This window comes from Vibrio sp. MACH09, from assembly GCF_033238805.1.
Classification (GTDB): domain Bacteria; phylum Pseudomonadota; class Gammaproteobacteria; order Enterobacterales; family Vibrionaceae; genus Vibrio.
On the sequence record NZ_BSFZ01000001.1, the window covers coordinates 288,357 to 519,042 of the forward strand.

Annotated in this window: 191 protein-coding genes, 18 tRNA genes, 5 rRNA genes, 1 other RNA gene, 1 pseudogene and 1 riboswitch (1 of these 217 running past the window's edge); of the genes and pseudogenes, 120 read left to right on the top strand and 96 right to left on the bottom strand. The window is 41.8% G+C overall.

Features of this window, described 5'->3' with window-relative positions; all coding sequences use genetic code 11:
- From CHJ_RS01305 to metA, 8 genes are all read left to right on the top strand, one after another.
- Window positions 1–20, top strand: a tRNA-Glu gene (locus tag CHJ_RS01305); it begins 56 nt to the left of the window's first position.
- A 2-nt stretch (window positions 21–22) separates the two neighbouring features.
- Window positions 23–98, top strand: a tRNA-Lys gene (locus tag CHJ_RS01310).
- Between the two features lie 15 nt (window positions 99–113).
- Window positions 114–189: transfer RNA gene (locus CHJ_RS01315), tRNA-Ala, on the top strand.
- A 35-nt stretch (window positions 190–224) separates the two neighbouring features.
- Window positions 225–300 (top strand) — tRNA-Val (locus tag CHJ_RS01320).
- 411 nt (window positions 301–711) lie between these two features.
- Window positions 712–3,603 (top strand): 23S ribosomal RNA (locus CHJ_RS01325).
- Between the two features lie 242 nt (window positions 3,604–3,845).
- A 5S ribosomal RNA gene (rrf, locus tag CHJ_RS01330) occupies window positions 3,846–3,961 on the top strand.
- Window positions 3,962–4,005: 44 nt separating this feature from the next.
- Window positions 4,006–4,082, top strand: a tRNA-Asp gene (locus tag CHJ_RS01335).
- A gap of 678 nt (window positions 4,083–4,760) precedes the next feature.
- Window positions 4,761–5,702 (top strand): homoserine O-acetyltransferase MetA, encoded by a 942-nt coding sequence (gene metA, locus CHJ_RS01340; RefSeq protein WP_171752453.1) that lies wholly within the window; start codon window positions 4,761–4,763, stop codon window positions 5,700–5,702.
- Window positions 5,703–5,859: 157 nt separating this feature from the next.
- Here metA and CHJ_RS01345 read toward each other — a convergent pair whose 3' ends face one another.
- Complete coding sequence (locus CHJ_RS01345) at window positions 5,860–7,149, bottom strand: cation:proton antiporter (RefSeq protein ID WP_171752452.1); 1,290 nt, start codon at window positions 7,147–7,149, stop codon at window positions 5,860–5,862.
- A gap of 191 nt (window positions 7,150–7,340) precedes the next feature.
- Here CHJ_RS01345 and metH point away from each other — a divergent pair, with 191 nt between their 5' ends.
- Window positions 7,341–11,021: a methionine synthase gene (gene metH, locus CHJ_RS01350; protein WP_171752451.1), complete on the top strand. Its 3,681-nt coding sequence runs from the start codon at window positions 7,341–7,343 to the stop codon at window positions 11,019–11,021.
- A 95-nt stretch (window positions 11,022–11,116) separates the two neighbouring features.
- Here metH and lysC read toward each other — a convergent pair whose 3' ends face one another.
- Complete coding sequence (gene lysC / locus CHJ_RS01355) at window positions 11,117–12,490, bottom strand: lysine-sensitive aspartokinase 3 (protein ID WP_317916678.1); 1,374 nt, start codon at window positions 12,488–12,490, stop codon at window positions 11,117–11,119.
- A 104-nt stretch (window positions 12,491–12,594) separates the two neighbouring features.
- Window positions 12,595–12,772: riboswitch (Lysine riboswitch) on the bottom strand.
- A gap of 344 nt (window positions 12,773–13,116) precedes the next feature.
- Between lysC and CHJ_RS01360 the strand changes: the two genes are divergently transcribed.
- On the top strand, window positions 13,117–14,238 hold the full coding sequence (locus CHJ_RS01360; protein ID WP_171752449.1) for a pyridoxal-phosphate-dependent aminotransferase family protein: 1,122 nt from the start codon (window positions 13,117–13,119) through the stop codon (window positions 14,236–14,238).
- Between the two features lie 91 nt (window positions 14,239–14,329).
- Here CHJ_RS01360 and CHJ_RS01365 read toward each other — a convergent pair whose 3' ends face one another.
- The 4 genes from CHJ_RS01365 to CHJ_RS01380 form a co-directional block, all read right to left on the bottom strand.
- The gene (locus tag CHJ_RS01365) at window positions 14,330–16,117 is read right to left on the bottom strand and encodes a PglL family O-oligosaccharyltransferase (protein ID WP_317916679.1); all 1,788 of its coding nucleotides are present in this window, start codon (window positions 16,115–16,117) and stop codon (window positions 14,330–14,332) included.
- A gap of 109 nt (window positions 16,118–16,226) precedes the next feature.
- Window positions 16,227–19,067, bottom strand: coding sequence for an excinuclease ABC subunit UvrA (uvrA, locus tag CHJ_RS01370; RefSeq protein ID WP_171752447.1), 2,841 nt, complete (start codon window positions 19,065–19,067; stop codon window positions 16,227–16,229).
- A 236-nt stretch (window positions 19,068–19,303) separates the two neighbouring features.
- Window positions 19,304–20,176, bottom strand: a complete 873-nt coding sequence (gene galU / locus CHJ_RS01375) for a UTP--glucose-1-phosphate uridylyltransferase GalU (RefSeq protein WP_171752446.1) — start codon at window positions 20,174–20,176, stop codon at window positions 19,304–19,306.
- 235 nt (window positions 20,177–20,411) lie between these two features.
- A complete protein-coding gene (locus CHJ_RS01380) occupies window positions 20,412–21,059 on the bottom strand; it encodes a LuxR C-terminal-related transcriptional regulator (protein WP_317916680.1) in 648 nt (215 codons plus the stop codon).
- 315 nt (window positions 21,060–21,374) lie between these two features.
- On the opposite strand from CHJ_RS01380, the gene CHJ_RS01385 reads away from it, so the two are divergent.
- From CHJ_RS01385 to tldD, 27 genes and pseudogenes are all read left to right on the top strand, one after another.
- Window positions 21,375–21,959: a single-stranded DNA-binding protein gene (locus tag CHJ_RS01385; protein ID WP_317916681.1), complete on the top strand. Its 585-nt coding sequence runs from the start codon at window positions 21,375–21,377 to the stop codon at window positions 21,957–21,959.
- A 232-nt stretch (window positions 21,960–22,191) separates the two neighbouring features.
- Entirely contained in the window at window positions 22,192–24,183 is a 1,992-nt protein-coding gene (csrD, locus tag CHJ_RS01390) for an RNase E specificity factor CsrD (protein ID WP_317916682.1), read from the top strand.
- A gap of 14 nt (window positions 24,184–24,197) precedes the next feature.
- A complete protein-coding gene (locus tag CHJ_RS01395) occupies window positions 24,198–25,733 on the top strand; it encodes a PilN domain-containing protein (RefSeq protein WP_317916683.1) in 1,536 nt (511 codons plus the stop codon).
- Complete coding sequence (gene pilO, locus CHJ_RS01400) at window positions 25,730–26,371, top strand: type 4a pilus biogenesis protein PilO (RefSeq protein WP_317916684.1); 642 nt, start codon at window positions 25,730–25,732, stop codon at window positions 26,369–26,371. Before CHJ_RS01395 ends, pilO begins: the two co-directional genes overlap by 4 nt.
- Window positions 26,364–26,687, top strand: coding sequence for an MSHA biogenesis protein MshK (locus tag CHJ_RS01405; RefSeq protein ID WP_171752440.1), 324 nt, complete (start codon window positions 26,364–26,366; stop codon window positions 26,685–26,687). Before pilO ends, CHJ_RS01405 begins: the two co-directional genes overlap by 8 nt.
- 15 nt (window positions 26,688–26,702) lie before the next feature.
- Window positions 26,703–28,355: a pilus (MSHA type) biogenesis protein MshL gene (gene mshL / locus CHJ_RS01410; protein ID WP_317916685.1), complete on the top strand. Its 1,653-nt coding sequence runs from the start codon at window positions 26,703–26,705 to the stop codon at window positions 28,353–28,355.
- A gap of 3 nt (window positions 28,356–28,358) precedes the next feature.
- Complete coding sequence (locus CHJ_RS01415; protein WP_171752438.1) at window positions 28,359–29,198, top strand: ExeA family protein; 840 nt, start codon at window positions 28,359–28,361, stop codon at window positions 29,196–29,198.
- Between the two features lie 2 nt (window positions 29,199–29,200).
- Window positions 29,201–30,523, top strand: coding sequence for a tetratricopeptide repeat protein (locus CHJ_RS01420; RefSeq protein WP_317916686.1), 1,323 nt, complete (start codon window positions 29,201–29,203; stop codon window positions 30,521–30,523).
- Between the two features lies 1 nt (window position 30,524).
- A complete protein-coding gene (locus tag CHJ_RS01425) occupies window positions 30,525–32,252 on the top strand; it encodes a GspE/PulE family protein (RefSeq protein ID WP_171752436.1) in 1,728 nt (575 codons plus the stop codon).
- Between the two features lie 9 nt (window positions 32,253–32,261).
- Window positions 32,262–33,488 carry a type II secretion system F family protein gene (locus tag CHJ_RS01430; protein WP_317916687.1) on the top strand — a complete coding sequence of 409 codons (1,227 nt, stop codon included), beginning with the start codon at window positions 32,262–32,264 and terminating at the stop codon, window positions 33,486–33,488.
- On the top strand, window positions 33,469–33,948 hold the full coding sequence (locus CHJ_RS01435; protein ID WP_171752434.1) for a hypothetical protein: 480 nt from the start codon (window positions 33,469–33,471) through the stop codon (window positions 33,946–33,948). The genes CHJ_RS01430 and CHJ_RS01435 overlap by 20 nt, the downstream gene beginning before the upstream one ends.
- A 73-nt stretch (window positions 33,949–34,021) precedes the next feature.
- The gene (locus CHJ_RS01440) at window positions 34,022–34,549 is read left to right on the top strand and encodes a type II secretion system protein (protein WP_171752433.1); all 528 of its coding nucleotides are present in this window, start codon (window positions 34,022–34,024) and stop codon (window positions 34,547–34,549) included.
- A 144-nt stretch (window positions 34,550–34,693) separates the two neighbouring features.
- Window positions 34,694–35,194 carry a type II secretion system protein gene (locus CHJ_RS01445; protein WP_317916688.1) on the top strand — a complete coding sequence of 167 codons (501 nt, stop codon included), beginning with the start codon at window positions 34,694–34,696 and terminating at the stop codon, window positions 35,192–35,194.
- 123 nt (window positions 35,195–35,317) lie between these two features.
- Window positions 35,318–36,648, top strand: a pseudogene (locus tag CHJ_RS01450) (IS4 family transposase).
- A 121-nt stretch (window positions 36,649–36,769) separates the two neighbouring features.
- Window positions 36,770–37,234 (top strand): prepilin-type N-terminal cleavage/methylation domain-containing protein, encoded by a 465-nt coding sequence (locus CHJ_RS01455; protein ID WP_171752431.1) that lies wholly within the window; start codon window positions 36,770–36,772, stop codon window positions 37,232–37,234.
- Complete coding sequence (locus CHJ_RS01460; protein ID WP_171752430.1) at window positions 37,224–37,793, top strand: prepilin-type N-terminal cleavage/methylation domain-containing protein; 570 nt, start codon at window positions 37,224–37,226, stop codon at window positions 37,791–37,793. Before CHJ_RS01455 ends, CHJ_RS01460 begins: the two co-directional genes overlap by 11 nt.
- Window positions 37,793–38,548 carry a PilW family protein gene (locus CHJ_RS01465; protein WP_317916689.1) on the top strand — a complete coding sequence of 252 codons (756 nt, stop codon included), beginning with the start codon at window positions 37,793–37,795 and terminating at the stop codon, window positions 38,546–38,548. Before CHJ_RS01460 ends, CHJ_RS01465 begins: the two co-directional genes overlap by 1 nt.
- Window positions 38,538–39,002, top strand: a complete 465-nt coding sequence (locus CHJ_RS01470; RefSeq protein ID WP_171752428.1) for a hypothetical protein — start codon at window positions 38,538–38,540, stop codon at window positions 39,000–39,002. The genes CHJ_RS01465 and CHJ_RS01470 overlap by 11 nt, the downstream gene beginning before the upstream one ends.
- A gap of 1 nt (window position 39,003) precedes the next feature.
- Entirely contained in the window at window positions 39,004–42,417 is a 3,414-nt protein-coding gene (locus CHJ_RS01475; RefSeq protein ID WP_317916690.1) for a DUF6701 domain-containing protein, read from the top strand.
- A gap of 148 nt (window positions 42,418–42,565) precedes the next feature.
- A complete protein-coding gene (locus CHJ_RS01480) occupies window positions 42,566–43,609 on the top strand; it encodes a rod shape-determining protein (protein WP_171752426.1) in 1,044 nt (347 codons plus the stop codon).
- 33 nt (window positions 43,610–43,642) lie between these two features.
- Window positions 43,643–44,536 (top strand): rod shape-determining protein MreC, encoded by an 894-nt coding sequence (gene mreC, locus CHJ_RS01485; RefSeq protein ID WP_171752425.1) that lies wholly within the window; start codon window positions 43,643–43,645, stop codon window positions 44,534–44,536.
- Window positions 44,526–45,014, top strand: a complete 489-nt coding sequence (mreD, locus tag CHJ_RS01490; RefSeq protein ID WP_171752424.1) for a rod shape-determining protein MreD — start codon at window positions 44,526–44,528, stop codon at window positions 45,012–45,014. The genes mreC and mreD overlap by 11 nt, the downstream gene beginning before the upstream one ends.
- A 49-nt stretch (window positions 45,015–45,063) precedes the next feature.
- Window positions 45,064–45,642 carry a nucleoside triphosphate pyrophosphatase gene (locus CHJ_RS01495; protein WP_317918060.1) on the top strand — a complete coding sequence of 193 codons (579 nt, stop codon included), beginning with the start codon at window positions 45,064–45,066 and terminating at the stop codon, window positions 45,640–45,642.
- An 18-nt stretch (window positions 45,643–45,660) separates the two neighbouring features.
- Window positions 45,661–47,130 carry a ribonuclease G gene (rng, locus tag CHJ_RS01500; RefSeq protein WP_171752423.1) on the top strand — a complete coding sequence of 490 codons (1,470 nt, stop codon included), beginning with the start codon at window positions 45,661–45,663 and terminating at the stop codon, window positions 47,128–47,130.
- 10 nt (window positions 47,131–47,140) lie between these two features.
- Window positions 47,141–50,992, top strand: a complete 3,852-nt coding sequence (locus CHJ_RS01505; protein WP_317916691.1) for a YhdP family protein — start codon at window positions 47,141–47,143, stop codon at window positions 50,990–50,992.
- Window positions 50,993–51,028: 36 nt separating this feature from the next.
- The gene (locus CHJ_RS01510) at window positions 51,029–51,862 is read left to right on the top strand and encodes a carbon-nitrogen hydrolase family protein (RefSeq protein WP_317916692.1); all 834 of its coding nucleotides are present in this window, start codon (window positions 51,029–51,031) and stop codon (window positions 51,860–51,862) included.
- Window positions 51,859–53,304: a metalloprotease TldD gene (gene tldD, locus CHJ_RS01515; RefSeq protein WP_317916693.1), complete on the top strand. Its 1,446-nt coding sequence runs from the start codon at window positions 51,859–51,861 to the stop codon at window positions 53,302–53,304. Before CHJ_RS01510 ends, tldD begins: the two co-directional genes overlap by 4 nt.
- A gap of 74 nt (window positions 53,305–53,378) precedes the next feature.
- On the opposite strand, the gene yjgA is transcribed toward tldD, so the two are convergent.
- Window positions 53,379–53,900 carry a ribosome biogenesis factor YjgA gene (gene yjgA, locus CHJ_RS01520; RefSeq protein WP_171752419.1) on the bottom strand — a complete coding sequence of 174 codons (522 nt, stop codon included), beginning with the start codon at window positions 53,898–53,900 and terminating at the stop codon, window positions 53,379–53,381.
- 117 nt (window positions 53,901–54,017) lie between these two features.
- On the opposite strand from yjgA, the gene pmbA reads away from it, so the two are divergent.
- Window positions 54,018–55,361 (top strand): metalloprotease PmbA, encoded by a 1,344-nt coding sequence (pmbA, locus tag CHJ_RS01525; protein ID WP_317916694.1) that lies wholly within the window; start codon window positions 54,018–54,020, stop codon window positions 55,359–55,361.
- 113 nt (window positions 55,362–55,474) lie between these two features.
- Here the strand turns inward: pmbA and mgtE are convergent, their stop codons facing one another.
- The 12 genes from mgtE to CHJ_RS01585 all read right to left on the bottom strand — a co-directional run bounded on the left by mgtE (window position 55,475) and on the right by CHJ_RS01585 (window position 64,747).
- Window positions 55,475–56,842, bottom strand: coding sequence for a magnesium transporter (mgtE, locus tag CHJ_RS01530; protein ID WP_171752417.1), 1,368 nt, complete (start codon window positions 56,840–56,842; stop codon window positions 55,475–55,477).
- A 141-nt stretch (window positions 56,843–56,983) separates the two neighbouring features.
- Window positions 56,984–57,259 (bottom strand): HPr family phosphocarrier protein, encoded by a 276-nt coding sequence (locus tag CHJ_RS01535; RefSeq protein WP_171752416.1) that lies wholly within the window; start codon window positions 57,257–57,259, stop codon window positions 56,984–56,986.
- Between the two features lie 23 nt (window positions 57,260–57,282).
- The gene (rapZ, locus tag CHJ_RS01540) at window positions 57,283–58,170 is read right to left on the bottom strand and encodes an RNase adapter RapZ (RefSeq protein WP_171752415.1); all 888 of its coding nucleotides are present in this window, start codon (window positions 58,168–58,170) and stop codon (window positions 57,283–57,285) included.
- Window positions 58,170–58,616 (bottom strand): PTS IIA-like nitrogen regulatory protein PtsN, encoded by a 447-nt coding sequence (gene ptsN, locus CHJ_RS01545; RefSeq protein ID WP_171752414.1) that lies wholly within the window; start codon window positions 58,614–58,616, stop codon window positions 58,170–58,172. Before ptsN ends, rapZ begins: the two co-directional genes overlap by 1 nt.
- Window positions 58,617–58,618: 2 nt before the next feature.
- Window positions 58,619–58,906, bottom strand: coding sequence for a ribosome hibernation promoting factor (gene hpf / locus CHJ_RS01550; RefSeq protein WP_171752413.1), 288 nt, complete (start codon window positions 58,904–58,906; stop codon window positions 58,619–58,621).
- 22 nt (window positions 58,907–58,928) lie between these two features.
- Window positions 58,929–60,401, bottom strand: a complete 1,473-nt coding sequence (locus CHJ_RS01555; protein ID WP_317916695.1) for an RNA polymerase factor sigma-54 — start codon at window positions 60,399–60,401, stop codon at window positions 58,929–58,931.
- Between the two features lie 67 nt (window positions 60,402–60,468).
- A complete protein-coding gene (gene lptB / locus CHJ_RS01560; protein ID WP_171752411.1) occupies window positions 60,469–61,194 on the bottom strand; it encodes an LPS export ABC transporter ATP-binding protein in 726 nt (241 codons plus the stop codon).
- A 1-nt stretch (window position 61,195) separates the two neighbouring features.
- Complete coding sequence (lptA, locus tag CHJ_RS01565; protein ID WP_171752410.1) at window positions 61,196–61,696, bottom strand: lipopolysaccharide transport periplasmic protein LptA; 501 nt, start codon at window positions 61,694–61,696, stop codon at window positions 61,196–61,198.
- Complete coding sequence (gene lptC, locus CHJ_RS01570) at window positions 61,677–62,240, bottom strand: LPS export ABC transporter periplasmic protein LptC (RefSeq protein WP_171752409.1); 564 nt, start codon at window positions 62,238–62,240, stop codon at window positions 61,677–61,679. Before lptC ends, lptA begins: the two co-directional genes overlap by 20 nt.
- On the bottom strand, window positions 62,237–62,794 hold the full coding sequence (gene kdsC, locus CHJ_RS01575; RefSeq protein WP_317916696.1) for a 3-deoxy-manno-octulosonate-8-phosphatase KdsC: 558 nt from the start codon (window positions 62,792–62,794) through the stop codon (window positions 62,237–62,239). The genes lptC and kdsC overlap by 4 nt, the downstream gene beginning before the upstream one ends.
- A complete protein-coding gene (gene kdsD / locus CHJ_RS01580) occupies window positions 62,794–63,762 on the bottom strand; it encodes an arabinose-5-phosphate isomerase KdsD (protein WP_171752407.1) in 969 nt (322 codons plus the stop codon). Before kdsD ends, kdsC begins: the two co-directional genes overlap by 1 nt.
- A 19-nt stretch (window positions 63,763–63,781) precedes the next feature.
- A complete protein-coding gene (locus CHJ_RS01585; RefSeq protein ID WP_171752406.1) occupies window positions 63,782–64,747 on the bottom strand; it encodes a calcium/sodium antiporter in 966 nt (321 codons plus the stop codon).
- A 299-nt stretch (window positions 64,748–65,046) separates the two neighbouring features.
- On the opposite strand from CHJ_RS01585, the gene mlaF reads away from it, so the two are divergent.
- Genes mlaF through CHJ_RS01625 form a run of 8 tightly spaced genes read left to right on the top strand, consistent with a single transcriptional unit; the run spans window position 65,047 to window position 70,360 of the window.
- The gene (mlaF, locus tag CHJ_RS01590) at window positions 65,047–65,850 is read left to right on the top strand and encodes a phospholipid ABC transporter ATP-binding protein MlaF (RefSeq protein WP_171752405.1); all 804 of its coding nucleotides are present in this window, start codon (window positions 65,047–65,049) and stop codon (window positions 65,848–65,850) included.
- Entirely contained in the window at window positions 65,843–66,634 is a 792-nt protein-coding gene (gene mlaE, locus CHJ_RS01595) for a lipid asymmetry maintenance ABC transporter permease subunit MlaE (RefSeq protein ID WP_171752404.1), read from the top strand. The genes mlaF and mlaE overlap by 8 nt, the downstream gene beginning before the upstream one ends.
- Before the next feature lie 2 nt (window positions 66,635–66,636).
- Window positions 66,637–67,116 carry an outer membrane lipid asymmetry maintenance protein MlaD gene (gene mlaD / locus CHJ_RS01600; RefSeq protein ID WP_317916697.1) on the top strand — a complete coding sequence of 160 codons (480 nt, stop codon included), beginning with the start codon at window positions 66,637–66,639 and terminating at the stop codon, window positions 67,114–67,116.
- Between the two features lie 4 nt (window positions 67,117–67,120).
- Window positions 67,121–67,777 (top strand): ABC transporter substrate-binding protein, encoded by a 657-nt coding sequence (locus tag CHJ_RS01605; RefSeq protein WP_171752402.1) that lies wholly within the window; start codon window positions 67,121–67,123, stop codon window positions 67,775–67,777.
- Window positions 67,777–68,082: a lipid asymmetry maintenance protein MlaB gene (locus CHJ_RS01610; protein WP_171752401.1), complete on the top strand. Its 306-nt coding sequence runs from the start codon at window positions 67,777–67,779 to the stop codon at window positions 68,080–68,082. Before CHJ_RS01605 ends, CHJ_RS01610 begins: the two co-directional genes overlap by 1 nt.
- Window positions 68,083–68,094: 12 nt before the next feature.
- Window positions 68,095–68,349, top strand: coding sequence for a BolA family iron metabolism protein IbaG (ibaG, locus tag CHJ_RS01615; protein ID WP_171752400.1), 255 nt, complete (start codon window positions 68,095–68,097; stop codon window positions 68,347–68,349).
- Between the two features lie 8 nt (window positions 68,350–68,357).
- Window positions 68,358–69,623, top strand: coding sequence for a UDP-N-acetylglucosamine 1-carboxyvinyltransferase (gene murA / locus CHJ_RS01620; protein ID WP_171752399.1), 1,266 nt, complete (start codon window positions 68,358–68,360; stop codon window positions 69,621–69,623).
- Window positions 69,623–70,360 carry a 1-acylglycerol-3-phosphate O-acyltransferase gene (locus CHJ_RS01625; RefSeq protein ID WP_317916698.1) on the top strand — a complete coding sequence of 246 codons (738 nt, stop codon included), beginning with the start codon at window positions 69,623–69,625 and terminating at the stop codon, window positions 70,358–70,360. The genes murA and CHJ_RS01625 overlap by 1 nt, the downstream gene beginning before the upstream one ends.
- Before the next feature lie 90 nt (window positions 70,361–70,450).
- On the opposite strand, the gene CHJ_RS01630 is transcribed toward CHJ_RS01625, so the two are convergent.
- The 12 genes from CHJ_RS01630 to arcA (CHJ_RS01685) form a co-directional block, all read right to left on the bottom strand.
- A complete protein-coding gene (locus tag CHJ_RS01630) occupies window positions 70,451–70,849 on the bottom strand; it encodes a RidA family protein (RefSeq protein WP_317916699.1) in 399 nt (132 codons plus the stop codon).
- Between the two features lie 139 nt (window positions 70,850–70,988).
- Window positions 70,989–71,480, bottom strand: a complete 492-nt coding sequence (locus CHJ_RS01635) for an arginine repressor (RefSeq protein WP_171752396.1) — start codon at window positions 71,478–71,480, stop codon at window positions 70,989–70,991.
- 581 nt (window positions 71,481–72,061) lie between these two features.
- Window positions 72,062–72,526: an aspartate carbamoyltransferase regulatory subunit gene (gene pyrI / locus CHJ_RS01640; RefSeq protein ID WP_171752395.1), complete on the bottom strand. Its 465-nt coding sequence runs from the start codon at window positions 72,524–72,526 to the stop codon at window positions 72,062–72,064.
- A 15-nt stretch (window positions 72,527–72,541) separates the two neighbouring features.
- Entirely contained in the window at window positions 72,542–73,471 is a 930-nt protein-coding gene (gene pyrB, locus CHJ_RS01645; RefSeq protein WP_171752394.1) for an aspartate carbamoyltransferase, read from the bottom strand.
- A 411-nt stretch (window positions 73,472–73,882) separates the two neighbouring features.
- The gene (locus CHJ_RS01650) at window positions 73,883–74,893 is read right to left on the bottom strand and encodes an ornithine carbamoyltransferase (protein WP_171752393.1); all 1,011 of its coding nucleotides are present in this window, start codon (window positions 74,891–74,893) and stop codon (window positions 73,883–73,885) included.
- A 118-nt stretch (window positions 74,894–75,011) separates the two neighbouring features.
- Complete coding sequence (gene arcC / locus CHJ_RS01655; RefSeq protein WP_317916700.1) at window positions 75,012–75,923, bottom strand: carbamate kinase; 912 nt, start codon at window positions 75,921–75,923, stop codon at window positions 75,012–75,014.
- A gap of 79 nt (window positions 75,924–76,002) precedes the next feature.
- Window positions 76,003–77,223 carry an arginine deiminase gene (arcA, locus tag CHJ_RS01660; RefSeq protein WP_171752391.1) on the bottom strand — a complete coding sequence of 407 codons (1,221 nt, stop codon included), beginning with the start codon at window positions 77,221–77,223 and terminating at the stop codon, window positions 76,003–76,005.
- A 925-nt stretch (window positions 77,224–78,148) separates the two neighbouring features.
- Window positions 78,149–79,594 carry a YfcC family protein gene (locus CHJ_RS01665; protein ID WP_171752390.1) on the bottom strand — a complete coding sequence of 482 codons (1,446 nt, stop codon included), beginning with the start codon at window positions 79,592–79,594 and terminating at the stop codon, window positions 78,149–78,151.
- Between the two features lie 725 nt (window positions 79,595–80,319).
- Window positions 80,320–81,726 (bottom strand): YfcC family protein, encoded by a 1,407-nt coding sequence (locus CHJ_RS01670; protein WP_317916701.1) that lies wholly within the window; start codon window positions 81,724–81,726, stop codon window positions 80,320–80,322.
- Window positions 81,727–81,825: 99 nt separating this feature from the next.
- Window positions 81,826–82,935: an NAD/NADP-dependent octopine/nopaline dehydrogenase family protein gene (locus CHJ_RS01675; RefSeq protein WP_317916702.1), complete on the bottom strand. Its 1,110-nt coding sequence runs from the start codon at window positions 82,933–82,935 to the stop codon at window positions 81,826–81,828.
- 172 nt (window positions 82,936–83,107) lie between these two features.
- Window positions 83,108–84,052: a LysR family transcriptional regulator gene (locus tag CHJ_RS01680; RefSeq protein ID WP_317918061.1), complete on the bottom strand. Its 945-nt coding sequence runs from the start codon at window positions 84,050–84,052 to the stop codon at window positions 83,108–83,110.
- A 119-nt stretch (window positions 84,053–84,171) separates the two neighbouring features.
- On the bottom strand, window positions 84,172–85,392 hold the full coding sequence (gene arcA, locus CHJ_RS01685) for an arginine deiminase (protein ID WP_317916703.1): 1,221 nt from the start codon (window positions 85,390–85,392) through the stop codon (window positions 84,172–84,174).
- Window positions 85,393–86,003: 611 nt separating this feature from the next.
- Here arcA (CHJ_RS01685) and rraB point away from each other — a divergent pair.
- The 3 genes from rraB to CHJ_RS01700 all read left to right on the top strand — a co-directional run bounded on the left by rraB (window position 86,004) and on the right by CHJ_RS01700 (window position 89,623).
- Window positions 86,004–86,417, top strand: coding sequence for a ribonuclease E inhibitor RraB (rraB, locus tag CHJ_RS01690; protein ID WP_171752386.1), 414 nt, complete (start codon window positions 86,004–86,006; stop codon window positions 86,415–86,417).
- 215 nt (window positions 86,418–86,632) lie between these two features.
- Complete coding sequence (locus CHJ_RS01695; protein ID WP_317916704.1) at window positions 86,633–88,639, top strand: methyl-accepting chemotaxis protein; 2,007 nt, start codon at window positions 86,633–86,635, stop codon at window positions 88,637–88,639.
- A gap of 198 nt (window positions 88,640–88,837) precedes the next feature.
- Entirely contained in the window at window positions 88,838–89,623 is a 786-nt protein-coding gene (locus CHJ_RS01700) for a glycosyl hydrolase 2 galactose-binding domain-containing protein (RefSeq protein WP_317916705.1), read from the top strand.
- Here the strand turns inward: CHJ_RS01700 and CHJ_RS01705 are convergent.
- From CHJ_RS01705 to pepA, 4 genes are all read right to left on the bottom strand, one after another.
- Window positions 89,620–90,105 carry a GNAT family N-acetyltransferase gene (locus CHJ_RS01705; RefSeq protein WP_171752383.1) on the bottom strand — a complete coding sequence of 162 codons (486 nt, stop codon included), beginning with the start codon at window positions 90,103–90,105 and terminating at the stop codon, window positions 89,620–89,622. The genes CHJ_RS01700 and CHJ_RS01705 overlap by 4 nt on opposite strands.
- A 144-nt stretch (window positions 90,106–90,249) precedes the next feature.
- Window positions 90,250–93,111, bottom strand: a complete 2,862-nt coding sequence (locus CHJ_RS01710; RefSeq protein ID WP_317916706.1) for a valine--tRNA ligase — start codon at window positions 93,109–93,111, stop codon at window positions 90,250–90,252.
- Window positions 93,112–93,301: 190 nt separating this feature from the next.
- Window positions 93,302–93,754, bottom strand: a complete 453-nt coding sequence (locus CHJ_RS01715; RefSeq protein WP_317916707.1) for a DNA polymerase III subunit chi — start codon at window positions 93,752–93,754, stop codon at window positions 93,302–93,304.
- A 49-nt stretch (window positions 93,755–93,803) separates the two neighbouring features.
- Window positions 93,804–95,312 carry a leucyl aminopeptidase gene (pepA, locus tag CHJ_RS01720; RefSeq protein WP_171752380.1) on the bottom strand — a complete coding sequence of 503 codons (1,509 nt, stop codon included), beginning with the start codon at window positions 95,310–95,312 and terminating at the stop codon, window positions 93,804–93,806.
- 178 nt (window positions 95,313–95,490) lie between these two features.
- Between pepA and lptF the strand changes: the two genes are divergently transcribed.
- Together lptF and lptG are read left to right on the top strand one after the other, a co-directional pair.
- Entirely contained in the window at window positions 95,491–96,600 is a 1,110-nt protein-coding gene (lptF, locus tag CHJ_RS01725) for an LPS export ABC transporter permease LptF (protein ID WP_317916708.1), read from the top strand.
- Window positions 96,593–97,663: an LPS export ABC transporter permease LptG gene (gene lptG / locus CHJ_RS01730; RefSeq protein WP_171752378.1), complete on the top strand. Its 1,071-nt coding sequence runs from the start codon at window positions 96,593–96,595 to the stop codon at window positions 97,661–97,663. Before lptF ends, lptG begins: the two co-directional genes overlap by 8 nt.
- Before the next feature lie 164 nt (window positions 97,664–97,827).
- Here the strand turns inward: lptG and CHJ_RS01735 are convergent, their stop codons facing one another.
- Both CHJ_RS01735 and CHJ_RS01740 read right to left on the bottom strand, forming a co-directional pair.
- Window positions 97,828–98,286 carry an RDD family protein gene (locus CHJ_RS01735; RefSeq protein ID WP_317916709.1) on the bottom strand — a complete coding sequence of 153 codons (459 nt, stop codon included), beginning with the start codon at window positions 98,284–98,286 and terminating at the stop codon, window positions 97,828–97,830.
- Window positions 98,287–98,560: 274 nt separating this feature from the next.
- Window positions 98,561–100,465: a methyl-accepting chemotaxis protein gene (locus CHJ_RS01740; RefSeq protein WP_317916710.1), complete on the bottom strand. Its 1,905-nt coding sequence runs from the start codon at window positions 100,463–100,465 to the stop codon at window positions 98,561–98,563.
- Between the two features lie 586 nt (window positions 100,466–101,051).
- On the opposite strand from CHJ_RS01740, the gene CHJ_RS01745 reads away from it, so the two are divergent.
- The 4 genes from CHJ_RS01745 (at window position 101,052) to CHJ_RS01760 (ending at window position 103,663) form a co-directional block, all read left to right on the top strand.
- Window positions 101,052–102,428 carry a winged helix-turn-helix domain-containing protein gene (locus tag CHJ_RS01745; protein WP_317918062.1) on the top strand — a complete coding sequence of 459 codons (1,377 nt, stop codon included), beginning with the start codon at window positions 101,052–101,054 and terminating at the stop codon, window positions 102,426–102,428.
- A 186-nt stretch (window positions 102,429–102,614) separates the two neighbouring features.
- A complete protein-coding gene (locus tag CHJ_RS01750; RefSeq protein ID WP_171752373.1) occupies window positions 102,615–102,782 on the top strand; it encodes a hypothetical protein in 168 nt (55 codons plus the stop codon).
- A gap of 12 nt (window positions 102,783–102,794) precedes the next feature.
- Complete coding sequence (locus CHJ_RS01755) at window positions 102,795–103,388, top strand: disulfide bond formation protein B (protein WP_171752372.1); 594 nt, start codon at window positions 102,795–102,797, stop codon at window positions 103,386–103,388.
- A gap of 190 nt (window positions 103,389–103,578) precedes the next feature.
- A tRNA-Leu gene (locus CHJ_RS01760) sits at window positions 103,579–103,663 on the top strand.
- Between the two features lie 749 nt (window positions 103,664–104,412).
- Here CHJ_RS01760 and CHJ_RS01765 read toward each other — a convergent pair.
- The 7 genes from CHJ_RS01765 to CHJ_RS24090 all read right to left on the bottom strand — a co-directional run bounded on the left by CHJ_RS01765 (window position 104,413) and on the right by CHJ_RS24090 (window position 109,157).
- On the bottom strand, window positions 104,413–104,583 hold the full coding sequence (locus tag CHJ_RS01765) for a hypothetical protein (RefSeq protein ID WP_317916711.1): 171 nt from the start codon (window positions 104,581–104,583) through the stop codon (window positions 104,413–104,415).
- 146 nt (window positions 104,584–104,729) lie between these two features.
- A complete protein-coding gene (locus tag CHJ_RS01770) occupies window positions 104,730–104,927 on the bottom strand; it encodes a hypothetical protein (protein WP_317916712.1) in 198 nt (65 codons plus the stop codon).
- Window positions 104,928–104,983: 56 nt separating this feature from the next.
- Window positions 104,984–105,163: a hypothetical protein gene (locus CHJ_RS01775; RefSeq protein WP_171752369.1), complete on the bottom strand. Its 180-nt coding sequence runs from the start codon at window positions 105,161–105,163 to the stop codon at window positions 104,984–104,986.
- A gap of 181 nt (window positions 105,164–105,344) precedes the next feature.
- Window positions 105,345–105,500, bottom strand: coding sequence for a hypothetical protein (locus tag CHJ_RS01780; RefSeq protein ID WP_317916713.1), 156 nt, complete (start codon window positions 105,498–105,500; stop codon window positions 105,345–105,347).
- A 125-nt stretch (window positions 105,501–105,625) separates the two neighbouring features.
- Window positions 105,626–107,698 (bottom strand): peptidase domain-containing ABC transporter, encoded by a 2,073-nt coding sequence (locus tag CHJ_RS01785; RefSeq protein WP_317916714.1) that lies wholly within the window; start codon window positions 107,696–107,698, stop codon window positions 105,626–105,628.
- Window positions 107,698–108,951, bottom strand: coding sequence for an HlyD family secretion protein (locus CHJ_RS01790; RefSeq protein WP_317916715.1), 1,254 nt, complete (start codon window positions 108,949–108,951; stop codon window positions 107,698–107,700). The genes CHJ_RS01785 and CHJ_RS01790 overlap by 1 nt, the downstream gene beginning before the upstream one ends.
- Entirely contained in the window at window positions 108,948–109,157 is a 210-nt protein-coding gene (locus CHJ_RS24090; RefSeq protein ID WP_171752365.1) for a LuxR C-terminal-related transcriptional regulator, read from the bottom strand. The genes CHJ_RS01790 and CHJ_RS24090 overlap by 4 nt, the downstream gene beginning before the upstream one ends.
- A 568-nt stretch (window positions 109,158–109,725) precedes the next feature.
- On the opposite strand from CHJ_RS24090, the gene CHJ_RS01795 reads away from it, so the two are divergent.
- The 4 genes from CHJ_RS01795 (at window position 109,726) to CHJ_RS01810 (ending at window position 114,149) form a co-directional block, all read left to right on the top strand.
- On the top strand, window positions 109,726–110,988 hold the full coding sequence (locus CHJ_RS01795) for a RidA family protein (protein ID WP_317916716.1): 1,263 nt from the start codon (window positions 109,726–109,728) through the stop codon (window positions 110,986–110,988).
- A gap of 260 nt (window positions 110,989–111,248) precedes the next feature.
- A complete protein-coding gene (locus tag CHJ_RS01800; protein WP_317916717.1) occupies window positions 111,249–111,944 on the top strand; it encodes a hypothetical protein in 696 nt (231 codons plus the stop codon).
- Window positions 111,945–112,160: 216 nt separating this feature from the next.
- Window positions 112,161–112,634 (top strand): hypothetical protein, encoded by a 474-nt coding sequence (locus CHJ_RS01805; RefSeq protein ID WP_411861554.1) that lies wholly within the window; start codon window positions 112,161–112,163, stop codon window positions 112,632–112,634.
- Window positions 112,635–112,637: 3 nt separating this feature from the next.
- Entirely contained in the window at window positions 112,638–114,149 is a 1,512-nt protein-coding gene (locus tag CHJ_RS01810) for a sensor domain-containing diguanylate cyclase (protein WP_317916719.1), read from the top strand.
- A gap of 74 nt (window positions 114,150–114,223) precedes the next feature.
- Here CHJ_RS01810 and CHJ_RS01815 read toward each other — a convergent pair whose 3' ends face one another.
- From CHJ_RS01815 to CHJ_RS01835, 5 genes are all read right to left on the bottom strand, one after another.
- Complete coding sequence (locus tag CHJ_RS01815) at window positions 114,224–117,271, bottom strand: tetrathionate reductase subunit A (RefSeq protein WP_317916720.1); 3,048 nt, start codon at window positions 117,269–117,271, stop codon at window positions 114,224–114,226.
- Window positions 117,272–117,273: 2 nt separating this feature from the next.
- On the bottom strand, window positions 117,274–117,987 hold the full coding sequence (locus CHJ_RS01820; RefSeq protein WP_317916721.1) for a 4Fe-4S dicluster domain-containing protein: 714 nt from the start codon (window positions 117,985–117,987) through the stop codon (window positions 117,274–117,276).
- Between the two features lie 13 nt (window positions 117,988–118,000).
- A complete protein-coding gene (locus CHJ_RS01825) occupies window positions 118,001–118,771 on the bottom strand; it encodes a formate dehydrogenase subunit gamma (RefSeq protein WP_317916722.1) in 771 nt (256 codons plus the stop codon).
- A gap of 370 nt (window positions 118,772–119,141) precedes the next feature.
- The gene (locus CHJ_RS01830) at window positions 119,142–119,714 is read right to left on the bottom strand and encodes a TetR/AcrR family transcriptional regulator (protein ID WP_317916723.1); all 573 of its coding nucleotides are present in this window, start codon (window positions 119,712–119,714) and stop codon (window positions 119,142–119,144) included.
- Window positions 119,715–119,951: 237 nt separating this feature from the next.
- Window positions 119,952–121,499, bottom strand: a complete 1,548-nt coding sequence (locus CHJ_RS01835) for an alanine/glycine:cation symporter family protein (RefSeq protein ID WP_317916724.1) — start codon at window positions 121,497–121,499, stop codon at window positions 119,952–119,954.
- A 740-nt stretch (window positions 121,500–122,239) separates the two neighbouring features.
- Between CHJ_RS01835 and CHJ_RS01840 the strand changes: the two genes are divergently transcribed.
- The 4 genes from CHJ_RS01840 (at window position 122,240) to CHJ_RS01855 (ending at window position 126,749) form a co-directional block, all read left to right on the top strand.
- Entirely contained in the window at window positions 122,240–123,778 is a 1,539-nt protein-coding gene (locus CHJ_RS01840) for an EAL domain-containing protein (protein ID WP_317916725.1), read from the top strand.
- A 164-nt stretch (window positions 123,779–123,942) separates the two neighbouring features.
- A complete protein-coding gene (locus CHJ_RS01845) occupies window positions 123,943–124,263 on the top strand; it encodes a hypothetical protein (protein ID WP_317916726.1) in 321 nt (106 codons plus the stop codon).
- Between the two features lie 545 nt (window positions 124,264–124,808).
- Window positions 124,809–125,903, top strand: a complete 1,095-nt coding sequence (gene glpQ, locus CHJ_RS01850) for a glycerophosphodiester phosphodiesterase (protein WP_317916727.1) — start codon at window positions 124,809–124,811, stop codon at window positions 125,901–125,903.
- Between the two features lie 195 nt (window positions 125,904–126,098).
- Window positions 126,099–126,749, top strand: a complete 651-nt coding sequence (locus tag CHJ_RS01855; RefSeq protein ID WP_317916728.1) for a transcriptional regulator — start codon at window positions 126,099–126,101, stop codon at window positions 126,747–126,749.
- Window positions 126,750–126,864: 115 nt separating this feature from the next.
- On the opposite strand, the gene CHJ_RS01860 is transcribed toward CHJ_RS01855, so the two are convergent.
- From CHJ_RS01860 to CHJ_RS01870, 3 genes are all read right to left on the bottom strand, one after another.
- The gene (locus CHJ_RS01860; protein WP_171752339.1) at window positions 126,865–127,989 is read right to left on the bottom strand and encodes an aminotransferase; all 1,125 of its coding nucleotides are present in this window, start codon (window positions 127,987–127,989) and stop codon (window positions 126,865–126,867) included.
- 16 nt (window positions 127,990–128,005) lie between these two features.
- Window positions 128,006–128,980 (bottom strand): ornithine cyclodeaminase family protein, encoded by a 975-nt coding sequence (locus CHJ_RS01865; RefSeq protein ID WP_317916729.1) that lies wholly within the window; start codon window positions 128,978–128,980, stop codon window positions 128,006–128,008.
- Between the two features lie 214 nt (window positions 128,981–129,194).
- Window positions 129,195–131,057 (bottom strand): methyl-accepting chemotaxis protein, encoded by a 1,863-nt coding sequence (locus CHJ_RS01870; RefSeq protein WP_317916730.1) that lies wholly within the window; start codon window positions 131,055–131,057, stop codon window positions 129,195–129,197.
- Window positions 131,058–131,571: 514 nt separating this feature from the next.
- On the opposite strand from CHJ_RS01870, the gene CHJ_RS01875 reads away from it, so the two are divergent.
- Window positions 131,572–133,542: a methyl-accepting chemotaxis protein gene (locus tag CHJ_RS01875; RefSeq protein WP_171752336.1), complete on the top strand. Its 1,971-nt coding sequence runs from the start codon at window positions 131,572–131,574 to the stop codon at window positions 133,540–133,542.
- A 72-nt stretch (window positions 133,543–133,614) separates the two neighbouring features.
- On the opposite strand, the gene CHJ_RS01880 is transcribed toward CHJ_RS01875, so the two are convergent.
- Window positions 133,615–134,136 carry a DUF2058 domain-containing protein gene (locus CHJ_RS01880; protein ID WP_171752335.1) on the bottom strand — a complete coding sequence of 174 codons (522 nt, stop codon included), beginning with the start codon at window positions 134,134–134,136 and terminating at the stop codon, window positions 133,615–133,617.
- Window positions 134,137–134,353: 217 nt separating this feature from the next.
- On the opposite strand from CHJ_RS01880, the gene CHJ_RS01885 reads away from it, so the two are divergent.
- From CHJ_RS01885 to CHJ_RS01950, 14 genes are all read left to right on the top strand, one after another.
- On the top strand, window positions 134,354–135,364 hold the full coding sequence (locus CHJ_RS01885) for a porin (protein WP_317916731.1): 1,011 nt from the start codon (window positions 134,354–134,356) through the stop codon (window positions 135,362–135,364).
- A gap of 343 nt (window positions 135,365–135,707) precedes the next feature.
- Window positions 135,708–135,866 (top strand): hypothetical protein, encoded by a 159-nt coding sequence (locus tag CHJ_RS01890; RefSeq protein WP_171752333.1) that lies wholly within the window; start codon window positions 135,708–135,710, stop codon window positions 135,864–135,866.
- A 149-nt stretch (window positions 135,867–136,015) separates the two neighbouring features.
- On the top strand, window positions 136,016–136,945 hold the full coding sequence (locus CHJ_RS01895; RefSeq protein ID WP_317916732.1) for a LysR family transcriptional regulator: 930 nt from the start codon (window positions 136,016–136,018) through the stop codon (window positions 136,943–136,945).
- A 114-nt stretch (window positions 136,946–137,059) separates the two neighbouring features.
- Window positions 137,060–137,674, top strand: a complete 615-nt coding sequence (locus CHJ_RS01900; RefSeq protein WP_171755311.1) for a LysE family translocator — start codon at window positions 137,060–137,062, stop codon at window positions 137,672–137,674.
- 364 nt (window positions 137,675–138,038) lie between these two features.
- Window positions 138,039–139,313: an NRAMP family divalent metal transporter gene (locus CHJ_RS01905; RefSeq protein ID WP_171755312.1), complete on the top strand. Its 1,275-nt coding sequence runs from the start codon at window positions 138,039–138,041 to the stop codon at window positions 139,311–139,313.
- 210 nt (window positions 139,314–139,523) lie between these two features.
- On the top strand, window positions 139,524–140,852 hold the full coding sequence (locus CHJ_RS01910; protein ID WP_317916733.1) for an anaerobic C4-dicarboxylate transporter: 1,329 nt from the start codon (window positions 139,524–139,526) through the stop codon (window positions 140,850–140,852).
- A gap of 193 nt (window positions 140,853–141,045) precedes the next feature.
- Window positions 141,046–142,605 carry a methyl-accepting chemotaxis protein gene (locus tag CHJ_RS01915; RefSeq protein ID WP_317916734.1) on the top strand — a complete coding sequence of 520 codons (1,560 nt, stop codon included), beginning with the start codon at window positions 141,046–141,048 and terminating at the stop codon, window positions 142,603–142,605.
- A 137-nt stretch (window positions 142,606–142,742) separates the two neighbouring features.
- Complete coding sequence (locus tag CHJ_RS01920) at window positions 142,743–143,996, top strand: HD-GYP domain-containing protein (RefSeq protein ID WP_317916735.1); 1,254 nt, start codon at window positions 142,743–142,745, stop codon at window positions 143,994–143,996.
- A gap of 611 nt (window positions 143,997–144,607) precedes the next feature.
- Window positions 144,608–146,158, top strand: a 16S ribosomal RNA gene (locus tag CHJ_RS01925).
- Window positions 146,159–146,371: 213 nt separating this feature from the next.
- Window positions 146,372–146,448: transfer RNA gene (locus CHJ_RS01930), tRNA-Ile, on the top strand.
- Window positions 146,449–146,571: 123 nt separating this feature from the next.
- Window positions 146,572–146,647, top strand: a tRNA-Ala gene (locus tag CHJ_RS01935).
- 463 nt (window positions 146,648–147,110) lie between these two features.
- A 23S ribosomal RNA gene (locus tag CHJ_RS01940) occupies window positions 147,111–150,002 on the top strand.
- 169 nt (window positions 150,003–150,171) lie between these two features.
- A 5S ribosomal RNA gene (rrf, locus tag CHJ_RS01945) occupies window positions 150,172–150,287 on the top strand.
- The 16S, 23S and 5S rRNA genes sit together here with 3 tRNA genes alongside, the layout of an rRNA operon.
- Window positions 150,288–150,381: 94 nt before the next feature.
- A tRNA-Asp gene (locus CHJ_RS01950) sits at window positions 150,382–150,458 on the top strand.
- A 1,283-nt stretch (window positions 150,459–151,741) separates the two neighbouring features.
- Here the strand turns inward: CHJ_RS01950 and CHJ_RS01955 are convergent.
- The 12 genes from CHJ_RS01955 to mutY form a co-directional block, all read right to left on the bottom strand.
- A tRNA-Asn gene (locus tag CHJ_RS01955) sits at window positions 151,742–151,817 on the bottom strand.
- A gap of 24 nt (window positions 151,818–151,841) precedes the next feature.
- A tRNA-Thr gene (locus tag CHJ_RS01960) sits at window positions 151,842–151,917 on the bottom strand.
- Between the two features lie 9 nt (window positions 151,918–151,926).
- Window positions 151,927–152,002 (bottom strand) — tRNA-Asn (locus tag CHJ_RS01965).
- A 24-nt stretch (window positions 152,003–152,026) separates the two neighbouring features.
- Window positions 152,027–152,102: transfer RNA gene (locus CHJ_RS01970), tRNA-Thr, on the bottom strand.
- Between the two features lie 44 nt (window positions 152,103–152,146).
- A tRNA-Phe gene (locus tag CHJ_RS01975) sits at window positions 152,147–152,222 on the bottom strand.
- A 348-nt stretch (window positions 152,223–152,570) separates the two neighbouring features.
- Window positions 152,571–152,646 (bottom strand) — tRNA-Asn (locus CHJ_RS01980).
- A 34-nt stretch (window positions 152,647–152,680) separates the two neighbouring features.
- Window positions 152,681–152,756, bottom strand: a tRNA-Phe gene (locus CHJ_RS01985).
- Between the two features lie 7 nt (window positions 152,757–152,763).
- Window positions 152,764–152,839, bottom strand: a tRNA-Thr gene (locus CHJ_RS01990).
- Window positions 152,840–152,892: 53 nt separating this feature from the next.
- Window positions 152,893–152,968, bottom strand: a tRNA-Phe gene (locus tag CHJ_RS01995).
- Window positions 152,969–153,082: 114 nt separating this feature from the next.
- Window positions 153,083–154,225, bottom strand: coding sequence for a membrane-bound lytic murein transglycosylase MltC (mltC, locus tag CHJ_RS02000; RefSeq protein WP_317918063.1), 1,143 nt, complete (start codon window positions 154,223–154,225; stop codon window positions 153,083–153,085).
- Window positions 154,226–154,274: 49 nt separating this feature from the next.
- Window positions 154,275–154,547 carry an oxidative damage protection protein gene (locus CHJ_RS02005; protein ID WP_171755246.1) on the bottom strand — a complete coding sequence of 91 codons (273 nt, stop codon included), beginning with the start codon at window positions 154,545–154,547 and terminating at the stop codon, window positions 154,275–154,277.
- A 9-nt stretch (window positions 154,548–154,556) separates the two neighbouring features.
- Complete coding sequence (mutY, locus tag CHJ_RS02010; RefSeq protein WP_171755245.1) at window positions 154,557–155,609, bottom strand: A/G-specific adenine glycosylase; 1,053 nt, start codon at window positions 155,607–155,609, stop codon at window positions 154,557–154,559.
- 165 nt (window positions 155,610–155,774) lie between these two features.
- Between mutY and trmB the strand changes: the two genes are divergently transcribed.
- Both trmB and glsB read left to right on the top strand, forming a co-directional pair.
- Window positions 155,775–156,494, top strand: a complete 720-nt coding sequence (gene trmB, locus CHJ_RS02015; RefSeq protein WP_171755244.1) for a tRNA (guanosine(46)-N7)-methyltransferase TrmB — start codon at window positions 155,775–155,777, stop codon at window positions 156,492–156,494.
- A gap of 231 nt (window positions 156,495–156,725) precedes the next feature.
- Window positions 156,726–157,646, top strand: coding sequence for a glutaminase B (glsB, locus tag CHJ_RS02020; protein ID WP_317918064.1), 921 nt, complete (start codon window positions 156,726–156,728; stop codon window positions 157,644–157,646).
- 90 nt (window positions 157,647–157,736) lie between these two features.
- Here the strand turns inward: glsB and hemW are convergent, their stop codons facing one another.
- From hemW to CHJ_RS02050, 6 genes are all read right to left on the bottom strand, one after another.
- Window positions 157,737–158,900, bottom strand: coding sequence for a radical SAM family heme chaperone HemW (hemW, locus tag CHJ_RS02025; protein WP_317916736.1), 1,164 nt, complete (start codon window positions 158,898–158,900; stop codon window positions 157,737–157,739).
- Window positions 158,901–159,497, bottom strand: coding sequence for an XTP/dITP diphosphatase (locus tag CHJ_RS02030; protein WP_171755241.1), 597 nt, complete (start codon window positions 159,495–159,497; stop codon window positions 158,901–158,903).
- Between the two features lie 121 nt (window positions 159,498–159,618).
- Complete coding sequence (yggU, locus tag CHJ_RS02035) at window positions 159,619–159,906, bottom strand: DUF167 family protein YggU (RefSeq protein WP_171755240.1); 288 nt, start codon at window positions 159,904–159,906, stop codon at window positions 159,619–159,621.
- Window positions 159,906–160,463 carry a YggT family protein gene (locus tag CHJ_RS02040; RefSeq protein ID WP_171755239.1) on the bottom strand — a complete coding sequence of 186 codons (558 nt, stop codon included), beginning with the start codon at window positions 160,461–160,463 and terminating at the stop codon, window positions 159,906–159,908. Before CHJ_RS02040 ends, yggU begins: the two co-directional genes overlap by 1 nt.
- Window positions 160,464–160,493: 30 nt before the next feature.
- Complete coding sequence (gene proC / locus CHJ_RS02045; protein WP_317916737.1) at window positions 160,494–161,312, bottom strand: pyrroline-5-carboxylate reductase; 819 nt, start codon at window positions 161,310–161,312, stop codon at window positions 160,494–160,496.
- Window positions 161,313–161,335: 23 nt separating this feature from the next.
- Entirely contained in the window at window positions 161,336–162,046 is a 711-nt protein-coding gene (locus CHJ_RS02050) for a YggS family pyridoxal phosphate-dependent enzyme (RefSeq protein ID WP_171755237.1), read from the bottom strand.
- A 24-nt stretch (window positions 162,047–162,070) separates the two neighbouring features.
- Between CHJ_RS02050 and CHJ_RS02055 the strand changes: the two genes are divergently transcribed.
- Both CHJ_RS02055 and CHJ_RS02060 read left to right on the top strand, forming a co-directional pair.
- On the top strand, window positions 162,071–163,111 hold the full coding sequence (locus tag CHJ_RS02055; protein WP_317916738.1) for a type IV pilus twitching motility protein PilT: 1,041 nt from the start codon (window positions 162,071–162,073) through the stop codon (window positions 163,109–163,111).
- A gap of 14 nt (window positions 163,112–163,125) precedes the next feature.
- On the top strand, window positions 163,126–164,232 hold the full coding sequence (locus CHJ_RS02060; protein WP_317916739.1) for a PilT/PilU family type 4a pilus ATPase: 1,107 nt from the start codon (window positions 163,126–163,128) through the stop codon (window positions 164,230–164,232).
- Here CHJ_RS02060 and ruvX read toward each other — a convergent pair.
- The 6 genes from ruvX to metK all read right to left on the bottom strand — a co-directional run bounded on the left by ruvX (window position 164,229) and on the right by metK (window position 168,895).
- Window positions 164,229–164,657: a Holliday junction resolvase RuvX gene (gene ruvX, locus CHJ_RS02065; RefSeq protein WP_317916740.1), complete on the bottom strand. Its 429-nt coding sequence runs from the start codon at window positions 164,655–164,657 to the stop codon at window positions 164,229–164,231. The genes CHJ_RS02060 and ruvX overlap by 4 nt on opposite strands.
- A 45-nt stretch (window positions 164,658–164,702) precedes the next feature.
- Window positions 164,703–165,266, bottom strand: coding sequence for a YqgE/AlgH family protein (locus tag CHJ_RS02070; RefSeq protein ID WP_317916741.1), 564 nt, complete (start codon window positions 165,264–165,266; stop codon window positions 164,703–164,705).
- Window positions 165,267–165,368: 102 nt separating this feature from the next.
- Window positions 165,369–166,316 (bottom strand): glutathione synthase, encoded by a 948-nt coding sequence (gene gshB, locus CHJ_RS02075; protein ID WP_317916742.1) that lies wholly within the window; start codon window positions 166,314–166,316, stop codon window positions 165,369–165,371.
- A 12-nt stretch (window positions 166,317–166,328) separates the two neighbouring features.
- Window positions 166,329–167,060 (bottom strand): 16S rRNA (uracil(1498)-N(3))-methyltransferase, encoded by a 732-nt coding sequence (gene rsmE / locus CHJ_RS02080; RefSeq protein ID WP_317916743.1) that lies wholly within the window; start codon window positions 167,058–167,060, stop codon window positions 166,329–166,331.
- A gap of 110 nt (window positions 167,061–167,170) precedes the next feature.
- Window positions 167,171–167,671, bottom strand: a complete 501-nt coding sequence (locus CHJ_RS02085; protein WP_317916744.1) for a SprT family zinc-dependent metalloprotease — start codon at window positions 167,669–167,671, stop codon at window positions 167,171–167,173.
- Window positions 167,672–167,743: 72 nt separating this feature from the next.
- Window positions 167,744–168,895 carry a methionine adenosyltransferase gene (gene metK / locus CHJ_RS02090; protein ID WP_317916745.1) on the bottom strand — a complete coding sequence of 384 codons (1,152 nt, stop codon included), beginning with the start codon at window positions 168,893–168,895 and terminating at the stop codon, window positions 167,744–167,746.
- 431 nt (window positions 168,896–169,326) lie between these two features.
- On the opposite strand from metK, the gene tkt reads away from it, so the two are divergent.
- From tkt to mscS, 5 genes are all read left to right on the top strand, one after another.
- A complete protein-coding gene (gene tkt / locus CHJ_RS02095) occupies window positions 169,327–171,324 on the top strand; it encodes a transketolase (protein WP_317916746.1) in 1,998 nt (665 codons plus the stop codon).
- A 179-nt stretch (window positions 171,325–171,503) separates the two neighbouring features.
- The gene (epd, locus tag CHJ_RS02100) at window positions 171,504–172,529 is read left to right on the top strand and encodes an erythrose-4-phosphate dehydrogenase (protein ID WP_171755326.1); all 1,026 of its coding nucleotides are present in this window, start codon (window positions 171,504–171,506) and stop codon (window positions 172,527–172,529) included.
- Between the two features lie 136 nt (window positions 172,530–172,665).
- Entirely contained in the window at window positions 172,666–173,829 is a 1,164-nt protein-coding gene (locus tag CHJ_RS02105; RefSeq protein WP_317916747.1) for a phosphoglycerate kinase, read from the top strand.
- 143 nt (window positions 173,830–173,972) lie between these two features.
- Complete coding sequence (gene fbaA / locus CHJ_RS02110; RefSeq protein WP_171755324.1) at window positions 173,973–175,049, top strand: class II fructose-bisphosphate aldolase; 1,077 nt, start codon at window positions 173,973–173,975, stop codon at window positions 175,047–175,049.
- 186 nt (window positions 175,050–175,235) lie between these two features.
- Window positions 175,236–176,096, top strand: coding sequence for a small-conductance mechanosensitive channel MscS (mscS, locus tag CHJ_RS02115; RefSeq protein WP_171754900.1), 861 nt, complete (start codon window positions 175,236–175,238; stop codon window positions 176,094–176,096).
- Window positions 176,097–176,156: 60 nt separating this feature from the next.
- On the opposite strand, the gene CHJ_RS02120 is transcribed toward mscS, so the two are convergent.
- Together CHJ_RS02120 and CHJ_RS02125 are read right to left on the bottom strand one after the other, a co-directional pair.
- Window positions 176,157–176,639: a YbaK/EbsC family protein gene (locus tag CHJ_RS02120; protein ID WP_171754901.1), complete on the bottom strand. Its 483-nt coding sequence runs from the start codon at window positions 176,637–176,639 to the stop codon at window positions 176,157–176,159.
- Entirely contained in the window at window positions 176,639–177,265 is a 627-nt protein-coding gene (locus tag CHJ_RS02125; protein WP_171754902.1) for a LysE/ArgO family amino acid transporter, read from the bottom strand. Before CHJ_RS02125 ends, CHJ_RS02120 begins: the two co-directional genes overlap by 1 nt.
- Before the next feature lie 150 nt (window positions 177,266–177,415).
- Between CHJ_RS02125 and CHJ_RS02130 the strand changes: the two genes are divergently transcribed.
- From CHJ_RS02130 to CHJ_RS02140, 3 genes are all read left to right on the top strand, one after another.
- The gene (locus tag CHJ_RS02130; protein WP_317916748.1) at window positions 177,416–178,315 is read left to right on the top strand and encodes a LysR family transcriptional regulator ArgP; all 900 of its coding nucleotides are present in this window, start codon (window positions 177,416–177,418) and stop codon (window positions 178,313–178,315) included.
- Between the two features lie 175 nt (window positions 178,316–178,490).
- Window positions 178,491–179,189, top strand: coding sequence for an oxidative stress defense protein (locus CHJ_RS02135; RefSeq protein ID WP_171754904.1), 699 nt, complete (start codon window positions 178,491–178,493; stop codon window positions 179,187–179,189).
- A gap of 260 nt (window positions 179,190–179,449) precedes the next feature.
- The gene (locus tag CHJ_RS02140; RefSeq protein WP_317916749.1) at window positions 179,450–179,821 is read left to right on the top strand and encodes a hypothetical protein; all 372 of its coding nucleotides are present in this window, start codon (window positions 179,450–179,452) and stop codon (window positions 179,819–179,821) included.
- 62 nt (window positions 179,822–179,883) lie between these two features.
- On the opposite strand, the gene serA is transcribed toward CHJ_RS02140, so the two are convergent.
- The 5 genes from serA to zapA all read right to left on the bottom strand — a co-directional run bounded on the left by serA (window position 179,884) and on the right by zapA (window position 183,188).
- On the bottom strand, window positions 179,884–181,113 hold the full coding sequence (gene serA, locus CHJ_RS02145; RefSeq protein ID WP_317916750.1) for a phosphoglycerate dehydrogenase: 1,230 nt from the start codon (window positions 181,111–181,113) through the stop codon (window positions 179,884–179,886).
- Between the two features lie 237 nt (window positions 181,114–181,350).
- A complete protein-coding gene (rpiA, locus tag CHJ_RS02150) occupies window positions 181,351–182,007 on the bottom strand; it encodes a ribose-5-phosphate isomerase RpiA (RefSeq protein ID WP_171754907.1) in 657 nt (218 codons plus the stop codon).
- Window positions 182,008–182,061: 54 nt separating this feature from the next.
- Window positions 182,062–182,658 (bottom strand): 5-formyltetrahydrofolate cyclo-ligase, encoded by a 597-nt coding sequence (locus CHJ_RS02155; RefSeq protein WP_317916751.1) that lies wholly within the window; start codon window positions 182,656–182,658, stop codon window positions 182,062–182,064.
- 2 nt (window positions 182,659–182,660) lie between these two features.
- A non-coding RNA gene (ssrS, locus tag CHJ_RS02160) (6S RNA) lies at window positions 182,661–182,846 on the bottom strand.
- Between the two features lie 36 nt (window positions 182,847–182,882).
- Window positions 182,883–183,188, bottom strand: a complete 306-nt coding sequence (gene zapA, locus CHJ_RS02165) for a cell division protein ZapA (RefSeq protein ID WP_171754909.1) — start codon at window positions 183,186–183,188, stop codon at window positions 182,883–182,885.
- A 240-nt stretch (window positions 183,189–183,428) separates the two neighbouring features.
- Between zapA and CHJ_RS02170 the strand changes: the two genes are divergently transcribed.
- From CHJ_RS02170 to CHJ_RS02180, 3 genes are read left to right on the top strand one after another with little or no spacing between them, the layout of a single operon-like run.
- Window positions 183,429–184,001, top strand: a complete 573-nt coding sequence (locus CHJ_RS02170; RefSeq protein WP_317916752.1) for a YecA family protein — start codon at window positions 183,429–183,431, stop codon at window positions 183,999–184,001.
- 13 nt (window positions 184,002–184,014) lie between these two features.
- Window positions 184,015–185,190: a 2-octaprenyl-6-methoxyphenyl hydroxylase gene (gene ubiH / locus CHJ_RS02175; RefSeq protein WP_317916753.1), complete on the top strand. Its 1,176-nt coding sequence runs from the start codon at window positions 184,015–184,017 to the stop codon at window positions 185,188–185,190.
- A 3-nt stretch (window positions 185,191–185,193) separates the two neighbouring features.
- Complete coding sequence (locus tag CHJ_RS02180) at window positions 185,194–186,423, top strand: FAD-dependent 2-octaprenylphenol hydroxylase (RefSeq protein WP_317916754.1); 1,230 nt, start codon at window positions 185,194–185,196, stop codon at window positions 186,421–186,423.
- Window positions 186,424–186,548: 125 nt separating this feature from the next.
- On the opposite strand, the gene CHJ_RS02185 is transcribed toward CHJ_RS02180, so the two are convergent.
- The 3 genes from CHJ_RS02185 to ygfZ form a co-directional block, all read right to left on the bottom strand.
- Window positions 186,549–186,755, bottom strand: coding sequence for a DUF1107 domain-containing protein (locus tag CHJ_RS02185; RefSeq protein WP_171754913.1), 207 nt, complete (start codon window positions 186,753–186,755; stop codon window positions 186,549–186,551).
- Window positions 186,756–187,367: 612 nt separating this feature from the next.
- Window positions 187,368–187,850, bottom strand: a complete 483-nt coding sequence (locus CHJ_RS02190; RefSeq protein WP_317916755.1) for an aminoacyl-tRNA deacylase — start codon at window positions 187,848–187,850, stop codon at window positions 187,368–187,370.
- Window positions 187,843–188,808, bottom strand: a complete 966-nt coding sequence (gene ygfZ / locus CHJ_RS02195; protein WP_317916756.1) for a tRNA-modifying protein YgfZ — start codon at window positions 188,806–188,808, stop codon at window positions 187,843–187,845. The genes CHJ_RS02190 and ygfZ overlap by 8 nt, the downstream gene beginning before the upstream one ends.
- Window positions 188,809–189,070: 262 nt before the next feature.
- Here ygfZ and CHJ_RS02200 point away from each other — a divergent pair, with 262 nt between their 5' ends.
- Window positions 189,071–189,331 carry a succinate dehydrogenase assembly factor 2 gene (locus tag CHJ_RS02200; RefSeq protein WP_171754916.1) on the top strand — a complete coding sequence of 87 codons (261 nt, stop codon included), beginning with the start codon at window positions 189,071–189,073 and terminating at the stop codon, window positions 189,329–189,331.
- Window positions 189,332–189,353: 22 nt separating this feature from the next.
- On the top strand, window positions 189,354–189,722 hold the full coding sequence (locus CHJ_RS02205; protein WP_171754917.1) for a hypothetical protein: 369 nt from the start codon (window positions 189,354–189,356) through the stop codon (window positions 189,720–189,722).
- A gap of 29 nt (window positions 189,723–189,751) precedes the next feature.
- Here the strand turns inward: CHJ_RS02205 and nadB are convergent, their stop codons facing one another.
- The gene (nadB, locus tag CHJ_RS02210; protein ID WP_171754918.1) at window positions 189,752–191,377 is read right to left on the bottom strand and encodes an L-aspartate oxidase; all 1,626 of its coding nucleotides are present in this window, start codon (window positions 191,375–191,377) and stop codon (window positions 189,752–189,754) included.
- A gap of 363 nt (window positions 191,378–191,740) precedes the next feature.
- On the opposite strand from nadB, the gene rpoE reads away from it, so the two are divergent.
- The 11 genes from rpoE to acpS all read left to right on the top strand — a co-directional run bounded on the left by rpoE (window position 191,741) and on the right by acpS (window position 201,050).
- Window positions 191,741–192,319: an RNA polymerase sigma factor RpoE gene (rpoE, locus tag CHJ_RS02215; protein ID WP_171754919.1), complete on the top strand. Its 579-nt coding sequence runs from the start codon at window positions 191,741–191,743 to the stop codon at window positions 192,317–192,319.
- 16 nt (window positions 192,320–192,335) lie between these two features.
- Complete coding sequence (locus CHJ_RS02220; protein WP_171754920.1) at window positions 192,336–192,953, top strand: sigma-E factor negative regulatory protein; 618 nt, start codon at window positions 192,336–192,338, stop codon at window positions 192,951–192,953.
- Entirely contained in the window at window positions 192,950–193,948 is a 999-nt protein-coding gene (rseB, locus tag CHJ_RS02225; RefSeq protein ID WP_317916757.1) for a sigma-E factor regulatory protein RseB, read from the top strand. Before CHJ_RS02220 ends, rseB begins: the two co-directional genes overlap by 4 nt.
- Window positions 193,945–194,424 (top strand): SoxR reducing system RseC family protein, encoded by a 480-nt coding sequence (locus CHJ_RS02230; RefSeq protein WP_171754922.1) that lies wholly within the window; start codon window positions 193,945–193,947, stop codon window positions 194,422–194,424. The genes rseB and CHJ_RS02230 overlap by 4 nt, the downstream gene beginning before the upstream one ends.
- Window positions 194,425–194,551: 127 nt before the next feature.
- A complete protein-coding gene (lepA, locus tag CHJ_RS02235) occupies window positions 194,552–196,345 on the top strand; it encodes a translation elongation factor 4 (RefSeq protein ID WP_317916758.1) in 1,794 nt (597 codons plus the stop codon).
- Window positions 196,346–196,469: 124 nt separating this feature from the next.
- A complete protein-coding gene (gene lepB, locus CHJ_RS02240) occupies window positions 196,470–197,363 on the top strand; it encodes a signal peptidase I (RefSeq protein ID WP_171754924.1) in 894 nt (297 codons plus the stop codon).
- Between the two features lie 10 nt (window positions 197,364–197,373).
- Window positions 197,374–198,051, top strand: coding sequence for a ribonuclease III (gene rnc, locus CHJ_RS02245; RefSeq protein WP_171754925.1), 678 nt, complete (start codon window positions 197,374–197,376; stop codon window positions 198,049–198,051).
- On the top strand, window positions 198,044–199,015 hold the full coding sequence (era, locus tag CHJ_RS02250) for a GTPase Era (protein WP_171754926.1): 972 nt from the start codon (window positions 198,044–198,046) through the stop codon (window positions 199,013–199,015). The genes rnc and era overlap by 8 nt, the downstream gene beginning before the upstream one ends.
- Window positions 199,016–199,105: 90 nt before the next feature.
- Window positions 199,106–199,837, top strand: coding sequence for a DNA repair protein RecO (gene recO, locus CHJ_RS02255; RefSeq protein WP_171754927.1), 732 nt, complete (start codon window positions 199,106–199,108; stop codon window positions 199,835–199,837).
- Window positions 199,838–199,840: 3 nt separating this feature from the next.
- Entirely contained in the window at window positions 199,841–200,572 is a 732-nt protein-coding gene (gene pdxJ, locus CHJ_RS02260) for a pyridoxine 5'-phosphate synthase (protein WP_317916759.1), read from the top strand.
- 97 nt (window positions 200,573–200,669) lie between these two features.
- Window positions 200,670–201,050 carry a holo-ACP synthase gene (gene acpS, locus CHJ_RS02265; protein WP_171754929.1) on the top strand — a complete coding sequence of 127 codons (381 nt, stop codon included), beginning with the start codon at window positions 200,670–200,672 and terminating at the stop codon, window positions 201,048–201,050.
- A gap of 2 nt (window positions 201,051–201,052) precedes the next feature.
- Here acpS and barA read toward each other — a convergent pair whose 3' ends face one another.
- Window positions 201,053–203,851, bottom strand: a complete 2,799-nt coding sequence (gene barA, locus CHJ_RS02270) for a two-component sensor histidine kinase BarA (protein ID WP_317916760.1) — start codon at window positions 203,849–203,851, stop codon at window positions 201,053–201,055.
- A gap of 122 nt (window positions 203,852–203,973) precedes the next feature.
- On the opposite strand from barA, the gene rlmD reads away from it, so the two are divergent.
- The 13 genes from rlmD (at window position 203,974) to rpoS (ending at window position 217,855) form a co-directional block, all read left to right on the top strand.
- Window positions 203,974–205,290: a 23S rRNA (uracil(1939)-C(5))-methyltransferase RlmD gene (rlmD, locus tag CHJ_RS02275; RefSeq protein ID WP_171754932.1), complete on the top strand. Its 1,317-nt coding sequence runs from the start codon at window positions 203,974–203,976 to the stop codon at window positions 205,288–205,290.
- A gap of 44 nt (window positions 205,291–205,334) precedes the next feature.
- Window positions 205,335–207,548 carry a GTP diphosphokinase gene (gene relA, locus CHJ_RS02280; RefSeq protein WP_317916761.1) on the top strand — a complete coding sequence of 738 codons (2,214 nt, stop codon included), beginning with the start codon at window positions 205,335–205,337 and terminating at the stop codon, window positions 207,546–207,548.
- A gap of 92 nt (window positions 207,549–207,640) precedes the next feature.
- Entirely contained in the window at window positions 207,641–208,441 is an 801-nt protein-coding gene (gene mazG / locus CHJ_RS02285; protein ID WP_317916762.1) for a nucleoside triphosphate pyrophosphohydrolase, read from the top strand.
- A gap of 201 nt (window positions 208,442–208,642) precedes the next feature.
- Window positions 208,643–210,283: a CTP synthase gene (locus CHJ_RS02290; RefSeq protein WP_171753841.1), complete on the top strand. Its 1,641-nt coding sequence runs from the start codon at window positions 208,643–208,645 to the stop codon at window positions 210,281–210,283.
- Between the two features lie 77 nt (window positions 210,284–210,360).
- Window positions 210,361–211,659, top strand: coding sequence for a phosphopyruvate hydratase (gene eno / locus CHJ_RS02295; protein ID WP_171753840.1), 1,299 nt, complete (start codon window positions 210,361–210,363; stop codon window positions 211,657–211,659).
- 153 nt (window positions 211,660–211,812) lie between these two features.
- Window positions 211,813–212,094 carry a cell division protein FtsB gene (gene ftsB / locus CHJ_RS02300; RefSeq protein WP_171753839.1) on the top strand — a complete coding sequence of 94 codons (282 nt, stop codon included), beginning with the start codon at window positions 211,813–211,815 and terminating at the stop codon, window positions 212,092–212,094.
- 96 nt (window positions 212,095–212,190) lie between these two features.
- The gene (gene ispD / locus CHJ_RS02305) at window positions 212,191–212,907 is read left to right on the top strand and encodes a 2-C-methyl-D-erythritol 4-phosphate cytidylyltransferase (RefSeq protein WP_317916763.1); all 717 of its coding nucleotides are present in this window, start codon (window positions 212,191–212,193) and stop codon (window positions 212,905–212,907) included.
- Entirely contained in the window at window positions 212,904–213,380 is a 477-nt protein-coding gene (ispF, locus tag CHJ_RS02310; RefSeq protein WP_171753837.1) for a 2-C-methyl-D-erythritol 2,4-cyclodiphosphate synthase, read from the top strand. Before ispD ends, ispF begins: the two co-directional genes overlap by 4 nt.
- A gap of 3 nt (window positions 213,381–213,383) precedes the next feature.
- On the top strand, window positions 213,384–214,472 hold the full coding sequence (truD, locus tag CHJ_RS02315) for a tRNA pseudouridine(13) synthase TruD (RefSeq protein ID WP_317916764.1): 1,089 nt from the start codon (window positions 213,384–213,386) through the stop codon (window positions 214,470–214,472).
- A 14-nt stretch (window positions 214,473–214,486) separates the two neighbouring features.
- Entirely contained in the window at window positions 214,487–215,233 is a 747-nt protein-coding gene (gene surE / locus CHJ_RS02320) for a 5'/3'-nucleotidase SurE (protein ID WP_317916765.1), read from the top strand.
- Entirely contained in the window at window positions 215,233–215,859 is a 627-nt protein-coding gene (locus CHJ_RS02325; protein ID WP_171753834.1) for a protein-L-isoaspartate(D-aspartate) O-methyltransferase, read from the top strand. The genes surE and CHJ_RS02325 overlap by 1 nt, the downstream gene beginning before the upstream one ends.
- Window positions 215,860–215,866: 7 nt before the next feature.
- Window positions 215,867–216,805: a peptidoglycan DD-metalloendopeptidase family protein gene (locus CHJ_RS02330; protein ID WP_171753833.1), complete on the top strand. Its 939-nt coding sequence runs from the start codon at window positions 215,867–215,869 to the stop codon at window positions 216,803–216,805.
- 39 nt (window positions 216,806–216,844) lie between these two features.
- The gene (gene rpoS / locus CHJ_RS02335; RefSeq protein WP_411861532.1) at window positions 216,845–217,855 is read left to right on the top strand and encodes an RNA polymerase sigma factor RpoS; all 1,011 of its coding nucleotides are present in this window, start codon (window positions 216,845–216,847) and stop codon (window positions 217,853–217,855) included.
- An 86-nt stretch (window positions 217,856–217,941) separates the two neighbouring features.
- Here the strand turns inward: rpoS and mutS are convergent, their stop codons facing one another.
- Entirely contained in the window at window positions 217,942–220,503 is a 2,562-nt protein-coding gene (gene mutS, locus CHJ_RS02340; protein WP_317918065.1) for a DNA mismatch repair protein MutS, read from the bottom strand.
- 94 nt (window positions 220,504–220,597) lie between these two features.
- Between mutS and pncC the strand changes: the two genes are divergently transcribed.
- A complete protein-coding gene (gene pncC / locus CHJ_RS02345; protein ID WP_171753831.1) occupies window positions 220,598–221,095 on the top strand; it encodes a nicotinamide-nucleotide amidase in 498 nt (165 codons plus the stop codon).
- 23 nt (window positions 221,096–221,118) lie between these two features.
- Here pncC and CHJ_RS02350 read toward each other — a convergent pair whose 3' ends face one another.
- The 6 genes from CHJ_RS02350 to gltB form a co-directional block, all read right to left on the bottom strand.
- Complete coding sequence (locus CHJ_RS02350; RefSeq protein ID WP_171753830.1) at window positions 221,119–221,739, bottom strand: TRIC cation channel family protein; 621 nt, start codon at window positions 221,737–221,739, stop codon at window positions 221,119–221,121.
- 81 nt (window positions 221,740–221,820) lie between these two features.
- Entirely contained in the window at window positions 221,821–222,642 is an 822-nt protein-coding gene (gene btuF, locus CHJ_RS02355) for a vitamin B12 ABC transporter substrate-binding protein BtuF (protein ID WP_317916766.1), read from the bottom strand.
- Window positions 222,643–222,644: 2 nt separating this feature from the next.
- Window positions 222,645–223,598: a cobalamin biosynthesis family protein gene (locus tag CHJ_RS02360; protein WP_317916767.1), complete on the bottom strand. Its 954-nt coding sequence runs from the start codon at window positions 223,596–223,598 to the stop codon at window positions 222,645–222,647.
- A gap of 5 nt (window positions 223,599–223,603) precedes the next feature.
- Window positions 223,604–224,299 carry a 5'-methylthioadenosine/S-adenosylhomocysteine nucleosidase gene (mtnN, locus tag CHJ_RS02365; protein ID WP_171753827.1) on the bottom strand — a complete coding sequence of 232 codons (696 nt, stop codon included), beginning with the start codon at window positions 224,297–224,299 and terminating at the stop codon, window positions 223,604–223,606.
- 222 nt (window positions 224,300–224,521) lie between these two features.
- Window positions 224,522–225,994, bottom strand: a complete 1,473-nt coding sequence (locus tag CHJ_RS02370) for a glutamate synthase subunit beta (protein ID WP_171753826.1) — start codon at window positions 225,992–225,994, stop codon at window positions 224,522–224,524.
- Window positions 225,994–230,535, bottom strand: coding sequence for a glutamate synthase large subunit (gene gltB, locus CHJ_RS02375; RefSeq protein WP_171753825.1), 4,542 nt, complete (start codon window positions 230,533–230,535; stop codon window positions 225,994–225,996). The genes CHJ_RS02370 and gltB overlap by 1 nt, the downstream gene beginning before the upstream one ends.
- Between the last annotated feature and the right edge of the window lie 151 nt (window positions 230,536–230,686).

Below are 230,686 nucleotides of genomic sequence, written 5' to 3' on the forward strand. Positions count from 1 at the left end.
GACTCCCCTACGGGATACCATTGGGTCGTTAGCTCAGCTGGTAGAGCAGTTGACTTTTAATCAATTGGTCGCAGGTTCGAATCCTGCACGACCCACCATTTAAAGAATATATTGGGGTTATAGCTCAGCTGGGAGAGCGCCTGCCTTGCACGCAGGAGGTCTGCGGTTCGATCCCGCATAGCTCCACCATTCTTTAACTTCACCATGATGAAGTAAAACATTATGGGCGATTAGCTCAGTTGGGAGAGCACCTCCCTTACAAGGAGGGGGTCACTGGTTCGAGCCCGGTATCGCCCACCATTCTCTAAATATTTTTGGATATTATCCAAACCAAATAAGTTTGTTTATCTTGGTTCGGATTTTTGTCGTCGAAAGTCTTTAGAAAATGTGATTTCTTTAAGTAGAAAAAACATCGCTCTTTAACAATTTGGAAAGCTGACAGATAACAATTTGATTGATTGTTATCTAATTTAAAAGTTCTCAAATCCTAATTTTCTTTGAAATATAAGAAAACTAGGTACCAAAAGTTTGTTTTCATTTTTTAGAAAAATGAAAGTAAACAAACACATTCAAGTGTTCTTGGAAACACCATTACATAGTAATGCTGTTTATATTTGAGTCCGGCAAAATCGAAAGCTGTCTCGCTCATAATAAAGAGACAGCACTAAACCTTGGTTGTTTGCCATACATAAAGACCTCTTGGGGTTGTATGGTTAAGTGACTAAGCGTACACGGTGGATGCCTTGGCAGTCAGAGGCGATGAAGGACGTATTAACTTGCGATAAGCGTAGATTAGGCAGTAAAAGCCACTTGAGTCTACGATTTCCGAATGGGGAAACCCAACTGCATAAGCAGTTACTGTTAACTGAATACATAGGTTAACAGGGCAAACCCGGGGAACTGAAACATCTAAGTACCCGGAGGAGTAGAAATCAACCGAGATTCCGAAAGTAGCGGCGAGCGAAATTGGATTAGCCCTTAAGCTTTTAGTGCGTCAGGTGAAGAGTCTGGAAAGTCTCGCAATAAAGGGTGATAGCCCCGTAACCGACAACGTACAATCAGTGAAATCGAGTAGGGCGGGACACGTGATATCCTGTCTGAATATGGGGGGACCATCCTCCAAGGCTAAATACTACTGACTGACCGATAGTGAACCAGTACCGTGAGGGAAAGGCGAAAAGAACCCCTGTGAGGGGAGTGAAATAGAACCTGAAACCGTGTACGTACAAGCAGTAGGAGCACCTTCGTGGTGTGACTGCGTACCTTTTGTATAATGGGTCAGCGACTTATATTTAGTAGCAAGGTTAACCGATTAGGGGAGCCGTAGGGAAACCGAGTCTTAACTGGGCGTCGAGTTGCTAGGTATAGACCCGAAACCAGGTGATCTAGCCATGGGCAGGTTGAAGGTTGAGTAACATCAACTGGAGGACCGAACCGACTAATGTTGAAAAATTAGCGGATGACTTGTGGCTAGGGGTGAAAGGCCAATCAAACCTGGAGATAGCTGGTTCTCCCCGAAAGCTATTTAGGTAGCGCCTCGGACGAATACTACTGGGGGTAGAGCACTGTTAAGGCTAGGGGGTCATCCCGACTTACCAACCCTTTGCAAACTCCGAATACCAGTAAGTACTATCCGGGAGACACACGGCGGGTGCTAACGTCCGTCGTGGAGAGGGAAACAACCCAGACCGCCAGCTAAGGTCCCAAAGTATAGCTAAGTGGGAAACGATGTGGGAAGGCTCAGACAGCCAGGATGTTGGCTTAGAAGCAGCCATCATTTAAAGAAAGCGTAATAGCTCACTGGTCGAGTCGGCCTGCGCGGAAGATGTAACGGGGCTAAGCTATACACCGAAGCTGCGGCAATACTCTTTTAGAGTATTGGGTAGGGGAGCGTTCTGTAAGCCGTTGAAGGTGAACTGTAAGGTTTGCTGGAGGTATCAGAAGTGCGAATGCTGACATGAGTAACGATAATGGGGGTGAAAAACCCCCACGCCGGAAGACCAAGGGTTCCTGTCCAACGTTAATCGGGGCAGGGTAAGTCGACCCCTAAGGCGAGGCCGAAAGGCGTAGTCGATGGGAAACGGGTTAATATTCCCGTACTTCTTACAATTGCGATGGGGGGACGGAGAAGGCTAGGTGGGCCTGGCGACGGTTGTCCAGGTTCAAGGGTGTAGGCTGATTTCTTAGGTAAATCCGGGAAATCACTAAGGCTGAGACCCGATGTCGAGCGCCCAAGGGCGTGAAGTCATTGATGCCATGCTTCCAGGAAAAGCCTCTAAGCTTCAGATTGTAAGAAATCGTACCCCAAACCGACACAGGTGGTCGGGTAGAGAATACCAAGGCGCTTGAGAGAACTCGGGTGAAGGAACTAGGCAAAATGGTACCGTAACTTCGGGAGAAGGTACGCTTCTGACGGTGAAGTCCCTCGCGGATGGAGCTATCGGAAGTCGCAGATACCAGGTGGCTGCAACTGTTTATTAAAAACACAGCACTGTGCAAAATCGCAAGATGACGTATACGGTGTGACGCCTGCCCGGTGCCGGAAGGTTAATTGATGGGGTTAGACTTAGGTCGAAGCTCTTGATCGAAGCCCCGGTAAACGGCGGCCGTAACTATAACGGTCCTAAGGTAGCGAAATTCCTTGTCGGGTAAGTTCCGACCTGCACGAATGGCGTAATGATGGCCACGCTGTCTCCACCCGAGACTCAGTGAAATTGAAATCGCTGTGAAGATGCAGTGTACCCGCGGCTAGACGGAAAGACCCCGTGAACCTTTACTACAGCTTGGCACTGAACATTGACCCTACATGTGTAGGATAGGTGGGAGACTTTGAAACTTCGTCGCTAGATGGAGTGGAGTCAACCTTGAAATACCACCCTTGTAGTGTTGATGTTCTAACTTAGTCCCCTGATCGGGGATGAGGACAGTGCCTGGTGGGTAGTTTGACTGGGGCGGTCTCCTCCCAAAGAGTAACGGAGGAGCACGAAGGTGGGCTAAACACGGTTGGACATCGTGTGGTTAGTGCAATGGCATAAGCCCGCTTGACTGCGAGAATGACAATTCGAGCAGGTGCGAAAGCAGGTCATAGTGATCCGGTGGTTCTGAATGGAAGGGCCATCGCTCAACGGATAAAAGGTACTCCGGGGATAACAGGCTGATACCGCCCAAGAGTTCATATCGACGGCGGTGTTTGGCACCTCGATGTCGGCTCATCACATCCTGGGGCTGAAGTCGGTCCCAAGGGTATGGCTGTTCGCCATTTAAAGTGGTACGCGAGCTGGGTTTAGAACGTCGTGAGACAGTTCGGTCCCTATCTGCCGTGGGCGTTGGAGAATTGAAAGGGGCTGCTCCTAGTACGAGAGGACCGGAGTGGACGAACCTCTGGTGTTCGGGTTGTCATGCCAATGGCATTGCCCGGTAGCTAAGTTCGGAATCGATAAGCGCTGAAAGCATCTAAGCGCGAAGCGAGCCTTGAGATGAGTTCTCCCTGATACTTTAAGTATCCTAAAGGGTTGTCGTAGACTACGACGTTGATAGGCAGGGTGTGTAAGCGTTGTGAGGCGTTGAGCTAACCTGTACTAATTGCCCGTGAGGCTTAACCATACAACACCCAAGGGGTTTTGAAGGACTCAAATAGAACATTGAATGTGTAAAGAACTTTTAAAGTTAGTTTTCCAAGTTAAAGTGATAAAGCCTTAGCTCGATACGAGCGCAGGTAAAAGGTTTGCTATCAAGGCAGATTGTGAGATGAGAGAAGGAGCTTACATTGGTAAGTGACTGAGCGAATAAGCAATCTAACGTAGAGAGCGAGCGTTTTAGCCAGCGGTTTTATTACACCAATTTTGCTTGGCGACCATAGCATTGTGGACCCACCTGAACCCATGCCGAACTCAGAAGTGAAACGCAATAGCGCCGATGGTAGTGTGGGGTTTCCCCATGTGAGAGTAGGACATCGCCAGGCTTTAATTTAAGTACATTCGTTATTAAAACGAATGATACCACAGCGGAGTGGTAGTTCAGTTGGTTAGAATACCGGCCTGTCACGCCGGGGGTCGCGGGTTCGAGTCCCGTCCACTCCGCCATTTATTCTTAGGAATAAGAAAGTAAGCCTTAGCAGAAATGCTGAGGTTTTTTTCGTTTAAGCGCGGTAGTTCAGTTGGTTCGCCTCTTTGTTAGAGAAAGCGGCCTGTCACGCCGGGGGTCGCGCTTGTTTTCAAGGCGTAGGGAGTCCCGTCCACTCCGCCACTTATTCTCAGGAATAAGAACAGCAAGCCTTAGCAGAGATGTTAAGGCTTTTTTGTGTTTAAGCGGTTATAAAAATACCAATGGTTAGTTCTAGCAAAGTGGGCAGCGGAGCGGTAGTTCAGTTGGTTAGCCTCTTTGTTAGAGAAAGCGGCCTGTCACGCCGGGGGTCGCGCTTGTTTTCAAGGTGTAGGGAGTCCCGTCCACTCCGCCATTTATTCTTAGGAATAAGAAAGTAAGCCTTAGCAGAAATGCTGAGGTTTTTTTCGTTTAAGCGTGGTAGTTCAGTTGGTTAGTTTTTTAATTAGAGAAAGCGGCCTGTCACGCCGGGGGTCGCGCTTGTTTTCAAGGAGTAGGGAGTCCCGTCCACTCCGCCACTTATTCTCAGGAATAAGAACAGTAAGCCTTAGCAGAGATGTTAAGGCTTTTTTGTGTTTAAAATTCACAAAGCCTCGACTTTTAATTTTCTATGGGCTAGTCTGGATATATAGACGTCTAGATAGCTTATGGAGAGAGCAATGCCTATTCGGATACCTGATCGGTTACCCGCTTCTGATGTATTGAAGAACGAAAATATTTTTGTGATGCCAATGTCTCGCGCATCCACTCAAGAAATCCGCCCATTAAAAGTGCTGATTCTCAACTTAATGCCGAAAAAGATTGAGACTGAAACACAGTTCTTGAGATTACTATCGAATAGTCCATTGCAAATAGATGTTGAACTGCTTCGTATCGATAACCGCCCTAGTAAGAATACGCCTACAGAACATTTAGATACCTTTTATCGTCAATTTGAAACCGTGAAAAATCGAAATTTTGATGGGTTAATCATAACGGGTGCTCCGCTAGGGCTGGTTCAGTTCGAAGATGTCATTTATTGGGAACACTTAGAGAGTATTATGACATGGGCAAAAAACCATGTTACCTCTACACTGTTTGTCTGTTGGGCGGCACAGGCAGGATTAAAGCTACTTTATGATTTGCCTAAGAAGACGCGAAAAGAGAAATTGTCTGGTGTATATAACCATCGAATACATGATGAGCATCATCCCATCTTAAGAGGATTTGATGATAACTTTTTGGCGCCTCATTCTAGGTATGCAGACTTTAGCTATGACTACTTGGAACAGCATACTGATCTTGATATCTTGGCGACATCTGATGTTGCAGGGGTTTATTTAGCATCGACCAAAGATAAAAGAAATGTCTTTGTAACTGGGCATCCCGAATATGAATGTTTAACACTGCATTCAGAATATGTCAGGGATCTCGCGGAGGGAATGGACCCAGCGATTCCTGTGAACTATTACCCCAATGACAACACGGATAATACTCCAATTGCCAGTTGGCGAAGTCATGGTCATCTACTGTTTTCGAACTGGTTAAACTATTGTGTATACCAACAAACACCTTATGATCTTGAGCAGTTTTCTGAAGCCAACTTTACCAAGGATGATTAGGGTTAATAAGAATAAATTTCTACACTAAATCATGTTGATTGCAGTGATAGATTGTGACTTTTATCTACCAGACATGGGTATCGTTACCCATGTCTGTCTTACTTAATTGTGTTTGACTGGTTTTAGAGATAACCAGACCACTGTAAGGTTAAATTTGTCACTCTTGCTGAGAATTTATTTGTTCTACTTTCTTTGCTTTATTGATTAAAGGGGTGATGGTTGACCCTTGTATCAGAATAGAAAATATAACAACGGAGTAAGTCATAACCAATAGTATTTCTTTTACATCGATTCCTTTTTCTGGAACCACCATTACTCCTGAAGGGATTGCCAATGCCATCGCTATTGCCAAGCCGCCTCGTAACCCTCCCCAAGTCAGTATTCTTATCGACCACGGGTTATAATGTCTAAATCGATTAAAGCCTTGGTAACAGAGCCAGATACTCAAGAATCGGCTAACAAGTACGAGAGGTATTGCAATTATCATCACAAGCCAGTCTTCCTGATGGAATTTGAACAGCAGCATCGATAATCCGACAAGCAAAAATAGTATCCCATTCAAAAACTCGTCAACAAGTTCCCAAAAATGATCAAGGTGATCGGCGCTCTCTTTAGAGAAGCCGACAAATCGTGTCCAGTTACCAATTAGTATCCCTGATACTACCATTGCTAACGGTCCTGAAACGTGTATAACATCTGCGAAAACGTATCCTGCTGTTGGTATACCAATCGTTAATAGTAGCTCCATCGAATGGTCATTGGTCGCGCTGATTAAGTAGTGAAAAATTAATCCCAGCACAAGACCGTAGACTAGTCCTCCTATAGCCTCATGCACAAACAACATAGTAATTGAGCTTATTGTTGGAGTTTCATTTCCAAATGCGATGGTGAATAGGGTCACGAAAATAACAAGGCCAAATCCATCGTTGAAAAGGGACTCTCCTTCGATTTGCGTGGATATACGTTTAGGAGCATTAAGTTTTTTAACAATGGCTAGAACCGCAATAGGATCTGTTGGTGAAATAAGGGCTCCAAAAAGTAAGCAGTATATGAGATCTAGCGGCATATTGATGATGATAGTGATGCCGTACAGAACAAAGCCAATAAAGAAAGTAGAGAAGAGAGTGGCAAACAACGCCAGCACCGTTATTTCCCACTTCTGGTCCTTAAGATGAGGAAGTTTTATGCCTAATCCTCCGGCAAATAATAAGAAACCTAAAACACCTTTTAGAAGAAAATCTTCGAAATTTATATCACTCATGGTATCACTGGCGATCTCAGTCAAATGAAACCAATGGTTTTGGCCTGCGACGATTATGGTGAGTGAAAGCATTATTGAGCCAGCAGTGATCGCAATGGTTGTTTGCATTTTGCCTATTTTGCTATTCACAAAAGCGATAGCCATGGCTGCAGCCGCGAGAAAACAGAGAGTATTGTAGACAGGCATGATTCATTTTATTGATTGGTAAGTAGTGAACGGATTTTGCGCTTCTGATGCAAATTATTCAAATCTAAATGAAAAATAATTGTTAACACTTGGATTTTCAGTTAACAGGAAATCAATTGGTTTAGACGTCTAGATTTCTATTTAAACTGTGGTAGGATGTATCATAGTAAGTAATGGATTGAGGCTGTACTGTGACTGGAAGCAAGGTAAGAGATCGTATTGAAGCGATATTGAAAGAACGAATTTTATTGATTGATGGTGGTATGGGCACCATGATTCAAAGCTATAAATTAGAAGAGAATGATTATCGTGGTGAACGCTTTTCTGACTGGCCTAGCGATCTTAAAGGAAACAACGACCTCTTAGTATTAACTCAGCCCGAAATTATTAAAACCATCCATTGCGAATATTTGGACGCGGGCGCCGATATTCTAGAAACAAACAGTTTTAACGCTACATCTATCGCCATGGCTGACTATGGTATGGAGAGCTTGAGTGAAGAGATTAATTATCAAGCTGCGCGATTAGCACGAGAAGCGGCTGACGAATGGACATTAAAAACCCCAGATAAACCGCGATTTGTTGCTGGGGTACTTGGACCGACAAACCGTACTTGTTCTATCTCACCTGATGTTAATGATCCCGGCTTTCGAAACGTTAGTTTTGACGAGTTGGTTGAAGCCTATTCTGAATCAACTAAAGCGTTGATCAAAGGTGGATCGGATCTGATCTTGATAGAAACAATCTTCGATACTTTAAATGCTAAAGCGTGTGCATTTGCTGTGGACTCAGTGTTTGAAGAGCTTGCCATCGAATTGCCAGTGATGATTTCAGGTACGATTACTGATGCGTCAGGCCGAACGTTATCTGGCCAGACAACAGAAGCATTTTACAATGCTTTACGACATGTTAACCCTATCTCCTTTGGTTTGAACTGCGCATTGGGCCCAGATGAACTTCGTCAATATGTCGTTGAAATGTCTAGAATTTCAGAAACATTTGTTTCTGTTCACCCAAACGCAGGCTTACCTAATGCATTTGGTGAGTATGATCTTTCTGCCGAAGATATGGCACAGCATGTTGCTGAGTGGGCTGAAAGTGGATATCTAAACTTAATTGGTGGCTGTTGTGGTACGACACCAGAGCATATTCGTCAGATGGCGAACGCGGTTAATAACGTTGCACCTAGAAAGCTTCCTGATATCGCCAAAGCTTGTCGTCTATCTGGGCTAGAGCCTCTTACCATTAAAGAAGATACGTTATTTGTTAATGTGGGTGAGCGAACAAATGTAACGGGCTCTGCACGTTTTAAGCGATTAATTAAAGAAGAGCTGTATGACGAAGCATTAGAGGTGGCTCGTCAGCAGGTGGAAAATGGCGCTCAAATCATCGATATAAATATGGATGAGGGCATGTTAGATGCGCAAGCTTGTATGGTTCGCTTTTTGAATCTATGTGCCTCTGAACCCGAAATTTCTAAAGTTCCCATTATGGTTGATTCATCAAAATGGGAAGTAATCGAAGCCGGTTTAAAATGCATTCAGGGTAAAGGGATAGTGAACTCTATTTCTTTAAAAGAAGGCAAAGAAAAATTTATCGAGCAAGCCAAACTCATTAGGCGTTATGGCGCGGCCGTTATTGTGATGGCGTTTGATGAAGATGGTCAGGCTGACACCAGAGAAAGAAAAATAGAGATCTGTACGAATGCTTATCGAGTTTTAGTGGATGAAGTTGGCTTTCCAGCAGAAGATATCATTTTTGATCCAAATATATTTGCTATTGCGACTGGGATAGATGAGCATAATAACTACGCTGTCGATTTTATCAATGCTGTAGCGGACATTAAGCGGGACTTACCTTATGCAATGATATCGGGTGGGGTGTCGAATGTTTCATTCTCATTCCGAGGTAACAATTATGTTCGCGAAGCCATTCATGCGGTGTTTTTGTATCACTGCTTTAAAAATGGCATGGATATGGGGATCGTTAACGCTGGTCAGTTAGAGATCTACGATAATGTTCCAGATAAGTTGCGCCATGCGGTAGAAGACGTAGTACTTAATCGCAGAGATGACGCCACTGAACGGTTACTCGATATTGCTAATGAGTATCGTGATAATGGCGTTGGTAAAGAAGAAGATTCTTCTGCACAAGAGTGGAGAAGTTGGTCAGTAGAAAAACGCTTGGAGCACGCATTAGTTAAAGGCATTACGGAATTTATAGTTTCGGATACAGAAGAGGCTAGGTTACAGGCAGACAAACCATTAGAGGTTATTGAAGGCCCCTTAATGGAAGGGATGAATGTCGTCGGAGATCTATTCGGTGAAGGAAAAATGTTTCTTCCTCAAGTAGTGAAATCTGCACGAGTGATGAAACAGGCTGTTGCGCATTTAGAACCTTATATTAACGCAGCTAAACAAGCGGGCAGTACAAATGGAAAAATCTTGCTGGCGACCGTTAAAGGTGATGTGCATGATATTGGTAAAAATATCGTAGGAGTGGTTCTTCAATGTAATAATTACGAGATTATTGACCTTGGCGTCATGGTTTCTTGTGAGAAAATTTTAAAAGTTGCCAAAGAAGAGAATGTCGACATTATTGGTTTATCAGGGTTAATCACGCCTTCATTAGATGAGATGGTACACGTCGCTAAAGAGATGGAGCGTCAAGGGTTTGATTTACCATTGATGATCGGTGGGGCGACGACATCAAAAGCTCATACCGCAGTAAAAATAGAACAAAATTATTCTCAGCCTGTTGTTTATGTAAATAATGCATCACGCGCCGTTGGTGTATGTACTTCACTATTATCTGATGAGTTAAAGCCTAGTTTTGTAGAAAAACTGGATAAAGATTATCAACGAGTACGAGAGCAGCACAATCGTAAAACACCAAGAACAAAGCCTATTAGTTTAGAGAAAGCTCGCCTGAATCGAGTGGATATTGATTGGCCATCCTATACGCCTCCAGTGCCTAAAAAAGCCGGTGTGCATGTGTTTGAATCTTGTGACATAAAAACGTTGCGTGGCTATATTGATTGGACACCTTTCTTCATGACTTGGTCACTGATGGGTAAGTACCCAGCAATCTTTGACCATGATGAAGTTGGAGAAGAAGCTAAGCGACTATTTGACGATGCTAACGCTTGGTTAGATAGAGTGGAAACTGAGGGGCTACTTAATGCTAAAGGCATTTGTGGCTTATTTCCTGCGGCGGCAGTAGGAGATGATATTGAAGTGTATACCGATGAAACACGAACTGAGGTGAAAACGAGATTACATCATCTACGACAGCAAACAGAAAAGCCGAAAGGGTTTAATTATTGTTTGTCAGACTATATTGCTCCAAAAGAATCTGAAAAGCTTGATTGGATTGGAACATTTGCCGTGACTGGTGGAATAGGCGAAAGGGAGCTTGCCGACAGCTATAAAGCACAAGGTGATGACTACAATGCCATTATGGTTCAAGCTGTAGCGGATAGACTTGCAGAAGCACTTGCTGAATATCTGCATGAAAAAATACGCAAAGAGATTTGGGGGTACGCCGAGAATGAATCTCTGACGGCCGATGATCTCGTTCGAGAAAAATATCAAGGTATACGCCCAGCGCCAGGGTACCCAGCTTGTCCGGAACATAGTGAAAAGCAACAAATTTGGGACCTAATGGAAGTTGAAGAGAATATTGGTATGGAGCTTACATCCAGCTACGCGATGCTACCGGGAGCGTCAGTTTCTGGTTGGTATTTCTCTCATCCAGAATCTCGATATTTCGCTGTTGCTAAAATTCAGTCAGATCAAGTAGAAGATTATGCGGCAAGAAAAGGTTGGGACTTACAGCAAGCTGAAAGGTGGTTAGCGCCGAACATTAATTGATGTGGTTTCAAACAAAAAAATGGGCATTTTGCCCATTTTTTATTCTTTGAGTTGGGCTGTATGACTGGTCATATAGCCCCAAATTAATACCGTCACTATTCTCTAAGTTCAAATAACTCTTTATGTAATAACTGAATTGAACGTCTTGAATCAGTTGAACGAACTAAGAAGCATAGATTGTGTTGACTCGCACCATAGCAGATCATACGTAAGTTAATATCTTCAAGAGTACCAAATACTTTTTTAGCGTACCCTTTACACTCACTCATATTGTTACCTATCAGAGCAACCAGACAGAGATCCTGTTCTACTTCTACACTGCAAAGCTGTTCTAGCTCCTGTTGCGCTTGATGGGGAAGCTCGGGAGAGCCGCCGGAAGTATTTGTTTGATCTAATGTTAGCGAGACACTCACTTCTGATGTTGTTATCAGGTCAACGGAGATTTTATACTTAGCCAAAATCTTAAATACTTCAGCCAGGAAGCCGTAGGCATGGAACATATTTGGACTATGCAATGTCACCATAGTTTGATTGCAGCGAAGGGCGACAGCTCGAAAGAGTGGAGCGCTGCTGACTTGTTCCTTGATCCATGTGCCTCCTTTTTCTGGAGCTTTAGAAGAGCCGACAAACACTGGAATTTGATGGCGCAAGGCAGGAAGTAACGTAGATGGATGAAGTATTTTAGCTCCGAAATTGGCCATCTCAGACGCTTCACTAAAGCTAATTTCTGCGATAGGAGTGGCTTTTGGGGCGATTCTTGGATCGGTTGTGTATATTCCAGGAACATCCGTCCATATTTCTAATCCTTTGGCTTCAACCGATTCTGCGATTAAAGCCGCACTGTAATCGCTTCCGCCTCTGCCCAATGTTGTGGTATTTCCCGCGTCATCAGAGCCGATAAACCCTTGTGTAATCACAACATGGTCATTGCATAGAGGAACCAGTTTCTGTTTAGCAAGCTTAGATATTTCGATTAAATTGGGTTCTGCTTTACCAAACACGGCAGATGTTTTCATAATATCGCGTATATCAAATCGGACAGCTTCGATACCTCGCTCTCTCATAATCTGAGTTAAGATATGGGTCGACATCAGTTCGCCACTTGCGACCAGATGATCCGTTAATTGATCGCTGGGTTGAATCGCCGCTTGTTCAGCAACCATTGCGACATCTTGCAGTAAAAGGTGCACGTCTCTTTCTGTTTGCAAAGGATCCGCGAGTTCATCAATTATGCTGTCATGAATTTCTGCCAATTGACTCAGCAGCGCTTTTCGTCGTTCTGAACTGGTACCATTTGCAAGCTCAACAAGTAGATTTGTTACTCCTGAGCAGGCACTACTTACCACCAATCTCGTGTTGGGGTTGTTTTCTATAATGGCTGCACAACGGCTCATGGATTCAAAGTTGGCAACACTTGTGCCACCAAACTTCGCTACATTGAATGCGCTCACGGCGTTTCTCCCTATCATTTCATCCATAAAATTGAATATTCAGTAATTATTACTAAGCGATAATTGCGATGTAACCGAGAAGAGAATATAAGAGCAGAGGGGAAAGCGTGATAAAAGCAATATACCTCAGAAGCTCTTCACCAGATACTCTGGCGACAGTTGGCAGGATTCAGCCTACACAACCGACAAATATTTACACTCACTAAATACTCATCTCGGCATTGCTCCCCATAAATGTTATGTATTGGAGTTGAGGCTCCACAATAACACCTGCCTGGGCAATGCTCCTCTTCTGCTATCAAAGCTGACGGAATTAACAACATAGTGTCGGTTAACTCAATCTTCTTCATTGAACGTTTTTGCAGCATAAAAGTCAATGGCTAAATGAATTTTTAGTCAAAGAATATTCACGGATTAAATTTCTGGTTAGACCACTAGACTTGAGTCGCATTGTTGAAAGAGATATTTTCCTTTAGGCTAGTGAACCTATATCTCTCGATAGGCGGTTTAGTTAGTATTGTTGTGAGGTTTACCTATCGTAGTTCCCTATTTATTCGAAATATTTGAGGGGGATATAACGGGTAGTTAATAATTATAAATGACCGCTATTTTTAGAAAGGACTAATTGTTAGAAAGGACTGATTATGACCATACAAAGCTTTATCCCTCCTCAAAGAACATTAATGGGGCCAGGGCCATCAGATATATACCCGCAGGTGTTGCAAGCTCTCAGTCGTCCAACGATTGGGCATCTAGATCCGCTCTTCGTCGCTATGATGGATGAGTTAAAGCAGCTTTTGAAATACGCTTTTCAAACAGAAAATGAGTTCACTATCGCGGTTTCAGCTCCGGGTAGCGCTGGTATGGAAGCGTGTTTTGTTAACCTAGTTGAACCGGGCGATAAGGTCATTGTCTGTCGTAATGGAGTATTTGGCGAACGAATGCGTGAGAATGTCGTTCGTTGCGGCGGGGAAGCGATTGTTGTCGATGATGAGTGGGGCAGCCCTGTCAGTGTTGAAAAAGTAGCTGCTGCGTTGGATGCTAATCCCGATGTTAAGGCTCTAGCATTTGTTCATGCCGAGACGTCGACAGGTGCATTAAGTGATGCACAGTCATTGGCTCGTTTAGCGAAAGAGAGACAAGTACTGACTATTGTCGATGCGGTAACTTCACTTGGGGGTGTTCCTCTGCTGGTGGATGAATGGCAGCTGGATGCCGTTTACTCGGGCAGTCAAAAATGTCTTTCGTGTGTTCCCGGACTTTCGCCACTTACGTTTTCTCAGGCCGCTATCGATAAGATTCAGCAACGAAAAGAACCCATTCAAAGCTGGTTTTTGGATCAAAGCTTGGTGTTAGGATATTGGAGTGGTGATGGAAAACGTAGTTATCATCATACTGCTCCGGTAAATAGCTTATACGCTCTACATGAAGCGTTGTTGCTACTTAAGAATGAAGGGCTCGAGAATGCATGGAATCGCCATAAGACTATGCACAATAAGCTTAAGCATGGCTTAGAAGCGCTCGGTGTTTCATTTGTTGTTGATGAACCTTATCGTTTACCGCAGTTGAATGCTATTTATATCCCTGAAGGTGTCGATGATGCCGCGGTTCGCTCTCATCTTCTTCAGCAATATAATTTAGAAATTGGTGCCGGTTTAGGCGCTTTAGCAGGTAAAGCGTGGCGTATTGGTTTAATGGGATACGCGGCTCGAAGTGAAAATGTTGCACTATGCCTTAAGGCATTAGAAGAGACCCTAAACGAGTAATTCATCGCCCATGATAGGATAATCACCACTAAGATTCTGGTGATTATCCTGTAGATTTATAGTGAGGATAAGTCACAAAGGCAGTGGTATTTTATGCTTTCTTATCTTCGCTGTTATCTTTGTTTTTATCTGCGGGTTGAATATTGAATACGGGATCAATATGGATGACCGAGAAATCTTGCTGAGGGTAAAGGTAGCTCGCTTCGTCCCGAATCTGTTCCGCTTTACTTACTTCTCCTACACCTAGGTACGCCAGAATAAGGCTCTTATAGAGTTTAGAGCTTGGTGTCTGTTGAATACTATCCAGTGACCATTCGATATAGCCAACAACTTTATCGAGCTGTTTATTTACCAAGCCACTTTTTAGCTGGTTGCTGTGTATTTGCCAGTTCACTTCCTGTTTAAATGTTCCTGAATAGATAATGTTATCAAGTAGTTCCATTCTTTTTGGGTAGGACTGAGCAAACTGCTTTAGCTGATAGTTAGTGTGTAAAGATAAAGTCATATAACTGATTAACAAAACAGGTAAAATGACGCTTGTCGCTTTAAAAAAGTGGACGCTGGTGGTTCGAATACCATAGTGCTTATATTTTGCCGTTCTTTGGTCAACCCAAAAAATCAGGACGATGAAGGTAATCCAGTGTATGGATGATTGATAAAAAGGGTTTTCGAGCTGAGCATGCAAAGCGATAGGCATGAGTAGTGATAAAATAGCGAGCCGTGTCCCTTTGCGTGTTGAACTGATTTTAAATAGAACAAAAAGTGCCGCAAGGATAATACCTATGACAGGAATTAATCCTCCTTCAATACCCCAGAAAAGTACCTCATTAAAAGGATGAGTTACATCCTCTATTGCGACTGGATAATTTGAGTTGAGCTGATGTTGCCTCGCGGTATATAAAAGGTATTCAGATTCGAATTGACCTAAACCATAACCAGTAAATGGCTTCTCGATAAACATATCTATCGCTTGAGGCAGTACTGTTAGCCTTGCACTTTCAATCGGTTTTTCACCGCTGAGAGAACTAAGATTGCCCGAAGAAAAGGCCAATATTCCCCCTAAACAGATTCCCGCCAAGAGAGCAAAAGACCAGCCAATAAAGCGTTTTTTAGTTGAAAATCGGTAAAGGTAGGGAACGATAAGCAGTACACTAACCAGTGAGATAATCCAGCCGATACGAGATGCAAGCAGTGTAATTAAAGGGACGGTAATTAACGGCATAATATAAAGAAGCGCTGTTCGTGACAGTTTTTCTCCATATTTTCGTTGTTGTCTGGCGAGCAAGTATCCGGATAAAACTAAGCCAGTGGCCAGAAAGCTACTCATCGCATTGATATTCTGGAAGATACCAAAAGGTTGTTTTAGTGAATCATCAAGGGTGATGATAGCTTGATGATTTAGTACAAAAAACTGCACATAAGCGAGTAAAGCTTCTATACAGACGGCCAAAATAATAAACCACAGCAACCTCTGTTTATGGGCATTACTTAGTGAGAATTGCTGCAAAATAACGAATAACAGCCAGCCCAACCATAGCCCTGCTATTCGTGGTAGAACAGAAGGTAAGTTTGGCGGTGAAGAGAAAAACAGTGGTATTGAAATGATAAGGCAGCTAATGAGTAAGCCAATGGTCAATTTGGAATAGCGAATCTGCTTTGATAGCGCCATTTGGTAGATTCCAATGGCGAACACCCAGCTTAAGCCAAACCATGTGGCATTATTAAAAGGAAGAGCAAGCCCTAAACCGCCGAGATTAGCAATATAAAAATGCGACGCTATAAGGAAGACAAAACCTATAGCGTACATAAATCGACGATTCAATGGTGCCTTAGGTTTTTGAGGCGCTAAGCGCGTTCCGCTAAGGTGAATGATTGCCATTGCTACTTTCCTATTAAAAAGCGAGCTATCGCTCGCTTCTGAAGTTACTGCTTATCTTACCTTTTTTTTTTATTTCATCATACCCAACTGATCTTGAGATACATAACTTCTATGCGCTGTCAGAACCAGTTAACAAAGGAGCTAAGAATCGTGCAGTGTGAGAGCCTTTTACTTTCACTACCTCTTCAGGTACGCCTTCGGCAATGATTTCCCCTCCACCTTGACCACCTTCAGGGCCGAGATCGATGATCCAATCCGCTGTTTTAATTACATCAAGGTTGTGTTCAATCACTACAACAGTATTGCCGTGATCTCGTAATCGATGCAATACATTTAGCAGTTGCTGGATATCATGGAAATGTAACCCAGTGGTCGGTTCATCTAATATATAGAGAGTTTGCCCTGTATCTCGTTTAGAAAGCTCTCTTGCTAATTTGACCCGTTGAGCTTCACCGCCAGATAAAGTGGTGGCAGCTTGGCCTAACCGGATATACGACAAACCAACGTCCATCAATGTCTGAAGTTTTCTCGCTATAACTGGCACAGGATCAAAAAAGGTTCTTGCATCTTCAACGGTTAGTTCTAACACTTCATCAATGCTTTTTCCTTTATAGCGCACTTCCAGTGTTTCTCTATTATAGCGCTTCCCTTTACATACATCACAAGGTACATAAACATCGGGTAAAAAGTGCATTTCAACTTTTATTACACCATCCCCCTGACAAGCTTCGCAACGCCCGCCTCGAACATTAAAGCTGAACCGGCCGGGCTTATAGCCTCTAGAACGAGACTCTTGAGTACCGGAAAACAGTTCTCTAATTGGGGTGAATATACCGGTATAAGTGGCAGGGTTAGATCTTGGTGTTCTACCTATTGGGCTTTGATCAATATCGATAACCTTATCAAAGTGCGCTAAGCCTTCAATTTTCTTATAAGGAGATGCTTCGGCCGTGGTGGCACCATTTAAATGGGTTTGTGCAATTTTGTAAAAAGTATCGTTAATTAGTGTTGATTTTCCTGAGCCTGAAACGCCCGTGATACAACTGAACAAACCGACAGGTAAAGACAAAGTAACATCTTTCAGGTTGTTTCCTGTCGCACCAACAAGTTCGACGGTTTTTTTAGGGTCCCGCGGTGTTCTTTGCTGTGGAATCGCGATAGATTTTTGGCCACTTAAATATTGCCCAGTTAACGAATCCGGAGTATCGATAATATCCTGCATGGTTCCTTCAGCAACCACACTGCCTCCATGAATGCCAGCGCCGGGACCAATATCAATAACATGATCGGCGGATCTGATCGCATCTTCATCATGTTCAACCACCAAAACGGTGTTGCCGAGATCTCGTAAATGAGTAAGTGTTTTAAGTAATCGTTCGTTATCTCGTTGATGTAAACCAATGGAAGGTTCATCTAACACATACATAACGCCCACTAACCCCGCTCCGATTTGGCTCGCAAGTCTTATACGTTGTGCTTCTCCCCCTGACAGGGTTTCGGCACTACGAGATAAATTGAGATAATTGAGGCCAACATTAACCAAAAAGTGTAAGCGATCATTGATCTCTTTCATCACCTTTTCTGCTATCTGTGCTCGCTGGCCTGTTAATTCTAAGGAGTGAAAAAAGTCCAACGCTTCGCTAATGCTCATCTCGACAATAGAGGGGAGTGGCGTATCTGCGACAAAGACGTTTCTCGCTTCAACCCGTAAACGGGTGCCATCACATGTAGCACATGATTTTGTAGAGATGTATTTGGTTAGGTCTTCTCGAACGGCGTTGGATTCAGTATCTCGGTAACGTCTTTCTAGGGTATTGAGAATGCCTTCAAATGGGTGACGTTTTACTCGGATATCACCTCGGTCATTAATGTATTTAAATTCAACTTCTGTTCGACCAGAGCCTTTTAAAACCACCTGTTTAATCTTGCTTGGTAGTGATTTAAAAGGAGCATGAAGATCAAAGCTGTAATGCTCAGCAAGAGAAGAGAGCATTTGAAAATAATAATAATTTTTTTGATCCCAGCCTTTTATTGCCCCTTCTGCAATTGACAGATTTTCGTCATGAATGACTCTGTCAGGATCAAAGTATTGTTGTACACCTAGACCATCGCAGGTAGGGCAAGCACCAGCTGGGTTATTAAATGAAAATAGACGAGGTTCTAACTCTTGCATGCTGTAACCACAATGGGAACAGGCAAAGTTAGCGGAAAAGATAATATCTTCTTTGCTTTTATCATCCATCCAAGTAATTGCTGCAATTCCGCCGGACAGTTCAAGCGTTGTTTCGAATGACTCAGCGAGACGTTGCTGTAAGTCTTTGCGGACTTTAAAACGATCTACGACTACTTCAATGGTGTGTTTTTTATGCAGCTCTAACGTTGGAGGATCGGATAAATCACATGTTTCTCCATCAATTCTAGCTCGAATAAACCCTTGTGCTGAAAGGTTTTCTAGGGTTTTAACATGTTCCCCTTTGCGCTCTTTCACAATAGGGGCCAGTAACATTAATTTAGAACCTTCCGGTAGTTCTAATACCTTATCCACCATTTGACTAATGGTTTGGGCAGCTAATGGCTGTTTATGGTCGGGGCATCTTGGTTCTCCTACTCTGGCGTATAGAAGACGCAGGTAGTCATAAACTTCGGTAATTGTCCCGACGGTTGAACGAGGGTTATGAGATGTTGATTTCTGTTCGATGGATATCGCTGGAGAGAGCCCTTCAATATGATCAACATCGGGTTTCTCCATCAATGATAAAAATTGGCGGGCATAGGCAGACAATGACTCAACGTAGCGTCTCTGTCCTTCTGCATATAAAGTATCAAAGGCTAAAGAGGACTTTCCTGAACCTGATAACCCTGTAATGACAGTGAGTTTATCTCTAGGGATGGTTAAATTAATATTTTTTAAATTATGGGTTCTAGCACCCCGTACTTCTATTTGGTCCATAAACTCAGCTCAATTTTCTTTCAATTTTTCCAGTATCGCACAGAAAAAATATTCCGCAATAAATACTGTATAAAAAAACAGTTATAACAGCAAGGGGGAGTGAAGCAGTTATTAAGCCTGTTTTATACTCAGTATGTAGAAGTTAGCTAAGTCTATAAATAAATTCACCTCACAATGTGTACTTGTGAGGTGAATAATGGAATTGCGTTTATGGTGAAATCAATCCGATAGAGTGGTTATGATTTTTCGGTCGACATCTGGTCAAGCTCTAACTTTTGCTGATCTTTTTTGTATAGGTTTTGGTAACAAAAGTTGGTGGCTTCGATGTAACCATCGACGCTACCACAATCAAAACGTGTCCCTTTAAATTTATACGCCAGTACACAGCCTGATTGAGCTTGTTTTAACAAAGCATCGGTAATCTGAATTTCGCCACCTTTACCTGGTTGCGTATTTTCAATCAGCTCAAAAATATCAGGTGTCAGTATATATCGGCCTATGATGGCTAAGTTGCTTGGTTCAGTTCCTGGCTCTGGTTTTTCGACCATATCGTCAACGCGGAAGATGTCATCTTTAATCATCTCTCCGGCAATAACACCATATTTGTGAATGTCTTCTTTCGGGACTTCTTGTACGGCGACAATAGAGCAGCGGAACTGTTTGTACAGTGCACTCATCTGTGCAAGCACACCTTGGCCTTCTTCATTGACGCAAAGGTCATCTGCTAATACAACAGCGAATGGTTCTTCTCCTACCAACTCTCTGCCAGTTAAGATGGCGTGGCCTAATCCTTTCATCTCTCGTTGTCGTATATAGGTGAAGTTAGCGGCATCCATTATTCGACGTATATCAAAAAGCAATTCTTCTTTATTTGTACCGCTAATTTGATGTTCAAGCTCATAATTCTTATCAAAATGGTCAAAAAGAGCGTTTTTTCCACGTCCAGTGACTATGCATATACCGTTCATCCCTGCTTCAATTGCTTCTTCTACACCGTATTCTATAAGAGGTTTATTCACCACTGGCATCATCTCTTTAGGCATGGATTTAGTCGCGGGTAAAAAACGAGTTCCATAACCTGCCGCGGGGAAAAGACACTTCTTAATCATGGTAAAGCCCTTATTATTAAATAGATATCGAGGAATATGACGGAACAATATCATCATTGATATGGGGGAGTAAATCGACATTGTGCTCTAGTTTGATTAGCAGCAGAAACCGACATTCTCTGGTTAAATAAAGTTATTGCCCCGTTGATGATAATAATTCTGTGAATTATATAGTTTGTTTAATGTTAGATGGTTTGGTTAATTTTTTGCTTAGCTCTCTATTTCAACCTGAAGGTTAAGGTAAATATTTCTGCGCCCAGACAATGGCCTGATAGCGGTTTTTCACTTTTATCTTTTTGAAAATATTATACAGGTGAGATTTAACCGTGTATTCGCTTAAGTTTAACGCGTCAGCTAGTTGAAAATTAGACATCCCCTTTTTAAGTGTGTTCAGTACATTTTTTTCTTTTGGCGTGAGCTTTAAAGCATATGGGTTGCCAAAGTGGACGGTGGTTGATTGATAACACTCAAATAGCGACTCAATAATTTCTTTGGGTAAGGCGTACTTTCCAGCTACAAGCTTTTCAATTCCTTTTGTTATCTGCTTTGGGCTGGTGGTCAGATAGAACAAACCGCGTAAGTTAGCGAGTGGTGCCAGTTCTATGCTGGAGACCTTCAATGGAGAGTTATAAATGACCAGATAACAGTTATGATGAATATATAGCTGCTGGTTTACGTATAATATTGCTTCATCTTTTGCGTGGAAATCCATCAGTAATAAGTAGTTATATTCATGTGTAATATATTCCGTTATTTCTTGCCATGAGACTTCGATGGTCTCTATTTTTTGTCGTGTGGGTGTATTGAGGTTGGCGAGGTTTAAAGGCACTGTCATATGAGTACTTACAGGGCGAATTAGCAGCAAATAGTCGACTTTAATCATTTAAGGGTACTATTTAGTTAATCGTAATGATGGCAAATACGTTACTTCCGTTTTGGTCAATTAGTGATTAATTCTCATACTAAAATGTAAAGAATGCGTTTTATTTCAGCTTGTTGTCGTAGTTGTTCTCTTTTAGTTTCAACAAATTGTGTATTGGCTCGAAAAGTTTAGTGAGAGAAAGAGCGAATATAGAGAGAAGGTTGACGATTTTGTATGCAGTAAGAAGAGAATTGATGTATGGGGTTTGAGGGATGAATAGTAATCATGCTATCCTTGCCTTCCAATTTTTTAGATAGATTTTAGACGGAGCGGATCATGGCAAGCCGTGGAGTGAACAAAGTAATTATAATGGGAAACCTTGGCGCTGATCCTGAGGTTCGTTATGCCGCAAATGGTAATGCAATTGCGAATATAACCATTGCTACATCAGAGTCTTGGCGTGATAAAACCAGTGGTGAGCAACGAGAAAAAACTGAATGGCACCGTGTTGCGCTATTTGGTAAAACTGCAGAAATTGCTGGTGAGTACCTTCGTAAAGGTTCGCAGGTTTATGTTGAAGGCCAACTACAAACTCGCAAATGGCAAGATCAGTCTGGACAAGATCGTTATACAACAGAAGTGGTTGTTCAATGGCCAACAGGTCAAATGCAGCTGTTAGGTAGTCGTGGTCAAAATCAGGGCCAAGGTCAAGGTGCTCCAATGGGAGGCCAACCTCAACAGCAACAGCAGCAAGGAGGTTGGGGCCAACCCCAACAACCGGTTCAGCAACCCGCTCAGCAGCAACCTGTTCAGCAACAGCCAATGCAAAGCCAAGCTGCACCAAAACCAGCGCCACAACAGCAGCCGCAACAGCAATATAATGAACCACCAATGGACTTTGACGACGATATTCCGTTTTAAAATGCCAGAAAAAAGCTACTTTTTAGTAGCTTTTTTCATATTTGGGACTCCGGTTAGTAAATATCTCTATTTCTCCATTCACAAAACCCATCAATCGCATGATACTTATATCAATGTGACCTCAAGAGCTCTGACATTCTCGCTGAACAAATATTTTGACGTTACTTGGGCATAATAGATAATTAATAAAACCAACAATAATCCGCTTGGGTAGAAAAGGACTTTATTATTCATGCGACATACCCCTACATTAAAGTTAAGCACGCGATTAACCGCTTTTGTCACCATTATTGTGGTAAGTGCTATTGGCATACTGTTTATTGGTGGGACGCTGTCATATAGAAGTGTGGGTCATGAATATATGAACCGATACTTGGATGGAATTGTCTCTGTTGTTGATGAAGAGATGATTAGTGGCGACAAAGTGGCAGCGATGCAGAGCTGGTTACCAAAGTTGTTAAAGAACAGTAATATAGTTGAGATGGATATCGCCTCTTCTGCTGGCTCTATTTATCAGTTTATTGATACCTCGACCATTTATGATGAAAGCCGACTGGTGGAAAGGGATTATTCACTAAACATAAATCAAGGCTACACCCTATACCTTAAAGCCTTACCACCCTATTTAGACCAAACTTACTCATTTGGTGCTCTCTCTTCCATCACATTGGCGATCGCTCTGATTGTTTTCTGTTTAATTCAGGGGGTTCGTTGGTTAAAAGTACAGCTGCGTGGTTCTGAGTTGCTAGAAGAGCGAGGCAGGATGATATTGGCAGGTAGGGTTGCTCAGTATGCCAAAGGGGATGAAAAAGAGTGGCCTTATACTGCGAGTCAAGCGTTAGACCAGTTGATTGAAGAGCTTCAGGATGCACGCCAAGAACGTAGTCGATTCGATACCTTTATTCGAACGCATACATTTTTAGATCAGCTCACTGGTGCCGCTAATCGGGTGTTATTTGATAGTAAACTGGAATCCGCACTGCAAGAAAGTGGCTCTTCTGGTGGCGTGTTACTGTTGCGCATTAACGAATGGGACTCGCTAACCGAGACTTATGCAAAAGAAGAGTGTGATGACTTCGTTGTTGAAGTGGGTAGCGTTATATCAAATATAGTGCAACGTTTTCCTGATGTTGTACTGGCTCGATATTACACATCCGATTTTGCCCTCTTGATTCCTCATCAAAATAGTAAAGATATTGCGATTCTTGCGACTCAGTGTATTCGTCAATTGGAAAAACTCACATTACTGGATGATATGCGAGAAGATAACTGGTGCCACATTGGTATAACCATGTACTCAGAAGGTGAGAGACGAGGACACATTTTAAGTGAAGTGGATACCGCGCTAAAAAGTGCACAGTTACAAAACAATAATAATTGGAGTCGATTTCAGAAAAAAGAGCATGCGCATAACTCAAGAGGGAGTGTTAGATGGCGTACGTTGTTTGATAAGTCATTCCAAACCAATAATATATTGATATACGAACAGTCTTGCTATTTATCTGGTCAATCAAATGGCAATACAACATTGATGCACAACGAACTTTTTTCACGAATTAATGATGATGGAGTCGGTGTCCTCAAAGCCTCGCGGTATATGGCAGCAGTAGAGCAAATAGGCTACGAAGCGAAAATGGATAAAGTGGTTTTTTCTACAATTATTGGTTTTCTAAAAGCGTCAAATTTAGCAGCATGCTATTCTATTAATCTGCATGTGCTACCTTTTCAAGAGAGAAGTCACTTTCGTTGGTTAAGGGATGAACTACTACAATTACCGTCGAATACTCGAAATAAATTAAGCTTTGAGTTTGTAGAAGGCGCAATAGTCAAACATTTAGATTTTATGCGACCAGTGATCAGAATGATCTCTGGATTAGGCTGTGATGTGATAGTGGATCAAGCTGGGCGAACCATTACCAGCACCCATTACATTAAAGACCTCGGTATCGACTATCTAAAACTTCACCGAAGCTTGATAAAGAAAATAGAGCAGCGTCAAGAGAACCAACTGTTTATTCGTAGTTTGATCGGGGCTTGTGAAGGGACAGAAACTAAAGTCATCGCCGTTGGTGTCGAAACAGGTAAAGAGTGGCATACACTGATGGAGCTGGGTGTTGATGGTGGGCAAGGGAGAATGTTTCAAGCAGAAACTCAACTCATTCCTAAACCCAAAGCGGATAAAGTTCAAGTTGGTCGACGAAATCGTTGGCGGAAAAAATATTAAGGTAATATGGGATCATGAGTTTAACTGACATCATAAGCAAATTGAGATCACCGTCATCGGTTGATCATCGGCTGCATATTATGATTCAGCAAGATGCTATTTATCTTTCCGATACGGCAGATTTGAACGCTGAACCATTACGGTTTCCTATAGAGAAACAGTGGGAAGAGACAATAGATGCTGTTTTAGCATCAAACAATTTCTCCGGATGTCATGCAACTGTGACATTTTCTTCGAGCTACTATCAGATTTATCAAATAGACAAACCAGAGCTTCCGATTGAAGAGTGGCCGTCAGCTTTGCCTTTTTTACTAAAGGATCTTATCTCAGAGAGAGTGACGGATATTATTGCGGATGCGACTTTATTGCCTGATGGCCGTAAAGTTCAGGCCTATGTCATTAATAAAAAACAGATACTAACGTTAAATAGTAAACTCGATAAACAGAAAGTCATGCTACATCGAGTTGTGCCTGAAGAGATACTTTGGGGTCATGCGCAACATGATATTGCTCATTTTATGTTGCTTCGTCGCAGTATAAAGAGCGATTTTAAAATTGGCGCTTATGCCAATGGGGATAACCGCTTTCAGCGCTCTATTCGAGGAGTGGTTGCTCCTTTGACCGGTAATGCATCAAGTGAACTGCAATTTGATAGCATTGCATTAGAACTGCAGCGTTCTATTGATTATCTGTCTGCCCAGTTGCGAGATACGCCACTCAATCACTTACTCATCTGTTGTGATGAAGAGTCTTCTGAAGAGTTACTGTCGGCACTTTCTAGTCGGTTGAGTGTTAAAGTGCTGCTGTTTTCTCAATATGAGCAGTGGTTATGTGGTCAGATTCTATGTCAGGCGATTAAGGAATTACCTCAACAAGGTATCAATCTCTATCCTAGTTTTCTTAAACCTAAAGTTGAGCTGCTCTGCTTAAAAAATGTCACTCTATCTTGGGTGGTGTTGGCTGCGGTTATGCTGAGTAGTTATGGCTATTTTGATTACCAGAACCGGCAGAGTAAGCAACAACTTGACGTTTTAATGAATAAAAATAGTCAACTAGCGGAAGAGCTTGAGCTGAACCAAGCTAAATTGCTAGAACATACTCCCTCCGCAGAAAAATTAGTTGCAGCAGAACGCTGGTTAGCCAATATTGACAATCAAAAAGCGAGAATTTCCGCGATAGAAGAGTTTGATGACGCGCTAACCGTCGGCTATTCCGGAGTTATGCAAGCTTTGGCACAGCTCGCTAGAGATGACATTTCTCTTTCTGCGATTAAAGTGAATAACAAACAGTTAAACTTTAAAGGTGAGACCAAATCACCTGAAAATGTTCCAAGTTGGGTTAAGTCATTCAAACATGAGTTAAACCTGAAAGAGAAAACCTTTGATACATTATCCATTGTCCGAGATGAAGATAATGTGGTTACTTTTGAGTTATCTACTCAAGTAGATCTATCTAACTCATCAGAACCTTCTACTCAAACAGGGCTATCTGAAGTTCAAGCGGTTACTCCAACAACGGTTGAGTCGGTTATAGGAGAGCAAGTGAAATGAAACTATGGAATCAGTTCGATGAGACGTTTACTCAGCTATCCTCTAGAGAAAAAGGCTTAATATTCATATTGGGGCTTGTAGCGATATTCTTTATTAGTCTAACTTTTCTTGTTGAGCCTGCAATGGCGGTAAAAAAAATCCAGCAACAGCAATTACAGTTAGAAACGGCTCAACAACAGCGATTGCAATTAGAGATTACCGCCGCCAACCACCAGCTAAGTCTTGATCCTGATGAAGAGATCAACAACAAACTGGCACAGCTATCTCAATATAGCCAACAGCTCTCTTTACAGTTATCCAATTTCGTTGATCGCTTAATCACTCCGTCAGAGATGGCAGCACTATTGGAAACCGTACTGCAAAGCAGTGATAACTTAACTCTTTTATCACTTAAATCTATGCCTGCAGAGCCCATCATTGCGGGTGATGGTGAACAAGCAGATTATTTTATTCACCCTGTACAAATGGAGTTAACAGGTAAGTATTTTGATATTCAGGCGTTTCTGATCAAATTAGAATCTATGAAGGTTGACTATTTTTGGCGTGATTTTGATTATCAGGTCGATCAGTATCCCAACGCGAAATTGGTGCTGGTGGTGTACACTTTAGGGACTAGGCAGGAGTTTATAGGTGGTTAATAACATACTGTTGGCCGTTTTGGTAATGACGCTCTCTACACCCGTCTTTGCCTTACAAGACCCGACCCGCCCTTTGAGTTGGGCGGCACCGAAAGCATTAGTGAAACAGAAAACAGAACATAGCGTCCCTGTTTTACAAAGTATCATCTGTAGAGAATCTTCTCCATGTTATGCCGTATTGAACAATAAAGTAGCCGAGCAAGGCCAGTACGTAGCTGGTTATAAGGTGAAAAGCATTACATCAAAAGAGGTGGTTGTGGTTAAGGGAGACTCTCAGTGGCAGTTAGCACTTTTTGCATTAGATATAAAACAATAGGAATTCAAAGCTAATATGCGCAAGATAGTAATGGCAGTTATCGTGGCATCTATTCTCGGATGTAGCTCAACAGAGCATCGAGATCCTGTTGAAATAAAACAAGTACTTAACGAAGCCGTTAATGATGCTAATAGCAACAGCTTGGATGAGTTGCCCGCAGCCGTGCGAGCTGATCTTATGCCCGAATTTAATGACTCATTATCTAGTGCACCGACATCTTTAAAACGATTTAGGGTGCAAGCTAATGCGGTGGAAGCGTCGACATTTTTTACCAGCATACTGAAAGGAACGGGTTATAGCGCGGTGATTCACCCCGGTGTGGTAGGACAAATCACCATGAATCTGACGGATGTTACTTTAGATGAGGTGCTTGACGTTACACGAGATATTTATGGCTATGATGTCGTCAAAAATGGAAAAATAGTTCAAGTTTATCCTGCAGGAATGCGAACAGAGACGATAGCGGTAGATTACTTACAGTTCCAACGACGTGGTCGCTCATTGACGTCTATCACCACCAGTACCGTATCCACTAAAGGGGATAACAATAACTCCAGTAACAACTCTGACAATAATTCTAGCAATAACTCTAGCTCTTCCAATAGCAGTAACAACAGTAGCAACAATAACAGCAGTAGTTCGTCGGAGACGGTTACTGGTGGTACGACGATCGAAACCATTAATGAGAGTGATTTTTGGCAGCAATTGCAAACGTCTATTAGTTCACTGGTTGGCACCGAAGGCGGTAGAAGTGTTGTTGTTAACCCGCAAGCAGGTGTTATCACCATCAGAGCTAAGCCTGATGAAATCCGAGAAGTAAAACAGTTCCTGAATATTTCACAACAAAGGTTAGAGCGCCAAGTTATTTTAGAAGCGAAAATCTTAGAAGTGACATTAAGTGATGGTTACCAGCAGGGTATTAACTGGACGAACCTAAGCAGTACTCTTGGCGGAGGTTCGATAAATATCGCAAGGACGGCAATCTCTACGGTACTACCCGGTCAAGACTCTATTGGTGAGTTACTTGGCGGTCAGACGAACGTAACGATCTCTGATGGGAACTTTGAAGCCGTATTGAGTTTTATGGGAACCCAAGGTGACTTAAATGTGCTGTCTAGCCCACGAGTGACTGCCGCCAATAACCAGAAAGCGGTGATTAAAGTGGGGGTGGATGAGTACTTTGTCACCGATGTTAACATCGAGTATGTATTGGTGAATGGAGAAAATGAACGTCAAATTGATTATGAGTTTACACCGTTTTTCTCTGGTATTTCTCTGGATGTGACGCCACAAATTGATGATAAAGGTAATGTACTTCTACATGTGCACCCTGCGGTTATTGATGTTGAAGAGAAAACCTATGAATTTATCAATAACGCTCCTATGGCGAGAAGCTCTATTCGTGAGTCCGACTCCGTTATTCGGGCGAAAGATGGTGATGTGGTGGTGATTGGTGGGTTAATGAAATCAAACACGCTAGATAAAGTCTCAAAAGTGCCATGGTTGGGCGATATACCTGGCTTAGGTAATCTATTTCGAAATACAACTAAGCTAACTCAAAAAACGGAACTGGTTATTCTATTAAAACCTACGGTGGTAGGTGTGAATACTTGGCAACAAGAGATAGAACGTTCACGTAATTTAATACAAGAATGGTTCCCTGAGTAAGGTATGTATCAGGACTTTTTTGGCTTCGAGCAAGACCCGTTTGGTTTAACGCCTAATACCAAACTGTTTCATGCGCTGCCGCCTCATTATGAAGCGATAAATACCGTTTTGTCATCAATAGAGATGGGAGAAGGCATTATCAAAGTGACCGGAGAGGTAGGGACTGGCAAAACCATGGTTTGTAGGATGTTGATTAATCAATTGGTTGATAAAGTGAGTTTAATCTACATTCCAAATTCAGTACTTTCTGGTGATACTTTGCGTCAAACCATTGCCAATGAACTGCAGGTAGATACAAGTAATGACGTCGCGATGGTGGATAATATTCATAGTCGATTGTTAGAGCTCTGCAGCAGCGGTCAAAAAGTCGTCGCATTAATTGATGAAGCGCAAGCCTTAACCGATGAAGCATTAGAAGTTTTACGGTTGTTTGGCAACCTTGAGACTGAACAAAATAAGTTATTGCATATTGTTTTACTTGGACAGCCTGAACTGGATAGACGTTTAGAGCAGGATCATATGCGCCAATTTAGGCAGCGAATCACTTTTAATGCCAAATTGCGACCATTAACACTCTCTGAAGGGTGTGCTTATATTCAATTTCGTCTAGAAAATAGTGGTGCAACAGAGCCACTGTTTACATTGAGACAGAGAAAATCTATTTGGATCGCGGGCCATGGTATACCAAGGTTGATCAATCAAATTTGCCATAAATCACTTATATTGGCCTTTAGTCTGCGAGAGAAGAAAATTCGTAATAGCCATATATATGAAGCGATCCAAGATACTTTTGATGCTCGAAAGCCAAAACACAAAGCACCATACTTATGGGGTTGGAGATAATTATGAGTGTGATAAACAGTGCCTTAACCGACATTGCAGATAAAAAAGCGTCGAGTTTAGATAGCGATAATCAAGAGAGTAATAACCAAGAGAACAATAACCAAGAAAGTAGCAATCGCACGGCTAACGGCATAAATACGCTCGCCGCCAACAACATGACCAAAGCGAATATTCCTCATGTTCGTCAAAGTAATAAGCTTGTATGGGCAGTAGGAGGCTTTGTTTTAAGTCTCGGAGTGGGCAGTTGGGCTGTTTCACAGCAAGAGGTCTTAGTTAATGAACTGCAACAGCTCTCTTTACCAGTCACAACTTCACTTGTTTCTGGCTCGACAACTTCCCCCACCACGGAGTCAGTGCTGTCTGTTTCGGAACAACGGGTTGAAAGCTCTACCGTTACGCAGCAAAACTTAACGTCATCGCCGACGGTCAGCCTTGCATCTACTGAAACGATTCAACTTTATCCTAATGGTGATAATGACTTTGAAATGCGGGATGCTGAGATGAAGAGCTTTAAGGAAATTGACCTTAAAGCCACGGCTGGTGAAGCAAATGTTCAGCAAGAAAGTGCCGCTAAAGTAAAAAAAATGAACCTCACTGATGTTACAAAAGCAAAGGTAACCGCAGTAGAAAAAACGACAGCAGTTTCAAATAGCAGTAGTAAGCCTGCACATGTTGTGGCTCAAGTCGCTGTCGCGCCGAAAAAGACGGCGCTTGGTGAGATCGCAGTGGAACAAGTCGAGTTGTCGCCTAATACTTTGTCGGCTAATGCCATTGAGCGAGGTAAAAAAGCGTTAGACAGCAATGAGTTGAGTGAGGCCATTCAAGAGTTTGAGAATGCCATAAAGTATCAACCTAATGATGATGAAACTCGTAAGCGCTTGGCTGCCCTTTATTATGGGAAAAAGGATATTCGTCGATCGGTTGAGGTACTGCAACAGGGTATTCGTTTAAACGAATCAAGTCAGGGGTTACGGATCGCTCTGGCAAAAGTTCTGATAAAAGAAGGTCAAGCCGAAGCGGCGCTGAGCCCGTTGGTTTATCTGCCTAGCAATGTAAACATTGACTATTTGGAGTTGAGAGCAGCACTGTCTCAGCAAGTGAAGAACCAAGAAATTGCCACAGAAACGTATCAAATATTAACCCAGCGAGCGCCAGACAATGCTCGATGGTGGTTAGGCTTGGCTATTCAGCAAGAGAGAGCTCTTGAGTATCAGAAGGCGTACCATTCTTATCAAGCGGCCATCAATAAAGTTGGTGTCTCCAAGCAGACTCAGGCTTTTATTCGCGAACGGTTGACGTTGCTGAAAGATTTGCAGGGAGAGTAAAGTGCAGATTAAGTTAAGAAAGAGGTTAGGCGACCTGCTGATAGAAGAGAACATTGTTACTGAACAGCAAGTGGATCAGGCGTTGTCTGCGCAGAAACAGACCGGAAGAAAGCTTGGTGATACGCTTATTCAGTTAGGTTTTATCAGTGAAAAACAGATGCTTGAGTTTTTATCTCAGCAGCTCTCTTTACCCCTTATTGACTTAAGTCGCGCTGATATTGATATTGATGCCGTTCAACTTTTACCTGAAGTGCATGCTCGTAGAATACGAGCCTTGGTCATTGGCCAGAGTGCGAATAATTTACGTGTTGCCATGAGTGACCCCGCCGATTTATCGGCACAAGAATCCTTATTTGGCCAACTAGCGCAATACCAAATTGAGTTTGTCATTGCCTCTGATAAGCAATTGGTAGATGGGTTTGATCGTTATTATCGAAGAACGAAAGAGATAGCTTCTTTTGCTGAGCAGTTGCAAGCAGAGCACCAAACCACAGATAGCTTTGAATTTGGTACGCTGTTGGAAGGTGATAGTGAAGAAGTTACGGTAGTAAAGCTGATTAACTCCCTTTTTGAAGATGCCATTCAAGTTGGGGCATCGGATATCCATATAGAGCCAGACATTAACGAGCTGCGTATCCGGCAGCGTATTGATGGCGTGCTGCATGAAACCCTTTTAAATGAGATCAATATAGCGCCGGCATTAGTCTTACGACTTAAGCTTATGGCTAACTTGGATATATCTGAAAAGCGCCTACCTCAAGACGGTCGTTTTAATATCCGAGTGAAGGGACAGTCGGTTGATATACGTATGTCTACCATGCCCGTTCAGCAAGGTGAATCAGTAGTCATGCGTCTATTAAATCAAACCTCAGGGGTTCAACGGCTAGAAGATTCTGGACTGCCAGATGACATCTTAGTGCGTTTTCGCAGACAGATTCGTCGCCCTCACGGTATGATTTTAGTTACAGGGCCCACAGGTTCAGGAAAGACCACGACCTTATATGGTGCTTTATCAGAGCTAAATGAGCCGTCTAAAAAAATCATCACCGCAGAGGATCCTGTTGAGTATCGACTTTCTCGGGTTAATCAGGTCCAAGTAAATCCCAAAATCGATCTCGATTTTTCCACTATTTTACGAACATTTCTACGGCAAGACCCCGATATCATTCTAGTCGGGGAGATGCGAGATCAAGAAACGGTAGAAATTGGATTAAGAGCCGCATTAACGGGTCACTTAGTATTAAGTACATTACATACTAACGATGCGGTGGACAGTGCCTTGAGAATGATGGATATGGGAGCGCCGGGTTATCTTGTTGCCAGTTCTGTTCGTGCGGTACTTGCCCAACGGCTGGTAAGAAAAGTATGCCCTGACTGTGCCAAACCAGAGTCGTTAGATATGGCGAAACATAGCTGGCTAGAGAGCCGTTTTCCTAATCAGTCTGAGGCAAGTTTTACTAAAGGTCACGGTTGTCAAAACTGTAATTTGACGGGCTATCGTGGTCGAATTGGGGTTTTTGAATTTCTGGAACTGCAAGAAGATATGATGGACGCCTTGCGGGCTAATGATGCGGTAGAGTTTGCAAAAAGAGCAAGAGTAGCTCCCGGCTATAAGCCGTTATTGGTTTCGGCTATGGAGTTGGCTTTAAATGGGGTCGTTAGTTTGGACGAAGTGATGAACCTTGGTGAAGGTGATGCAAGCGGTCACTTAGAACCTACCTATATCTAAGGATACGGAATGGCTAATTTTCGATATCAAGGTAGAAATATAGATGGTAGCCAAGTGAATGGTGTCGTCGAAGCCGCAACGGAAGAGTTGGCTGCAGAATCATTGATGAATAAAGGTATTATTCCTACTTCTATCACCCATGGCGGCGTTAGTGGAGGGTTAGGCAGTATTGATATTAGCCAATGGTTTGTTCCTGCTCTTCCTTTAGAGATCTTAGTGATATTTTGTCGTCAAATGTATAGTTTGACTAAGGCAGGAGTACCACTACTGCGTTCAATCAAGGGTTTATCGGCGAATACACACAATAAACAGTTAAAAGCCGCACTTGAAGATGTGGTCAATGAACTGACGAATGGTCGTAGTTTGTCGGCAGCCATGGGGGTTCACTCAAAAGTATTTTCACCTCTGTTTATTTCAATGATTAACGTTGGTGAAAACACAGGTCGGTTGGATCAGGTGTTGTTGCAGTTGAGCGGCTATTATGAGCAGGAACTTGAAACTCGTAAGCGCATTAAAACGGCGATGCGTTACCCCAGTTTTGTTATTACTTTTGTCATTATCGCTCTGTTTGTTCTCAACATCTGGGTGATCCCTCAATTTACCGGAATGTTTAACCGGTTTGGTGTTGAGCTTCCATTACCAACACGGGTTTTAATTACAACATCTAACTTTTTTGTAGACTATTGGCAATGGATGCTTGCCGCATTATTCTCGGCTGTTTTTGCTTTTAGAGCTTGGGTTTCTGGTGACTCAGGAAGAGAAAGGTGGGATGGCATTAGATTGAGAATACCCATTGTAGGCAGTGTTATAAATCGTGCTCAAATGGCACGCTTTTCTCGAACATTTTCACTAATGTTGCAAGCGGGGGTACCACTGAACCAATCTATTGCATTAGCTGCGGAGTCTATGGGCAACCGTTATTTAGAAGTTCGTTTATTGGAGATGAAGTCGGCTATTGAAGCTGGGGGATCAGTTTCGAATACGGCGACGAACAGCGGTATTTTTACCCCTTTGGTGATCCAGATGATTTCCGTTGGAGAAGAGACGGGACGAATTGATGAACTGCTGGTCGAAGTGGCGGATTTTTATGACCGAGAAGTGGATTACGATCTGAAAACTCTAACGGCAAGAATAGAGCCAGTGTTATTAATTTTTGTCGCATCAATAGTGTTGGTATTGGCGTTGGGAATATTTCTACCAATGTGGGGCATGTTGGATGCTATTCGCGGAGTTTAATATTGGTCCCAGCTATCTCAATGCTCGGTTTATGGTTTGGTTAACGGTCACTGTTTTGCTTATGACCGCGTTGTTATTTAGCTGGCGAACCATTGAACCGGAGGCAACACAAACGGCTTATATTGTGGCGGCGAAATCAATGCTAGAACGAGCAAATGAGCTTAAGCAAATCTGGTTAGTAAAAAAGAGTCCAAGTCGCTTAATCATTGATGGTGATGAGTATAGATTTAATCCTTATGGTTGGCCTGTTTTTGGTAATGAAAACAGTCATGGGTGTCAAAAAGGGTTGCAAGCGTTATTTCCTGAAGAGGATATATTTGGTGAAAAACTACTAAGTTATGATTTTCATCAAATAGAGGGAGGCTATATATGCCGTTATAACTATCCCGATAATAATGCTATTGTTATTAAATTAGTAAATAGCAAGTTTTTAGTCAGTGCAGAATTTTTTGATTTATAAGTTTTGACACTAAGTTTACAAAGTTTCCGTTAGTAATCTCTATACTGCGTCGACTTGAACGATGGAAGGTTATATGAAAAAACAATCTGGTTTTTCTCTAATGGAACTGGTGATTGTCATTGTAATTTTGGGGCTGTTGGCGGTTGCTGCACTTCCCCGTTTTTTAGATGTTACCGATGAAGCTAAGAGAGCGAGTATCGAGGGGGTTGCGGGTGGATTTGCTACGGCAGTCTTGTCGGCACGAGCTCAGTGGGAGGCAGAAGGTAGGCCGAAAACCAATAACTTAAATGTGGTTGATTATGATGGAACCAATTTCTTGTTGACTGATTCAACAAACAATAATTTTCGTGATGGTTATCCGATATCGCTTTATGGTGGAAGTAGCGTGACGGCAGTGACGGCGGCTATTTGTAAATCATTGATGGAAGAGCTATTGCAGAATCCACCATCCGTAGATGTTAACGCAACAACGAGTCCAGATTATATTGCTTCGGCGCTGAGCAGTACTGAATGTCAGTATCAGCAGCAAGAGAATGGAACCAGTCATAACTTTGTCTACCAAGTATCGGCAGGTCGAGTGACGGTTAATTTAGTTAATTAGTCATTAATAAAGTGATTTACTGAGCATTATTCCGTATAAATAAGCATTATGATTTATACTAGTTAGTATTGGAGCAGCAACTATGCCGTTTGCAATACATAGAAAGCTGCAATCAGTGGTAACAGGCAAAGAGAGAAATAGATTATGAAAAGAGCAGGTGGTTTCACCCTTATTGAATTGGTAGTTGTGATCGTTATTTTGGGTATTCTTGCCGTTACAGCTGCGCCACGATTTTTGAATTTGCAAAAAGATGCGCGTGTTGCATCTTTACAAGGTTTATCAGGTGCAATAAATGGTGCTGCGGGTATCACTTTTGGTAAAGCAGCGATTGAAGGTTTGGAGAGTAAAGCTAAAGCTGATAACCCAGAGATTACGGAAGGGTCAACAACCATTAAGATTACCTATGGTTACCCTGTTGCTACCGACGATGGTATTGGTAAAGCAGTAACAGGACTAGCTAACACAACGGATTGGACGGCATTTGCAAATAGGAATAATGCGAGTAGAGCAACAAGCTATAGAATTACATTTGCTTCTGACTCAATTAATAATTATGCCGGCATCACAACTTGTTATGTGCAGTATGATGAGCCAACCACATCTGGTTCTGCACCCGTCATAACGGTAGAAGATACCTGTAATTAGTAATTCGAAAAGGCCTGCAAATGCAGTAATGCCGATCAGTTAAGGCATTAATTACAAGATCAATTGAACGATCCTGTCAGTGTGTAAGAATCCGATATCGGTTAATTGATATCGGATTTTTTTATGCGTTTTGAGAGCGAACTAGCAACAGCTTTTAAGTCTTGTAATACCTTCAGTACATTTGAAAAATATGCTGAGTTATTATCTCCAGAGCTTATTCAACAAGGTTTTGAGAAGGCTGGAGTAGCTACTATTAGAAAGCGACGCTTACCACTGGAAACAGTTCTGTGGTCAATTATTGGAATGGCTCTGTACCGACAGAAATCGGTCTGGGATATTGCTACTCAGATGGATATTATGTTGCCAGATAAAAAACCACTTGTCGCTCCTAGCGCTTTAGTTCAGGCAAGACAGCGCTTAGGCTCTGACGCTGTAAAAGAAGTTTTTAAAGCTGTTTCTCAGCATGGATACGAGACGAACTCATTCGAAACGTGGGCTGGGCTCAATCTTCTCGCTGTTGACGGTGTTGTATGGCGAACTGCTGATACAGCAGAAAATCATAAGGTGTTCGAAACTCAAAGTAATCAACATCGCGAGAATACTTATCCTCAAATCCGTATGGTCTGTCATATGGAACTCACCAGTCATCAGCTTATCAACAGTGCGTTCTCAGGTTATCGTACCAATGAAATGGTACTGGCAGAGCAACTTATTGAAGCTACGCCAGAGCATTCATTAACCATATTTGATAAAGGTTACTACTCATTAGGACTACTCAATCGCTGGCATCAAAGCGGAGTGGAACGGCACTGGCTCATTCCGGCACGAAAAGATTTAAATTATGAAATCGTGCATCGAGCAGGGAAGAATGACTGCCGTGTTCGCCTTAAAACAACTCCGCAATCTCGTAAAAAGTTCAATGAGTTACCGGAGTATGTTGATGCACGCCTTGTAAGTAAAATCATTAACGGAAAAGAATATCGAATACTCACTTCTATGATAGATGAAATGCGCTTTCCCGGAGATGAGATAGTTGAACTTTACCGTTATCGCTGGGAGATTGAGCTAGGTTATCGGGAAATGAAGCAGTCACTGTTAAACAGTGAATATACGCTGAGAAGTAAGAGACCAGACATGATAGAGCAGGAACTATGGGGGGTACTGCTTTGTTACAACTTGATACGTCTAGGAATGACCGCAGCAGCGAAAAAGCTTGATAGTGTATGGCCAAATCAACTCAGCTTTACCAGTTGCTCGATGGCTATTACTCAGTTTTTTGCCACACTTCCCCTAACGAGCCCGGGAAATATCCCTAAACACTATGAACTATTATTAGAACAGATGGGTTATTTTAAGCTTCCCCCAGGCGAGAAGATAGGTCTTACCCAAGGCGGGTAAAGTCGAAACCGAGGAAGTATCCAGTTAATAAGAAAAATGCCAATCAGCTTAACTGACTGGCATTACTGCAAATGCAGGCCTTTTTTTCAAATTGTTTAGATCTACGGTTTCCTACAGTTTCTCCCTTTAAATATCTTATATACTCTAATTAGTTAACAAATGATGGAACGAAGATGTATGCGTTTAGCTAAGTGCCGACGGACTGGCTTTACCTTGGTTGAGTTGGTTGTGGTGATATTATTACTTAGTATCCTCTCTGTGTACGCTGCGAGTCGTTATAGTGGTGCCAGTGGTTTCTCTGCATACGCTGCGCAGCAGCAAGCCATTACTGTTATCCGTCAGATTCAGCTAAGTCGAATGCAATCCAATGTCAGTACAGTTTCTTCCAATTACCAGTTATCTGTCTCTGATAGTTGTCTTGGCTCGGTAGCGAGTTGTGCCACTACCGAAGCGCGTAGTAATCGACTAGAGTTACCCGATAATATCCGTTTCTCTCAAACTATGACCGTAGGGTTTGATCTGCTTGGGAATCCGGCCTGTTTATCAACAGCGTGCCCTACAGATTACAAAATAGAGATAGTCAGTTCAGCGGATACGTTAGCGGTCTGTATTAATAACCAAGGGTATGTTTATGGCTGCTAAAAACTGTCGAGGTTTTACCCTTATTGAAAGCATTATCGCTATTATTTTAATGGGGTTAGCCATGACCTCTCTAATCACTTTTCTCTTTCCGCAAGTTCAAGACTCTGCACGGCCTCATTATGAAGTGAGAGCCGCGGCGTTAGCCAATAGCTTTCTAACCGTTATATTGGCAAGAGGTTATGATGAAAATAGCGATATTGATGGTGGTATTGAACGGTGTGGCGAAGGGACAAGAGTCTGTTCCGCGACATTTGGGCCAGATGGCATCGATGAAATTGAAAATAGCGTACGTAAACCACAAAACTTTAATGATGTAGATGACTATATTGGCTGCTGGACAACCAATAGTGCGAGCGAGGCTTATTGCAATAATAGAGTCGGCAATTTAAATGATATTTTTGGCAATAGCATCAGTGATGAATATGCTAATTTTGCCGCCAATGTCGAAGTCACTTCAGACTCGATTGACGGTAACAGTGAGTTTAAGAAAGTTACGGTTACCGTCACGGCGGGACAGTTTGGTGACTACCGTTTCTCTGCGCACAGAGGTAACTTTTAATGAGAGTAAAAGGGTTTACCTTAGTAGAAATGGTGATGGTGATGGTTGTTATGGGCATCATCTTTTTAGGCATAACTGGGTTTATTGAGCTTGGAGCAAAAGGGTATGTTGATACGGTTGACCGGCAGAAAGTACAGAATCAGGCTCGTTTTGCTATAGAGAAATTATCTCGTGAAATTCGTCATGGGATTCCAAATAGTTTTGCTACCGTAACGAACAGTGTTGGAGACAAATGCTTAGAGTTTTATCCAATCGCTCGTTCTGGTTTTTACTCTCAAAACGAGGTCAGTGGAAGGGTTGACTTTATTATAGGTAATCAAGGTGAGCGCTTACCAACCAGTAATAGCGAAAAGATGGTCATTAACCCAAGCAGAATTGAAGACTTAACCAGTGAAACTCAGTCAGTGTCATTGGCTAATTGTCGAAACAGCAGCAATGATGAGTGCACTGAAGAGGAAAAAAGTAGTGGTGTATTCGTATATTCAGTAGACGATGATTTTGACAGTCATTCTATTGCTCGACGTTATTATAGTTTTAACGGCAAGGTGACTTATTGTATTAGTACCACTGGAATGATCACGCGAAACGGGATCAGCGTAGCAGACGGAATCAACCATAATCAAAGTAGCTTTAGCTATTTAGATGCCAGTTTACAGCGTAGCGGATTGGTACATTTGGATTTTCTGTTTACCAACCCTGAGCAAGATGAGCAGAGTTTTTATAAGCATGATGTGCAGGTGTTAAATGTCCCATAAAAGAACAAAACAGCAGGGAAGTATGATTCTTGTCGCCGTATTTGTCATCGTGGTGATGGGGTTACTTGCCGCTAACTTGAGCCGAATACAGTGGTCGAATCAAGATACCTTGTCTCGTGAAGTGCTTGGCACACAAGCATGGTTTGTTGCTCAATCTGCTAATGAGTGGGCGTTAGTGACGCTATTTCCAATCACTAATCCTGCTAGTAGTGTGACGCTCGCGCAGTTGGATCAGCGTTGTGATAGCGTCAACAGCCCAGCGAATAATGTTGTCAACGATATTACTGATGGCGTGCCATGCCGAATAAACGCCATTCGATGCAGTAAACCTGCCTCCTCTTTGCCTGATGAGCTAAAATACTATCGTGTAACATCCAGTGCTATTTGTAGTTCAGGAACCATTTTCGAGGTTCAGCGAGAGCAGGATGTCTGGGTTCGGGCATTAGGAGAATAAGATGCGATATTTATGGATGACATGTCTGCTGCTATTTTCTTTTCCCACTATAAGTGCCACCACTTGTAATGTGCTTGGACATAAAGATTTTCATCTGGTTTTTGAAATGTATCGCTCTCCATGGAATCAAGCTATCGATGCTTATCAAAGTGGTAAGAATAACGATATAACTATGTTTGCCTCAGACAGGTTTTCTAGCGATCTGCTGGTGGATAGTCAATTACTCGGTTCTATTTTTCCTTTTTCTCGTCGCTATGAAGGGATGATCACTTATGATGCGTCGGAAAAAAGACTTAACTACTACAGGCGTAATGTTGGAGATGCTCAATGGGGAGAAGTGAAAGACAGCAAAGACTATGATTTTAAGAATGGCAATATGTTGCTTAATAGTCGAGCTGATTTTATTTGGTTTTTAGCCCCTGATATCACGCAGTGTGAACGTTCTCTCCCTATTATTGATACTCCTCACTTCCCCCTAACGGATCATTGCCCTACGACGGCGGCTCAAACTTGGAAAAACAGCAGTGCTAAAGTCACATTGCAGCAGCCGGGTAAAATAATTAATGCACCGGGGCGAGAGTTAGGTTTCTCTACAATCGATGACAACTATAACCGCTCATGTAATGACGGGCGTTGTATCGCTGAGAGCGGGCGAATAAAAGAGAGCAAGCCTCCGTTTAAGGAGCCAACCTTATTAGCCGGTAGTATTTCAGGCAATACTATTTTGCCCGGACATCATTCATCGTTAACCATCAAAAATAATCGGGTGATGGACGGTGGTGTTTATTATATTGACGAACTACTTAAGATAGACGGTGGAAAGCTCACCATCAGAGGGAAAACCACGTTATATGTCAATAAAATGGAAGTGGTTTCTGGAGGCAAGATTGAGGTTAAATCAGCCAATCCAGATGATCTAGTGATTGTTTCTATTGATGGGCGAAAAGGAAACTCAGAGCTTATTTTAAAGTCGACTTCGACAAATAAAGTTTATGCTCACCTATATTCAGAGCGATACACAGAGCTATCGGATAGCATTAACCTGCATGGTTCAGTCACCACTAAAGAACTGATAATTAAGGACGATGCTCAGCTTACCACTAAGCTTCCTAAAGAGTGTGATGTCTCCCCTCCAACTAGCTATAAGGTAGATATCACACCTTTAAAAGAGTTTGCCTTGGTGTGTGAAGAGCCTCAACTAACCGTTACTGTTCGAGATCAAGCTACTAATGAGGTGGTTACTGATTATAACGGCCAAGTCTCACTAACCTTACCCGGTAGTTTATCGGTGAAAAGTGTCGTACCAAATCAAACCATTGGTGGAAGTTATGTTACCGATCAGGGGATTTTAAAAGCGACACTAACCAGCAGTGATTATGGACAATTTTCTATCTCTGCACTGCTAGACAGTGGGGAGAATGGGAGCAGCGAGTTATATGTTGCGCCATATCGGTTTGATATCCAAACGAAAGACGTTGTTGATAGTAATGGCATAGAGGTTATTGCCGCGAAAAACCAAGCTTTTACCATCAGTGCGTTGGCATGCAATGACGGTTCTGTTGATGTTGTCAGTAACTACCAAGGAGATAGAGAGTTATCTTTGAGCAACGAAACGCTAGAAAATCCTCGCCAGAATCAAGGCGCAAAGTGGGGGGAACTTAAGGTAATGAATGAGTCTGGCCAGCAGATGTTACCAAAAGAGTCGTTTCGTTTTACTAATGGCGTTGCATCAGGAATTGTGAACTACACGGAATCGGGTTCCATTAGCGCGTTAATGACCGATCCGGACTTTAGCTGTCCAGAGGGGTTTGACTGCGAAACAAATGATAGCAGTAGTTGGCAAGGCTTATCTGGAGTAGCAGAGATAAACTCTCGCCCTTGGACATTTTCGGTTTGTGATCCGGATAACTCCAGTATGGCGGGTACATCCAGCGGTGGAGATGGGTTTAAAGCGGCAGGAGAAGATTTCAGCTTAAAGGTTGCCCCTATTGTTTATCAGGATGGTGGCACGGTATCTGGTGACGTTGATGTGACGAGTTACTGTGGTGCAACAGTGACAGAGAACTTCTTTATCACTGGAGGTCCATCTGCCACCGTTTACTTGAAAGGTACTTTAGCGTCGCCCTCATCGGGACAGATCGGAACCGGATCCAATCTCATTCTTGCTAGCGGCGAGTCAAAATTGCATGACCAGCATCAAAGTGATAGCGAAGGTCGTTATTATCTGTTTGATCAACTTTACTGGAATGAAGTTGGTAGTTTGAATGTTACTGCAGATATAGGTGGCGTTGACTATTTAGCTCAACAAATTAATAGTGGCTCTCGAAATGTAGGCCGTTTTTACCCTGGAAAACTAACCATTAATCAGACAGATATAGTGAGCGATATTTGGCAATATAAACAGGGACATAATGGGTTTGCTTATATGGACCAGCCGATTACTCACCAGTTTATGGTTCAAGCAGAAAGTGCACGAAATGATAGTAGTGGCAAGCGGATATTAACCACGAACTATGGTCGTTTTGATGATAACTATATTGTTGCCATTGATTATTTTGCCATTGCTCAAACGGGAGTTAGTAACGGTTGGCAAGTGATTGATTCGGGCAGCAATCAACGAATAGAAAATGGTGATAGTTATCAATGGGCGGGAAGTGATTGGAAGAATGGCAGTACTAACGACTCTTTTGCCTTGATGCCTGTGGTGATCTCTAATTTTCAGTTCAACAAGCAACAAAACCCGGATGTTGCGAATACTTCTATAGTGGATGGCCCATTTTCCTCTGTCGCCACACAGCAAGCCATTTTTGGTCTTAAGGTGACAACCGCTGATGCCGAAGTGGACTTTGCCAATCTTAATTTTGGAGCGGAACTGCCGGGTGAAACCTCTCATACTGCCAGTCAGTTTTCGGTTCAGCCAGAGTTTCGCTATGGCAGAATGACGTTAAGCGATGTAGGGGGAAGCCAGAACGGCTCGATTTCGATACCGCTTAAGGTAGAGTATTGGAATGGTGACGTATTTAAGATCAATGATAAAGACAGTGCAAGTGAATTTGTGGCTGACTATTACTGCCGTGAAAAGATATGGAGCGATGGCTCACAGGCATCGAGTGCGGCATTCAGTCTCAATGGTGATAATAAGGTGCTGTTGGGCTTAAACTCTGGATTAAGCGCTCAGCAAGGTTCTAATCGTCGTGAACAAGTACGTTTATGGCTTCGACAACAAAACACGATTCCTAGTGATTTGACTTCGTCTGACTGTTTTTCCTCTGCCAATACGGTTGATCAACCTTGGTTGCGTTATAACTGGCGAGGAAAAGGTGACGAAGATCCCTCTTCAGTTGTGACTTTTGGCGTTTTTCGTGGAAACGATAGAGTGATCTTTCGTGGTGAGTCGGGGTTAATAGGTCAGTAATATCGTAAAAAAAAACCATTTCACTAACAAATTGTTAGAAAAATAGAGATTAACCCCATGTTTATGCGTCAATGCCTTGCTGTAAAGGCAATGCATTGGTACATTTAGTGCAATTTTGTCTTCTAATATTATCCGATGAGCGAAGAGTATGTTTAAGAAACTTCGTGGTATGTTTTCAAATGACCTATCAATTGATCTAGGTACCGCTAACACACTAATTTATGTAAAGGGACAAGGCATCGTTCTTGATGAGCCTTCAGTTGTTGCAATAAGCCAGAAACGTGCAGGTAGCGCAAAGAGTGTTGCTGCAGTAGGGCATGAAGCAAAACAGATGCTTGGTCGTACGCCTGGTTCTATTTCTGCTATCCGTCCTATGAAAGATGGCGTTATTGCCGATTTTTATGTCACTGAAAAAATGCTGCAGCATTTTATTAAACAGGTACATGACAATAGCTTCTTAAAACCAAGCCCAAGAGTATTGGTTTGTGTTCCATGTGGTTCAACGCAAGTAGAGCGTCGAGCAATTAAAGAGTCAGCACATGGCGCTGGGGCTCGTGAAGTTTATCTTATCGATGAACCGATGGCAGCTGCAATTGGTGCAGGACTTCGTGTTTCTGAGCCAACAGGTTCTATGGTTATCGATATCGGTGGTGGTACAACAGAAGTTGCGGTTATCTCGCTCAATGATGTTGTGTATTCATCGTCTGTTCGTATAGGTGGTGACCGTTTTGATGAGTCAATCATCAACTATGTTCGTCGTAACTACGGAAGCTTGATTGGTGAAGCCACAGCAGAAAAAATCAAGCATGTGATTGGCTCAGCCTACCCTGGTGATGATGTCGATGAAATTGAAGTGCGTGGTCGTAACCTTGCTGAAGGTGTGCCGCGTAGCTTTACGCTAAACTCCAACGAGATATTAGAAGCACTGCAAGAGCCATTAACGGGCATTGTTTCTGCTGTAATGGTTGCACTAGAGCAGTGTCCTCCAGAACTGGCTGCTGATATTTCTGAAAACGGTATGGTGCTTACCGGTGGTGGTGCATTACTGAAAGATATCGACCGTTTGCTAATGGAAGAGACAGGTATTCCAGTCGTTATTGCTGAAGATCCACTAACGTGTGTGGCTCGTGGCGGCGGTAAAGCTTTAGAAATGATTGATATGCATGGCGGTGATCTTTTCAGTGAAGAGTAGTTCCATTAATCCACAGAACAAAGGTGGATTGGAATGACACCAATTTTTGGCAGAGGCCCTTCTCTGCAATTGCGTTTGTTTATTGCTATATCGATATCAGCCAGCCTTATGCTGGCTGATAGTCGTCTGGATGCTTTTTCTGGAGTACGTTACATACTGAACAGTATTGTAGCGCCCATCCAATATACCGCCAATTTACCAAGAACCATGTTTGATGGTCTCTATCAGCGCTTTAATTCCCGTCAGCAGTTAATTGACAATACTGAATCGTTAAAACGAGAAATCCTATTCTTAAAAAGTCGAGTAGGGTTACTGGATCAATACGAAGAAGAAAATCAGCGTTTACGTAAATTACTTGGTTCTCCTTTTGTTAGAGATGAAAAGAAAGTTGTAACGGAAGTTATGGCGGTGGACTCTTCCCCTTATCGTCATCAGGTGGTCATTGATAAAGGTTTGACGGACGGTGTGTATGTTGGTCAGCCTGTTATTAATGAAAAAGGCATTGTTGGGCAAGTAACCTTTGTTGCGGCACACAACTCTAGAGTATTGTTATTGGTGGACGCCAATAATTCGATCCCTGTTCAAGTGGTAAGAAATGATATTCGAGTGATCGCTTCTGGTAAGGGTGAGCTAGAAAATATCTACCTAGAACATATATCGTTAAGTACAGATATTCGTGAGGGTGATTTATTAGTCACCTCTGGGTTGGGTGGTTTATACCCAGAAGGGTATCCTGTTGCTTATGTGTCGGAAGTTGACAATGATAACAGCCGACAATTTGCTCAGATTAAAGCTGACCCTGTCGTGGAGTTTGACCGATTGCGTTACTTACTATTGATTTGGCCTAATGAAGATCGTCAGAAAGAGGTGAAATCTTCCGCTGGCGATATTGAACAACAAGCAGGAGACACTAACCGTGGGGAATAGTGTTTTTCGAGGCAAGAGTGTTATTTGGGCAACGTTTTTAGTTGCTCTTATTTTACAAACCATTCCGTGGCCCGGCGGTATGGAACTTTTTAGGCCTTCGTGGCTCATATTAGTAACCTGTTACTGGGTTCTTGCACTGCCACATAGAGTGAATGTCGGAACGGCATTGATACTAGGTTTGATTTGGGACTTGCTACTTGGCTCTACCTTGGGAATTCGAGGTATTGTCATGTCACTAACGATATACTTGGTTGCCGCCAATTTCTTGGTTTTAAGGAATATGGCACTTTGGCAGCAAGCAATGTTTATTGCTCTGTTAACTGTTTTTGCTGAGTTCTTTGAATTTGGTGGCGAATATCTCATTCAGGATGTCTCTTTTAATACCATGTCATTATGGTCGAGTTTAGTTAACTGTATTTTGTGGCCGTGGTTGTTTCTGTTGTTGAGACGTGTAAGACGTCATTGGCACATAAGATAAGGTTTTTGTCACTGTGGGTAACGATAATACAGTAAGCACTGAAGCAGCTGTGAGTGAAACGGATTCCGATAGAGCCATTTATTTGGCGTCGTCTTCTCCAAGAAGAAAAGAACTTCTCCAGCAGTTAGGTTATAACTTCACTATAGTTAAACCAGATGTAGAAGAGGTTCGGCAGCACAGCGAGTCGCCGCAAGAGTATGTATTGCGGTTATCACAACAGAAAGCGTTAGCTGGATTAACCATGATCCAAGATAACGGTGTTGTAATTGGCTCTGATACCGTTGTGGTGCTGGAAAATCAAGTATTAGAAAAACCAAAGAATTTTGAAGATTCAAAACAGATGCTTTTAGCACTGTCTAATAAAAAACACCAAGTGATGACAGCGGTTACTGTGGTTGACAATAACCAGAAGTTTTCAGAAGTGATCATTACCGACGTGTGGTTCAAAGCGCTAGATAATAATGAAATAAGCCAATATTGGCAGACCGGCGAACCATGCGACAAAGCTGGCAGTTATGGAATACAAGGACTCGGGGGACGTTTTGTCACTCGTATTGAAGGGAGCTACTATGCTGTAGTGGGCCTACCTCTATTTGAAACTGATCAGCTGTTGCATAAAATTTTATAAGCTTAATGAGGTGCTCTCATGAGTGCAGAGTTGTTGATTAATGTTACCCCAAGTGAAACTCGTGTTGCGATGATTGAAGGCGGTGTTCTTCAAGAAGTTCATATTGAACGTGAAGCGCGTCGCGGTATCGTAGGAAATATTTATAAAGGTCGAGTTTCTAGGGTTTTGCCTGGTATGCAAGCGGCCTTTGTGGATATTGGTTTAGAGAAAGCCGCTTTCTTACATGCGTCTGATATTGTGCCTCATACAGAGTGTGTTGCTGAAAATGAGAAGCAGCAATTTCAAGTTCGAGACATTGCTGAATTAGTCAGGCAAGGGCAAGATATTGTTGTCCAAGTTGTTAAAGACCCTTTGGGTACAAAAGGTGCTCGTTTAACGACAGATATTACACTCCCTTCCCGTTACTTGGTCTTTATGCCAGGTGCTAGCCATGTTGGTGTCTCTCAACGAATTGATAGTGAAACAGAGCGAAATCGACTAAAAAATATTGTTGCTGACTATTGTGATGAAGATGGTGGTTTTATTATTCGCACCGCTGCAGAAGGTGCCGATGATAAAGAACTGTCTCAAGATGCCATATTTCTAAAGCGTCTCTGGCAGAAAGTCGGAGAGCGTCGTAGTAAATACAAAACGCGTTCTACTCTCTACGGTGAACTTGGATTAGCACAACGTATATTGCGTGACTTTGTTGGCACCGAATTGACCCGTATTCAGGTGGATTCACGTCTCGTGTTTGAAACTTTGAAAGAGTTTACTTCCGAGTTTGTCCCTGAACTGAGTGATAAATTAGAGCTCTATGAGGGAGATAAGCCGATCTTTGATATGTTTGATGCAGAGAACGAGATTCAACGTTCACTGGATAGAAAAGTTGAACTGAAGTCCGGTGGCTACCTAATCATTGATCAGACAGAAGCGATGACAACAGTGGATATTAACACTGGTGCATTTGTGGGTAGAAGAAACTTAGAAGAGACCATATTTAATACCAACATTGAAGCGACTCAGGCTATTGCTCGCCAACTTAGATTACGGAATCTCGGTGGTATTATCATTATCGATTTTATCGATATGATGTCAGAAGATCATCGTGAAAGAGTTATCAATTCATTGCAGCTTGCGTTATCTGTAGATCGGGTGAAAACGAACATTAATGGCTTTACACAACTCGGTTTGGTAGAGATGACTCGTAAGAGAACCAGAGAGAGTATTGAACATGTTCTCTGCTCCGGTTGTCCGACGTGTGAAGGCCGAGGTTCAGTGAAAACGGTAGAAACAGTCTGTTATGAAGTTCTACGGGAAATTACACGTGTTAACCGAGCGTATGATGCCGATAAATTTGTGGTTTATGCCTCTCCTGCCGTTGCAGAGACATTAGAGGGTGAAGAATCGCATGCATTAGCAGAGCTTGAGGTATTCATTGGTAAGCAAGTGAAAATTCAGGTAGAGCCTCTGTATATTCAAGAGCAATTTGACGTTGTGATGATGTAGTGGAGTGGATGTGACTTCATTATTCGCTCGCATAGGGCGTATAGCATTATTAGTACTAGTAACAGTAATGGTGATCTTAGCCCTTGCTGTTACCGCTTTACGTGTAACATTACCTCGGTTAGATAACTATCAAAATGAGATTACTTCATGGGTGGTAGAGTCTACCGGGTTGCCGTTTAGTATTGGCAGTGTAAACGGTTATTGGCGAAATACACGTCCCTCAATTTCATTGCAGAACGTAGAAATTCAAAATATTAGTGATGCAAATATCACTTTTTATGTTGATGAAGTACAAATTCAAGTTGACCTCATTCAATCATTGCTAACGCTGTCTCCTCAAGTTGCTTCTTTAAACGCTAAGGGCCTATCCCTTGATATTAGCGCTGTCTCATTGTTAGACGGTAAGCAGCCGCGATCGGATAGCGTGACCTCCAAAAATTCAGTGATTACTCAGCTAGAGCGTCTGTTTCTTTGGCAGCTTAAAGATTTTAATCTGCAAAGCTCAACGATCACTTATCAAACTTTTCAAAATGAAATACGTTCCCTCAATATTGAGCAATTAAAATGGCATAACCAGCAGAACCGGCATCAGATAGAAGGTGATGTTAGTTTAGTGGGAAGTGAGTTTAACAGTTTGGCTGTTATGGCTAATTTTGAAGATTATGGTTCAATTTTAGATGTATCGGGAGACTTCTACGCACAAGGGCGAAACATCAGTGTTGCTCCTTGGCTGACCAAATATTTGGAAGATGAAACGGGCATTGAAAGTGGCCAAGTTAGCTTTAACAGTTGGTTTAGTGTTACGCGTAGCGAGCCAGTAGATGCTTATCTTGAAATTCTTCCTTCAGAGTTAATGTGGAATCAGCAAGGTTCTCATTTACTTGTTGTAGAAAAAGGCATTTTTAAACTGATCCCCGGGGAAAAAGATAAAGAGTGGAAAGTGAGTGGTCACTCCATTGTCGCCAGAACCGATAATATTGAGTGGCCAAGTGTTGATCTTGCGGTTGAGTGGAGTCCTGAACTGTGGACAGTGAATGTATCTCAGCTCAATATCGATGCGTTGCGTCCATTAGCCCATCTTATTCCTGAATCTGAAACCATTGATGAATGGTTAACAAGATTACAACCTAGCGGTGATATCGAAGATATCCGCGTATCTCAAAATAGTTCTAGTGGAGAGTTGAACTACTCCGCTAAAGTCACATCAGCAGGTATTAAACAGTGGTATTTATTGCCGGAGGTTCATGACCTTACCGCAAATATTACCGGTAATAGAAGGATGATGGTGGCTAATGCTACCTTAGTTGATGATGTACTCCCTTATGGTGATGTGTTTCAAGCACCGCTGAAAATTAAGCAGGGAGAGGTTAATTTTGTTTGGGAAAATGATGACGCGGGTTGGCGCTTGTGGTCGGACAAAGTGGCCGTAACAACACCAGATCTACAAGCGTTGGGTGAGTTCAAACTGGATTTTCCTAACCAAGGATCGCCATTTCTCTCAATTTATGCAGAAGCTGATGCTTTTAATGTGGGTGAAACTTGGCGATATTTGCCAACCTTGGCGCTAGGACAAGACTTAACCGATTACCTTTCTACCGCTATCCAAGGTGGCAAAGCTAAAACCGCCCAAATACTGTGGTATGGAGAAGTAGGACAATTCCCGTATCAAAACAATAATGGTGTTTTTCAGGCCAAAGTTGGGCTAAAAAACGCCAAGTTTAGTTTTGATACTCGCTGGCCGACGATTAAAGAACTTCAGTTAGATCTGCTTTTTGAAAATGCATCTCTGTATATGGACTCTCGACACGCAAAACTGTTGGATGTTGAAGCTGATCGAATTACCGGTCAGATTGCCTATTTGGGGCCGGGTGGTGCTGTTGAGATCACCGCCAAAGCGGTCGCTAAAGGGGACTTAGTCCGAGACTACATGATGGCAACACCACTCGTTGACTCTGTAGGGGCAGCATTAACCACGGTTCAAGTCTCTGGTGATGTGAGTTCTCAATTTCAATTGAATATACCTTTCGATCAAAGCATAGAGACCCGAGCATGGGGTTATGCAGATCTTCCCGGCAATCATATAGAGATCCAGTCTCCTCCTATTCAGCTTGATAACGCTAAAGGTAGAATACTGTTTGATAACGATGTTATTCAATCCTCTGGATTAACAGCTGACTTATTGGAACAGGCGATTGCGGTTGATTTTCAAGGTGAGAGCTTAGAAAAAGACTATACCGTCGCTATTAATGTTAAGGGAGACTGGGATGTTGGGTTATTAGAGCCATATATTGGGTCTAAGTGGACCAATAAAGTTCAAGGACACGCACCTTGGCGCACTGACGTTGACCTTCAGTTAAGTGACACGGGTTTTACCTATCAGGTTGAGAGTCAAGCCAACTTGGAGTTTGTCTCTAGTCAATATCCAGCCCCGCTAACAAAAGCGTTGGGGGAAAAGAGCGAACTAAAATTACAAGCCTCAGGCAACCAACAGAATATCTCCAGCCGTTTGCAGCTATCAAACGTGAAGTATCAAGCTGAGATAGATATATCTAATAAGCAACCAGTTTTAACCGATACCTATTTATTAGTGGGTAACGGAGGATTCAAAGTGAGTCCGGTGGTTGGGCACCAATTTTCTGTGCGAGCGGCGGAGTTTAATCTGGATAATTGGTTAGCAATGACTGCAGAGCAAAAACAGACAGAAAATAGATCAAAACTGAATGATATTGTTACACCCGACATTCCTTTCCCACAGCGAATTTCTATCGCGACAGATATACTAACTTTAGGCTCCCTCGATTGGCATAATGTTGATTTTTCAGCTCGAAAGAAAAATTTATCTTGGGTGATGTCTCTGGACAGTTCTGAAGCTAAAGGGAAAGCGAACTACCTAGAGCCTTATGACTTATCTGTCTCGCTGGAGCGTTTGCAAATTTTTGTCCCAGCTCTGGATAATGAGAAAGAAGACGCCATCATTTTCAAAGCAGAAGAAGATCAGCCCCTTATTACAGAATTTGATCGAGAGTTCCACCAACTCATGCCAAACATTACTTTAAACATCCAAGATTTTTGGTTGCAAGGGTATAAAGTCGGCAAAGTGAATGTTGAGATGGAGCGAAAAGGGGAGCAGTTGCAGTGGCGTGATATCAGTATTAGCAGCGGTAACAATAAGATTCAAGCGAATGGTAGTTGGACGTTATCAGGTGAGAAAAGTAACTCCCAGTTTGATATGTTTATTAAAGGGGACAATAACTCTGAGCTGATGGATCGTTTTGGTATCAGTTCTGGCATTCAGAAAGCACCATTCGAAGTGACATCAAAACTTAATTGGCACGGTTCACCTTGGTCTATGCAGATCGAAACTCTACAAGGGACTTTGGATGCCTCTTTTGGCAAAGGCGTTATTTCAGACGTCAGCGGAGCCGCAAAGTTGTTGGGAATGTTTAGTTTGGATTCCATTATTCGGAAAATGAAACTGGACTTCTCTGATGTGTTTGATAAAGGTTTAGCGTTTGACTCTATTACGGGATCAGGAAAGATCACTAATGGCGTATTTGTTACCAATAACTTTGAGATGGATGCTATTGCAGGTGATATGATGCTTAAAGGACTGGCAAACTTAAACAATAGAACAGTGGATGCTGAAGTTGAGTTTACACCAGATTTAACCTCTGGTATTCCAGTCTTAACCGCCTTTGCGGTGACACCACAAACCGCTGTCGTGGTGTTTGCTATCTCAGCAGTGATATCGCCAGTGGTGGATGTATTTACTAAAGTTAGATACCAGATACAAGGCTCCTTGGATGCCCCTGAAGTTAAAGAGCTGTCACGAAGCAAAGGCGAGTACCAACTATCTGAGTAACGAATAGATACAGAGCAAGTCAACAAAGGATTGGAAATGGCAAGCGTTGGAATTGTTCAGATGACATCTGGACCTGAACCGTTACAGAACTTAGCTTTCATTGAGCATCAGCTTCAACAACTTTCTCGTGATGGTGCTAAATTAGTATTAACACCTGAAAATGCGATTGTGTTTGGCAATAAGGCGGACTATCGATTACATGCGGAGCCTATTGGCGACGGCGATATACAGAACGCACTCTCAATAATGGCTAAACGGTTTAATATTTGGCTTGTTATTGGCAGTTTTCCTATTCAACGAGAGCAGAGAGTGACCACAACAACCTTGGTTTACAATAATCAAGGGCGATTGGTTTCTCATTACGATAAGCTGCATATGTTTGATGTGGATGTGGAAGACAAACATTCCCGCTACCGTGAATCAGAAATATTTTCAGCAGGTGATAGCACTGTGGTTGTTGATACACCGATAGGTAAGTTAGGCCTTGCTATCTGCTATGACCTTCGATTTCCGCACTTGTTTTCTGAGCTTGTGGCAAAAGGGGCGCAGGTTATCTCGTTACCCGCTGCATTTACCGCGACGACAGGTGAAGCTCATTGGCAAACGCTATTGACTGCCCGAGCGATAGAGACCCAGTGTTGGATTATTGCAGCAGGACAAACCGGGACACACCCTTGCGGTCGACAGACGTGGGGACATTCGATGGTGATTAATCCATGGGGTGACGTGACGAAACAAATTTTAAGTGAAGTGGGCACGATTCGAGAAGATATAGAGCATGGCGTAACGGACTCCGTTCGCAGCAATATGCCGCTGTCATCTCATGCCCGCTTTCAATCACAATTAAAACAGAATAAAGGTTTAAAATGACCATTAATCGCGTAGAGAAAGAGTTATTTTCCGCAAGTGGGCTTACAGAGCAAGATATTGCAAATACATTAGCTAGCATCAATACGCGTCAAATTGATTACGCTGATATCTATTTTCAATCGAGCTGGCACGAATCTTTAGTATTAGAAGACAGTATTATTAAAGATGGTTCGTTCAACATTGATCGAGGCGTCGGGGTTCGGGCTGTTGCCGGTGAGAAAACAGGCTTTGCCTATTCAGATCAGATCCAGCTTGATAGCTTAATGCAGAGTGCTAATGCTGCTCGAGGTATCGCTCAGCAGGGGCAGAATGGAGAGCTTAAAACCTTCTCTCGTCAGAGTACGCCTTCTATTTATCAAGCCATTAACCCGCTCGAAAGTTTACAAAAACAGCAAAAGATAGAACTGCTCAAAGAGCTGGACGCCTATATTCGAACCAAAGAACCTCTAGTTAAAGAGGTCTCGGTAAGTTTAAGCGGTGTTTATGAACAAGTGCTGGTTGCTGCAACAGATGGCACCTATGCCGCTGATATACGACCACTAGTGCGTTTATCGGTAAGTGTGCTAGTTGAAAAAGGCGATCGCCGCGAGAGAGGCAGTTCAGGTGGTGGTGGCCGCTATGGTTATGATCTGTTTATAGCTGATGATGATGGACGCAAAGCCGCACTCTATTTTGCTGATGAAGCGATTAGACAAGCATTAGTGAACCTTGAGGCTGACGCTGCTCCTGCTGGAGCAATGCCGGTTGTTCTTGGTGCTGGATGGCCGGGAGTGTTACTGCATGAAGCGGTTGGACATGGCTTAGAAGGAGACTTCAATCGTAAAGGCTCCTCTGTTTTTGCGGGTAAGGTTGGCGACAAGGTTACCTCGGAGCTGTGTACTATCGTAGATGACGGCACTATGGTTGACCGTCGTGGTTCGCTCAACATTGATGATGAAGGTGTTGCTGGGCAATACAATACGCTGATTGAAAATGGTGTATTAAAGGGCTATATGCAAGACAAGCTTAATGCTCGTTTAATGGGAGTTAACCCTACGGGTAATGGTCGTAGGGAGTCTTATGCCCACCTTCCTATGCCGCGTATGACAAATACCTATATGCTGCCTGGAGAGCATAGCGCAGAAGAGATTATCTCCACGGTGAAAAAGGGATTATACGCGCCTAATTTTGGTGGTGGTCAAGTTGATATCACCTCAGGTAAATTTGTATTCTCCACGTCTGAAGCTTACTTAATTGAAGATGGCAAAATAACCCGACCAGTAAAAGGAGCTACTTTAATTGGTTCTGGTATTGAAGCCATGCAGCAAGTGTCGATGGTTGGTAATGATCTAGCACTGGATAGAGGTGTTGGTGTCTGTGGTAAGGCTGGTCAAAGTGTTCCTGTTGGAGTGGGGCAGCCAACATTGAAACTAGATTCTCTTACTGTTGGTGGAACTGAGTAAAATAAAAAACGGGCATAGTTTGAAAACTATGCCCGTTTTTAGCTAAGTAAAGAACCTTAGAGCACTTAAGGGTCCTATGATTCGTTCAATTCTTTTAACAGCTGAAAAATTTCACGATAAGCTTTTGGTGGCTTATTGTTTTTCTTTTCACGATTAGCTTGTAAGTAAAGCTGTCGTAAACGTTGACGATCCACCTGAGGGAATTTTTCCATTACCTCAGCAATGGCTTTATCACCTTCTTGTACAACTCGATCTCTAAGCTGTTCTAGCTTATGCAACTCAGCGGTAGCTTGTGAATGTTTATTGCGGTGCTTATCTAATGCTGCTTGAATAGGTTCTTGCTCTACACTGCGCATAAGTTTGCCAATAAACTGCAGTTGACGACGCTTAGCTTCATTCTTAAAGCGCTGGGCATCAGTAATTGCATCTCTTAATTCTTCTGGAAGCGGAAACTTTTCGAGTACCGATGGTTTTAATCCCACCAGTTCTTCACCAAGTTTTTGCAGGGCTTCCATATCATTTTTCATCTCGGTTCTACTTACCCAGATGATCTCCTCTTCTTCTTCCCAAGGAGCTTTCTGATTTTTTCTTGCCATTTGTTTAGTTTCTCAACCTTATCTAGAGAGATATTGCACTATTTTAGCAAGATTTATGGGGAGAATGCGAAAACCTTGTTATTCTAAGTGAAATAATTTAAATCATCAGAAGTAGCTATGGACGTAAAACAGCAAATTGCCCAACAGAGAGTTGAACTTGAAGCCGCCGTAGATAAGGCATTAAAGCTTGCAACCGGAACGGCGGATGCCGCTGAGGTTGCGATTACCAAAACCACAGGTTTAAGTGTGTCGACTCGCATGTGTGAAGTGGAAAATGTCGAGTTTAATAGTGATGGTGCGCTTGGTATCACAGTTTATCGTGGTAAACGAAAAGGGAGCGCCTCTACGTCTGATTTAAGTGAACGTGCTATTCAGCAGACCGTAGAAGCAGCACTGGACATTGCAAAATATACATCTGAGGATCCATTCTCTGGCCCTGCACCTAAAGAGTTTATGGTAAAAGAGATCCCGGATTTGGATCTTTTTCACCCAGACGAGCCGGAACCCGATCATGCGGCAAAGATCGCCATCGCTGCAGAAGAAGCGGCTTTAAATTACAGTGACAAAATCAAGCAGAGTGATGGGGCAAGCTATGATAGCCATTATGGTATCAAAGTGTATGGCAATAGCCATGGCTTACTTGCCAGCTATCCATCTAGCCGACATAGCATGAGCTGTGTATTGATTGCTGAAGGTGAAAATGGCGTAATGGAGCGTGATTACGACTATACCCTGTCCCGTCATATTGATGAGCTATGGTCTCCTGAAACGGTCGGTATAAAAGCGGCGAAAAAAACGATTTCTCGTCTTGATGCACAAAAATTATCAACGGGAAAATATCCAGTTATGTTTGCCGCGGATGTGGCGACTGGGTTAATTGGTCATCTGATAATGGCCATTAGTGGTGGTAACTTATACCGAAAATCCTCGTTCTTATTAGACAAGCTGGGTGAAAAAGTATTGCCGGATTGGTTTAATATTGAGGAAAAGCCTCATTTATTACGAGGCTTAGCGTCAAGTCCATTCGATAGTGAAGGTGTATACACCAAAGACGCCAATATTATTACCGATGGGGTGCTGGCGACGTACCTTCTTACTAGTTATTCTGCTAGAAAGCTGAATATGGACCCAACAGGGCACGCTGGTGGTATACACAACTGGTTTGTTAAGTCCACAGGGCAGAACTTTGACACCATGCTGAAAGAGCTGGGGACGGGCTTTTTGGTAACTGAGTTGATGGGGCAAGGAGTGAATGTTGTGACTGGGGATTACTCTCGAGGTGCGGCAGGATTTTGGGTTGAGAATGGTGAAATACAATATCCAGTATCTGAAGTCACTATTGCTGGTAACCTGAAAGAGATGTTCACCAGTATTGTTGCCGTTGGTTCCGACATCGAAACACGTTCGCAAATTCAGACAGGCTCGATTTTGATTGAATCAATGAAAGTGGCTGGAGCATAAGCGAAGGCAACATGATAAAACAGGGGCAAAATTGCCCTTGTTTTATAGAGAGTGATGCTAAGTTGTGTCTATGTTTTCGACTGGGTAGGCGGCTTGAGTTACTGAATTTATCGCTAAATAAATATGGTGGCTAAGCCTAAAAATATTGATAGTCCAACCACATCGGTGATGGTTGTGAGTGCCATCCCTCCCGCGAGTGCAGGGTCGATATTCATCTTTTTCAGCATAATGGGTATGGTTACCCCAGCAATACCTGCAACGACAAGATTGGTTAGCATAGCGGCAGAGATAATGCCTCCTAGTAGCCAGTTGCCTTTCCAGACGACAACAATACCCCCAATGATGCAAGCCCATAAAATGCCGTTTAACAGCCCGATGGCTGCTTCTTTGAGCAGTAGCTCTCGTTTGTTACTGTCACCGATATGACCAACAGCAAGACCCCGAATAACCAGAGCAACGGTTTGGTTACCTGCAACACCTCCCATTGAAGGGACGATGGTCATTAACACCGCAATGGCGGCCATTTGATCTAAGGTCGCTTCAAACATATTGGAAACGGAAGCGGCAGCTAGTGCTGCTAGTACGTTGGCACCAAGCCAGATGCTACGTCTTCTAGCTGATTTAACCACAGGGGCAAAGGTATCTTCGTCGTCATCCATACCTGCCAAACTCATCATTGAGTGTTCAGCATCTTCCCGAATAATATCCACCACATCATCGATGGTAATACGCCCAACTAGATGCTGGTTTTCATCAACCACAGGGGCTGAGACCCAATCTCGTCGTTCAAAAAGGCTGGCTACATCTGAGTCACTGGTATCAACAAGAATGGCTTCATCAGCATCGTCCATGACATCACTAACTTGAACGTCTGGCTGAGTCGTGATTAAGGTGGTTAGAGAAAGGTGCCCAATTAGACGACTCTCTTCATCGATGACGTACAGGGCGTCAGTAACATCGGGTAACTCCCCTTTCATACGTAAATACCGAAGGACTACATCCACATCGACGTCACCACGTATGGTGGTCACATCGGTGTTCATTATACTGCCGGCAGTATCTTCAGGGTAGGAGAGGGCGGTTTCAACTCTATGTCGATCCGCAATATCCATCTGATCAAGAACTTCACGGGAAACATCATCAGGAAGGCTACGAAGTACGTAAGCGAGATCATCGGTATCCATGCCTTCTGTTGCTTCGGCAAGTTTCTCGGGTGCCATTTGGGACACCAGACCATCTTTAACGTCTTCGTTTAACTCATCAAGGATCTCACCGTAATCTTCTGGGTCAGTGAGTTGCCAGAGTACATCACGGGATTTTCTTGGGGAAGCTTCCAGCAGGTGCGCGATATCTTCCGGTTCCATATCTTGCAACTGGCGTCGCACATGGACAAACTGGCCGTTATCTAAAGCATCACTCACTTCTTGGAGGGTTTGATGAGTCTGTTGAGCTTGATCGAGTTCTTGTTGAGGCTCTGCCATTCTCTCCTCCAATTGAAAGGTTTGTTGGTATAGATACTAACTTAATTTTAAAGCTTATTTAATAAGTTCTTATGACCAAGAGAAAATAATTTGAAAATAGGGTGAAGTTTAAAGAGAATCATGCTCTAAATTGTTGAAAAATTACTCATCTTCTTCAAATTTGGATGCAATTAAGTGGCAAACCGCTTCCAAGGCCTCACTCGCCTCTTCTCCCTCACAGACCACGGTGACATTTTGTCCTTGAGCGGACTCGAGCATAATCAGTCCCATGACACTGTCTGCCGACATTGCTTTGTTCTCTTCGTTCGATACGGTAATGGAAGCTTGATAGGTTTGCGCGAGTTCAACCAGTTTCACCGCAGCACGAGCGTGCAATCCAAGTCGGTTTTGAATCAATACTGTTCTACTGCACTCCATAGATGAGATCCTTAACGAGGAGGTTAACTGTGATATTTTTCTAAGCTAGTATGACGAACCTGCACTTGTTTCCCTTGCTGCTTAAAAATATGACCCAGTTGTTGAGTTAAATAGACTGAGCGATGTTTACCACCGGTGCAGCCGATGGCAACGGTTAGATAGCTGCGGTTATTTTTTTCTAATAGAGGTAGCCATTTAACAATGTAGTTTTGAATGTCTTTGGTTAGCTCTTGCACACTTGGTTGTTTTTCTAAGAAGTCGATTATTGGTTGATCAAGCCCAGTAAGAGGACGTAATGAAGGTTCCCAGTGTGGATTAGGTAGAAAGCGAACATCGAACACGTAGTCGGCGTCAGTAGGAATACCATACTTAAAACCAAACGATTCGAATACCATGACAAGTTCTTGGCTCTCTCTGCCAAGCACCCGCATTCTGATCAGTTCACTGAGATCATGAATGGATTGTCCGCTGCTATCTATGACCAGATCAGACAACTCCTTAAGATACTCAAGTTGTTGCTTCTCTTGTTCAATGGCTTGTCCTAAAGAAAGTTTATCTTCATTTAGTGACAATGGGTGAATTCGTCGAGTTTCACTGTACCTTTTTAGCAGAGTTTCAGGGCTAGCATCGAAGAAAAATAGAGTAAGGTCTATTTCTGCTCGCATCTGGGCTAAAGCATTGGTGACCAGTTCAGGATTATTTGGAAGGTTTCTAATGTCGACACTGACTGCAACATTTTGATTTCGGCCACCCACGGTTTTTACAAACTGATTAAGTAAATTGACGGGTAAATTATCAACACAATAATACCCAAGGTCTTCTAAAACTCGTAGCGCAACACTTTTTCCTGCACCAGATTGACCACTGATTATGACCAGTTTTGTATTATTTGTGTGAGTGGACTCTTTCATTACTGACTCGTCATTATGTCGTAGAGTTCTTGATCACTCTGGGCATTTCTAAGCTGTTTTAGAACTTGCTTATCATTGAGTCGTTCGGCCATTGATGACAATGTTTTTAAATGCTCTTTGCACTGAGCATCAGGAACGAGCAGAGCAAACAGCAGATCAACAGGTCTGTTATCAATGGCATCAAATTCGATGCCTTCTTCGCACTGAATTAATATAGCGACAGCTTCATCACAGCTATACATTCTTGCGTGCGGAATCGCGATACCGTTACCGATCCCGGTACTGCCCATTTTTTCTCGGTTAAGCATACATTCGAATAGTTCATTCGAACTCTGCCCAGTATGTTCGGCGGCGATTTGGCTAATGAGCTCTAAAGCTCTTTTTTTACTTGAGCATTGGACGGCACTTTTAGTGCAGTCCAATGAAAGTACTTGGTTAATTTGCATGGTTAATGGCTGTTAAGTTTTTCTTTATGTTTATTCAATTGACGTACTAATTTGTCAACTAAGGAGTCTATTGCTGCGTACATGTTTTCATCATTCGCGGTGGCATGAATATCACCGTGATTAACATGCAAGGTTGCTTCTGCAATCTGGTTTACTTTTTCTACACGTAATACCACATGAACATTATTAATATGCTCAAAAAAACGCTCTAATTTTTGAAACTTTGTATGAACGTAGTCTTGCATTGAATCGGTAAGATCAACGTGATGCCCTTTAATATTGATTTGCATAGACTTTCCTTTTTATTGTGACCTAGAGTAGTCGTTTACGCTGACTAGATGGGGCTATCCCCAGAGATTCACGGTACTTAGCGATGGTTCGTCGAGCGACCTGAATCCCTTGGTCAGCTAACAGTGCAGCAATCTTACTATCACTCAATGGTTTGCCCGTGTTTTCTGCGGCAACCAGTTTTTTGATTAATGCTCGAATTGCTGTAGATGAACATTCTCCACCATTGTCGGTACTAACATGGCTAGAGAAGAAGTACTTAAGCTCAAAAATACCGCGTGGTGTGTGCATGAATTTTTGAGTTGTTACGCGAGATATGGTGGACTCATGCATATCGACAGCGAGAGCAATGTCATTGAGTACCATGGGTTTCATGGCTTCTTCACCATATTCAAAGAAATTTTGTTGATGCTCAACAATACAACGAGCCACCTTTAATAAGGTTTCATTTCTGCTTTCTAAGCTTTTTATTAGCCATTTAGCTTCTTGTAAGTTACTACGAATGAATTGGCTATCGGCACTGCTGCCTTTACCTAATGTAGCATATTGTTGATTGACCTTGAGCCGGGGTACGCTATCTGGGTTGATAGAAACGGTCCATTTGCCTCGGTCTTTAAACACAGATACATCTGGAATGACATATTCTGTTTCATCTGGAGTGATAGAGTTACCGGGACGAGGATCCAGTTGTTGAATGAGCTGCATTACTTCACGCAACTCCGCCTCTTTCAACTTACTCTCTTTGCTAATCAACTTATAATCACGGTTACCGAGTTGATCAATGTGATTTTCTAGAATCAATTTTGCTTGTTCTAACCACGGCGTTTCTTGAGGGAAGGTCGCTAACTGAAGTAATAAACATTCTTGTAAGTTTCGAGAAGCAACCCCAAGCGGATCGAACTGCTGTATGCGTTTTAATACCGCCTCGACCTCATCAAGTTCAACATCTTCGTTATCAACACTTTCTAAAATCTCTTCTGTTGATACGGTTAAGTAGCCATAATTATCTACCGCATCAATGATAGCTGTTGCTATGGCGTTATCAGTGTCTGTAAAGGGGGTAAGATCCAGTTGCCAGTGCAGGTAGTCTTGTAGACTTTGGGTGGTTTCACCTTGGTAGACAGGCATGTCGTCATCAATGGCAATACCTGTATTGCCAGTATTTGCGCTGTATACATCGTCCCATGAGGCATCGATTTCTAGATCATCTGAGATCTCAGATTTCTCGATAATATCTGAGCTGTCAGGTGCTTCAGGTTCTGCGGCCGTTTCATTGGCTACGTCAGTTGCGCTCTCTTCTTTTTGTTTGTTCTCTTCTGATGAGTTGCTGTTCTCTTCCTGACCTTCATCGACGTCGAGTAGAGGATTGGACTCTAGCGCTTCTTGAATCTCTTGTTGTAGATCCAATGTTGATAGTTGCAACAAACGTATGGCTTGTTGTAACTGTGGCGTCATTGCTAACTGTTGGCCTAGCTTTAGTTGTAATGAAGGTTTCATCCAGTAATTGCTGCCTTGTTTTTATTATCGCTCAACAAACGTAATCCTTTTTCCATCCATATATTAATCATAGACGGAATTGCTCTCCGAGATAAACCTGTTTTACCTGTTCATTGTTTAGAACTTGATCTGGGCTCCCTTCTGCAATCAAATGACCTTGACTTACAATGTAAGCTCGTTCACATACATCCAATGTTTCACGAACATTGTGATCGGTGATTAAAACACCTAGACCTCGATCCCTTAGATGTTCGATAATTTTTTTAATATCGATAACAGAAATAGGGTCAACACCGGCGAAAGGTTCATCTAACAAGATAAATTCAGGGTTTGCAGCCAACGCTCGTGCTATTTCAACTCGACGGCGCTCCCCTCCAGACAGAGACATACCCGTACTTTTTCGGATATGCTGAATGTTAAATTCGTCTAGCAAGTCTTCGACTTTGTCTTGTCTCTCTTCGCGGCTCAGCTCTTTTCGAGTCTGCAATACCGCCATAATGTTATCTTCAACTGAGAGTTTTCGGAAAATAGACGCTTCTTGCGGCAAATAGCCGATGCCTAATCGAGAGCGGCTATGCATTGGTAGAATACTGATATCTTGATCATCGATCATAATTCGGCCTTCGTCACGAGCGACTAAACCAACAATCATATAAAACGATGTGGTTTTTCCAGCCCCGTTAGGCCCGAGTAATCCAACAATCTGTCCTGACTCCACGGTAATGCTAACGTCGGTGACGACTTTTTTATTCTTATAGCTTTTCGCTAAATGTTCCGCTTTTAATATGGCCATATTACTGTTTAGGTGCTTGTGCTGCAGGTTGAAGAACGGTTTTTACTCGTTCATTTTTGCCACCATCAGCGGTTAGCTTTTGGGAAGAAATCTTATAGGTGATTTTTTGCCCGCGGATTGTACTTTCATCTTGAGATAGAGTGGCTTCAGAAATCATGGTTAACTGATCCGTCGCGACTTTATAGTAGAGCTCTTTGGCTTCCCCTTGAAGGGTTTTTCCTTCGTCAGTTAACTGCGAAAAGGTCGCTGGCTCACCATAAGCTTCTATCTCTTTTAAGGTGTCATCTTTTTGATTACGGATAACAATGAGTTTATCGGCATTAATATTGATGCTACCTTGCTTTAGCTTTACATCCCCAGTGAAAGTCACTTTACTGCTTTTCATATCGAGGTTTTGCTTATCAGAATCAATATAGATCGGCTGTTCTGAGTCTGATGTCAACGCTAATGCATTGTATGTTGTGAATAGGCAAGCAATAAGGCTAAGGTGTAAGAGTTTCATATTTACCTTGTACTTTGTTATATAGGGTGGCGATATTCTCGGCAAAATTGCCTTTCATCGCATTCCCTTTGGTTTTAAATGTTGGGCCAGTTAATAATACTGGTGTGTCGGCCCAAAAGTTACGAGTATCTAATTGAATAAATAATTTTTCTGCCGTCATAGTATCAAAACTAGCGTCAGGTAATAAATTTTTGGCGACAACATTGCTGTATAAGGTGAGAACTTGATCTTTATCTAGTACTCCTCGCTCTGCTGTTACCTGCCACTCTTCTAATTCACCTTCACGATATATAAATAGAACGGGAAATTCAAAAATAGTATCGCCACTCTTGGCGTAGTGGTCGAGATATCTAGAGGTGACTCGATAACTTCTGATGCCACTTTCAGCATAATTTGTATTATCCACATTTTGTCCACTTAAGGCAGGCAACTCCAGATCTGGCGTTACCTGAATCGTGGTCACTTTGTTTGTACCATAAAGATAGAACGTCGCGTAAGCGGCGATCATAATCAATAGAGTATAGATAATACGAGGCAAACTCATATACTTAAGCCTTTGTGCTCATCAAGTTCATCTCTTGCTTGTAAAATAAGGTCACATACTTCACGCACTGCACCGTATCCTCCTTTAATAGAAGTCACATAGTTAGCTCGCTTGGCTAATAATGGGTGTCCATCCGCGACGCATACTTTAAGTGCAACCTTATCCATCACTGGCCAGTCGATAAGATCGTCACCAATATAAGCAATGTTTTTAGGTGCGATATTAAGCTTAGCGCAAATATCATTATAGGCTTCTAATTTATCATTTTGCCCTTGATAAATAAGAGATATGCCTAAGGCGGACATGCGGTTTTCAACGATTTGTGATTGGCGGCCAGTAATTATGGCGATCTCAATTCCGGCACTCATTAGAGATTTAACGCCATGGCCATCGCGGGTGTGAAACGTTTTTAGCTCTTCACCGTTATTGCCCATGTAGACGAGACCATCTGAAAAAACACCGTCAACGTCGCAAATTAATAATTTAATCTCTTTTGCTATATCAACAATCTCTTTTGAGACGGTTCCATAGAGGGTTTGAACCAGCTCTGACATTACATAACTCCCGCTTTCAGCAGATCATGCATATTGAGTGCGCCAACTAATTTACCTTCTTCACAAAGTAGTAAGCTGGTGATTCTCTTCTCTTGCATCATATTAACGCCGTCGACGGCAAGCATGTTGGGTGTCGCTGATGTTGGGTTGTGTGTCATGACTTCGCCTATCTGCGCCGTATGGATATCAATTTGCTTATCCAATAAACGACGTAAATCGCCATCAGTAAAAATACCCACAACCTGATCATCTTTGTTCACGACGGCGGTCATTCCTAGCCCTTTTTGAGATATCACTAATAGGGCATCTTTGACCAGTGCATCTGGAAGCACTTTTGGTAACTCATCACCTGAGCGCATAATATCATTGAGTTTAAGCAGCAACTTGCGTCCTAACGCACCACCCGGATGAGATAAAGCAAAGTCTTCGGCTGTGAATCCTTTTGCTCGAAGTAAGGCGACCGCAAGGGCATCACCCATAACTAAGGTAGCTGTTGTGCTGGCGGTTGGAGCGAGTCCTAGTGGGCAGGCTTCTTCAGGAACAGTGATTTGCAGATGAATGTCAGCAAGCTTCGCCATAGTCGACGCGGGTTTACCCGTCATGCTTATGATGGTGATATTTAATCTTTTTAATACAGTAAATAGCGATAGAATTTCTGCGGATTCACCTGAGTTGGAAATGGCAATAACAATATCGCCTTGCTCAATCATACCTAGATCGCCATGTGAGGCTTCACCTGGGTGAACAAAAAAAGCAGAGGTTCCGGTACTGGCCAGAGTCGCGGCGATCTTTTTGCCAATATGGCCTGACTTGCCCATTCCCATAACCACCACTTTACCTTGGTTATGAAATATACGTTGGCATGCTTCACTAAAGTCATGATTAAAATATTGTCTTAACTGCTTTAGAGCATTAATTTCAATATCAAGCACTTCGTTTGCGGCTTGCTGATAGTCAAACTCAGACATTACTTTTTTTTCCTTGCTATTAAACAGTCAGATTTGAAAATAGGTAAACTTGATAACCAACAAAGCAGAAGAAAAATATGGTTCCTTCTATGCGGTTTATGCTGCGGGATTTTCCTAGCGCGAAAATAACCAGCAACAAAGAGACGGTAAGCATCACCCAAAAATCTCTTCCCATGGCATGCTCACTAATTACTGAAGGGTTGAGAATGCCGGGAATTCCCATAACCGCTAAAATATTAAAGACGTTAGAGCCAATAATATTGCCCACGGCCATATCGTCTTCACCTTTTAGGACACCCGCTAATGACGCGGCAAGCTCTGGTAAGCTGGTTCCAATAGCGATGATGGTTAATCCAATAACCAGATCACTCATGCCAAAATACTTGGCGATGATCACTGCACTGTCTACCAGTTCATCAGCCGCTAACGGCAGTATAATTAAACCGATAACCACCCACATAAGGGCTTTGCTGTTACTCACCCCTTCAGGAACTTCAGATTCTTGTTCTTCTAAGAATGCATCGCCTTTATTTTTTTCTATGTGGCTGATTCTTAACATAGCCAAAATAAACGAGGCAAAGAGTACAAAGAGTAAAACCCCTTCGTAGAAGCCTAAATGACTATCCCAGAGAATGAGACCTGCTAATAACGTGACCACAATCATTAATGGGAGTTCACGTCGAATAACAGCAGAGCTGATAGAAAGAGGCTTAACAATGGCGGTAATGCCAAGAATAAGGGCGATGTTAGCAATGTTCGAACCGAGGACATTGCCAATGGCTGTATCTGTTTTTCCCTCTAATGCTGCGGTAGCAGAAACCATCATCTCAGGCGCAGAAGAGCCCATAGCCAAAATAGTCATACCAATAACGAGAGGTGATATACCAACATTTCTTGCTAATGCAGCTGCCCCGAACACAAGCCGGTCAGCGCTCCAAACTAGAAATATTAAGCCAATGATGAGAGTCACTACGGCTACAAACATGATGATTCCTACAAAATTACACTATTAAACATGTGGCCGCTAATTCTACGTTCAGCGAAATAAAAAGAAAGTTTAACTTTGAAGAAAGTCTTAGAGATATGATCCCACCTTCTTATTAAGGAAAGTTAAAGGACACTCCCTTGCTCAATCTGTGAATTATACTCTTAGAAAGAGTACTAATTCTAGTCGAAATAAGGTTAGAATCTTAATCTTATGAATCTCTTTAAACTTTTGGCATAATATTATGTCTATCAGGTTTCATATATAGAACAAATAATTTAATTACTTAAAGTGGATTTATGTCGATTAAGGATTTAGTCACCGTTAATAACCTTACTTTTTCTCGTGGTAATCGAACAATATTCGATAACGTCAGTTTACGAGTACCAAAAGGCAAAGTGACGGCGATCATGGGGCCGTCAGGTATAGGGAAAACAACCATGCTGCGACTTATTGGCGGGCAAATTTACCCTGAATCTGGTGATATATGGTTTGAAGGAGAGAATATTCCTACTTTAAATCGTTCGGCTCTGTATAAAGCCCGTAAAAAAATGAGCATGCTTTTTCAGTCGGGTGCTCTTTTCACTGATTTAACCGTTTTTGAGAACGTCGCTTTTCCTTTACGCGAACATACAGAACTGTCTGAAGAACTGATTACAACATTAGTTAAATTAAAATTGGAAGCGGTGGGGCTTCGTGGTGCGGCTCAATTGATGCCCAGTGAGCTTTCTGGCGGGATGGCAAGACGAGCGGCGTTGGCAAGAGCGATAGCGCTCGATCCTGAATTAATTATGTATGATGAGCCATTTGTTGGCCAAGACCCAATAACCATGGGGGTGTTGGTAGAGCTAATTGGTAATTTAAATCGAGCTTTGGGATTAACATCTATCGTGGTGTCACATGACGTTCCAGAAGTAATGAGTATTGCCGATCATGTCTACCTGCTTGCGGATGGCCGAGTCATTGCCTCGGGTTCACCTGATGAGTTAACTGCTAATGAGGATCCTATGGTGCAACAGTTCTTGCAAGGACATGCTGATGGTCCGGTACCATTCCGCTTTCCTGCCGTAAATATTGAAGAGGATATTTATAGCCATGATTGATTCTCTAGTAAGCTATCTTGAGGGATTAGGAAGCAAAGTCTTATCAAGTTGTCGCTCATGGGGACGAGCCAGTTTTATGCTTTACGGTGCGTTAGTGTATAAACCTGCACCAATTAAAAATTTTCCCCTTCTTTTAAAGCAGCTTTATAGCATTGGTGTTCAATCTTTAGCGATTATTATTGTTTCAGGTCTGTTTATCGGTATGGTTTTGAGCCTGCAAGGCTTTGTTGTTCTTATTGATTATGGTGCAGAAGGCAGTCTAGGACAGATGGTGGCCTTATCTCTATTAAGAGAGTTAGGCCCAGTCGTCACCGCTTTACTTTTTGCTGGTCGAGCCGGCTCCGCTTTAACCGCTGAAATTGGTTTAATGAAAGCAACGGAGCAACTTTCTAGCTTAGAAATGATGGCTGTGGACCCTTTGCAGCGAGTTATCTCTCCAAGGTTATGGGCCGGTCTTATTTCTATGCCTCTACTGGCGATGATTTTTATGATTGTTGGCATTTGGGGAGCAGAGTTAGTGGGCGTTGACTGGAAAGGTATAGACCATGGAAGCTTTTGGTCTGCTATGCAGTCATCTGTTCAATTAGGGCGAGATATAGGCAACAGCCTTATCAAATGTGTGATTTTTGCAATAACAGTTACTTGGATTGCACTATTTAACGGCTATGATGCTATTCCAACTTCTGAAGGGATCAGTAAAGCCACCACACGTACAGTAGTACATTCTTCTTTAGCAGTATTGGCGCTTGATTTTGTGCTTACTGCTTTGATGTTCGGGAACTAAACATGCAACAAACACGAAAATTAGAGCTATGGGTTGGGACTTTTGTGGCGGCTGGAGTTATTGCCATACTATTGATGATATTTAAAGTTGCCAATGTGACGGGTATGGGCTCAGGTGCCACTTATAATTTAAATGCTTATTTTGACAATATAGGCAGCTTAAAAGTACGCTCTCCAGTAAAAATTGGTGGTGTAGTTGTTGGGCGAGTGAGTGATATTTCGTTGGATAAAGAGAATTACACGCCTGTTGTGACATTAGCAATAGAAAAACAGTATGGTTATTTTCCTGATACATCTAGCGCGACTATTCTAACTTCAGGGCTTATTGGTGAGCAATACATAGGTTTTGTTCCTGGCTTTGTTGATGAAGATATCGATATGCTAGAAGATGGGGATATTATTGAAGATACAAAATCGGCACTGGTACTGGAAGATTTGATTGGCCAGATGTTGTATAAAGTGAACGATTCAGGAGAGGAGTAACGAGATGAACTGGTTACGTAAATCGATAAGCATGATGGGGTTGATTGCCCTTACTTTATCATCCGCGTCTTTTGCACAAGAAGTAGATAAAACTAAACCTTATGAGATGATAGAAGTTGTTGCAGATAACTTATTTAGCCGTTTAAAAGCGGAGAAGGTTCAAATAGAAGAGAACCCAGATCAATTAAAAGTCGTGGTTGCAGAAGAGCTAATGCCTTATGTCAATCACCGTTATGCCGCATTGAAATTGTTAGGGTCACATTTAAAAAGCAAAGATACTAAGAAAGAAGACGTGAACGCATTTATTGATGCCTTTCACGATTACTTAATTGCTTCTTATGCGCAAGTTCTAACGCTTTACGTTGATCAATCTGTAGAGTTTGAAAACAAGAAAGAAATTGATGCTAAAAAACGTATTATCGGCATTAATGTCGATGTGATTGATCCTCCAAAACCAAATATCAATATTGAGTTTAAGCTGAGAAAGAATAAGAAAACCAATGAATGGCTCGCCTACGATATGATTGCTGAAGGGATTAGCTTACTTTCTAGCAAGCAGTCAGAGTGGAATGGGCAGATTCGTAACGAAGGTATTCCTTATGTTGCTAAAGAGCTTTCTCGTCTTTCTCGACAACCTATTCGTATTGAAGGACGTCAGTAATGGCATCGGTAAAATGGTGGATAGAAGAATCTAACCTTTTTATTGATGGTGAGTTAACAAGAGAAACCGTTCCTCTACTTTGGCAAGAGATGCAGCAGTGGCAACCTGAAATAAATTCGGTTGAACTCTCTCTTAAAGAGGCAAAAAGAGTGGATTCTGCAGGAATGGTATTGTTAATTCACTTAATTCAACATGCAAAAATTTCAAACTGTCATATAATGCTCAGCTTCGTGCCTGATCAACTGAAGATGTTGTTTCAGCTAAGCAACATAGAAAGCATGATGGTTGATCATATACAAAATTAGGCAGGCTTAATTGTGGAAAGTGTAGAAGTAAAAGAAATACTAGTTAACGCATTGGAACTACAAGAGATTATTGTTAAAGGTGAAGGCAGTCAGTTTGAAGTGATTGCTGTTGATCCTTGTTTTGCTGAATTGAACCGAGTGAAAAAACAACAATTAATTTACGCTCCTCTGATGGAATACATTCAGAGAAATGATATTCATGCCGTCTCAATCAAAGCGTTTACTCCAGAAGAGTGGGCTCGCGATAAAAAACTGATGTCGCTATAAGGTTTTTAATGGAAAAGTTTAGAGTAAAAGGTTCTAGCACTCCACTGACAGGTGAAGTGACCATTGGCGGTGCAAAAAATGCAGCACTGCCTATTTTATTTGCCGCAATATTAGCGGAAGAACCTGTAGAAGTTTCGAATGTACCCAAATTAAAAGATATTGATACAACCATGGAGTTGTTGAAGCGTTTGGGTGCAAAAGTTGAGCGCAATGGTTCGGTCCATGTAGATAGCAGTGAAATCTCAGAGCTATGTGCCCCTTATGATTTAGTTAAAACCATGAGAGCATCAATATGGGCTTTAGGGCCTTTAGTTGCTCGATTTGGTAAAGGGCAAGTGTCACTGCCTGGTGGTTGTGCTATTGGTGCTAGACCTGTGGATTTGCATATTCATGGTTTAGAGCAGCTTGGTGCCACAATCACGCTTGATGAAGGGTATGTAAAAGCAGAAGTTGATGGACGTCTGAAAGGCGCTCATATTGTTATGGATAAAGTCAGTGTTGGCGCAACCATTACCATTATGTGTGCTGCAACGCTTGCGGAAGGCAAGACAGTACTGGATAACGCAGCTCGCGAACCTGAAATTGAAGACACTGCAAATTTTTTAAACACTCTTGGTGCCAAAATTACAGGAGCTGGAACCGACACGATTACTATTGAAGGTGTTGAACGCCTTAGTGGTGGTAAGCATACTGTGGTTGCTGATCGTATCGAAACCGGAACGTTCTTGGTTGCCGCAGCAGTATCTGGCGGTAAAATTACCTGTAAGAATACGCAATCACATCTTCTAGAAGCGGTACTGGCGAAATTAGAAGAGGCTGGGGCACTTATTGAGCTAGGCGATGATTGGATTAGCTTAGACATGACAGGTAGAGAGCTAAAAGCGGTCACGGTTCGTACTGCTCCTCATCCAGGTTTTCCTACCGACATGCAAGCGCAATTTACCTTGCTGAATATGATGTCTAAAGGTGGAGGCTTAATTACCGAAACCATTTTTGAAAATCGCTTTATGCATGTGCCTGAGCTACAGCGTATGGGCGCTAAAGCAGAAGTTGAAGGCAACAGTGTTATTTGTGGTGATGTTGATAGCTTAAGCGCTGCGCAAGTGATGGCAACTGACTTACGTGCGTCGGCGAGCCTTGTTATTGCAGGTTGTATAGCAAAAGGTGAGACGATTGTTGACCGTATTTACCATATTGACCGTGGCTATGAAAAAATCGAAGACAAGTTATCTCAGCTTGGTGCAAATATAGAACGATTTAGAGAGTCGGATTGATGATAGCGTTTTTACGATTAGTCGCGTTGGCAATATTTGCAGTTGTTATGTTTATTTTCGGCTGTGGTTATAGCCTATTAACACCAAGAAACCCTAAATTGGTGTTTATCATTGGCCGTCAGTTTAGCCGTATGGCCAAGATATTTGGTTTTACTCTAGAGTTACGATTTCCTGACGATGTCTATGATAGAGGGCAGCATCTCTATATTGCTAACCATCAGAATACTTGGGATCTCTTCACAATCTCTGCGGCAGTAACACCAAAAGTTGTAACTGTTGGCAAAAAAAGTCTGGTTTGGATTCCGTTATTTGGCCAGCTGTATTGGTTGACGGGAAACATATTAATAGACAGATTTAATCGTTCTAAAGCCAAAGGCACTATCGATCAAGTTGTTGATACAATGAAAGAGAGTGACGTTTCCGTTTGGATGTTTCCTGAAGGAACTCGCTCCCGTGGTCGTGGACTTTTGCCATTTAAAACGGGTGCATTCCATGCTGCAATCGGTGCAAATCTATCAATCATCCCAATAGTCTGCAGCACAACTCAGAACAAGTTGAGCTTAAATAGTTGGGACAATGGGCATGTTATAGTAGAAATGCTACCCCCAGTAAGTACCGAAGGGTATGAGAAGGGGGACGTAAGAAAACTTGCGGAACTCTGCCGAGAACAGATGAAGAACAAGCTAGAAGAGCTAGACGCTGAAGTGGATGCACGTAAAGCTAAGAAAGCGAAATAACTTAATCGCAAACAAAAAAGCACTGAATGTTCAGTGCTTTTTTTATGTTTAAATGATCTCGAGTTGAGATTAATTTAGGTTAGTTAATACTTACATACCTTGTCTAACTGCAATCGCTTCGATTTCAATTTTTACATCTTTAGGTAAGCGAGCGACTTCAACACACGAGCGTGCGGGATAATTAGCGACCTGATGCTCATCAAAAAAAGCACCGTAAACCTCATTTACAGTGGCAAAATCATTGAGATCTTTAACAAACACCGTCATTTTTACGATGTCCTTTACTTGTAATCCTGCTGACTCTACTACGGCTTTTACATTATCTAGAGATTGTCGAGCCTGCTTAGCAACCTCTTCTGATACCACTTCTCCTGTTGACGGGATCACTGGGATTTGACCAGAAGTCATAATGATATTACCAAGGTCTACGCCTTGAACGTAAGGACCGATGGCAGCAGGAGCTTGCTCGGTATGGAGAACTTTTGTCATTATTTATCCTTATTTAATGATATGACCTGAGCTAAGTTTTTGCCTGATATGTCATCAGGCTTATACAAATAAAAAGCCAAAAAATAGTAACTATCTTTTGGCTTTAGTGTGCATTTTTAGCAATTTGGGGTCAATAGCTTTACACAGGAACACCTAAGCGCTGACGTACAATAGCTTCACACGCGTCTATGCGGTTAATATCTTTAGGTGCAACCATAACTGTGTCATTACCACCTACCGTTCCAAGTATTTCCTGATGTGGTTGCATATCAATAATTCTGGCAACTAGCTGGGCGCAACCAGGGTGAGTACGAACAACGACAAGCAATTGGTTGTGAGTAATAAATTCAATTTGAGACGAAATGGCAGAGTCAACTTGTACGCCTTCGTTTTCAATGGTTAAACAGTAGACTTTTTTACCGTAAGCGTTAGGAACTTTTGCAACACCTAAACGGGTTAATATTCTTGATACCGTCGATTGACTAACATCAATAAACCCCATTGCAATTAGCGCTTTTCTTAGGTCATCTTGGGTGGTAAAGCTACGTTGTTGCAACAAACGTTTGCAAGCCGCGGTGATATTTTCATCTTGTGAGATGTCGAGCGTGCTTGAGTTACTGAAATCATTCACAGTGAACTCCTTAAGTTCTTGAAGTAATAGAAACTCAATGTCCTTTTGTAACTTGTCCTATTTTAATCACAATTATCCAGTCGGAGCAGATCGTAATTAACGTATAAAAATGAATAATGAGAATATATCTATCTATTTGTTATATATTGCATTTAATTCAAAATATGCAAGCATCTTAGCAGTAACAAGACATTGATTATTTGACCTTTATCACCAAATAATAAACTGATAATTGCATAAAAATTGGTATAAAAATGCAATTCTTATGCAATAAAATAGCGACTTTACCCAGTAGGGTGGGGGTGATTATAGACTATTGATAGATGTTGCAATGGGTTAGCGTGAATATGCAAAACCATTGATACGGTTTGTTATGCTATTTTGGCGAGTTGAGGCATGAAAACGGATGTCAAAAAACCGCTAAATAGTAGCGGTTTTTTGTGTTGAGTTAATTAGCTAAGTCAGGTCAGTACGCCCTTGTCTGCGCTGGCTAACCGTGAAAGGAGATACTCATCCATCCATTGCCTTTGCTTGAATTAAACTCATTGATGCCACCTTTTATTTCTCTTTCGCATAGGATGCTAGCGACGCTCAGTCACAACTTCGCGTGAGAAGACTTTTTCACAGTATTTGCACTTTAGCTGTACATCTTCTTTTTTGGTGATGACATTAAAGCTGCTGTCTACCGGCTCTCCATGAGAGATGCAGTTTGAATTTGGACATTCAAATACCGCTTCAATTTTTTCTGGTAGTGTTAACGCCAGTTTCTTGGTTACTTCATAATTTTCAATCTGGTTTACCGTTGCTTTTGGCGCATAAAGAGCCAGTTGGCTGGCTTGTTCTTCGGTGATATAGACATTTTCTATCTTGATTAAGTCTTTTGCACCTAGAGCAGAAGAAGGCAAGTTTAGCCCTATCGTTATGCGCTGATTGCTTTTATGCATCTTAAACAGCTTAAGTACTTTGATGCCAATATTGGCAGGAATATGGTCGATAACTGAGCCGTTATTAATTGCTTCAACTTGCAGTTGTGTTTTATTCACCATGATGTCATTCCTCTCTTATAGTTCTTTGTTTAGTACTAGGGCCAATAGAGCTTCACGCGCGTATACGCCATTTTCAGCTTGTTGGAAGTAATAGGCGTGTTTAGTTTTATCTACATCAGTGGCAATTTCATCCACACGAGGAAGAGGGTGAAGGATTTTTAAATTATCTTTTGCGTCAGTAAGTTGCTCAGCAGCAAGAATAAAGGCTGACTTGATATGAGCATACTCTGATTCGTCGAAGCGCTCTTTTTGCACTCGAGTCATATAAAGCACATCCAATTCAGGAATGACGGATGACATGTCTTGGTGCAAGCTATATGGGATTGATGCGTCATCCAACTCTTCACAGATATAGTCAGGCATTGCTAAGGCGTCCGGCGCGATGAAGAAGAAGCGGTTGTTGTCAAACTTTGCCAATGCTTGCGTTAGGGAGTGGACAGTTCTGCCGTACTTTAGGTCACCCACTAGAGCAATATTCAGGTTATCTAATCGTCCTTGTGTTTCATAAATGGAGAAGAGATCCAGTAAGGTTTGCGTTGGGTGCTGGTTAGCTCCGTCGCCGCCATTTATCACGGGAGCACCATTGGAGAACTCAGACGCTAATCTGGCTGCTCCTTCTTGTGGGTGGCGCATAACGAATGCATCCACATAAGATGAGATGACTTGCACTGAGTCTGCCAGCGTTTCTCCTTTCTTCGCTAGTGAGGTATTGCCACCATTATCAAAGCCTATAATAGTGCCACCTAAACGTTGCACTGCTGTTTCAAATGATAAACGTGTACGAGTTGATGGCTCAAAGAAACAACTTGCAACGACTTTGTTTTTAAGTAGTTCTGGATTAGGGTCAACTTTTAATTTCCCAGCAGTAGTAACAATAAGTTCTAGCTCTTCACGACTTAGCTCTGGTATTGAGATAATGTGCTTGTTAAACAGCGAAACTGTCATGGCTATCTTCCCTCTTCAATTGACGTACAGAAGTACGAATTCTGGACAAAAAAAAGCCCCCTAATTAAGGAGGCTTTTATAAAAATAGAAAAAATAGAAAATAAGTCGAATGCCGATATATTACGGCGGTGAATCAGTTTTTGTAAAACCAATAAGCTCATTTCTATCTCTCTCTAGACAAATTGCGAAGGATTATACGCTCTATTTTTGTGAGCGCAAGCGATTACGTTGGTTTTTTGAAAAATAATTCTAAGGGTGAGAATGATGATTTTTATGCGTGTGGTTTACTATGTGGGTGAGAGGTTTTCTGCTGCTGTTAAAAAATAAAAGCGCCAGCAATAATGCTGACGCTTTAACTGATTGACTAAAACTAATGCTTACAATACGAGTATGTGAGCACTGTTAGGGCAATTACTGACCTAAAGTTGCAACCATAACAGCTTTGATTGTGTGCATACGGTTTTCAGCTTCGTCGAATACGATAGAGTGCTTAGACTCTACAACTTCATCCGTTACTTCAACACCGTCTTTAAGCATTGGGTATTCTTGAGCAAGTTCTTTACCTACAGTAGTGTCTTCACCGTGGAATGCAGGTAGGCAGTGCATGAATTTAACATGTGGGTTGCCTGTTGCTTTAAGCATGTCCATGTTTACTTGGTAAGGTAGCATCATGTTGATACGCTCTGCCCATGCTTCTTTTGCTTCACCCATTGATACCCAAACATCAGTGTATAGGTAGTCACAACCTGCAACGCCTTCTTTAACGTCTTCAGTTAGAGTGATTTTTGCGCCAGTTTCTTCTGCAATAGCAAGACACTGTGCAACAAGCTCTTCTTCAGGCCAGAATGCTTTAGGAGCAACTAGACGAATGTCCATGCCCATTTTAGCTGCGCCAACCATTAGTGAGTTACCCATGTTGTTACGAGCATCACCTAGGTATGCGAACTTCATTTCGTGAAGTTGCTTGCCACGGCCGTGTTCCATCATAGTTAGGAAGTCAGCTAGGATTTGAGTTGGGTGGAACTCATCAGTTAGACCATTCCATACAGGAACACCAGCGTGTGCGCCTAGCTCTTCAACGATCTCTTGACCAAAACCACGGTACTCGATGCCGTCATACATACGGCCTAGAACGCGTGCAGTATCTTTCATTGACTCTTTGTGACCAATTTGAGAACCAGATGGGCCTAAATATGTCACTTTAGCGCCTTGGTCAAATGCAGCAACTTCGAATGCACAGCGAGTACGAGTTGATGATTTTTCAAAGATAAGTGCGATGTTTTTGCCAGTTAAACGAGGTTGCTCGTAACCGTTGTATTTTGCTTTTTTCAGTTCCGCAGAAAGATCCAACATGTGTTGAATTTCACGTGGAGTAAAGTCAAGTAGTTTAAGGAAGTTACGGTTACGTAGGTTGAAAGCCATGTTTGTATCCTCTAAATAAATTTGTTTTGCTTGGTTATCATTGCGTAATGTTGCGATGATAACCAGCCATGTTGTCTAATGTGTAACGTCAATGGAATAAAAGTGAATAACTATGCTTTTATTCTGCAATAATATTTGTTCCTGCTTCACCTTTCAAGATGCGTAGGCCATCTTGTAGTGAACCAATACCAACCAGCTTACCACCTTGGTTAACAAATTCGCATGATGCATCAATTTTTGGTCCCATAGAACCTGCATCAAATTCAAATTTAGCTAACTCGGCTGGTGTCGTTTTGCTTAGTGCATTTTGAGTTGGTTTGCCCCAATCAAGATAAACCGCATCTGCATCCGTTAGGATAAGTAGTGCATCAGCTTCTAGTTGCTTCGCTAAGAATGCAGCAGACATATCTTTATCGATTACCGCTTCAACACCAATTAATTTGCCTTCTTCAAGCTTAACTGGAATACCGCCACCACCAGTACAGATAACTAGGTGATCACGTTCGATTAGTGCTGTGATTGCATCGTCTTCTACGATACCAGTCGGTAATGGACTCGGAACTACGCGACGGAAGTGTTGACCGTCAGGCTTAATTGTCCACTGATATTTTTCTGCCATTTCGCGAGCTTCGGCTTCTTCATAGATAGGGCCGATAGGTTTCGTTGGGTCAGCAAATGCAGGATCTTTAGGATCGACAGTCATTTGCGTCAACATGCAGGTAACATCTTTTTGTGGAAGGATGTTTTTAAGTTCTTGCATTAGCATATAGCCAATCATACCTTGGGTTTCACTACCCAAAACATCCAGTGGGTATGGACTTACTTTTTTGTATTCCAGACCTTGCAGAGCGAGTAAACCAACTTGTGGGCCATTGCCGTGAACAAGTACAACATTATACTCTTCTGCAATTGCAGCGATGGTTTCGGCTGCTGTTGCAATATTTTTACGCTGCGTGTCTGCTTCTAGTGGCTCACCACGACGAAGAAGCGCATTTCCGCCAAGCGCAACAACTACAGTTTGCTTAGTCATAACTTTGTCTCTCTTGAATTCTTTGGTATGTCGCTGGCAATAGTGTTATTGCCAGCGGATTTTATTAAGCGGATTACGATTAGATTCCGTCACGCTCAATTGGGCAGCTCATGCAGCGAGCGCCACCACGACCACGGCCTAGTTCATCACCTGGGATAGGAAGAACAGTGATGCCAGCTTTGTCGTATTTTTCGTTAGTGTATACGTTACGCTCGTAACCAATAACCACACCTGGTTTAACAGTAAGAACGTTGTTCGCGTCGTTCCATTGCTCACGCTCAGCTTCAAAGCTATCACCACCAGTAGTGATTAGGTTTAGCTTGTCTACACCTAGTGCTTTTTCAATCGCTGTAACGAAGTAACCTTCTTCTTTCACATTTACTGTGCCAGATTCGTCACCTGTTAAGCTCCAGCACTTAACGTCTTTACGGATAACTTCAGGGTAGATAGAGAATGTATCTTCACGCATGTGAGTCATTACTGTATCTAAGTGCATGCAAGAACGGTGCTTAGGAAGTTCCATTGCAATAACTTGTTTCGCTTGACCGTGTTTAAATAGGCCAGCTGCTAGTTGTTCAACACCCTGTGGAGTTGTACGCTCAGACATACCGATAAGTACGCTATCGCGACCAATAACCAATACATCACCACCTTCGATTGTCGAGTAATCGTAGCTTCTCTCTTCGTCGCCAAAGTACTTGATAAAGTCTTGGCCAGCGAAGGTTGGGTGCCAGCGGTAGATAGCGCGAACATGGTTTGTTTCACGTTGACGAGCTTCTTTTGCCATTGGGTTAATTGAAACACCGCCGTATACCCAGCAAGATGTATCACGAGTAAATAGGTGGTTAGGTAGTGGTTTGATGATGAAATCGTTGTCAGCATGAATGCCACGCATCATTGAAGATGAAGGTAGAGGCATTTCAGCGTAACTTAGACCACCTAAAAGAATAGAAGCAAGCTCTGAGTTAGTTTGGTCATTTAGGAAACAACGTACGTCATTTGCAAAACGTGGACCGAAACGGTAGTCAGATACTTGAGTTGATAGTAACCATTCCTTGGCTTCTGGTACTTCTAATGTCTCTGCAAGTAGATCGTGTAGAAGTAGAACCTCAACACCTTGATCTCGTAGAGTATTAGCAAAAACATCATGTTCTTTACCAGCTTGCTCTACCGCTAATACGTCATCAAATAAAAGATCGTGACAGTTTGACGGTGTTAGGTGCGTAAGTGCACGCTCTGGACGGTGAAGAAGAACGCGACGTAACTGACCTATTTCAGAGCCAACGTAGAAATTACTCATGATTCTATCTCTCTATATCAATGCTAATGTTAATTAGTCTTTCTAATCAATTTAACAGAGGAATTAAATGTATTTTAAAATTAATCTTCTGTTTCTCGTTGGAGTTAATATTACGACTTGGGGAATATTAAACTAAGACATAGATCACATAAGATTTAAACTTCTTAATCTAGAGAATAATTATAAAAGTGGGTTTTTTATTCTTATGTAATTTTATTGTTTCTGGAATTCGTATGTTGAAAAAAAGCATTTATAGTCACGTAAGTCATTGATAATAAACTGTTGAATATATATTCGTGGAATAATATTCACTAATGGTTTTTTTACTGTTAATGAATGAAATCAAAAATATGCACTTTATCTGTTTGACTATATGAATATTGATTAAATATGGACTTTAAAATGGAATTAAAACTTTACGATATGTGACTAGTATCATCTTTTTACCTCAGCCTGACATATTGGTTATTGTTTTGTTAAATACGTTAGATATGTTTTTAAAGTGAATGGATAATTAAATTTATAGTTAATTTTATTGCAATTATATTCAATGAATAATATCAGTGAATTAATTGATTATCTATTGGGTTAGCGATATATGCTTAATACCTTAAGCATTATTCTCGTCTACATCAGTGATGCGATGTTTAAGCGTCATCGCTTTGTTACTAACGGAATAAAGTAAATATTGATAACGGTACAATGAATGAAGCTTATTGCTTGAGCGAAGAGTTAAGTGGTTGGCTTTGGCGGTTAGTACTGGCTGAAGGTGAATGGCTTGTAACAAGAACCGTCATTGAATGAAGTAAGTAAGATAGTGATTATTACAGGTTGATTAAAGATGAGTTTATTCATTTATGCAGAGAGTATTTTCTAGCGATAAAAAAACCGCCATTACGGCGGTTTTTTTTGTATCAAATGGCAATTAAAGGATTGCACCAATACTTAGCATACCCATGATTAGAACAGTTAGCATTCCAACTAGAGGCATTACCCATTTAACCCAGCGTACATATGGTACACGAGCGATGGCTAGACCACCCATTACAACAGCAGATGTTGGTGTCAATAGGTTAACAATACCAGATGCAGATTGGTAAGCAGTCACTACTAGGTCACGACCAACACCAGCGAAGTCAGCAAGTGGAGCCATGATAGGCATAGTCAATACCGCCAGACCAGATGAAGAAGGTACTAAGAAAGATAGTAAAATTTCTAACCAGTACATTACGTTGATGAACATGATAGAAGATAGGCCAGTTACAATATGCTCAGCAGAGTTCAAAATTGTATCTGTGATCATGCCGCGGTCCATAATAACTACGATACCACGAGCAATACCAATGATTAATGCAACGCCTAGTAGGTCTCTAGCACCATCAATAAAGCTAGTTACAAAATCTTCTTCGCTCATACGAGCAACCAAGCCAATGATGATTGTTGCGCCAAGGAACATTGCAGAAATTTCTGCCATCCACCAGCCTGCAACAGCAACACCGTAGATCATGATACCGAATGCTGCACCAAATAGGCAAAGAATCAGTTTACGAGTACCTGTGAACTCTAAAGATTCACCCGCGTTTTCACCTAGGAAGTGAGCTTTGTTTTCTTCGTACTTATCAAAAACGATAGATTTAGTTTTGTCTGCGCGAACCATTTTTGCATAACGCATAACATAGCCAACACAAAGAACCCAACCGATAACCAGAATACCGATACGAAGAGCCATACCTGTAGTAAATGGAATACCTGCTGCATTCGCCGCAATTACAGTAGCAAATGGGTTGATTGTTGAACCAAGAGTACCAATACCAGCACCAAGTAGAACGGTTGCTGCCGCTACAACTGGGTCAAAACGAGCTGCCATCATAACTGGAACAAGTAGGGTATAGAATGGTAGTGATTCTTCAGCCATACCGTAAACAGTACCGCCGGCAGCAAATAGTGCCATCAATATTGGTATCATTAACTCTTCTCGCCCTTCTAAGCGATGAGTTACTCTTTCGATACCCGCATCAATTGCGCCTGTCTTAGTTACTAACCCTAAGAAGCCACCAATGATTAGGATAAATAGTGATACGTCAATTGCTGCTGCTTCATAAGAGTTATGGTCATAGAAACCATCAATAGGAGCAAGAAGAACGTCGATAACACCTTGTGGGTTACTATCAACAGCTTTATATGTGCCAGCAATCGGTACTTCACGACCAAGATCTTCGTTCATCGCACGGTCATACTGGCCAGCTGGAACAATCCAAGTGAATAAAGCAACTATTGCGATTAGCGCAAATAGAATGGTGTAGGCTGAAGGAAATTTAAAATTGGCGAAAAAGCCTTTTTTTCCTTCGTTTTTTACGGTTTCAGTTGTCATGGTTATCTCCTTACACCCAAATCAATCATATATTTGGGGTGTGAAATAGCACGCTAAGTATTTCATTAGCGCAAAAGAGGACTCTAAGCAGGTGCTTAGAAAAAGGGTAAATTTGTAACGCTTGTCATTTATGATGAATTGAAAGTCTGTTTTATTTTCATAAACGCTTTGCACTCACTTGAGCAAATTAAAATAGTCATGAAATTTATCTCACCAATCGAAAAAGTATTTACTTTTTGCTCTAAGCTCGTAACCACAGTTTGGTTAATAACTTGATGGGTAGATATTAGGACTTAGTTGAATAGTGAACTTTGTGGTTCTTCACATTTTATGTGGTACAAAATATCTAAAAAAAATCTAAAGATAGTTGTTTGTGGGTAAGTCTTAATGAAATGTGGGTGAATATGTGTTTGTTACGTATTTGATCATTTGGAGATTATGCAGTTTTTTTACCAGTTCTTGCAAAATTCTTCATCAACAGGCCGTATTAACATGAAATCGAATAAAGTTTTATGCGGTAAGATTTACTGAGCTAACCATGTACTTGTCTGCTAGTTCTGAATAAAACGCAACTTTATGCAATTTATTTGATGGATAGTGAATAGAGAACTAAATGATGGATATTTGACTTGAATCAAACTCTTCCAAGTAGAAAAAACCACGACATCAGCATATTCGTGGTTTTTTAGTGTGATCTAGTGCGAGGTTACTGGCTTAATCCTCTATTAACTAGCGATTGTGCCAATACTTAGAAGGAGCATTATAACCACGGTTAATGTAATGAGTAGGGGGCCAATAAACTTTAACCAGGTTGAATAGCTGACTCGGCCGATGGCTAATCCACCCATGACAACACCTGAAGTTGGTGTGACCAAGTTGGGCAATCCAGAAGCTGACTGAAATGCCGTAACAACTAACTCTCTTCCTACTCCTGCAAAGTCTGCTAGTGGAGCTAAAATAGGCATAGATAGCACGGCTAAACCGGAGGAAGATGGAATCACCAAACACATCACGACTTCTATCCAGTAAATGGCATTAATAAAGAGAATCTGCGGGAGATCGGCTAGCAATCCTTCTGCATAATTTAGGATAGTGTGTGTGATATTACCGTTGTCCATTATGACCACTAAGCCACGAGCAATCGCAATAATAATGGCGACCCCAAGCAGATCTTTAGCTCCGTCAATAAAACTACGGGTTAACTCTTCTTCTGACAATTGACCAATAAGCCCCACAATAATACTCGATGCGATAAATAGAGCGGACAACTCTGCCATCCACCAGCCACCAACAGATACTCCCCAAATCATTAGTGCAAAAGAGAAGCCAAATATGGCTAAAATTAATTTTCGAACAGATGTCAGTTCAGGAGCGCTCTGTGCTTTGTTGTGCAAAAATATCCGTTCATTATCGAGCTTTTGATGGTACACAACTGAGCATGATGGATCTTGTTTAACTTTCTCTGCGTAGCGCATTACGTAGTAAACACAAATTATCCATCCAATAAGAAGTATCGCTATTCTTAGCCAAATACCTTCCATAAAGTTTACTTCGGCCGCGTTTGAGGCAATAACGGTAGCAAACGGGTTAATTGTTGAACCTAGACAACCAATTCCTGCTCCAATCATGATGATGGCGACAGCAACTATCGAGTCATACCCTGCGGCAATCATGACGGGAATAAGAAGGGCATAAAATGGGATCGTCTCTTCCGCCATACCGTAGACGGTGCCTCCTAACGCAAATAATCCCATCAAAATTGGAATCATCCATTTTTCTCTACCATGTAACTTGTTCATAGTTGCAGATATACCTGCATCTATTGCCCCGGTTCGGGTCACAACGGCCAAATAGCCACCGATAATTAAAACAAAAAGTGCAACGTCAATTGCTCGAGCTGCGTAACTCGAGGGGTCATAGAACCCTTGTATAGGTGCCATGATGATATCAATAACAGTTTGAGGGTTGGTTTCTACAGAGTGATAAGAACCCACAACAGGGACCATACGGCCTAAAGCTTGGTTCTCTTCCATCTGATATTGTCCGGCGGGAATTAACCATGTTAATGCTGCCATCAAAACGGTGAGTATCATTAAAATCGTATAAGCAGAAGGAAATTTTAGTTTTTTCATTGGATAATCCTAAGGTAATTTCGATATGAAATGCATTAGTTAGGGTCTGTTGGTCTTATAGCTGTTGCCTTGTATTAAGTGGCAACAGACCTTAGGTAACTAGGCGACGTAATCTTTTATTTCCTGAAGTGACATGTCTTTTAGCCCCATTTTTTCTAAAGTTCGGCCATGGATAAAATAGTCTGTATCGTTATATGCGCTATTTATGTGTAAGCATGAAGAGACGATGGGAGTTTCAACGCCAGCTAATTTACCAAGCTCAAAACAAGGAACTAATAAATAAGCGGCGTCTTCAGTGATGTATCGACTCTGTGCAGAATCTGGAGCACTGTTGAGTTTTCCATGGGTTTCTGAAGTACGGTTTATTTCATATACGCTATTGCAGTTCATCGCATAAAGGGCATTCATGGCATTAAGCTCGCTTTGCAAGTTCAACCCTAATGCATTGCCTACCGCTAAGCGCTCTTTGTCCATAACCGCAGCAGCCTTAGCAGTGGAAACGGAACAACAGTCTTTGTAGTAGTTGAAATTGCCACTGAAGTTTTCCAGCAGCCCAATATTTAATGTCGTTAGTAAAGGATGTCCTCCAAAGTTGATATTCTCTAATCCAGCACAGAGGACATTTTCAAGAGAGGTTAACGGAAGTGGCATGAATGGAGACAGTTTATCTATAACTGCATCGATTCTATCGGAAGGAAAAGTCGCAATAGGTAAGAACTCTTTTATTCCTAGAATTGCGATCTTGGCAGGTTCAACGATACGCGTTGCCCAAGGTATAGATATAGCATCGACGAAAGTAATGTCTAAGTTGCCGTAACCTTGCTCATTTTTTATTTTGTTGAGAACCAGAGAACCATAATTTCCGGGCATTAACACTATGATTTGCCCATCTTTAAGATGGGGCAACATATCGATAAACAGAGGTTCTTGAGCAAATGAAGGGACAGGTAAAACGAGAATATCTGAATATTCAACGGCATCTTTAATTTCCCGTGTAGTCTTTTCTATGGCTCTATGACCAGAGAAACACAGTGGTACGTCATTATACGACGCTAACGCTTCTATTCCACCGTTCTGCTCTATATCAATAAGCGGTTGATCAAAACCTTTAGAGCCAAATAAACAGACCTTAGAACCTTGATATGAAAAATGATAAGCCGCCGTTAAGCCTGCATTACCAGAGCCAATAACTGAAATATGTGTCGTCATTACTTTTCCTTTTACGCCAGAGTGTTTTTTTAGCCTAAAAGGGGGGGAATTGAATGAACAATGCTCTGTCAACAAAGCAGTATGTGGTTTGGTTATACTGAAATGCAGGTTATGTTTAACCTGTTGAATATTATTGCTATTTTTTGTTGTTTTTTATTATTGTTAGTCCGCGTTACTTGTGAGGTGGCGCAATATCATCAGATAAATTTCTTATTGCCGATATCTTTAACTCTATTCCTAAGTCATTTGCTAATAATACAAATTGTTCTATAAATTGTTCTGAATATCTGTGAATGGGACGTAGTGCGGGGTAGAGAATATCGAACTGAAAAGTGAGATTAAATGCTAATGGTCGCATGACGACACTACTATGTTCACTCGCCATAATCGCGGTAAAAGGATCGGTAATAGTTAAGCCCACTCCCTCTCTTACTAAAGCGGCAGCTGTATTCGCTAAGGATACTTCAACTTGCTCAACGGTATTTAGATTATATCTCCGAAATAAATTATCTAGGTGTCGTTGATTATTGTCTTTTTCATGCCTGATCAGTCGTTGTTCCGCTATATCTACAACATCAATGATCTTTTTTTGAGAAAGAGCAAAGGACGCAGGGATTAAACAGACGCATTGGCATTCAATACGTTGAGCTAACACTCCTGCTATTGGTTCATTGACCAAGGCAAAGCCTATATCGGTAGTTTGGCTCTGTATTTGACGTATAACCTCTTCTGAGCGATAGGTTTTAAAGCTCACTTTTAGCTGTGGTGCATGCTGTATTAGTGTTGCTAAAATTCTAGGCAAGAAGGCATTGGATAGTAGTGGCATTGCGGCAATGTTTAGAGATCCAAAGTGTCCCTGTTTTATGGCATTGGCAGAACATGTTAAACCTGACACCACATCGAACACTTTCGCTACTTCTAAATAAAAAGCTTGTCCCTCATCACTTAGAGTTAAACTGTTTCTTGTACGGTTAAATAACTGAAAGCCAATTTGTTCTTCCAGTCCGGACAATAGTCGGCTGACTGCGGGTTGGCTGATACTTAGTTGATCAGATGCCGCTGTAACGGTTTTGCATTCTACTATTGCTCTGAATGCATTCAATTGAGAGAGTTTAATGTTGCTTGCCAAAGATTACATAACCTCTGTGTATGAGAAAGGTGCAAGCTAACAGAAATACTCTCTTTTTTTTTCGAGTGGAAATACATTACTGAAAAATAAATGCCTGATAGGGCAATCTAAATCCCATCTCGTTCAATTGGGCAACTCATGCATCTTGCGCCACCTCGTCCTCGGCCTAGTTCATTACCTGGAATGGTCAGTACTTTAATGCCCGCTTTATCATACTTCTCATTGGTATAAATATTGCGCTCGTAGCCAATAACCACACCCGGTTTAACCGTTAGCACATTGTTGGCATCATTCCACTGTTCCCGTTCCGCTTCATAGCTGTTGCCACCAGTGGTTATTAACTTCAATTGGTCGATATTGAGAGCACTTTCAATCGCCGCCATATAGCTTGGCTTCTGTTCTACTTTCATCTCTTGGTTATTTTTGGGACTTAGGCGCCATGTTTCTAAGTTTTGATTAATGATCTCTGGGTATACAGAGAAAGTATCGATGTCCATATGGGTCATGACGGTATCAAGATGCATACAAGAACGGTGCTTAGGCAAATTCAGTGCAATCACTTCCTTCGCTTGACCAGATTTGAACAGCGAGGCGGCAAAGTTTTCTACCCCTTGTGGTGTGGTTCGTTCTGACATACCGATAAGTACTGCGCCTTTACCTATCACCAGTACGTCGCCACCTTCGATTGTTGAGTTGTCATAATGACGGTCGTCGTTACCAAAGTAGTTAATAAAAGGTTGCTCTGCGAAAATCGGGTGCCAACGATAGATGGCACGCAAATGGTTTGTTTCTCGCTGTCGAGCGGCTTTCATCATAGGATTGAGAGATACGCCACCATAAACCCAGCAAGAGGTGTCTCTAGTAAATAGATGATTCGGTAGTGGTTCAATAACAAAGTCGAGAGGACGGTGCATTTTTGGCAGCATAGAGTTGGACTGAATCGGCAGCTCAGAATAGGCTAAACCTCCGAGTAGGATTGTGGCCAATGATTCATTGGTCATTTCTGCCAGATAATGTCTTAAATCGCTGGCAAAAGTAGGCCCAAATCGATAATCAGATATTTGATTGGTTAGCAGCCACTCTTTTGCTTGTTCAACTTCAAGCGTTTCAACCAGTAGGTTATGTAGCAGCAGAACATCGACACCTTGTGATACCAATGTTTTGGCAAAGATATCGTGCTCTTCTCCTGCCGCCTCTACCGCTAACACATCATCAAACAGAAGTTCTTGGCAATTTGAAGGAGTAAGGTGAGTTAATGCTCTTTCTGGCCTATTTAACAGTACACGTTTTAACTGACCGACTTCCGACCCAACATATAAACGATTCATTATTTATCCTAACCTCTATTTAATGTGCCTCTCTTTATATATGGCAAGCTTGCTGCAAATATGCAAACTGGTGGAATAGTGATAATAACTAAGAAGGTAAGAAGTTTTAGTCTACTACTCTAACTTTGTGCTTTTTTAGTGATTGTAGTGGAGTTTTATAATGAAAAATACAAAGGTGGGATTTGAGTTATTATGCAAATTCATAACAACAATGAAGATCTAGAAAAGATTTTAAGCTGTTGTTTATAAATGAATTAATCCTATCTTTGATGTGGTTCGGTCATGTGTGATTGGTTAATTGTGGTAACCATCCACTTTTAGTGAATGACAAAACGGCGAAGGCAACATGATTTTGTTCTGAATTGCGGAGTGCCTTAATGAAAGGCTATTTTTCGAAGTTCTGACGTGGAGCCGTCGTCTGCTCTTTATAGACATGCTCGTACTATAATAGAAGGATGATCAATGATGATCATTTTGAAAAATCCTCAACAAGTAGATCAATAAAAGCCGCTTTTTTGCTATGCTATCTGCGATTGCTGGTGGCATTTCAAATAAAAGCATGCCATATTCACGGCGATCTTTTTTCCTCAATTGTTATCCGGAGTACACACATGTCTCATGAAGATGAATATCTATCTGTAGAAGAGTTATTGGCGATCCAAAAAGAAGAGACAAGGGCGATTATTGCTGCTCTGTTAGAAGATGGAAGTGATCCTGACTCTCTTTACGATATTGAGCATCATTTTTTTGCTGAGGATTTTGATAAGCTAGAAAAAGCCGTGGTTGAAGCATTTAAACTGGGTTTTGAAGTTTTAGAAGCGGAAGAGACAGAGGATGAAGACGGCAACCGTTTGTTGTGCTGCGATGCCACTATGGAATCTGCGTTAGATGCTAAACTTATCGATGAGCAAGTTGAAAAACTGGTTAATCTAGCTGAAAAATACGACATTATTTATGATGGTTGGGGCACTTTCTATGAAGGTGAGGATGCCGTTTATGAAGAAGAAGGTGAAGAAGAAGAGTAAAGCGTATCCCTCTTCTATAATATCTTGAAAAAGTGATAATTGATTAACAAACTTACTCAGTAGTTTCGGTTATGGTAGCTATGACATATACCGTATGATAATTCTAATAAAATGTTATTTTTACAATATTTTAACTAAACTATCAGTATGCTAGGCCGATACAGTCTTTTAGATGTAACTAAAAGTTAAATTTACTTAATGTATAGAGGTTTGTGATGCAATTATCGCTTATTCAGCGCATTGTACTGGGGTTTGCCGTCGTTACTTTGTTTGTGATAGCAATCAGTACATCGTCATATTTATCTCAAGTTAAAATGTCAGCTCAACTTGAGCTTACCGCTTCCACGCTTACAGGTCTTCTCGACCGTTCTAATACCCTTAGCCAACATTTGCAAAACGTTAATCGTTCAATGTTAGTACATGCTAATAGCGAGCAAGAATCTCGTCGTACAGAGCTTAGATCGGCATTTACTCAAGCTAAACAATCTTATCTGGATACGGTGTCTGTTTTTCAAAAAGATCTAGCGGCTTATCCAAATCTATTAGATCAACTGAATAAACTGGAAGAGGATGCTGGTAACCTGCTGGTTAAGGCGACAGAGCATTTGGCTGTGCACGATAAGAGGGTGGCAGCTAGAGCACTGTCTGCAGCAGAACTCAACGCTTTTGATGGCGAGTGGATTTTTTTCCAGCAAGATTTAAATGATCTTATCGCCGATGCAAAAAGTGACTCGATGCAGCAGGCTGCATGGGATTTAGAGTTTATTCTTACTCAAGGTCAAGGTGCGGAAGGGTATCTGCAAAAAGTTTTGGCGGTGGTTAAAGAGGATGAAGTTACCGCGCTTAAGAAAGAGCTAGCGTCTTATCTTGACCGGTTTTCTGAAAAAGCGGAGCGAGTAATAAAAGAAGTTCCTTACAGTGAAGAGAATATTAGCTTCTATCATGGCTTGTTAACCCAAGCTATTGCCAATGACAATGGCTTGCTACAACAGCACTTACAGTTTATTGCTTTAAATGAACAAAGCACCCGAATGCTTGGTGAAATAGCGCGAGATATGGATACGATTATCGCCGAGTCAAACGGTATTATTGCTGATATTCGAAACTTATCCCAGCAAGCATTAGAGAACGCAGAAGCAGAATCAAGCCGTTCTTTATCTATTAATTTTATCCTTGCACTTGTCTCCATTATTGTTGCGATTGTCGTGACGATTACGGTTGTACGTTCAATTAAACAGCCTTTAAACGTTATTATGCAGGCAATAGACAAGCTTGCTAATGGCGACCTAACTCATAGAATTAATGTGAGTTTTCATTCTGAATTAGGAATGATTGCAGATAATATTAATGACTTTAGCGGAAAACTGAGTGAGCTAATTAAACAGATTCACCAATCTTCAGATACGGTCAGTAATGTTGCCAATGATAGCTTCAATATGAGTCAAAAAACCAGTGAAGAGGTCAACCATCAACGTCGTCAAACAGATTCAATCGCAACGGCAGTGACGGAAATGGAGCATGCGGTCAATGAAGTGGCGGCTCATGCCTCTGATACCAGTAATGAAGTTGATATGGTGACAGGTCTCGCACATTCCAATATGGAAAATATGCAGAAGAACCTCCGCTTTGTAAGACGATTGCAAGAGTCTCTAGATGAAGCGACGCAAGTGATCACTCAGCTCTCTTCTGAGTCGAACCAAATTGGTGAAATCCTGACGGTTATTCAGTCTATATCTGAGCAAACTAACTTGTTAGCACTGAATGCGGCTATTGAGGCGGCTAGAGCCGGTGAGCATGGACGAGGCTTTGCGGTTGTGGCCGATGAAGTTCGTTCTTTGGCAACCCGTACTCAACAATCTGCTAATGAGATTGGCGATATGATTGGTAGCTTGCAAAATAAAGCAGAGCAAGCGGTGGAGATCGTAAGTAACAACTTAGAGCATGCAGAGCAGTCTGTAAAACAGACCAATGAGACCAATGAGTCGTTGCAAACCATGTCAGCCAGCTTAGCGCATATTAATGATATGAGCCGCTCTATCGCCACAGCATCAGAGCAACAGAGTGCCGTTGCTAAAGAGGTTGCACAAAATATTGTCGGTATTTCAGATATGACATTAAATATTGCTAATGATGCAGAAGATGCGGCACGCAATAGTGAATCACTCAATCGTTTATCCACAGAGCAAGCGGAGCTTATCTCGCAGTTTAAAACAGACAAGTAGTTTTGTACTGCCTCTGGTTAATCTGATGTAAGGTCAGAAATCGTCAGCGGTATAGCAAGTTTGATGAAAACCAGTGGTCATAGGCCGCTGGTTTTTTTTTGCTTGATTGATTGAGTCAGGCTAGCTGTTCGTTTGCGGGTTGTGTTTTACTATGAAAGTTATCTATAATGGCAAAAATTGATCTACCTCAATAAATTTATGCAATTATCTCTCGCTGGTCAGTGGCAATTATCACCTCTTACTGATTTATCTATTCCTCAAGATGACATCTATTTTCCAGCCCCCTTAAGTGATGTTTTACCTTCACAGCTTTCAGAGCAACAAATTGTTGATCAAGAATGGCATTTGATGCACGACATCGAAGTCGATGAAGCGATGCTTGCTTACCCTGTTGTGAACCTTATGGTGGGAGGGATCGACTACTTTGCTGAGGTAAGGTTAAATGGCGAAGCGATATTCGACTGTGATGGCAGCGAAGTCAGTTACAAGAAAGATGTAAAGCAGTACCTTCAATTGGGTCGAAACCGCTTTGAAATCTTGTTTTTGGAACAAGAGGAGGATTGGTTATTAGACGATGATATCTGTATGTTAGGGGACAGTTTACCTAAGCAAAGAGATAAAAGGTTAGGGGTTTGGCAAGCACCATGGCTGCATTTTGTGCGTAACGTTAGCCTAGATTATATTTCCACCGAACAGATTTGGCATCACGGTGGGGGATGTGAGTTTAAAGTGGATCTCTTTTATCAGGTTTTTTCTCCCGGATTGGTTTCAGCTACCATTAAGTTTAACGGGATGAGTTATCAGATACCATTAGATACCCGTACCAATACGGCGAGTGCACTTTTCCAAGTGGATGCTCCGCGTTTTACCGACAATCAAGAGCGACAATATTTTTATCTATTAGAGGTGGAACTGGGAGAGCAAAAGCAGATGCATCAGGTGAGCTTAATGCCAGACAAATCTGCCCAGCACTTCCCCGTTTAAAGAGGTTTTAACATTCGGATTTCACAGTCGCAATGACCTGTGCTGCCCATTGCATGTTCTATTTGTTGAAAGCCCAGAGCCTTGTAGAGAGAAATTGCTTCTTTTAGGTCGGCGGTCGTCTCTAAATAACAGTGTTTATATCCCTGTTGCTTCGCATATTGAAAACACATTTGAGCCAATTTTTTTGCCAGCCCTTTTCCTCGTAGTACTGGCAAAAGGTACATTTTTTGTAGTTCACAAGTTGCCTCTTCACCTTGTAGAGGGGCAATACCTGCGCCACCAAGCACCTTGCCATTTTGCTCTATGACCCAATAGTGAGCCTTTGCTGTTTGATAAACTTGATAAAGGTTATCAAGAGTGGGGTCGCCAACGCTAAAGCCTTTGTCTTCTGTTAGTCCATACTCATAAGAGACTTGTCTGATTACCTGAGCAATGTCTGGGTTATCAGAAGGGGTAATTGATCTTATCTTAAAAAATGCCATTCAAGCCGCTCAAAGATTACAAATAGTAATAAGTAAACTATGAAACTACACCGCTTTGGTCAAGTAGTGAGAAGACAAAAAATAAAAAAGCCGACCCTATTCGCTAGGATCGGCTCAATACTATTGAACTAGATGATTATGGTTTTACAGCGCGGCGATGGTTCCTTGCTGCTCAGCCAGTTTAACCAGTGTTTCTTTGTAGCCATCCAGTTTTTCACGTTCTTTAGCAACCACGGCTTCAGGCGCTTTTGCTACAAACCCTTGGTTTGAAAGTTTGCCTTCAATGCGCTTGATTTCACCTTCGATCTTCTTCACTTCGCCGGTTAAACGAGCGAGTTCAGCATCTTTGTCTATCAAGCCTGCCATTGGAATCAATAGTTCAGACTTGCCAACTAATGCTGTTGCGCAGGCTGGTGTCTCTTCACCTTGTGCTAATACTTTTATTGTTTCAAGCTTCGCCAGAGACTGAATTACGGTAAGGTTCGCTTGCAGGCGTGCATTATCAGTAGAGTCAGCGGCTTTAAGCATAACATCGAGCGGTTTGCTTGGCGCGATGTCGTATTCTGCACGAAGGTTACGGATACTTGAGATAAAGGCTTTTACCCACTCGATATCAGCAATAGTACTTTCATCAAATTTGGCTTCTTCAAACTGAGGAAGAGCTTGATTCATGATGGTGTCACCTTCAACGCCATCAACCAACGGCTTAACACTTTGCCAGATGGACTCAGTGATGTATGGAAGGATTGGGTGAGCAAGACGCAAAGTCTTCTCAAGTACAGTAATTAGCGTGTGGCGTGTGGCGCGTTGTTGTGCTTCGCTGCCTTTCCATAGTACAGGTTTTGTTAACTCTAAATACCAGTCACAGAATTGGTTCCAGATAAATTCATAAATGGTATTCGCCGCCATATCTAAACGGTAGTTGTCGATATGAGCGTTAAACTCTTTAGCGGCCAGCTCAAACTGAGACTCGATCCATTTATCCGCAAGAGAAAACTCTAACTCTGCACCCTTGGTCATGCCACAGTCATGCTCTTCAGTGTTCATTAGAACATATCGGCTAGCATTCCATAGCTTGTTACAGAAGTTACGATAACCTTCAAGGCGTTTCATATCCCAGTTGATGTCACGGCCTGTTGAAGCCATTGCCGCAAGGGTAAATCGCAGCGCATCGGTTCCGTAAGGTTCGATACCGTTTTCAAATGTTTTACGAGTGTTTTTCTCAATTTTTGCAGCCAGTTTTGGTTGCATCATATTGCCACAGCGTTTTTCTACCAAAGATTCAAGATCGATACCATCAATCATATCGATTGGGTCCAGAACGTTTCCTTTGGATTTAGACATCTTGTCGCCATTTTCGTCACGGATAAGGCCAGTAACGTAAACGGTTTTAAATGGTACTTGTGGTTTGCCATTCTCATCTTTACAGAAGTGCATCGTCATCATGATCATACGAGCAACCCAGAAGAAGATGATGTCAAAGCCTGTAACCAAAACATCAGATGGGTGGAATGTTTTTAAATCGTCGGTGTTTTCTGGCCAGCCTTGTGTACCGAATGTCCAAAGAGCCGATGAGAACCAAGTATCAAGAACATCATCGTCTTGATTTAGTACCACGACAGGTGCAAGACCATGCTTCTCACGAACTTCTTCTTCTGTTCTGCCTACGTATACATTGCCATCATTGTCGTACCATGCTGGGATACGGTGACCCCACCAAAGTTGACGAGAGATACACCAATCTTGAATATCACGCATCCAAGAGAAATACATGTTCTCGTACTGTTTAGGAACGAACTGAATCTCACCATCTTCAACTGCTTTGGTTGCAGTCTCAGCAAGAGGAGCAGCACGAACGTACCATTGATCCGTTAGCATTGGTTCAATGACGACACCACCACGGTCACCATAAGGTACCGTAAGATCGTGATCTTTAATTTCTTCTAATAAACCCAGTTCATCAAACTCAGTCACAATGGTTTTACGAGCGGCAAAGCGCTCCAGACCTTGGTATTTTTCTGGAAGTTCTGCTGAGTAAGCTTCACTTGCTTCACCGTTGGTAGTGAATACTTCCGCGCTATGACGAATATCTGCATTGAAAGTTAAGATATTGATCATAGGCAGTTGATGACGCTTACCTACTTCGTAGTCATTGAAATCGTGGGCAGGAGTGATTTTTACACAACCGGTGCCTTTTTCCATGTCTGCGTGTTCGTCGCCAACAATTGGAATACGACGATTAACCACAGGAAGCAGAATCTCTTTACCAATAAGGTCTTTATAGCGAGGATCTTCTGGGTTAACCGCAACACCAGTGTCACCCAACATGGTTTCTGGACGAGTAGTTGCGACGACAATGTAGTCTTTGCCTTCTGCTGTTTTTATACCATCTGCTAATGGATAGCGGAAGTGCCACATATGGCCTTTCTTGTCTTTATTTTCAACTTCTAGATCAGAAATAGCAGTATGTAATTTAGGATCCCAGTTAACGAGACGCTTACCGCGATAAATCAAGTCATCTTCATACAGACGAACAAACACTTCTTGAACCGCATTTGATAAACCATCATCCATGGTAAAACGTTCACGATCCCAATCGACAGATGCGCCAAGACGACGAAGCTGTTTTGTGATGGTGCCGCCCGATTCGCCTTTCCATTCCCAAATCTTGTCAATAAAAGCATCACGACCATAATCGTGCTTGGTTTTGCCTTCTTCAGCCGCAATCTTACGCTCAACAACCATTTGTGTTGCGATACCTGCGTGGTCTGTACCTACTTGCCAAAGAGTGTTTTTGCCTTTCATGCGCTCTGCACGAATTAGCGTATCCATGATGGTGTCTTGGAACGCATGGCCCATATGCAGGCTGCCAGTGACATTTGGCGGTGGGATCATGATGCTATATGCGTCTTTTGATGTATCACCGTGTGGTTTGAAATAGCCTTTCTCTTCCCAAGTTTGGTATAGAGACTGTTCAATCGATGTTGGGTTATATGTCTTTTCCATAGCGCTCTTCTATCCTTTTTTTTCTATTGAACTTATCGCTTAGCCGATTGATAAACCTATATATTTATATAGCGTTACCTGTCGTCTTACTCTAAGCCCAACGGTTTAAGGATGGGTTCTGAATGTAGTTAATTTATGTCAATCGTTATAAGTGAACTCTCTATAGGGAGAGCTTAACTATAAGGATTGACTACTTTTGATGGTTTATGTCGATCGTCTGCAATTGATAGCCAGCTTGACGGTAGATTTTATATCTTTCTCGAGCAAGTTGCTTTGCATTTTCATCACAAGGAACGAAGTCTACCACTTGATTAAAGGATCCCGCAAAGTTTGTCTTATCATTCGCCACATTTATTACTAGTTGCCTATTCCAGCTAGGCTTCAATTTGCTGTAGCCAATTTCTATTCCTGTGCCGTTTTTGGGTCCTTCACCAATTAAATGATGCGGTAAAAAACGCTCTGTTGGCCGTTGCCAAATCAAGTTATCCCAATGTTCTGCTTGCTGTTTATCTTCGGTATTGAGGTACAACTTGGCACCTTGCAAAGAGAAATGCTCAATGAGAAACAGAACATACTGTTCAAAGCCCGCCTTGGTGCATTGAACAGAGTCAGCTTGAATGATGTAGAAAGTTGCAGTATTCATAATTTAGATAAAAGAAAAGGGCCTTGTGGCCCTTTTCTAAATTGAATGTTTACTCTTCAATTTCTTGGCCACTGCGATTTAGCAGGAACTGGACAAGCATTGAGACGGGACGTCCGGTAGAACCTTTCGCTTTGCCTGATTTCCATGCCGTTCCAGCAATATCAATATGTGCCCAATTGTATTTTTTAGCAAACTTAGACAGGAAGCAACCAGCAGTAATGGTGCCTCCCGGGCGTCCACCAATATTTGCCATATCCGCAAATGGACTGGCTAACTGCTCTTGGTACTCATCTGCCATAGGCATGCGCCATGCTCGATCACCCGCTTGCTCAGAAGCATTAACCAGTTCATGCGCGAGTGGGTTGTGGTTCGATACTAATCCACTGATATGGTGACCTAGTGCTATAACACAAGCGCCTGTTAGGGTTGCCACATCAATCACACATTCAGGCTCAAAACGCTCTGCATAGGTGAGGGCATCACACAGAACTAAGCGACCTTCAGCATCGGTATTAAGAACCTCTACCGTTTGACCTGACATAGTAGTGAGAATGTCTCCCGGACGGTATGCATTGCTGCCCGGCATGTTTTCACAACCCGCTAAGATCATGATGACATTAATCGGCAGGTCCAATTTGGCTAACGCTTTCATCGCACCAAAAACAGATGCTGCTCCGCACATGTCGTATTTCATCTCATCCATGGCTTCGCCTGGTTTTAATGAGATACCGCCGGAGTCAAATGTGAGGCCTTTACCAATGATGACGATCGGTTTGGCTTCTGGGTCAGGGCTCCCTTTGTACTCCATTACCGACATCATGGACTCATTGTGAGAACCACGCCCAACGGCAAGGTAAGAGGTCATTCCTAGCTTTTCCATCTCTTCTTCACCGATAATTTTACTGGTGATGGACTCATAGTCATCAGCAAGACGACGGGCCTGAGAGGCTAAGTAGGCAGGGTTGGCAACGTTTGGTGGCATGTTGCCTAAATCTTTAGATGCTTTAACACCGGATGAAACCGCTAGCCCGTGAGCAATGGCCTTTTCACCTAAATTTAGCTCGCGGCGTGTAGGGACATTGAATACCAACTTACGCAGAGGGCGGCGAGTTTCTGGCTTATTACTCTTAAATTGATCAAAAGTGTAGAGACCATCGTTGGTTGACTCAACGGCTTGACGTACTTTCCAATAGGTATCGCGTCCTTTAACGTGCAATTCTGTCAAGAAGCATACTGCCTCCATCGAGCCTGTTTCGTTAAGGGTGCTGATGGTTTTTTGGATAATCTCTTTGTATTGACGTTCACCGAGTTCACGTTCTTTACCACAACCGACAAGAAGAACTCTTTCTGAAAGTACCCCTGGAACTTGATGCAATAGCAACATTTGACCCGGTTTACCTTCTAGATCACCACGACGCAATAGTGAACTAATATAGCCGTCACTGATCTTATCTAGTTGTTCAGCCACTGGAGAAAGTCGACGAGGTTCGAATACGCCTACGACGATACAAGCGCTGCGTTGTTTCTCTGGGCTGCCACTTTTTACACTGAACTCCATGCAAACTCCTACATGTTAAAGACAAATCAAACTAAATGTTGGATAATCGGAACTTAGCCTTTTAAAATCGATCCAAGTTAGACATCAACAATCAGTTAAAAATTTATAAAATAAAAGGTTTAACGAGAAATTATAGTGATTAGAGCAAAAAAACAAGTTTTGTATAGGTACTTTTAGCGTGATTATTGTTAGATATTTGATCCGCGAGACAATCAAAAGCCAATTGGCCATCTTTTTTATACTGTTTCTGATTTTTTTAAGTCAAAAATTCATCAGTATTTTGGCACAGGCGTCAGACGGTGATATTCCCGCCAATTTGATACTGACGTTTGTTGGTTTAAATATGCCCGCCATGGGAGCTATGATGCTGCCCTTAAGTATATATGTGGGAATATTAATCACTTTTGGGCGTCTTTACGCTGAAAGCGAGATAACTGTAATGAATGCCACAGGAATCGGGAATAAGTTCTTGATACAAGCTGCATTTTATCTTGCTTTGATTACCGCAGGTGCGTCCGCTTTTAACTCTTTATGGTTAACACCTTGGGCTCTAGATAAGCGGGCTGAAACCATGGAACAGCTGCAAGCGGATACCAGTGTTGAGCTGTTACAGAAGGGGCAATTTCAGCGAACACCGGATGGATCGGCAGTTGTGTTTATTGATGATGTGAAAAATAAACAGTTAACCGATGTTTTCGTTGCACAAATATTACCTAGAGACTCCATTTTACCTAGTGTGATGATGGCAAAGTCTGGTGTGGTAAAAGAGTTGGCCGATGGTCGACAGATCCTATCTCTTATTGAAGGTACCCGTTACGAAGGGGTTCCAACTCGCCTCGATTATATGGTGACAAAATATGATCAATACGATGCTTTGATTGGTCAGCGAGAAGTAAAAAAAGGTGGGCGAGACTGGGAAGATATGCCAACCATTGAACTATTGGCTTCTTCTGAAAGGCAAGCACACGCAGAACTTCAATGGCGGATTTCATTAATTGTATGTATTCCACTACTAACATTAATCGTTGTGCCCTTGTCGTCAGTAAACCCAAGACAGGGTCGATTCGCCAAAATGGGGCCTGCTCTTTTGATTTATATGACCTATTTCTTGGCGCTCAGTGCTTGTAAGTCTGCTATTGAAGAGGGAAATATCCCCGTGGTTATTGGTATGTGGCCGGTCAATATCGCCTTATTTATCGCTGGGCTAACTCTGAACTATATGGACAGTGTTGCGGTGAGACGAATTAGAGATAAATTTAGACAAAAAAGGTTAGTTAAACGTGTTTAAGATATTCGATCTTTATATTGGTAAAACCATTATTGCGACGACATCGCTCACATTGGCTACTTTGGTTGGTTTGTCTGGCATCATTAAATATGTAGAGCAGTTAAGAAAAGTAGGCAAAGGTACCTATGACATGATGCATGCATTGTATTATGTTCTGCTGGAGGTGCCGTGGGACATCAGTATGTTCTTCCCAATGGCAACACTACTAGGCTCTCTTATCGCTCTTGGCATGTTAGCTTCTAGCTCTGAATTGACAGTTATGCAGGCGGCCGGTTTTTCTAAACTGGATATTGGTGTTTCTGTCTTAAAAACAGCGCTTCCCCTTATGCTTATAATTATCGCCATTGGCGAGTGGGGCGCTCCTCAGTCTGCTAAATTGGCAAGGGAAGTTCGTGCTTTTGCTCTGTCTGGTGGCAATATTGTCTCGGTGAGAAGTGGGGTATGGGCTCGTGATGCTAATGATTACGTATTTATTGCCAGAGTTGACGATGAAGAATTAAATGGCATTAATATTTGGAGCTTTGACAGAAGTAACACGCTTAATACCATCATTTATGCAGCATCAGCGCAATATATGGGTGATCAGGTATGGAACTTACAAGATGTGCAAAAGACTTACATGGATGGTTCTATTCAGCTATATAAAGAAGTCTCACCTAACTATCAGTGGAAGACCAACTTAGAGCCAGACAAGTTGTCAATTGTGACGGTGAAACCTGAGGAATTGACACTTACCGGTATTTACGATTACGTGAATTATCTGAAGGCGTCGGAGCAAGATGCTTCTCGCTATGAATTAGCATTTTGGCGCAAGTTGACGCAGCCATTGGCGATTGCGGTGATGATGCTATTGTCGTTGTCGTTTGTTTTTGGTCCTCTGCGAAGTGTGACGATGGGCGCAAGGATAATATCGGGTATCGTGGTTGGGTTTTCTTTCTATATTTCCAGTGAGTTTTTTGGACCTCTTAGTTTAGTGTACGAGATCCCGGCCATTGTCGGGGCTGTGGCGCCGAGTATTCTCTTTTTAGGGGTGGCAATTTTACTGCTGCGGCGAAACGTATAATAAAGATTCACTGTTTGACTGAAAAAGGAGGCCAAATGCCTCCTTTTCTATTTTATACGACCTATTCTAATCGCAGTAATTAGGTCGTCAAATTGCGTTTAAGCGTGTTATTCATTGGCGAATAACTTTGCAAATACATTTCTCTTTTAACTTAACCTTGGCCATTAAACTCTGCTCAGTACCACTACTTCCGTTTTTGCCCAAAGGTCGTGAAAACCTCTTTTTTTAGGGTGAAAAGGTACCAGTAAATTGGCTAAGCCAAAGCAGGATGTTCCGACTCTTACCAAAGCTTGTCGCTTACTAATTAAGCGGCCATCAAGGCTTTGTACGCGTAATTTCCATGCTCGCATCCCCAACGTTTGCCCAGCTTTGGTCCAAAAGAAAACAAAGAATCCAATCCAGACAATGCCGAGATAAGCGGTATATACGTAGCTCCAAATAGGGTGATGAGCTAATAAGTCACTCACATCTTGATAAGGACCATAGGTCATCAATCCGCCAGCGACAAAAGCTTCTAAAATGGCGACCACCAGTCCGCCAGCTAGCATTTCAATCGCTAAGATGATTAATCCGTCATACATTAATGCGGCTAAACGCCTAAATAAACTGGCTGGAGGGTTCATGTTTTGAGTAACCTTGATGTTTTGAGAAAGAAAATAAATGAACTTGAGAAGTTTGCACAGGATATAGCGATGATAAATTGATTTCCATCTATTAAAGGTATTGTTATCAGTAATATGTGATGTAACAAGTTGATAACGGAGCGTGGATTTTGATTATTTAATTATACACTAGTGATAATAAGTGGTGTTTTCAGTTAGGTTTTACTATTTTTTTAGCCAAAACCGCCTATATCAGTAGGCGGTGGTGACTATTTTAGTTATGAACTGATCGCCATTAGCGCAACTTGAACCGGCTGACTAACTGGGTTATCTGCGAATTAACCTCAGAGATACTTTGAGTTTGCATCGCTGACTCTTGTCCGTTGCTGTTCAATTGATTGACCATTTCATTTATTGAGGCCATATTGCGACTGACTTCATGAGTGACACTACTTTGTTCCTCTGCTGCTGTGGCGATCTGAGTACTGAGATCATTGATCTCTGATATATGCGTAGTCAGGCCATTAATTCGTTTACCTACCATTTCAGTACTTTGGAATGTTTCATTGCAGGTTGTTTTGGTTGTGTCCATGGAGTTGCTGACAGACTCACTACCATGGATTAGACTGCCTAGCGCTTTTTCAATTTCACCAGTGCTGGTCTGAGTCCGGCTAGCGAGCGCTCGTACCTCATCGGCAACGACTGCAAATCCTCGTCCTTGTTCTCCCGCTCTTGCGGCCTCAATAGCGGCATTTAAAGCCAGTAGGTTGGTTTGTTCCGCAATTTCACCTATTACCGTTAGTATTGAGTTTATTCCTTTAGTTTCTTCACTCATCTCTCGAATGCTAGTGGAGGTTCTGTCAACCACATCGACAAGAGAGGTCACTTTGGTCTGAGCTTCTCCAACGACGGTTAATGAGTCTCCTCCCATTACCGCTGCCTCAGAGGTAAATTGTGCGGTCTCTGCGGCATGATGTGCAACGGTCTCTGCAGTAGCATTCATCTGCTCGATTGCAGCAACGATTTGCTCAGTTTCAACGACGTGCTTTGCTAGGATCTCCGAATTGTTTTGGCTTTGCACCATTAATGCATCAACGTCAGTTTTGAGGGTTAATGTCGATGTCTCAATCTCTTGCATCATAGATTGTAGGCTTTCGATAAACTCATTAACACCAGTGGCAATTTGGCCAAGATCATCATTCGATTTTACCTCAAGGCGCTGAGTAAGGTCGCCGTCACCACTTGATAAACTCTGTATCGTTGCCTTAAGTGCTAGTATTGGGCGATATAAGTAATTAATAATCAAAAGAGAGAGCACAATACTGATTAATACATAAATAAATGAAGAGTAAATCGCCGCTTGTTTGGCTTGATCTATCGGAGCAAAAACGATTTTTTTATCTAAAGCTACCAGTAGATACCATGTTTTATCACCAAGTATGATTTGACGTGAAAACATGATCTTGTCTGCGCCCTTTAACTGGTACTCAACCATCGCATGTGTTTGCCCAACAACGGTTTGAACGGCATTTTTTAAAGAGTCGAAATCTGTCAGCTTATTGCCGTTTTTTACAACATTAGATGTGCTTGCTAGAGCCGTGGTATCTTCAGACATGATGACGGACAGCGCCCCGAGCATGTTGATCTCTTTTACGCTTTTGTTCAAAACATCCAGAGATACATCAGCTAATACCACCCCTTCGTCAAACGACTTCCCAATGCTTACCATTAAATTGCCTGATGTTGCATCGGTATAGGCATCGGTATATATCAGTTGTCCTGTCTGTTGCGCAGCCTGATACCATGGTCTCTGTCTTGGATCGTAACTGCTGGGGTTTTTGTGATCGACCCAGCCTTCATAATTATAAGAAGCATAGGCATCGCCATTTTTAAAACCGATCATCATATTTCCAACATCGGCAGTAATGCCCGCAACACGCATGCGTTGTGCGTGATCAGAGGTGTACTGGAAAGTTTTATAATCATCGGCGAGGTTATTGACGGCGGTAGCTTTACCATTCATAAAATCTTGAATGCGTTTTGCTTCTACCTCTACTCGTTGTTCAGCATTTATAAAAATGTTGGATTGCAACGCATCTCTTTCATTTATATAAGCCAAATAGTTTGCGCTACCAACGGACACCGCTATTAAAACTGAAATAGAGACGAGCAAAGCACCTTTGAAACTGAGTTTTACCATAGTGGGAGTACCCCGAACTTAAGTGTTTGAGTAATAAGTGAATGTCAATAATAGTAACGGGCAAATATTCGCGAACTGAATTTATAATAAGTAAATTATAATATTAGACTATATGTGCTGTTCATAACGATAGTCAGATAGCGTCGTTCATATTTGGTTATTGATAGTTTTATTATTTTCTTCTATTTGCGACTGGAAGGTTAATTGTGTCAAATTTAATTTTTCAAATTAACTGGTTATATATTTTCTATAGATGAATAAATATTGGTGTGCTTTATTTATTAATCTTCTTAGTTAGTTTGTTGTCATTTAATGTTGTTGATAAAAAACACGATAATATTTTCTGATAATCGCCAGTTAAATGGTCAGAGTGTGATGAAGGCTACGTTGCTGCATCGGAGCGTTTTGCCAGATTTGATGCGTAATTGAGGATTTAATTTCTCCTTTAACCGATCGAGTTATCGTTGTGCCTATTGATAACTTGCTATAACAATAAGAAAACTTTTAGTATGGCTTAATCGCGCTTTTCCTAAATGTAATTGTCATGTCACTATCCAAATCTTATCGCCTCCACGCCTCCTCTGAAATGACTTTTAATGCCGCAGAGAGTTATCTCATCGTGGATGGAGAGAAGCACCATTTAGAGCCACTTCAATCACGAATGTTGATGTTTTTTATAGATAAACGAAAAGAAGTTATCAGTGCTCAAGAGCTTGCGGATTGTGTTTGGAAAAGGAAAGAGGTCTCTGAGAATTTAGTCCGTCAGGTGATCAGCCTATTAAGGACTCAGCTAAATGATAGAATGAGACCCTATCAAATAATAAAAACCATACCAAAACAGGGCTACTTACTGGATATCGAAGTATCGGAAATAGAGACTAAAGAGACAAAACCCGTAAGTAACAACAATAGCAAAAGCCCTAATAAAGGAAAGCTAGTTGGAGCTCTACTGTTTTTGGTAATAATGGTGGCTGGAATCTCCGCTTATGAAGCGATAAAAACGGATAAACAAGACACTATTGAAAATAGTGTATTGTTGGAACAAGGTGTCGTGCCATTAGTCTTTCATAATATCGTTCTAGATAATAGTGCCGACTATAGTATTGCCAAAAGTGTCTATGAATATATATATTTCGGGCTTAACTCTTCAAAGAACATTGTTGGATATCGTGGTGAGCATCTTAAAGACATAGAAACGCTCACTGTGCTGGAAAGTGATTATGAATTAAAGTCATGGATGAGACGAGATGGCGATGGTTATGTCATTAACTTAATGCTTCAGTTTTTTAGAAATAAAGAGATACAAACAGTTAAGTTTGAAAAATACTTTACAAAAGATGAGTTTTTTTCGTCAATTGGTGATTTAATTCTGGAAATTAAAACATATATGGTACCTGAACAGACCGATTATAATGTAGATAATCACAGAATTACCTCAATAAAGAATTATCAAGACTGGGAAATTATTGCAAGAGCTATTTCTTTATTTTATCAAGGAAAAGGTGCCAAAGAGTTAGAGGTAATGGAGAATGAACTGAAAAAACTTAAGAACTCAGGTCGTTCTTATTATTTGTTAGATTCATTAAGCTCTTATATCTCCACAATGAAATTTTTAAATGATAGAGATGAGAGCAATAGACAACTCGCTTTATTACAAGCAGAAGAAGCATTTGAACAAAACCCAAGGTGCAATATCGCCAATACCACCCTCGGAATGGCATTGTTATTAAATAATGAAGTTGAAAAAGCGTACCCATATCTGTTTTTCGCCGCAGAAAGTTCTCCTAGTCCTGTTAACTATTACCTACTTGGTGTGGCGGATGAGCAAGTAGATAACCAAAGGGGAGCGGAGTACAACTATCAACGATTTTCAGAACTTAACAAGGCTGGTATCGGCCAAGTAAGAGAGATTCAGGAGTATTTACAAAATCCAAACCTTTCCAAACCTATCCTAAAGAAGTAGATCTTAAGGTCCTTAACATGTGTGAACTCAACGGATGCCGTTGATATGCCGCCTATTGCGACGATATCAGATCGTTTTTAATTTGTTTGTTTTCTAACGCACTTGCCTTGCATCATCATTCTGTGTTTTTTTCTATTCAATAATAGTTTCGAATTTACTGATTTTAGTTTTATTAAGGAAACTATTATGAATACATTAATATATGTTTTTATGACATTAGTTTGTTGGTGGCTTATAAAAAGTCCAGAAAAAGAACAGTCTTCAATTCGTTGGTTTGTAATCTCTTTAGTTACGCTTGTAGGATATATCATTGCTTATATCTGGAAGCACCCATTTATCTATGGTCCAGTATAAGGAGACGATATTATGTTTAAATTAGATATTAGTGAGAATAGTTTTTATAACATAGTTGCAATTGCTACTCTTATTTTAGGGTTTGGAATATTCACCGCAACATTTTATGAACAACTATATCTAGGTGATATGCCTTGCGCGAGCTGCTTAATTACAAGACAACTTATATTATTGGTCATGTTGGTTTCATGTTTAGTATTACGATATGGACCTAGACCACAATTTGTTGGTTTCGTATTAATTCTGGCGTCCATCGATATTTATATGAGTATTCGCCACTCGACTTTCCACTGGTTTGTGTTTGAAGGTACTGAAGGCCGATTTATGGGTGTTCATATGTATTTTTGGGGTTACTTACTTCAAACAGCAGTGGTACTCGTTGTGGGTTTACTAATGACGATGATGCCAAAAGTATTTGATTTCTGTAAAAATGTTCCGGCTACAGGTCGAGTACTCAATAACTTACAAACATTCACTTTTTATGCGGTATTGTTCTTGATTGTTGGTAACTTAATATTGTCATTTGCTCTTGTTGGGCCACCTCCATTGAAAGCGCCATATCCGCCAGTTTACTGGGGTTGGTTAGAAAATGGTTGGAATTGGTAGAGTCAGTACTAATTGATGACTTTTGAAGAAAGCGCCACGATTTGTCGTGGCGCTTTTATGTGTATTGGCTTCTCATTGAAGTGTTTATGGTGAATTATTCAACAACTAACTCACAACTAAGGAATTTCCTCTTGCACGCGTTAGTTTCATCCGTATAATGCCAGACATCAAAAGGCTTCTGCCTTAAGATGCCGGTGTGGTGAAATTGGTATACACGACGGATTCAAAATCCGTTGCCTTCGGGCGTGGCGGTTCAAGTCCGCCCACCGGTACCATAATTTATATGACAAAGCCTCGACGAAAGTCGGGGCTTTGTTGTTTCTAGAGTAATCAAAAGGCCAGCTCGATCTTCTTTTCATCGCTGTATTATTTTATAGCAGTATTGTTTTATAAAAGTATTGTTATTTGCATTAATAGATTTGATTAATTCGTTATCCATGACGGGTTCTGAAAGAACTTATCTGAGTGATAAGCATGGATAATGATGAGAAATTGAATGGACAGCTTTATTAAACTTTTTATATAGGAAGGCCTTCAGCTTGTATGGTACTCAGAGTAGCTGAAGGCCATGATGGATATTGTACCGAGAAAGAATTTTCTACATCGTGTCTTATCTGGAAGTATGATGAACAGATGTAGCGTAGTTCAATCTATGGATTAATTACCATAAGTTAAATTTCGGCACGAAGCTGATAATATTAGATATTAATGTGGTAAGGTTTGTAAGTGCTTTTTCTGCCCATGAAAATAAGTTGTTGTAAAATCCGCCACAAACAAGTTCGGTTTCTTTGTTGTTTAGTTCTTTCATATAGACTCTCCATTGAATGGTTTTATTGTGTTTATTTTTAATTGCTTTCTTTGAAAACAATTAAAAAATATATAATATCTGTATGTTTTTACTTGCGGTGTTTATCATCGTTAAATAATGTTGGTAAGTACACTACCCAAAAAGGTAGTATTGACTATTATTTTTTTCGCGAGTCTTCTATTTTTAATTGTCAGACCTTGTGAAAATATATGGCTATTACTTTTGATTACTCCATATTATGGCTGTAGAGCCAATACCTGCGGTTAACATGGTTAAAAGACTGATATATCCAGTAGTAAAAAATATTATATTGAGTATAAAACTACCAGAAACAAGCTCAACCCCACCAGAAACAAGCTCAACCTGATCTTCAGTTAACGTTTTCATCTGCTTTTCCTTTAATTTAATAGTTAAAGTTTTTGACCAAAAATGTAGCCAGCGGCAAATAGTAAAGAAAATGCAATTGTAGTAATGAAAACGCCACCAGTTATGGTTTCTGTTTCTTTGATTGTGAGTTCTTGCATAATCCCTCCCTAATCGCTTTGTGTTCCGGTAATAAAGCCCGCAACAGCTGCTGTTGCTGTGGCTCCTATTGCGGCTACGTGACCTGTTATTACTGCCGCTGAATATGTAACAGCAAGAACGTGAACACCAATCATGTACCCAATGTATGCAGAGAAAAGTGTCCCACCACAAATTTTTTCTTGATCTTTGATTCCAATTTCTTTCATGACTTACCTCCTTAATAAATATAGATAAAATCTTTTCAATCGTACTAATGTTATGACTAAGCGTTATTATTACGGTTTCTTTCAACAGCCCTTAGTATTGTGCTGATAGCGGCCCCTGCGATGCTAACTGCGACGGTAATTCCTAGTGTTAGTTCTACCATTCCACTGTACACAAAGTAGGATGAGAAGAGTCCAGCAGAAACAAGTTCTGTTTCATTGCTAGTGAGTTCTTTCATTATCGTTCTCCAATTATTGTGAGGTTATGAATAAGTTTCTAAATTGCCGACCTAATAAGTAGTTGATTCCAAAAATTAAAGCTAGTGATACGGTAATTACTACGCCACCATTTATTTTCTCGGCTTGTTGAAGTGTCAGTTCTTTCATGGATGAACCCTTATACATTCTGAGTGGTATTTTTTAGCGTTGACTACCTAAAATATAGCCGAGAGCAGTAGCAAATAGAGCTACAGTTAATGCCGCAGCATATCCCAAATTTACTGATTTGATAACATCGAAATAGGTCACCCACCCGCCGCAGATATGATTTTGTTCTTCTGAGCTAACTTCTCTCATAATTTATATCCTTTATGAATCTTATTTAATCTATATTCTTTAATTGAATTTTCATTTAGGAAAACTATGATCAACCATTAAAGATAATAAATACACTACTCAAATGGGTAGTTATAACGATGACATTACAACCGAATTATACGTTCAGCAGAGTTAATGGTTTCCTTTCGGTGAGCCACAATAATTCTAGTGATATCTAATTTTTTAATATTGTCGTTAACAATATTTTCATTATCAATATCGAGATGAGACGTCGCTTCATCTAAAAATAGTATTTTGGGTTTTCGATAGAGAGCTCTGGCTAATAGCAGGCGTTGTTTTTGACCTCCTGAAAGAGATGAGCCCATATCTCCGATAAAGGTGTTGTAATTCATTGGCATCGCCATGATTTCATTATGAATATTGGCTATGGATGCGCATTGGTGCAGCCATTCAAAATCAATGTCGGTTTCTGAGAATGCGATATTGTCCGCAATAGAGCCGGAGATAAGTTGATCATCTTGCATAACGGCGGCTATTTGGCTGCGATAGCTTCCACTCTGCTCAATGGGAGTGTCGCCAATCAATACACTTCCTTTGTAAGAAGAGAATAGCCCCATTAAGCACTTTAACAGTGTTGATTTTCCACATCCTGAAGGGCCAACTATAACCACTGATTCGCCATCATTTATGGTGAAATTTAAGTTCTTAAAGACTTCGGGTTCTTCTTCTGAATATCGATAACATAACGATTTAACACTTAGCGTTCCTTCAATCGAGCTGTGAATTGACAATTCGTGAGAGGGATCGGTAGGTGTCAGGGCGATATCGGAGAGCCTTTCTAAGTGTAAACTAAGCATTTTGATTTCAATGGCTTTTGTAATCAGCGAGTCGACACTTGTGGTAAATTGAGATTTATAACTCATAAAAGCATATAGCATGCCTAAAGAGATAATGTTACCCATAACCGCCTCTGCGGCTAAATAGATGACGATAATATTTTCTAAACCAAACAGTAAGTTGTTGATGAAATTAATGCCGATTACCCAGCGGCCCAGCTGTATTTCTTTGTTCATTGCCTCCGCATAACGGTTTTGCCATAGATTTTGTCTATCATGCTCTTTACTGAATACTTTAATGCTCTGAATCGCTCTTAAGGTCTCCATAAAGTTGGAGTTCTCTTTGGCTCTTGAAACGATGCTCGCTTCCGTAATTGTTCGAACTGGGCGATAGAATGCCACTCGCAACAAGCTGTATATTGCAACAAACAACAGCACGACACTGGCGAGCAATTTGCTGTAATAAAACATCACTACTAAGGTGACGATGGTCAGTGCACCATCGACGATCACCGCTACGATACCTGAGCTGAGTAACTCTTTGATCTCATTTAGGGAACCAAATCGAGAAACGATGTCACCCATATGACGTTTTTCAAAATAGTCTAGAGGAAGACGAATAAGATGACGGAAGATGTTGGCGGCCATTTGAATACTTATTTTACTGGAAAGGTGAAGTACCAGAATGTCTCTTAACCACTCTGTCATGGCTTTAATTAGCATGACTAAGCCAAACCCAACCGCCAACACCATCAGCAATTGGTAATCGTTTCTGAGTAGAACGTCATCCACTATCGTTTGCAGATAAAAGGGGGCGGCAACAGTGAAAAGTTGCAGCAGCACAGACAATACTAAAATCTGAATGAGGTAGCGCTTAAGGCCAATGATTTTGCTCCACAACTGGCGGAATCTCAGACGCTGTTTTTCTTCTTTTTGTACAAACTCTTCAGATGGCGTTAGTTCAAGCGCAATACCCGTAAAGTGGTTCGCAAACTCCTCCAGCGACATGGTTTTTTCACCAGAGGCGGGGTCATGAATAACGGCTTTATTTGCTGAAACGGATTTTAGTACCACAAAATGGTTCATATCCCAGTGAATAATACATGGAAGCTGTAACTGGGGCAGATGCTCAAGATCAAGTTGTAGCGCTCTGCCAATAAGGTTGAGCTTGCCAGCCATAGCGATCAATTGTTTTAAGTTGATACCATGGTTAGAGATAGAGAATCGACGTCTCAGTTGGTTCAGATCTGAGCGATAGCCATGATAATGCGCCACCATAGCAAGGCAGGCTAAGCCACACTCAGCAGCTTCGGTTTGATGAATGACAGGCAGATATGGACGAGAGTTAAGTTTAAGTAAGGTATGGTTTGACTGTGACATTAGGAGAAACGTCCTCGTAGACTAAAGATTGGTTCAAGTAGCCATTCAAATAGGCTGCGTTCATCGAGTCGGATATTGGCTTGTAACTGCATTCCCGATTGCAACGGGAACTCTTCGCCGTAAGCAAAAACGCTTTGTGTATCGAGACTAACAGTGACTCGGTAGACAGGGACGTCAATCGATATTGGTAAGTTATGTAGTTCATTTGGTAGTAAGGCCGTACGGCTGATCTGTTTTACTTTTCCCTGATATAAACCAAATTTTTGGTAAGGGAATGCGCCGTATTGCAGTGAGACTTTTTGGTCTTGTTGTACAAAACCTATTGCCTGAGTAGGGATTAACAGCTCTGCATGCAATTCACTATCTTTGGGAAGAATACTGGCAAGAGGCGTATTTCCAGAGACAATCTGACCAAGTTGGAATTGTAAGCTGCTGATTGTTCCTGCCTGCTCTGCTCTAAGTACAAATTCATAATTAGCTTTAGCGTCAATAAGTTGCTGCTCTAACTGTAATATCTGCATTTCTAACGAGTCTATCTCTTCTTGCTGTTTTACCGGCAGAGCGTCAATTTTACCTTCTAATAAATAGTACTGTTGTTGGCTTTGTGAGCGTGATTGCAATACTGATTCTTGCGCTGAAGCCAATTCAAGATATTGGCGGTGTGTTTCGTCTACTTTAGTGGCGTTAATATAATCCTTTTGTGCAAGCTTCTTGACCGCAGTAAGCTGCTTTATTTGAAGGAATAACTTTTCTTTATTATGTTCTGAACGCCGCGTTAGGTGCTCAATTTCAAGTTGCTGTGCTTTTTTTTGAATTTCTAATTGCTGCTTTTCATTTGCAAACAATGTGTGTTGTCGTTGCAATTTGCTGTTGAGTAATTTGATTTGTTGTTGTAGCGATTTAATACTGAGTTGCTGTGCTTCTTCTCCTGTGCTCATGATTTTAGAGGTACTAAGTACTGCGATGGGGTCACCTTGTTCAACAGTGTCTCCTTCGCTTACAAGTAACTCTTTAACGACACCTGATTGTTGCGCATAGACATGTATTACACCGCCATTAGGAGTAATAATGCCAATAGCACTCTCCTGCCGAGCAAACTGAGCGTTGAAAAGGAAAAGCAACGTAATAAGTACAATGGATGTCAGGCCACCCACAAGCAGTGGTTGGGAAATTGGCTGCAGAAGCAGTACCTCTCCCTCTAAGCGAATTTGCTGTTTATCCAAAGCTTGCTTTCTAAATAGAGATTTCGTCACTTACAAGGCTCCATTTTTGTGTTTTTGGAGCAAGTTAAGAGATGTGCAGTAAGTTGGGTACGACACTGTACGTTATGGGTTTTAAAAAGCTGTTTGCAGTGGTATTTGACCGTGTTTTCCGATATGTAGAGTTGGCGAGCAATCTGTTTGTTAGACAACCCCTGACATAAAAGGGTGGCAACTTGTTGCTGTTTTATTGTCTGCATTTATTGTCCATAGGTGAGTGAGTAGTGCTCCGTTTATACTTGAACAGAAATATGGAATCGACAGCAGGAGAGGTGAGACTGAAAAAAATTCGACAAGGTTTGGGTTTTTAATAGTCGTCTGAAATCTTGTTGCATGAAAGCTCATGATATTGTGCGAAAGTATTGTTTTATTTGGGGTTTTTATGGTTATTTTTTTAAAAATGGTATTGCTTTTATTTTGAGGGTGTAATGCCTTGAACGATCGTCGTCGGTATTAGAAGTCAGGTCGCAGTACTTTAATAAATGAGTGTTGCTACTAGGATAAAACCCTGTATCGAATTTAGTGTATTTGAGCCAGTGATTAGTTTGACCAGTGGCTAAGTTATTTCATAAATAATCATACCCACACCGATACTTGGTTCTAATCAACATGCTTTTTATGATTTATTTTAATGTTACCAGCCAAGCTGTTGCCGCTTAAATGTTAAAAATAATTCTGCTTTGTTAGGTGAATATTTTTAACTGGCCAAAGGCTAAGCGTAGATATACAGACATCATATAAATTCATATCAAACAGGAGATACTAGGTATGACTGGCGGTATCATTAAACTTTCAAGAAACACAACAAATGCACCTACAAGCTCTCTATCAACACAGACAGTTGCTTTCTCTCATTACAATAATATCTCAGCGCAGTTGCCGGTAGATCCTAAAACAAACGAGATAGTTGCGGGTGGGATAAAAGAGCAGGCTGATCAATGTTTGCGTAACATTAAAGCCATCGTAGAAAGTATTGATCATGTCATGGACGATGTTGTTAAAATCAATGTGTTTGCAAAAAACATTTCAGATATCGAGGCGATTAACGAAGTCTATTCAACCTTCTTCCAAGAATACCTCCCTACTCGAACTACTGTTGCTGTTGCTGCTCTACCTTTAACCGGTGCTTTGGTACAAATGGATGCGCTTATCTCTAATGGTGAAGGCACTGCACCACAAGATCCTTGCCCATTGGTAAAAGTAGCCAAAAATAGCGATAACGCACCAACAGGTTTATACACCCAAACCGTCGCTTTTTCTCACTACAACAACATCTCTGCTCAGCTACCTGTAGAGCCGAATTCAGACACCATTGTTGCTGGTGGAGTGAAAGAGCAAACTAAACAGTGTTTACGTAACATAAAGTCTATTTTGGAAAGTATTGATGTACCTTTTGACGATATCGTGAAGATTAATGTCTATCTTGATGATCTCTCTAATCTTGATGCTGTTAACGAAGTTTATAGCACCTTCTTCCCTGATTCAGCGATAGCGAGAACCGTTGCGTATGTTCCAGCAAGAACGATTATTGCTGCGGAAGCATTACCAATGGGGGCATCGGTTCAAATAGATGCCGTTGTGTCGCATGGTGATGGTACTCCACCGCAAGAAATTGAAGATAGACACGGTATCGTAATCAAAGCTAATAATACCGATAAAGCGCCTTTAAATGCCTTACATACTCAAACCGTCGCTTTCTCTCATTACAACCATATTGCGGGACAGTTACCTATTGATGCAGAAAGTAATCAAGTGGTTTCAATTGCAATAAATGAGCAAGCAAGACAGTGTTTAAGCAATATCAAAGCGATAGTAGAAAGTATCGGCCATGTAATGGACGATATCGTAAAAGTAAATATTCAGCTTAAAAATATTGATGACCTTGAGGCCGTTAATGATGTTTATGCCTCTTTCTTTGAAGGTGAACTTCCTGCAAGAACGGTAGTTGGAGTGTCGGCGATTGCTATGGATGCGTTAGTACAAATTGATGCTGTAGTTTCAAACGGTGAAGGTACACCACCTGACGCATAAGTTTTGCTAAATTAACAAGATTGGGATTGTTGAGATCGAATTTAGATCTGGTGATCTCATGACGATGTTGATACTAATAGCCACTCAAAACCTTGTTTTGAGTGGCTTAAATCGTTTTTACACAATAGGAATGTACAAAGAAAGTTAAATTATCTTAAGCTGAGATTTAATGACTTATGTACTATTATCTGATGCCATTATCTGGTTTAGGCGAAATTTAGATCAGTATCGATGTATGCTAAAAGAATGAGGGATTAAAAATGAGATTGAATACGGTTTTATTGCTGACTTGTTCTATCGTCATGTGGGGATGCCAAACCTCTTCAAGTATAGTGGGTGAAGAGACGGCTTCATATTTAGAAGCAGATGTCGCTCAGCTTGTTGATAGGGTAATCTTAGCTCCTGAAGGTTTATCGCTTAAGAAGGATAATATTCAGTATCAATATGGACAAGCCGACCTCAATGGTGATGGCAGCAAAGAGCTGTTGGTGTTACTAGATAGTTCCTGGTTTTGTGGCAGTGGCGGATGTACCGCTTACCTGTTAAGTGCGCAAGGAAATGTGCTGTCAAGAATGACGGTAGTGCGTACTCCTATACTGGTCGACAACAAGGTAACTAATGATTGGAAAGATCTTATCGTTTGGAGTAATGGCTCCTATAGACGTATGCAGTTCAATGGTACTCACTATCCGAGCAATCCCTCTATCGAACCTAAGTTAAGCCGAGATTCTCAGTGGAAAAATGCAGAAAAAAAAGTCAAAGAAACTGAGCTGTATCAACAGGACGGTTATGACTTAGCTCAAGTTGAACAGAGTGATATTTTGGCCCCGGCTTCTGAGTATCGATTCAGTTTCAAGCATTATGGTGATCCTATGTTCCACTACTATGCTGTGGTCAACATGTTGGACGACACGGTGAATATTATTACCGAAGAGAAGAGTGACAACACGTTATAGCTCAATGGTGAATAAAATATTAATGTTCACTTTATTAGTGAAAGGTTGATTTTGCTCATGATTATTCCATCGTCAATACATTTGTTTCGTGAACTGTTAGTGCGATAAAGATATAATTATCAATATAGATGTATTGATCTTAGATGTGAATTAGGGATGAAAATGAATATTCCACGCTATCTTACTCTGTTTGCTACAACTATTTTTCTATTATTGATGACGACAAGAGTTTATGCCGAGTCCATTGCTAGTTATCCACAAGGGTGGGAAGATTGGCCAATCGTTAAGGAGTCCATGAACTTGCCTGCTGATACTGTCTTACCCCCAGATGCATCATTGTTTATACAAGAGTCGGTGAGCGCTTATAGCTGGATTAATGACGGTAATGGTTCTCCGTTAACGATTAGAGTCAATCCAGAAAAGCTAGAACAATACAAACAACATGGTCCCTATACTGACGGGCCGACAGTTGTTGCTGTCTCTGAAGTGCAGGGCATTATTTGGGTAACTGAGCATTTTGATGGATTAGCAATATATGGCAGTTACGATCGAAATGGTAAAGACATTAGCTCAATGCATCCTAGCTTAGAGCCTGCTTTTTGTGAAAACTGCCATACTACTTATCAAGATATATGTAAGAACGGAACTTGTGCAGAACCAGTATTAGACACCTATAAAAAGAAGAATTAGCCGTTGCGAAATAAATTGTTTGGCAGGCTAACCATTAATCAAATGCTATTTTTATCGCATTTAGGGCTGGTTTTATCAATTATCTTTGGTTTATCCGTTGCTCGTTTTCACAGTGAGTGGAACAGCAAAATTGAACATCTGGCTGCGCTCTCTGCCAGCCACCTCTCTCCATATGTTACTTTCCTTTCTGGTTCTGTTGCTGGGCGAAATTATGCCAACTTATTGATGGCTTCAACGTCCGATAATTTAAAAGCGATTCCTAATCTTAAGTTTGTTCAGGTGTCTGGTCATAGCGATTATCAAAATCAACCAGTTAGTGTTCGTTACTCGTTGAATGATAATAAAGTTTGGCGAATGGATGTGATGCCTAATGAGATTGTTCAGCTTTCTGATAAGTTAAAGCAGTTAAAAGCTGAGTTAGACAATACTGCTAATGAACAACATATTCATCGTAAGAAAATCAGTTACTTAATTAATAAAGTTGAGCTTGAGTTGCGAGCGTTAACTGAAAGTGTTTCTCTTCAATCGCTTGCTATTCCTAATAGACCAGAGTCCTGGGGAGACAATTACTACATTCTAGATGAGAAGCAAGATTTATTGCATATTGTTATTGAACTGAGAAACGTTAATAAAGGTGAAGTATGGGCAGTTATAGACGCCAAACCGCTAGATTCTATTCAGACAGCATTGTTGAATGATGTAGTAAAAGAAGCGGCATTGGCTCTACTTATATCGAGTCTGTTGATCTACTTAGTGACTAACTGGCTTGTTCGTCCTTTAAAGCGACTGGCGGCATCAATGAAAGGAGATATTGAAAAAATAGATAAGTCCATGATTCCAGAAATTCAGAGAGTGGATGAAATCGGTGATCTTGCGCGATCATACTCTAGCTTAATTACCAGAATTAAAAACCAGTTGAAAGTACTGCATAATCAAACAGAAACAGATCCTTTAACAGGGTTAGGCTCTCGCTATAAATATAAAAAATATGCTTTGCCTTTGATGAAAGAGAGGTTGCAAGCGGGAGAGTGTGTCTATTTTGTTCTCTGTGATATCGATTATTTTAAACGGTTTAATGATACCTATGGGCATACAGAAGGTGATAATGTTCTGACTGCCGTTGCCAATGCGATGAACGATAATCTTTTCCCCCACGAACTAGGTTGTCGTTTAGGAGGAGAGGAGTTTATTTTTATCATGTCTGATAAAGATGAATCGGCACTAAATAAGAGAATACAAGCGCTTCACCAAAGTGTTACGGATCTAAACATTCATCATGTATCTAATCCTCCACATAATGTAGTGACTATATCTGCAGGGGCGGTTCCTGTACATGTTGTGCATTCTGCAGAAGATGAAGAGTTAAATGAGCATGCGTTAGGTGTGCTATTTTTAATGGTGGATCAGCGTCTTTACAAAGCAAAAGGAGAAGGCCGAAATTTAATATTGTTTGACAAGTCAACCGCTCAAGAAGAGTACCTTCAACTTCAAAAAATAAAGTCGAATCAAGCTTAACAGTAAGAGAATCCGATAAAGTGGCTGTAAAAAAGGTCACTGACTCAGTGACCTTAAATCAACAACGTTAGTGGTTACACCTTTTCGATTTTTACCGGTGTACCATGACGAGCAGTGGAACCAAATGTAGAGTCTCGATACAAACTTGCCCCCTTTCTTGTTGGGTCAACAGCATTAAACTCATTCACCGCCATTCCACCTCTTCGTTGTGATATAGCAGACAAAGTTTTACCATCAATCGTGATATCGCTGGCACCAAATGCGGTATGACCAAAACCAAGTGGCACCACAATGGCTCCCTCCGCTACGGTTTTGTCTGCTTGAACCACGCCTTGTATATATTTACCTTTTGGTGACGTCACTCTTGCTATGTCGCCGCTTTTCAATCCGTATTTTTGAGCATCTTTTTCATGCATTTGGATATAATTTTCAGCACCTAAAGCCGTAATACTTTTCAGGTTTACCGAGTAGGGGCTGCGAAGTTGATGCTTAAACGTTGAAAAGTAGAATGGATACTCTTCTTCACTCCAAAGATCGCGAATAGCAGTACCATCCCAGAAGCGTTGTTTATCGAACACGGGTAATCCATCCAAATATTCGCCTGAATGGAAGTTGGTTACATGTGCTAAGCCTTCGTTGTATACCTGAAATTGTGCATCCCAACGCATCATTTCATTAAAGAACTCTCCTTCATAGCGACTTTCAACAGAGTAATGTCGGCCACCTCGTGTAAAGAGGAACATGGTTGGCCCAATTTCCTTGCTCTTTAGGCGCGACTTTAAAAGCGGGTAGATACGGTCGACACTGGTAAAGCTGACATCTTCTTCTGTTGGTATTGGTAGTGCACCATCGCTGTGGGCTAAGTTCGCTAGCACAGGAATGTAATAGTCTTCCGGGGTATGTAATGACTGTTTCTCTCCTTGAGCATCTTTAAACGCGTTTTCACCAAAGCCATTAAGTTCGACCTGTTTAGCGATATCAATTAAAAATTGCTCCATGCAAACTCGGTTACCTTCAGCATTTAACGGGGTTCTTGGTGTGATGATAGGGAAAGAGACCACATCACCCATTAGTTCGCTTCCCCACTGGCGGGAGGCTCCCCACTGCTCGTATTGAGCCAAGTCAGGTACAAAGTAGTCTGCGTAAATATTGGTTTCATTAAAATAAGGATCAGAGGCGATAATCAGTCCTAACTGCTTAGGATCTTTTATGGACTCTTCTACTTGATCTTTTAATCCAGAGCAGGCGTAAAGAGGATTATTTGCCCAAGCAATCCATGCTTTGAACTGAAATGGATTGGCATTAGCATGAGCGAGCAGTAGCTCTCCGGCATTGTCCTGAATAAAGGTTTCGTTCCATGGCATATCGGATGGAAATGGATTTTTGCCTTGCTTAACTTTTTCTTTGTATTCATGACTTTGGCGATAATCACCAGAGCGCTCTGCATTAAAACCGTCTATATGGGCATGTTCAAACGCCATTAAATCGTAAAGCGGGGAGGTATTTTCGTAACCCATGCTACCGGTATGAAGCATTCCCCCTTTCGCATTGTGGGCACCAACTAAGGTTGCCAGCATTATCATGGCGAAAGCAAACTGTCCGCCATCACTGGCGTTGCACCCTGTATTGGTTTCAATGGAGACACGTCGGCCATGAGCACTGAACTCATTAGCCAATTGGATAATTTTATCCACGGGTATTTGACACTCTTGTGAATAATCATCTAAAGAGTGCTCATTGACTCGTTGTGTTAGTAGAGAAAAAGCCGTTGCAACGTCGATCTTTTTACCATCTTTGTCGATAACTTGGCCTTTAAAGTTAATATCGCAAGCGCCATCATGGTTCGAGGTGAGTAACGTCTGACTGCTCTCATCAATGACCATTTTTGTCTCACTATCTCCAACACCACAGCTTTCAGCCGTAAGAAACCTTCGATAGAGCGGATGCTTGCTGTCTGTAACGACCAGATAAGGGGCATTGGTGTAGTTAATTTCACCAGACTTCTCTGCGCCTTGTTGGCTGCACGACGATAAATAGCGTTTGTTGTATCGTTTACTGTTGATGATGTGCTGCATCATTGCATGCATCAATGCGGTATCACCGCTTGGACGAATTGGAATCCATTCTCCCTGTCCTGGGGTGGATGAGCTGGTTAATGAACGTAAAATCGGATCAATGACCACATAGCTAAAATTTGGATTTTCAGTTCTAGCATCGGCTAAGCGTCTGGATGCAGAGTTGAGACTAATTCCGCTTAGTCCCGGATTTGTGCCGATAAAGATAGCAAACTCACAATGTTCGAAATCCGTTGTTGGCAGAGCGCCACTATTGGCGCCGTCTTCAACACCAAGCGCACATCCAGCAACTTGTTGGTGGCCGCAATATGAATCTTTATTTCCTATATTGGGTGTTCCCCAAGCGGCTTCAGAGAAGCGTTTGTAAAAATTCCATCGGGCAGGATCTTCTGAACAGCCCGTCATTAATAACTGATTTTTGCTTGGACCGAAATCAGGGTAGGCTGAGTTCGCAAGATTTTCGTTGCGGTAAATGTCCGCTAAACCTTCTACATTGCCCTCACCAAATAGGTCTCCGCCATTAACGACTTCATCTATTAATTGTTCGTAAGGGATCGATTTCCACTGATTGTCACCACGTTTACCAACACGCTTTAAGCATTGGGTTACTCGACGAGAATCGGTGACCGCATCGGGAACCGCATTCCCTCTACCGCAAAGCGTTGATCGGTTCTGGTTGCCATTTTCAGCCATAAGTTGTGACATGGCTTGTTGTGGTGGCACCTCCATTGGGGTTGGGTTGCCAGCTTGAGTAGATAGGGCATAAGGATTTCCACATACCCGTATAATTTCATCTGTCTCGTTATCAATACGGATGCGTGCACCACACACGTTGTAACAGCCAAAACATTTAGTAAATGCAAAACGTTGCTTGGGGTTATTAACCAGCCTGTTGTCTGGCCCGATAAGAAACTCTGGCTCAGCACTTAATGGGGCATATCGACTGATGTTGTGATCGTTGCTGTTAGTAGATGCAGAAACAGCAGAGCTTACTCCGCCAGATATGGTCGCTGCTACACCCGATTTTAAAAATTGTCTACGGTCCATAATTAACGCTGCCATGTTAGTGCTGAATTAAGGTTATAAGGGAGGTCACTCTGCTGTTGGGTTAAACCAATATAAAAAACATTGGGTTGCGTATTCTTGTCTGACTGCAATACCAAGGCTTCATGTTCTGTCAGCAGTTTCGATATGTCGCTACTTGCATCATTTAAATCGCCAAAAGTGCGTGCGCCACCGGTGCATGTTTCAACACATGCAGGCAAAAAGCCTTTCGAGGTGCGTTGAATACAAAAGTTACACTTATCAACGGTATCGGTTTTACTGTTGGTAAATCGAACTCCTTCATAAGGGCAGGTATAAACACAGAAACTGCAATTGATACAACCAGTGGAGTCAACAACGACAATGCCATCTTCTTCACGCTTAAAGGTTGCCCCTGTCGGGCATACTTTTGTGCATACTGGGTTTTCACATTGATTGCACAGTAGAGGAATATTTAAGGTATATTCCTTACCATTAATCGCCGTGCTGCTTTGCAATACTTGGGTTCTATTCTCATCGGGTTCTGTGCCATTCTCTCGACCACATGCCGTCACACAAGCTTTGCAGCCATTGCAGCGGCGAAGGTCTATAACCATAGCCAGTCGTTTTTTCTCTTTTTTGGATTTGTCTGCCATTACCGATGCTAATACAGGAGATGCAGATACCAGTGATACTGTGGTTCCGCCAGCTAGGAGCTGAATCGCTTTACGTCTATCCATCTGATATTCGCCCTTATTTATCGTTGTTTAATGTTTTGTACCAGCGGTTATGGTGCTGTTTTGCCCAGTTTTTATCGCACTTTCCAGAAAGCATATTGCTTAAGCCACCTTCAGAAATAATGGTTGCCATAAAAATATGAACAACGGCAAAAGCGCCAATGACTATGGCGGAAAGAATGTGTATAGAAATAACAAAAGGAGCATTATTAAAAGAGGGGGATAACTCAGGAAAAAATAACATTACTCCCGTAAAAGAAAGCAGAACGACATTAATGGCAAATACCCAAAACCAAAGTTTCTCGCCACCATTTGCAAATCCAGCATCAGGATGTTGTTTGGTGCCAAAATTAATGTAACCACCTGCCTTTTTAAACCAATCTATATCGTATGATTTAAATGTTTGGTTTTTCCACCATAAAGCAATCATTAATAAGGCACCAATGATAAATGGAAAGGCTGCTATTTCATGAAGTGTAGATGCGATGTGAACAGCACTACTCCAACTGTCACTTCCTGGTGAAAATATTACCTTTGAAGAGCCAATGAAAATACCGCTTAAGATTAGAGTGATACATGGTATCGCTCCTAGCCAGTGTATGATGACACTCTTTATAGACCAACGTTGTATCTCAATGCCACTAAAGCCGTCATCTAGTTTTGAGCTACCATTGATTAGTACAAATAGCCCCATAACTATTGCTACTAATACGACACTGGCAATTAACAACCATGGTAAGAGGGTATGGCTAGATAATATATCTAACCATAAAGAGGATTGATTCATATTAAACCTTCACTACTTTTAAATATGTCAAATTAAAACTTGATAGAAATATTAATTCCCATAAGTTACTAGTGGTAACATGTATTTTGTCAAAGGTTACCACTAGTAACTTTAGCGTTTTGTGAAGTGAGCAATGTTTTGAAAATATGACTTGCGAGTCTCTGTATTGACTATTTGATAATGAGGTATTCTTTGATTTTAATCATGACTGAAACTTTTACTTTAGATCATTTATGCGATCTAAGAGTGCATGAGTAAATCATTAGACATGAGCAATAAATGGTGGCGACATGAGACAGAAATGAGGTTAATAGCAGTCTATTGAGCAAGGCGCTCAATTCCGTATCTTGGGGGAGACTGGCTATAGATATTAACGCTGAATGATCTGTATAACTTGTTGTTCTAAATAAGGTAGTGCTAGATCACGCGGTATTTGTTGAGAGACGACGGCTGCTCCGATGGATTCGATGATACCGTAAACTGCGATTAGCTTAAGCCGGTTTTGATTACTGCTGCCAGTGACTGGAAGCTGGAAAATGTCAGAATACGCATTAACAAAGAAATCTTGAATCTCTTTAGATAGTTCTGAATTATGAGGGTAACCTTTTAATGCCGCTACTGTTAGATCATAGATCTCCGCATTGATGAGCATGCAATCAAGATAGGAGTTACATAATAAAGAGACCACCCCAGTTAATGATTGCTCACCGGACTCTCTAGCCAATTGAATGGACTCAATTAAGCGGTTATCAATATTTTGATAGATCTGTTTAAGAAGGTTCTCTTTGGTTTTAAAATGATTGTAAGCTACAGGTTTAGTGACCCCTGCTTCTTCTGCCACCATAGCTAAAGTGAGTGCGTCTGCTCCTTTGTTTTTTATTATTGAAACAGCAACAGAGAGTAGCTGTTCTCTTCTATCACTTTTCAGCATGCGTTTTGACATAGTTCTCTCTGAGGTAATCACAGTTATTGTGACGCTTTATTCATCACATTGATGTTAATCCGGGCCGATCAACCATTTAGTGCTATGAGTATACTTTTGCTCTCTTTATCTGACCAGATAATTAGTCAACTTGATGCGTTTCTATGCGGCTCAACAGACTCTAGTTTAACTATAGAGGAAAACAAAAAAGGGCTAGCCATTGTGGCTAACCCTAGTTGGCTACGTTTTAAAGATTAGTTAAGTCGACGGTTGCTCCACCGCTGTTGTTTCATCTTTATCCGCTGTCGGTGTTTTGCCCGTTTTACGTTTGTATTTCTCTTCCCAGTAATCAGCACCTTTAATGCCTAGTTTAACGGGGTTGAAAGTAAAGTCAGTCACACCTTGCTTTTGTTGTTCTTCGTAATCTTTAAGAGCTTTAATCGCTGGCTTAGACATAAAGAAGATAATGATGATACCTGTAATGTTCAACCAAGCCATCAAACCTACACCCACATCACCCATTGCCCAAGCAAGGTTAGCTGTCTTAACGGTGCCATAAAATACCGCTGTCATAAGGACTAACTTGAGTATAAACATGAGACCGTTAACTTTAAATGTACGGCGAATGTAGGCAATGTTTGTTTCTGCAATATAGTAGTAAGCCAGAATGGTAGTAAACGCAAAGAAGAATAGCGCAACAGCGATAAACGGTTTACCAATGCCCGGTAGCGCGCTCTCTATTGCAAGCTGAGTAAATACTGGACCATTTGCGCCAATATCTGCTGATAAGTTCTGAACTAAGAATGCACCTTCGGCACCACCGTGTACATTGTATGCACCAGTAATTAAGATCATGAAGGCGGTTGCAGAACAAACGAGTAGCGTATCAATATAAATTGAGAATGACTGTACTAGACCTTGCTGTGCAGGGTGATCAACACTTGCTGCTGCGGCAGCGTGTGGGCCTGTACCTTGACCTGCTTCATTAGAGTAAACACCACGCTTAACACCCCAACCGATTGCTGCACCAAAACCCGCCATTGGAGTAAATGCATCAGATAAGATCATGGAGAAGATACGTGGTACTTCACCAATGTTAAGTAAGATAATAACGAAAGCTGTGATGATATAGGCAAGAGCCATAAATGGCACAACAATCTGAGTGAAGTTAGCAATACGCTTAACACCACCAAAAATGATAAAGCCAAGAATAATGGAAACAACTGTACCAGTGAAAATTTTAGCGAAACTGAATGTACCGATGGCTGTTTCTATCATTGCGCCCGAACCAAATGCAGCCTCAACAGCATTACCGATACTGTTTGACTGAACACCCGGAAGAAGGATACCGCAAGCGAAAATAGTGGAGATAGCAAAGATCCATGCGTACCACTTCTGTCCCATCGCTTTTTCAATATAGTAAGCAGGGCCCCCGCGGAATTCGCCTTCATCTTCTTCTTTATATATTTGTGCCAGTGTAGATTCTGCATATGCTGTTGCGGCACCAAAGAAGGCGACCACCCACATCCAAAATACTGCACCAGGACCACCAAAGCCAATCGCGGCTGCTACACCAGCAATGTTACCCGTACCTACACGGCCTGATAATGAAACGGCTAATGCTTGGAATGAGGAGATCCCTTTTGCGGAACTTTTTCCTGAAAGTAGCAAGCGCCACATTTCAAAGAAATGACGAACTTGGACAAAACGAGTAAGAATCGAGTAGAACAGACCAGCGCCAAGGCACAAATAGATAAGTACCGGGCTCCAGATAATCCCATTCAAAAAATCAACTATAGACTGCATGTAATTTTCCCTGTTTGTATGAATGTAATGATTACTTTGTAGGCGGCATGTTATCTGGTTTGTAATGCAAATGTTAATTAAAAGTATCATTTAGATCGGCATTGCGTGACTCTGTACACAAAATATCAAATAGGAAGAGGATATTAGAACAGATGGTGGTCGTTGATATTGTTAATAGCGAATTAGTTAGGTATAGCGATTGATATTAGTGATTACTAAAGTAGCTGGTGACGTTACTTTTATGGGGTTAACTCTATCTTACTGTTTGAATGCACAATTGGCTGATAATTAACTTGTTGTAAGTTATATTGTTTTTTTAACTAAATTTATAATTAGATGAAAATGTCTGTTTGAAGCTCTCTTTTATAATTCGCTAGTATAATGTTCTGTATCAACTTGCTTAATTGAACAATAGCTCGAATAACTATGCAATCTTTTGGCTTTTTTTTGCAAGGCTGGTGGTTGCGTATGGCTTAGCATAAAGTTAAGGATATGTAGTTATTATTGTTTGTAAATTTGAGATCTATCAAATAGTTAAATGTAACTTACTTCAGGGGGTTGCCTTACAGAGCCTTTAATAATAGGTTGTTTTTAGAATAATTATATTTAAATAAATGATCGTGATTAGTTTGTTATTCTAGCAATTTTGACTGCTGGTTATAAGAAGCGATTTAAGGTCATATGTATTGGTATGTGTCAGTGATTGCTTATAATAATATGTGCAATGTCTAGGTGTTAATTTGTTTAAAACAAATATTGTTAGCTATAGAAGTAAGGTGATAGTTCAGATCGCGTTGATCTTTATTCTTGTCATGCTGATGGCGTGGTTAGGTGCATTATTTTCGGCAAAACGTCATGCGGAAGTTGGTGCAAAGAAAGCGCTGGAGAATATAGAGTCACACTTTGATGCTGTCATTGATGAATTGTCTCCTTTACTGTTGCCATCAGAACAGAGAGTTTATTGTTCGAATGTTCTGACTGAGTTAAGGCAGTATGTTTTTCGCTCAGATACCCTAAAAGAAATTGGACTTTTTGACGATCGCGGAAACGTATATTGCAATAGCAATAGAGGGGTCGTTTCTTTTTATTTGTACCAAACAATTTTGGATAGATTGCAGCTCGATAACGTAACTCTTTCCTATACCAAAACCAAATTAAGTCAGCAAAAAAGCGTTGTATTGCTGTTTACTGGCGCTTCAGGAAATGGCATTAGTGTAGTTATCCCTCCTCGTTATATTCTTAGAATAGTTGAATCGACCTTAAATCAACCATCATTGAATTATAACGTTAGTATTATTTCTCGACATTTAGTAGAAGAGAATCAACAGAAGTGGTTACAGAGTTACCGCTTTCGATCGGAGAGATACCCTTTAGAAGTCGTTGCAAATACTAGCTTAGATTATTATATCCATTATTTTTTAAGCTTAGCTTGGATCGGTATTGTAGTCGCAAGTGTCTTGTCGGTTATCTTACTCTACCGAAGACAAGATAAGTTCACACAGAATAGTTTAGAAGCTTCATTGCAAGAGGCGATAAAAAACGACTATTTTGATATTCATTATCAACCTATTACTAACGTTCTTGATCAGCAAACGATAGGCTGTGAGGCGTTGTTGCGTTGGAATGATCCTGTACAAGGTACAATTGCGCCCAATATATTCATTCCATTGGCGGAAAAGGTAGGATTAATCGAACAGCTTAGTAATCTGGTTATCGCTAAAACCTGCTCGTTTATTGATAAAAATCACGCCTTATTCAGCGATAAATATATTAGTGTCAATATTAGTCGCTCGGTCATTTTGAAACACTCATTTATGCAAAAATTGCTGGCGTTTTTAGAACAGGTTCCGCATTTAACTCCGCATCTTGTTTTTGAAATCACAGAAGATAATAATTTTTCTACGCAAGAATTGGTGGTGTTGAAACAGCATCTCGATGCCATATCGAGCCATGGAATTAAAATTGCTGTTGATGATTTTGGAACGGGTTATTCAGGGTTAGATTTTATCCGTCAATACCCATTTCAGTTTGTCAAAATAGATCGGGTATTTATTAAGAGTTTATATGACGATTCAAATGTCATTCCTCTGTTGGAATCAATGTTAATAATTGCTAATAATCTTAACATGAAGGTTATTGTTGAAGGTGTAGAAGAGCAATATCAACTGCAAATTCTACAAAGAATCGGTTTTACTTATATTCAAGGCTTTTACTTTGCCAAACCATTACCTGACGCTGAGCTCTTGAGTTACCTTAGCGAGAAGCCACAAATTAAATAATGTTGCTCGCGGAGAAAAAACCGCCAGAGCTTGTGTTGAAGCTAGAATGGCTAGGGATTCGATATTGGTTGAATTATCCGTGATTGCAGCGCAATAGTGAATTAGTGGCCGCGAGATAAACTTGTTATCATAGCGGCACTTTTCAATATGACGGTGAGTTATTTATGATCTGGCGGACTGTGTTACTGTTTCTTTCTTATTGGATATTAGCGGCTCATTTTTTGCGCTACGACGGTATTTTCTCGACCGCAATTGTTGCCTCGATACCTCTGTTAATCATTATTCGCCACAGGATGGTTGTCTATCTATTGCAGGCGGGATTACTTGTTGCTGTGGTTGCAGTCTGGATTCCAACGACCATAAATATTGCTCAGTTTAGAATATCAATGGGGGATCCTTGGTTAAGGATGTCGCTTATTATGTCTGGAGTTATGCTGTTTAACCTAATTACCGTTTGGAGCATGTCGACGTTTTATAAAAAGTAGAACTGTAGGTAGAAAGCTTTGGTAAATTAGAGCGTAGAACGATCTATTTGCGAGAGAGTGGCTTTAATGTTCGACACATTTAAAACGCGCACCATTCTCTTTCTCTGTCTGAAGTATTCTTGTTATCCGTACTCATTAATTTCCCCTTCTCACTTATCTTATTCTGAATAACTTCTATATAAAACAACATGGTACCTATGGTGATGTTGCTCGCAACTAAGGGTGTAACTTTAGTCTTTAGATGTTTGTTAGAAGCACATCACAGTAACTTTATTTTCGTATGAGCATTATATGTTCGATTTTGTTTTCGAGTGAGTGTTTTTTTGCTCTCGAAAAAGAGGATATCTAGGGTTAATCAACCTAGAAATGGCTATTATTTTTGCTGTTTAGATCGTGATTTTTAGTAGAGATGGTTTTGGTAATGTTGGCTCGTATTTGAGTTTTCTGGTGGTAATACGCCAGCTTGTTTAGTGATTGGCAGAGAAATAATGGATGAGGTTTTAATCAGTGAAATCTATTTTGTGTGCGAATTAAAAGGGATAACAATGAAAAAGCAACTTCTTACTACACTTATTTTAGCAACATTAGCCGCTCCAGCATTGGCAAATGAAGACAAACTTGTGATTGCTCATCGTGGTGCGAGCGGGTATTTGCCGGAACATACTTTAGAAGCTTACTCATCTGCGTATTTTATGGGGGCAGATTATATTGAACAAGATGTTGTCATGACGAAGGACAACAGGCTGGTGGTATTACACGATCACACTTTAGATAGAACCACAGATGTGATGAAGAGATATCCAGATCGCTACCGAGTAATTGATGGAGTAAAACGTTGGTTTGCTATCGATTTTACTTTAGATGAAATCAAGACTCTGCGCGTCACTGAAGGCTTTAAAATTCCGGATAACTCAGATGCCGATCAGGTTCAGGATCTTTCTAAAGCTGGTTACCCTGAGCGATTCCCTCTATGGAAATCTAACTTTGAAGTGGCTACGTTTGAAGAAGCCATTGAGTTAATTCAAGGGTTGAATAAGTCGACAAAAGGCAATGTCGGTATCTATCCTGAAATTAAAGCGCCTTGGTTACATAGAAAAGAAGGCAAAGATATATCTAAAGCGGTATTAGAAACATTAAAAGCGTATGGCTATGACGATAAAGATGACAAAGTGTATGTGCAATGTTTTGATCCTATTGAAACTAAGCGTATTGCTCAAGTATTGATGCCTGCTATGAATATTGACCTTAAAGTTGTGCAGTTACTGGCTGAGACCAGTTGGAATGAAACCATGGTTGTCGACGATAAGGGTAACGTAACACCATATAATTATGACTGGATGTTCAAAACAGGAGCGATGGCTGAAGTTGCAAAATATGCTGATGGTATCGGTCCATGGAAGCCTATGTTAGTGGATGATAAGTCAAGCTATGACAATATTATTGTTAAACCATTGATGACAGAAGCCAAGGCTGCTGGGTTACAGGTTCATCCATATACTTTCCGTAGCGATAAAGGACGCATCGCCCCCTATGCTAAGGACTTCGACGATATGTTGAATGTGTTTTATTACAAAGTGGGTGTAGACGGTGTCTTTACCGATTTCACCGATAAAGCAGTCAAGTTTTTAGCTGACAAGTAACACTCTAGCGTTCATCAATTGCAAACCAGCGTGGGTAGTTTTCATGCTGGTTTTTGTTTATAAATCACACTCTCACCTCAGTAGTAGAGGATTGTTTTAACATCGATCATTTAGATGATATTTGCCGCTATACAAGATTAATCGAGCTAGGTAGTATGCGAGCTCTTACTACAGTCAGATAATAGCCTCGTCAGTATGGATAATGAAATTACAGCAAACAAGACTCTTTTATTGCAGCGGTATGCCTCGGTAGCGGATGGTATTGCTCTGCTATTTTCCGATTATGTGGAAGTGATTATTCATGATTTACACAGTCAGAGTGTTGTGCATATAGCCAATAACATATCAAAACGAAAAATTGGTGATCCTTCTTCGTTAGACGATGTGAATTTTGAGCAGACTGAAACGGTTATTGGGCCATATGAAAAGCTAAATTGGGATGGAAAAACAATCTGTTCTACCAGTATAGTACTGCGTAATGATGATGATATTCCCATTGGCATGTTGTGTATCAATATGAGTACAGGGCCCATTCAAGCGGCTCAGGATGCACTGGCATTATTGCTCCCTATTAAAAAGTTGATCCCGCAACCTGAAAAACTCTTCCATGATGATTGGCAAGACAAAGTAAATAGTTTTACTCATAGCTGGTTAACGTCTAAGAAATTAACCATTGCATCCTTGTCTCGTCAAGAGAAGAGAGAGTTAGTCGAAGCTCTATATGATAAAGGCGCGTTTAATGGCAAAAGCTCGGCGGATTATATTGCTAGTGTATTAAGTATGGGACGTGCAACTGTGTTTAATTATCTGCGAGAAATAAAACAGTCTCGTGGTGGTGGCCGTTAGCAACAACGAGTTTTTCTATCGGTTTCGTTAAAGTAAACAATCCCCAAGTAACATGACACGTCACTTGGGGATTTTATTATATTCATTCCACTAAACTATCTAGGGTCCGTTGAATCTATGACTGTTGTTCTGCAAGGAACTCGGAGACTTTCTCTAACCCTTCAACCAATACTTTAGGGTTGTTGGCGTAGCCAATTCGAACATAGCCTTCCATTTCTAATACGCTACCTGGGGTAAACATTACGCCTTTTGACTCAAGTAACTGGACGCAAAACTCTCGGCTAGTCATAGGGAGATGATATTTGAGTAGAGCAACAGTACCCGATTTCGGTTTAACGTAGCTGATTAATGGCTCATTTTCGATCCATTTGTCTAGTACCTCACGGTTGGTATTACAAATATCACGGCCTCTTTGCAGAATTTTATCGCGACACTCTAGTGCGATAGAGGCAAAGTGGTCATCCAACATACCAACACTTATGGTGTTGTAATCTCGGTGAATGGTTACTGCATGGATAACATCTACAGGAGCGGCGATCCAGCCTAGTCGAAGACCCGCAAGGGAGAAACTTTTTGACATACTGGCAGTACTGATGCCTTTTTCATATAAGTCAGCAATAGACGCTGTGAATCCGTCACCTTCGGCATCGGTACCTCTGTACACTTCATCACAAAGCAGATAAGCATCACAAGCGCGTGCTATATCGACCACTTTCAGTAAAAACTCTTCTTCCATTAACGCCCCTGTAGGATTGTTAGGGTTGTTGATGGTAATTAATTTTGTGTTGCTGTTTGTGGCCTGCTGCAACTCTTCTAAGTCAGGCAGAAACTGATTTTCTTCTTTCAGTTTTACTATTTGTACGTCTGCACCATAGCTTTCTGGAATTGAGTAATGTTGTTGATAGGTGGGTAGAACGGATACCACTCTATCTCCCGGTTCCACCAAGGTTTCGTGTATGAGCGCATTGGCACCAATCGCTCCATGAGTGATAAGAATGTTGTCTCTTTTTTGCTGACGGTAAATTTGGGTAATGTTATCTCTTAGTCTGTCCGAACCTTCAATTGCGCCATAGGTGAGCTTCATTGGTAGCAGTTCATCGAGAATCACGTCTCGTTTACCTGCCATATCTAACAACTGCTCAACGGTTAATGACTCAACGCAAGTCTCTGCTAAATTATAGAGACAGGTGTTTTCGTACTCATTCATCCAAATTTCAACGCCAAATTCTTTAATTTTCATCGTGGTTCCTTAAATATTATTTGTTATTTTTTGTTGCTAACTGCCAAATCCCATGGGCAATGGCAACATCTTCAAGGCCCAAACCAATAGAACGGAAAAATACAGGTTTATCATAATCGGGTAATGGGCAACGTTTTGCTACTAGATCCGCAAGATCGCCAATAATTGCAGTTTGATCCCACTGATGTTCTTCTACTGCTAGGCGCATTTCACCTGCACTATTCGGAGTGGTTAGCTTGTAGTCACAATAAACATCAGCAGTGGTTAGCATGGCTGGTGGTACTTCATGGGCATTAACGGCATTGGTGCTAATCGAAGTAACGAGCGCAGACGATGGTATTTGCTGCTCAGTGACGACGGGATTAGCCGATGATGTACATAGCATAATGACATCGGCGTTTTCTGTCGCTTCGCTTGATGAGGTAACAATAGTGATTCGATCATCCATTGCCGAAATATCTTGTTTTCGTTGTATGTCTTGTTGCAATTCAGGTGCATATATTCTTATTTGCTGCCATTCCCTCAATGGTAGTACATGCTTTAAATGTGCCATGGCAACATTACCGGCCCCAATTAGGGTGAGATGTGTACTGTCATGTTTAGCTAGGTAATCAATCGCTAATGCTGTTGTTCCGGCGGTTCGTTCAACGGTTAATTGTCCTGAATCACATAGCAATAAAGGAAGTCCTGTCTGCATTGACATGAGTTGAGTCCATGCCGTGATGATAGGTGCTTGCTCGGTAACAATATATGGTGACAATTTGGCACCGAAAACCTGTTTATCTGCGAGTACACCAAGATAGGTAATGAAGTCGCCTTTGTTGTCAGGAAATGGCGTTAGAGTTTGGCTTGGCTGAATGGCATTACCTTCAGCTAGAGATAAAAATAAGCTCTCCATTAACTCTGTTACGTTTAATTGCGCAGTAAGTGCGTCAATATCATGCTGATTAAGCACTATAGGTGTGTCTGTTTTTTTGATTTTATCGGTCATTTTCTGATCACTTTTCGATACTTGGTAGTACAGAGTATACTTTTTAGTATAAATTATACTGTGAGGTATTCTTGGTTTTAGACAGAATGACGAATAAGGCTTGGTTGAGTTAATTGAGGCCGATAAGCTGAGGGGATAGGTGGAGCCAATAAAAAACCCAGCATAGCTGGGTTTGTGAAATTGAATAGTAACTCTATGTTCTTATAAAGATACTCTATAGCTTAAATTGTCCAACTAGCGCCTTAAGGTTCATGGTCATTGCGACCAGTTCTTTGTTGGCGGTAGAAAGCTGTTCAATGCCAGCTGCCGACTCTTCACATATATGACTAATATCGGCCATATGGTGACTAATTTCGTTACTGGTTTGGCTCTGTTGTTCGGTAGCAACGGCTATTTGGTTATTCATGTCTGTAACAATTTCTACTGAGCTAGTAATACTAATGAGCGCATCATTTGCAAGTTTGGCTTGAGATACCGTGCTCATGGCCTGTTTCTCATTACTGACCATCACTTTGGTTGCGGTTTCTGCATCCGCTTGAATTCCATCGGTAATGGTGAGGATCTCTTTGGTCGCTTCCTGCGTTCTCATCGCCAATGTTCGGACTTCATCAGCAACCACTGCAAATCCTCTTCCTGACTCTCCAGCTCTAGCCGCTTCAATTGCGGCGTTCAACGCCAGTAAGTTAGTCTGGTCGGCAATTTCCTGAATCACTTTAAGCACGCCACCAATATCTTGACTGTGGGTCACCAATTTCTTAATGACTCCGGTAGTGCTACCTACATCATTTGCCAGTTCAGTGACATTGTTAATACTGATATCAGACACTTCACAGCCTTGGTAAACTTCTTTTCTGGCATTGGTTGCCGCTTCTTCCGCTTGTGTTGAGTTTAACGTGATGTCTTGAACTGTCACGTTCATCTCTTCCATAGAAGCGGAGATTTGACTGATGTCGTGTTGCTGTTTATAAGCCCCTTCTTGCGCTTGCGTCATTACGACGGACATCTCTTCAGAAGTCGTTGCAAGTTGTTCTGCGGAATGAGCCACTGTGGTTACAGTGGCATGAATTTTACCAACAAAAATATTAAATGCTTGGCCTAATTCGGCAATTTCATCTTTACCTGACTCATCCAGTTTGACGCGCAGATCTCCTTCTCCTTGCGCGATGTCATTCATCGTATCGGTGACTTGTTTTAGTCGTGATGTAATTCTATTTGCAATAAACAACACCAATACTGAGATGAGGAGGGCTAAACCAATATTTAGACTTGTTAGCGTATATTTAGTCTCGTCTCTGACCGTAGCCACCTCTTGTTGTAGTTTTTCCGCCTCCAATGCCAGCAAAGTTTCAGTCTGCTTTATGGTTGCTCTTAACTTACCAATCACTCCTTGATTGTCATTTAGTCCTTTTTGTTCAGAGAGAGAAACAAACTGTTCGAATGATGCATGGTATGCATTTAGCATGGAGGATAAATCTGCACTGATGGCAGCGTACTGGCTGCTTTTTAATGTAGATAATGTGCTTGAGACTTGTTGAGAAAACTGCTCTGCATACTTGATATCATAGCGGAGCATGAAGTCTTTTTCATATTTACGAAGTAGCAACAGTTGACGCTCAAGTTCTGGTTCATTGCTTTCTTGCGTTATTACTTGAAAGTTGTGAGCGGCATTTCTTAACTTACCATATGCGCCACTGTTTTCATCTAGCCCGATTTGTTGCTGTATTTTGGTAAGCTCTTCAAAGCCTTCTTTGTATTGATTAAAGGCATTTACCAGATCTTCTTTTTCTGCAAAATTTATCTTAGCGTCGGTTAACTTAGACTCCAGTAATTTGAGGTTATTGTTTAGATCTTGAAAGTGGCTGTCGAACTGTGTTGTGTATTTAATTGATTTTCGGGAGAGAAAGTCTTTTTCATCTTTTCTCAGTATGAGCATATCGGCCTTAACATCGGCGACATATCGAGACGCTTCAATAGAGGATTCAATTTTTTGCACTAGTTGTTGGGTGCTAAACATTAGAGCAAGCATCCCTAGCACGATAATAGCCATTATCGTTACGAGCATTTTTTTTATTGACATTGTTATAGAGCCTATCTGAATGAATTTATTAGAATATTATTATTGAGTTATATGCAATTAACTCATTATATTTTATGGTTGTGACGCATTCCTTATACGACATTTGGTATGTAAATCAATAGCTAAAAAATAGATCATAGAACTCATTTTTGATTCATTTATGAAATAAAAAGAGAGTGTTCATATTGATAATGTACTCAATTGATTTCACTTTATCTGGTTGCGTAATAAGCTAAAAGAGGTGCTCATCAAGTTTTTTTTCTTTTTAACTGGGTAATATAACTTCGATTTATACATGCAGGTAAATATATACATCATTGGCTGTTTTGGGTGGCGTTTTACGCTATCTACTTCTGAATTCAGTAGTTATTCAATGTGGAATAGAAGAGTCTCCGATGCATATAAAGCTTGTTGCTGTACTTGAACTGATAAAATTAGAATTATTTAAGAAGTTCAAACTGAAGTAATAATTGAAGCCGGACTCATTGAATACTTTAACCAGAGGGAAATAATTGTGTTAATTCGTCATAAATTGTTAGCAGGAGGTCTCTCCTTATTGGTCGCAGCGTTGTTGATACTGTTTGTGGTTATCCAGTACTTTGCAACCCCTGTTATTCGTCAACAGTCGATACGAAATGCTGAACTACAAGCGCAAACCACAGGCGAAAGTATTGCTAAAGAGCTAGCTAAAACCGCAGTATTAACCAAAAACTTGGCTTCATTAGCACAAATATTACCCATTGATACGTCACAATTTATTAGCCAGTTGGAACCCCTTATTGCCAGTGGTACGGGAGTTGCCGGTGGTGGAATTTGGCCAGAGCCAAATAAGCTGATAGCAGGACAAGACAAAGCGTCACTATTTTGGGCAAAAGCTGGGCCAAACCGATTTGAGTTATTGGATGATTATAACTCCGCCTCAAGCAGTCCGTATCAGCAGGAAAGTTGGTATCAAGATGCGAAAGGAACGGCTCCTGGAGAGTGTGTTTGGTCAGCGGTATATACAGACCCTGTCTCTAACATTCAGATGGTGACTTGTTCTGTAGAGATAGAAAGAGACAGCCAGTTTTGGGGCGTCGCTACCATTGATGTTGAGTTGGCCGGGCTGGATGGTTTGTTGACGGAAGAGAATAAAGCGTCTAGCTCTTTTGGCTTTATTGTTGACCAGTCGCAGCAGTTGATCTCTATGCCGATGCTTCGTTCTGAAAACCTATCCATGCAAACTCTTGATCAAGTAGCTCAAAGTGATCGAACATTACAACCTTTCGTTAATGCATTAAACAAAAAAGACAACCAACCTATTGAGTTAGAAGAAGGGGTGATTGCAGATGATTCATCCATTCTAGTTACATATACTTTGCCAGAACAAGGCTGGCGTACGGGGATTATTTTGCCCGCTTCTGTTGCTATGGCCTCGGTGTACTCGTTAACAAAAGCATTATATAGCTCGTTAGTCACTCTCATTGTGGTGTTTGTTATTGTCTTACTGTTTGCTGGAAATCGATTAATTGCTCAGCTTCAGTCGACAACAAAACAGGTGCGTAAGTTAGTGGATGGCAATATCGATAATAAGTTGGAAGTGAGAAGTAAAGATGAGATGGGAGAACTCTGTTCTGCCATTAACGATTATGGTGATAACCTTGTCGATATTTTATTTAAAGTTCAAAATGAAGCTGAGAAAGTAAAAAATAACGCTGAGTCTATCAATCAACTAAGCTCTTCTTCTTCCAGCCGTGCAAGCTTATTGATGGATGAAAACCATACACTTGCTACCGCGATTAATGAAATGGCCGCGACAGCAACAGATGTCTCCCAAAATGTTATTTCTGTCGCGAATATAACTGAACAGTCGGCTGAAATGGTGAATAGTGGATTTAAGTTGATAGAGAGCAGTGGTCAGTCAATTAATCAGTTATTCACCAATTTGAGTGATGCTTCTGGGGCTGTAGAAAAGCTTTCTCAAGATTCTCAGGAAGTGGGTTCGGTTCTGGATGTCATTATGAATATTTCAGAACAGACCAACTTATTGGCTCTTAATGCGGCCATTGAAGCTGCTAGAGCAGGGGAGTCTGGCCGAGGTTTTGCCGTTGTTGCTGATGAAGTTCGTACGTTAGCAAGCCGTACACAAAAATCAGCGGTTGAAATTGAAAGTATGATTAAGAAGCTGCAGGAAGCGGCGAAAGATGGTGTCAGCGTGATTGATGGCTGTCGAGAATTGTCAGAAAAAGTCAATGAGCGTTCTGAAGAGACTCGAATTCAATACGAAGAGATTGTTATCGCATTCAATGATATTCGTGATAGAGCAACCAGTATAGCGGCGGCGACTGAACAACAAGCCAAAGTTACTGACAGTGTTGATGAACTGGCTGAACGTATACGACATATTTCTAATAAAAATGTAGAGGATGCGGAAGTGTTTAGCAGCGTTAGCTCAGAATCGATGGATCAAGCTCAACGACTGTATGCCATTAGTCAGAAAGGTTAGTCGTGATTTTAGCTTAACTCATCTCTAATCTGGTGATAGATAGCCCTCTTTTTAAGAGGGCTTTTTACGCTTTTACCACATTAAGTCATCAGGCACGACAAACTGTGCGTAAGGATCGTCTTCATCCATAACGTCATCAGAAGCAGTATTGTTTTCAATAATTGAGTCTGGGTCGCGCTCTGCAATCTTATTGGCAGCTGAAGACGGAATAACAACATAGCTCTCTTCGCTGCGAGCAATAGAAAGAATCCCTTTGCTTAATTGATCTTGTACTTGTTGGCTAACATAAAGAGACTTAACAAATTTATCATCAGTAAAGTTGTATTTAATGTCACCATCTTTAGTATCAACTTTATTCATTTCAATTAACTGTTTTACTTGAGCCTTAAGTTCTTTACTTAACTGCTCTTCAGCTCTCTGTTTATTGAGCTCAATATCTCGCTCGCGCTGCTCAGCCTTTTTTTGTTCAACAGCTTCTTTTGCTTCTCTGGCTTGAACCCGAGATTTCTTAGAGCCTTTCTTTGCTTTTTTAAGTTTTTTCTCGTTAACGAGCCCTGCTTTTAACATCTGCTCTTGTAAGCTTAGTTTTGCCATTTTGTATAACCTAAATTACTGAACCAAAAAATTTATTAATGCCAATTGTGGCATTGCTAACATGCTAACCTACAATAAGTTATGTGCAGACGGATTCTTTAATTGTATTGATTTCGCCCACGGTGTTTATCGTAAAAAATACAAAGCAAGTTGTAAGGTACTGGTTGTGACCTTCTTTATGCATTTGTAGCAACGTAAAAATTATAAAGGATTATTTATGAAAAAGTTAGCAGTGCTTACGTCAAGCCTTATGGTATTGATGCCCCAAGTGGTGTCTGCCGAAGTGTATTTAGGAGGCAAGTTAGGACAAACGTGGTTAAATGACTCTTGCTCTGTGAGTGCGAGCAGCTCGTGTGATGATGATGCGTTTGGTGGTGGTCTTTATGCAGGGTACGACTTTAATGACATTTTTGCATTAGAAGCGGGTTACGATATTTTTGGTGACTTTAAATCAAACTTTACTCATGTTGGCAATAACTATGTCGTTGATGACACTTTAAAAGCTTTTACTTTGGCTCCTAAATTATCTATTCCTATGGGGTCGTGGGACCTGTTTGCCAAAGTAGGTGGAGCATGGGTGAATTACGATGACAACAATGATATCGCGCTACTTGCGGCACTCGGCGTTGAGTATGAATTTACTGACAATTGGGCAGCTCGTTTAGAGTATCAACGTATCAATAATATTACCGATGATTTTATTAGCAGTTTGGATGTCAATTCTGTATTTCTTGGTTTAAGTTATAAGTTTGGTGGCAGTGAGCCTAAGCCAGTCCCAATGGTAGTGAAGGAAGAGCCTAAACCAGAACCAGTGGTTAAAGCAGAACCTGAACCTGAACCTGTGAAACCAGTGCCGCAGAAAAAACCGATGAAGCTCTTTAAAGAGTACGGAGTGGAGTTATTTGACAATGACAGTGCTCAATTAGCGGCAAATAGCGAACAATATTTTGATTGGCTAATTGGGGTCATGAAGAAATACCCTCAAGCAACCGTGGAAATAGTTGGTCATACCGATTCCAATGGTTCTGAAGCCTATAATCAAACCTTATCGGAGCAACGTGCTCAGTCTGTTGCTGATTACCTCATTTCACAAGGCGTTGAATCGTCACGAATCAGTTCTTCAGGCGAAGGGGAAATGAACCCTAAAGCGTCCAATGATACCCCTGAAGGTCGAATGGAAAATCGTCGTGTAGAAGTAACCGTTAATGAGTTTGAGTATCAAGAATAAGCCACGTAATTAATTGATTTAACTTAGTGAAAAAGTGAAGACAGTAAAATGTCTTCACTTTTTTCTGGTGAATGAAATGTTAACCGGTGTTGTGTTGCCTTTAATCTAGCGCGAATAACTATTCGCATTTTATGCTATCAATGGTGGCATTAAGCTTATTGTCAGAAGTAAGTGTGAAAACTTATGCAATTGTAAAATCATTGTGAGTTAACGTTTACACTGAGTGAAAATTGATCTGGATCATTTTTAATTCTATGAAATTAGGCAGTATTAGCAATAGCTTTAATAAATATGATACCAGATGCAAATATGGCTGGGATAATGTTCTACAGGGGAGGTATGAATGTTTTCAACAGGAGATAAGCCGGGTAAAGGCTCATACGTATGTGAAACTTGCAGATTGGCTGTTGTGATTGACGATGACAGCAAAGTATTGCCTTATTGTCCTTGCTGTGAAGCTCGTAAATATCTATCAAAAGATTGGAATAAAAAACAAGACTGACGATTACGATTAGTTGCGTTGCTAAATTATTGCCAAAACTAATACATCTAAACACCCCATTTTATGGGGTGTTTTTTTAAAACTACTTGAACAACCCTCAGTGAATAGTCTATTTTCGACACACCATTTTAGACATGCTAGGTTTTGCAATGCTTGATAACGTTAACCTCAATTTATTACGCTCTTTGCATATTTTGTTGGAAGAGTGTCATGTATCTCAAGCTGCAAAGCGTCTTAATATCACTCAGTCGGCCATGAGTCGGCAGTTATCTCAATTACGATTATTATTTTCTGATCCTTTGCTCATTAGAGAAGGTAACCGTCTCTATCCGACACCTAAAGCGCAATACTTGCAAACAAAAATGGCCGACTTGTTTAATGAGTTTGCACAATTATTGGAAGACGATAAATTTATCGCTCATGAATGGCATGGAAAATTCACGTTTGCCTCTAGTGATTATGTGGCCCAATACATTTATCCCCATTTAGTCGAAACGATTCTATCTTTTGCTCCTAACTCGCGCTTTGAATTTAAAATGTGGCAACCAGAGATGATCAATGCGCTTGCGACTAGCCAGTTAAATTTAGCATCGGCCATGCTTCCTGAAGCTCCTGCTGGCCTCTCTAGTGTCTTACTAGGGCAAGATAGGCCTGTCGTTGTCATGAAACATAATCACTATTTAGCTGGTAAAGAGAAACTGACTATAGAAGAGTTATTGTGTTATTCACACATTGTCGTTACTGGTGGAAGTGATAAAGATATTAGTGTGGATAAGGAATTGGCATCGTTAGGATTATCTCGAACTATCGCTATGCGCGTGCCATTTTTTTCTTCGGCTATTCATTCTCTTTGTTGTTCTGACTACTTATTAGTTATTCCTGAACACATAGCAAGAAATCTTTCTTTAGAGTGTTCTGTTGTCTATGCGCAATTGCCATTGGAGTTACCTGTACAGAAATATTGGTTGCTGTGGCATCCAAAATTTGAACATGATTTAGCGCATAAATGGCTGCGTGAGCTTACATATAATGCTCTCCAACAATCAGAATATTCAATAGGTCATCATTTCAAATCATGACTTATATGATGAGAAGTGATTTCAAATAATATGTTAACACTGTTACGCTTTAACCAAATTACAGTTTTAACAGACAAAATGACAAGGTGTTGTTTTGTCGAGTAAGGATTAAGTATGTCATTTACGGTTTGGTTATCCCTTTTTACTATTTGTTTACTAGGAGCAATGTCCCCAGGGCCTAGTCTGGCCATTGTTGCCAAACATAGTTTGGCAGGAAGTCGTTTAAACGGCATTGCTACTTCGTGGGCTCACGCTTCAGGGATCGCGATTTACGCTTTTATAACCATAGTCGGTTTAGCGACGCTACTTCATCAATCTCCGATGCTGTTTCAGCTTTTGAGCTACGTTGGCGCAACTTACTTGGCTTACTTGGGATTTAATGCCATTCGCTCTAAAGGGGGAATCGCGGCTAAGTTAGAGTCTGGGGAAGCGGTTAGTGTTTGGCAGTCTGCAAAAGAAGGGTTTCTTATTTCCTTGACCAGCCCGAAAATTATGCTGTTTTTTATCGCTTTATTTGGTCAGTTCGTTTCTGAAAGTAGTGAGGCGTCGAGTCGAGCGGTTGTGGTCATGACGCCATTTTTGGTTGATGGTATATGGTATACCTTGATCACCTTTATGCTCTCTTCTTCATTGCTGTTAGAAAAGTTAAGAAGTAAAGCTAAGTTAATTGATCAACTTTCCGGAATCGTATTGATCGCTCTTGCAATAAGAGTTATTTGGACTGCATAACGATTGAGACATTAAGTTACTGTTAAATAAGACGTCATTGATGTAAGTCTATGACGTCTTTTTTTCATAACTATTTGTTTCGAATGATGGGTGTAAATAATATAGTACGTAATGCTAAATATATTTTATGGTTTTTTTTAGAGTTAATGCACTATGTATGGATGGTTTTATGTTTATCTTTTAGGTTGTTCAACTGTCTTTATGTTAAATAATGGAATAAAGTACTGCCCAATGCTTTGGTAGGGGTTGATTGATGGTGTGAATAAGAGGAAAAATAGCATCTATAAAAGAGATTATAAGCTGTTGGGGTAAATCTTATTTTCTCTTGCAATTACGACTTCATTACGATTACAAGGATAGAATCATGCAAAACTCTGCTGCAGTAGAGAGCAATACCAGTACCAGTCATTTTAAAAATCTTATTCGTTCATTGGGGCCTGGGATTATGATGGCAACTGCTGCGGTAGGTGGCTCTCACCTAGTGGCATCGACGAAAGCGGGTGCCATTTATGGCTGGCAGTTAGTGGTCGTTATTTTGCTGGTAAACTTATTCAAATATCCATTCTTTCGAGCTGGTGTTCAGTACACTATGGGAACGGGAGAGAGCCTAATTGAAGGTTACAGCAAAATGGGCAGGGGCTATCTTTGGATGTTTACTGGCTTGGCTGCTATCTCTGCGGTGGTAAATAGTGCAGCGTTGTTGTTGTTCAGCGCTAGTTTATTTGGTTATTTCTCTCCGTTTGAACTCTCTTTAACCGTCAACGCTGCGATTATAGCGGTGACTTGCTTGGTCATTTTATTAGCTGGGCACTATAAGGCGCTAGATACTATCTCTAAGACTATTATGGTGGTTTTGGTTATAGCAACTGTTGGTGCCGTTTCTATTGCATCTAGTAATGGAGCGGTTGCACCCGCCGATTTTCAATCTCCTCCTGTGTGGAATATCGCAGCTATTGGCTTTATCGTCATTATGATGGGGTGGATGCCTGCACCAATCGAGATCTCCTGCCTCACTTCTTTATGGTTAAAGAGCCAAAGAAAGCAGCAAACCGTAACCACAAAATCAGCTCTGTTTGATTTTAATGTTGGCTATATTGGTACAGCTTTGCTTGCTATTGTCTTTTTGGCATTGGGCGCTCTAGTACTGCATGGTAATGGTCAGGAGCTAAAAACATCGGGCATAGGTTTCTCACATCAACTGGTTAGTATGTATGCGTCAACAATTGGTGAATGGTCGCGCTACTTAATTGCAGTGGTGGCGTTTTTCTGTATCTTTGGCAGCACAATTACCGTAATCGATGGCTATGCACGTGCATTGGCCGAAGCGCAATTGCTTCTGCAAAATAAACCTTTAGAGCAACGCCGTTACCATAATGTTTGGATGATTGTGGTGAGTGTTCTTGCGATGGCAGTGCTGTTATTTTTCACCTCCGCACTGATGACAATGCTTAACTTTGCAATGATTTTGGCCTTTATGACCACGCCGATATTTGCTCTTCTCAATTACCGATTAGTCTCTGGACCACAATTAAAAGGGGAGCTTGCTCTCTCGAATGGTATGAAAGCGCTTTGTTGGGCAGGGCTAACATATCTATTTGGTTTCTTGGCTGTTTTCATCTGGTGGAAATGGCTAATGTAAATAAAATGCTATAAACGTTATCAATAGCAGGTTGAAATAACCTGCTATTTTTTTGTCACTTATTCGTAGATATGAGCAATAAATGTGATTTATCGCGTGAATCCAGTAAGTTCTTATATGAATATCCAGAATAAATTGATGCTTGTTATTTTTTGAACTGGGAAGTAGGAGGAAAATATAACCAGTTAATTAATATGTTAGGTAAATAAAATGTTATATCTAGAGTTTATGTTCTTACTGGTAATGCTCTATCTCGGATCCCGATATGGTGGCATAGGATTAGGTGTTGTTTCCGGTATCGGGTTAGTTGTAGAAGTCTTTATCTTCAGGATGCCCCCAACATCACCTCCCGTCACGGTAATGCTGATTATTTTAGCTGTGGTTACCTGTGCTTCTATATTGGAAGCCGCTGGTGGTCTTAAATACATGCTACAAGTGGCCGAGAGAATCCTTAGAAAAAATCCAAAAAATGTCACATTGATTGCCCCGTTTGTTACTTACACTATGACGTTTATGCTGGGTACGGGTCATGCGGTTTATTCCATCATGCCTATTATCGGTGATGTTGCGTTAAAGAATGGTATTCGTCCTGAACGTCCAATGGCAGCGGCTTCTGTTGCTTCTCAAATTGCGATAACGGCGTCGCCTATTTCTGCTGCTGTGGTCTACTATCTCGCTCAGCTGTCAAATATTCAGGTAGAGATTACTCTGGTTTCAATCTTAATGGTTACGGTTCCTTCTACTCTATTAGGTACGTTACTCATGGCTCTTTATAGTTTACGTCGAGGTAAAGAGTTACAAGATGATCCTGAGTATCAACGTCGTCTTGAAGATCCTGTGTGGCGTGAGAAAATTTTAAATACCACTAATACTACGCTTGATGAAACACTACCAACCTCCGCTCGAAATGCGGTATTGCTATTTATTTCTGCTTTAGCAGTTATTGTTTTGATTGCTATGGTTCCAGAAATTAGAACGGTTGTAGAAGGTGGTAAACCAATAAAAATGTCGGTGATTATTCAGATGATGATGCTGGCTTTTGGTGGTGTTATTCTTCTTGCGACAAAAACAGATCCAAGGAAAGTACCTGAAGGGGTTGTATTTAAGTCAGGAATGGTGGCAGCAATTGCTATTTTTGGTATAGCTTGGATGTCTGATACTTATTTCAAGTATGCATTACCTGAGTTTAAAGAAGGCATCATTGGTATGGTGACTGATTATCCTTGGACTTTCGCTTTTGCTCTATTTATCGTTTCTGTGGTTGTTAACTCGCAAGCTGCAACGGCGCGTATGATGTTGCCGGTAGGTCTGGGGCTAGGTTTAGATCCTGCACTACTCATAGGTATTATGCCTGCTGTTTATGGTTACTTCTTTATTCCAAATTATCCTTCAGATATCGCTACCGTAAACTTTGACTCTTCGGGGACAACCAAAATTGGTAAGTGGTATTTTAATCACTCGTTTATGTCGGTTGGTATAATTGGCGTGGTAAGTGCCTGTTGTGTGGGGTATTTGCTAGGGCAAATATTCTTAGGCTAAAAGCGTTAATGTTCGTTCTGTTTAGGCTCCTTATGGAGCCTAATTTTTATCTGCTATTTATTCTCAACATATAATTTTTAGATAAAATTAATTAAATAATAATTGTAATGAATTGATTATTATCAAATAACTCAACAATGAAACTGTGGTAAAGATCACTCTCTTCATTCCATTCGCCAATTAGAGACCTCCAATGTCTAACAGTGCCGCAAGTGATCCGCTTAATAAAAACTATCCTAAAGGGTCCAATCTAATATCTACCACTGATCCTTCGAGTCATATTACCTATGCAAATAGTGTGTTTTGCGAGGTGGCTGGATACCAACAGAATGAACTAGTTGATGAGCCGCACAATATTGTTAGACATAAAGATATGCCTAAAGCGGCATTTGCTCAGCTATGGCAGTACATTCAGTCTGGGCAAAGCTGGATGGGGCTGGTTAAGAATCAGTGTAAAGATGATGGCCATTACTGGGTTTCTGCTTTCGTTACGCCGATAAAGGATGAAAATGGCAACGTAATAGAATATCAATCTGTGCGCTCTAAACCGGAACCTGAACAGATCAATCGTGCCGATGAACTGTATAAGAAGATTAATCAAGGAAAGAGTGTGACAAAAACGCGTTTTCCGCAGCTTACTTTCAATATTGCATTATCGTTAGCATTTATTGTCTGCTCGCTTTTAACGCTAGTAGGTATTTCTCCCTTGGTTGTTGGTATTACCGGTGCTGTTTTAGGGGGAAGCTTGTTTGTCTCTTCTATTTATCAAAAGCGAAGATTTGAAACAATTAGAAAGCTAGCCGAAGAGTCTTACAATAATCCTCTGATGGAAAAACCTTATACTGGCTATTTTGATGATTACTCTCAGGTTGAACTGGCATTGATCATGAGAAAAGCTGAACTGAGAGCTGTGTCGGGAAGAACAAGTGAAACCGCGGGGCAAATTTTAATCGCAGCTGAAGAAGAGTTCGGTACAATTCAATCTATTGAACAGAGTTTGAGCCAGCAGTTTAGTGAAACGGAACAAGTGGCGACGGCGGTGGAAGAACTTAGCCATTCAATTCAGGATGTTGCGAATAATGCTTCAGCGGCTTCAGAAGTCACTGAAGAGGCAAATCGAGAATCGCAGAAAGGGCTTGAAAGTATCGCTACAACCATCGAGGTGATAGAGCAGTTAGCGGAAGAGCTAGAGAACTCCCGAGAAGTAATTGATCATCTTGCCAAAAATAGTGAGAAGATAGAGAGCATTTTAGAAGTTATCGGTAATATTTCAGAACAAACCAACTTACTAGCATTAAATGCCGCTATCGAAGCTGCACGAGCAGGCGAAGCGGGTAGAGGTTTTGCTGTGGTCGCAGATGAAGTTCGAGCTCTTGCGACGAAAACTCGTTCTTCTACCGATGAGATACATACCATGATAGCGCAGCTGCAAAGTACCGCGAATAATGCCGTATCTATTATGAGTAAGGGTGGGGAACTATCGGTTGAGTGTACAAATCGTGCTAATCAAACAGGCGAAGTGCTCAATAATATTACCAGTCTATTAACTGTTGTTACCGACAATAGTCATCAAATCGCGGTTGCGGTAGATCAGCAGGCTGGAGTTACTAAAGAAGTCAATCGAAACGTGACCAATATTAAAGTGCTAGCTGATGAGACATTAGACGTTTCTAAGTCTTCGGTATCTCGCACAAGCGTACTGGTCAACAATTTAGAAGCACTACAACGCTTGATCAAACAGTTTCAATCATAAGCGTATAGATAAATGAGGATGTTAGGTAGAAATTCGCCCTAGCACCTCACCTGATACTTGTTTTATTTAAGATGATATTTTTGGTCGATATGGCTAGAATTACGCTTAGTATAAATAAAGAGGGAATCGTGTAGATTGTGGCAAATATTAAGATCACCGTTGATAGAATTAAACCGGGTCTCTATGTTCGTTTGCCAGTGAAGTGGAATGAGCACCCCTTTCTTTTCAATAGCTTTAAGTTAAAAACTCAAGAACAGATCGACATCATTAAGCATCTCGGAATTCAACACGTTTATATAGACCCAAATCAGAGTGATTGTGCGCCTCTTCCTGCTGTAGAAAAAAGTGAAGTAAAAGAGGTTAAGCAGGATAATATTGATACAGAAGCGCAGAAAATGTGGGATGAGAAGCAAGCTCGTATTGATAAGTTAAATGCTTACCGACGTCGAGTGATCTCCTGTGAAAAAGATTTTGAACGTTCATTGTCTCAATTACGTTCGGTGATGAGTAAAATACGGAATAGACCAGAAACAGCCATTTCAGAAGCTATGGCGATGGTGCAAGATATTGTCGATAAGTTAATGTCGGATGATAATGTCACACTGCATCTAATGAATGGTAAAAATGATTTTGAAGATATCTACTTTCATTCACTGAATGTGTCGATATTGGCTATGATGATAGCTAAGAGTAAAGGCTTAGAATCTGAAGAGATTAAAAGCATTGCTTTCGGTGCTCTGTTTCATGATATTGGCAAAATAAAAATACCTACCGCCATCTTAAGAAAAACAACTCGGCTAAGTGAGCCTGAAGAAAACTACCTCAAATTGCATCCTAAGTATGGCTTAGATATGGCGGATGCTATCGAGGATTTTCCTGAGTCGACAAAAAAGATCATTTATCAACATCATGAAATGCTAGATGGCTCGGGTTACCCCGACGGTATTAAAGGTGAGCAGATTGATAGTGCTGCGCAGATTATTGCGTTGGCGAATGCTTATGACAATCTATGTCATGGCAATATAGTCTCTGAACAGAAAATTCCATATAAAGCTTTATCCTATTTATATAAGAATCAAAAGCATCTATATAATCAAGATAATCTAAATGTGTTGATCAAGCTGATGGGAGTTTACCCGCCGGGAACGGTAGTTAAGCTATCCAACAATATGGTTGGATTGGTTATTTCAGTGAATAGCGGCAACATACTTTTTCCTAACGTACTTCTTTATGATGCCAACGTACCTCGTACCCAAGCCCCTATCATTGATTTAGCGGATAAAGACACAAAAATAGTTGCAGCAATTTTACCAAGTAAGTTACCAGATGCGATTCGAGAGTATTTAAATCCCCGTTCACGAATTTCCTATTTTTTTGATAATGATGAGTAATGGCTTACTTATCCACAGGAATAAGTGGATAAGTTGTGCTTTATCAGTGCGTAAACCTGTATATCAACTAAATTGAAAAAAAACCGAAATAATTTGAAGAAATAGGTTGCTAAGTTTAATTCTCTCCCTATAATTCGCCTCCGTTGTCGCAGCAAACATTATTCTTAATGCGCTAATGACAGCAAGGTCCCAAAGCTTTTAGCCAACTTATTTTATGTTACTTTTTAAAGTGAAATAAAATTGTAAAAAGTGTTTGACACTGAAGGCTAACTCGCTAAAATGGCCGTCCGCTTTGAGAAGCTAACCCGCTTACTTAAAGCAACGCTCTTTAACAATTTAAACCTATCAATCTGTGTGGGCACTCGTTGATGACAATCGAAGATGATTCTCTGCTTTCGAGCACGAAATCAACAACGGTTTCAATGAACTGAGTGACCAATTTGATAGCACTTCTTTTATTAGAAATGGCTATCGAGCACAGTCAATTCATTATCATTCTGTTGGAATGATAATAGCTTTAAAATTACTTCTTACTTTCGAGTAAGAGCAGTTTTGAAGTCAGTATTCGTTGAGTCCCGTTTCTCTTTATAGAGAAACAAAATCAAAACTTTAAATTGAAGAGTTTGATCATGGCTCAGATTGAACGCTGGCGGCAGGCCTAACACATGCAAGTCGAGCGGAAACGGCAATAAAGATTCTTCGGATGATTTATTGGACGTCGAGCGGCGGACGGGTGAGTAATGCTTAGGAATTTGCCCAGTCGAGGGGGATAACTATTGGAAACGATAGCTAATACCGCATACGCCCTACGGGGGAAAAGAGGGGACCTTCGGGCCTTCTGCGATTGGATAAGCCTAAGTGAGATTAGCTAGTTGGTGAGGTAATGGCTCACCAAGGCGACGATCTCTAGCTGGTCTGAGAGGATGATCAGCCACACTGGAACTGAGACACGGTCCAGACTCCTACGGGAGGCAGCAGTGGGGAATATTGCACAATGGGCGCAAGCCTGATGCAGCCATGCCGCGTGTGTGAAGAAGGCCTTCGGGTTGTAAAGCACTTTCAGTCGTGAGGAAGGTAGTTGCGTTAATAGCGCAATTATTTGACGTTAGCGACAGAAGAAGCACCGGCTAACTCCGTGCCAGCAGCCGCGGTAATACGGAGGGTGCGAGCGTTAATCGGAATTACTGGGCGTAAAGCGCATGCAGGTGGTTTGTTAAGTCAGATGTGAAAGCCCCAGGCTCAACCTGGGAAGGTCATTTGAAACTGGCAAACTAGAGTACTGTAGAGGGGGTAGAATTTCAGGTGTAGCGGTGAAATGCGTAGAGATCTGAAGGAATACCAGTGGCGAAGGCGGCCCCCTGGACAGATACTGACACTCAGATGCGAAAGCGTGGGGAGCAAACAGGATTAGATACCCTGGTAGTCCACGCCGTAAACGATGTCTACTTGGAGGTTGTGGCCTTGAGCCGTGGCTTTCGGAGCTAACGCGTTAAGTAGACCGCCTGGGGAGTACGGTCGCAAGATTAAAACTCAAATGAATTGACGGGGGCCCGCACAAGCGGTGGAGCATGTGGTTTAATTCGATGCAACGCGAAGAACCTTACCTACTCTTGACATCCAGAGAAGCCAGCGGAGACGCAGGTGTGCCTTCGGGAGCTCTGAGACAGGTGCTGCATGGCTGTCGTCAGCTCGTGTTGTGAAATGTTGGGTTAAGTCCCGCAACGAGCGCAACCCTTATCCTTGATTGCCAGCACTTCGGGTGGGAACTTCAGGGAGACTGCCGGTGATAAACCGGAGGAAGGTGGGGACGACGTCAAGTCATCATGGCCCTTACGAGTAGGGCTACACACGTGCTACAATGGCGCATACAGAGGGCAGCCAACTTGCGAAAGTGAGCGAATCCCAAAAAGTGCGTCGTAGTCCGGATTGGAGTCTGCAACTCGACTCCATGAAGTCGGAATCGCTAGTAATCGTAGATCAGAATGCTACGGTGAATACGTTCCCGGGCCTTGTACACACCGCCCGTCACACCATGGGAGTGGGCTGCAAAAGAAGTAGGTAGTTTAACCTTCGGGGGGACGCTTACCACTTTGTGGTTCATGACTGGGGTGAAGTCGTAACAAGGTAGCCCTAGGGGAACCTGGGGCTGGATCACCTCCTTAATACGAAGATTGCTCGTTTATGAGTGTCCACACAGATTGATATGGTTTAGAAAAGCAAAGAGAAAGATAACTCAGACTTATTGAGTTTATAACGACGGGATTTTTGGTTGAATCGAGGCGTGCAACTGACGAGTAAAGGAGCATACAAAAGTATGTGACTGAGCGAGGATAGGCAGCACAACGAAGAGTCAAGCAAAAAGAACGAGTTAGAATGGGTCTGTAGCTCAGCTGGTTAGAGCGCTCGCCTGATAAGCGGGAGGTCGGTGGTTCAAGTCCACTCAGACCCACCAAAATCTTCCTTCTTTTTCGTTAAGTTAATCGTCGCATATTTCAATATGCTTCCTCATAACTTGCCTCAAATAAGAAAGATTTAATCAACATATTATGAGTTATCAAAAGAAACACCCACTGATGGGGTTATAGCTCAGCTGGGAGAGCGCCTGCCTTGCACGCAGGAGGTCTGCGGTTCGATCCCGCATAGCTCCACCATCTTTAAGTACATTTCTTTTTTAAGTAAAAGACTTAAGTGTTCTTAAAAATGGTTTATTTCTTTAAGTAGAAAAAATCTTTGCTCTTTAACAATTTGGAAAGCTGACAGATAACAATTTGATTGATTGTTATCTAATTTAAAAGTTCTCAAATCCTAACTCTTTCTTTGAAAGAATTAGGTACCAACACACATTCAAGTGTTCTTGGAAGCAACATTACATAGTAATGCTGTTTATATTTGAGTCCGGCAAAATCGAAAGCTGTCTCGCTCATAATAAAGAGACAGCACTAAACCTTGGTTGCTCATACTACAGTTCAAACTGTATTGCGACGTGGATTTTTGATTTAGGCAAAGCGCGTTTTTATTTGACGCCGGGAGCAATCGTCTGATTGTGACCAAGCAAATAAAATAAGCAATGCAGAATAAATCGAAAAGACCAAGCAAGACCCTTTGGGGTTGTATGGTTAAGTGACTAAGCGTACACGGTGGATGCCTTGGCAGTCAGAGGCGATGAAGGACGTATTAACTTGCGATAAGCGTAGATTAGGCAGTAAAAGCCACTTGAGTCTACGATTTCCGAATGGGGAAACCCACATGCATAAGCATGTATCATTAACTGAATACATAGGTTAATGAGGCAAACCCGGGGAACTGAAACATCTAAGTACCCGGAGGAGTAGAAATCAACCGAGATTCCGAAAGTAGCGGCGAGCGAAATTGGATTAGCCCTTAAGCTTTTAGTGCGTCAGGTGAAGAGTCTGGAAAGTCTCGCAATAAAGGGTGATAGCCCCGTAACCGACAACGTACAATCAGTGAAATCGAGTAGGGCGGGACACGTGATATCCTGTCTGAATATGGGGGGACCATCCTCCAAGGCTAAATACTACTGACTGACCGATAGTGAACCAGTACCGTGAGGGAAAGGCGAAAAGAACCCCTGTGAGGGGAGTGAAATAGAACCTGAAACCGTGTACGTACAAGCAGTAGGAGCCTCCTTTGTGGGGTGACTGCGTACCTTTTGTATAATGGGTCAGCGACTTATATTTAGTAGCAAGGTTAACCGATTAGGGGAGCCGTAGGGAAACCGAGTCTTAACTGGGCGTCGAGTTGCTAGGTATAGACCCGAAACCAGGTGATCTAGCCATGGGCAGGTTGAAGGTTGAGTAACATCAACTGGAGGACCGAACCGACTAATGTTGAAAAATTAGCGGATGACTTGTGGCTAGGGGTGAAAGGCCAATCAAACCTGGAGATAGCTGGTTCTCCCCGAAAGCTATTTAGGTAGCGCCTCGGACGAATACTACTGGGGGTAGAGCACTGTTAAGGCTAGGGGGTCATCCCGACTTACCAACCCTTTGCAAACTCCGAATACCAGTAAGTACTATCCGGGAGACACACGGCGGGTGCTAACGTCCGTCGTGGAGAGGGAAACAACCCAGACCGCCAGCTAAGGTCCCAAAGTATAGCTAAGTGGGAAACGATGTGGGAAGGCTCAGACAGCCAGGATGTTGGCTTAGAAGCAGCCATCATTTAAAGAAAGCGTAATAGCTCACTGGTCGAGTCGGCCTGCGCGGAAGATGTAACGGGGCTAAGCTATACACCGAAGCTGCGGCAATGCTCTTTTGAGTATTGGGTAGGGGAGCGTTCTGTAAGCCGTTGAAGGTGAACTGTAAGGTTTGCTGGAGGTATCAGAAGTGCGAATGCTGACATGAGTAACGATAATGGGGGTGAAAAACCCCCACGCCGGAAGACCAAGGGTTCCTGTCCAACGTTAATCGGGGCAGGGTAAGTCGACCCCTAAGGCGAGGCCGAAAGGCGTAGTCGATGGGAAACGGGTTAATATTCCCGTACTTCTTACAATTGCGATGGGGGGACGGAGAAGGCTAGGTGGGCCTGGCGACGGTTGTCCAGGTTCAAGGGTGTAGGCTGATTTCTTAGGTAAATCCGGGAAATCATTAAGGCTGAGACCCGATGTCGAGCGCCCAAGGGCGTGAAGTCATTGATGCCATGCTTCCAGGAAAAGCCTCTAAGCTTCAGATTGTAAGAAATCGTACCCCAAACCGACACAGGTGGTCGGGTAGAGAATACCAAGGCGCTTGAGAGAACTCGGGTGAAGGAACTAGGCAAAATGGTACCGTAACTTCGGGAGAAGGTACGCTTCTGACGGTGAAGTCCCTCGCGGATGGAGCTATCGGAAGTCGCAGATACCAGGTGGCTGCAACTGTTTATTAAAAACACAGCACTGTGCAAAATCGCAAGATGACGTATACGGTGTGACGCCTGCCCGGTGCCGGAAGGTTAATTGATGGGGTTAGACTTAGGTCGAAGCTCTTGATCGAAGCCCCGGTAAACGGCGGCCGTAACTATAACGGTCCTAAGGTAGCGAAATTCCTTGTCGGGTAAGTTCCGACCTGCACGAATGGCGTAATGATGGCCACGCTGTCTCCACCCGAGACTCAGTGAAATTGAAATCGCTGTGAAGATGCAGTGTACCCGCGGCTAGACGGAAAGACCCCGTGAACCTTTACTACAGCTTGGCACTGAACATTGACCCTACATGTGTAGGATAGGTGGGAGACTTTGAAACTTCGTCGCTAGATGGAGTGGAGTCAACCTTGAAATACCACCCTTGTAGTGTTGATGTTCTAACTTAGTCCCCTAATCGGGGATGAGGACAGTGCCTGGTGGGTAGTTTGACTGGGGCGGTCTCCTCCCAAAGAGTAACGGAGGAGCACGAAGGTGGGCTAAACACGGTTGGACATCGTGTGGTTAGTGCAATGGCATAAGCCCGCTTGACTGCGAGAATGACAATTCGAGCAGGTGCGAAAGCAGGTCATAGTGATCCGGTGGTTCTGAATGGAAGGGCCATCGCTCAACGGATAAAAGGTACTCCGGGGATAACAGGCTGATACCGCCCAAGAGTTCATATCGACGGCGGTGTTTGGCACCTCGATGTCGGCTCATCACATCCTGGGGCTGAAGTCGGTCCCAAGGGTATGGCTGTTCGCCATTTAAAGTGGTACGCGAGCTGGGTTTAGAACGTCGTGAGACAGTTCGGTCCCTATCTGCCGTGGGCGTTGGAGAATTGAAAGGGGCTGCTCCTAGTACGAGAGGACCGGAGTGGACGAACCTCTGGTGTTCGGGTTGTCATGCCAATGGCATTGCCCGGTAGCTAAGTTCGGAATCGATAAGCGCTGAAAGCATCTAAGCGCGAAGCGAGCCTTGAGATGAGTTCTCCCTGATACTTTAAGTATCCTAAAGGGTTGTCGTAGACTACGACGTTGATAGGCAGGGTGTGTAAGCGTTGTGAGGCGTTGAGCTAACCTGTACTAATTGCCCGTGAGGCTTAACCATACAACACCCAAGGGGTTTTGTTTACTGAGATTGTTCCAGACAATCATCAGCACTTCCTACATTCGTGTAGGTCGTGGACTCAAATAGAACATTGAATGTGTAAAGAACTTTTAAAGTTAGTTTTCCAGATTATTAAATATCCCTTTTAGGGGTATTTATCCAAATTTTGCTTGGCGACCATAGCATTGTGGACCCACCTGATTCCATGCCGAACTCAGAAGTGAAACGCAATAGCGCCGATGGTAGTGTGGGGTTTCCCCATGTGAGAGTAGGACATCGCCAGGCTTATTTACTTGTTTTCAGATTTTGAACAAATCTGAAGGCAAAACTGAATAAAGCAGATAGATTGTCAGTCTTTATTTAGTAAAAGATACCATGTGGAGTGGTAGTTCAGTTGGTTAGAATACCGGCCTGTCACGCCGGGGGTCGCGGGTTCGAGTCCCGTCCACTCCGCCATTTATTCTTAGGAATAAGAACAGTAAGCCTTAGCAGAAATGCTGAGGCTTTTTTGCGTTTATGCGGCTATAAAAATACTAATGGTTAGTTCTAGTAGTGGACAATAGAGTGGTAGTTCAGTTGGTTAGCTTTTTTGTTAGGGAAAGTGGCCTGTCACGCCGGGGGGCGAGCTTGTTTTCAAGGAGTAGGGAGTCCCGTCCACTCCGCCATTTATTCTTAGGAATAAGAACAGTAAGCCTTAGCAGAGATGTTAAGGCTTTTTTGTGTTTAAGCGGTTATAAAAAATACCAATGGTTAGTTCTAGCAAAGTGGGCAGCGGAGCGGTAGTTCAGTTGGTTAGCCTCTTTGTTAGAGAAAGCAGCCTGTCACGCTGCCGAAGGCTTCGCGGGTTCGAGTCTCGTCCACTCCACTCCGCCACTTATTCTTAGGAATTAGAAAGTAAGCCTTAGCAGAGATGCTAAGGCTTTTGTGTATGTAGAGTGATTGTGTATTCGATCTCTGCCCTCAATGAATTAGCTTTCATTTGAGAGTGCGGCTTGCCAGTTTAAGGCCCGAGTAGTCGCCAGTTCTGAGCTTGTTGTTTGAATTAACAACCGGATGTCTTTAGCCAGAAATGTTAATGCTATTTTTAGTTCGTACGAAGCTCTATAACTATGTTATAGATTTCTGGTAATGATGCTGTTTCCTTTGTTGTTATCGCGCTCATAGCGTCCGTCTAAGGCTGATTGTCAGTAAAGATGATAGAAGGGGTTCTATTGATGTAAAAGAGAATAGCGTGCTGTACAACGATTTACTATGCTATTAGAATTCGCTTGATGTTTTATAAGCGTGTTTCTTTTTAGCGGAAATACATTTAATTATTTTCTATTGCGCTAAGTAACACAGATCAAAGAGAAAGTTTGATGACATTTACTATCGGTAATTATCAATGTAAGCGTTCCTTGGTCTAAGGTTCTTTTGCCGATATCTATTACTGGGTCATTTTCTCCTTTAGTTAATGTTTAATACTCAATGTTTAATAATCGATGTATAGCGTTTGAGGTGTTTTTTATCTTTGAGTGGACAAGTTTACGGGCCTGATGATGTAAGCATGGATAAAGCAGATGTCAGAGATATCCCTTAGTCAGGCTGTAAGGCTTTCTAATAAAGTTAAGAGGGAAGTTATTATGGTGGTTTGGTATTACTCTTTTTTAGGCTTAGCGTAGCTTATAGGAAGAGTAATGATTGATTTCTGATGATTACAAATGCAAAAAAGCCATCTCAATGAGATGGCTTTCTAAAAGTGGCTCCCCCTGCAAGACTTGAACTTGCGACATACGGATTAACAGTCCGCCGTTCTACCAACTGAACTAAGGGGGAATTATCTTTTTATATATGAATAAATGGTGCCGACTACCGGAATCGAACTGGTGACCTACTGATTACAAGTCAGTTGCTCTACCTACTGAGCTAAGTCGGCTCCAGAAAATGGCTCCCCCTGCAAGACTTGAACTTGCGACATACGGATTAACAGTCCGCCGTTCTACCAACTGAACTAAGGGGGAATTATCTCTTTTCATATAAATTAATGGTGCCGACTACCGGAATCGAACTGGTGACCTACTGATTACAAGTCAGTTGCTCTACCTACTGAGCTAAGTCGGCTCATTAATTTTTTTGTTAAGCTGCAATTGCACCAAAACAGAATATGGTGCCCGGAGGCGGAATCGAACCACCGACACGAGGATTTTCAATCCTCTGCTCTACCGACTGAGCTATCCGGGCGTGGGCTGTATTAAACGGTTTTTACGCTTTAACGTCAATAGAAAAATGCAAAAAAAAGTGTGTTTGTTGATTTTCTATACTTAACGCTCTGTTTTTGAGCTTTGTTGGCTGGCAATGTATTAAAAGTAAACTCTTAAAGGTGCCCGCTATGCGGTTTGAGTTCAGATTCGATGCCAATAATTGTAAGTTGTTTGTTATAAAACAGCTAAAAGCAGTGATGAGTTTCTCGATGTTAATTTTGCTGTTTTTATTGAAAGGCAATGACGGTTGAAATTGGATAGGAGTAATGGCGGACTATTGTAGAAAAGGCATAAAAAAAGCCATCTCAATGAGATGGCTTTTTAAAAGTGGCTCCCCCTGCAAGACTTGAACTTGCGACATACGGATTAACAGTCCGCCGTTCTACCAACTGAACTAAGGGGGAATTATGTGCCCAATACGATTGAGCATATAAAATATGGTGCCTCGAGGCGGAATCGAACCACCGACACGAGGATTTTCAATCCTCTGCTCTACCGACTGAGCTATCGAGGCAAAAGAATGGTGCCGACTACCGGAATCGAACTGGTGACCTACTGATTACAAGTCAGTTGCTCTACCTACTGAGCTAAGTCGGCACGCTTTATTCTTTGCTTTTTTCTTTTGATATCAAAGACACCAAAATTAAATATGGTGCCCGGAGGCGGAATCGAACCACCGACACGAGGATTTTCAATCCTCTGCTCTACCGACTGAGCTATCCGGGCAACGGAGCGCTATTAAACGGATTTTCAGGGCCAACGTCAACTTGTTTTTGAAAAAAATAACAAAAAAGTGATTGGTTGCCGTGATTTTAGCCAATTTGTCTTTCTAATAGCCAGTTATCCGTTGTTTTCTGAATTAAAGGCCTTTTTATATTTGGTCACTTTTTCCAAGTATCTACGAGATTCTTTATTGGCATGTTTTTTGGTTAGAGCCCAATACACTTGATTTGGTTGTAGTGAATTGAGTTTGCTCATTGCTCTTGTACGGCTGCCTCTATCAAATGTGTTTAATACGCCTCCCGTTCCTCCATTGTACGCAGATATCATGCTGTATTCGAGAGAGAGTGAGTTGCGTACATTTTTAAGGTATCTATTTTTTAGTATATAGAAATAGGCGGTTCCGGTATCAATGTTGTTCTCTGGGTTGAACAAATACTCAGGCGATGGTGTTCCTGACCTTTTTTTAACGAGTTTAAATACATCTGCTCCTGCTGTTTTAGGAACAACTTGCATTAGGCCATACGCGTTAGCCCAACTAACTGCGTAAGGGTTAAAACTACTCTCTGTTTTGATGATGGCGTAGATAAGATCTTCTGGAATGTCATAGCGTCGAGAAGCCCGCTGAACAATATCTGCGTACTTGTAACTGCGTAGTTCATAGTGATCTTTAACCATGGGAATTTCCACATAGTAAGATTTTTTAAAGTCTACGGTTTTTGTTTTTAGTTGATTCGCTATGAGATAGTCGGCAAATCGACTGGCTCTCCAAGACCACTGTATTGGTTTGTTTTCTTGATCTACGACTTGTCGATATAAAAATGGTTGTCCTTCTAATGTGATAGAAGAGGAGGAGAATAAATCGACGTTTGCAGGATCATCCGGGGTAAGGAGCGTGGTTATAATCGCGTTCTTTAAATGTTTTTTAGGCTCAGTGGGAGAGACTGTTTCAACCAGAATAACGCCATTGGAGAAATTGACTTCCGAACGGCTGAGGTAGTTGTCGATATATTTAACATAATTGACTTTACCGGCAATACGAATCTCATTTTTTCCCCAACGTTTTTCTATACTGCCTGAAAAACTATGAATTAACGCATCTAAGGCTGCGGTATCTTTTTGGAATTGGCCTGGTAGCGAGGCTAGATTTTTGGCAAAGCGGTTGGTTGGCTCGTAATCGATGCTATAGAGGTGTTCTTCTACGAACTCTCTACTACAGCCGAGTAAGCTAAAAGCTAAAATAAAACAGATAAATTTCTTCATAGTTAATATTGAAAAAGATGGCCATAAGCCATCTTTAATATCATTGTTGTTATTCACTTGGTGGGGTATAGCCATCAATGACGATCTCTTCGCCTTCAAAAAGAAACCTTACCATTTCGCTTTCTAGTAATTGGCGATGTTCAGGATCCATCATATTTAGTTTTTTTTCATTGATTAGCATGGTCTGTTTGCTTTGCCATTGGCCCCATGCTTCTTTAGAAATGTTATCGAATATACGCTTTCCTAAATCGCCGGGATAGAGCTGAAAGTCGAGCCCTTCAGCTTCTTTTTCTAAACGAGCACAAAAAACGGTGCGGCTCATAACTTCTCCTTAATTTAATTCAGATGGTAGGCTTTCAAGTAACTGTTTTACTGGTGCAGCTAAGCCGATCTCTTCTGGTTGAGATATGTTATACCAGAGACCTTGATAACCTTCCATTATTTGACTGGGTTGTTGGTCTAGTTTCACTAGAATTGGTGTGATATCGAGATGGTAATGGCTAAATGTGTGGCGAAATGCGATCAACTTCTGTTGGTCGACGATCATACTTTGTTGGACTGATTTCTTATCAAGTTGCTCTTCAATCGCATCACTACTATGTTCAGGAAAACTATATAATCCTCCCCAAATGCCGGATTGAGGCCTTTGTTCCAGCCACACTTGATCTTGATAACTGAGAATAATGAACCACGTTTCTCGAACGGGTTTCTCTTTTTTTGGCTTTTTGCCAGGGAAATCGAGTTGTCGATTTTGACGTTTAGCTAGGCAAAAGTCTTCAATGGGACAGAGAGTACATTTGGGTTTGCTGCGAGTACATATTAGCGCTCCCATATCCATCATGGCTTGATTGTAATTATCGACATGAGATGTTGGTGTGTATTTTTCAGCAATATCCCATAATTGATTTTCTACCTGTTTTTTCCCCGGCCAACCTTCAACTGCAAAGCAGCGAGCCAGAGTTCGTTTCACATTTCCATCGAGAATGGCATAGGGTTGGTTGAGAACAGAAGACAAAATAGCCGCTGCCGTTGAACGACCAATACCGGGGAGAGCATGCACAGCATCAAAGTGTTGTGGAAACTGCCCATTGTAGTCCGACGCTACTATTTGTGCGGCTTTATGTAGGTTTCTTGCTCTCGCGTAATAGCCGAGACCAGTCCAGAGGTGTAGAACTTCATCCTGTTTGGCGTTTGCTAAATCACTTATCGTAGGGAAACGTTGAATAAATCGGTTAAAGTAAGGAATAACGGTTGCAACTTGGGTCTGCTGGAGCATTATTTCAGACAGCCAGACCTTATAAAGTGTTTTATTTTGTTGCCAAGGCAGCTCTTTTCGGCCGAAATTATCATACCAAGCTAAAATAGCTGTCGAAAATGACGTCACAGTGACCTCTTTACTGTTTTAATTGAAGCAGAATTGCACCACAATTAGAGCTCGCTGTAAAACAGACAAAAAGTGTGGATATTAAAGAATTGAGAGAAAAACTTGCACCTCCGCAAATTCTTTGGATAATCCCCGCTTTGATTGAACAATGAACAGGCAAAATCAATGAGTGAAGTGACCACTAACGAATATACCGAAGATGGCAAATTAGTACGTAAAGTACGTAGCTTTGTCCGTCGTGAAGGACGTTTAACTAAAGGTCAGGAAAACGCTTTAAAAGAGTGTTGGCCAACAATGGGGATAGATTATAAAGATGAACTGTTAGATTGGCAGGAAGTATTTGGTAATACTCACCCAGTTGTTCTGGAAATTGGTTTTGGTATGGGCGCATCTTTAGTTGAAATGGCTAAAAACGCACCAGAAAAAAACTTTATAGGTATAGAAGTACATAGCCCGGGTGTTGGTGCATGTTTAAGCGCAGCTCAGGAAGCGAATGTGACGAATTTACGAGTTATGTGCCACGATGCTGTTGAAGTGTTTGCCAACATGATTCCTGATAGTTCGCTTGATACATTACAGTTATTCTTCCCTGACCCATGGCATAAAAAACGTCACCACAAACGTCGTATTGTTCAGTCTCAGTTTGCAGAGATGGTTCGTCAGAAATTAAAAATTGATCAAGGCATTTTCCATATGGCAACGGACTGGGAAAATTATGCTGAGCATATGATTGAAGTGATGAACCAAGCGCCTTGCTATCAAAATATTGCGACGGACGGTGATTATATTCCTCGTCCAGAAGATAGACCATTAACCAAATTTGAAGCACGTGGCCATCGATTAGGTCATGGTGTGTGGGATATTAAATATAAACGTATCTCTTAATCGTTTTTAACTTACCCACTACTCTGTTTAAGCGTATTTATGCGATATATAAACTTTGCTAGTGGGTATATTGGTTTAAAAAATAGTATAGGCAAGGAGGCCTGTTGTTAAGTAGGTAGAGATTTCAATGATTGTCATCTACGCTGCTTTATCACTACCTATCGAGCTATCATCTACGATGATCAGCTCTACTTGAGGGTAATCATGTCCACTTCAAGCACCTCAACTCATATTAGCCCCACCCAAGATGAACTGATTGATATTGTTAATGACGCAAAGTTATACATTGGCAAAGGCAAGGTTGCGGACTATATACCGGCTTTAGCGCGAGTATCTAACAACAAACTAGGGATTGCTGTCTGTTTACCTAGTGGTGAAATAGTGAAGGCTGGTGATGCTGATGAAACCTTCTCCATCCAATCTATTTCTAAAGTATTGTGTTTAACGTTAGCAATGGCACTGTATAAACCGGAAGAAATGTGGCACAGAGTCGGTAAAGAGCCGTCTGGTCAGGCTTTTAACTCAATGATCCAGCTAGAGCTAGAGCAGGGGATTCCGAGAAACCCGTTTATCAATGCTGGAGCAATAGTCGTCTGTGACCTTTTGTTCAGTCGTTTATCTGCCCCTAAGCAGCGGTTGCTTGAGTTTGTGCGTCAGTTGTCTGGTGATCAACATATTGTCTATGACAAAATTGTTGCCGCCTCAGAAATGATGCACAGCGACAGAAATGCTGCGATCGCCTATCTAATGCGCTCGTTTGGTAACTTTAATAATGATGTTATCCCTGTGCTTAATAACTATTTTCATGCATGTGCGCTAAAAATGAGCTGTGTTGAGCTTGCGAAAACATTTAGCTATCTTGCCAATGATGGTATCTCTTGCCAAACCAACCAGAGAGTTGTCTCTTCTTTGCAAACGAAGCAGCTCAATGCGCTATTAGCAACCTGCGGTCTTTATGATGGTGCGGGAGACTTCGCTTACAGAGTGGGTGTACCCGGTAAATCAGGCGTTGGTGGCGGTATTATTGCAGTTATTCCAAGAGAGATGACCATTGCGGTATGGTCTCCAGAGCTTGATAAATCAGGAAACTCGATGGCTGGTACTGCGGCGTTAGAGATGCTGACGAGTAAGTTAGGAAAATCCATTTTTTAGTTGACTGAACTCATCTGTAGAAACGCTTCACAAGGCAATGCAAAATACGACTTTGCCTTGTGATTTATTTCCAATAGAGGTGAGGTAGGCTTAAAACTCGCTCTCCATAAAGCATTCTAACAAGTCATTGAGAAACAAGCGTCCTTTCTCTGTTACCTGCCAAGCAAACTCACTTTCTGATAAGTAGCCTTCTTCTATCGCTTGGCTGATGGTTGGCTCAATAGAGCTTAAGGGGAGGCCAGTAAAATTAACGAAATCTTGTTTCGGACAAGGTTGCAGTAAGCGGAAACGATTAATGAAAAACTCAAATGGTCGGTCACTCTCTGCTACATCGGTTTCGCTATCTAAATAAGGTTTTACCATGTTTAAGTAGCCGCGAGGATGCTTAACTTTGGTAGTACGGATGATTCTTCCATTGGTAAAACTGAGTTTTCCGTGAGCACCACAACCAATACCGATATAATCACCAAACTGCCAATAATTAAGATTGTGCTGACATTGGTATCCAACTTTACTGTAGCCAGATATCTCATACTGTACATAACCTGCCTGAGCTAATTTTTCATGGCCTTGTTCAAATATTTCCCAGAGCTTATCATCATCAGGAAGAGTCGGTGGCTTTGAATGAAACTGAGTATTTGGTTCAATAGTTAATTGATACCAAGATAAATGAGGTGGCTGAAGCTCAATAGCTTTATCTAAATCGCTGAGCGCTTGTTCAATACTTTGATCAGGTAGTCCGTGCATCAGATCTAGATTAAAGCTGTTCAGTCCGATTTGGTGAGCTAAATTTGCCGCTTTAACCGCTTCTTCACTACCATGGATTCTTCCTAAACGTTTAAGCTTCTGTTGTTCAAAACTTTGTACTCCAATGGAAATTCGGCTAACTCCATTTTTGCGGTACTCTTTAAAGCGTTCTGCCTCAATGGTGCCGGGGTTGGCTTCCATGGTGATCTCAATATCACTTTCAAAAATAAAGCGCTTTTCTATTGCTGAAATCAAGCGGCCGATCTGTTGAGGCGATATTAGACTAGGTGTGCCGCCACCAATAAATATTGAGTGAAGGGGACGTTTACTCTGCTGTAATTGATAGCGCTCAATATCCGTATCTAGATCTTCAATCAGAGCATCAATATATTGATGCTCTGGAATGTCGCTTTTCAGCGCATGGGAATTAAAGTCACAGTATGGGCATTTTTGAATACACCATGGGATATGAACATATAGACTTAGCGGTGGCGGAGTTAACGGCATTTAGTTTGCTTCTGCTAATGTATTGAACAGCTGCTTAAGGGCTTTGCCACGATGCGAGAGTTTTTTCTTCTCCGCAGCATCTAGTTCAGCACTTGCGCATTCAGATTCTGGCACCCAGAATATTGGGTCATAACCAAAACCGTTGCTACCGTGCTGTTCTGTTAAAATCCGCCCCTGCCACTTTCCATGACAGACGATCGGTGTAGGATCATTCTCATGCTTCATTAGCACTAGAACACAATGGAACCGAGCTGTTCTTTGTTCTTCAGGCACTCCCTCAAGCTCAGTGAGCAACTTTTCTAAGTTAGCTTGATCAGTTGCGCCTTCTCCTGAATAGCGTGCTGAGTAGATACCAGGAGCGCCTTGTAGGTAATCTACTTCTAAACCTGAATCATCTGCAATAGCGGGAAGCCCAGTCTCTTTTGCGGCGTGCCTTGCTTTTATGATGGCATTTTCAATAAATGTTGTGCCTGTTTCTGCAACATCGGAGACATTAAACTCACTTTGTGCTTTTACATCAAAACCAAAGTCAGTCAGCAGTTGAGCCATCTCTTTTACTTTACCTTGGTTGCCTGTCGCTAAGACGATTTTTTTCATTATGTTATTTCACTAGAGTTAAATAATATCAGTGCTAATCACTTTAGGATCAAATGTATATTGGCGACTTGCTAATCTATCTGTTTGACCATTTTATTTATGTGTATAGCGTAAAAAGCTCTCATATGAGAGCTTGAACAATATCAGGAATGTGAGAAGGAGAGTGAATCCGCACCTGTTTATGACGGCCTAACTCTCCTTTTTCAATCGCAATGTTTTTCTTTGCTACTTTGAACTGTTTAGACAAATATTTCGTTAAATGTTCATTTGCTTTGCCATCTATAGGTGGTGCTGTAATGGCGATTTTTAGTTCTTCGCCATGCAAACCGATCATTTTGTCTCGGCTTGCCTTTGGTTGAACATAAAGTCTCACAATTAGATCATCACCTTGGATGACAGCAGCGTTCATTATAGCTGAAACCAAACAGGTCCAACAAAATCGCCCATTAAGAAGTTGGCAAACTGAAGTGCAATAAATAAAACTAATACACTTAAATCAAACCCACCCATGGCTGGCAGACGGTTTCTAATCGGTGCGAGCATAGGCTCGGTTAACTGGATAAATACATACTCTATAGGGCTTCGGCCTTGGCTTATCCAGCTCATAATTGCTCGAAGTAATAATACCCAAAATAGAAGACCACCTGCCGCTTTTAATAGTGAAAGTAAACCTAACAGTAGGAAGCTAATATCCAGAACTGCGCTGCCACCAGAGGCGATCATTACGATGGCAACAAATTTCACTACGCATAACAGGTAGGCAAAAACCAAGGTGGCTAAGTCTATACTTCCAAGGGATGGAATGATGCGGCGTAGCGGCCCAACCACTGGTTGTGTCGCTTTAACGATAAATTGAGAAAACGGATTATAAAAATCAGCTCTTGCGGCTTGTAACCACATTCTCAATAGCACCACCATAATATATAGATCGAATACGGTGGAAATCAGAAAGTTCATTGAATTCATTGTTTACCCTTGTTATCTCTTAGGCGATGTTTAGAAGAGTTTTTCCATCTCTTCTGCGCGTAATACCGCCGCTTGCATAGCTTTTGCAACGGTTTCAGTTAATTGATGTTCGTTAAATGTTTTTAATGCTTCGGCGGTTGTACCGCCTTTAGATGTTACCTGTTCTCGCAATGTTGACAGCTCTACTTCTGGGTTGGCCTCAACCATTTTTGCCGCTCCCAGTGCTGATTGTTGAACGAGCAATCTAGCGGTCTGCTTGTCAAAGCCTTGTGCCATCGCTTCGTTATGCATTGCTTCCATAAATAGGAAAAAATACGCAGGTGCACTGCCTGACGCTGCAATGATGTTGTTTATATCCGACTCTTTTTCAACCCAACAGATTTTCCCCACGGCTTCCATTAGTTTGCCTGCGAAGTTTCTGTCTGACTCTGACACTTTTTCTGTGGCATATAAGCCACTCATGCCTTGTGATAATAGTGCGGGTGTATTAGGCATCACTCTTACAAGGTTGACGTCACAATCTAGAAACTCATTCAGTCGTTGGGCTGAGATTCCTGCCGCGATAGAAATAACTAATTTGTTAGAGAAGTCGATATCCGTTAATGCACCACAAACTAACTCCATAATTTGCGGCTTTATTGCAAGAACAATAACATCTGCTTCTTCTGCGGCTATATGGTTATCCTCTTCAGTATGGATGCCATACAAAGATGTTAATAGATCTCTCTGCTCTTCATTCGGGTCAGTTGCAGTAATATTGGTTGCGTTAAAACCGCTAGCGGTAAGACCTGAAATAATGGAGCGACTCATATTTCCAGAGCCAATAAAGGTGACTTTTCTGTTTTCCATAGACTGACTTCTCCTTGAATTTATTATGATTTTTTTGAGTAATCTCTTGCACCGAAAATGGCAGTACCGATGCGTACTATCGTGCTACCAGCCTTAATCGCTGCCTCCATATCCCCTGTCATCCCCATAGATAATGTATCAATGTTGGGGTAGCTCTCTGCCAGTCTATCCTTCAGTTTCGCCAGTTGGCTAAATGCAGCAAGTTGTGAAGAGTAGTCGCTTACATTCGCAGGAATAGACATCAACCCTCTTAACGTAAGGTTAGGTAGTGAAGAAATCAACTCAGCAAGCTGAAATATTTCTGATTCATTTATACCTGACTTAGATGACTCTCCACTAGTATTAACTTGAATGAGCACTTGTAGAGGAGGTAGTGTATCTGGTCTTTGATCATTTAACCTTTGTGCTGTTTTATTTCGGTCGATAGAGTGAACCCAATCAAAATGCTCGGCAATTTGTCTAGTTTTGTTTGACTGTATTGGACCAATAAAGTGCCAAACAAGTTGAGAGGCTTTATCATGCTGAGAGAAATGACGGACTTTTTCTACGCCTTCTTGAGGGTAGTTCTCTCCGAAATGAAGTTGGCCTGCGGCAATAGCCTCTTCAATGGCTTGGTTTGGTTTGGTTTTACTGACGGCTAAAAGCTGTACCGAGTTTTCAATACGGCAGCATTTATTTTCAGCAATACGAATCTGATTGGTGACCTGTTCAATATTTTGTTGAATACTATACATAATTAACTTATTCGAGGAACGGTTATGGATATCTCTGAGTTACTTGATTTTAGTGTAAAGCATAACGCATCAGATCTACATCTTTCTGCGGGTGTTCCCCCTATGATACGTATTGATGGCGATGTAAGAAAGCTCGGCGTGCCTGCTTTGGGACATTCTGAAGTTCATCAAATGATTTTTGACATTATGACTGACGCACAGAAAAGCGAATTTGAAGGGAAATTAGAATTAGATTTTTCTTTTGAGCTGCCAAAAATAGGCCGTTTTCGTGTCAACGCCTTTAACCAGAACCGAGGTTGCTCAGCGGTATTTCGTACCATTCCAAATGAAATCCCTACTTTAGAGCAGTTGGATGCGCCGGATATTTTTCATTCGATAGCAGAAATGGAAAAGGGGCTGGTACTTGTCACAGGGCCTACAGGCTCAGGTAAGTCTACAACGCTGGCGGCTATGGTGGATCATGTTAATCGACGTTTTAATAAACATATATTAACCATTGAAGATCCAATTGAATTTATTCATAGCAATAATAAGTGCCTGATAAACCAGAGAGAAGTGCATAAAGATACGCACAGTTTTCAGGCTGCATTGCGATCGGCGTTACGTGAAGACCCGGATGTGATTTTAGTGGGAGAGCTTCGAGATCAAGAGACTATTAGCCTCGCTTTAACCGCAGCAGAAACGGGACATTTGGTCTTTGCTACTCTCCATACCAGCTCGGCGGCAAAAACCGTTGACCGTATTATTGATGTATTTCCGGGAAGTGATAAGTCCATGGTGCGGTCAATGCTATCAGAATCATTAACCGCGGTGATTGCTCAACGTTTACTAAAACGAGTTGGGGGAGGACGGGTGGCTTGTCACGAAATTATGATGGCAACACCCGCTATTCGAAACTTAATACGTGAAGACAAAGTTGCGCAAATGTACTCTATTATTCAGACTGGTGCCGCTGCGAATATGATGACCATGGAGCAAGGGGCGAGAAAACTGATTTCGCAAGGACTGGTTGATGCGGAAGAGGTGAGTAAAAAAATAGAGATGGACTATAAGACATTTAGCTAAGGGTGATGGTTGGCATGAAATTAAAGGAATTGTTGTTGGAAATGGAAGCCAAGAAAGCTTCTGATATTTACCTCACGGTAGGCGCACCTTGTCAGTTAAGAGTGAATGGTGAGCTGCTTTCGTTAGGTGATCCTCTTGATGGTGATAAGGTCTATCAACTTTTAGATAGCACTATGGATGTTGAACGTAAACAACAATTTCTTGTCGATAAAGAAGCAAATTTCGCCATTGCGCAAGATGAAAGTCGATACCGCATCAGCGCTTTCTTCCAAAGGGAGCTACCTGGTGCGGTTATCCGGCGTATAGAAACCAGAATCCCTACATTTACCGAACTAGCACTACCTGAGACATTAAAAAATTTGGTGTCTCAAAAGCGGGGGTTAGTTTTGATTGTAGGGGCGACGGGGTCTGGCAAGTCAACCACATTAGCAGCCATGACTGGGTATCGTAACAAGCAAAAGTCAGGTCATATTCTAACGGTAGAAGATCCCATCGAGTTTGTTCATCAACATGAAAAATGCATTGTTACTCAGAGAGAGGTTGGCCTAGATACTGAAAGTTACGAAGTTGCCTTGAAGAACTCTCTTCGGCAAGCACCCGATGTGATTTTAATTGGTGAAATTAGAACACGGGAAACCATGGAATACGCCATGACGTTTGCTGAAACCGGGCATTTATGTATGGCGACATTGCATGCTAACAACGCCAATCAAGCACTTGAGAGAATATTGCATTTGATGCCGAAAGATCGACGAGAGGCGTTTTTGTTTGATTTATCCAATAATCTAAGGGGGATTGTCGCGCAGCAATTGATTATGGATAGTGACGGAAAAAGTCGGCAAGGGGCATTTGAGATATTACTCAACTCATCTCGCGTATCTGATCTGTTGCGTCGTGGTGAACTGAATGAGTTAAAAACCACCATGGCTAAGTCTAACGAAATGGGAATGATTACTTTTGATCAATCACTCTTTCAGTTAGTCGTAGAAGGGAGAATTAGTGAGCAAGATGCTTTACATCATGCAGACTCCGCTAATGATTTGCGTTTAATGCTTAAGCAAAATAGCGGCACAATAGCGTCGTCTGGTTATTTGGATGGCGTTAAAATTGATATGGACTAGTGCTGTGACCACAACTGTTCAAACCAACTTTCTAAAATAACAACGGCAGATTGGCAGTCAACATTACCTTTGGTTAAGGCTTTGTAGCCGCCCATTTCAAACAGCTCCGCTTTAGCCTCCGACGTTGACAACCTCTCATCGTGTAATTCAACAGGGAGACCAAATCGGCCATGAAGTCGGTTGGCAAATTTCTTCGCACGTGGTGTGATACTTTCTAAGGCATTACCATATAGATCTGCTGGCAGGCCCACGACAATAAGGTCTGGCTGCCACTCTTTTATCTGCTTGCCAATGTCGTCCCAGTTTGGAATTCCGTCGTTTGCTTTAAATGCTTTGAGTGGTGATGCAGTGCCTGTAATCTCTTGCCCTATGGCTGAACCGATACTTTTTGTACCATAATCAAATGCCATAATCGTCTTGGACATCTTTATTCCTTAATACCTGTTGTTTTATTCTGTTCCATCGCTCTGTTACGCATGCCCAGCATCGATGGAGAGTTGCGCTGGGTTAACACCTAGCATTTGTACCGCTTTGCTCCAGCGCTCTTCAATTGGGGTATCAAAAATAACACTCGGATCCGCCTCAACGGTTAACCATGAGTTTTCAGCAAGCTCTTTTTCTAATTGTCCCGCAGTCCATCCAGAATAACCAAGAGCGACAATATAGCTGTTGGGCTCGGCTTCTGTACCCAAGACGCTGAGAATATCCTTGGAGGTTGTTACGCTTATCTTATCGGTCATTTGAATGCTGGATTGGTAGTTATCCTTGGGCTCATGAAGAATAAAACCACGGTCTTCTGATACTGGGCCGCCATTTAAGACCGACATCTGCAAGCTTTCTTTTTTAAGTTGTGGATGAGTTGAGTCAACATCGACTCTCTCCAGCATATTGCCAACCGTAATATCTATCGGCGCATTGACGATTATTCCCATTGCCCCATCTTTATTATGCTCACACAAATAGATCACGGAGCGATGAAAAAAAGCGTCTTTCATTCCGGGCATAGCGACAAGAAAATGATTGGATAAATCCATACTAACTCCTGCACATTATAAAACGGTTGAGAAGATTAGGCAGTGCTAGCCTGCCTAAAACAACGATTAACTTATCTAGAGCTATCGACTTACCTAAAGCCCTTACTTGCCTAGGCGACGCTCAATAGCATCCATTAATTTACCTGTAACAGAGACATCGAATGCCGCTTCGATTTCACGGATACAGGTTGGGCTTGTGACATTAATTTCTGTTAGCTTGTCGCCAATAACATCTAAGCCAACAAAAATAAGTCCTTTTTCTTTAAGTGTAGGCGCTACTGCTTCAGCTATCTTAATATCTGTCTCACTTAGTGGTCTCGCTTCACCTCGGCCGCCCGCTGCTAGGTTTCCTCGGGTTTCACCTTTGGCTGGTATACGAGCTAAGCAGTACGGTATTGGCTCTCCATCTACCACTAATATTCTTTTATCACCATTGGTAATATCTGGCACAAAAGTTTGGGCCATTGCATAGTTTTGACCGTGGTTAGTGAGTGTCTCAATGATGACGGACACATTAGGATCGTCTTTTTTCACTCGGAAGATTGAAGCACCTCCCATACCATCAAGAGGTTTTAAAATGATGTCACCATGTTGCTCTTTAAAGGCTTTAATTTTTTCTGCCTTGCGAGTCACGACGGTTGTCGGTGTTAACTCTGGGAACCACGCTGTAAATAATTTTTCATTACAATCTCTTAAGCTTTGTGGCTTATTTACGATCAGAGTGCCTTTTTCTTCAGCTCTTTCCAGAATATAAGTGGCGTAGATAAACTCGGTATCAAAGGGAGGATCTTTACGCATTAATACGGCATCAAGTTCTGATAACTCAATTGTTTGCTCTGATTGGAACTGATACCAGTCGTTCGGGTCTTCTTTTAAGGTGACTATTTTTGTGTCAGCAATGGCCACACCTTGATCTAAGTGCAGATCATTCATTTCAATATAATGAATTTCATAGCCACGTCTTTGCGCTTCAAGCATCATGGCAAAGCTAGAGTCTTTTTTTATATTAATGGACGAAATAGGGTCCATTACTATGCCAAGTTTGATCATGTTTATCTCCGTTTAGCCAAGATCGCCAAAGCGAACTTGTAGTGCAGTAATAGCAGTAAGGGCGGCTGTTTCTGTCCTTAATACTCTAGGCCCCAGCAATGTTTCCTCAAACTGGTACTGTTCGGTCATTGATATCTCCTCTGCGGAGAGGCCGCCTTCAGGGCCAATCAGTAACCGAACTTTCTCCATAGGTTGTGGAAGGGTATTGATAGAGTACTTCGCTCTTGGGTGTAAGTTTAATTTTAGTGCACCGTCTTGTTCTGCGCACCACTGTTCTAATTTCATTATTGGCCGGATTAAAGGGATATTATTTCTACCGCACTGTTCACAAGCTGCGATGGCTATTTTTTGCCATTGCAGCAGTTTCTTCTCAAAACGTTTAGCATCCAATTTTACGCCACAACGCTCGGATATTAGTGGAGTAATAACATTAACGCCCAGTTCCACCGACTTTTGAATAGTGAATTCCATTTTGTCTCCTCGAGAGACAACTTGACCTAAATGAATATTTAAAGGGGATTCACTGCTTTTCTCTATTTGCTCAAGCACATTTGCTTGAACCGTTTTTTTGTTCACTTCAATTATTGTTGCAGGAAATTCATTGCCACTACCATCAAATAGCACAATATCTTGCTGTGGCTTCATTCTTAGAACTCGACCTATGTGAGCACTTGCTTCATCGCTAAGGGTTATATTACCTAGCTGGTGGATGAGTTCTGGATGATAGATTCGAGGTGTTCGCATTGCTGGTTATTCCTGCATTAGATAGTTATTGCATTGTATAACATGGATGCAAAATAGAGAAAAACAAGGGGGACCTTCTAAGCAAATTGTTCTTATTTATAGGAAAACATTTAGTGGCTTTCTATTCCTGAAAATTTGAGCAATTGCTGACATTGGCGACAGTGATAGCTGGCTTTATTGGTGCGCACTTTATTGTGTCGTCTTATTGTTAATGCGTGCATTTGGCACTGGCAGTGATACTCAAAGGTACGGCCTTGTACTGAGCTGATATCAAATGAGTGTGTGGTTTTAGCTGGGGAGGAGAGTACATCTTCCATCATCGCTTTCCACTCAGTTCCATGTGGTCGTACTTTGCCAAATTTTTGGAAAGTCAGTAAATGCGCAAGTTCATGGGGAATGACTTCATTAATAAAGGCTAAAGGATTTTCTCTGAAAAGAACGGGGTTGAGACGAATGTGCCACTGTTGTAAGTAGGCTTTCCCTGCTACTTTTCCTCGTAATTTGAAGCCGACTGATGGGACGGGTATCTTGTTCCCTAACTGGTTTTCTGCGAGATGAATATACTTTATTAGTGCTTTATTGGCGTAGTAATAGAGGTCGATATTGCTCATTGAGCCCCCTAAGACTAGATAGAACAATATAAAGAAGGCCCTCGATTGAGGGCCTTCTTTATTATTACAAAATTATAAACCAGCAAACTCTTTAATTAGAGCGGCTTTATCAGTGGCTTCCCATGGGAACTCTTCGCGACCAAAGTGTCCATATGCAGCTGTTTTTTGGTAAATCGGTTGCAACAGGTTCAACATTTCTTGAAGACCATAAGGACGTAAATCAAAGAACTGACGTACTGCTTCGATAATGATGTCATGAGATACTTTTTCAGTACCAAATGTCTCTACCATGATGGACGTTGGATCCGCAACACCAATAGCATAAGACAGTTGGATTTCACAACGATCGGCTAGACCCGCAGCGACAAGGTTTTTCGCCACGTAACGTGCGGCATATGCGGCACTACGATCCACTTTTGAAGGATCTTTACCAGAGAATGCACCACCACCGTGACGAGCTGCGCCACCATAAGTATCTACGATAATTTTACGACCAGTTAAACCACAGTCACCCATTGGGCCACCGATAACAAAACGGCCGGTTGGGTTAATAAAGAAGTTCGTCTCTTTTGTTAACCACTCTGAAGGAAGAACCGGTTTGATGATCTCTTCCATTACCGCTTCACGAAGATCCGGAGTAGAAATAGAGTCACAGTGCTGAGTTGATAATACCACAGCATCAATTCCAACAATCTTACCTTGATGGTATTGGAAGGTTACCTGAGATTTTGCATCTGGACGCAACCATGGTAGTGAACCATTCTTACGAACTTCCGCTTGTTTTTGTACTAACAAGTGAGAGTATGTAATTGGCGCTGGCATCAAAACATCGGTTTCATTTGTTGCGTAACCAAACATAATACCTTGGTCGCCAGCCCCTTGTTCTTTTGGATCGGCTTTATCAACGCCTTGGTTAATATCTGGAGACTGTTTACCAATGGTATTCAATACTGCACATGAGTTGGCATCAAAGCCCATATCAGAGTGTACATAACCGATATCGCGTACCGTTTCACGAGTGATCTCTTCAATGTCTACCCATGCAGAAGTAGTGACTTCACCACCAACCATGACCATACCTGTTTTGACGTATGTTTCACAGGCGACACGTGCTTTAGGATCTTGCTCAATGATTGCATCAAGTACAGCATCCGAAATCTGATCGGCAATTTTATCTGGGTGACCTTCTGATACAGACTCAGAAGTAAAAAGATGCTTAGCCATATGTGGTAGCTCCAAGTTGTTGATTAGAAGACGTATAACACATCTTCAAAAATTACGTATAGAGAAACAGCAGCATGATTGATTGCTGGGTGTTTCTACATCTAGACGTCTATTCTAGTTTTTAAGGCAAAAAATACAAGTTTTTTTTGCTATAACTGAGAATCATTCCAAATAACAATAATTATTATTTCGGATAATGAACTGGGTTAGTGTATTTAGTAAGGCTATATAAGTTATCCCGCTCTAAATGACGATGGTCTAACTTTGTCATGATCTGTTATTTGTTAAATTGTGCTTGATGGACGATAAACAGGGGTTGAAATCGATTGCAGTCCTAATTTTGCTTTGAGAGAATAGCGCCGCTGATTTGTTCGCAAATAATCAGTATGTTTCCCCTTATATTGAAACCGCTTATGCACTCAGGAGCAGACATGTCGTCTCAAAAACAATTAGCTAATGCAATCCGCGCGTTAAGCATGGATGGTGTACAAAAAGCCAACTCTGGTCACCCTGGAGCCCCTATGGGAATGGCTGATATCGCAGAAGTCCTTTGGCGTGGTCATATGGACCACAACCCACAAAACCCACAGTGGGCTGACCGCGACCGCTTTATCTTATCTAACGGCCACGGCTCAATGCTGATTTACTCTTTGCTTCACCTGACTGGCTATGAGCTGTCTATTGATGATTTGAAAGACTTCCGTCAACTTCATTCTAAAACACCGGGTCACCCAGAATATGGTTACGCTCCGGGTGTTGAAACCACAACGGGTCCTCTAGGCCAAGGCATCACAAACGCTGTGGGCATGGCATTGGCTGAGAAAACACTGTCTGAGCAGTTCAACAAAGAAGGCCACGACATTGTTGACCATAACACTTATGTGTTTATGGGAGACGGCTGTCTGATGGAAGGTATCTCTCACGAGGCGTGTTCTCTGGCGGGTACTCTAGGTCTTGGCAAGCTAATCGCGTTCTGGGATGACAACGGCATCTCAATCGACGGTGAAGTGGAAGGCTGGTTCTCTGACGACACACCTAAGCGTTTTGAAGCGTACGGCTGGCACGTAATTCCGGCAGTAGATGGTCACGACGCAGCAGCAATCAATGCGGCTATTGAAGCGGCGAAGGCAGAGACAGGCAAGCCAACGCTTATCTGTACTAAGACCATCATCGGTTTTGGTTCACCAAATAAATCAGGTTCACACGACTGTCACGGTGCACCTCTAGGCGCTGAAGAAATTGCAGCAACACGTAAAGAACTTGGTTGGGAGCACGGTCCTTTTGAAATTCCGTCGGAAATCTATGCAGAGTGGGATGCGAAAGAAGCAGGCGCAACTAAGGAAGCAGCGTGGGATGAGAAATTTGCAGCTTATGAAGCAGCATACCCAGAGCTTGCAGCAGAATTCAAACGCCGCGTAAACGGTGAGCTACCAGCAGAGTGGGAAGCAAAGACCTCTCAAATCATTGCTGACCTACAAGCAAACCCTGCCAACATCGCGTCTCGTAAAGCGTCACAAAACGCACTAGAAGCGTTTGGTGCTATGCTACCAGAATTTATGGGCGGCTCTGCTGACCTTGCACCATCGAACCTGACAATGTGGTCTGGCTCTAAATCTATCACGCCAGAAGATGCATCAGGCAACTACATCCACTACGGTGTGCGTGAGTTTGGTATGACGGCGATTATGAACGGTCTTGCGCTTCATGGTGGCTTTGTTCCTTACGGTGCAACTTTCCTAATGTTTATGGAATACGCACGTAACGCACTGCGTATGGCGGCTCTGATGAAGGTTCAGAACATTCAGGTTTACACTCATGACTCCATCGGTCTGGGTGAAGATGGTCCGACTCACCAACCGGTAGAGCAGGTATCTTCTCTTCGTCTGACTCCGAACATGAGCACATGGCGTCCATGTGACCAAGTAGAATCAGCGGTAGCGTGGAAGTTTGCTATTGAGCGTAAAGATGGCCCTACATCGCTTATCTTCTCTCGTCAGAACCTAGCTCAACAACCTCGTAGCGAAGCACAAGTTGCGGACATTGCTAAAGGTGGTTATGTACTAAAAGATTGTGATGGCAAACCTGAGCTAATTCTGATTGCAACAGGCTCAGAAGTAGAACTTGCAACAGAAGCGGCAGCTCAGCTAACAGCAGAAGGCAAGAAAGTACGCGTCGTATCCATGCCTGCTACTGACGTGTTTGACAAGCAAGATGCAGCTTACCGTGAAGCAGTACTGCCTTCAGACGTAACCGCTCGTGTTGCTGTTGAAGCAGGAATTGCTGACTTCTGGTACAAGTATGTTGGTTTTGACGGCCGCATCATCGGTATGACAACCTTTGGTGAGTCAGCTCCGGCAGGCGAACTCTTTAAGATGTTCGGCTTTACCGTAGAAAACGTTGTCGATACAGCGAAAGAGCTACTGGCTTAATCCATCACCTTTCAGTGCTTCTTTGAGCACTGACGTGAATACTGTAAAAACCGGAGATCTTAGGATTTCCGGTTTTTTTATTGCGTTTTATTGTTGAAAAACTGAGCCTAGTTGCCGTGCGAAAGCCAGAATAATCGGTTAGTATCCCACTCTAAAGACAATAATAATTAGGCAAAAAAATGCTAAAAGTTGCAATTAACGGTTTTGGCCGTATTGGTAGAAATGTACTTCGTGCCCTATACGAAAGCGGAAAAAACGAGCAGATAAAAATTGTTGCAGTGAATGAACTGGCTCAGCCTGATGCGATGGCGCACCTGTTGCAATACGATACCAGCCATGGACGCTTTAGTAAGAAAATATCGAATGATCAGCAGCACCTGTTTATCCACCACAATAATGGTGAGTTTGATTCAGTTCGAATACTTCACTTAGCTGAAATTGAACTGCTACCTTGGCGAGATTTGGAAGTAGATATAGTGCTAGATTGCACCGGTGTATACGGCGATAGAGCCGATGGCCTACAGCATATCGCCGCGGGTGCAAAAAAAGTGCTATTTTCTCACCCAGGTGGTCATGATATCGATAACACCATTATTTATGGTGTGAATCAAAGTACCTTACTTCCTGAACACAACATTGTTTCGAATGGTTCATGTACTACCAACTGTATCGTACCGGTAATAAAGGTATTGGATGATGCGTTTGGTATTGAGTCTGGTTCTATTACCACTATCCACTCTTCTATGAATGATCAACAGGTCATTGATGCCTACCATTCAGATCTGCGCCGTACCCGTGCTGCCAGCCAATCAATTATTCCGGTTGATACCAAACTTCATAAAGGCATTGAAAGAATATTTCCGAAATTTTCTAACAAATTTGAAGCTATTTCCGTCAGAGTTCCCACTGTTAACGTTACTGCGATAGATTTAAGTGTCACAATTAATGCAAATGTGAAAGTTAATGACGTAAATCAAACCATAATAGAGGCATCTCGGTGTACATTACGTGACATTGTTGACTATACTGAATTACCTTTGGTTTCGATTGATTTTAATCATGATGCGCACAGCGCGATTGTAGATGGAACGCAGACCAGAGTTAGCAACGGTCATCTAGTAAAAATGTTAGTTTGGTGCGACAACGAGTGGGGTTTCGCCAACCGAATGCTGGATACCGCATTAGTTATGTTGCCATGTGAATAAATGAATTTGGGATTAAAGTGAAATTTTTCTTGAAATTAAATTACATAATCCCCACATAGGTAGCAGTTAAAGAATTTCTATGTTTGGCATGATGCTGAGCTGTTTAAAACTTTATATTTAATTGAGAGGACAAACCATGTCTGTAATCAAGATGACCGACCTGGACCTAGCAGGTAAACGTGTATTTATCCGTGCTGACCTTAACGTACCAGTAAAAGAAGGAAAAGTGACTTCTGATGCTCGTATTCTAGCATCGTTACCAACCATTAAGCTTTGTTTAGAAGCTGGTGCTAAAGTAATGGTGACATCTCACTTAGGTCGCCCAACTGAAGGTGAATACGCTGAAGAGTTCTCTCTACAACCTGTTGTTAATTACTTAAATGACGCTTTAGATTGTGACGTTAAGTTAGCAAAAGACTATTTAGATGGTCTTGAGCTCAACACTGGTGAATTAGTTGTTCTTGAAAATGTTCGCTTTAATAAAGGCGAGAAGAAAAATGAAGAAGAGCTATCTAAGAAATACGCGGCATTGTGTGATGTATTTGTTATGGATGCATTTGGTACGGCTCACCGTGCTCAAGCTTCTACGCATGGCGTAGGTACTTACTCACCAGTTGCATGTGCAGGTCCTTTACTTGCAAATGAACTAGAAGCTCTTGCTCAAGCAATGGACAAACCAGCTCGTCCAATGGTTGCTATTGTTGGTGGTTCTAAAGTATCAACTAAGTTAACGGTTCTAGAATCACTATCTAAAGTAGCAGATCAGCTTGTTGTTGGTGGTGGTATTGCGAACACGTTTATCGCAGCATCTGGCCACAATGTTGGTAAATCGCTTTATGAAGCCGATCTTGTTGATACCGCGAAGAAACTGATGGAAGAGTGCGCTATTCCTGTTGCTACTGATGTGGCTTGTGCTAAAGCGTTTGATGAAAATGCAGAAGCTATAATCAAAGATGTATCAGAAGTACAAGATGACGATATGATTTTTGACCTAGGTCCAAATAGCTCAGCTGAATTGGCTGAAATTCTTAAAAATGCAAAAACCATTCTTTGGAACGGTCCAGTAGGTGTTTTTGAATTTAAGAACTTTGAAGCTGGTACGGAATCTATTTCAAAAGCAATCGCAGAGTCAGAAGGCTTCTCTGTTGCTGGTGGCGGCGATACTTTAGCTGCTATAGATAAATTTGGTATCAAAGCTGATGTTTCTTACATCTCAACAGGTGGTGGCGCTTTCCTTGAATTTGTTGAAGGTAAAGTACTTCCTGCTGTAGCGATGCTTGAAGAGCGTGCTAAAGCATAAATATTGAAGTGAACGGGAATAATTATTCCCGTTTTTACGTTTGCTGCGCTAGGTTTTATTGATAGAATGCCGCTGCGTAGGGAGCAAACGTTTGCAAGATTCGCAAGAATTCATTTAAAACGACAGAAAATAGGACTCAATCCATGTCTAAGATCTTCGATTTCGTAAAGCCAGGTGTTATCTCTGGTGAAGACGTACAAAAAGTATTTGAAGTTGCTAAAGAAAATAACTTCGCTTTACCAGCTGTAAACTGTGTAGGTACTGACTCTGTAAACGCAGTACTAGAAGCAGCGGCGAAAGTAAAAGCCCCTGTTATTGTTCAGTTCTCTAACGGCGGTGCTGCTTTCTTCGCAGGTAAAGGCCTTAAGCTTGAAGGTCAAGGTACGCAAGTACTTGGTGCTGTTGCTGGTGCAAAATATGTACACGCAGTAGCTGAATCTTACGGTGTGCCAGTGATTCTTCATACTGACCATGCAGCTAAGAAACTTCTTCCATGGATTGATGGTCTTCTGGATGCAGGTGAAGAGTTCTTTGCTCAAACAGGTAAGCCTCTATTCTCTTCTCACATGATTGACCTTTCTGAAGAGTCTCTAGAAGAGAACATCGAAATTTCTGGTCAATACCTTGCTCGCATGGCGAAAATGGGCATGACTCTAGAAATCGAATTGGGTTGTACTGGTGGTGAAGAAGATGGCGTTGATAACTCTGATATGGACGCATCTGAACTATATACTTCTCCTGAAGATGTAGCGTATGCATATGAAAAACTAAACGCTATTAGCCCTAACTTCACTATTGCAGCATCATTTGGTAACGTGCACGGTGTATACCAAGCAGGTAACGTTGTACTGACTCCAACTATTTTACGTGACTCTCAAGCATATTGTGCTGAGAAATTTGGTATTGCACCAAATGCACTAAACTTTGTATTCCACGGTGGTTCTGGTTCTTCTGAAGAAGAGATTCAAGAGTCTATCGGTTACGGTGTTATCAAAATGAACATCGATACTGATACTCAGTGGGCTTGCTGGGATGGTATCCGAGTGTACGAAGCGGCTAATCGTGAATTCTTGCAAGGTCAAATCGGTAACCCAACAGGTGAAGCGGCTCCAAACAAGAAGTACTATGATCCACGTGTATGGCTACGTGCTGGTCAAGCGTCTATGGTTACTCGTCTTGAGAAAGCATTTGCTGACCTGAATGCGGTTGACGTGCTATAAGCAGCTCTCGCTAATTAGATTTAATTTAAGAACCGCTCATTAGAGCGGTTTTTTTTGTCTTATCAAAAATTATGTTGCCGTTTACTGTAATTAGTCTGGATTTTATAGCTTTAACTGGTTTATCTTATTTCAGTAGAAGTTAGCTAATTTAGTGAAAAAGGATTTACAACTAATAAAGGTAGAATTATGGCAGATGAAAATATAGTAGTAACAGAGGTTGCAGAGAGCTTTTCTTTAGCAGAGCGTTGGTTAAGCAATAATTCTGATCTTCTGGTTCAGTATGGTGTAAACATTATTTCGGCCATACTGATACTCTTCATTGGTAACATTGTAGTAAAAGCGATCGCCAACAGTGTTGCTAAGGTACTTAAAAATAAACAGATGGATAAAGCGGTAGTTGATTTTATTCATGCATTAGTTCGCTATCTGCTGTTTATTATCGTTCTTATTGCCGCATTAGGCCGAGTCGGTGTACAGACTGCATCTGTGGTTGCGGTTATCGGTGCTGCAGGTTTAGCTATTGGTTTGGCTCTTCAGGGCTCATTATCAAACTTTGCCGCCGGCGTATTGATTGTGGCATTTCGCCCGTTCAAAACGGGTGATTATGTTGAAATTGGTGGTGTTGCGGGCTCTGTAGATTCGATTCAGATCTTTCAAACTATTCTAACAACACCGGATAATAAAATGGTTGTCGTACCTAATGGCTCAGTTATTGGCGGTGCTATTGTCAACTATTCTCGTCATGATACCCGAAGAATCGATCATGTCATTGGTGTCTCTTATAATGCAGACCTGCAAAAAACCAAACAAGTTATATTGAGTGTTTTAGAAGCTGATGATCGAATTTTAACGTCGCCAGGTATACAAATTGGTGTGTCGGCGCTGGCGGACTCCTCGGTTAACTTTGTTGTGCGTCCATGGTGTAAAACCGCAGATTACTGGAATGTCTATTTTGATTCGCTGCAAGGTATAAAAGAAGCGCTTGATAAAGAAGGAATTGAAATACCTTTCCCACAAATGGATGTTCACCTGAATAAAGCGGATTAGAATACACTTAATCGTTATTGATTAAATGCTATAGAGTTAAAAGGGCCATAAGGCCCTTTTTTAGATCATGTGGATGGTATTAGGAAGCTGACTGAGGAGCGCTGGTAGATCGGAACCTGCGAAAGAAAAGGTTTTTTCTGGGTATGCAGGGGTGTACAAAATCTCATCTTTTTCTATCATCTCTTGATCGATGATCATAGGTATCTCTTCTGGTAAACCAAATGGACATACAGCCCCAGATAAACAGCCTATTTCCGCTGTCATCTCTTCTGGAGTACAGATAGATACTCGTTTTCCTAATGCATCTTTAACGGCTTTTTTATCTAAGCGTTTATCTTTTTCGGTTAATAGCAATGCGAAACCGCCACCTTTAATTTTAAGAAAAAGACTTTTACTCATTGTGCCTGTCATTCCTAATTCTTTTGAGACTCTTTCATCCGTGGCAAAGTCACGGATAGGTTCGTGTTGCCACTCTTTATAGGCAATATTATTGCGTTGAAAAAGTGATAGGTTGAATTGATAAATTTCGTCTAAACGTTCCATTAAAAATATTGTTCCCAAAGAAGCTTTGTTAAAGAGAGTGCAACAACAAACATGATCATTGCGACAACAAAATCGATAGATTTTTTTACTTTTGGCTTTGAAAGAGTTGGAGCAAGTTTTGCTGCTCCTAGCGAAAGCCCATAAAACCAAACCAGAGAAGAGAGCGCTGTTCCAATTGCAAACGCTATGCGATCGTTTCCTTCAAATTGCCCACCAATAGAGCCAAGTATAACTACAGTATCTAAATAGACTTGTGGATTGAGTATGGTTACAGCCAATGCCCCCATAATAACGGCGATTCGACCCTTTGCCACGGAGGACGATTTTTTTTCGTTAGATTGGCTATTAAAGGCGTTTCTTAAGGAAAGGTAACCATAAAAAGTGAGGAATAGAATGCCTCCTACAGTTACGCTGGTGAGCAGTGTTTCATTTTGTGACAATAGTGCTCCGCCACCAAATATACCCGCGGAGACCAATATGATATCCAATATACTGCATAAGGTTGCCGTCGTAATATGATGTTGGCGATTGATGCCTTGATTTAATACGTAGGCATTTTGTGCGCCTATGGGAATGATCATTCCAGCGTTTAAACCAAATCCTTGTAGCAATATCCAAAAACTCACAGTGTTCCCTTCTTCATGTAGTGTCTACTTTTGTATTAACGTATTGATATAGAGTATTGAAAAAATATTAATAATTATAACTAATAATTCTTATTGATAATAAGTTTTGCTTATAATGTAAAGTGACAGAGCAGAAGATTAAGGAAAGTTATGAGAGGACTAGATTATCGCTGGATTGAAGCATTAGATGCCATTATTGAGCAGCGAAGTTTTGATAAGGCTGCAGAGGAGCTCTGTATATCACAATCAGCAGTATCGCAGCGAATTAAACAGTTAGAGAAATGGTTAGCACAACCAGTTTTGATTCGAGAGCAACCACCTAGAGCAACCGATGCAGGAAAGAAGTTGTTGGGTTTGTACCGGCGAGTCTGTTTGCTTGAGCAAGATTTATTGCCAGAGCTGACCCCAGAAGCGAGTGAAAAGCCTCTACCTGTATCGGTGGCAACGAATGCCGATACATTGGCGACTTGGTTATTACCTAGCTTAGCCAATCTGTTGCATTCATCAAAGCTTCAATTGAATCTCATTGTTGAAGACGAAAAACGAACTTTAGAAAAACTACGTAGTGGCGAAGTTGTCGGGGCAATAAGCATTGAAGCAAAACCTATCACAGGTTGTACGGCGGATTATTTAGGTACAATGGAGTATCTATGCGTGGCAAGCCCAGAGTTTTGCCAACGTTACTTTCCTGACGGTGTGTCGAGAGAGTCATTAATGCATGCCCCTGCCGTTGTCTTCAATCAATATGATCAAATGCATGAGATGTTCATTCAGCAACATTTTGGGCTTTCGGTTAGTCATGTAGTAAAGCATACGGTAAGGAGTTCGGAAGCGTTTGTTAAGCTTGCAACTTTGGGGGTTGCATATTGTTTGATACCCAAGCCGCAAATTGTTGATGAGCTGAAAAATGGCGATCTCATTAATATCGTTCCACAGCATACAATTCCACATGAGTTATATTGGCACCACTGGCAGTTGGAAAGTGGTGTTATTGATGAACTTTCCAGTTCTATTATTTGCTTCGCAAAAAAGAACTTGCCTCAAGGTTAAGTTAGAGTTATGTCAAACATCATAGAATTGAGTACCTTCTAGTTTGAATTTGGCTAGTATAGTGACTGAAGTTAGTGAGTACGCTCAAACAGGTATCTCAATATATGCTGAGAAATGAATTTGGCTACGTAAATCGTAGCGCGACTTTGACCGAGTTAACCAATAAGGTATTTCAATGAAACGTATAATGATATTACTTGCTGTTTTTCTTTGTACATTGAGTATAAAGGTGATGGCAGCGAATCCAAGCTTTCCTCATATTGAAACAACAGGATATGGAGAGGTGATAGCACAACCCGACATGGCAGAATTCACGGTCCAAATTGAAGAGTCGACTCTTACCGCAGAGCAAGCGAAAAAGCGAGTGGATAAAGTAGTGACTGCATTTATTCAACGTTTAATGGCGGAAGGTGTGCAGAAACAGGATATTAATAGCAGTAACTTATACTTATCCCCTAGATATCACTACCCTAAGTCAGGTGCTTCTGAGTTGGTAGGTTATAAAGCGTCTCGTAGCATTACAGTTACCGTAAATGATTTAACAAAGTTAAATGCTTACCTAGACGGTGCCATTGGTGATGGTATCAATCGCGTCGATAATATTCAGTTGAAAGTGAAAGACAAAAAAAGTTACCAACAGCTAGCGAGAAAAGAAGCGATTAAGGATGCTAATGATAAAGCATCATCATTAGCAGAAGGTTTTAGCTCACAGTTAGATGGCGTTTGGAAAATCACCTATAACCAAGGGCCAGAGCGTCGCCCTATTATGTATAAATCAATGGCAATGGAAGCACAAGCCGATGTTGCTGCGAGTTATCAAGACGCGACAATTATTATTCGAGATAGTGTGAATGTTACTTACCGTTTGAAGTAGTTCAGCAAGGGCTATAGATGAGTGATATTAGTCAAAGAGGCCAAATAGCTCTCTTTTAGCTAAGAGAAACGTTGATAAGTGAGCTAATGGTAACTATTTGTTATATTGATAGTTTTAACAAAAATGCACAGTTAACTAGATTGAACGCCATAATATTGTAAATATTAATTTTATACACTGTTTTATTGAAGGTGGGTATTGTTTTTCGTTATAGGTTTAAATTACTATTCCCTTCCAACTCAGTGAAATAGAAGAATAAAATGAAAAATATAATGATAATGGCTTTTACTTTCGTCATTTTGGTAGGGTGTAGTTCAGCGCGCTATCAAGTTAGTGAACCTACTGCGAGCCCTGAAGCGATCAAAGCTCTTCAGGAGGAGATGGACGGTGCTACTGATATGAGCGTATCTGATGAAGGTGTACTGACTTATAACAAATGGGTTCCAAGTGGCTACCATTGGCTTAAAGGTGTGACTTTAAAATCGGCGTATGAATTTTCTTGTATCCAAGCGCTATCTATTTTAGAAGACGGTTTTACTATTTCTATCAATTTCAAAGGAACTGGTGGTGGTCAGTACAACTATGATCTACAGCGTTGTCTAGATATGCAGGCAGAAAAAGATCAAGAATAGAAAAATTTTTTATATAAATAAAGCCCTCAAATTCTGAGGGCTTTACTGTTTTTTGCTCTTAATTAATGCAGTAATCTTGCGCGGATGGTACCGTCAATCTTCTTAAGCTTAACTAACGCTTCTTCTGAACGGCTTGCTTCTACATCAATAACCACATAGCCAATTTCTGAGCTAGTTTGTAAATACTGACCCGCGATGTTAATGCCATCTTCGGCAAAAATGGTGTTGATTTGAGTCAGGATACCGGGGCGGTTCTCGTGAATATGCAGAAGACGAGAAGCTCCTTTATGTGTTGGTAATGACACTTCAGGGAAGTTAACACTAGAAAGAGTTGAGCCATTGTCTGAGTATTTAGCCAGTTTCCCCGCGACTTCTACCCCAATGTTTTCTTGAGCTTCTTGTGTAGACCCCCCCACATGCGGAGTAAGAATAACATTGTCAAATTTAATCAGTGGCGATTCAAAAGGATCGGCATTTGTTTTTGGCTCGATAGGGAATACATCTACCGCTGCGCCTCCAAGGTGTCGTGACTCGAGAGATTGACATAAGGCTGGAATATCCACCACTGTGCCTCTCGCGGCATTGATAAAGACAGCTCCCGGTTTCATCATTGCGAACTCTTCTGCACCCATCATATCTTTTGTTTCTGGGGTTTCTGGTACATGAAGAGATATAACATCACACTTGTTTAGTAAGTCACTAAGAGTATGTACTTGAGTGGCATTTCCTAACGAGAGCTTATTTTCAATGTCATAGAAATACACGCGCATTCCGAGGTTTTCAGCGATAATACCTAACTGAGTTCCAATATGACCATAGCCAATAATACCTAAACGTTTACCGCGAGCTTCGTAGGATCCATCAGCACTTTTTTTCCAGATGCCTCGATGGGCAAGTGCATTTTTTTCAGGAATTCCTCTTAGTAATAGCAATATCTGTCCTAAAACTAGCTCTGCGACACTACGAGTATTTGAAAACGGAGCGTTAAAGACAGGTATGCCGCGCTTAGAGGCTGCGGTTAAGTCAACCTGATTCGTACCGATACAAAAACAACCAACTGCTGCTAGTTTGTTCGCAGCTTGAAACACTTTTTCGGAAAGGTTGGATCTCGATCGAATACCGATGAAGTGCACATCTTTTACTGCTTTTACAAGTTCATCTTCAGAAAGTGAACCCTTGTGGTATTCGATATTGGTATATCCAGCGGCTTCTAAAACTTCGACTGTTGAAGGGTGAAGTCCCTCTAAAAGCAGAATTTTAATTTTGTCTTTTTCCAGTGATACTTTGGCCATTTATTTGCGTCCTTAAAATGGAATGTTTTTTACAGTACAGACATGTGGCAAGTATGTGAAACCCTTGTCAGCCTTACGGACTATTTCAACTTGCTGTACATTTCTGTTTAATAAACTATCAAAAAAAATGCATTTTGGGTAAGAAAATTACGGCATAAGAGATAAAAAAACGGCACTTTAGAGTGCCGTTTGTTATCAAATTACATATTTTGCAACTTTTATAGAACAAATAGGTGGTTATTCTGCTATTTTTGCGCCTTCAGGAGAGCCGGTAATCACCACATCAGCTCCGCGATGAGCAAACAGTCCCACGGTAACAACACCCGCTAAGCTTGTAATTTTATCTTCTAGCTCTTTGGCATTAGTAATTTCTAGACCATGAACATCAATAATGATATTGCCATTGTCGGTTACTACACCCTCTCTATATGCAGGGTCGCCACCAAGTTTAACCAGTTCTCTTCCTACATATGAACGGGCCATAGGAATGACTTCTACTGGCAAAGGAAACTTGCCTAACACGTCAACAGCTTTAGAACCATCAACGATGCAAATGAATTTTTCAGAAATTGCAGCGACGATTTTTTCTCTTGTTAACGCTGCGCCACCACCCTTGATCATCTCTTTATTTGGGTTAATTTCATCAGCACCATCGACATAAACGTCTAGCTTATCAACTTCGTTGCAATCAAATACTTCAATACCAAGGGCTTTAAGCTTTTCTGTAGAGTCTACTGAGCTTGACACCGCACCTTTGATCTCTTCTTTCATAGTACCTAGTGCATCGATGAAGTGTTTCACTGTCGATCCTGTGCCGACACCTACAATGCTGCCTGCTTCAACATATTTTAGTGCTGCCCAGCCAGCTTCCTTTTTCATTTCATCTTGTGTCATGATTTTCTCCAGAGTAATAGGGGGGAATTATAAAACGGCGGAAATTATAACGGTTTAATGTTCAATTTCCCAACGCCATATTCTATCTGGAGTAATAATATTTGGTAGGGGGATATCCCACTGCTCAACCGGTAAGCGATCGACTTGCTGGCATGTGTGTGCCAGACCGACAGGCAGTGCGCCTTTACCACTGGTATACCAAGGCTCAAGACTTCGATCATAATAGCCACCGCCCATACCTAACCTTTGTCCTTGTGAGTCAAAAGCGACAAGAGGGGTGAATATCACATCAAGCTGAGAAATAGGGATAACTTGAGTAACATCTAAGCGAGGCTCCTTAATTCCATACTTGTTAGCAACCATAGGGGTATCAGGAGTATAGTTTAAGAATAGTAGTTGTCCTTTAGAAAATGGATGCAATACTGGCAGAAAAACATGTTTACCTTCTTCCCAACAGTGCTCAATTATGGGTTGAGTGTTGAGTTCACCGTTGGTAGAGATATAAATTGCGATCTGATCGGCTTGCTGCAGTGGAGTAAATTGCTTGATTTGGTGTAAGGCTTGATTAGCTGCGAGAGTTTGGTTCGTGGAGGATAAATCTTGACGCTTTTGACGCATGATCTTGCGTAGATGTGTGCGGATATTTTGCATTAGGATACCCCAGAGTGCCGTTGAGAATTAATGGCCCTTGAACCAGCTGGTTCAAGGCGGATCAGCAATGATAACCGTAGGCTTCTCGATACGAGCCGAGCTTGCTCAATAGCTATCAAGTACTAACCCTTTGGTATTGCTTATCGGCTCAGGGACGTAAATTCTGCTGACAAACACCCCAGGGTAAAACTTTTTACGCCATCCGTGCGGGTAAATTCATATAGTTAACTGTCTGAATTTACGTTATTTAAAGCATCGTCCAGTGATGCGGTTAATTGTTCTATTCGTTTTTCTATCTGTTCTTGAGTTGAATTTTCAGCTTCTTTTATTTGCTGAAGTTCATAACAGACATTTAAAGCTGCAATTGTTAGTAGCTTTTCAGTATTTGACACTTTAGTTCGTTCCGTCATCTCTTTCAATCTTTCATCGAGATCTTTTGCGGCTTGGCGCAATGACGCTTCTTGACCGACAGGACAATTTACTCGGGTTAACTTACCTAAAATTTCAACTTCAACCGCTTGGCTACTCATAATGACAGAACTCTTTACGCGCTATATTAAATGGCGGTTTTGCCATTGAAAATGCACTATAGAAAAAGCGTTAAGAAGATTCAAGTGTTTCACCGTTTTGCCAGCAAAATAGAACTGCAAATTAACAAATATTATCTATTTTGTGTAAATGCTCATCAGTTTTAATCGAGTTTGAACATTTTAGCTCGCGGCTGAAAATGCTAGTATTGCTGCAATTAACAATTAAATTGAAGAATGATTATGAGTGAAAAAATAGTGCCTGACTATTCGGTGGTTGCTGTTGAACTAAAAAGTGCTGGATTATCAGTTCGCCCGGCTGAGCTACAAGGATTACTTATTGGAATGATAAGTGGTGGGTTATCGATTACTGATAAAAGTTGGCAGGCTCTTATTTTTGATTACACCAACGATGGAATGGGATGGCAGGATAACGCTTTACGGGTGGGGACTGAGATATTTAAGGCAGCAGTGACTGAGCTTACCGGTTCAGAAATTGAGCTTTCTATGTTGCTGGCTGATGATAATGAGCCTTTACAGGAACAAGCTGATAGCTTAAGCGAATGGGTGAATCACTTTATCTCGGGTCTTGGGTTAGCGGGATTGACTCTTAAAGATGCTCCAAAAGATGTGAAAGAAGCACTGGGAGATCTGGAAGAGATTAGTAAACTGGGTATCGACGAGGATGATGATATGCAGGAACAGGCTGACTTACTTGAGCAGGTGATTGAACACGTAAAAGCATGTGTGCTCACCGTTCATGCTGAATACGGTTTAAAAGTCAGTTCAGAGAAAAGTGCGCCAACGATACATTAAGTTTAGTGATGAGATGAAAGAATACGATATAGCCATTGCTGGTGGCGCTATGGCAGGAGCGACTCTGGCTTTGGCTCTACAGCAGAAAAGTCAGGGAACAATTCGCATTGCTGTGATTGAGCCGTTCGATGCAAATAACCAGAAACATCCTGGTTTTGATGCTCGTTCCATCGCTCTATCTATTGGAACTCAGCAGTTGCTAGAGCGTTTTGGATTATGGTCGGATATATCTCAAGTGGCTACCGAAATTAAGCGTATCCACGTTTCTGAGCAAGGGCAGTGGGGGCTGACAGATATTGACCATCACTCGTATGGTGTCGATGCATTAGGTTATGTTGTAGAACTTGCCGATGTCGGAAGCGTGTATCACGACAAACTGTCTCGGCTTGACGGTATTGATTTCTATTGCCCTGACTCTGTTAAGACAATTACACAGTCTGAGCAGAATAATGTCATTGAGTTATCATCTGGTAAATCTCTGGCATGTCGTTTGTTGGTAGCTGCTGATGGTGCAGAATCGACCTGTTGTCAGTTATTGAATATTGAGCATTCAGAATATGACTTTGAACAGATTGCAGTGATTGCCAATATAACAACGGAAAAACCTCATCAAGGACAAGCATTTGAACGTTTTACCAATAATGGCCCTCTTGCACTTCTGCCTATGTCCGGGGATCGAATGTCTTTAGTTTGGTGTATGTCGCCTTCACAAGCATCATCATTACTAGCACTCGATGAGAAAAGTTGTATAGATAAGCTGCAGCAGCAGTTTGGCTGGCGATTGGGGAGAGTTAAGCAAATTGGAGAAAGAGCCTCATATCCTCTGATTTTAAAGCGAAAAGAATCCATCGTTCATCACCGTTTTGCCTGCGTAGGTAATGCCAGTCAGTTACTGCACCCCATCGCAGGGCAAGGTTTTAATCTTGGAATACGAGATATAGCCAGCTTAGTTGAAGAGTTGAATGTAGAAGACGATGTTGGTGGATTTATATCACTGTCGCGATTTAACCAACGTAGAGTTAATGATAGAGACAGTACAATCGCGTTAACGTCCGGTATGGTACGACTGTTTTCAAATCAGTGGCTTCCTTTACGTATTGGACGTAATGCTGGGTTAATAGCTATAGATAATATACCTCTGCTAAAGGGGCCGCTTTTAAAGCGAACAATGGGATTGGTTAAAAGGTAGATTATGATGCGAAGCGTTGATATTGCAATTGTTGGTGGTGGGATGGTTGGACTTACTCTCGCTTCAGCATTAAGAGATACAGATATAAGAATTGCGGTAATAGAAGGAACAGCTCCAGATCAAGAGCTAGCGTCATTACCAGATGTGCGTGTATCCGCATTAAGCCGGGCAAGTGAACGAATATTGGTGAATGTGGGAGCATGGCAAGGAATAGAGAAGCGGCGATCGTCACCGTATACTGCAATGGAAGTGTGGGAGCAGGATAGTTTTGCTCGTATCGAGTTTGATGCAACACATATGGGACAACCTAATCTAGGCCATATTGTTGAAAATAGAGTGATTCAACTGGCACTGCTTGAGCAAGTTAAGCAGCAAGCAAATGTGACGGTATATATGCCTTCAAAATGCCAAAAAATAGTGATGGGAGAGAGTGAAGCTTGGTTAACACTGGAGGATGAACAGTCTTTAACGGCAAAGCTAGTCGTTGGGGCTGATGGGGCGAATTCTTGGGTGCGAAAACAAGCTGATATTCCTCTGACTCATTGGGATTACGGTCATACTGCGTTGGTTGCTAACATTAAAACGGTAGAAAAGCATCAAAAAGTGGCAAGGCAGGCATTTACTCCTATGGGACCATTGGCTTTCTTACCAATGAGTGATGAGCATATGAGTTCTATCGTGTGGTCTACCGATCCTAACCGAGTAGAACAGTTATTGGCGATGCCTGAGCACGAGTTCAATAAACGTTTAAGTACCGAGTTTGATATGCAGTTGGGCTTATGTTCACTGGTCGGTAAAAGAGAGGCTTATCCTCTAAAAATGCGTTATGCACGTGATTTTGTATTGGAGCGGATAGCACTGGTGGGCGATGCGGCACATACCATACATCCACTTGCTGGTCAGGGTGTCAATCTAGGCCTGTTAGATGCAGCTAGTTTAGCTCAAGAGATAAAACAGTTGTGGTTATCAGGAGAAGATATCGGTAGTAGAAGGAACCTTCGACCATATGAGCGGTGGAGAAAAGCGGAAGCCGCGAAAATGATCGCAGCAATGCAAGGCTTTAAAGATCTATTTGAAGGTGGTAATCCTGCAAAGAAATTGTTTAGAGGATTAGGTGTAAAATTGGCTAGCCAGTTGCCAGGGGCAAAAGATGAGATTATGAAACATGCATTGGGGCTTAAAGGTAACTTACCAAATATTGCCAAGCAGAACTATATGAGCAAAGAGTTATAGTTGCCATTGCTCGTTCCGAGTTCGTTAGATACAAATCATGTTTGGCTCATAAACAAAAAGGTTGGCGTTATGCCAACCTTTTTGTAAATAAATAATTATGTAATATGGTCATTCATACATAGCAGTTAAGCATAACAACAACGTAACCTCATTATTTCCTGATTCACTTCATTGACCGCTTTGAAGTGTCGCTTCTCTGCTTTCTCTGGCAATATCAATTTGCCGTTATCGAATTCAAATTTTCCTACGCCGTATATATAAATTCTTCCCTTAAAAAGCCTACTTATGTGTTTAGCTATCATACTAGGCGTATAGCGCTTAAACATTCGCATAGTTCTTCCTTTGTTTTTATCTAGCGCCATAGATTATACGAGATAGACTATGACGGATTTGTGACTAAAACGGAGAAATACTGCTTTATAACTTACTAACTTGGTGATTTGTGCTGAATTCATCAAATCAGAAGGATTTTATTCAACTTTGCGTGATCGTCTCCTCATAATTAGACTTTGCTTATATGAATAATATAATTACTACTTACGCATAGTTAACGCATTAAATGCGGTTTATCTATCTATTGGTTAAAGAGTAGCCTATTTTTCGTTTTTTTAAATTTTACTTAGATAAAATGTAAAAAAATGCCCGCAAATAATTTGCGGGCGAATAGTCACAGATGCATTACACAAACAAAAAATTTGACAGACATTGTTAGTAAGTTTGATATTTTGATGTCACATCCCTTTGATTTAAGAGAGTGAATAATGACTGATTCTAACTGGAGTCAGCATAGCCTAAAAAACAATATTTGCATATATATTTATTTTTTATGACTTTAAATTCAATTTTGTAATTTTCTCTTTGGAAACAAGATCTATGTAACTAATGTAATGTTGTCGTTTTTTCTAGACTTTGATACATGCACTTATGTTCGTATATGGCAGTTGTTATCGACAGATATCGGCATTTACGCTTGTCGGGTTGCACAAGGAAAACAGATCAGAGTTGAGAATGGCTATTCCTGCCATGTTGCTGCCGCTGCTAATAGTGATTTCAGCTATGGATTGAAACCGTTGATCGAAAACTATCGGCATTGGTGTTTTTAGTAGCAGTGGAGACACTGTTCCGGGCTTGTATCCACTGATCGCTTCAATATCATCATACGAGACACAGGTCATTCGTCTTAATCCCAATAATGCTCGTACTTTTTTAGGATCAACAGAGTGGTCTCCAGGAATGCAAGCAAGAACATAGTTGTTACCCATATCTCGCAATAGAATAGATTTAACCATGACTCTTGGTTCGATATTTCGTTCTTTCGCGGTCTCTTCTATGTTGGTGGTAGGTACAGTATGAAGCAGCAGACGAAATTTGACCTGCTGCTTTTCTAAGTACTGAGTAATGGCAGTTTGAAAGCTTATATTATTCATCTAATGAATAGGGTAGTGGACGAATTTTCCAGACAGAGTTAGGTTGTTCTGCTAATCGTAACTTGGTATCAATGTCGAGATTATTAGGCATCACAATTAACCCGATACATTTCTCTGCTGAAACGGAGTAGTGAGTGATGAGCTTACCCACGGTTCGCCAATTCTCGCCAACGCTTCTTTCTAATGTGGTGTCAGATGGTATAGAGCCGTCGACTGTACCTTCTACAATGAACATGCTTCGTTTATTTGTTCCTCTATACTTTGCGCGGGCAACGGTTTCTTGTCCTGTATAGCAACCTTTAGAAAAATTTATGCCAAATAAGCCTTGTAGGTTGAACGCTTGTGGAATGTGTTCATTTTGATTATCTGTTGTGATACGAGGGATGGCCGCTTCGATATCATACTTATCCCATATATCTTCATGATAGAGGCCTGCTTCGACTTGATTCTCCACCAATTTTGATGCAGATTCACAGTTTAAAAGAACAAGCCAACGACGCTCATCGACCTTAACGGCTGTCCCACCAGATATTGCTCTTACATCACCAGTATCAGTAGAGAGCGAATCGATCATCTGCTCAGCTTGTTGGCCAACAACACCTAGCGCGATATCTTCCGCTATAGAAATGTCGACTTTAGAAAAAACCGAGTATTTTTTTATCTCTTTCAGGGCGTTTTCAATAGCGGATGCGTGTTGAAACAGAGCGTAACCATTTTGGTGATGGAATAGACGGAAAATACTCCATACTTTTCCTTTGGCATCGCAGTGAGCCCCCAGAGTGGTTTCCGTCTCACTAAGTGACACGACATCACAAGTAAGCTGACCTTGTAAATACGACTTTTTGTCCTCACCTGTAACGTCAATTGCCTTCCAGGAAGATAAGTGAGAGATGATAAATGTGGAGATATCATCCCCTTTGTTGAGCGAGTAAGAAGGAAGATTATTCTGCCATTTCATAATGATTACCTTGGCTTATTATTAAAATCATACTTAATCGGCATTTGCTGAAAGAAGTATCTTGAGGTTACTTAGTTACCTATCTTAATCATTGATAGGCGGTATATCCATGAAATAATGTTACTGCTTTTATTGTGGTTAAATATTATTAGTGGTTTAAGCGAGTTTAATCTCTTTTTCGTGATGCTACCGAAACTAATCGAGTGGTTGCAAACTGATGGAGTTGGTACACTTTGCCTAGAATAAATGAAGGAGTAACTAAATGTATTCAAAAGAAGATAAAGCCCGAATCAAATGGGCATGTCGAAGAGGAATGCTGGAACTAGATGTGGTGATAATGCCGTTTTTTGAAGAGTGTTTTGATGACTTAACAGAAATGGAACAACAGGATTTTGTGGCACTTTTAGAGTGTGATGATCCCGATCTGTTTATGTGGGTAATGCAGCATGGTCGTAGTAAAGAGAGTAATTTAGCCGAGATGGTAGATAAAATCGTTGCCCACAACCTTAGTAAAGTCCGTTAGGTTTTCGACTACGCCATCAAAAATGGCTCAAATTGTTCGCATATTTGTTTTTGTGCTGATCTGTTGGGCTGTTTTGGCGACTGCTGTGCCTCTTGTTATCTCTGTTTGTATCATTGCTTACCTATTAGAAAACATTCTCTTTAGCCACTATCGTACGACCGTCTCTGTTACGATGACCACTGAAGGTGTGATTTACTTTCAAGAAGTAGAAGAGAGGGTTAAATACTGTAATCGGCTGTATAAGCCTTTTGTGACAGTAATAAAAACTGAGACAGGGCGTGAAGTCATGGTTTGGAGCGATAGTTGTAGTGATGATGAATATCGGCAGTTAAATATTCTTATTGATCATATAGAAAGAGAAAAAAAGAGTGACAATACATTGCCACTCTAAAATGATGTTATAGCGCCGAATAGTTGTAATTATGATTTCATCTGCTGATATTTGGCCGGTTCCAAAATAGTAGGAACACTATTCTCATCTAGATCTGGATAGTCTAAGGTATAATGTAACCCTCGACTTTCTTTCCTCTGCATTGCACACAGCACCATGAGTTCAGCTACTTGCAATAAATTCCTCATTTCTAACAAGTTATTTGAAACGCGGAAATTGCTATAATATTCATGTGTCTCTTGCTGCAACATATGTATTCTTCGCATCGCCCTCTCTAGGCGCTTATCCGTTCGGACTATGCCCATGTAATCCCACATAAATAAGCGTAACTCGTGCCAGTTATGCTGGATTATGACCTCTTCATCGGAGTTACAGACCTGACTCTCATCCCAAGCGGGAAGAGATGGAGGAAGAGTGGCTTCATCAAGTGAGCGAAGGATACTTTTGGCTGCTGACCATGCATATACGACACACTCTAACAGTGAATTGGATGCCATACGATTGGCACCATGAAGCCCGGTATAGCTCACTTCACCAATGGCATATAATTGTTTCAGATCCGTCTGCCCATGTTTGTCTACGATAACGCCACCACAGGTGTAGTGCGCTGCTGGAACAATAGGAATAGGTTCGCTAGTCATATCTATGCCCAGATCTTTTAATCTAAGATAGATAGTCGGGAAATGTTTCTCTATAAAGTCAGCGGGTTTATGGCTGATATCTAAAAACATGCAGTCTGCTCCTAGACGCTTCATTTCAAAGTCGATCGCACGGGCAACCACATCACGAGGAGCTAACTCATGTCTTTCGTCAAAGTCGGGCATAAAACGTGAGCCATCTGGTCGACGTAAATAGGCACCTTCACCTCTTAGTGCTTCGGTAAGCAGGAAGTTACGTGCTTCTGGGTGAAACAGGCAGGTAGGATGAAACTGATTAAACTCTAAGTTGGCTACGCGGCAACCTGCTCGCCACGCCATGGCGATACCGTCACCAGATGAAACGTCAGGGTTGGAGGTGTATTGATACACTTTAGATGCTCCACCCGTTGCAAGTACTACAAATTTGGCTCTAACGGTTTCAACATGCTCTTGTTGGCGATTCCAAATATAAGCACCAACCACTTTATCTTGATTTCCGCCAATCTTATCTTCGCAGATCAAATCGAGAGCATTATGTCTTTCCAGGATCGTAATATTTGGATGGTTATGAACATTGTCCTGCAGCGAGGTTTGCATTGCCATCCCTGTCGCGTCGGCTGCGTGCAATATACGTCTATGGCTATGGCCGCCTTCACGGGTTAGGTGATATTTAGGGTCATCGTCTGAGTCGTCGTCTTCCCTATCAAAAGGAACACCACCATCTATTAACCACTGAACACATTTTTTTGCATTCTTGGCGATAAACTCAACCGCTTCTTCTTCACAAAGCCCGGCACCGGCAATTTGAGTGTCCTGTATATGAGATTCAATACTATCCGATTCATCAAATACTGCGGCAATACCGCCTTGAGCATAATAGGTCGCGCCTTCACTGCGAGGCCCCTTGCTTAATACTATGACTTTGCCTTTTTTAGCCACTCGCAGTGCAAGTGACAGACCAGCAGCGCCGCTACCTATAACTAATACATCACATTGATGTTCTCGGTTCGTATTCATAAAACAGTCAAATTCCCAATCTAAACGAGTGCAATCCAAATTGCGCTTCAAAAATATCTTACCAAACGTGTGAATTATGTCGGTAAAATGACATGGCAGCAAATTTCTTTGAATTGATATCTAAGAAAATGGCTTGCTTTTCACATCATGTATCCCCAGTATTTCTCTTAATCTGGCAGAAAAAACGACTAATCCATCACACTTTAAATTAAAATGATAAAAAAAGTAGATAGTATTGAACTTTCCAATTATCACAGAGTCACAATAGTGCTCATGTAAGTGGTGGTGTCAACACTACATTATGCATAATTAAAGCTCATATCTGAGAAGTTATGAGCAATAACAATAGGAGTAAGTGCTCGAATGAACGAGCAGTTGACCGATCAAGTACTCATTGAGCGAGTTCAAAGTGGAGATAAGCAAGCATTTAATCTTTTGGTGATTAAGTACCAAAATAAAGTTTGTAACCTTATTTCTCGATATATTGGTAATTCGGGTGATGTACAAGATGTAGCCCAAGAAGCGTTTATTAAAGCGTATCGCGCTATCCCTAACTTTAGAGGTGAAAGTGCGTTCTATACTTGGTTATACAGAATTGCGGTAAATACAGCGAAGAATCACATTGTTGCTCAAGGAAGAAGACCTCCTGCGAGTGATGTTGATGCAGAAGAAGCTGAATATTACGAAACGGGTAGTGCATTGAAAGAAATTTCGAACCCTGAGAACTTAACGTTGTCCAACGAGTTGAAACAAGTAGTTTTCAGTGCAATTGAAGCACTTCCTGAAGATTTAAAGACGGCAGTAACTCTTCGAGAACTAGATGGTTTAAGTTATGAAGAGATTGCTGAGGTAATGGATTGTCCTGTAGGGACTGTGCGATCACGCATTTTCCGTGCAAGGGAAGCGGTAGAGAAAAAAATTCAACCGCTTTTGCAACGCTAGATAGCAGACATTAACTATGGTGAAAAAAATGGCTGACAAAGAACTTCTTTCTGCTCTTATGGATGGAGAGTCTGTTGATGACGCTTTAATAGTAGAGTTAGAACAGGATCTCGAGAGTCAAGAAACGTGGCAAAATTACCATCTTATTGGTGATATTGTAAAAGGTGAAGCACCTAAAACTGCAAATTGGAATGTTGCTGAAAGTGTATTCGCTGCGTTAGAGGCAGAACCTGCGCACAGCAATAAAACTGTACCATTAATGGAACCACAACCGATGCCAGCAGAGGCGAAGCGATACCTACCAAGTTGGTTTACCCAATTAGGTCAGGTTGGTCTTGCTGCCTGTGTATCAATGGCGGTTATATTTGGTGTTCAGCAGTACGGTGGAAACAGTGACGTATCAAGTCCAGTTGCTCAAGTACCAGTATTACAAACAGTACCTCTAGCGGGTAGTGTCGAGCCTGTTTCACTGACAAGAGAGTCTGTAGCAGCAACCAATGCTTTGTCTGATACGCAAAAAGAACAGCAACGTCGCCAAATTCGCGCCATGCTACAAGATTATGAATTACAACTTCGCTTATCAGCAGATACTGCTGTTGGTAGTGATTTAGAAAAACAACCGGTAGTTGAATGAAAAAATTTCTGTTCAGTGCGCTGGCACTGTTCAGTTTGATACAACCTCAAGCCTCAGCAGAGGAAAACTCTGCTGAGGCTTTGTTGCATCAAATGAACCACGCAAGTCAGCACTTAAATTATGAACTCTCGTATATTCTGATAAGAAAAAGCAGTATCGAACCACTTCTGTATCGTCACGCAAGCATAGACAATAATCATTATGCTCACTTGGTTTATCTGAGTGGCCCTATTCGTGAAACGATTCGTCGAGGCGAAGAAGTCAGCTATATTGAACCCGGAGCGGATCCTTTTTCGATTAAGTCGGGGCATTTAGTTGGGCCAATGATGCCAATGCTAGAAAGCGACATCACGCAGCTAAGCCAATACTATGATTTTATTTCTATGGGACGAGCACGAGAAGCGGGATCGCCAACTCAAGTCGTTAGAATTGTTCCTAAAGATGGTCAGCGGTATTCGTATCTACTTTGGGTTGATGAGAAATCGAAATTGCCATTGCGTGCCGATCTGTTGGATCGTGATGGCGAAGTTTTGGAGCAATTTCGGGCTATTTCCTATCGAGTGTCCGATCAAATTGCAACAATGCTAGCGGCTCTTGATGAGGTAACGTTACCTGATGTGCTTACTTTACCAAAACAGCCATCGAATGATTCTTCTTGGACTTTAAACTGGACACCTTCTGGTTTTGAACCACATCCACTAAATCGCTATAAAGTAGCAATGACGGAAAAAGTGGTAGAGAGTCAAATGTATAGCGATGGTCTATTTAGTTTCTCGGTTTATGTTTCTGATACCGATGCTTTATCCCTAAAAAATCAAATTGTTAGGCAAGGGCGAAGAACCTTGCAAACGGTGATCAATGGAGATAAAGAGATCACAGTCGTGGGCGATATTCCGCCACCGACGGCAATTAAAATTGCTAAATCGATTGTGTTCAACAGTAAGGCTGTTGATAACAAAGAAGCAGCCCCTGCAACAGAAGCCGTTAAGCCATGATAACCGCTCTCGCCACTGTTCAACATGTTGACGTCATCGACGGGAAGTACAATGTGGCGATTAGCTGTGAGCAACAGACCAGTTGCCGCCACTGCTCTTCGCAGCAAACTTGCGGGACGGGTATTATTTCTAAGGCAGTTGGAAATAAAAGTCATCAGTGGCAGTTGGAAACGAGTATGGAAGTCTCAGTGGGACAAACGGTTGAAGTCGGTTTGCCTGAAAAACAGCTGATTCAATTTGCTTCTATTGTTTATATTGTCCCTTTGCTGTTGCTTTTTATTGGCGCAATGATTGGACAGTGGTTAGCGACACAGATTGGTAGCGGAGAGGGCGTTGTAATTGCTATCTCCGTTATGTTTATGTTTGCAGGAGTTTGGCTAGCAAAATGGTTAGCGAAGAAACAACAATCCCAGTCAGAACAGTCTGTTACCCTAATTCGAGTTATGGGTGATGTAATAAAAATAACGCCCAATTGAACATCATATGTAAATCAAGATAGCGACAGCGCCGGAAATTCGGTAGAATCGCGCCACTTGATCGAAATACCATCAAAAGATGCGTATTTTTTCTATTTATTTTGCAAGAGTATAGTCATACCAACCTATGAAGCACATTCGTAACTTTTCGATTATCGCCCATATCGACCACGGTAAGTCGACATTATCAGACCGCCTAATTCAAGTATGCGGAGGATTGAGTGAACGTGAGATGGACTCACAGGTTCTCGATTCAATGGATCTTGAACGTGAGCGAGGCATTACAATCAAAGCTCAAAGTGTGACGCTCGACTACACAGCAAAAGATGGCGAAACTTATCAACTGAATTTTATCGATACTCCGGGGCACGTTGATTTTTCTTATGAAGTATCACGTTCTTTAGCGGCTTGTGAAGGTGCGCTTTTGGTGGTCGACGCAGGTCAAGGGGTAGAAGCTCAAACCCTAGCAAACTGTTATACCGCGATCGAAATGGATCTGGAAGTTGTGCCTATTCTGAACAAGATAGACCTTCCCGCTGCGGATCCTGAGCGTGTTTCAGAAGAGATCGAAGATATTGTTGGCATCGATGCCATGGAAGCTACCCAGTGCTCTGCAAAAACAGGCCTAGGTGTAGATGCCGTACTGGAAAATATTGTTACATCGATTCCTGCTCCAGAAGGTGATCCTGAGGCACCGCTGCAAGCATTGATTATCGACTCATGGTTTGATAACTACTTAGGTGTGGTTTCTCTTGTTCGTATTAAGAATGGTGTTCTTAAGAAAAACGACAAGATAAAAGTGATGAGCACAGACCAAATTTGGGGTGTTGACCGTTTAGGTATCTTTACACCGAAGCAGTTGGATACAACGCAACTAAGTACAGGTGAAGTTGGTTGGGTTGTTTGTGGCATTAAAGATATTTTAGGTGCGCCAGTCGGTGATACATTAACGCTGGCTAAGAACGGATGCGATAAAGCACTGCCTGGTTTTAAGAAAGTAAAACCACAAGTCTATGCAGGCCTATTCCCTGTCTCTTCTGATGATTATGAAAACTTTCGTGATGCGCTTGGTAAGTTAAGCCTAAATGACGCTTCACTGTTTTATGAACCAGAGAACTCATCAGCACTTGGTTTCGGCTTCCGCTGTGGTTTCCTTGGTATGCTTCACATGGAGATCATCCAAGAGCGTTTAGAGCGTGAATATGATCTCGACTTGATCACGACTGCCCCAACGGTAGTTTATGAAGTTGAAAAGACAGACGGTACCTTACTGTATGTAGACAGCCCGGCGAAATTGCCTGCCGTGAATGATCTAGCGGAAATTCGTGAGCCTATTTCACGTTGTAATATTCTTGTACCTGCGGACTACCTTGGTAATGTTATTACCTTGTGTGTTGAAAAACGTGGCATTCAGGTTGATATGGTGTATCACGGCAACCAAGTCGCGGTGACTTATGATATTCCGATGGCAGAAGTTGTGATGGATTTCTTTGACCGTTTGAAATCCACCTCTCGTGGTTACGCCTCGTTAGACTATAATTTCCAGCGTTTTGAAATGTCTGACATGGTACGTGTTGATGTTCTTCTTAATGGTGACAAGGTAGATGCTCTGGCGCTTATTACCCATAAAGACCAATCTCAGTCTCGAGGCCGTCTACTGGTTGAGAAGATGAAAGAGTTTATACCAAGGCAGATGTTTGATATTGCTATTCAAGCGGCGATTGGTAACCACATTATTGCCCGCTCAACTGTGAAGCAGTTGCGTAAAAACGTTATTGCAAAATGTTATGGTGGTGATATCAGCCGTAAGAAAAAATTGCTGAAGAAACAGAAAGAAGGTAAGAAAAGAATGAAGCAAATCGGAAACGTAGAATTGCCTCAGGAAGCGTTCTTAGCCATTCTTCATATAGGCAAAGATTAATCTCTTTCGCAGCTAGAGTTAAATAAAAGAAAGGGTATTTATGCCCTTTCTTTTTTAATATATATGAACGTATTTACATTGTCTGCTGACAATATGCATAGAAGTAGAAACTAAAGGAAGAATAATGGCTAATACATTCTCGCTCATCTTGGTTTTAGTTACTTTAGTAACGGGTGTTGTATGGACACTAGAGAAACTGGTTTGGGGTAAAAAACGTCAACAGAAAGTAGACGATATTATTGCTCAAACAAATGAATTAAGTAGCGACATTGCTAGAAAAGCCGCTGTACAGCCTTGGTGGATTGAAAATAGTGTTTCCATTTTCCCAGTTATCGCTTTTGTATTAATACTGCGTTCCTTTATTTATGAACCTTTCCAGATTCCATCAGGCTCTATGATGCCAACCCTATTGATTGGTGATTTTATACTGGTGGAAAAGTACGCTTACGGCATTAAAGATCCTGTTTTTCGCACTCAGTTAATCGAAACGGGCAAGCCAGAGCGCGGTGATATTGTGGTATTTAAGTTTCCACCTCAGCCTAATATCGACTACATAAAACGTGTAGTGGGAATGCCGGGCGATACAGTACGTTATCAAAAGAAAGAGTTATGTATTCAACCTAAGGGCGAGCAAACTTGTAAGAAAGTGCCGCTGTCTAATGTGGTTGAAAGTGAGCATTATCAGCAAAACATTCCATTGATTCAGCTAAACGAAAAGCTGGGCCAAACGGAACATCAGATTTTGGTTAACCCGTTACGTCAGGACAATGTCGCGGCTTATCAGCCGAGAAATGGCGTGAATGAGTGGGTGGTACCAAAAGGTGAGTACTTTGTGATGGGGGATAACCGTGACAACAGTGCAGATAGTCGCTACTGGGGCTTTGTTCCAGAAGCAAACTTAGTTGGCAAAGCGGTTGCAATATGGACCAGCTTTGAGTTTGAACGTGGTGCAGACAGTGTACTGCCTTCTTGGATTCCTACCGATGTTCGATTTAGTCGCATCGGTGGTATAGATTAATTGAGAGAACATGAATCCTCCTATATCTAAATTAGAAAAAATGCTCGGTTATCAGTTTGAAGATAGCGAGCATATTCATTTGGCGCTTACTCATCGTAGCGCCAATGGAAAGCATAATGAACGTCTTGAGTTTCTGGGCGATTCAATTTTAAGTTTTGTCATTGCAGATGATTTGTATCATCGTTTCCCTAAGATTAATGAGGGAGATATGAGCCGTATGCGAGCAACGTTAGTTCGTGGGCATACGCTAGCAGAGCTCGGTCGTGAGTTTGTTCTGGGAGATTACTTAAAATTAGGTCCAGGTGAGTTGAAAAGTGGCGGGTATCGTCGTGATTCAATTCTAGCTGATGCTGTTGAAGCTATTATCGGTGCTATCTATCTAGATAGTGATATTGAAGTTGTGCGTAGAATTATACTGAGCTGGTATAAAACTCGTTTAGACGCAATAGAGCCGGGTGTTTCACAGAAAGATCCTAAAACAAGATTACAAGAATTTTTGCAAGGTCGAAAAAAGCCGCTACCTGTTTACACAGTGTCTAATATTAAAGGTGAAGCTCATAATCAAGAGTTTACGGTTTCTTGTGGTATTTCAGGCATGGCGAAGCCTGTAATAGGAAAAGGAACAAGCCGTCGCAAAGCTGAACAAGCTGCCGCAGAATTAGCGCTGGAGAAATTGAACAATGGCTGATGACAACAACGAATTTGATTTAGACGCCTACTTTGCTTCAACGAGCGAGCAGACCCCTTCTTCTGAAAACCAACATTGTGGTTTCATTGCCATTGTTGGACGACCAAATGTAGGTAAGTCGACTCTGCTAAATCACATCTTAGGACAGAAGATATCCATTACTTCTCGTAAACCTCAAACCACCAGACACCGCATTATGGGGGTCGAGACCGAGGGTGATTATCAGGCTATATATGTGGATACTCCGGGGCTTCATATTGAAGAGAAGAGAGCCATTAACCGCTTGATGAACCGTGCAGCAAACAGTTCACTTAGTGACGTAAATCTGGTGTTGTTCCTTGTTGATGGAACGCATTGGACAAACGATGACGAGATGGTGTTAACCAAGTTGGCTAAGTCTAATTTCCCTGTGGTGTTGTGTGTAAACAAAGTCGACAATGTCAAAGATCGCAATGAAGTGATGCTTCATATGCAGTCGTTGTCTAAAAAAATGGATTTTGTCGATGTTGTGCCAATTTCAGCTAAACAGGGCAAGAATACCGATGTTATTCGTAAGCATGTAAGAGAACATTTACCACAGGCTGAGCATCATTTTCCTGAAGAATATGTAACGGATCGTTCGCAACGTTTTATGGCATCCGAAATTGTTCGTGAGAAGCTGATGCGTTTTACTGGTGATGAACTGCCGTACTCAGTTACCGTTGAAATAGAACGTTTCGATTACAACCCAGATACGGATGGTTTTCATATTAATGCGTTGATCCTTGTTGAGCGTTCCGGACAGAAGAAAATGGTGATCGGTAAAGGTGGTGATAAAATTAAAACCATCGGCCGTGAAGCTCGTTTAGATATGGAAGCGTTGTTTGAACGAAAAGTCTACCTTGAGACTTGGGTGAAAGTGAAGTCGGGTTGGGCTGATGATGAACGTGCATTGCGGTCACTCGGTTATATGGATGACGTATAAACCACGATAAGTTTAAAAATCGCCTGCAATTGCAGGCGATTTTGTTGGCGCTCTAGCTAAATGCGATGAACAGACCAAGAGAGTGATAGTATGGTAGGAGACAACAGTAGTTTACAGCGATGTTTTGTTCTTCATCGCCGTCCTTACAGTGAATCTAGCTTAATACTTGACGTGTTTAGTGAAGAGTATGGCCGCCTGTCACTAATGTCTAAAGGCGCTCGTAGCAAACGTTCTAACCTTAAAGGCGCACTCCAACCTTTCACTCCATTGCTTATGAAGTGGTCTGGAAGCGGTGGAATGAAAACATTGCGACAGGCTGAGCCCATCAGTTTAGGTTTACCTTTATCAGGTATTCATCTCTATTCAGCAATGTACGTTAATGAACTCCTTGGTCGAGTCATTGAAAATGAAACCCCTTATCCAGCTCTTTTTCACGATTATCTTCAGGTATTAACGGAACTTGCACAGTCTGAAAACCCGGAACCTGCTTTGCGTCGGTTCGAACTGGCGCTATTGTCGGCATTGGGGTACGGAGTAGATTTTTTACACTGCGCAGGAACAGGTGAGCCTGTTGACGAGACTATGACCTATCGTTATCGCGAGCAGAAAGGTTTTATTGCCAGTATAAGAAAAGACAACTTAACCTTTTTTGGAAATGAACTGATCGCTATCGCAGAACGGCGCTTCCTCACTAAAGAGCAGTTAAAAGCGGCAAAACGCTTTACACGCATAGCATTAAAGCCTTATCTTGGCGGCAAACCATTAAAAAGTCGGGAACTATTTACTAATCGAGTACGTTCTTCCCAGAGTACGGAGAATTAAATAATGAGTGTTATCCTTCTTGGGGTCAATATTGACCATATAGCAACCCTTCGTAATGCCCGAGGCACAAAATATCCAGATCCTGTCCACGCTGCAGAAATGGCAGAAAGGGCCGGTGCAGATGGCATTACGGTTCATCTTCGAGAAGATCGCAGACACATTTTAGATCGCGATGTGAAAATACTGAAAGAAACCATTCAAACTCGCATGAACTTAGAAATGGCAGTAACAGATGAAATGGTTGATATTGCTATTCAGACCGAACCTGAATTTGTTTGTTTGGTACCGGAAAAACGCGAAGAGCTAACAACGGAAGGTGGCCTTGATGCTAAAGGTCAGCTAGAAAAAGTAAAAGCAGCAACTCAAAAGCTGACCGAAGCGGGTATTAAGGTTTCACTGTTTATTGATGCGGATCGTGAGCAAATAGACGCAGCAAAAGAGTGTGGCGCTCCTTTTATTGAGTTACATACAGGTCATTATGCCGATGCTAAAACAGAGTTAGATCAGCAAAATGAACTGAAAAAAATAGCTGCGGCAGCCAGTTATGCCTGCGATTTAGGTATTACGGTTAATGCCGGACACGGTTTGACGTATCACAATGTGGGGCCTATTGCTGCGTTACCAGAGATATATGAGCTTAATATTGGTCACTCTATTATTGGTCGTGCAGTATTTGATGGGTTGGGCAAAGCCGTTGCTGACATGAAAGCGATCATGGTTGAAGCGCGAAAATAGTAACTATACTTAAACACCTTGAAGTTATTTGAGTATATGGGGGCTAATGATTGTCATGGTCATTGGCCCTAAACATTATCAACTTTAAAGATTAATTATGGCCATTATCGGTTTAGGAACAGACATCGCGGAAATAGAGCGAATAGAAAAGGCGTTGAACCGTTCTGGTGATGCATTTGCTATGCGAATCTTGGCAGAGTCTGAGTACCAAACATTTTTGTCTCTTAAGCAAAAAGGACGTTTTTTAGCAAAACGATTTGCCGCCAAAGAAGCGGCATCGAAAGCGTTAGGAACGGGCATTGCTCATGGCGTTACTTTTCATGACTTTGTTATCAGCAATGATGACAATGGTAAACCTATTCTACAATTGAAAAATCGCGCTCAACACATTGCAGAACAGTACCAAGTGAGTAATATCTTGCTATCAATATCCGATGAGCGCCATTATGCTGTTGCCACTGTGGTGATGGAGAAATAACCTCAGCTCTCATCTGATTTCGTCAAATATAGTTCTGCTGTCGCCAGTACTTTCTCCATCTCATCTTGAAGTTCAAACAGTTCTGGCTCAATTTCTGAAATAGTACTGCCAGAGCGCAATGAGCGTTCAATTTGTGCGCATACAGTTTTTAGCTTTGGTACTCCACTGTATGAACAACTGCCATGTAGTTTGTGAATAAAGTGAGTGAGCTCTTCACTAGAGTAATTTTCATCTTCTAGCGCTTTATCGACGACGTCGCCAACTTCACCTATGAACTCAATTAGCATCGACAGCATCTCTTTAGCGAGATCTTCTTTATTAGCGGCTTGTTTGAGAGCGGCTTGCCAATCGACAATGATATCTGGATTTACCGTCTCGTTTTCTACTGGCTCTACTTCAGCAGGAAGGTCTATTTTATCTACTTGCTGTTCACTCGTGTTAGGGTTCCAGTGAACTAATACCTGCTGAAGTATGTGTTCTTCAATCGGTTTAGTTAGATAATCATCCATCCCTGCGTTTAACAATCTATCACGCTCTCCACTCATGGCGTGAGCGGTGACGGCAATAACAGGGGTTTCTCTATTTATGGTGATTTCACGGATTTTCTTACCTGCGGTGACACCATCCATATGAGGCATTTGAATGTCCATAAAGACAATGTCGAACTTCTGCTTGCTGGCCGCAGCGACTGCCTTATGTCCACTTGAACAAGAAATAACATGTTCAACTCTTTCTGAAAGTAGAGCGGTAATCAATTTTAAGTTAGCAGGGTTGTCATCTACAGCCATGACCGTTAGTGGGAGTCTCTCTTCAACAGACGAGACCTCCATTGGGGCAATCGCGACCGGTTCGGTTACTTGCTGGTGTTTCGCTAATGCGGTTAACAGTTTTCGTCGAGAGAGTGGTTTTGTCATGCACTGAATATGATAAGTCGCCGTTAGCTTCTCTGCTAATGCCAGCTCAGTGCTTGGAGTCGCAACGATCACTTGCTGTGAGTAGCGCTGGGTCATCTCTATCCACTGTTCAACTTCTGCTTCATCGCTAGGCTTTTTCGGTGATAAGTTCAGTAATACGCAGTCTTGCATATCAAACTCGTCAGGCACGCTAGTTTGATAGGTCACTTGCAGACCTTCTTGCCCCAACTGCTGTTGAATAACGGAAGCCGCCTGCATATTAGGCTCAATTAACAGTACTTTGCGGTTTTGTAAGTACTGGCTCTCAACCTGATGAAGCAGAGGAAGATCCGTTGCTGACAGTTGTAAGGTAAACCAGAATGTAGAGCCTTGGTGAAGACGACTGGTTAAGCTAATTTCCCCGCCCATTTGACCAACCAGTTTTTGAGTGATGACCAAACCTAAGCCTGTTCCGCCATAACGACGAGAAATACTGGCATCTGCTTGGCTAAATGCTTGGAATAACTGCGCTTGTTGGCGTTCAGAAATACCAATGCCGGTATCACGAACCATAAACTGCAACTCAACTAAATCATCTTTTTTAGAACGGAGTTCGACGCTTATATCAATATTGCCTCGTTCGGTAAACTTAATGGAGTTGCCAACTAAGTTGGTGAGTACCTGTTGGATACGCAGCGGATCACCAATTAAGCCCGGTGGTATTTTTGGATCCACTTTAAGTGTAATCTCTAACCCTTTTTCATGAGCAGATGTTGCCTGTAGGCTAACGACTTCCTCTAGGCTTTCTTGGAACTCAAATGGAATGTTTTCCAGCAGCAATTTACCCGCTTCTAGCTTGGAGAAGTCCAAAATGTCATTGATGATATTGAGCAGGTTATTTGCAGAACGTTCAATCGTTTGTAAGTAGTCTGTCTGGCTGCTGGTTAAACTGGTTTTAAGCATTTGTCGGGTAAAACCGATCACGCCATTTAATGGTGTTCTTAACTCATGGGACATATTGGCCAAAAACTCAGATTTTACTCGCGCGGCTTCTTGAGCGCGTTTCTTGGCTATGTCTAGTTCAACGTTCTGTATTTCTAGCTGTTCTAACGTTTCTCGTAAGTCAGATGTGGCTTGGTCAATACTGTGTTGCATCTCGACGTGGTATTCCGAAAGAGATTTAGCCATGGCATTGATGCCGTTCTTGAGAGAATCAAGCTCGCCATGCATTTTACCCTCAATACGAGAATCCAGATGCCCACGGCGAATTCGGTCAACGGTATTTTGCATGTGAGTAATCGGTTGAGTGACATCTCGCATAAGACGATAGGCGAACACAACCGACATCCCTAAGCCGATAATAAGCACCACTAATGCAGAGAATATCTCTTGATACTGCTGCAAGCGTAGCGGAGACATGTCCAACTCCATCGCAACATAGCCTAATGGTTGATTTATATGGTTACTATCACCATCTTGGCGAGAAAATTTTCCCTCAGCTAGGATAGGAGCACGCAGTATGAGTCGTGAGTCGAGAAGCTCGATATCGGTTAGCAATGGTATAGGCTTATTTTCAGGAAAAGTAAGCTCTTCAAAGTTAGGATGGAAGTTGGACGTTACAAATAACTGATTGTTGGCATCAAAGACGGCAATACTTCTAACAATCTTTGAGTTTTTTCTATGCGCATAACTTATAATTCGCCGCACGGACTCATGACTTTTTTCCGTCATGCCATATTCGCTAGCAATGGCTAAGGGTTCTAAAATACTGGTGCCTGAATTAACAAGCTGCAATTCCAGATCGTTATAACGATTTGAAGTAAAAAATGCACTCAATAACAGGCCAATAATTAATGTTGGCGCAAGAGTTAATGTTACAACGCGGGCACGTAAGCCATATCTTGTCATGTTTCTCTAATTACAATACGTTCTGGATATGGGAAAATAGTAATCAAACCAGTACATTTCGACAATCTTCCTAAGCAAGAATAGTGATGCTACGGGAAAAACCATTAAGTCAGGCAAATATTATGGCGCGTTTTTATCAACCAAAAAAGAAAACCCAACTTGATACTAAGCACCAACAGGTGAACATTGAGCGAATCGATCACCATGGTGCCGGCATCGCGTTTCTCAATAACAAGCCTGTTTTTATTGAAGGTGCTTTACCGGGTGAAGAGTCTTTGGTTCAGCTAACCGAAAACAAAAGTAAATACTCAAGAGCGAAGCTGATAAAAACGTTGACGCTAAGTGAAGAGAGAGTAGAGCCATTTTGCGACTATTATCAACAGTGTGGTGGATGCAATTTACAGCACCTTGAGCATGCTGAGCAGCTTAAGTATAAGCAGCAATCGTTAGAGCAGCTAATTAAAAAAACATCAGGCGGAGGTGTGGAACTCTCTTCACCTGTGGTAGGGAATGTAAAAGGCTATAGAAGACGTGCTCGAATAAGCCTGAAAGTAAACAAAAAAAGCTCTGCATTGGAGTTTGGCTTTAGGATGAAGCAGAGCAAAACCATTGTCGATATTTGCCATTGTCCTGTATTAGACAGTAAATTGAATATTCTGCTTCCTGATTTAAAAAAGATGCTGTCAACTTTTGCGAATAAAAGCCAACTAGGACACGTTGAACTCGCTTTGGGAGATGATAGGCCAGTACTATTATTGAGAGCAATGAGCGAGTTAAAACCGCAAGATAAAGAGAAATTGCTGGAATTTTCTAAACAACATGATGTCTCATTATATCTGCAATTAGATAAAGACAATGTGCAGCATTTGTATGGTGCTGAACCTGCTTATTCTGAAGTCGGCGTAACTATCCCTTTTGAACCGACAAACTTTATACAGGTGAATCAGGCAGTAAACAGCAAGATGGTTGCACTTGCCATTGAGTGGTTAGCGATAGAAAAAACGGATCGAGTATTGGATCTATTTTGTGGCTTAGGCAATTTTAGTCTGCCTATTGCTAAATTGGCCTATCAGGTGGTGGGTGTAGAAGGTGTTCAGGAGATGGTTGATCAAGCCACAAATAATGCCAAGAGCAATGGTCTTGAGAATGTACGTTTTTATCAGGCTAACTTGGAAGAAGAGTTGATTGAACAGCCATGGTTAAATGAAAAATTTGATAAGATCATACTTGACCCTGCTCGTGCCGGTGCGGGTGGCGTAGTAAAGCAAATATCTCATATTGATGTGCAGAGTGTGGTTTACGTTTCATGTAATCCTGCTACTCTTGCCAGAGATTGTCAGAGTTTGTTTGATCAAGGTTTTACACTGAAAAAGCTGGTTATGCTGGATATGTTTCCACATACCAGCCACTTAGAATCAATGGCACTATTTGAAAAATAATATTGAGAGATAAGTTCTCTCTAAACATTACGCTAGGAAATATAATGGTCGCGGTACGCAGTGCGCACTTAACAGACGAACAGTTTGAACTTGAAACTTGGGTCTCCAGTTTAGGTCAAGATACAAAAACCAGTAATAAGCTCATTAGCGTTTATCAGCAATGTGAAGAAATGTTGCAAGGTAAAGAGCAAGCAGAGCTATTGTTATGGCGTGGCAGGGAGATGATTGAGATTTTGATCACTCTGTCAATGGATCGAGCCACCTTGATTTCAGCTCAATTATTTCCGGTGGTTTCAAGTGGATTTTTTGAACCCGAATTACTGGAAGAAAAGTACGGAAAAGAGATTATAAAGCTGATTGATGGCGTAGAAGAGATGGCCGCCATTGGGCAACTTAATGTGACATTAGATGGCTCAGCAGCATCAGGGCAAGTGGACAACGTCCGCCGTATGCTTCTTGCCATGGTGGATGATTTTCGTTGCGTTATCATTAAGCTGGCTGAACGTATATGTAATTTGCGCGAAGTAAAAGATCAACCGGATGAGATTCGTCAATCAGTCGCAAAAGAGTGCGCCAATATTTACGCACCGTTAGCCAACCGTTTAGGTATTGGGCAGTTGAAATGGGAAATTGAAGATTATGCATTCCGATATCAACACTCTGATACCTACAAGCAGATCGCCAAACAGATCTCCGAGCGAAGAATTGTTCGCGAACAGTATATCGATAATTTTGTTAGCGACTTAATGTCTGAAATAGAGGCATTGAATATTAACGCTGAAGTGAGTGGCAGACCTAAGCATATCTATAGCATTTGGCGAAAAATGCAGAAGAAGAACTTGGCATTCGATGAACTGTTCGACGTTCGAGCGGTTCGAATTATTGCCGATAAACTGCAGGATTGCTATGCCACACTAGGTATTGTTCATACCAAATATAAGCACTTACCAAGCGAATTTGATGATTACGTAGCCAACCCTAAACCTAATGGATATCAATCTATTCATACGGTAATTCTTGGGCCGGAAGGGAAGACTATCGAAATTCAAATTCGAACCAAGCAGATGCATGAAGATTCTGAACTTGGTGTTGCTGCGCACTGGAAGTACAAAGAAGGCGCTTCCTCCGGACGCAGTGGTTATGATGAGAAAATCACTTGGTTGCGTAAATTACTTGATTGGCAAGAAGAGATGTCTGACTCCGGCGAGATGTTGGATGAGTTAAGAAGTCAGGTGTTTGATGATCGTGTTTACGCATTTACGCCAAGAGGTGATGTGGTTGATCTACCTATGGGTGCCACACCACTGGACTTTGCCTACCATATTCACTCTGAAGTGGGTCACCGCTGTATTGGTACCAAAGTAGCAGGGCGTATTGTCCCTTTCACTCACCAGTTGGAGATGGGGGATCAAGTTGAAATCATTACACAGAAAGAACCAAACCCATCTCGTGATTGGTTGAACCCTAGCTTAGGGTTTGTACATTCTGGTCGAGCTAGAGCCAAGATTAATGCTTGGTTTAGAAAGCAGAGCCGAGAGAAAAATCTAGAAGCGGGTAAAGAGATCTTAGAAAACGAGTTAACGAAAATTGGTGCTACGTTAAAAGACGCCAATGAGTACGCGTTAAAACGTTTTAATGTGAATACGCCTGATGAACTTTATGCTGGCATTGGCAGTGGTGATTTGCGAATAAATCAAATTATCAACCATATCAATGCGTTGGTTAATAAGCCTACGGCTGAAGAAGAAGACCAGCAAGCGTTAGAAAAATTACAAGAGAGCAAAAAAACGACACACAATCGACCACATAAAGATGCGGTTGTGGTTGAAGGGGTGGATAACCTGATGACACACCTAGCTCGATGTTGTCAGCCTATACCGGGAGATACTATTGCCGGTTATATCACTCAAGGTCGAGGAATATCCGTTCATAGAGGCGATTGTGAACAGCTACTTGAACTACGTCTACATGCGCCTGAGCGGATCATTGATACCGTGTGGGGAAATGACTTCGTTGGTAGTTATATTTTGACTCTGCGGGTTGAAGCGATGGAGAGAAGTGGACTGTTAAAGGATATCACTACTCTGTTGGCGAATGAAAAACTGAAAGTCACCACAATGAAAAGCCGTAATGATTATAAGCGTCAGCTATCCATTATGGATTTTGATATAGAAGTGAAAAATATCGAATTGTTAAGCCGAATAATATCAAGGCTAGAGCAGATTAAAGACGTTGTTTCGGTAAAACGACTTAACTAAGCCCAAAAATTAAGGCCTGATCTTGTCAGGCCTTAATTGTATTATTCAGCTATCTCGTACCTGCTAATATTTATCAAAAAGAGCTCATCACCATGTCTCATCCTATTAAACAGCTTGAAAAAATAATGTCTCAACTACGTGATCCCGAAATGGGCTGTCCATGGGACAAGAAGCAGACATTTGACACCATAGTGCCCCACACCATAGAAGAGACTTATGAAGTGGTTGACGCTATTCATAACAAAGATTGGCGAAATCTAAAAGAAGAGTTGGGTGACTTACTGTTTCAGGTGATCTTTTATAGCCAGTTAGCTAAAGAAGAGAATTTATTCGATTTTGAACAAGTCGTTGAAACCGTCAACGAAAAACTGACTCGTCGACATCCGCATGTTTTTTCTGATCACTCTTTTGACTCTGAAGATGAGCTAAATGAAAACTGGCAAAAAGAGAAACAAAAGGAAAAGCAACAGATAGGCAAAGTTGAAGAAAGTATTCTAGACTCAATACCAACATCTATTCCTGCACTGTCAAAAGCCAATAAGATACAGAAACGATGTGCTAAACACGGTTTTGATTGGGACTCTATTGAGCCAGTGGCAGGTAAGGTCAATGAAGAGATTCAAGAGGTTCTGGATGAAGCGTTGCAGCCCGTTCCTAACCCGGAGCTTGTGGAAGAAGAACTGGGGGATCTGTTGTTTGCGACTGTCAATTTAGTACGGCACTTAGGTCATGACCCTGAGGCTGCACTGCGCAAAGCAAACAATAAGTTTGAGCGACGTTTTAAAGGCGTCGAACGTATTGTTGCTCAACAGGGTAAAGAACTGGATGATTTTGATTTAGAACAGCTAGATCAGTACTGGCAACAGATAAAGCAGAATGAGAAGAGCGGCTAACTCTGCTTTTGTAGCAGATTAACTGATAAATCTAGTAATAATTGGCACTTAAAGGGGAAGACCAGCACAATTGATTTGAAGCAAAAAATAAAAAATTAAACTGTGATAAGTTTCACGTTGTGGTGGTATGACGCTTCTGGTATATTTACATCCCGTCCAGAAAGTACTCATTTCCCTCATTCAACCAATTTCAGGTTAAACATGACGACAAATTATATTTTTGTTACTGGCGGGGTTGTTTCCTCACTAGGTAAAGGTATTGCAGCAGCCTCATTGGCCGCTATTCTTGAAGCTCGTGGTCTTAAAGTGACCATGATGAAGCTTGACCCTTACATAAACGTTGATCCGGGCACGATGAGCCCTACGCAGCACGGTGAAGTATTTGTTACGGAAGATGGCGCGGAGACTGATCTTGATTTAGGTCACTACGAGCGTTTTATCCGTACCAAGATGACCAAGCGAAACAACTTCACTGCGGGTCGTGTTTATGCCGACGTACTTAGAAAAGAGCGCCGTGGTGACTACCTTGGTGCAACGATTCAAGTTATTCCTCATATTACTAATGCGATTAAAGATCGAGTTTTTGCTGGTGCAGAAGGTCATGAAATTGCCATTGTTGAAGTAGGTGGAACCGTTGGTGATATCGAATCTCTGCCATTTATGGAAGCGATTCGTCAACTTGCTGCTGAAGTTGGCCGTGAGCGCGCTATGTTTATGCACCTTACGCTAGTGCCATACTTAGCTGCTGCTGGTGAAGTGAAAACTAAACCAACGCAACACTCAGTAAAAGAACTGCTTTCTATCGGTATTCAACCTGATATTTTAGTTTGTCGTAGTGATCGTATCATTCCTGCTAATGAACGTAAGAAAATCGCCTTGTTCTGTAATGTGCAAGAGAAAGCGGTTATCTCGATGAAAGATGTTGATTCCATTTATAAAATACCTCAACTGATAAAAGCACAAGGTCTTGATGATCTGGTTTGTGCTCGCTTTGGCATTGAAGCGCCAGAGGCGAATTTATCTGAGTGGGAACAAGTTATCTACGAAGAAGCCAACCCAACTGACGAAGTTGTGATTGGTATGGTTGGTAAATACATTGAATTGCCGGATGCGTATAAATCCGTCAATGAAGCGTTAAAACATGCTGGCCTTAAAAACCGTTTAAGCGTTAAAATCAAATATGTTGATTCGCAAGATGTCGAGTCAAAAGGCGAAGAAGTCCTTCAAGGACTCGATGCTATCTTAGTACCCGGTGGTTTTGGTGATCGTGGTATTGAAGGGAAGATACTCGCTGCCCAGTACGCCCGTGAGAACAATGTCCCTTATTTGGGTATTTGCTTGGGTATGCAAGTTGCTTTGATTGAATATGCACGTAATGTGGTTGGCCTAGAAGGTGCGCATTCAACAGAATTTAACAGTAAGACGAAGTATCCAGTGGTAGGATTGATTACCGAGTGGGTTGACGGCGAAGGTAAAGTCGAAGAGCGCACCGAAAAATCAGACCTTGGTGGAACTATGCGTCTTGGTTCTCAGCTGTGTCACCTTGAGAAAGGAACCAAAGCAAGAGACCTGTATGGCAGTGCGACCATTCATGAGCGTCACCGCCATCGTTATGAAGTAAACAATAATCTTCGCCCTAAATTAGAAGATGCCGGCCTTAAAGTGTCGGGCTTGTCTGCGGACAAGAAGTTAGTGGAAGTGATAGAGAATCCAAATCACCCTTGGTTTGTGGCAGCTCAGTTCCACCCTGAATTTACCTCGACTCCTCGCGATGGGCATCCATTGTTTGCAGGTTTCGTCAAAGCCGCTGGAGAATTTCAGCGTGGTGAATTAGAGAAGTAAAAGAATCTGGGTAGTTGCTCATGCTGTGCGGCTACCCTTTAGTTTTGACATTTAAATTGAAACGAGAGGAAACATTAATGTCTAAGATCGTTAAAGTTCTAGGTCGTGAAATCATCGACTCACGTGGTAACCCAACTGTAGAAGCTGAAGTACACCTAGAAGGCGGTTTCGTAGGTATGGCTGCTGCTCCATCTGGCGCATCTACTGGTTCTCGCGAAGCTCTTGAGCTACGTGATGGTGACAAAGCACGTTTCCTAGGAAAAGGTGTTCTTAAAGCAATTGAAGCTGTAAATGGCCCAATCGCTGAAGCACTAGTTGGTAAGGATGCAAAAGCTCAAGCTGATGTTGACCAAGTGATGATTGACCTAGATGGCACTGAAAACAAATCACAATTTGGTGCAAACGCAATTCTAGCGGTATCTCTAGCAAATGCTAAAGCTGCTGCTGCTGCTAAAGGTATGCCTTTGTTCGAGCACATTGCTGAACTAAACGGTACTCCTGGTCAGTTCTCTATGCCTCTTCCAATGATGAACATCATCAATGGTGGTGAGCACGCTGATAACAACGTTGATATCCAAGAATTTATGATTCAACCTGTTGGCGCGCCAACTCTTAAAGAAGCTCTACGTGTAGGTGCAGAAGTATTCCACAACCTAGCTAAAGTACTTAAGGCTAAAGGCCTAAGCACTGCAGTTGGTGATGAAGGTGGTTTCGCTCCTAACCTAGAATCTAACGCTGCTGCACTAGCTGCAATCAAAGAAGCTGTAGAAGCTGCTGGTTACGAGCTAGGTAAAGACGTTACTCTAGCGATGGACTGTGCTGCATCTGAGTTCTTCGACAAAGAAGCTGGCAACTACAACATGAAAGGCGAAGGTAAAATCTTCACTTCTGAAGAGTTTAACCACTACCTAGCTGACCTAGCTAATCAGTACCCAATCGTATCTATCGAAGACGGTCTTGATGAGTCAGATTGGGATGGCTTTAAGCACCAAACTGAACTACTAGGTGACAAGCTTCAACTAGTAGGTGACGACCTGTTCGTTACAAACACTAAGATCCTTGCGAAAGGTATCGAAATGGGTGTTGCTAACTCTATCCTTATCAAGTTCAACCAAATCGGTTCTCTAACTGAAACTTTAGCTGCAATTAAGATGGCTAAAGATGCTGGTTACACAGCTGTTATCTCTCACCGTTCAGGTGAAACTGAAGATGCAACTATTGCTGATCTTGCTGTTGGTACTGCTGCTGGCCAAATCAAAACTGGTTCTATGAGCCGTTCTGACCGTGTTGCTAAGTACAACCAACTTATCCGTATCGAAGAAGCACTAGGTTCACGTGCACCTTTCAACGGACTAAAAGAAGTAAAAGGTCAATAATTCTTTAGAATTATAACTTTATTACTTGTTTTAAAACGCCTTCATTTTTGAAGGCGTTTTTGTTTCCAGTTGTTACTCTCGCTGTTCTCTCGCACCAAATGCCCTTCTGTGCTATATATAGCGCTTCAGTTTTAAAGATGAGAAACCTGTTCAGTGCGTCTACTCACTCTTGGTTTAACCTGCTTATTATCTGTTCTGATTTACTTCCTTGTTTGGGGGAAGAATGGGCTGATTGAAAACGCCAATGTAAATAGCGAGATTGTTATTCAGCAGTCCGTGAATAAAGAATTACAACGACGTAATGATGAAATGTTTGCTGAGATAGATGATCTTAGGCAAGGGCTTGACGCAATAGAAGAGAGAGCAAGACACGAACTCGGCATGGTGAAAGAGGACGAAACCTTTTACCGTATAGTGGGTGATACTTCCCAGTAGGACGAGTAATCCAAGTAAGTTGAACGACTCCACTAGATTGAACAATAGATAAAGTCATTATCTGAACAGTTAGTTTTACAGAATGGTCTAATTGAAATGGTTACAAATATAGAACAACGACTATACGCCATTGTGCCCGCAGCGGGTATCGGTAGTCGTATGAAGGCAGAAATCCCAAAGCAATACCTACAGTTGCTTGAAAAAACGATTTTAGAACACACTGTCGAGAAACTTCTTGAACATCCCCAAATACAGAATGTTATTGTTGCGGTAAGTCCAAACGATCCCTATTTCCCACAGTTGAAGATTGCGAACCATCCAAAAGTGATTCGAGTCGATGGCGGTGGAGAGCGCGCTGATTCTGTGTTATCTGGTTTAGCTCGATTATTGGAGATAAATCCAGAGAGTTGGGTGTTAGTGCATGATGCAGCAAGGCCTTGTATTTCAATCAGTGACATTGATGCTTTGATCAAACAAGTGAGCAAAAACAAACTGGGCGGTATATTGGCAGCTCCAGTTAGAGATACCATGAAACGGGGGAATGGTGAAGGTACCATTTCTGCAACTGTCGATCGCCAAGATTTATGGCACGCCTTAACGCCACAGATGTTTAATAGCCATCAGTTACATGAGGCATTGATTAAAGCAAAACAGGCTAACGCGACGATAACCGATGAGGCGTCAGCGATGGAGTGGCTTGGAATCCAGCCTCAGTTAGTACCCGGTCGAATGGACAACTTAAAGATAACTCAACCAGAAGATTTAGCCTTGGCTGAATTTTACTTGCGTAAAGAACAAAAGGAACAGAGATGATTCGGATAGGTCACGGATTTGATGTGCATAAATTTGGTGGTGACGGCCCTGTTATTATTGGTGGCGTTGCTATTCCTTACTCACAAGGTTTAATTGCTCACTCAGATGGTGATGTTGCTCTTCATGCTCTGACTGATGCCCTGCTGGGGGCGTTAGCAGAAGGTGATATTGGAACGCATTTCCCTGATAATGATGAGCGTTGGAAAGACGTTGATAGCCGAGAACTACTCAAAGAGGTGTATCGACTTGCTCAGCAGCGTGGTTACCAGATAGGTAACTTGGATGTCACTATCATTGCTCAAGCACCTAAAATGCTGCCTTATATTCAAGCAATGAGAGAAGCCATTGCAGAAGATGTGCAAACATCGATAGATAATGTAAATGTCAAAGCAACGACAACTGAAAAGTTGGGATTCACAGGTCGCAAAGAAGGTATTGCCTGTGAAGCCGTCGTTCTGTTAACTAAGAAGTAACCTATGACCGATATACTTGAAGATCTGGCTTATCTGTATGGAAAGCCAGAGTGTAAAGCAAAATTAAAAGCGCAGCCTGAACACTTCGTCGTAAAAGAAGAACTGGGATACTCATTTACTGGTTCGGGTGAGCACCTGATGGTGAAAATCCGTAAAACCGGTGAAAACACGATGTTTGTGGCCAATGAATTAGCACGATACTGCAATGTTAAATCTAAAAATGTAGGCTGGGCAGGGTTAAAAGATAGGCATGCGGTGACAGAACAGTGGCTAAGTATTCATTTAGCCAAAGCGGAACAAGAGCCAGACTTCTCTGAATTTGAAAAACAGTATCCTTCTATCCAAATACTTGAGTTGAATCGACACAACAAAAAGCTTCGTCCGGGTGATTTAATTGGCAACCGCTTTGAGATTACCTTGTCTGAAGTGTCAGATGTCGAGTCTGTAGAGAAGAGAGTCGAGTCGGTGATTTCCGGTGGTGTACCAAACTATTATGGTGCTCAGCGTTTTGGTCGGGATGGCAACAATGTTCTGGAGGCTAAGCGCTGGGGGCGGGATAACGTACGCACTAGAAACCAAAACAAGCGAAGCATGTATCTTTCCACCGCGCGTTCTTGGATATTCAACCATATTGTTTCTGAAAGAATTAATCAGGATTGCTTTTCTACTCTGGTGCCAGGCGATATTGTTATGTTGGCTAACGAGACTAAACTTGAAGAAAGTGTCATGGCAGAGCAAAAAATCAGCAGTGCCATAATGGCAGATGAGTTAGCACAATATCAACAAAAGTTAGAATCTGGCGAAGCCTTTATTACAGCTGCGCTGGCAGGTGATAACGCTTTACCAACTGAACAACAAGCTTTGCAATTGGAACAGAAGATTGTTGACTCAGAACCGGACCTTATGGCTCTAATTAGAGGCAATCGCATGCGTCATGACAGACGAGAGACCTTGTTGAAACCGACGGATTTATCATATTCAGTACAAGATAATAATGTTGTGTTGTGTTTTTCTCTTTCGTCTGGAAGCTTTGCGACATCAATCATAAGAGAATTAGTGCAAGAGATCCCAGTAGAACGTAGTTACGAGTAAAGGCTTAGATAATAATGAAAATTTTGCTTAGCAATGATGATGGAGTGCATGCCGAAGGATTGAACATGCTCGCTAAAGAACTTGCCGATCTTGCGGAAATTATTATCGTCGCTCCAGATCGAAACCGTTCAGGGGCATCAAACTCTCTGACACTGGAGACGCCACTAAGGGTGTCTCAGTTCTCAGACAATGTTTATGCAGTACAAGGAACGCCAACCGATTGTGTTCACTTTGCCTTAAACGAGTTACTGAAAGATGATTTACCGGATTTGGTGCTTAGTGGCATCAACCATGGTGCGAACTTAGGTGATGATGTTCTGTATTCTGGAACCGTTGCCGCGGCGATGGAAGGGCATTTCTTACAAGTTCAATCTATTGCGTTTTCTTTGGTAGGTAGTGATAATTTTGCCACTGCGGCTAAAATAGCTCGACAGATTGTTGAGCAGCATCTGCAGTCGCCTATTCCCACTAACCGATTGCTTAATATCAATGTGCCGGATGTTCCTTTTGAACAATTAAAAGGCCAGCAAGTAACAAGATTGGGTGCACGTCACCACGCAGAAAATATGATTAAACAAAAAGATCCTCGTGGGCATGATGTTTATTGGCTTGGCCCTCCAGGTAAAGAGCAGGATGCAGGTGAAGGAACGGACTTTTATGCTATTGAGCATGGTATGGTTTCCATTACACCTATGCAGGTGGACCTTACTGCTCATGAGTCAATCAATAGCGTGCAAGCTTGGATGCAGGGAAAAAGATAATGAGCAGTCCATATGTCGAGCAGCTTATTGAATTTCTAAAAGTAAACGGTGTGAAAGATAACGCCGTTCTTGATGCAATAGCAAGAGTCCCTAGAGAGCAGTTTATATCTGAAGCATTAAGGCATCAGGCATACGATAATAATGCCTTACCAATCGCTCATGGTCAGACAATTTCTCAACCCTATATTGTTGCGAAGATGACTGAGTTGCTAGAGTTAAACTCTTCAACTCGCGTGTTGGAGGTGGGAACAGGTTCAGGCTATCAAACGGCTGTATTGGCTCAATTGGTAGATAAGGTCTACTCAGTAGAGAGAATTAAATCTCTACAATGGGAGGCGAAACGTAGGTTAAAGCAGCTGGATATTTATAATGTAACGACTAAGCATGCTGATGGTTGGCAAGGCTGGGAGAATAAAGGTCCCTTTGATGCTATTGTTGTCACCGCAGCGGCGTCTCAAGTACCGGAAGCACTAACTGCACAGTTAGCAGAAAATGGTCGCTTGGTTATTCCGGTAGGAGAAGATAACCAACAGTTACTTAAAATTGTACGACATGGAGACAGCTTTACGTCCACCATCGTAGAGCCGGTAAGGTTTGTTCCTCTTATTGCGGGTAATTTGGCATAAAATGAAGATGCGATTGAAACTGGTGATACCAAGTCTATTTGCAGCCTTGTTAATAGGCTGCTCTGCGACGTCCCCAGCTCCAGTTTCTAGCATACAGAAAGATTACAACTCTATTCAACGAGGCAGTTATCGAGGCAGTTATTACCAAGTTCAGAAGGGTGATACCCTTTATTTTATAGCCTACATCACAGATAAGAATGTAAACGATATTGTTCGTTACAATAATCTTTCTGCTCCTTACACGATCCACCCTGGTCAAAAGCTTCGTTTATGGCGCCCAGCTTATAAAGCTCCTGCTTATGGAGGTACAGGAGGAAATAACAGTTCTTCTGTTGCTACTTCTACTGTAGCAGCTGGTACGATTAGCACTTCAACAGCGGCTTCCTCTAGTTCAACTGCAGCAAATAGTGCTAATAAAGCAACTCCTAACTTAACAAATTCAAGTTCAAAAAATTCACAAAATGCCAAAAAAACTGTGACAAATAAGCTTGATCCTGCTAAGTCAAAAGAGTATGTTGGAAATCAGAGTAAACAAAATGTTAATAAAAATGCCAATAAGCCTAAAGCGAAAAACGTCAAAATTTCGAAGTGGTCTTGGCCAACAAAAGGGAGGGTAATTAAGAGTTTCTCAACTGGAGACCAAGGAAACAAAGGCATAGACATAGCAGGGCAGCGAGGTCAGTCTATTGTTTCTACGGCAAGTGGTACAGTTGTATATTCCGGTAATGCACTTCGCGGATACGGTAATTTGATAATCGTGAAACATAATGATAACTATTTAAGTGCATATGCCCATAACGACCGTTTGCTAGTACAAGAAGGACAAAGTGTAAAAGCCGGCCAGAAGATCGCCACCATGGGAAGTTCTGGAGCAAATAGAGTGAAATTACATTTTGAAATTCGATATCAAGGTAAATCTGTAAATCCAAAACGGTATTTGCCTTAGCTCTAAGTTTATTTCAGCGACATTAGCGGTAGTAATGTCTTGCTAAACTCGCCAAGGGGAGGCGCTATGAGTATCAGCAATGCAGCAACGAAAGTCGAAGAGTTTGAGATTAATGAAGGTATCAATGCTTCAGCAGCTAATCTTGTTCAAGAAACCCAACCAGCAGAAGAAACCAGTAATAAAGAAGAGTACGAGGTAACAGCGAAGAGCTTGGACGCAACGCAGCTTTATCTCGGAGAAATTGGTTTCTCTCCACTATTAACCGCAGAAGAAGAAGTTCTATACGCTCGCCGAGCATTGCGTGGTGATGACGCCGCTCGAAAAAGAATGATTGAAAGTAACTTACGCTTGGTCGTTAAAATTTCTCGTCGATACAGTAACCGAGGTTTGGCGCTTCTTGATCTTATTGAAGAAGGCAACCTAGGTCTCATTCGCGCAGTTGAAAAATTTGATCCAGAAAGAGGGTTCCGTTTTTCTACGTATGCCACATGGTGGATTCGTCAAACTATTGAACGTGCGTTAATGAATCAGACCCGTACTATTCGACTACCTATCCACGTCGTGAAAGAGCTTAATATCTATTTACGTACCGCTCGAGAATTGTCTCAGAAGCTGGACCATGAACCGACAGCAGAAGAGATTGCAGAGCAGCTTGATAAGCCAGTAAGTGATGTGAGCAAAATGCTTCGCCTTAATGAGCGAGTGAGCTCGGTAGATACACCTATTGGTGGGGATGGAGAAAAGGCACTTTTGGATATTATTCCGGATGTTAACCATTCAGACCCCGAAGTTTCTACTCAAGATGATGATATTAAAAGTTCTTTGATTGACTGGCTCGATGAACTTAATCCAAAACAGAAAGAGGTATTGGCTCGCCGATTTGGTTTACTTGGCTATGAGCCTTCGACATTGGAAGAAGTTGGCCGTGAAATCTGTTTAACTCGTGAACGAGTTCGTCAAATTCAAGTTGAAGGACTGCGTCGCCTACGAGAAATTCTATTGAAACAAGGGCTTAACATGGAGTCACTGTTCGATGTAGAGCAGATGTAGCCGAAAATATCACGTTTAACCTGCTCAGAATGGAGTGAGGTTAGGATAGAAAATAAAAAAGGGATCAATATGATCCCTTTTTCGATCTAGAGCAGTTTTTTCAGTCGGTAGAGCTCATCCAAGGCTTGCCGTGGTGTTAAATCATCTGGATCAATGCTGGAGAGTGCCTGTTCGACTTCGCTAGGTTCAGGAATTAAACTCAGCTGATTGGCGATATCGACATTGTTGTTTGGAGTCGAAGGTTGATTACCCATCTGTTCCAGTTGGTTTAGCTTTCCACGCGCATTTTTGATCACTGTCTTAGGTACACCAGCAAGGCCTGCAACGGCTAAACCATAAGACTTACTGGCTGCACCTTCCTGTACCGCATGCATAAAGGCGATGCTATCACCATGTTCTACTGCATCTAGATGAACGTTAGCGAGCTGTTTTAACTGGTTTGGCAGTTCGGTCAACTCAAAGTAATGAGTGGCAAATAGTGTCATTGCGCCGATTTGGTTGGCTAACCACTCCGCACTGGCCCATGCCAGAGAGAGACCATCATAAGTACTTGTTCCACGACCAATTTCATCCATGAGAACTAAACTGTGTGGTGTTGCGTTGTGCAAAATATTGGCAGTTTCAGTCATTTCAACCATAAATGTTGAACGACCAGAGGCGAGATCATCTGAGGCACCAATTCGGGTAAATATTCGGTCTATGATTCCTATAGTAGCGTTTTCTGCTGGGACATAAGAACCAATATGAGCAAGTAAGACAATCAGAGCAGTCTGTCTCATATAGGTGGATTTACCGCCCATATTTGGCCCTGTAATAATAAGCATCTTTCGATCTGGACTTAACTCTATCGGGTTGGCGATGAAAGGGGTGTCCATAACTTGTTCCACCACAGGGTGACGACCATTTTGTATATGAATGCCGATATCATCAGTCAGATAGGGACGAGCATAATTCAGCGTTTCAGCCCGTTCCGCTAACCCTTGTAAAACGTCTAGCTGAGAGATTGCGGACGCTAAGTTTTGTAATCGCTCTAAGTTAGGCATCAATAAGTCAAACAGCTCTTCCCATAAACGCTTTTCGATAGCTAAGGCTTTTGATTTGGAACTTAATACCTTGTCTTCATGCTCTTTTAACTCAGGAATGATGTAGCGTTCAGCATTCTTAAGTGTCTGTCGACGAACATAGTGCGGAGGAACTAAATGACTCTGGCCTCGGCTTACTTGAATATAAAAACCATGAACATTATTGTAGCCAACTTTTAGGGTATCTATTCCATGGCGATCTCGTTCATCCGCTTCTAATTTCTCTAAATACTCTGTTGCTCCGTCTGCGAGGTCACGCCATTCATCCAGTTCAGCGCTGTAACCTGTGGCAATGACACCGCCATCGCGAATAATAACTGGGGGATTCTCTTTTATCGCTTGTTGCAATAGTTGACAGATATCGTCCATAGGTGCGGAAAACTGACGCAACTTACCAAGGTAAGAATCACTGATTTCCTGCATTGTGTCTGCTAAATCAGGCAGTTGTTGCATGGCGTGACGCAAGCGAGAGAGATCTCTCGGACGTGCCGTTCTTAAAGCTAAGCGCGCTAAGATACGCTCAATGTCCCCAATCTGTTTTAAGATTGGCTGAAGGTCAGTATACAAACCTTGTTCTTTTAGTTCGGTAATAGCGTCGAGTCGTTGATTTAGGGTTTCCCTGCATCGCATAGGCTGGTGTAACCAGCGCTTTAGCATGCGGCTTCCCATGGCCGTGGCGCTATGGTCAAGTACATCCGCCAGTGTATTATCACTACCGCCGGATAAATTTTGTGTAATCTCTAAATTTCGACGAGTGGCGGCATCGAGAATGACGGAATGATCTTGAGAATCATAAGTGAGAGAGCGTATATGTGGTAATGCTGTACGTTGCGTATCTTTGACGTACTGAATAAGACATCCTGCCGCGCATAGTCCAAGCTCGGCGTTTTCTACACCAAAACCAATAAGATCACGGGTCGCGAACTGCTGGTTTAATTGCTGTTTTGCTGTCTCTAATTCAAATTCCCAAACAGGACGACGACGGTTACCATTTCGGTTTGCCATGACTTCTACTGGCTCAAAATCTTCGGGGAATAGAAGTTCTGTAGGAGAGGTACGTTGCAGCTCTGCCAACATGGCCTCTTGGCTATTTGGTTCACATAACTGAAAGCGACCAGAAGTAATATCTAGCGTGGCATAGCCAAATTTACCATTTTGATGATATATAGCGGCGATTAAGTTATCTACACGTTCTGAAAGTAATGCTTCATCGGTGACGGTGCCTGGGGTAACAATTCTAACCACTCTGCGTTCTACAGGCCCTTTGCTTGTCGCAGGATCACCCACTTGCTCACAGATAGCGACTGACTCTCCCATCTGAACCAATTTTGCTAGATAGCCTTCAACGGCATGGTATGGAACACCTGCCATTGGAATGGGCTCTCCAGCAGAAGAGCCTCGCTTGGTTAGCGAAATATCAAGAAGTTGTGAAGCCTTCTTTGCATCATCATAAAAAAGTTCATAAAAATCCCCCATTCTATAAAACAGCAAGATATCAGGGTTTTCCGCCTTTAATTTTAAATACTGCTGCATCATAGGCGTGTGTGTAGGAGTCGCTTTTGCCATGTTGACCTTATTTACCACTTTAACTTCTTATTCCAGCGGCTTAGGATACGTGAATAGAATTGACAGGCAAGATGAAATCGAGGGTTTTTCGATCATGGAAACATTAACTCAATTAAGTGAAACGTTAGGGAAGCAGTTAAAAAGTAAAGGTTGGCTAGTGACAACTGCGGAATCTTGTACTGGTGGTGGAATATCGGCGGCGATTACCGATATTTCCGGTAGCTCTGCTTGGTTTGACCGTGCGTTTATTACCTATAGCAATGAGTCTAAACAACAGATGTTATTCGTCGATGAAGAGGCGATTAACCGCCATGGTGCTGTCAGCAGACAAGTTGTGGAACAGATGGCTGCTGGTGCTGTCGAGCATTCACTAGCAGATGTGGCGATATCTGTTAGTGGCATTGCCGGTCCCGGTGGCGGTAGTGATGATAAACCTGTAGGAACGGTCTGGTTCGGTTGGCAGTTGGCTGATGGAGAGCAGGTCCAGCGAGTGCAATATTTTTCTGGAAACAGGGCTGAAGTTAGGGAACAGGCCTGTTACTACGCTATTAAGACGCTTCTACAACTTATCGAAAACGGAACACGTCAATAATAGCGTTGCCATTCATATGAGAGCTATCGTAATAGGGCAAATGTTGGTAATGATAAATGCCATTTAATAGCTGCTAAACGAATTGAAAGTGTAGAGATTGCACCCAATAAAAAGGCGGCCGAATTATCCAGCCCAAAATGCAGTGCGGTAACATGGAAGAAGCCACCAATGATGCAAGCCGTGGCGTAGACTTCACTTCTTAATACCATGGGTATTTCTCTTGCTAAAACGTCGCGGATAATCCCGCCACCGCAACCAGTAGATACGCCCATTATTATTGCAATAAGATAAGAGGTTTGCAGGCTAAGGGCTTTTTCTACACCAATACCTACGAAAGCGGCTAAACCAATAGCATCACAGACGGGGAGTACATACCAAGGTAATCGCTTTGGTCTACGTACAATCGCCATGGTTAATAAACAGGTAAAAATAATGACCCAAATATAAGCGTTATCGGTGATCCAAAACACAGGCGTCGCACCTAGTAGCACATCGCGAATAGAGCCTCCGCCAATGGCGGTTACACTTGCCAGTACTACAACACCAAAGGGATCCATTTTTAAACGTCCTGCCAATAACACGCCGGATATTGCGAAAACGGCCGTACCAAATAGATCGATAAAATAGAGTAGTGTTGAGTCCATGGAGATGATTACTAGTAGATGGATAAAAAGACGAGAGCAGATTTTACGCTATTTTATTAAGAAAATAATGTCATAATTTGCTTAATTGCTTTTTTTCTCTCTTACATAGCTAAAACGATTACACACTTCCTCAATGGCATGTAATGAGCGTGGTGTAGGACGGTTTAACCAATCCGCATTTAGAGACCAGATGTAGTTGTGTTCAACCGCTGGAATTTGTGCTCGCCATTTGTGCCACATCTCGGGGTTTTGTTTGGTATGGGCCGAAGTGAAGATAACGTCGGGCTTTCTGACTAAAACTTGCTCTAAACCAACTTGAGGATACGGGCTTGAAGCTTGTTGAAAAACATTGCGACCACCGCATAGCTGAAACACTTCGCTAGGCCAATGGTTTTGAGCAATAGTGTAGATTGGCTTGCTGCTTAATTGATAAAAGTAGTTGATAGGAGGCAAATCTTTATACTTATCTTGCAGTTTTTTTAATGACTGTCGAAAATTGTCTGCGTTACGTTGACCTTGCTCAGGATTGTCAGCGTAAAGACTTAACTCTTCAATTCTTAAGGCGATATCGGCTAACTTGTTGGTATCGGAATAGTAAATTGAAAAGCCCAAACTTTGTAATTTATCTAGAGCTTTAATCGCACCGCCAGAGCGCCAAGCTACGATTAAATCAGGTTGTAATGCGATAATCCGCTCTATATTGATGCTGTTAAAGCTTGCTACTCTTTCTAACTTTTTTGCCTCCTCTGGATAGTCGCTAAAATCACTCGCTGCAATGATCTTGTTTTCTAATCCCGCCGCATAAATGAGCTCTGTGGAAGAGGGCGCGAGAGAAATGATTCGTTCAATTGCGTGGACAGAGTAGGTCGAGATAAGCAACAGAGAAAGGAGTAGATATTTCAAGTTTAAAACCCTTGGTATACCGTAAACATAATAGCACTTTGTATTAAAATCCAAGCAAACAGTCGCCACACGAGCAGCTTTTGTAGCTGCGCTAAATGAATGGCTGAAGGGGCGACTCGTCCTCCTATTTTGGGACGAATGGATTTTTTACCCTGATAAATAGCAGGGCCCCCCAATGACAGCTCCAGTTTAGTGCCAACGGATGCGAGCAGCCAGCCAGCTCCGGGAGTGGGCCAAGTTTTTCCTTGCAATAGCATCTGCTTACTTGTTTGAATGCCATTTTTCCCAACGGCAATGAAAAAAGAGAACAGTCGTAAAGGAAGAAAATCCAATATTGCGAGAAGCCTTACCGCCGGTAAGCCGAAAGGAAGAAAGTTCCCGTTACTGGGAGACCAAGCTCTAGCCAGTTCTTGAATTAGCCGATACATGATGGCGCCAATTCCACCAGCCAAGCCATACCAAAATAGCACTGAAACTACGTTTCGACCATATCCTAGTATGATTGTTTCGGCGCCTGCTTTGCCTAACCCTAGTGGTGATAATGAGTTGGTTTCTCTATTTAAAATAGGTTTAAGTAAACTTCTGGCTAGTTTCTTATCTTCTTTAATTAACGCGTTTGATAGCTCTCCTGCCAGTTTTTCGCTGTTTCTCCAGTCAATGGCCAACAACAGCAGTGCCAATTCAAATAGTTGTTGTTGCCAAACGAGAGGTTGTAGTGCAACGAATACGGCCAAGGCAGGGAGCATCATTAATGCCCACGCCAAGCTACCGGAGATAATACTTTGCGAGTAGCTAGTCTGAGTATTAACTTTATCTGCAAGGATTCGGGCAAAAGCCCGCCACAGGGTAGCGGGATGGGCTGAAACGGGAATGGGCAAAATTAGATGAAACAGCAATGCACCCCACAGTACCAGCAGGGCGCCATTGCTATAAAAATGCTCAAATGCAGCTTGCATATAAGCTACTTAAGCAGCTCGATCATATTAGTCACCATCTCAGATGAACTTTTTGCTGCGAGTGGTAAAAACTCATCAAATGTCATTGGCGATTCTTTATCCGCAACATCTGATATTGCACGAACAACAACGAACGGCTTACCAAACTGGTGACATGTTTGAGCAATCGCTGCAGCTTCCATCTCTACCGCAATAACTGAAGGGAAATGCTTCATAATGAACTGGTTGTGAGCTTCGGAGTTTACAAAGGTATCGCCTGTGCAAATGAGGCCACGTACGGCATGTGTATCCTTCATTTTTGCTAACGCATCTTCTGCCACTTGGATTAAGTTTTTATCGGCAATAAAGGCGGCAGGTTGACTCGCCATTTGCCCCATTTCATAGCCAAATGCGGTGACGTCTGCATCGTGGTAACGCACTTCGGTAGAGATCACCACATCACCTAAGTTTAAGCTGGAGTCAAATCCACCGGCAGAACCAGTATTGATGATCATATCTGGATTAAATTGGTCAATTAGAATGGTTGTACCAACGGCGGCAGCCACTTTACCAATGCCGGATTGAAGCATGACGACTTCTACGCCATTAAGTTGACCGGAAAAGAATGAGCATCCGCCTTTTTCGGTAACTTCACAGTTGGAGATAGCGCTCTTTAATATGGTCACTTCTTGTTCCATTGCACCAATAATGCCGATTTTCATAAATAGTCTCTTTAAGTTTAATGTGACGTAATTGGCTTAAATTGTAGCATAGAGTTGTTTTAGAGGAATCGGTAAATTGTTCGAGATATCAGTTCTCTACTTGCTTATAGCAATCTAGTTATCATATGAGGCTCATTGAGATATAAAAAAAGCCAGCAAATATGCTGGCTAAAATAAAGTTTGGAAGGAAACTTTAAAAAGTTAAGCTAGGGTCAACAGACCCTAGGCATTGGAAAGCATAAGCGAATCAGCTTTAGCTTCTAAGTTACTGTTACCCATTAGGTAAGCGTCAATTGCACGGGCAGACTCTCGGCCTTCATTGATACAGCGAACCACCAAAGATTGCCCTGTACGCATATCACCCGCCGCGAATATGCCTTTTTGGTTAGTGGCAAAGTCGTTGGTTGCTACATTACCGCGCTCATCGAGCTTAATGTCTAATTGAGCTAAGATGCCATTAGGTTCAGGATGTAAGAAGCCCATCGCTAAGAATGCCAAATCACATGGGATAACACGCTCGCTGCCTTCAACTTCTTTGAACTCTGGTCGTTCACCCGGTTTAGCATCTTGCCAAACAATGTCCGCTAAACGCAGACCGGTAACATTACCTTGCTCATCACCGATAAACTCTTTGGTCAGAATATTCCAGTGACGCTCACACCCTTCTTCATGGGAAGTGGATGTACGCAGTATCATAGGATATTGAGGCCAAGGCATATTTGCTGGACGTTTTTCTGGTGGCATCGGCATGATCTCTACCTGAGTAATGCTCGCGGCACCATGACGGTTAGACGTTCCCACACAGTCAGAGCCAGTATCACCACCACCGATAACAACCACATGTTTACCTTTTGCATGAATCTCTTCGGTTTTAAGATCCATATCGTTGGCACGTCGGTTGTTTTGACCAAGAAATTCCATGGCAAAATGTACCCCTTTGAACTCTCGGCCTGTGATAGGGAGATCTCTTGGTACGGTAGAACCACCAGTAAGTAGTACGACATCAAACTCCTGACGAAGTTGTAATGCGTTGATATCAACACCGATATGAGCGTTGGTTTCAAAGACGATACCCGCTTCCTTCATCAAATTGACTTTGCGGTCAATAATATCCATACCCAATTTAAAGTCAGGGATACCAAAGCGTAATAGACCACCGACTTTTTCATCACGTTCATAGACAGTGACACAGTGACCAGCGCTATTTAATTGTTCAGCAGCAGCCAGCCCTGATGGGCCTGAACCGATAATAGCGATGGTTTTGCCAGTACGAATGCGCGGTTTCTTCGGTTTGGCGTAACCTTCTCTATATGCGGTTTCAACAATGGTTTTTTCAATGTTGCAGATAGTAATCGGATCTTGGTTGATACCAAGTACACATGATGACTCACATGGAGCAGGACATACTCGCCCAGTAAACTCAGGAAAGTTATTTGTACTGCTTAAAATATTCCACGCTTCCTGCCAGCTGTCGCGATAAACAGCATCATTAAATTCAGGAATGATATTGCCAATAGGGCAGCCGTTATGACAAAACGGTACGCCACAATCCATACAACGTGAAGCTTGCTGATTGATCTTTTCACCAAACTCTTTGTTTAGGACAAACTCTTTGTTGTCCTGAATACGAACACTTGGATCTACCTTTTTAGGTAGTTCACGACCATGCTCCATAAATCCAGTAGGCTTACCCATTATACTGCCTCCAACTCTTCCGTGTGTTCTGCTTGCGCTTTACGCTTATTTAGCACCGCTTTATAGTCTCGTGGCATTACTTTCACTAACTGCGCTAGGTTGGCGTCAAAGTCAGCTAGGAATGCTTTTGCTACTGTACTTCCGGTGAACTCAATATGCTTAGTTAGCATCTGTTGAATAAGCGCTTTGTCTTCGCTTTCTATTGGGTCTAGGTCAACCAGTTCAGGGTTTAACTTAGTTTCAAAGTCCCCTTCCTTGTCCCATACATACGCAGTACCACCACTCATACCAGCGGCGAAGTTACGTCCTGTAGAGCCAAGAATGACGGCGATGCCTCCGGTCATATATTCACAACCGTGGTCTCCAACACCTTCAACAACCACTTTTGCTCCCGAGTTACGAACACAGAAACGTTCACCAGCAAGACCTCGAATATAAGACTCACCAGATGTTGCACCATAGAAACAGACATTACCTACAACAATATTGTTTTCCGCAACGATGGATGATGCTGTATTCGGATAGAGAACCAAGGTTCCTCCGGACAAGCCTTTACCCCAATAATCGTTGGCGTTACCTTCTACTTCAAACTTCACACCCTTAGCAAGGAATGCACCGAATGATTGACCTGCAGAACCGGTGAACTTGACATTCATTGGGCTAGGTAGCCCTTTGTCTTTAAATACTTTTGATATTTCATTAGACAACATTGTGCCTGTTGAACGATCGGTATTGATGATAGGCAGTTCCGCTGTTACTGGCTCAGCTTGTTCGATAGCAGGTCTTGCTATTTCGATCAGCTTTCTATCCAGTACCGCTTCAAGCAAGTGATTCTGTTTAATTTGGCTAAATACGCCGTCAGATTCACGAGCTGGCTCAATATGAAGCACAGGAGATAGGTCAAGGTTCTTATATTTCCAGTGTTTAATATCATCACGAACTTTCAGCTTTTGAGACTGACCAACCATCTCTTCAATGGTACGGAAACCGAGCTCTGCCATGATTTCACGCAGGCCTTCTGCCATATATTGGAAGAAAGTCACCACGTCTTCTACGCGACCATCAAAGCGTTCACGTAGAGATTTGTTTTGTGTTGCGATACCCACAGGACAGGTGTTTTTATGACACTTACGCATCATGATACAACCTTCAACAACCAATGCTGCGGTAGCAACTCCCCACTCTTCCGCGCCAAGTAGCGTTGCTACAGCAAGGTCGCGAGGTGTTTTCATCTGTCCATCAGACTGAACTACAATACGGTTACGTAAGCCATTTTTAAGCAGTGTTTGGTGTGTCTCTGCTAAACCTAGTTCCCATGGTAGACCCGTGTGACGAATGGATGAAATTGGTGATGCACCTGTACCTCCGTCGAAACCTGCAATAAGCACCACGTCGGCCTTTGCTTTGGCTACACCGGATGCAATCGTACCTACGCCTGCTTCTGAAACCAGCTTAACGTTTACACGACCGGTACGGTTGGCATTTTTTAAATCGTAGATTAGCTGAGCTAAATCTTCGATTGAATATATGTCATGGTGTGGAGGTGGCGAGATCAACCCGACGCCCGGAGTAGAGTGACGTGTGGCACCAATCCAGTCATCAACTTTGTCTCCTGGAAGCTGTCCACCTTCACCCGGTTTCGCTCCCTGAGCCATCTTGATCTGTACTTCATCGGAATTGGTTAGGTAGTAGGAAGTCACCCCAAAACGCCCCGATGCAACCTGTTTAATTGCTGAACGTTCCCAGTCACCATTGGCTTTTTTCTCAAAGCGACTAGGATCTTCACCCCCTTCACCTGAGTTTGATTTTGCACCAATACGGTTCATTGCTACCGCTAGCGTAGAGTGCGCTTCATAAGAGATAGAACCAAAGCTCATTGCGCCAGTTGCAAAGCGTTTCAGGATGCTTTCAATAGGCTCAACTTCTGACAAAGGTACTGCGCCCGCAGGATTTTTGATGAAAGCCAGTTGGCTACGCAGCGTTGCAGCGTCATCCCCTTGCGCATCAACAGTACTTGCATACTCTTTGAATTGAGCAAAATCTTTATTTCGTGTCGATTGTTGCAACAACGAAATGGTTTCAGGGTTGAACAGGTGTTTTTCACCACGCTGTTTCCACTGGTAAACACCACCAACATCCAACATTTGGATTGGAATCTCACGAGTCGGGTAACCAAGACGGTGACGAACCAAGACTTCTTTGGCTATATCATCAATCGTTAGACCCTGAATACGTGTTACGGTGCCTGTAAAGTATTTGTCTACTACAGATTTGCTAATACCTAGTGCTTCAAAAATTTGCGCACCATGGTAGGACTGCAGTGTTGAGATACCCATTTTAGAGAAAATCTTCAGTAGACCGCCATTGACACCATTACGATAGTTATTAAATAGCGTTTCAGATGGTATTTCAGGATCCAGTTTTCTCTTCTTCTGAAGATCAACGATGGTTTCCATAACTAAGTATGGGTTAACCGCATTGGCTCCATACCCTACTAAAGTGGCGAAATGATGGGTTTCGCGTGCGTCACCTGTTTCGATAACGATGTCACATTTAGCACGTAAGCCTTTACGAATTAAATGGTGGTGAACTGCGCCTACTGCCAGCATTGCTGGTATTGCTGCGTGGTTTGAGTTTACCGCACGGTCAGTCAGTAGAATAATTGAGTAACCATCTACCACGGCATCTTCTGCGTATTGGCAAATACGCTTAAGAGCACGCTCTAATTTGCCATCCTCTTCACTGGCTCGGAATACGATATCCAATGTTTTTGCTTGTAGATGCTCATTATCGATAGCACGAAGTTTTTCTAGCTCAGAGTTAGATAAAACAGGTGACTCTAGTTCTACTTTTTGACAGTGCTCTGGCGACTCAGCCAGTAAGTTTTGATCCTTACCTAGGTAGGTATTTAACGACATCACCATGCGTTCACGAATAGGATCGATGGGTGGGTTAGTTACCTGAGCAAAAAGCTGTTTAAAGTAGTTAGATAAATGTTGTGACTGATGTGACAGAACCGCGAGTGGCCAGTCAGCACCCATTGCACCTAATGGTTCTTTGGCATCTTTTGCCATAGGCACAATGATTTCATTGACTTCTTCACTAGTAATACCAAACGCTTGCTGGTTATGAAGAAGACGTTCCGCAGACGGTTGGTGGTGCATATTGTCTGCTTCTGGTAGTTTGTTTAGGCTTAGTAGGTTCTCTTTTACCCACTGCTTATAAGGTTGAGCATTAGCTATGCTGTCTTTCACTTCTTCATCAGAAATGATGCGACCTTCTTCGAGATCCGCAACGAAAATACGTCCCGGTTGAAGACGACCATGTAGCTCAACGTTTTCAGGCGCTATTTCAACAACACCTGACTCAGAAGCCATAACGAGGAAATCGTCTTTGGTTACGGTATAGCGAGATGGACGAAGACCGTTTCGGTCTAGGGTTGCCCCTACTTGAACACCGTCGGTAAAGCAGACAGATGCAGGGCCATCCCATGGTTCCATAACGTTAGCGTGATACTGATAGAAGGCTCTTCTATCGGGATCCATGTTTTTGTTCTCTTGCCACGCTTCAGGGATCATCATCATAAGAGCGTGTGGCAGAGTACGGCCAGAAAGAACAAGAAGCTCTAACGCCATATCAAAGTTGGATGAATCCGAGCTGCCTTCCTGACAAATAGGAAGCAACATGTCGATTTCTGCTTGGGTAAACAGATCGGAATCAAGAATGGCTTCACGAGCCTTCATCCAGTTTAAGTTACCTCGAACGGTATTGATTTCACCGTTGTGCGCAATATAACGGAATGGTTGTGCTAAACGCCATTTCGGGAATGTATTGGTAGAGAAGCGTGAGTGAACCAGTGCTAGAGCCGTTACCATGGATGGATTTTGCAAATCCAAGAAATACTGAGGTACTTGCTCGGTCGTTAGCTGACCTTTGTATACCAGCGTTTTATAAGACATTGAGTTGATGTAAAAATCATCACCAATATTGGAGACGCTTTCTAAACAAACGCGAACGGTATAATTACGCAGTACATACAGTTTTCGTTCTAGCTCATCAGGTGTTGTACCTGGGCCACCTGAAACAAACACATGTTCAAATTGAGGTTCAGTGCTGAGAGGGTCATCGCCTATCATGCTGTTGTCAGTTGGTAGAACGCGATAGCCTATGATTTCAAGGTCTAAACGGCGAGCATTACGCTCTAAGATATCACGACACTGTTGACGTTTATGTTCATTTTTAGGGAAAAGAACAACACCAACGCCATACTTTTCAAATGAAGGTATTTTGATACCAAGTTTCACCGTCTCTTCTAACAGAAATTCATGAGGTTTTTGCAATAAAATACCAGCGCCGTCACCGCTGCATGGATCACAGCCTTGACCGCCACGGTGTTCCATTCGGGCTAGCATATCCAGCGCTTGAGTCACAACATCGTGAGACTTACGGTTTTTTAGGTGAGCAACAAAACCGATACCACAAGCGTCATGCTCCAACTCCGGAGTATAAAGACCTTGTGTCTTCTGCTCTCTATCTACCATAGATACATCCTTCCAATTAAATTTCAGGCGCAATATGCCCTAGGCACTTGTTTCCTGTCTTTTTTATAGTTGTTAATCCATCACTCATCATGTGTGATGAGTTTGATTCCCTTCCGTTCTTCACAGGAAATTTTTATGTGAAGAAAACAAA

What these genes read in the sequence shown, in the direction of transcription:
- metA (WP_171752453.1), top strand. Translation starts at nt 4,761, where the DNA reads ATGCCTATTCGGATACCTGATCGGTTACCCGCTTCTGATGTATTGAAG.
- CHJ_RS01345 (WP_171752452.1), bottom strand. Translation starts at nt 7,149, where the DNA reads ATGCCTGTCTACAATACTCTCTGTTTTCTCGCGGCTGCAGCCATGGCT.
- lysC (WP_317916678.1), bottom strand. Translation starts at nt 12,490, where the DNA reads ATGATAGGGAGAAACGCCGTGAGCGCATTCAATGTAGCGAAGTTTGGT.
- CHJ_RS01360 (WP_171752449.1), top strand. Translation starts at nt 13,117, where the DNA reads ATGACCATACAAAGCTTTATCCCTCCTCAAAGAACATTAATGGGGCCA.
- CHJ_RS01365 (WP_317916679.1), bottom strand. Translation starts at nt 16,117, where the DNA reads ATGGCAATCATTCACCTTAGCGGAACGCGCTTAGCGCCTCAAAAACCT.
- uvrA (WP_171752447.1), bottom strand. Translation starts at nt 19,067, where the DNA reads ATGGACCAAATAGAAGTACGGGGTGCTAGAACCCATAATTTAAAAAAT.
- galU (WP_171752446.1), bottom strand. Translation starts at nt 20,176, where the DNA reads ATGATTAAGAAGTGTCTTTTCCCCGCGGCAGGTTATGGAACTCGTTTT.
- CHJ_RS01380 (WP_317916680.1), bottom strand. Translation starts at nt 21,059, where the DNA reads ATGATTAAAGTCGACTATTTGCTGCTAATTCGCCCTGTAAGTACTCAT.
- CHJ_RS01385 (WP_317916681.1), top strand. Translation starts at nt 21,375, where the DNA reads ATGGCAAGCCGTGGAGTGAACAAAGTAATTATAATGGGAAACCTTGGC.
- csrD (WP_317916682.1), top strand. Translation starts at nt 22,192, where the DNA reads ATGCGACATACCCCTACATTAAAGTTAAGCACGCGATTAACCGCTTTT.
- CHJ_RS01395 (WP_317916683.1), top strand. Translation starts at nt 24,198, where the DNA reads ATGAGTTTAACTGACATCATAAGCAAATTGAGATCACCGTCATCGGTT.
- pilO (WP_317916684.1), top strand. Translation starts at nt 25,730, where the DNA reads ATGAAACTATGGAATCAGTTCGATGAGACGTTTACTCAGCTATCCTCT.
- mshL (WP_317916685.1), top strand. Translation starts at nt 26,703, where the DNA reads ATGCGCAAGATAGTAATGGCAGTTATCGTGGCATCTATTCTCGGATGT.
- CHJ_RS01415 (WP_171752438.1), top strand. Translation starts at nt 28,359, where the DNA reads ATGTATCAGGACTTTTTTGGCTTCGAGCAAGACCCGTTTGGTTTAACG.
- CHJ_RS01420 (WP_317916686.1), top strand. Translation starts at nt 29,201, where the DNA reads ATGAGTGTGATAAACAGTGCCTTAACCGACATTGCAGATAAAAAAGCG.
- CHJ_RS01430 (WP_317916687.1), top strand. Translation starts at nt 32,262, where the DNA reads ATGGCTAATTTTCGATATCAAGGTAGAAATATAGATGGTAGCCAAGTG.
- CHJ_RS01435 (WP_171752434.1), top strand. Translation starts at nt 33,469, where the DNA reads ATGCTATTCGCGGAGTTTAATATTGGTCCCAGCTATCTCAATGCTCGG.
- CHJ_RS01440 (WP_171752433.1), top strand. Translation starts at nt 34,022, where the DNA reads ATGAAAAAACAATCTGGTTTTTCTCTAATGGAACTGGTGATTGTCATT.
- CHJ_RS01445 (WP_317916688.1), top strand. Translation starts at nt 34,694, where the DNA reads ATGAAAAGAGCAGGTGGTTTCACCCTTATTGAATTGGTAGTTGTGATC.
- CHJ_RS01455 (WP_171752431.1), top strand. Translation starts at nt 36,770, where the DNA reads ATGCGTTTAGCTAAGTGCCGACGGACTGGCTTTACCTTGGTTGAGTTG.
- CHJ_RS01460 (WP_171752430.1), top strand. Translation starts at nt 37,224, where the DNA reads ATGGCTGCTAAAAACTGTCGAGGTTTTACCCTTATTGAAAGCATTATC.
- CHJ_RS01465 (WP_317916689.1), top strand. Translation starts at nt 37,793, where the DNA reads ATGAGAGTAAAAGGGTTTACCTTAGTAGAAATGGTGATGGTGATGGTT.
- CHJ_RS01470 (WP_171752428.1), top strand. Translation starts at nt 38,538, where the DNA reads ATGTCCCATAAAAGAACAAAACAGCAGGGAAGTATGATTCTTGTCGCC.
- CHJ_RS01475 (WP_317916690.1), top strand. Translation starts at nt 39,004, where the DNA reads ATGCGATATTTATGGATGACATGTCTGCTGCTATTTTCTTTTCCCACT.
- CHJ_RS01480 (WP_171752426.1), top strand. Translation starts at nt 42,566, where the DNA reads ATGTTTAAGAAACTTCGTGGTATGTTTTCAAATGACCTATCAATTGAT.
- mreC (WP_171752425.1), top strand. Translation starts at nt 43,643, where the DNA reads ATGACACCAATTTTTGGCAGAGGCCCTTCTCTGCAATTGCGTTTGTTT.
- rng (WP_171752423.1), top strand. Translation starts at nt 45,661, where the DNA reads ATGAGTGCAGAGTTGTTGATTAATGTTACCCCAAGTGAAACTCGTGTT.
- CHJ_RS01510 (WP_317916692.1), top strand. Translation starts at nt 51,029, where the DNA reads ATGGCAAGCGTTGGAATTGTTCAGATGACATCTGGACCTGAACCGTTA.
- tldD (WP_317916693.1), top strand. Translation starts at nt 51,859, where the DNA reads ATGACCATTAATCGCGTAGAGAAAGAGTTATTTTCCGCAAGTGGGCTT.
- yjgA (WP_171752419.1), bottom strand. Translation starts at nt 53,900, where the DNA reads ATGGCAAGAAAAAATCAGAAAGCTCCTTGGGAAGAAGAAGAGGAGATC.
- pmbA (WP_317916694.1), top strand. Translation starts at nt 54,018, where the DNA reads ATGGACGTAAAACAGCAAATTGCCCAACAGAGAGTTGAACTTGAAGCC.
- mgtE (WP_171752417.1), bottom strand. Translation starts at nt 56,842, where the DNA reads ATGGCAGAGCCTCAACAAGAACTCGATCAAGCTCAACAGACTCATCAA.
- CHJ_RS01535 (WP_171752416.1), bottom strand. Translation starts at nt 57,259, where the DNA reads ATGGAGTGCAGTAGAACAGTATTGATTCAAAACCGACTTGGATTGCAC.
- rapZ (WP_171752415.1), bottom strand. Translation starts at nt 58,170, where the DNA reads ATGAAAGAGTCCACTCACACAAATAATACAAAACTGGTCATAATCAGT.
- ptsN (WP_171752414.1), bottom strand. Translation starts at nt 58,616, where the DNA reads ATGCAAATTAACCAAGTACTTTCATTGGACTGCACTAAAAGTGCCGTC.
- hpf (WP_171752413.1), bottom strand. Translation starts at nt 58,906, where the DNA reads ATGCAAATCAATATTAAAGGGCATCACGTTGATCTTACCGATTCAATG.
- CHJ_RS01555 (WP_317916695.1), bottom strand. Translation starts at nt 60,401, where the DNA reads ATGAAACCTTCATTACAACTAAAGCTAGGCCAACAGTTAGCAATGACG.
- lptB (WP_171752411.1), bottom strand. Translation starts at nt 61,194, where the DNA reads ATGGCCATATTAAAAGCGGAACATTTAGCGAAAAGCTATAAGAATAAA.
- lptA (WP_171752410.1), bottom strand. Translation starts at nt 61,696, where the DNA reads ATGAAACTCTTACACCTTAGCCTTATTGCTTGCCTATTCACAACATAC.
- lptC (WP_171752409.1), bottom strand. Translation starts at nt 62,240, where the DNA reads ATGAGTTTGCCTCGTATTATCTATACTCTATTGATTATGATCGCCGCT.
- kdsC (WP_317916696.1), bottom strand. Translation starts at nt 62,794, where the DNA reads ATGTCAGAGCTGGTTCAAACCCTCTATGGAACCGTCTCAAAAGAGATT.
- kdsD (WP_171752407.1), bottom strand. Translation starts at nt 63,762, where the DNA reads ATGTCTGAGTTTGACTATCAGCAAGCCGCAAACGAAGTGCTTGATATT.
- CHJ_RS01585 (WP_171752406.1), bottom strand. Translation starts at nt 64,747, where the DNA reads ATGTTTGTAGCCGTAGTGACTCTCATCATTGGCTTAATATTTCTAGTT.
- mlaF (WP_171752405.1), top strand. Translation starts at nt 65,047, where the DNA reads ATGTCGATTAAGGATTTAGTCACCGTTAATAACCTTACTTTTTCTCGT.
- mlaE (WP_171752404.1), top strand. Translation starts at nt 65,843, where the DNA reads ATGATTGATTCTCTAGTAAGCTATCTTGAGGGATTAGGAAGCAAAGTC.
- mlaD (WP_317916697.1), top strand. Translation starts at nt 66,637, where the DNA reads ATGCAACAAACACGAAAATTAGAGCTATGGGTTGGGACTTTTGTGGCG.
- CHJ_RS01605 (WP_171752402.1), top strand. Translation starts at nt 67,121, where the DNA reads ATGAACTGGTTACGTAAATCGATAAGCATGATGGGGTTGATTGCCCTT.
- CHJ_RS01610 (WP_171752401.1), top strand. Translation starts at nt 67,777, where the DNA reads ATGGCATCGGTAAAATGGTGGATAGAAGAATCTAACCTTTTTATTGAT.
- murA (WP_171752399.1), top strand. Translation starts at nt 68,358, where the DNA reads ATGGAAAAGTTTAGAGTAAAAGGTTCTAGCACTCCACTGACAGGTGAA.
- CHJ_RS01625 (WP_317916698.1), top strand. Translation starts at nt 69,623, where the DNA reads ATGATAGCGTTTTTACGATTAGTCGCGTTGGCAATATTTGCAGTTGTT.
- CHJ_RS01630 (WP_317916699.1), bottom strand. Translation starts at nt 70,849, where the DNA reads ATGACAAAAGTTCTCCATACCGAGCAAGCTCCTGCTGCCATCGGTCCT.
- pyrI (WP_171752395.1), bottom strand. Translation starts at nt 72,526, where the DNA reads ATGGTGAATAAAACACAACTGCAAGTTGAAGCAATTAATAACGGCTCA.
- pyrB (WP_171752394.1), bottom strand. Translation starts at nt 73,471, where the DNA reads ATGACAGTTTCGCTGTTTAACAAGCACATTATCTCAATACCAGAGCTA.
- CHJ_RS01650 (WP_171752393.1), bottom strand. Translation starts at nt 74,893, where the DNA reads ATGGCTTTCAACCTACGTAACCGTAACTTCCTTAAACTACTTGACTTT.
- arcC (WP_317916700.1), bottom strand. Translation starts at nt 75,923, where the DNA reads ATGACTAAGCAAACTGTAGTTGTTGCGCTTGGCGGAAATGCGCTTCTT.
- arcA (WP_171752391.1), bottom strand. Translation starts at nt 77,223, where the DNA reads ATGAGTAATTTCTACGTTGGCTCTGAAATAGGTCAGTTACGTCGCGTT.
- CHJ_RS01665 (WP_171752390.1), bottom strand. Translation starts at nt 79,594, where the DNA reads ATGACAACTGAAACCGTAAAAAACGAAGGAAAAAAAGGCTTTTTCGCC.
- CHJ_RS01670 (WP_317916701.1), bottom strand. Translation starts at nt 81,726, where the DNA reads ATGAAAAAACTAAAATTTCCTTCTGCTTATACGATTTTAATGATACTC.
- CHJ_RS01675 (WP_317916702.1), bottom strand. Translation starts at nt 82,935, where the DNA reads ATGACGACACATATTTCAGTTATTGGCTCTGGTAATGCAGGCTTAACG.
- arcA (WP_317916703.1), bottom strand. Translation starts at nt 85,392, where the DNA reads ATGAATCGTTTATATGTTGGGTCGGAAGTCGGTCAGTTAAAACGTGTA.
- rraB (WP_171752386.1), top strand. Translation starts at nt 86,004, where the DNA reads ATGTCTCATGAAGATGAATATCTATCTGTAGAAGAGTTATTGGCGATC.
- CHJ_RS01695 (WP_317916704.1), top strand. Translation starts at nt 86,633, where the DNA reads ATGCAATTATCGCTTATTCAGCGCATTGTACTGGGGTTTGCCGTCGTT.
- CHJ_RS01700 (WP_317916705.1), top strand. Translation starts at nt 88,838, where the DNA reads ATGCAATTATCTCTCGCTGGTCAGTGGCAATTATCACCTCTTACTGAT.
- CHJ_RS01705 (WP_171752383.1), bottom strand. Translation starts at nt 90,105, where the DNA reads ATGGCATTTTTTAAGATAAGATCAATTACCCCTTCTGATAACCCAGAC.
- CHJ_RS01710 (WP_317916706.1), bottom strand. Translation starts at nt 93,111, where the DNA reads ATGGAAAAGACATATAACCCAACATCGATTGAACAGTCTCTATACCAA.
- CHJ_RS01715 (WP_317916707.1), bottom strand. Translation starts at nt 93,754, where the DNA reads ATGAATACTGCAACTTTCTACATCATTCAAGCTGACTCTGTTCAATGC.
- pepA (WP_171752380.1), bottom strand. Translation starts at nt 95,312, where the DNA reads ATGGAGTTCAGTGTAAAAAGTGGCAGCCCAGAGAAACAACGCAGCGCT.
- CHJ_RS01735 (WP_317916709.1), bottom strand. Translation starts at nt 98,286, where the DNA reads ATGAACCCTCCAGCCAGTTTATTTAGGCGTTTAGCCGCATTAATGTAT.
- CHJ_RS01740 (WP_317916710.1), bottom strand. Translation starts at nt 100,465, where the DNA reads ATGGTAAAACTCAGTTTCAAAGGTGCTTTGCTCGTCTCTATTTCAGTT.
- CHJ_RS01745 (WP_317918062.1), top strand. Translation starts at nt 101,052, where the DNA reads ATGACTTTTAATGCCGCAGAGAGTTATCTCATCGTGGATGGAGAGAAG.
- CHJ_RS01750 (WP_171752373.1), top strand. Translation starts at nt 102,615, where the DNA reads ATGAATACATTAATATATGTTTTTATGACATTAGTTTGTTGGTGGCTT.
- CHJ_RS01755 (WP_171752372.1), top strand. Translation starts at nt 102,795, where the DNA reads ATGTTTAAATTAGATATTAGTGAGAATAGTTTTTATAACATAGTTGCA.
- CHJ_RS01765 (WP_317916711.1), bottom strand. Translation starts at nt 104,583, where the DNA reads ATGAAAACGTTAACTGAAGATCAGGTTGAGCTTGTTTCTGGTGGGGTT.
- CHJ_RS01770 (WP_317916712.1), bottom strand. Translation starts at nt 104,927, where the DNA reads ATGAAAGAAATTGGAATCAAAGATCAAGAAAAAATTTGTGGTGGGACA.
- CHJ_RS01775 (WP_171752369.1), bottom strand. Translation starts at nt 105,163, where the DNA reads ATGAAAGAACTCACTAGCAATGAAACAGAACTTGTTTCTGCTGGACTC.
- CHJ_RS01780 (WP_317916713.1), bottom strand. Translation starts at nt 105,500, where the DNA reads ATGAGAGAAGTTAGCTCAGAAGAACAAAATCATATCTGCGGCGGGTGG.
- CHJ_RS01785 (WP_317916714.1), bottom strand. Translation starts at nt 107,698, where the DNA reads ATGTCACAGTCAAACCATACCTTACTTAAACTTAACTCTCGTCCATAT.
- CHJ_RS24090 (WP_171752365.1), bottom strand. Translation starts at nt 109,157, where the DNA reads ATGCAGACAATAAAACAGCAACAAGTTGCCACCCTTTTATGTCAGGGG.
- CHJ_RS01795 (WP_317916716.1), top strand. Translation starts at nt 109,726, where the DNA reads ATGACTGGCGGTATCATTAAACTTTCAAGAAACACAACAAATGCACCT.
- CHJ_RS01800 (WP_317916717.1), top strand. Translation starts at nt 111,249, where the DNA reads ATGAGATTGAATACGGTTTTATTGCTGACTTGTTCTATCGTCATGTGG.
- CHJ_RS01805 (WP_411861554.1), top strand. Translation starts at nt 112,161, where the DNA reads ATGACGACAAGAGTTTATGCCGAGTCCATTGCTAGTTATCCACAAGGG.
- CHJ_RS01815 (WP_317916720.1), bottom strand. Translation starts at nt 117,271, where the DNA reads ATGGACCGTAGACAATTTTTAAAATCGGGTGTAGCAGCGACCATATCT.
- CHJ_RS01820 (WP_317916721.1), bottom strand. Translation starts at nt 117,987, where the DNA reads ATGGATAGACGTAAAGCGATTCAGCTCCTAGCTGGCGGAACCACAGTA.
- CHJ_RS01825 (WP_317916722.1), bottom strand. Translation starts at nt 118,771, where the DNA reads ATGAATCAATCCTCTTTATGGTTAGATATATTATCTAGCCATACCCTC.
- CHJ_RS01830 (WP_317916723.1), bottom strand. Translation starts at nt 119,714, where the DNA reads ATGTCAAAACGCATGCTGAAAAGTGATAGAAGAGAACAGCTACTCTCT.
- CHJ_RS01835 (WP_317916724.1), bottom strand. Translation starts at nt 121,499, where the DNA reads ATGCAGTCTATAGTTGATTTTTTGAATGGGATTATCTGGAGCCCGGTA.
- CHJ_RS01845 (WP_317916726.1), top strand. Translation starts at nt 123,943, where the DNA reads ATGATCTGGCGGACTGTGTTACTGTTTCTTTCTTATTGGATATTAGCG.
- glpQ (WP_317916727.1), top strand. Translation starts at nt 124,809, where the DNA reads ATGAAAAAGCAACTTCTTACTACACTTATTTTAGCAACATTAGCCGCT.
- CHJ_RS01855 (WP_317916728.1), top strand. Translation starts at nt 126,099, where the DNA reads ATGGATAATGAAATTACAGCAAACAAGACTCTTTTATTGCAGCGGTAT.
- CHJ_RS01860 (WP_171752339.1), bottom strand. Translation starts at nt 127,989, where the DNA reads ATGAAAATTAAAGAATTTGGCGTTGAAATTTGGATGAATGAGTACGAA.
- CHJ_RS01865 (WP_317916729.1), bottom strand. Translation starts at nt 128,980, where the DNA reads ATGACCGATAAAATCAAAAAAACAGACACACCTATAGTGCTTAATCAG.
- CHJ_RS01870 (WP_317916730.1), bottom strand. Translation starts at nt 131,057, where the DNA reads ATGTCAATAAAAAAAATGCTCGTAACGATAATGGCTATTATCGTGCTA.
- CHJ_RS01880 (WP_171752335.1), bottom strand. Translation starts at nt 134,136, where the DNA reads ATGGCAAAACTAAGCTTACAAGAGCAGATGTTAAAAGCAGGGCTCGTT.
- CHJ_RS01885 (WP_317916731.1), top strand. Translation starts at nt 134,354, where the DNA reads ATGAAAAAGTTAGCAGTGCTTACGTCAAGCCTTATGGTATTGATGCCC.
- CHJ_RS01890 (WP_171752333.1), top strand. Translation starts at nt 135,708, where the DNA reads ATGTTTTCAACAGGAGATAAGCCGGGTAAAGGCTCATACGTATGTGAA.
- CHJ_RS01895 (WP_317916732.1), top strand. Translation starts at nt 136,016, where the DNA reads ATGCTTGATAACGTTAACCTCAATTTATTACGCTCTTTGCATATTTTG.
- CHJ_RS01900 (WP_171755311.1), top strand. Translation starts at nt 137,060, where the DNA reads ATGTCATTTACGGTTTGGTTATCCCTTTTTACTATTTGTTTACTAGGA.
- CHJ_RS01905 (WP_171755312.1), top strand. Translation starts at nt 138,039, where the DNA reads ATGCAAAACTCTGCTGCAGTAGAGAGCAATACCAGTACCAGTCATTTT.
- CHJ_RS01910 (WP_317916733.1), top strand. Translation starts at nt 139,524, where the DNA reads ATGTTATATCTAGAGTTTATGTTCTTACTGGTAATGCTCTATCTCGGA.
- CHJ_RS01915 (WP_317916734.1), top strand. Translation starts at nt 141,046, where the DNA reads ATGTCTAACAGTGCCGCAAGTGATCCGCTTAATAAAAACTATCCTAAA.
- mltC (WP_317918063.1), bottom strand. Translation starts at nt 154,225, where the DNA reads ATGAAGAAATTTATCTGTTTTATTTTAGCTTTTAGCTTACTCGGCTGT.
- CHJ_RS02005 (WP_171755246.1), bottom strand. Translation starts at nt 154,547, where the DNA reads ATGAGCCGCACCGTTTTTTGTGCTCGTTTAGAAAAAGAAGCTGAAGGG.
- trmB (WP_171755244.1), top strand. Translation starts at nt 155,775, where the DNA reads ATGAGTGAAGTGACCACTAACGAATATACCGAAGATGGCAAATTAGTA.
- hemW (WP_317916736.1), bottom strand. Translation starts at nt 158,900, where the DNA reads ATGCCGTTAACTCCGCCACCGCTAAGTCTATATGTTCATATCCCATGG.
- CHJ_RS02030 (WP_171755241.1), bottom strand. Translation starts at nt 159,497, where the DNA reads ATGAAAAAAATCGTCTTAGCGACAGGCAACCAAGGTAAAGTAAAAGAG.
- yggU (WP_171755240.1), bottom strand. Translation starts at nt 159,906, where the DNA reads ATGAACGCTGCTGTCATCCAAGGTGATGATCTAATTGTGAGACTTTAT.
- CHJ_RS02040 (WP_171755239.1), bottom strand. Translation starts at nt 160,463, where the DNA reads ATGAATTCAATGAACTTTCTGATTTCCACCGTATTCGATCTATATATT.
- proC (WP_317916737.1), bottom strand. Translation starts at nt 161,312, where the DNA reads ATGGAAAACAGAAAAGTCACCTTTATTGGCTCTGGAAATATGAGTCGC.
- CHJ_RS02050 (WP_171755237.1), bottom strand. Translation starts at nt 162,046, where the DNA reads ATGTATAGTATTCAACAAAATATTGAACAGGTCACCAATCAGATTCGT.
- CHJ_RS02055 (WP_317916738.1), top strand. Translation starts at nt 162,071, where the DNA reads ATGGATATCTCTGAGTTACTTGATTTTAGTGTAAAGCATAACGCATCA.
- CHJ_RS02060 (WP_317916739.1), top strand. Translation starts at nt 163,126, where the DNA reads ATGAAATTAAAGGAATTGTTGTTGGAAATGGAAGCCAAGAAAGCTTCT.
- ruvX (WP_317916740.1), bottom strand. Translation starts at nt 164,657, where the DNA reads ATGTCCAAGACGATTATGGCATTTGATTATGGTACAAAAAGTATCGGT.
- CHJ_RS02070 (WP_317916741.1), bottom strand. Translation starts at nt 165,266, where the DNA reads ATGGATTTATCCAATCATTTTCTTGTCGCTATGCCCGGAATGAAAGAC.
- gshB (WP_317916742.1), bottom strand. Translation starts at nt 166,316, where the DNA reads ATGATCAAACTTGGCATAGTAATGGACCCTATTTCGTCCATTAATATA.
- rsmE (WP_317916743.1), bottom strand. Translation starts at nt 167,060, where the DNA reads ATGCGAACACCTCGAATCTATCATCCAGAACTCATCCACCAGCTAGGT.
- CHJ_RS02085 (WP_317916744.1), bottom strand. Translation starts at nt 167,671, where the DNA reads ATGAGCAATATCGACCTCTATTACTACGCCAATAAAGCACTAATAAAG.
- metK (WP_317916745.1), bottom strand. Translation starts at nt 168,895, where the DNA reads ATGGCTAAGCATCTTTTTACTTCTGAGTCTGTATCAGAAGGTCACCCA.
- tkt (WP_317916746.1), top strand. Translation starts at nt 169,327, where the DNA reads ATGTCGTCTCAAAAACAATTAGCTAATGCAATCCGCGCGTTAAGCATG.
- epd (WP_171755326.1), top strand. Translation starts at nt 171,504, where the DNA reads ATGCTAAAAGTTGCAATTAACGGTTTTGGCCGTATTGGTAGAAATGTA.
- CHJ_RS02105 (WP_317916747.1), top strand. Translation starts at nt 172,666, where the DNA reads ATGTCTGTAATCAAGATGACCGACCTGGACCTAGCAGGTAAACGTGTA.
- fbaA (WP_171755324.1), top strand. Translation starts at nt 173,973, where the DNA reads ATGTCTAAGATCTTCGATTTCGTAAAGCCAGGTGTTATCTCTGGTGAA.
- mscS (WP_171754900.1), top strand. Translation starts at nt 175,236, where the DNA reads ATGGCAGATGAAAATATAGTAGTAACAGAGGTTGCAGAGAGCTTTTCT.
- CHJ_RS02120 (WP_171754901.1), bottom strand. Translation starts at nt 176,639, where the DNA reads ATGGAACGTTTAGACGAAATTTATCAATTCAACCTATCACTTTTTCAA.
- CHJ_RS02130 (WP_317916748.1), top strand. Translation starts at nt 177,416, where the DNA reads ATGAGAGGACTAGATTATCGCTGGATTGAAGCATTAGATGCCATTATT.
- CHJ_RS02135 (WP_171754904.1), top strand. Translation starts at nt 178,491, where the DNA reads ATGAAACGTATAATGATATTACTTGCTGTTTTTCTTTGTACATTGAGT.
- CHJ_RS02140 (WP_317916749.1), top strand. Translation starts at nt 179,450, where the DNA reads ATGAAAAATATAATGATAATGGCTTTTACTTTCGTCATTTTGGTAGGG.
- serA (WP_317916750.1), bottom strand. Translation starts at nt 181,113, where the DNA reads ATGGCCAAAGTATCACTGGAAAAAGACAAAATTAAAATTCTGCTTTTA.
- rpiA (WP_171754907.1), bottom strand. Translation starts at nt 182,007, where the DNA reads ATGACACAAGATGAAATGAAAAAGGAAGCTGGCTGGGCAGCACTAAAA.
- CHJ_RS02155 (WP_317916751.1), bottom strand. Translation starts at nt 182,658, where the DNA reads ATGCAAAATATCCGCACACATCTACGCAAGATCATGCGTCAAAAGCGT.
- zapA (WP_171754909.1), bottom strand. Translation starts at nt 183,188, where the DNA reads ATGAGTAGCCAAGCGGTTGAAGTTGAAATTTTAGGTAAGTTAACCCGA.
- CHJ_RS02170 (WP_317916752.1), top strand. Translation starts at nt 183,429, where the DNA reads ATGAGTGAAAAAATAGTGCCTGACTATTCGGTGGTTGCTGTTGAACTA.
- ubiH (WP_317916753.1), top strand. Translation starts at nt 184,015, where the DNA reads ATGAAAGAATACGATATAGCCATTGCTGGTGGCGCTATGGCAGGAGCG.
- CHJ_RS02180 (WP_317916754.1), top strand. Translation starts at nt 185,194, where the DNA reads ATGATGCGAAGCGTTGATATTGCAATTGTTGGTGGTGGGATGGTTGGA.
- CHJ_RS02185 (WP_171754913.1), bottom strand. Translation starts at nt 186,755, where the DNA reads ATGCGAATGTTTAAGCGCTATACGCCTAGTATGATAGCTAAACACATA.
- CHJ_RS02190 (WP_317916755.1), bottom strand. Translation starts at nt 187,850, where the DNA reads ATGAATAATATAAGCTTTCAAACTGCCATTACTCAGTACTTAGAAAAG.
- ygfZ (WP_317916756.1), bottom strand. Translation starts at nt 188,808, where the DNA reads ATGAAATGGCAGAATAATCTTCCTTCTTACTCGCTCAACAAAGGGGAT.
- CHJ_RS02200 (WP_171754916.1), top strand. Translation starts at nt 189,071, where the DNA reads ATGTATTCAAAAGAAGATAAAGCCCGAATCAAATGGGCATGTCGAAGA.
- CHJ_RS02205 (WP_171754917.1), top strand. Translation starts at nt 189,354, where the DNA reads ATGGCTCAAATTGTTCGCATATTTGTTTTTGTGCTGATCTGTTGGGCT.
- nadB (WP_171754918.1), bottom strand. Translation starts at nt 191,377, where the DNA reads ATGAATACGAACCGAGAACATCAATGTGATGTATTAGTTATAGGTAGC.
- rpoE (WP_171754919.1), top strand. Translation starts at nt 191,741, where the DNA reads ATGAACGAGCAGTTGACCGATCAAGTACTCATTGAGCGAGTTCAAAGT.
- CHJ_RS02220 (WP_171754920.1), top strand. Translation starts at nt 192,336, where the DNA reads ATGGTGAAAAAAATGGCTGACAAAGAACTTCTTTCTGCTCTTATGGAT.
- rseB (WP_317916757.1), top strand. Translation starts at nt 192,950, where the DNA reads ATGAAAAAATTTCTGTTCAGTGCGCTGGCACTGTTCAGTTTGATACAA.
- CHJ_RS02230 (WP_171754922.1), top strand. Translation starts at nt 193,945, where the DNA reads ATGATAACCGCTCTCGCCACTGTTCAACATGTTGACGTCATCGACGGG.
- lepA (WP_317916758.1), top strand. Translation starts at nt 194,552, where the DNA reads ATGAAGCACATTCGTAACTTTTCGATTATCGCCCATATCGACCACGGT.
- lepB (WP_171754924.1), top strand. Translation starts at nt 196,470, where the DNA reads ATGGCTAATACATTCTCGCTCATCTTGGTTTTAGTTACTTTAGTAACG.
- rnc (WP_171754925.1), top strand. Translation starts at nt 197,374, where the DNA reads ATGAATCCTCCTATATCTAAATTAGAAAAAATGCTCGGTTATCAGTTT.
- era (WP_171754926.1), top strand. Translation starts at nt 198,044, where the DNA reads ATGGCTGATGACAACAACGAATTTGATTTAGACGCCTACTTTGCTTCA.
- recO (WP_171754927.1), top strand. Translation starts at nt 199,106, where the DNA reads ATGGTAGGAGACAACAGTAGTTTACAGCGATGTTTTGTTCTTCATCGC.
- pdxJ (WP_317916759.1), top strand. Translation starts at nt 199,841, where the DNA reads ATGAGTGTTATCCTTCTTGGGGTCAATATTGACCATATAGCAACCCTT.
- acpS (WP_171754929.1), top strand. Translation starts at nt 200,670, where the DNA reads ATGGCCATTATCGGTTTAGGAACAGACATCGCGGAAATAGAGCGAATA.
- barA (WP_317916760.1), bottom strand. Translation starts at nt 203,851, where the DNA reads ATGACAAGATATGGCTTACGTGCCCGCGTTGTAACATTAACTCTTGCG.
- rlmD (WP_171754932.1), top strand. Translation starts at nt 203,974, where the DNA reads ATGGCGCGTTTTTATCAACCAAAAAAGAAAACCCAACTTGATACTAAG.
- relA (WP_317916761.1), top strand. Translation starts at nt 205,335, where the DNA reads ATGGTCGCGGTACGCAGTGCGCACTTAACAGACGAACAGTTTGAACTT.
- mazG (WP_317916762.1), top strand. Translation starts at nt 207,641, where the DNA reads ATGTCTCATCCTATTAAACAGCTTGAAAAAATAATGTCTCAACTACGT.
- CHJ_RS02290 (WP_171753841.1), top strand. Translation starts at nt 208,643, where the DNA reads ATGACGACAAATTATATTTTTGTTACTGGCGGGGTTGTTTCCTCACTA.
- eno (WP_171753840.1), top strand. Translation starts at nt 210,361, where the DNA reads ATGTCTAAGATCGTTAAAGTTCTAGGTCGTGAAATCATCGACTCACGT.
- ispD (WP_317916763.1), top strand. Translation starts at nt 212,191, where the DNA reads ATGGTTACAAATATAGAACAACGACTATACGCCATTGTGCCCGCAGCG.
- ispF (WP_171753837.1), top strand. Translation starts at nt 212,904, where the DNA reads ATGATTCGGATAGGTCACGGATTTGATGTGCATAAATTTGGTGGTGAC.
- truD (WP_317916764.1), top strand. Translation starts at nt 213,384, where the DNA reads ATGACCGATATACTTGAAGATCTGGCTTATCTGTATGGAAAGCCAGAG.
- surE (WP_317916765.1), top strand. Translation starts at nt 214,487, where the DNA reads ATGAAAATTTTGCTTAGCAATGATGATGGAGTGCATGCCGAAGGATTG.
- CHJ_RS02325 (WP_171753834.1), top strand. Translation starts at nt 215,233, where the DNA reads ATGAGCAGTCCATATGTCGAGCAGCTTATTGAATTTCTAAAAGTAAAC.
- CHJ_RS02330 (WP_171753833.1), top strand. Translation starts at nt 215,867, where the DNA reads ATGCGATTGAAACTGGTGATACCAAGTCTATTTGCAGCCTTGTTAATA.
- mutS (WP_317918065.1), bottom strand. Translation starts at nt 220,503, where the DNA reads ATGGCAAAAGCGACTCCTACACACACGCCTATGATGCAGCAGTATTTA.
- pncC (WP_171753831.1), top strand. Translation starts at nt 220,598, where the DNA reads ATGGAAACATTAACTCAATTAAGTGAAACGTTAGGGAAGCAGTTAAAA.
- CHJ_RS02350 (WP_171753830.1), bottom strand. Translation starts at nt 221,739, where the DNA reads ATGGACTCAACACTACTCTATTTTATCGATCTATTTGGTACGGCCGTT.
- CHJ_RS02360 (WP_317916767.1), bottom strand. Translation starts at nt 223,598, where the DNA reads ATGCAAGCTGCATTTGAGCATTTTTATAGCAATGGCGCCCTGCTGGTA.
- mtnN (WP_171753827.1), bottom strand. Translation starts at nt 224,299, where the DNA reads ATGAAAATCGGCATTATTGGTGCAATGGAACAAGAAGTGACCATATTA.
- CHJ_RS02370 (WP_171753826.1), bottom strand. Translation starts at nt 225,994, where the DNA reads ATGGGTAAGCCTACTGGATTTATGGAGCATGGTCGTGAACTACCTAAA.
- gltB (WP_171753825.1), bottom strand. Translation starts at nt 230,535, where the DNA reads ATGGTAGATAGAGAGCAGAAGACACAAGGTCTTTATACTCCGGAGTTG.